Annotated in this window: 199 protein-coding genes, 1 other RNA gene, 10 pseudogenes, 2 CRISPR repeat arrays and 1 riboswitch (2 of these 213 cut by a window edge); of the genes and pseudogenes, 144 read left to right on the top strand and 66 right to left on the bottom strand. The window is 50.7% G+C overall.

Annotation, left to right across the window (positions count from 1 at the left end; translation table 11 throughout):
* On the top strand, positions 1-619 hold the 3' portion of the coding sequence (gene istB, locus V5G20_RS04450) for an IS21-like element helper ATPase IstB (protein WP_023555238.1). 110 nt of this gene lie to the left of the window's left edge; 619 of the gene's 729 nt are visible here — the last part of the coding sequence; its start codon lies off the left edge, out of view; it ends in the stop codon at positions 617-619.
* On the opposite strand, the gene V5G20_RS04455 is transcribed toward istB (V5G20_RS04450), so the two are convergent.
* The 8 genes from V5G20_RS04455 to V5G20_RS04485 all read right to left on the bottom strand — a co-directional run bounded on the left by V5G20_RS04455 (position 596) and on the right by V5G20_RS04485 (position 3,493).
* Positions 596-949: a hypothetical protein gene (locus V5G20_RS04455; RefSeq protein WP_338463182.1), complete on the bottom strand. Its 354-nt coding sequence runs from the start codon at positions 947-949 to the stop codon at positions 596-598. The genes istB (V5G20_RS04450) and V5G20_RS04455 overlap by 24 nt on opposite strands.
* 19 nt (positions 950-968) lie before the next feature.
* A complete protein-coding gene (gene radC, locus V5G20_RS04460; RefSeq protein WP_122958529.1) occupies positions 969-1,583 on the bottom strand; it encodes a RadC family protein in 615 nt (204 codons plus the stop codon).
* 105 nt (positions 1,584-1,688) lie between these two features.
* On the bottom strand, positions 1,689-1,877 hold the full coding sequence (locus tag V5G20_RS04465) for a hypothetical protein (protein ID WP_007779035.1): 189 nt from the start codon (positions 1,875-1,877) through the stop codon (positions 1,689-1,691).
* A 56-nt stretch (positions 1,878-1,933) separates the two neighbouring features.
* On the bottom strand, positions 1,934-2,161 hold the full coding sequence (locus V5G20_RS04470; protein ID WP_007779038.1) for a hypothetical protein: 228 nt from the start codon (positions 2,159-2,161) through the stop codon (positions 1,934-1,936).
* Positions 2,130-2,372 (bottom strand): hypothetical protein, encoded by a 243-nt coding sequence (locus tag V5G20_RS04475; RefSeq protein ID WP_007779040.1) that lies wholly within the window; start codon positions 2,370-2,372, stop codon positions 2,130-2,132. Before V5G20_RS04475 ends, V5G20_RS04470 begins: the two co-directional genes overlap by 32 nt.
* A 181-nt stretch (positions 2,373-2,553) precedes the next feature.
* The gene (locus tag V5G20_RS04480; protein WP_307723576.1) at positions 2,554-2,745 is read right to left on the bottom strand and encodes an antirestriction protein ArdA; all 192 of its coding nucleotides are present in this window, start codon (positions 2,743-2,745) and stop codon (positions 2,554-2,556) included.
* Complete coding sequence (locus V5G20_RS27085; RefSeq protein WP_081494681.1) at positions 2,721-2,807, bottom strand: antirestriction protein ArdA; 87 nt, start codon at positions 2,805-2,807, stop codon at positions 2,721-2,723. Before V5G20_RS27085 ends, V5G20_RS04480 begins: the two co-directional genes overlap by 25 nt.
* Positions 2,808-3,148: 341 nt before the next feature.
* Positions 3,149-3,493 (bottom strand): helix-turn-helix domain-containing protein, encoded by a 345-nt coding sequence (locus V5G20_RS04485; RefSeq protein ID WP_007779043.1) that lies wholly within the window; start codon positions 3,491-3,493, stop codon positions 3,149-3,151.
* 130 nt (positions 3,494-3,623) lie between these two features.
* Between V5G20_RS04485 and V5G20_RS04490 the strand changes: the two genes are divergently transcribed.
* Positions 3,624-4,514 carry an ankyrin repeat domain-containing protein gene (locus V5G20_RS04490; protein ID WP_171505931.1) on the top strand — a complete coding sequence of 297 codons (891 nt, stop codon included), beginning with the start codon at positions 3,624-3,626 and terminating at the stop codon, positions 4,512-4,514.
* Positions 4,515-4,950: 436 nt separating this feature from the next.
* The gene (locus tag V5G20_RS04495; RefSeq protein WP_122959072.1) at positions 4,951-6,318 is read left to right on the top strand and encodes a flagellin; all 1,368 of its coding nucleotides are present in this window, start codon (positions 4,951-4,953) and stop codon (positions 6,316-6,318) included.
* 122 nt (positions 6,319-6,440) lie between these two features.
* Here V5G20_RS04495 and V5G20_RS04500 read toward each other — a convergent pair whose 3' ends face one another.
* Entirely contained in the window at positions 6,441-7,175 is a 735-nt protein-coding gene (locus V5G20_RS04500; RefSeq protein WP_122959071.1) for an Eco29kI family restriction endonuclease, read from the bottom strand.
* Positions 7,176-7,178: 3 nt separating this feature from the next.
* Complete coding sequence (locus tag V5G20_RS04505; RefSeq protein WP_122959070.1) at positions 7,179-8,342, bottom strand: DNA cytosine methyltransferase; 1,164 nt, start codon at positions 8,340-8,342, stop codon at positions 7,179-7,181.
* Positions 8,343-8,517: 175 nt separating this feature from the next.
* On the opposite strand from V5G20_RS04505, the gene V5G20_RS04510 reads away from it, so the two are divergent.
* Both V5G20_RS04510 and ssrA read left to right on the top strand, forming a co-directional pair.
* Entirely contained in the window at positions 8,518-10,314 is a 1,797-nt protein-coding gene (locus V5G20_RS04510) for a DEAD/DEAH box helicase (RefSeq protein ID WP_122959069.1), read from the top strand.
* A gap of 261 nt (positions 10,315-10,575) precedes the next feature.
* Positions 10,576-10,861, top strand: a transfer-messenger RNA (tmRNA) gene (gene ssrA, locus V5G20_RS27090).
* Between the two features lie 364 nt (positions 10,862-11,225).
* Here ssrA and istB (V5G20_RS04520) read toward each other — a convergent pair.
* Together istB (V5G20_RS04520) and istA (V5G20_RS04525) are read right to left on the bottom strand one after the other, a co-directional pair.
* Complete coding sequence (gene istB, locus V5G20_RS04520; protein ID WP_122915621.1) at positions 11,226-11,948, bottom strand: IS21-like element helper ATPase IstB; 723 nt, start codon at positions 11,946-11,948, stop codon at positions 11,226-11,228.
* Positions 11,948-13,288, bottom strand: a pseudogene (gene istA / locus V5G20_RS04525) (IS21 family transposase); the annotation flags it as partial. The gene istB (V5G20_RS04520) and the pseudogene istA (V5G20_RS04525), both read right to left, overlap by 1 nt.
* Positions 13,289-13,411: 123 nt before the next feature.
* Between istA (V5G20_RS04525) and istA (V5G20_RS04530) the strand changes: the two are divergent.
* Together istA (V5G20_RS04530) and istB (V5G20_RS04535) are read left to right on the top strand one after the other, a co-directional pair.
* On the top strand, positions 13,412-14,920 hold the full coding sequence (gene istA / locus V5G20_RS04530) for an IS21 family transposase (RefSeq protein ID WP_024985261.1): 1,509 nt from the start codon (positions 13,412-13,414) through the stop codon (positions 14,918-14,920).
* Positions 14,917-15,660, top strand: coding sequence for an IS21-like element helper ATPase IstB (gene istB, locus V5G20_RS04535; RefSeq protein WP_227278642.1), 744 nt, complete (start codon positions 14,917-14,919; stop codon positions 15,658-15,660). The genes istA (V5G20_RS04530) and istB (V5G20_RS04535) overlap by 4 nt, the downstream gene beginning before the upstream one ends.
* On the opposite strand, the gene V5G20_RS04540 is transcribed toward istB (V5G20_RS04535), so the two are convergent.
* Positions 15,635-15,922, bottom strand: a complete 288-nt coding sequence (locus tag V5G20_RS04540) for a hypothetical protein (RefSeq protein ID WP_338463183.1) — start codon at positions 15,920-15,922, stop codon at positions 15,635-15,637. The two genes, istB (V5G20_RS04535) and V5G20_RS04540, sit on opposite strands and share 26 nt — an antisense overlap.
* A 345-nt stretch (positions 15,923-16,267) precedes the next feature.
* Between V5G20_RS04540 and V5G20_RS04545 the strand changes: the two genes are divergently transcribed.
* Positions 16,268-16,852 (top strand): Fic/DOC family protein, encoded by a 585-nt coding sequence (locus tag V5G20_RS04545; protein WP_024984209.1) that lies wholly within the window; start codon positions 16,268-16,270, stop codon positions 16,850-16,852.
* A 245-nt stretch (positions 16,853-17,097) separates the two neighbouring features.
* Here V5G20_RS04545 and V5G20_RS04550 read toward each other — a convergent pair.
* A pseudogene (locus V5G20_RS04550) lies at positions 17,098-17,207 on the bottom strand (TetR-like C-terminal domain-containing protein); the annotation flags it as partial.
* On the opposite strand from V5G20_RS04550, the pseudogene V5G20_RS04555 reads away from it, so the two are divergent.
* Positions 17,202-17,618, top strand: a pseudogene (locus V5G20_RS04555) (zinc-binding dehydrogenase); the annotation flags it as partial. The pseudogenes V5G20_RS04550 and V5G20_RS04555 overlap by 6 nt on opposite strands.
* Positions 17,619-17,900: 282 nt before the next feature.
* Here V5G20_RS04555 and V5G20_RS04560 read toward each other — a convergent pair.
* Entirely contained in the window at positions 17,901-19,232 is a 1,332-nt protein-coding gene (locus V5G20_RS04560; RefSeq protein ID WP_003392921.1) for a sensor histidine kinase, read from the bottom strand.
* A complete protein-coding gene (locus V5G20_RS04565; RefSeq protein WP_338463184.1) occupies positions 19,222-19,920 on the bottom strand; it encodes a response regulator transcription factor in 699 nt (232 codons plus the stop codon). The genes V5G20_RS04560 and V5G20_RS04565 overlap by 11 nt, the downstream gene beginning before the upstream one ends.
* 143 nt (positions 19,921-20,063) lie before the next feature.
* Here V5G20_RS04565 and V5G20_RS04570 point away from each other — a divergent pair, with 143 nt between their 5' ends.
* The 8 genes from V5G20_RS04570 (at position 20,064) to V5G20_RS04605 (ending at position 29,176) form a co-directional block, all read left to right on the top strand.
* Positions 20,064-20,600: a hypothetical protein gene (locus tag V5G20_RS04570; protein ID WP_024984206.1), complete on the top strand. Its 537-nt coding sequence runs from the start codon at positions 20,064-20,066 to the stop codon at positions 20,598-20,600.
* A 30-nt stretch (positions 20,601-20,630) separates the two neighbouring features.
* Entirely contained in the window at positions 20,631-22,754 is a 2,124-nt protein-coding gene (locus tag V5G20_RS04575; protein ID WP_338463185.1) for a multicopper oxidase family protein, read from the top strand.
* A 426-nt stretch (positions 22,755-23,180) separates the two neighbouring features.
* A riboswitch (SAM riboswitch) is annotated at positions 23,181-23,285 on the top strand.
* 116 nt (positions 23,286-23,401) lie between these two features.
* Positions 23,402-24,334, top strand: coding sequence for an ABC transporter permease (locus V5G20_RS04580; RefSeq protein WP_122957850.1), 933 nt, complete (start codon positions 23,402-23,404; stop codon positions 24,332-24,334).
* Positions 24,335-24,338: 4 nt separating this feature from the next.
* A complete protein-coding gene (locus V5G20_RS04585) occupies positions 24,339-25,286 on the top strand; it encodes an ABC transporter permease (RefSeq protein WP_122957849.1) in 948 nt (315 codons plus the stop codon).
* 13 nt (positions 25,287-25,299) lie between these two features.
* Positions 25,300-26,322 (top strand): ABC transporter ATP-binding protein, encoded by a 1,023-nt coding sequence (locus V5G20_RS04590; RefSeq protein WP_327925943.1) that lies wholly within the window; start codon positions 25,300-25,302, stop codon positions 26,320-26,322.
* Positions 26,315-27,271, top strand: coding sequence for an ABC transporter ATP-binding protein (locus V5G20_RS04595; RefSeq protein ID WP_338463186.1), 957 nt, complete (start codon positions 26,315-26,317; stop codon positions 27,269-27,271). The genes V5G20_RS04590 and V5G20_RS04595 overlap by 8 nt, the downstream gene beginning before the upstream one ends.
* Before the next feature lie 28 nt (positions 27,272-27,299).
* Positions 27,300-28,931 carry a peptide ABC transporter substrate-binding protein gene (locus V5G20_RS04600; protein ID WP_024984619.1) on the top strand — a complete coding sequence of 544 codons (1,632 nt, stop codon included), beginning with the start codon at positions 27,300-27,302 and terminating at the stop codon, positions 28,929-28,931.
* Positions 28,932-29,011: 80 nt separating this feature from the next.
* Complete coding sequence (locus tag V5G20_RS04605; protein WP_155808004.1) at positions 29,012-29,176, top strand: hypothetical protein; 165 nt, start codon at positions 29,012-29,014, stop codon at positions 29,174-29,176.
* A gap of 137 nt (positions 29,177-29,313) precedes the next feature.
* Here the strand turns inward: V5G20_RS04605 and V5G20_RS04610 are convergent.
* A pseudogene (locus tag V5G20_RS04610) lies at positions 29,314-29,735 on the bottom strand (SRPBCC family protein).
* Positions 29,732-30,058, bottom strand: coding sequence for an ArsR/SmtB family transcription factor (locus V5G20_RS04615; RefSeq protein ID WP_024984620.1), 327 nt, complete (start codon positions 30,056-30,058; stop codon positions 29,732-29,734). The pseudogene V5G20_RS04610 and the gene V5G20_RS04615 overlap by 4 nt, the downstream one beginning before the upstream one ends.
* A gap of 494 nt (positions 30,059-30,552) precedes the next feature.
* Here V5G20_RS04615 and V5G20_RS04620 point away from each other — a divergent pair, with 494 nt between their 5' ends.
* Entirely contained in the window at positions 30,553-30,972 is a 420-nt protein-coding gene (locus V5G20_RS04620; RefSeq protein ID WP_003390150.1) for a VOC family protein, read from the top strand.
* 98 nt (positions 30,973-31,070) lie between these two features.
* On the opposite strand, the gene V5G20_RS04625 is transcribed toward V5G20_RS04620, so the two are convergent.
* The gene (locus V5G20_RS04625; protein WP_031933190.1) at positions 31,071-32,348 is read right to left on the bottom strand and encodes an erythromycin esterase family protein; all 1,278 of its coding nucleotides are present in this window, start codon (positions 32,346-32,348) and stop codon (positions 31,071-31,073) included.
* A 404-nt stretch (positions 32,349-32,752) separates the two neighbouring features.
* Here V5G20_RS04625 and V5G20_RS04630 point away from each other — a divergent pair, with 404 nt between their 5' ends.
* The 11 genes from V5G20_RS04630 to V5G20_RS04680 all read left to right on the top strand — a co-directional run bounded on the left by V5G20_RS04630 (position 32,753) and on the right by V5G20_RS04680 (position 43,833).
* Positions 32,753-33,844 carry a YncE family protein gene (locus V5G20_RS04630; RefSeq protein ID WP_024984622.1) on the top strand — a complete coding sequence of 364 codons (1,092 nt, stop codon included), beginning with the start codon at positions 32,753-32,755 and terminating at the stop codon, positions 33,842-33,844.
* 87 nt (positions 33,845-33,931) lie between these two features.
* Positions 33,932-34,339: an ankyrin repeat domain-containing protein gene (locus V5G20_RS04635; RefSeq protein WP_024984623.1), complete on the top strand. Its 408-nt coding sequence runs from the start codon at positions 33,932-33,934 to the stop codon at positions 34,337-34,339.
* Between the two features lie 150 nt (positions 34,340-34,489).
* Positions 34,490-35,173, top strand: a complete 684-nt coding sequence (locus V5G20_RS04640; RefSeq protein ID WP_243014880.1) for an SOS response-associated peptidase — start codon at positions 34,490-34,492, stop codon at positions 35,171-35,173.
* A 466-nt stretch (positions 35,174-35,639) separates the two neighbouring features.
* Complete coding sequence (locus V5G20_RS04645) at positions 35,640-35,879, top strand: hypothetical protein (RefSeq protein ID WP_003390142.1); 240 nt, start codon at positions 35,640-35,642, stop codon at positions 35,877-35,879.
* Between the two features lie 21 nt (positions 35,880-35,900).
* Positions 35,901-37,103, top strand: coding sequence for an NAD(P)/FAD-dependent oxidoreductase (locus V5G20_RS04650; protein WP_003390141.1), 1,203 nt, complete (start codon positions 35,901-35,903; stop codon positions 37,101-37,103).
* An 88-nt stretch (positions 37,104-37,191) separates the two neighbouring features.
* Complete coding sequence (locus V5G20_RS04655) at positions 37,192-38,625, top strand: MBL fold metallo-hydrolase (RefSeq protein WP_031933187.1); 1,434 nt, start codon at positions 37,192-37,194, stop codon at positions 38,623-38,625.
* Between the two features lie 205 nt (positions 38,626-38,830).
* Positions 38,831-39,712: a PatB family C-S lyase gene (locus tag V5G20_RS04660; protein ID WP_338463187.1), complete on the top strand. Its 882-nt coding sequence runs from the start codon at positions 38,831-38,833 to the stop codon at positions 39,710-39,712.
* An 8-nt stretch (positions 39,713-39,720) separates the two neighbouring features.
* Positions 39,721-40,002 carry an aminotransferase class I/II-fold pyridoxal phosphate-dependent enzyme gene (locus tag V5G20_RS04665; protein WP_327934533.1) on the top strand — a complete coding sequence of 94 codons (282 nt, stop codon included), beginning with the start codon at positions 39,721-39,723 and terminating at the stop codon, positions 40,000-40,002.
* A gap of 22 nt (positions 40,003-40,024) precedes the next feature.
* On the top strand, positions 40,025-41,428 hold the full coding sequence (locus tag V5G20_RS04670; protein ID WP_031933185.1) for an L-cystine transporter: 1,404 nt from the start codon (positions 40,025-40,027) through the stop codon (positions 41,426-41,428).
* A 165-nt stretch (positions 41,429-41,593) separates the two neighbouring features.
* The gene (locus V5G20_RS04675; RefSeq protein WP_003390136.1) at positions 41,594-42,148 is read left to right on the top strand and encodes an RNA polymerase sigma factor; all 555 of its coding nucleotides are present in this window, start codon (positions 41,594-41,596) and stop codon (positions 42,146-42,148) included.
* A complete protein-coding gene (locus V5G20_RS04680; protein WP_003390134.1) occupies positions 42,145-43,833 on the top strand; it encodes a DUF4179 domain-containing protein in 1,689 nt (562 codons plus the stop codon). Before V5G20_RS04675 ends, V5G20_RS04680 begins: the two co-directional genes overlap by 4 nt.
* A 233-nt stretch (positions 43,834-44,066) precedes the next feature.
* Here V5G20_RS04680 and V5G20_RS04685 read toward each other — a convergent pair whose 3' ends face one another.
* Positions 44,067-45,143: a hypothetical protein gene (locus V5G20_RS04685; protein ID WP_338463188.1), complete on the bottom strand. Its 1,077-nt coding sequence runs from the start codon at positions 45,141-45,143 to the stop codon at positions 44,067-44,069.
* Positions 45,118-45,708: a sigma-70 family RNA polymerase sigma factor gene (locus tag V5G20_RS04690; protein WP_003390131.1), complete on the bottom strand. Its 591-nt coding sequence runs from the start codon at positions 45,706-45,708 to the stop codon at positions 45,118-45,120. The genes V5G20_RS04685 and V5G20_RS04690 overlap by 26 nt, the downstream gene beginning before the upstream one ends.
* A gap of 605 nt (positions 45,709-46,313) precedes the next feature.
* Here V5G20_RS04690 and V5G20_RS04695 point away from each other — a divergent pair.
* The 7 genes from V5G20_RS04695 to lpdA all read left to right on the top strand — a co-directional run bounded on the left by V5G20_RS04695 (position 46,314) and on the right by lpdA (position 56,099).
* Positions 46,314-48,182, top strand: coding sequence for a sigma-54-dependent Fis family transcriptional regulator (locus tag V5G20_RS04695; protein WP_035979890.1), 1,869 nt, complete (start codon positions 46,314-46,316; stop codon positions 48,180-48,182).
* 22 nt (positions 48,183-48,204) lie between these two features.
* Positions 48,205-49,023: a lipoate--protein ligase family protein gene (locus tag V5G20_RS04700; protein WP_003390128.1), complete on the top strand. Its 819-nt coding sequence runs from the start codon at positions 48,205-48,207 to the stop codon at positions 49,021-49,023.
* Between the two features lie 613 nt (positions 49,024-49,636).
* The gene (ltrA, locus tag V5G20_RS04705) at positions 49,637-50,902 is read left to right on the top strand and encodes a group II intron reverse transcriptase/maturase (protein WP_024985202.1); all 1,266 of its coding nucleotides are present in this window, start codon (positions 49,637-49,639) and stop codon (positions 50,900-50,902) included.
* 324 nt (positions 50,903-51,226) lie between these two features.
* Entirely contained in the window at positions 51,227-52,219 is a 993-nt protein-coding gene (locus V5G20_RS04710; RefSeq protein WP_003390126.1) for a thiamine pyrophosphate-dependent dehydrogenase E1 component subunit alpha, read from the top strand.
* Between the two features lie 18 nt (positions 52,220-52,237).
* On the top strand, positions 52,238-53,275 hold the full coding sequence (locus tag V5G20_RS04715; RefSeq protein WP_003390124.1) for an alpha-ketoacid dehydrogenase subunit beta: 1,038 nt from the start codon (positions 52,238-52,240) through the stop codon (positions 53,273-53,275).
* A 70-nt stretch (positions 53,276-53,345) separates the two neighbouring features.
* Complete coding sequence (locus tag V5G20_RS04720; protein ID WP_327970314.1) at positions 53,346-54,707, top strand: dihydrolipoamide acetyltransferase family protein; 1,362 nt, start codon at positions 53,346-53,348, stop codon at positions 54,705-54,707.
* Positions 54,708-54,719: 12 nt separating this feature from the next.
* Entirely contained in the window at positions 54,720-56,099 is a 1,380-nt protein-coding gene (gene lpdA / locus V5G20_RS04725; protein WP_039070176.1) for a dihydrolipoyl dehydrogenase, read from the top strand.
* A gap of 45 nt (positions 56,100-56,144) precedes the next feature.
* Here the strand turns inward: lpdA and V5G20_RS04730 are convergent.
* A pseudogene (locus tag V5G20_RS04730) lies at positions 56,145-57,128 on the bottom strand (Nramp family divalent metal transporter); the annotation flags it as partial.
* Positions 57,129-57,507: 379 nt separating this feature from the next.
* Between V5G20_RS04730 and V5G20_RS04735 the strand changes: the two are divergent.
* On the top strand, positions 57,508-58,989 hold the full coding sequence (locus V5G20_RS04735) for an IS1182 family transposase (protein WP_422387999.1): 1,482 nt from the start codon (positions 57,508-57,510) through the stop codon (positions 58,987-58,989).
* Positions 58,990-59,090: 101 nt separating this feature from the next.
* On the opposite strand, the pseudogene V5G20_RS04740 reads toward V5G20_RS04735, so the two are convergent.
* A pseudogene (locus V5G20_RS04740) lies at positions 59,091-59,402 on the bottom strand (Nramp family divalent metal transporter); the annotation flags it as partial.
* A gap of 238 nt (positions 59,403-59,640) precedes the next feature.
* Here V5G20_RS04740 and V5G20_RS04745 point away from each other — a divergent pair.
* From V5G20_RS04745 to V5G20_RS04775, 7 genes are all read left to right on the top strand, one after another.
* A complete protein-coding gene (locus V5G20_RS04745) occupies positions 59,641-61,086 on the top strand; it encodes an IS1182 family transposase (RefSeq protein WP_024985259.1) in 1,446 nt (481 codons plus the stop codon).
* 254 nt (positions 61,087-61,340) lie between these two features.
* Entirely contained in the window at positions 61,341-61,919 is a 579-nt protein-coding gene (locus tag V5G20_RS04750; RefSeq protein WP_338463189.1) for a uracil-DNA glycosylase, read from the top strand.
* Positions 61,920-62,141: 222 nt separating this feature from the next.
* On the top strand, positions 62,142-63,062 hold the full coding sequence (locus V5G20_RS04755) for a peptidase U32 family protein (protein ID WP_338463190.1): 921 nt from the start codon (positions 62,142-62,144) through the stop codon (positions 63,060-63,062).
* 19 nt (positions 63,063-63,081) lie between these two features.
* Positions 63,082-64,320: a U32 family peptidase gene (locus V5G20_RS04760; RefSeq protein ID WP_338463191.1), complete on the top strand. Its 1,239-nt coding sequence runs from the start codon at positions 63,082-63,084 to the stop codon at positions 64,318-64,320.
* Between the two features lie 679 nt (positions 64,321-64,999).
* Positions 65,000-65,530: a ribosome hibernation-promoting factor, HPF/YfiA family gene (gene hpf, locus V5G20_RS04765; protein WP_024984637.1), complete on the top strand. Its 531-nt coding sequence runs from the start codon at positions 65,000-65,002 to the stop codon at positions 65,528-65,530.
* A 609-nt stretch (positions 65,531-66,139) separates the two neighbouring features.
* Positions 66,140-66,406 (top strand): CD3324 family protein, encoded by a 267-nt coding sequence (locus tag V5G20_RS04770; protein ID WP_024984638.1) that lies wholly within the window; start codon positions 66,140-66,142, stop codon positions 66,404-66,406.
* A gap of 314 nt (positions 66,407-66,720) precedes the next feature.
* Positions 66,721-67,386, top strand: coding sequence for a FusB/FusC family EF-G-binding protein (locus V5G20_RS04775; protein ID WP_024984639.1), 666 nt, complete (start codon positions 66,721-66,723; stop codon positions 67,384-67,386).
* Positions 67,387-67,779: 393 nt separating this feature from the next.
* On the opposite strand, the pseudogene V5G20_RS27095 reads toward V5G20_RS04775, so the two are convergent.
* The 4 genes and pseudogenes from V5G20_RS27095 to V5G20_RS04790 all read right to left on the bottom strand — a co-directional run.
* Positions 67,780-67,887, bottom strand: a pseudogene (locus tag V5G20_RS27095) (LuxR C-terminal-related transcriptional regulator); the annotation flags it as partial.
* A 172-nt stretch (positions 67,888-68,059) separates the two neighbouring features.
* Positions 68,060-68,323, bottom strand: a complete 264-nt coding sequence (locus tag V5G20_RS04780) for a sensor histidine kinase (protein ID WP_171506581.1) — start codon at positions 68,321-68,323, stop codon at positions 68,060-68,062.
* An 84-nt stretch (positions 68,324-68,407) separates the two neighbouring features.
* Positions 68,408-70,027, bottom strand: a complete 1,620-nt coding sequence (locus V5G20_RS04785; protein ID WP_251255422.1) for a peptide ABC transporter substrate-binding protein — start codon at positions 70,025-70,027, stop codon at positions 68,408-68,410.
* Between the two features lie 133 nt (positions 70,028-70,160).
* Positions 70,161-70,670 carry a hypothetical protein gene (locus V5G20_RS04790; protein WP_152562186.1) on the bottom strand — a complete coding sequence of 170 codons (510 nt, stop codon included), beginning with the start codon at positions 70,668-70,670 and terminating at the stop codon, positions 70,161-70,163.
* A 165-nt stretch (positions 70,671-70,835) separates the two neighbouring features.
* Between V5G20_RS04790 and V5G20_RS04795 the strand changes: the two genes are divergently transcribed.
* The 11 genes from V5G20_RS04795 to V5G20_RS04845 all read left to right on the top strand — a co-directional run bounded on the left by V5G20_RS04795 (position 70,836) and on the right by V5G20_RS04845 (position 84,117).
* On the top strand, positions 70,836-72,455 hold the full coding sequence (locus tag V5G20_RS04795) for an ABC transporter substrate-binding protein (protein ID WP_003390107.1): 1,620 nt from the start codon (positions 70,836-70,838) through the stop codon (positions 72,453-72,455).
* 136 nt (positions 72,456-72,591) lie between these two features.
* Complete coding sequence (locus V5G20_RS04800; protein WP_024984643.1) at positions 72,592-73,773, top strand: amidohydrolase; 1,182 nt, start codon at positions 72,592-72,594, stop codon at positions 73,771-73,773.
* 23 nt (positions 73,774-73,796) lie between these two features.
* Complete coding sequence (locus V5G20_RS04805; protein ID WP_251237804.1) at positions 73,797-74,813, top strand: ABC transporter ATP-binding protein; 1,017 nt, start codon at positions 73,797-73,799, stop codon at positions 74,811-74,813.
* 2 nt (positions 74,814-74,815) lie between these two features.
* Positions 74,816-75,784 carry an ABC transporter ATP-binding protein gene (locus V5G20_RS04810; protein WP_003390104.1) on the top strand — a complete coding sequence of 323 codons (969 nt, stop codon included), beginning with the start codon at positions 74,816-74,818 and terminating at the stop codon, positions 75,782-75,784.
* A gap of 56 nt (positions 75,785-75,840) precedes the next feature.
* Positions 75,841-76,860 carry an ABC transporter permease gene (locus tag V5G20_RS04815; protein WP_194247141.1) on the top strand — a complete coding sequence of 340 codons (1,020 nt, stop codon included), beginning with the start codon at positions 75,841-75,843 and terminating at the stop codon, positions 76,858-76,860.
* A 35-nt stretch (positions 76,861-76,895) separates the two neighbouring features.
* Positions 76,896-77,771 carry a nickel transporter permease gene (gene nikC, locus V5G20_RS04820; RefSeq protein WP_371862602.1) on the top strand — a complete coding sequence of 292 codons (876 nt, stop codon included), beginning with the start codon at positions 76,896-76,898 and terminating at the stop codon, positions 77,769-77,771.
* Between the two features lie 48 nt (positions 77,772-77,819).
* Positions 77,820-78,722, top strand: coding sequence for a phosphogluconate dehydrogenase (NAD(+)-dependent, decarboxylating) (gnd, locus tag V5G20_RS04825; protein WP_003390099.1), 903 nt, complete (start codon positions 77,820-77,822; stop codon positions 78,720-78,722).
* 118 nt (positions 78,723-78,840) lie between these two features.
* The gene (locus V5G20_RS04830) at positions 78,841-79,713 is read left to right on the top strand and encodes a MurR/RpiR family transcriptional regulator (protein WP_003390098.1); all 873 of its coding nucleotides are present in this window, start codon (positions 78,841-78,843) and stop codon (positions 79,711-79,713) included.
* 51 nt (positions 79,714-79,764) lie between these two features.
* Entirely contained in the window at positions 79,765-81,327 is a 1,563-nt protein-coding gene (locus V5G20_RS04835) for a gluconokinase (RefSeq protein ID WP_122957831.1), read from the top strand.
* A 409-nt stretch (positions 81,328-81,736) separates the two neighbouring features.
* Positions 81,737-83,206, top strand: coding sequence for a polysaccharide deacetylase family protein (locus V5G20_RS04840; RefSeq protein WP_122957830.1), 1,470 nt, complete (start codon positions 81,737-81,739; stop codon positions 83,204-83,206).
* A 362-nt stretch (positions 83,207-83,568) separates the two neighbouring features.
* Positions 83,569-84,117 (top strand): hypothetical protein, encoded by a 549-nt coding sequence (locus V5G20_RS04845; RefSeq protein WP_338463192.1) that lies wholly within the window; start codon positions 83,569-83,571, stop codon positions 84,115-84,117.
* Between the two features lie 276 nt (positions 84,118-84,393).
* Here the strand turns inward: V5G20_RS04845 and V5G20_RS04850 are convergent, their stop codons facing one another.
* Entirely contained in the window at positions 84,394-84,921 is a 528-nt protein-coding gene (locus V5G20_RS04850; RefSeq protein ID WP_338463193.1) for a DoxX family protein, read from the bottom strand.
* A 279-nt stretch (positions 84,922-85,200) separates the two neighbouring features.
* Between V5G20_RS04850 and V5G20_RS04855 the strand changes: the two genes are divergently transcribed.
* Genes V5G20_RS04855 through V5G20_RS04865 form a run of 3 tightly spaced genes read left to right on the top strand, consistent with a single transcriptional unit; the run spans position 85,201 to position 88,997 of the window.
* Positions 85,201-86,223 (top strand): hypothetical protein, encoded by a 1,023-nt coding sequence (locus tag V5G20_RS04855; protein ID WP_035990100.1) that lies wholly within the window; start codon positions 85,201-85,203, stop codon positions 86,221-86,223.
* Positions 86,224-86,265: 42 nt separating this feature from the next.
* Complete coding sequence (locus tag V5G20_RS04860; RefSeq protein ID WP_039070164.1) at positions 86,266-86,826, top strand: sigma-70 family RNA polymerase sigma factor; 561 nt, start codon at positions 86,266-86,268, stop codon at positions 86,824-86,826.
* On the top strand, positions 86,817-88,997 hold the full coding sequence (locus tag V5G20_RS04865) for a YcdB/YcdC domain-containing protein (protein WP_122957828.1): 2,181 nt from the start codon (positions 86,817-86,819) through the stop codon (positions 88,995-88,997). Before V5G20_RS04860 ends, V5G20_RS04865 begins: the two co-directional genes overlap by 10 nt.
* Positions 88,998-89,263: 266 nt before the next feature.
* On the opposite strand, the gene V5G20_RS04870 is transcribed toward V5G20_RS04865, so the two are convergent.
* Together V5G20_RS04870 and V5G20_RS04875 are read right to left on the bottom strand one after the other, a co-directional pair.
* Entirely contained in the window at positions 89,264-89,929 is a 666-nt protein-coding gene (locus tag V5G20_RS04870; RefSeq protein WP_003390090.1) for a hypothetical protein, read from the bottom strand.
* Between the two features lie 109 nt (positions 89,930-90,038).
* On the bottom strand, positions 90,039-90,446 hold the full coding sequence (locus tag V5G20_RS04875; protein ID WP_338463194.1) for a hypothetical protein: 408 nt from the start codon (positions 90,444-90,446) through the stop codon (positions 90,039-90,041).
* Between the two features lie 201 nt (positions 90,447-90,647).
* Here V5G20_RS04875 and V5G20_RS04880 point away from each other — a divergent pair, with 201 nt between their 5' ends.
* Genes V5G20_RS04880 through V5G20_RS04900 form a run of 5 tightly spaced genes read left to right on the top strand, consistent with a single transcriptional unit; the run spans position 90,648 to position 95,696 of the window.
* Complete coding sequence (locus V5G20_RS04880) at positions 90,648-92,261, top strand: ABC transporter substrate-binding protein (protein WP_024985223.1); 1,614 nt, start codon at positions 90,648-90,650, stop codon at positions 92,259-92,261.
* A gap of 33 nt (positions 92,262-92,294) precedes the next feature.
* Positions 92,295-93,278, top strand: a complete 984-nt coding sequence (locus V5G20_RS04885; protein ID WP_122957827.1) for an ABC transporter permease — start codon at positions 92,295-92,297, stop codon at positions 93,276-93,278.
* Positions 93,275-94,090 (top strand): ABC transporter permease, encoded by an 816-nt coding sequence (locus tag V5G20_RS04890; protein WP_122957826.1) that lies wholly within the window; start codon positions 93,275-93,277, stop codon positions 94,088-94,090. The genes V5G20_RS04885 and V5G20_RS04890 overlap by 4 nt, the downstream gene beginning before the upstream one ends.
* Before the next feature lie 36 nt (positions 94,091-94,126).
* On the top strand, positions 94,127-95,101 hold the full coding sequence (locus tag V5G20_RS04895; protein WP_035990074.1) for an ABC transporter ATP-binding protein: 975 nt from the start codon (positions 94,127-94,129) through the stop codon (positions 95,099-95,101).
* A complete protein-coding gene (locus V5G20_RS04900; protein WP_003390084.1) occupies positions 95,091-95,696 on the top strand; it encodes an ABC transporter ATP-binding protein in 606 nt (201 codons plus the stop codon). The genes V5G20_RS04895 and V5G20_RS04900 overlap by 11 nt, the downstream gene beginning before the upstream one ends.
* Before the next feature lie 58 nt (positions 95,697-95,754).
* Here V5G20_RS04900 and V5G20_RS04905 read toward each other — a convergent pair whose 3' ends face one another.
* Together V5G20_RS04905 and V5G20_RS04910 are read right to left on the bottom strand one after the other, a co-directional pair.
* Positions 95,755-97,191 (bottom strand): sensor histidine kinase, encoded by a 1,437-nt coding sequence (locus V5G20_RS04905; RefSeq protein WP_122957825.1) that lies wholly within the window; start codon positions 97,189-97,191, stop codon positions 95,755-95,757.
* Entirely contained in the window at positions 97,181-97,855 is a 675-nt protein-coding gene (locus V5G20_RS04910; RefSeq protein WP_003390081.1) for a response regulator transcription factor, read from the bottom strand. The genes V5G20_RS04905 and V5G20_RS04910 overlap by 11 nt, the downstream gene beginning before the upstream one ends.
* Positions 97,856-98,168: 313 nt before the next feature.
* Here V5G20_RS04910 and V5G20_RS04915 point away from each other — a divergent pair, with 313 nt between their 5' ends.
* Positions 98,169-98,915 carry a stalk domain-containing protein gene (locus tag V5G20_RS04915; protein ID WP_338463195.1) on the top strand — a complete coding sequence of 249 codons (747 nt, stop codon included), beginning with the start codon at positions 98,169-98,171 and terminating at the stop codon, positions 98,913-98,915.
* 45 nt (positions 98,916-98,960) lie between these two features.
* On the opposite strand, the gene V5G20_RS04920 is transcribed toward V5G20_RS04915, so the two are convergent.
* Positions 98,961-99,833: a LysR family transcriptional regulator gene (locus V5G20_RS04920; protein WP_024985226.1), complete on the bottom strand. Its 873-nt coding sequence runs from the start codon at positions 99,831-99,833 to the stop codon at positions 98,961-98,963.
* Positions 99,834-99,964: 131 nt separating this feature from the next.
* Between V5G20_RS04920 and V5G20_RS04925 the strand changes: the two genes are divergently transcribed.
* The 3 genes from V5G20_RS04925 (at position 99,965) to V5G20_RS04935 (ending at position 102,306) form a co-directional block, all read left to right on the top strand.
* Positions 99,965-100,747, top strand: coding sequence for a SagB/ThcOx family dehydrogenase (locus V5G20_RS04925; protein ID WP_031931704.1), 783 nt, complete (start codon positions 99,965-99,967; stop codon positions 100,745-100,747).
* A 26-nt stretch (positions 100,748-100,773) separates the two neighbouring features.
* Positions 100,774-101,127, top strand: coding sequence for a nuclear transport factor 2 family protein (locus V5G20_RS04930; protein WP_003390076.1), 354 nt, complete (start codon positions 100,774-100,776; stop codon positions 101,125-101,127).
* Positions 101,128-101,340: 213 nt separating this feature from the next.
* Positions 101,341-102,306: a GNAT family N-acetyltransferase gene (locus V5G20_RS04935; RefSeq protein WP_338463196.1), complete on the top strand. Its 966-nt coding sequence runs from the start codon at positions 101,341-101,343 to the stop codon at positions 102,304-102,306.
* A gap of 69 nt (positions 102,307-102,375) precedes the next feature.
* Here V5G20_RS04935 and V5G20_RS04940 read toward each other — a convergent pair whose 3' ends face one another.
* On the bottom strand, positions 102,376-102,936 hold the full coding sequence (locus tag V5G20_RS04940; RefSeq protein WP_122957824.1) for a cysteine hydrolase family protein: 561 nt from the start codon (positions 102,934-102,936) through the stop codon (positions 102,376-102,378).
* Positions 102,937-103,199: 263 nt separating this feature from the next.
* On the opposite strand from V5G20_RS04940, the gene V5G20_RS04945 reads away from it, so the two are divergent.
* Entirely contained in the window at positions 103,200-103,541 is a 342-nt protein-coding gene (locus V5G20_RS04945) for an MGMT family protein (RefSeq protein WP_122957823.1), read from the top strand.
* 98 nt (positions 103,542-103,639) lie between these two features.
* Here V5G20_RS04945 and V5G20_RS04950 read toward each other — a convergent pair.
* The 4 genes and pseudogenes from V5G20_RS04950 to V5G20_RS04965 form a co-directional block, all read right to left on the bottom strand.
* A pseudogene (locus tag V5G20_RS04950) lies at positions 103,640-104,883 on the bottom strand (IS3 family transposase); the annotation flags it as partial.
* Between the two features lie 28 nt (positions 104,884-104,911).
* Positions 104,912-105,715 carry an IS21-like element helper ATPase IstB gene (istB, locus tag V5G20_RS04955; protein WP_024982952.1) on the bottom strand — a complete coding sequence of 268 codons (804 nt, stop codon included), beginning with the start codon at positions 105,713-105,715 and terminating at the stop codon, positions 104,912-104,914.
* Entirely contained in the window at positions 105,712-106,935 is a 1,224-nt protein-coding gene (gene istA, locus V5G20_RS04960; protein ID WP_024982953.1) for an IS21 family transposase, read from the bottom strand. Before istA (V5G20_RS04960) ends, istB (V5G20_RS04955) begins: the two co-directional genes overlap by 4 nt.
* A gap of 289 nt (positions 106,936-107,224) precedes the next feature.
* Positions 107,225-108,262: an acyltransferase family protein gene (locus V5G20_RS04965; RefSeq protein ID WP_338463197.1), complete on the bottom strand. Its 1,038-nt coding sequence runs from the start codon at positions 108,260-108,262 to the stop codon at positions 107,225-107,227.
* Positions 108,263-108,530: 268 nt separating this feature from the next.
* On the opposite strand from V5G20_RS04965, the gene V5G20_RS04970 reads away from it, so the two are divergent.
* The 13 genes from V5G20_RS04970 (at position 108,531) to V5G20_RS05030 (ending at position 125,345) form a co-directional block, all read left to right on the top strand.
* Complete coding sequence (locus V5G20_RS04970) at positions 108,531-109,262, top strand: SDR family NAD(P)-dependent oxidoreductase (protein WP_251237848.1); 732 nt, start codon at positions 108,531-108,533, stop codon at positions 109,260-109,262.
* A gap of 107 nt (positions 109,263-109,369) precedes the next feature.
* Positions 109,370-109,942: a DNA-3-methyladenine glycosylase I gene (locus V5G20_RS04975; RefSeq protein ID WP_024985233.1), complete on the top strand. Its 573-nt coding sequence runs from the start codon at positions 109,370-109,372 to the stop codon at positions 109,940-109,942.
* 126 nt (positions 109,943-110,068) lie between these two features.
* Positions 110,069-110,548, top strand: coding sequence for a GyrI-like domain-containing protein (locus V5G20_RS04980; RefSeq protein ID WP_003390067.1), 480 nt, complete (start codon positions 110,069-110,071; stop codon positions 110,546-110,548).
* A gap of 317 nt (positions 110,549-110,865) precedes the next feature.
* Entirely contained in the window at positions 110,866-112,425 is a 1,560-nt protein-coding gene (locus tag V5G20_RS04985) for an ATP-binding protein (protein WP_122957856.1), read from the top strand.
* Positions 112,426-112,512: 87 nt separating this feature from the next.
* Positions 112,513-115,059: a WG repeat-containing protein gene (locus V5G20_RS04990; protein WP_122957822.1), complete on the top strand. Its 2,547-nt coding sequence runs from the start codon at positions 112,513-112,515 to the stop codon at positions 115,057-115,059.
* A gap of 268 nt (positions 115,060-115,327) precedes the next feature.
* Positions 115,328-117,028: a molecular chaperone HscC gene (locus V5G20_RS04995; protein WP_024985236.1), complete on the top strand. Its 1,701-nt coding sequence runs from the start codon at positions 115,328-115,330 to the stop codon at positions 117,026-117,028.
* 1 nt (position 117,029) lies between these two features.
* A complete protein-coding gene (locus V5G20_RS05000; RefSeq protein WP_327970200.1) occupies positions 117,030-119,666 on the top strand; it encodes a tetratricopeptide repeat protein in 2,637 nt (878 codons plus the stop codon).
* Positions 119,667-119,669: 3 nt separating this feature from the next.
* A complete protein-coding gene (locus tag V5G20_RS05005; protein ID WP_216621097.1) occupies positions 119,670-120,632 on the top strand; it encodes a DUF1266 domain-containing protein in 963 nt (320 codons plus the stop codon).
* A 259-nt stretch (positions 120,633-120,891) separates the two neighbouring features.
* Positions 120,892-121,560, top strand: a complete 669-nt coding sequence (locus tag V5G20_RS05010; RefSeq protein WP_024985239.1) for an aspartate/glutamate racemase family protein — start codon at positions 120,892-120,894, stop codon at positions 121,558-121,560.
* Positions 121,557-122,219, top strand: a complete 663-nt coding sequence (locus V5G20_RS05015; protein ID WP_039070157.1) for an AroM family protein — start codon at positions 121,557-121,559, stop codon at positions 122,217-122,219. The genes V5G20_RS05010 and V5G20_RS05015 overlap by 4 nt, the downstream gene beginning before the upstream one ends.
* A gap of 223 nt (positions 122,220-122,442) precedes the next feature.
* Positions 122,443-124,005, top strand: coding sequence for a PucR family transcriptional regulator (locus V5G20_RS05020; protein WP_024985241.1), 1,563 nt, complete (start codon positions 122,443-122,445; stop codon positions 124,003-124,005).
* A gap of 150 nt (positions 124,006-124,155) precedes the next feature.
* Complete coding sequence (locus tag V5G20_RS05025; protein WP_122957820.1) at positions 124,156-124,785, top strand: hypothetical protein; 630 nt, start codon at positions 124,156-124,158, stop codon at positions 124,783-124,785.
* A 77-nt stretch (positions 124,786-124,862) separates the two neighbouring features.
* Entirely contained in the window at positions 124,863-125,345 is a 483-nt protein-coding gene (locus V5G20_RS05030; RefSeq protein WP_231504361.1) for a hypothetical protein, read from the top strand.
* Positions 125,346-125,396: 51 nt separating this feature from the next.
* On the opposite strand, the gene V5G20_RS05035 is transcribed toward V5G20_RS05030, so the two are convergent.
* Complete coding sequence (locus V5G20_RS05035) at positions 125,397-126,617, bottom strand: IS256 family transposase (protein WP_025845625.1); 1,221 nt, start codon at positions 126,615-126,617, stop codon at positions 125,397-125,399.
* 610 nt (positions 126,618-127,227) lie between these two features.
* On the opposite strand from V5G20_RS05035, the gene V5G20_RS05040 reads away from it, so the two are divergent.
* From V5G20_RS05040 to V5G20_RS05095, 12 genes are all read left to right on the top strand, one after another.
* Positions 127,228-128,238 carry an ABC transporter permease gene (locus tag V5G20_RS05040; RefSeq protein ID WP_003390054.1) on the top strand — a complete coding sequence of 337 codons (1,011 nt, stop codon included), beginning with the start codon at positions 127,228-127,230 and terminating at the stop codon, positions 128,236-128,238.
* 24 nt (positions 128,239-128,262) lie between these two features.
* Complete coding sequence (locus tag V5G20_RS05045; RefSeq protein WP_122957818.1) at positions 128,263-129,159, top strand: ABC transporter permease; 897 nt, start codon at positions 128,263-128,265, stop codon at positions 129,157-129,159.
* 31 nt (positions 129,160-129,190) lie between these two features.
* Complete coding sequence (locus V5G20_RS05050) at positions 129,191-130,783, top strand: ABC transporter substrate-binding protein (RefSeq protein WP_003390052.1); 1,593 nt, start codon at positions 129,191-129,193, stop codon at positions 130,781-130,783.
* Positions 130,784-130,896: 113 nt separating this feature from the next.
* Positions 130,897-132,168: a M20 family metallopeptidase gene (locus V5G20_RS05055; RefSeq protein ID WP_003390051.1), complete on the top strand. Its 1,272-nt coding sequence runs from the start codon at positions 130,897-130,899 to the stop codon at positions 132,166-132,168.
* A 15-nt stretch (positions 132,169-132,183) separates the two neighbouring features.
* On the top strand, positions 132,184-133,125 hold the full coding sequence (locus tag V5G20_RS05060; RefSeq protein WP_003390049.1) for a DUF1177 domain-containing protein: 942 nt from the start codon (positions 132,184-132,186) through the stop codon (positions 133,123-133,125).
* A 19-nt stretch (positions 133,126-133,144) separates the two neighbouring features.
* The gene (locus tag V5G20_RS05065) at positions 133,145-134,122 is read left to right on the top strand and encodes an ABC transporter ATP-binding protein (protein WP_003390047.1); all 978 of its coding nucleotides are present in this window, start codon (positions 133,145-133,147) and stop codon (positions 134,120-134,122) included.
* On the top strand, positions 134,119-135,087 hold the full coding sequence (locus V5G20_RS05070) for an ABC transporter ATP-binding protein (RefSeq protein WP_122957816.1): 969 nt from the start codon (positions 134,119-134,121) through the stop codon (positions 135,085-135,087). Before V5G20_RS05065 ends, V5G20_RS05070 begins: the two co-directional genes overlap by 4 nt.
* 95 nt (positions 135,088-135,182) lie before the next feature.
* Complete coding sequence (locus V5G20_RS05075) at positions 135,183-136,541, top strand: amidohydrolase (RefSeq protein WP_031931688.1); 1,359 nt, start codon at positions 135,183-135,185, stop codon at positions 136,539-136,541.
* Between the two features lie 405 nt (positions 136,542-136,946).
* Complete coding sequence (locus V5G20_RS05080) at positions 136,947-138,311, top strand: amidase (protein WP_338463198.1); 1,365 nt, start codon at positions 136,947-136,949, stop codon at positions 138,309-138,311.
* 168 nt (positions 138,312-138,479) lie between these two features.
* Complete coding sequence (locus V5G20_RS05085) at positions 138,480-138,956, top strand: hypothetical protein (RefSeq protein ID WP_338463199.1); 477 nt, start codon at positions 138,480-138,482, stop codon at positions 138,954-138,956.
* 244 nt (positions 138,957-139,200) lie between these two features.
* Positions 139,201-140,895, top strand: coding sequence for a methyl-accepting chemotaxis protein (locus V5G20_RS05090; RefSeq protein WP_003390041.1), 1,695 nt, complete (start codon positions 139,201-139,203; stop codon positions 140,893-140,895).
* Between the two features lie 335 nt (positions 140,896-141,230).
* Positions 141,231-143,300 carry a methyl-accepting chemotaxis protein gene (locus tag V5G20_RS05095; RefSeq protein ID WP_051567445.1) on the top strand — a complete coding sequence of 690 codons (2,070 nt, stop codon included), beginning with the start codon at positions 141,231-141,233 and terminating at the stop codon, positions 143,298-143,300.
* Between the two features lie 75 nt (positions 143,301-143,375).
* Here V5G20_RS05095 and V5G20_RS05100 read toward each other — a convergent pair whose 3' ends face one another.
* Complete coding sequence (locus V5G20_RS05100) at positions 143,376-143,675, bottom strand: hypothetical protein (RefSeq protein ID WP_003390039.1); 300 nt, start codon at positions 143,673-143,675, stop codon at positions 143,376-143,378.
* 152 nt (positions 143,676-143,827) lie between these two features.
* Between V5G20_RS05100 and V5G20_RS05105 the strand changes: the two genes are divergently transcribed.
* Together V5G20_RS05105 and ltrA (V5G20_RS05110) are read left to right on the top strand one after the other, a co-directional pair.
* Positions 143,828-144,838 carry an LLM class flavin-dependent oxidoreductase gene (locus V5G20_RS05105; protein ID WP_031931685.1) on the top strand — a complete coding sequence of 337 codons (1,011 nt, stop codon included), beginning with the start codon at positions 143,828-143,830 and terminating at the stop codon, positions 144,836-144,838.
* A gap of 669 nt (positions 144,839-145,507) precedes the next feature.
* Positions 145,508-146,773, top strand: coding sequence for a group II intron reverse transcriptase/maturase (gene ltrA, locus V5G20_RS05110; protein ID WP_024985202.1), 1,266 nt, complete (start codon positions 145,508-145,510; stop codon positions 146,771-146,773).
* A gap of 158 nt (positions 146,774-146,931) precedes the next feature.
* Here the strand turns inward: ltrA (V5G20_RS05110) and V5G20_RS05115 are convergent, their stop codons facing one another.
* Complete coding sequence (locus tag V5G20_RS05115; protein ID WP_338463200.1) at positions 146,932-148,560, bottom strand: formate--tetrahydrofolate ligase; 1,629 nt, start codon at positions 148,558-148,560, stop codon at positions 146,932-146,934.
* A gap of 195 nt (positions 148,561-148,755) precedes the next feature.
* Here V5G20_RS05115 and V5G20_RS05120 point away from each other — a divergent pair, with 195 nt between their 5' ends.
* Together V5G20_RS05120 and V5G20_RS05125 are read left to right on the top strand one after the other, a co-directional pair.
* Positions 148,756-149,163, top strand: a complete 408-nt coding sequence (locus tag V5G20_RS05120) for a ClpX C4-type zinc finger protein (protein WP_003390036.1) — start codon at positions 148,756-148,758, stop codon at positions 149,161-149,163.
* Between the two features lie 155 nt (positions 149,164-149,318).
* Entirely contained in the window at positions 149,319-151,073 is a 1,755-nt protein-coding gene (locus tag V5G20_RS05125) for a methyl-accepting chemotaxis protein (RefSeq protein ID WP_003390035.1), read from the top strand.
* Positions 151,074-151,258: 185 nt separating this feature from the next.
* Here V5G20_RS05125 and V5G20_RS05130 read toward each other — a convergent pair whose 3' ends face one another.
* A complete protein-coding gene (locus V5G20_RS05130; RefSeq protein WP_338463201.1) occupies positions 151,259-152,491 on the bottom strand; it encodes an FAD-dependent oxidoreductase in 1,233 nt (410 codons plus the stop codon).
* A gap of 242 nt (positions 152,492-152,733) precedes the next feature.
* Between V5G20_RS05130 and V5G20_RS05135 the strand changes: the two genes are divergently transcribed.
* The 8 genes from V5G20_RS05135 (at position 152,734) to V5G20_RS05170 (ending at position 160,801) form a co-directional block, all read left to right on the top strand.
* Complete coding sequence (locus V5G20_RS05135) at positions 152,734-153,672, top strand: DUF2167 domain-containing protein (RefSeq protein WP_024985256.1); 939 nt, start codon at positions 152,734-152,736, stop codon at positions 153,670-153,672.
* 659 nt (positions 153,673-154,331) lie between these two features.
* Complete coding sequence (locus tag V5G20_RS05140) at positions 154,332-154,526, top strand: hypothetical protein (protein WP_141334298.1); 195 nt, start codon at positions 154,332-154,334, stop codon at positions 154,524-154,526.
* Positions 154,527-155,171: 645 nt separating this feature from the next.
* On the top strand, positions 155,172-156,038 hold the full coding sequence (locus V5G20_RS05145; protein ID WP_170208418.1) for an McbB family protein: 867 nt from the start codon (positions 155,172-155,174) through the stop codon (positions 156,036-156,038).
* A complete protein-coding gene (locus V5G20_RS05150; RefSeq protein ID WP_171505805.1) occupies positions 156,031-156,864 on the top strand; it encodes a nitroreductase family protein in 834 nt (277 codons plus the stop codon). The genes V5G20_RS05145 and V5G20_RS05150 overlap by 8 nt, the downstream gene beginning before the upstream one ends.
* Positions 156,854-157,939: a YcaO-like family protein gene (locus tag V5G20_RS05155; protein ID WP_081787885.1), complete on the top strand. Its 1,086-nt coding sequence runs from the start codon at positions 156,854-156,856 to the stop codon at positions 157,937-157,939. The genes V5G20_RS05150 and V5G20_RS05155 overlap by 11 nt, the downstream gene beginning before the upstream one ends.
* A 12-nt stretch (positions 157,940-157,951) precedes the next feature.
* Positions 157,952-159,064: a YcaO-like family protein gene (locus tag V5G20_RS05160; RefSeq protein ID WP_024985469.1), complete on the top strand. Its 1,113-nt coding sequence runs from the start codon at positions 157,952-157,954 to the stop codon at positions 159,062-159,064.
* Between the two features lie 215 nt (positions 159,065-159,279).
* Positions 159,280-160,038 carry an ABC transporter permease gene (locus tag V5G20_RS05165; protein WP_081787884.1) on the top strand — a complete coding sequence of 253 codons (759 nt, stop codon included), beginning with the start codon at positions 159,280-159,282 and terminating at the stop codon, positions 160,036-160,038.
* Positions 160,039-160,087: 49 nt separating this feature from the next.
* Positions 160,088-160,801, top strand: coding sequence for an AAA family ATPase (locus V5G20_RS05170; protein WP_035980189.1), 714 nt, complete (start codon positions 160,088-160,090; stop codon positions 160,799-160,801).
* A gap of 253 nt (positions 160,802-161,054) precedes the next feature.
* Here the strand turns inward: V5G20_RS05170 and V5G20_RS05175 are convergent, their stop codons facing one another.
* On the bottom strand, positions 161,055-162,608 hold the full coding sequence (locus tag V5G20_RS05175) for a VWA domain-containing protein (RefSeq protein WP_338463202.1): 1,554 nt from the start codon (positions 162,606-162,608) through the stop codon (positions 161,055-161,057).
* Between the two features lie 195 nt (positions 162,609-162,803).
* On the opposite strand from V5G20_RS05175, the gene V5G20_RS05180 reads away from it, so the two are divergent.
* From V5G20_RS05180 to V5G20_RS05200, 5 genes are all read left to right on the top strand, one after another.
* A complete protein-coding gene (locus tag V5G20_RS05180; protein ID WP_039070151.1) occupies positions 162,804-163,868 on the top strand; it encodes an AAA family ATPase in 1,065 nt (354 codons plus the stop codon).
* Between the two features lies 1 nt (position 163,869).
* Positions 163,870-165,678, top strand: a complete 1,809-nt coding sequence (locus V5G20_RS05185) for a DUF2201 family putative metallopeptidase (protein ID WP_338463203.1) — start codon at positions 163,870-163,872, stop codon at positions 165,676-165,678.
* Between the two features lie 343 nt (positions 165,679-166,021).
* Positions 166,022-166,672, top strand: coding sequence for a TetR/AcrR family transcriptional regulator (locus V5G20_RS05190; protein WP_039070149.1), 651 nt, complete (start codon positions 166,022-166,024; stop codon positions 166,670-166,672).
* Positions 166,673-166,713: 41 nt separating this feature from the next.
* Entirely contained in the window at positions 166,714-168,441 is a 1,728-nt protein-coding gene (locus tag V5G20_RS05195; RefSeq protein WP_003390026.1) for an ABC transporter ATP-binding protein, read from the top strand.
* Positions 168,438-170,351: an ABC transporter ATP-binding protein gene (locus V5G20_RS05200; protein WP_172920411.1), complete on the top strand. Its 1,914-nt coding sequence runs from the start codon at positions 168,438-168,440 to the stop codon at positions 170,349-170,351. The genes V5G20_RS05195 and V5G20_RS05200 overlap by 4 nt, the downstream gene beginning before the upstream one ends.
* 114 nt (positions 170,352-170,465) lie before the next feature.
* Here V5G20_RS05200 and V5G20_RS05205 read toward each other — a convergent pair whose 3' ends face one another.
* A complete protein-coding gene (locus tag V5G20_RS05205) occupies positions 170,466-171,515 on the bottom strand; it encodes a deoxyribonuclease IV (protein ID WP_338463205.1) in 1,050 nt (349 codons plus the stop codon).
* A 538-nt stretch (positions 171,516-172,053) separates the two neighbouring features.
* On the opposite strand from V5G20_RS05205, the gene V5G20_RS05210 reads away from it, so the two are divergent.
* The 3 genes from V5G20_RS05210 (at position 172,054) to V5G20_RS05220 (ending at position 176,413) form a co-directional block, all read left to right on the top strand.
* Positions 172,054-174,336: a DEAD/DEAH box helicase gene (locus tag V5G20_RS05210; RefSeq protein WP_172920410.1), complete on the top strand. Its 2,283-nt coding sequence runs from the start codon at positions 172,054-172,056 to the stop codon at positions 174,334-174,336.
* Entirely contained in the window at positions 174,326-175,822 is a 1,497-nt protein-coding gene (locus tag V5G20_RS05215) for a ribonuclease H-like domain-containing protein (protein ID WP_327927257.1), read from the top strand. The genes V5G20_RS05210 and V5G20_RS05215 overlap by 11 nt, the downstream gene beginning before the upstream one ends.
* Positions 175,823-175,891: 69 nt before the next feature.
* Entirely contained in the window at positions 175,892-176,413 is a 522-nt protein-coding gene (locus V5G20_RS05220) for a hypothetical protein (protein WP_338463208.1), read from the top strand.
* 132 nt (positions 176,414-176,545) lie between these two features.
* Here V5G20_RS05220 and V5G20_RS05225 read toward each other — a convergent pair whose 3' ends face one another.
* The 3 genes from V5G20_RS05225 to V5G20_RS05235 all read right to left on the bottom strand — a co-directional run bounded on the left by V5G20_RS05225 (position 176,546) and on the right by V5G20_RS05235 (position 178,117).
* Entirely contained in the window at positions 176,546-177,004 is a 459-nt protein-coding gene (locus tag V5G20_RS05225) for a GNAT family N-acetyltransferase (RefSeq protein WP_003390019.1), read from the bottom strand.
* An 89-nt stretch (positions 177,005-177,093) separates the two neighbouring features.
* Positions 177,094-177,579 (bottom strand): MarR family winged helix-turn-helix transcriptional regulator, encoded by a 486-nt coding sequence (locus V5G20_RS05230; RefSeq protein ID WP_172920407.1) that lies wholly within the window; start codon positions 177,577-177,579, stop codon positions 177,094-177,096.
* Positions 177,580-177,652: 73 nt separating this feature from the next.
* Positions 177,653-178,117, bottom strand: coding sequence for a TetR/AcrR family transcriptional regulator (locus tag V5G20_RS05235; RefSeq protein ID WP_338463211.1), 465 nt, complete (start codon positions 178,115-178,117; stop codon positions 177,653-177,655).
* Between the two features lie 555 nt (positions 178,118-178,672).
* Between V5G20_RS05235 and ltrA (V5G20_RS05240) the strand changes: the two genes are divergently transcribed.
* Positions 178,673-179,971: a group II intron reverse transcriptase/maturase gene (ltrA, locus tag V5G20_RS05240; protein ID WP_024985477.1), complete on the top strand. Its 1,299-nt coding sequence runs from the start codon at positions 178,673-178,675 to the stop codon at positions 179,969-179,971.
* A gap of 488 nt (positions 179,972-180,459) precedes the next feature.
* Here ltrA (V5G20_RS05240) and V5G20_RS05245 read toward each other — a convergent pair whose 3' ends face one another.
* Positions 180,460-180,801 carry an SRPBCC domain-containing protein gene (locus V5G20_RS05245; protein WP_024985538.1) on the bottom strand — a complete coding sequence of 114 codons (342 nt, stop codon included), beginning with the start codon at positions 180,799-180,801 and terminating at the stop codon, positions 180,460-180,462.
* Between the two features lie 178 nt (positions 180,802-180,979).
* Between V5G20_RS05245 and V5G20_RS05250 the strand changes: the two genes are divergently transcribed.
* From V5G20_RS05250 to V5G20_RS05260, 3 genes are read left to right on the top strand one after another with little or no spacing between them, the layout of a single operon-like run.
* Positions 180,980-181,786, top strand: coding sequence for a MerR family transcriptional regulator (locus V5G20_RS05250; RefSeq protein WP_003390015.1), 807 nt, complete (start codon positions 180,980-180,982; stop codon positions 181,784-181,786).
* Positions 181,758-182,471 (top strand): DMT family transporter, encoded by a 714-nt coding sequence (locus V5G20_RS05255; protein ID WP_227278035.1) that lies wholly within the window; start codon positions 181,758-181,760, stop codon positions 182,469-182,471. Before V5G20_RS05250 ends, V5G20_RS05255 begins: the two co-directional genes overlap by 29 nt.
* A complete protein-coding gene (locus tag V5G20_RS05260) occupies positions 182,471-182,785 on the top strand; it encodes a DMT family transporter (protein WP_003390013.1) in 315 nt (104 codons plus the stop codon). Before V5G20_RS05255 ends, V5G20_RS05260 begins: the two co-directional genes overlap by 1 nt.
* A gap of 240 nt (positions 182,786-183,025) precedes the next feature.
* Here the strand turns inward: V5G20_RS05260 and V5G20_RS05265 are convergent, their stop codons facing one another.
* Positions 183,026-183,607, bottom strand: coding sequence for a GNAT family N-acetyltransferase (locus tag V5G20_RS05265; RefSeq protein ID WP_003390011.1), 582 nt, complete (start codon positions 183,605-183,607; stop codon positions 183,026-183,028).
* Between the two features lie 99 nt (positions 183,608-183,706).
* Here V5G20_RS05265 and V5G20_RS05270 point away from each other — a divergent pair, with 99 nt between their 5' ends.
* The 4 genes from V5G20_RS05270 to V5G20_RS05285 all read left to right on the top strand — a co-directional run bounded on the left by V5G20_RS05270 (position 183,707) and on the right by V5G20_RS05285 (position 186,354).
* Positions 183,707-185,155 carry a PLP-dependent aminotransferase family protein gene (locus V5G20_RS05270; protein WP_172920404.1) on the top strand — a complete coding sequence of 483 codons (1,449 nt, stop codon included), beginning with the start codon at positions 183,707-183,709 and terminating at the stop codon, positions 185,153-185,155.
* Between the two features lie 91 nt (positions 185,156-185,246).
* Positions 185,247-185,822 carry a TetR/AcrR family transcriptional regulator gene (locus tag V5G20_RS05275; protein WP_024985540.1) on the top strand — a complete coding sequence of 192 codons (576 nt, stop codon included), beginning with the start codon at positions 185,247-185,249 and terminating at the stop codon, positions 185,820-185,822.
* The gene (locus V5G20_RS05280; RefSeq protein ID WP_155808075.1) at positions 185,819-185,956 is read left to right on the top strand and encodes a hypothetical protein; all 138 of its coding nucleotides are present in this window, start codon (positions 185,819-185,821) and stop codon (positions 185,954-185,956) included. The genes V5G20_RS05275 and V5G20_RS05280 overlap by 4 nt, the downstream gene beginning before the upstream one ends.
* The gene (locus tag V5G20_RS05285; protein ID WP_024985541.1) at positions 185,953-186,354 is read left to right on the top strand and encodes a DUF5360 family protein; all 402 of its coding nucleotides are present in this window, start codon (positions 185,953-185,955) and stop codon (positions 186,352-186,354) included. The genes V5G20_RS05280 and V5G20_RS05285 overlap by 4 nt, the downstream gene beginning before the upstream one ends.
* Before the next feature lie 23 nt (positions 186,355-186,377).
* Here the strand turns inward: V5G20_RS05285 and V5G20_RS05290 are convergent, their stop codons facing one another.
* Positions 186,378-186,668 (bottom strand): hypothetical protein, encoded by a 291-nt coding sequence (locus V5G20_RS05290; protein WP_024985542.1) that lies wholly within the window; start codon positions 186,666-186,668, stop codon positions 186,378-186,380.
* A 112-nt stretch (positions 186,669-186,780) separates the two neighbouring features.
* On the opposite strand from V5G20_RS05290, the gene V5G20_RS05295 reads away from it, so the two are divergent.
* Positions 186,781-187,494 carry a hypothetical protein gene (locus V5G20_RS05295; RefSeq protein WP_024985543.1) on the top strand — a complete coding sequence of 238 codons (714 nt, stop codon included), beginning with the start codon at positions 186,781-186,783 and terminating at the stop codon, positions 187,492-187,494.
* A 103-nt stretch (positions 187,495-187,597) separates the two neighbouring features.
* Here the strand turns inward: V5G20_RS05295 and V5G20_RS05300 are convergent.
* The 7 genes and pseudogenes from V5G20_RS05300 to V5G20_RS05330 form a co-directional block, all read right to left on the bottom strand.
* Positions 187,598-188,706 (bottom strand): annotated as a pseudogene (locus tag V5G20_RS05300) (GerAB/ArcD/ProY family transporter).
* Between the two features lie 61 nt (positions 188,707-188,767).
* Complete coding sequence (locus V5G20_RS05305; RefSeq protein WP_003390004.1) at positions 188,768-189,004, bottom strand: hypothetical protein; 237 nt, start codon at positions 189,002-189,004, stop codon at positions 188,768-188,770.
* Positions 189,005-189,010: 6 nt separating this feature from the next.
* Positions 189,011-190,210 carry a Ger(x)C family spore germination protein gene (locus tag V5G20_RS05310; protein ID WP_003390003.1) on the bottom strand — a complete coding sequence of 400 codons (1,200 nt, stop codon included), beginning with the start codon at positions 190,208-190,210 and terminating at the stop codon, positions 189,011-189,013.
* Positions 190,211-190,227: 17 nt separating this feature from the next.
* A complete protein-coding gene (locus V5G20_RS05315) occupies positions 190,228-191,793 on the bottom strand; it encodes a spore germination protein (RefSeq protein WP_422387990.1) in 1,566 nt (521 codons plus the stop codon).
* Between the two features lie 102 nt (positions 191,794-191,895).
* Positions 191,896-193,182, bottom strand: coding sequence for a nickel-dependent lactate racemase (gene larA, locus V5G20_RS05320; protein WP_338463222.1), 1,287 nt, complete (start codon positions 193,180-193,182; stop codon positions 191,896-191,898).
* Between the two features lie 108 nt (positions 193,183-193,290).
* Positions 193,291-194,397: a 2-keto-3-deoxygluconate permease gene (locus V5G20_RS05325; RefSeq protein WP_338463224.1), complete on the bottom strand. Its 1,107-nt coding sequence runs from the start codon at positions 194,395-194,397 to the stop codon at positions 193,291-193,293.
* Positions 194,398-194,418: 21 nt separating this feature from the next.
* Entirely contained in the window at positions 194,419-195,561 is a 1,143-nt protein-coding gene (locus tag V5G20_RS05330) for a glycerate kinase (RefSeq protein WP_338463226.1), read from the bottom strand.
* A gap of 175 nt (positions 195,562-195,736) precedes the next feature.
* On the opposite strand from V5G20_RS05330, the gene V5G20_RS05335 reads away from it, so the two are divergent.
* From V5G20_RS05335 to V5G20_RS05345, 3 genes are all read left to right on the top strand, one after another.
* Positions 195,737-196,846 carry a CdaR family transcriptional regulator gene (locus V5G20_RS05335; protein ID WP_338463456.1) on the top strand — a complete coding sequence of 370 codons (1,110 nt, stop codon included), beginning with the start codon at positions 195,737-195,739 and terminating at the stop codon, positions 196,844-196,846.
* Positions 196,847-197,000: 154 nt separating this feature from the next.
* The gene (locus V5G20_RS05340) at positions 197,001-197,873 is read left to right on the top strand and encodes an MBL fold metallo-hydrolase (protein ID WP_338463228.1); all 873 of its coding nucleotides are present in this window, start codon (positions 197,001-197,003) and stop codon (positions 197,871-197,873) included.
* Between the two features lie 366 nt (positions 197,874-198,239).
* On the top strand, positions 198,240-198,761 hold the full coding sequence (locus V5G20_RS05345; RefSeq protein ID WP_024985548.1) for a hypothetical protein: 522 nt from the start codon (positions 198,240-198,242) through the stop codon (positions 198,759-198,761).
* Between the two features lie 92 nt (positions 198,762-198,853).
* Here the strand turns inward: V5G20_RS05345 and V5G20_RS05350 are convergent, their stop codons facing one another.
* Positions 198,854-199,012 (bottom strand): hypothetical protein, encoded by a 159-nt coding sequence (locus V5G20_RS05350; protein ID WP_338463230.1) that lies wholly within the window; start codon positions 199,010-199,012, stop codon positions 198,854-198,856.
* 7 nt (positions 199,013-199,019) lie between these two features.
* A complete protein-coding gene (locus tag V5G20_RS05355; RefSeq protein WP_338463233.1) occupies positions 199,020-200,486 on the bottom strand; it encodes a PLP-dependent aminotransferase family protein in 1,467 nt (488 codons plus the stop codon).
* 117 nt (positions 200,487-200,603) lie between these two features.
* Between V5G20_RS05355 and V5G20_RS05360 the strand changes: the two genes are divergently transcribed.
* The 8 genes from V5G20_RS05360 to cas2 all read left to right on the top strand — a co-directional run bounded on the left by V5G20_RS05360 (position 200,604) and on the right by cas2 (position 209,916).
* Positions 200,604-201,665: a proline dehydrogenase family protein gene (locus tag V5G20_RS05360; protein WP_251247039.1), complete on the top strand. Its 1,062-nt coding sequence runs from the start codon at positions 200,604-200,606 to the stop codon at positions 201,663-201,665.
* Positions 201,666-201,926: 261 nt separating this feature from the next.
* The gene (gene cas6, locus V5G20_RS05365; RefSeq protein ID WP_003389994.1) at positions 201,927-202,550 is read left to right on the top strand and encodes a type I-MYXAN CRISPR-associated protein Cas6/Cmx6; all 624 of its coding nucleotides are present in this window, start codon (positions 201,927-201,929) and stop codon (positions 202,548-202,550) included.
* A complete protein-coding gene (gene cas3, locus V5G20_RS05370) occupies positions 202,537-204,843 on the top strand; it encodes a CRISPR-associated helicase Cas3' (protein WP_122958380.1) in 2,307 nt (768 codons plus the stop codon). The genes cas6 and cas3 overlap by 14 nt, the downstream gene beginning before the upstream one ends.
* Positions 204,816-206,348, top strand: a complete 1,533-nt coding sequence (cas8a1, locus tag V5G20_RS05375; RefSeq protein ID WP_003389992.1) for a type I-MYXAN CRISPR-associated Cas8a1/Cmx1 — start codon at positions 204,816-204,818, stop codon at positions 206,346-206,348. Before cas3 ends, cas8a1 begins: the two co-directional genes overlap by 28 nt.
* Positions 206,349-206,351: 3 nt before the next feature.
* Positions 206,352-207,239: a type I-B CRISPR-associated protein Cas7/Cst2/DevR gene (gene cas7i / locus V5G20_RS05380; protein WP_031931659.1), complete on the top strand. Its 888-nt coding sequence runs from the start codon at positions 206,352-206,354 to the stop codon at positions 207,237-207,239.
* Positions 207,236-207,886, top strand: a complete 651-nt coding sequence (gene cas5 / locus V5G20_RS05385; RefSeq protein WP_003389989.1) for a CRISPR-associated protein Cas5 — start codon at positions 207,236-207,238, stop codon at positions 207,884-207,886. Before cas7i ends, cas5 begins: the two co-directional genes overlap by 4 nt.
* An 84-nt stretch (positions 207,887-207,970) precedes the next feature.
* The gene (locus tag V5G20_RS05390) at positions 207,971-209,617 is read left to right on the top strand and encodes a type I-MYXAN CRISPR-associated endonuclease Cas4/Cas1 (RefSeq protein WP_003389987.1); all 1,647 of its coding nucleotides are present in this window, start codon (positions 207,971-207,973) and stop codon (positions 209,615-209,617) included.
* Between the two features lie 17 nt (positions 209,618-209,634).
* Complete coding sequence (gene cas2, locus V5G20_RS05395; RefSeq protein WP_197029816.1) at positions 209,635-209,916, top strand: CRISPR-associated endonuclease Cas2; 282 nt, start codon at positions 209,635-209,637, stop codon at positions 209,914-209,916.
* Between the two features lie 258 nt (positions 209,917-210,174).
* A CRISPR array of direct repeats spans positions 210,175-210,645; the repeat unit is 36 nt; unit sequence CTGAAAGTAGCTGTGATGCTGAAAAGCGTTTAGCAC.
* 205 nt (positions 210,646-210,850) lie between these two features.
* Here the strand turns inward: cas2 and V5G20_RS05400 are convergent.
* The 3 genes and pseudogenes from V5G20_RS05400 to V5G20_RS05405 all read right to left on the bottom strand — a co-directional run bounded on the left by V5G20_RS05400 (position 210,851) and on the right by V5G20_RS05405 (position 214,043).
* Positions 210,851-212,071: an IS256 family transposase gene (locus tag V5G20_RS05400; protein WP_025845625.1), complete on the bottom strand. Its 1,221-nt coding sequence runs from the start codon at positions 212,069-212,071 to the stop codon at positions 210,851-210,853.
* Between the two features lie 475 nt (positions 212,072-212,546).
* Positions 212,547-212,735: an IS3 family transposase gene (locus V5G20_RS27100; RefSeq protein WP_081607799.1), complete on the bottom strand. Its 189-nt coding sequence runs from the start codon at positions 212,733-212,735 to the stop codon at positions 212,547-212,549.
* Between the two features lie 199 nt (positions 212,736-212,934).
* Positions 212,935-214,043: pseudogene (locus V5G20_RS05405) on the bottom strand (IS3 family transposase).
* A 98-nt stretch (positions 214,044-214,141) separates the two neighbouring features.
* On the opposite strand from V5G20_RS05405, the gene V5G20_RS05410 reads away from it, so the two are divergent.
* Entirely contained in the window at positions 214,142-214,468 is a 327-nt protein-coding gene (locus tag V5G20_RS05410; RefSeq protein WP_024985556.1) for a ribonucleotide-diphosphate reductase subunit beta, read from the top strand.
* Between the two features lie 62 nt (positions 214,469-214,530).
* On the opposite strand, the gene V5G20_RS05415 is transcribed toward V5G20_RS05410, so the two are convergent.
* Positions 214,531-214,797 (bottom strand): hypothetical protein, encoded by a 267-nt coding sequence (locus tag V5G20_RS05415; RefSeq protein WP_024985557.1) that lies wholly within the window; start codon positions 214,795-214,797, stop codon positions 214,531-214,533.
* A gap of 131 nt (positions 214,798-214,928) precedes the next feature.
* On the opposite strand from V5G20_RS05415, the gene V5G20_RS05420 reads away from it, so the two are divergent.
* The 3 genes from V5G20_RS05420 (at position 214,929) to V5G20_RS05430 (ending at position 217,567) form a co-directional block, all read left to right on the top strand.
* Entirely contained in the window at positions 214,929-215,510 is a 582-nt protein-coding gene (locus tag V5G20_RS05420; RefSeq protein WP_003389981.1) for a hypothetical protein, read from the top strand.
* A 29-nt stretch (positions 215,511-215,539) separates the two neighbouring features.
* Positions 215,540-216,127: a hypothetical protein gene (locus V5G20_RS05425; RefSeq protein WP_238986179.1), complete on the top strand. Its 588-nt coding sequence runs from the start codon at positions 215,540-215,542 to the stop codon at positions 216,125-216,127.
* A 927-nt stretch (positions 216,128-217,054) separates the two neighbouring features.
* Positions 217,055-217,567: a hypothetical protein gene (locus V5G20_RS05430; protein ID WP_051925291.1), complete on the top strand. Its 513-nt coding sequence runs from the start codon at positions 217,055-217,057 to the stop codon at positions 217,565-217,567.
* Positions 217,568-218,353: 786 nt separating this feature from the next.
* On the opposite strand, the gene V5G20_RS05435 is transcribed toward V5G20_RS05430, so the two are convergent.
* From V5G20_RS05435 to V5G20_RS05445, 3 genes are all read right to left on the bottom strand, one after another.
* Complete coding sequence (locus V5G20_RS05435) at positions 218,354-219,283, bottom strand: IS3 family transposase (RefSeq protein ID WP_283858068.1); 930 nt, start codon at positions 219,281-219,283, stop codon at positions 218,354-218,356.
* Positions 219,274-219,606 carry a transposase gene (locus V5G20_RS05440; RefSeq protein WP_025848869.1) on the bottom strand — a complete coding sequence of 111 codons (333 nt, stop codon included), beginning with the start codon at positions 219,604-219,606 and terminating at the stop codon, positions 219,274-219,276. The genes V5G20_RS05435 and V5G20_RS05440 overlap by 10 nt, the downstream gene beginning before the upstream one ends.
* Before the next feature lie 329 nt (positions 219,607-219,935).
* Positions 219,936-220,411: a CRISPR direct-repeat array (repeat unit 36 nt; unit sequence CTGAAAGTAGCTGTGATGCTGAAAAGCGTTTAGCAC).
* 264 nt (positions 220,412-220,675) lie between these two features.
* Entirely contained in the window at positions 220,676-221,401 is a 726-nt protein-coding gene (locus tag V5G20_RS05445; protein WP_003391799.1) for an MOSC domain-containing protein, read from the bottom strand.
* Positions 221,402-221,614: 213 nt separating this feature from the next.
* Here V5G20_RS05445 and V5G20_RS05450 point away from each other — a divergent pair, with 213 nt between their 5' ends.
* The 7 genes in view from V5G20_RS05450 to V5G20_RS05480 are tightly spaced (at most 15 nt apart) and all read left to right on the top strand, a layout consistent with a single transcriptional unit that may run on beyond the window.
* On the top strand, positions 221,615-223,987 hold the full coding sequence (locus V5G20_RS05450; RefSeq protein WP_122958212.1) for a DUF7408 domain-containing protein: 2,373 nt from the start codon (positions 221,615-221,617) through the stop codon (positions 223,985-223,987).
* On the top strand, positions 223,984-224,910 hold the full coding sequence (locus V5G20_RS05455; protein ID WP_003391796.1) for an ABC transporter ATP-binding protein: 927 nt from the start codon (positions 223,984-223,986) through the stop codon (positions 224,908-224,910). Before V5G20_RS05450 ends, V5G20_RS05455 begins: the two co-directional genes overlap by 4 nt.
* Entirely contained in the window at positions 224,907-225,797 is an 891-nt protein-coding gene (locus tag V5G20_RS05460) for an ABC transporter permease (RefSeq protein ID WP_251237932.1), read from the top strand. Before V5G20_RS05455 ends, V5G20_RS05460 begins: the two co-directional genes overlap by 4 nt.
* Positions 225,797-227,605: a hypothetical protein gene (locus V5G20_RS05465; RefSeq protein ID WP_338463246.1), complete on the top strand. Its 1,809-nt coding sequence runs from the start codon at positions 225,797-225,799 to the stop codon at positions 227,603-227,605. The genes V5G20_RS05460 and V5G20_RS05465 overlap by 1 nt, the downstream gene beginning before the upstream one ends.
* Before the next feature lie 14 nt (positions 227,606-227,619).
* The gene (locus V5G20_RS05470) at positions 227,620-228,606 is read left to right on the top strand and encodes an AAA family ATPase (protein WP_171505796.1); all 987 of its coding nucleotides are present in this window, start codon (positions 227,620-227,622) and stop codon (positions 228,604-228,606) included.
* Positions 228,603-229,484: a DUF58 domain-containing protein gene (locus tag V5G20_RS05475; RefSeq protein ID WP_243014962.1), complete on the top strand. Its 882-nt coding sequence runs from the start codon at positions 228,603-228,605 to the stop codon at positions 229,482-229,484. The genes V5G20_RS05470 and V5G20_RS05475 overlap by 4 nt, the downstream gene beginning before the upstream one ends.
* 15 nt (positions 229,485-229,499) lie before the next feature.
* On the top strand, positions 229,500-230,686 hold the 5' portion of the coding sequence (locus V5G20_RS05480) for a vWA domain-containing protein (RefSeq protein ID WP_122958209.1). The gene runs 730 nt beyond the window's last position; 1,187 of the gene's 1,917 nt are visible here — the first part of the coding sequence; its start codon is at positions 229,500-229,502; its stop codon lies beyond the right edge, outside the window.

A 230,686-nucleotide genomic window follows, 5' to 3' on the forward strand; every position in this document is an offset into this window, starting at 1 on the left:
GCGGATGGAGATTCAACGGCGGGAGGAGACAAAGCTGAAGCGACTGATAAAGAAAGCCGCGTTTCCCCAACTGAAGACACTGGAAGATTACGCTTTTGAGGCAGTCACCTTACCGGAAACATGTACAAAGGAGGGATTGATCGACCTACGTTTTTTGGAGCGCAAGGAAAATGTGCTGATGCTGGGAAAAGTGGGCACGGGGAAGACCCATCTGGCAACAGCGCTTGGCGTAGAGGCGTGCCGAAGGGGATATGCCGTTCGATTCTTCCGTGTTCCCGATCTGGTTGCGCTCTTGCAGGAAAAACACGCGAATGGGGCACTGATGCGGTTTCAAAAAGAACTGGCAGACTGTGAGTTGTTGATTTTGGACGAGGTTGGGTTTGTTCCCTTTCACCAAACGGGGGCTGAGCTGTTGTTTCATGTTATCTCGGCCTGCTATGAGAGAAACAGTGTGATTGTGACGTCGAATTTGGAGTTTGGGCAGTGGAATACGGTGTTTGGAGATACGCGATTGACGGCAGCCCTTGTGGATCGCCTCGTCCACCACGCCCATATTCTGGCGTTTACCGGAGAAAGCTACCGACTGCGCCATGCTCTATCCAGCATGAAGTCTTCCTAAATTCTTTTGTATTGATGTTGGCAGTGTTCTGCATAAATTGGCCGCCAAACTCTGCATTTTTGAGTTGCAAAATACACTGGGGAGGCGAACAGTAAAATGCTGTCGTTTTTGTGGAACAGCAAGTAGATGAGCCAGTTGCAAGGTAGCCCGCAATTGTTTCGTAGCAGTAGCGTTACCGTCTGCGATACGTTTGATATCCTCGTCGGCAAGCATAGTAAGTTGTTGAGGATGCGTAACTGTCGTCATCAGAGTGCCCAATGTATCTATAAGCTGAGCCTCTTTTAAAAGGTGATGATGGAGCGGCTTGCCCGCGAAAGGTTGCTTTCTCATAACTTCTACCCCCTGTGCGTTATAGATAGCCTTGTTCGGCCAAGGAGAAATATCTCCAGAACCCTATAATTATGTGGTCGACGACCCGAATACCTAGAATCTCTCCAGATTGTTGCAGTCTTTTGGTTATTTCAATATCCTCTCGGGATGGAAAGGAATCGCCAGATGGATGATTATGGACAAAGATCACCGCTTCCGCATTTCTCTTCAATACCGGGCGGAATGCCTCGCGTGGATGGATGATGGCCGCATCCAGTGATCCAATCGCGACCACTTCCGAAAACAAAATGCGCCTCTTGTTATCCAAGCCGATCACGACAAAATACTCTTTGGGTAAATACTGCATCTCTACCTTGAGATGATTAAAAACATCTCTTGCAGACCGGACAACAGATGGACGCGACGTTATTGAGCATATGGTACGTGCCAAATCCAGAGATGATATGAGTTTGTAGGCCTTGACTGGCCCTATGCCCGAAATGGCTGTCAGTTCTTCTTCTGTTGCGTCCAGCAGTTCTTGCAGGGTAGGGAAGCAGGCAAGCAAGTTATGGATGACTCTTCCTTCCGGCTTCTCGTCAATGAGATGTGCCAGAACGGTCGCCAGAGTTGTTTGAGCGGTGCATTTATCTGTCATACATTACCTCCGTGAAATGAAAATAAGGAGGGCGGTAAACCCTCCTTGTGCTGGTAAAGCGATATCCTGTACAATACAATCAGCAAAGTTAATTGGGTGTGATTCCTATCTTGGTTCACATCCTTTTTGTTGTTCTAACTGCTCCAGCTTCATCTCAACGAGCACCAGCTTGACGAGAGTGTTGGCATAAAGCCGCCCCCAAGTGGGACGCATCTGCTTGATACCTCGTAAATGCTTTAACGCCGCCAGCAACCACTTTCTCTTCTCACACAAATCAACATGCTTCTCCATCATCCTCACCTCCTTTCGGGCATAAAAAATGGCCCTTCTGCATCGTTCTGCAAAAGAGCCTATGATTTGATTTTCTTCCTGTTTTTCAAATACCACTGTAACTGCTTGGGATGGTTCTCCTGAAAATACTGAATGACGTATTGTTTGGCAACATCCCTCTCAAGCCTCCAGAAGCGGCTGACGTAAGCGTACAGGACGTGCCCGGCAATGTGAATGTCACCGTTCAGGGCCAAACGATTCAGAAGCACCACCAACTCATCTGATAAGCTCTGTTTGCTCTGTTCCATGCCTCTCAACTCCTTTCTTGCTAACTTCGCGTTCGACCGACCGCAAAACGTCAATCATATCAATCTGGATCTTCAAAGACTTGATGCGACTACGTATCTGCTCAAGATTACGAGCATTGATTGGATGATTGGTGTCACAGTTGCGTAGCATCTTCTCCTGAATGAGCAGATCGGCAAGTTTCAATTCCAGATTTATTAGCAACTCTCTCATAAGTGACTTCACCTCCTTCCATTGCTGGCATACGCCCTTTAGCGGTTTAATGGCAACACAAATAACCCGCTTTGACGCAAGCAGGCACGATATATCAGATTTAATTGGAGAAGAGAAAAGCTTCTTCTTCAGGAGATTATGAGTGAGGACGAATTGCAATCCTTAGTTCATGGTGCATATACTATCCGTCCATCTTCAAATCTCTCGCAATTTGTTCATAATCGATGTAGCTGGCTAGGGATGGGGGAATCGGGCCAAAGTAACATTCATCTACCATATTCGCCGCGACATCGTATAAACTGTTCACATCTAAAGACACACTGTAGTCACCGCTCTCCAACAAACTTACTACCTCATCGGCAGAGTCAGCCACTCGCCAACCAATATCCCTTCGTTGTACTTCGCCAGATTGGCAACATAGATTTTAACTTTCATACAGACTCCCTCCGATTTTGCAAGAATTTGTTTACAACAATAAGCGAAGACAAGCAACAGACTGCAACCCAGCCTTTATTCAAAACGACACTGCTTGATCATCTTTGATTCACCTACTCACTATTTGGGAAGCCTTTCACCTTCCCTGCTCACTGTCACGCTCAATTGAGCAATTAAACAAAAAAAGGACTGCAATCTACTGACGAACAGTAGATCACAGTCCATGTGTAACCGGGTGGGGCATGAAACGGCTGGCACCCCCCTTTAATTTTGTGTTGTGGAACCGGGGAAAAATATATGCAGTTTTTTGCTTGTATAGGCTTTCGGAATCCGGAAGATTTTTACTCCCTGCCGTGTTTCAGGCTGTATTCCAGCGACAGAAGTTCTTGCCCAATATTGTTCAGGGTTTTGCGTCCGGTTTCACTAAGCGTTCGATAAATTCGATTCAAGCTCTCCCAGTCCTCTTCTGTAGGTGAAGTATCATCTCCAAACAGAATAACATCTGTAGGTGTATTTAACAGGATAGAGGCTCTTACCAATAAATCAATACTGGGCAGGCCCAGTCCGTTTTCTATCCGTTTTACATTACCTTCTGAAGTCTGCAAGGCTTCCGCAAACTCAGCGCGGTTACGATATTTCTTTTTCCGTAACTCCTGTATTCGCTTGCCGATTTCAATGGGATTCAATCATTACCACCCCTTTAATGCAAGCCTATCGGAATTGATAGAATGCAATAAGGGTATTCAAAATATCTGTTTTATGGTTATTATTAATATCGTAGAACTAATTTTTCCCATGATTGGAGTGTTATCAGAAATGTCACTTGGAGAAGAGTTGATTCTTGCCACAAAGGCAAAGGACGAAAACAAAGTTAGAGAGTTGCTCGGTGCTGGAGCAGACCCGAACTATAAAGGGCAGTATGATTACAATGCTCTGAGGTGGGCTGTCATAAAAGAATCAGAGAATATCGTCAAACTCCTTCTAAAAGCGGGTGCCGATCCCAATTCCAGGGATATGGTTGGTGATCCGGTTATGAAATCTGCGTTTGATAAAAACAACGTCGCCATCCTCAGACTATTGATAGATGCGGGGGCAGATACAAAATCACTGCCTCATTATCAGCAAGAATCCTTGCGAGCATTAAGACTGCTACCAGTCAACAGCAACAGGAAGCCCGAAAGCAGTCTATCTATTTTCTATCAGGAACGATATGAAGACATGGGTGAACATGGAACATATCATAATAGGTACTACGCTGTAACTGCCACAATGGAAGGCTACTCAGGAATTATAGAGATTTCGTTCAGGGCAGAAAAGTTTTTCAACGAGGGTGCAGGAGAGGGGTATCTTGAGGGAATCTCCTATGAGTGGGACAGGCAAGGTGCTGTCAAAAAGCTAAGAATATTTAGCAAGAAGAGGCTGTTATCACCGAATGATGAACCTGTCTATTACAGAGGAGATCACTACTTCCCCTATTCAATGCCTGCAGACATCAGGAATCCAAAAGAGTTTTACTGTTACAATCCAAATGGTTACATGGGTAACAGTTCCATCGAGGTACGAGAACTGTTCGCGAATATGAAGGATTACTATAAAAAAATCTTCAAGATCAAGCCGAAACAGAACGATCTGTTATCCTTCAATAGCCCTCATGGAGATGATTTGCGGGATGAGGGCATCGGTTATGGATTCAAGATTTATACCTGATTAACTGTTTTACATAGAAAATGAAATCAGCAGTTGGATAATTCCTTACACGATGGTTGGGAGAAATGACCATGCCTAACATTGCGGAACCATAGTTGCTGAAGATGCAACGTTGACTAGAAGTCAGAGGTATCATGGTACAACACGATATAGCACTGATGTTAAAAAATAAATTATGAAGGGTTACAATTTCCCGAAAGACAGGATAAATATAAGTCACACGGGCGGTAATGGATGAAAACTCCATTGACTGTGGTACTGCGCCAGAAAGCTGTCTTTTTTACGAACTTTAGCCCAATGCATGAGTGTAAAAATTATCGGCGCTGATTCTTGAGTGAGAAACCGGGCGATTACAAGGGATGTTCCGCTGTCGTATCGCCGTAGGCGGTAATGATCGGAGGATTCAGGTTCAATTAGGGAGCAGAGGGTGTAAGAGATGATAATCAAATCGAATATACCTGCAATCACCACGCTTAACAGACTACAGAAGAACAATAAAAATTCCGCCAATACACTGGAAAAACTGTCGTCAGGGATTCGTATCAGCAAGTCGGCTGATGATGCCGCAGGATTGGCGATCTCCGAGAAGATGAGGGCGCAGATCAGGGGACTGGATCAGGCGCAACGAAACATACAGGACGGTATTTCACTTATTCAAACCGCAGAGGGTGGCCTCGCAGAGATACAAAATCCTAATCTGCAACGATTGAGAGAACTTGCAATACAAGCCGCAAATGATACGCTGACAAAAGAAGACAGGCAAAGCATTCAGGAAGAGGTCGAACAGATCAAAAAAGCCATTGATGAAATAGCGAACAATACAGAGTTTAACGGTATCAAGTTATTGAATGTGCCGGATTCCGGCAAGGTCACAAAAACGATTGAGGTCATAAAAACTGTTACCAAAACAGAAACGACATATGTGCCGGAGGTTGTCGATCTTTCTAAAGCAACCAGTATTACCATCTATGAGAGAAGCGCGGGATTGAATGAACTAACAATTCCGATTACCTCTTTACCTATGTCCGTGGAATGGAGTCCACCTGATTCACCAACAGAAAAATATCTGTTTGAGATTTACCGGTACGGATTCAAAACGACTGCTTATGGGCCCGCACAAGGTTATACCCCGGGGAACAATATTACTGGTGTAAGGTTAAATGGACTTTCAGGCTATGATGGAATTACTGAAATGTGGGCGAACAAAATCGAGACAACAAATGGGGGTTGGAAATTACCAGATGCACAAGGTGATCACTCAGAACAAGCAATCTTAGGCGATAATCTCGCTGATTATCCCGATAACATTCAGGATTCACATATTGCCATTCGTTTTGACTATATGAGAGCAGTAACGACAACAACTACAGTTACAGTACCAGAGCTTATCACCATTGAGGAGGATGTGAATCCAAAGGTAATCTTGCAGGTAGGTGCAAATGCAGGAGACACATTTGAAGTTGATCTGTCGGATGTCAGAACTGCTTCACTTGGTATTGATCAAATTCAGGTCGATCCTCGTGAAAAGGCGGTAGAGGCAATTGCGAAAATAGACGGTGCCATCGACAAGGTTTCCTCAGAGCGTTCCAAGTTTGGTGCCTATCAGAATGCATTGGAACATATTCATAACAATGTCTCGAACAATGCCGTAAATCTTACTGCCGCAGAATCAAGAATTAGAGACGCAGACACGGCTAAAGAGATTATGGAGATGACTAAGAATAATATCCTGTTTCACTCGGCTCAAGCATTGTTGGCGCAGTCAAATAAAATACCAAGTGGAGTTATACAATTACTCCGATAAATACGAAGGAGAGGCATTAGCCCCTCCTTTTTCTATTGATATCTCGAGGTAAACCGCGAAATATTAAGATTTTACCCTTAGGAAGACCTATAAGGAGAATTTCGATTAAATGGTATATCTGGTCATGCTCTTATGATATCTTGAAAGTAAGGATAGTCCCGTTGCTCTCTATACAAGATAATTCGGCCAAAAAGAATTGTCGCTTGCCAAGCACCTTTTGGTAGATGTTCAATAACCAAAGTTAGGAGACTTCTTACTGTCATATTGTCTGATGGGACATTTATAGGCGTATTCAGCTCTTCTTGATGAGCTTGTTTTTCGAATCTAAATGTGTACGGCAGATTGGCGGACAGACGTTTTAATAGTTCACCACATGAATATGTTCCCGCTATAATAAATTCGATTGGGAGATCAACGTCAATCGGATAAGATATGTCGAAATCTGCGGGCTTCTGTGTGTCTCTTTGCCGTCCTGGATCATTTCCACCAAAACCAGAGAAATTCCAAGGTGCCCCGTAGTGCTGAATCAGTATACTTTCGAGGTCAGCATTTTTGAAAACCGGAATAGCTACCGCTTTAAATGTTATAGATGATGGATCAAGATTCTTACGATGTTGCAAGTGAGTAGCATGTCTGGTCAATCGACTATGGAATCCTGCCTTTGAGTCAGTTTTACCAACGTACATTACAGTGTCGTTCTGAAGAAGCAGGTAAACTCCGTTTTTCTTGATCGGAATAGATTCAACGTTTACATAGGTTAAAGGTGCCGCAATCACCTTTTCGATAAAGGGGGGCAAGTCCCGCTTAAACGCAAGTTCCAGATCAAGCTCAAATTCATCAAACCCAGGGATCAACACACTTTATACACACCTTTTCAAATGAAGTTTTTGAGGCTCAGCAAGTATTAGTGCATCATAGATATGTTTGGTTATTCTTGCCGCCAATTCTACCGGGACAGCATTGCCTATTTGCCTCATGGCCTCGCTCCAAGAACCTTCGAAAGTATAATCATCGGGGAAAGTTTGAACCCGTGCAGATTCTCTAATGGTGAGGTAACGATATGTACCATCAGGAAATGCAATCATATTTTCTCCGCCCGGTACACCATGATCGCCCGCTTTCAGTGTTTTCGAAGGCTCGTCCAATAGACTACCAGTATGTCCAGGGTATGGCCTTGCACCTGACTGGTATACATGGTTACTAATCCCCGTGTTTAACCTTGGATCGGGTAAATCATTAATGGCATCGCGTAATGTTACCCAAGGAGTTAATAAACTATCTATCGAGATTTGTGATAGTTGGGCAATTACTTTGGACGATGGGGTCGGTTGAGTAGGAAGGATGTTTCTTTCCCTCCAATAGTCACCCGTAACCCACTTGGATACTTGCAATGCATATTGAGAGTGAGTTGGTTCTGGAAAGCTCCATTTAGCATTCACATCGGCACGGAATCCAACGAAAAAAATCCGGTCTCGACGTTGTGGAACTCCATAGTCTGCGGCATTTAATACTCTTGGTGGAATAACTTTATATTCGGGATTATTACCACCCGTACCTGTGTGATGTTGTTCAAGACGAGAGAGGTGCTCCTGCCATGATTCATTGGTTTTACGTAACAAAGAAGGATAGGTAAGTTGTAGGATAATATATTCGATATATGTAGAAAACGATTGTCTTGCTAACCCACGAACGTTTTCAAATAAAAACGCTCTTGGTCTGATCTCACGCACCGCTCTAATCGCTTCTGGAAACATATCTCGTTCGTCATTCCAGGCTTTATGTCTACCTCCTAGTGAAAATGGCTGACACGGAGGCCCACCAGTAACTAGATCGATGTTGCTTCCGATATCAGAATAATTAAGTTGGCGGACATCACCTTGAATTATATTCCAGTGAGGTCTGTTTCTACGCAGTGTTGAGCAGGCATCCGCATTCCACTCGGCAACGGCAACGTGCTCAAATCCCGCTTTTTCTGTCCCAAGAGCAAGTCCTCCCGCTCCAGCGAATAATTCAAGTGCTCTCATAACTTTCCTCCAATTATATTGGTTAAGAAGTTCTGGACGGCAAATGTCTTGACTCATTATATCATTACAGAAATTACAACGCAGTATTTTCTATTTTTAAGCGAACTAATTGTGTGATTAATGCAAATTGGATATACTTGGGTTATTGTGCTTGGTAAAGGAGTTGATGGAGAGAATGGCAGGAGTTTTTCAAAACGTTGAACCTAATATTCATGGAAATCCTCAGCTTAGAATACCGCAGAAAGAAGCATATGGTAAGATTTTTGAACATTATACAAGCCGTCCTGAAATAAGGGAAACGTCAATAATCCTACCCGTGGGATGCGGTAAATCGGGACTTATTACATTAACGCCTTTTGCAGTTAATTCAAGAAGGACGCTGGTTATTGCACCTGGTGTTAACATTGCAAGCCAGTTATATAAAGATTTTGATCCAACCAAAGAAGATATGTTTTATATAAAATGTCGAGTGCTTGAAGGCCAAGTATATCCAGAACCAGCAGAAATTAGAGGTATAACAACAAATATTAGTGACTTGGAAGAGGCTGACGTTGTAATTACCAACATTCAGCAACTGCAAGGAAATAACAATCGTTGGTTAAGGTCACTTGGTTCAGATTTTTTTGATTTAATACTATTTGATGAGGCTCACCACAATGTTGCTGAGAGCTGGAATATCCTTAGAGAGGCATTTCCAGAAGCAAAAATCGTAAATTATAGTGCAACCCCAAGAAGATCTGATGGTCAGCTAATGTCGGGAGAGATTATTTATTCGTTTCCGATTGTCCGGGCCATAGAAGAAGGATACGTCAAGAAACTTAAAGCGGTAGTATTAAACCCGCAGACGTTAAAATACGTCCGGAGAGAGGATAACAGAGAGGTAGAAGTCGATCTCGAAGAAGTTCGGAGACTTGGTGAAGAAGACGCTGATTTTAGAAGAAGTATAGTGACTTCAGAAGAAACCCTGTTTACAATCGTCGATGCATCCATAAGGGCTCTCAACAAAATAAGGAGAGACTCGCAAAACCCTCGTCATAAGATAATTGCTTCCGCACTCAACTATCAGCACTGTATTCAGGTTGTTGAAGCGTACAGAGCAAGAGGTCTACGTGCTGATTATGTGCATAGCTTGCAAGACGGTCGCGAAAATGCTCGGGTATTAGATCAGCTTAAAAATCATCAACTTGATGCTATTGTTCAGGTTCGGAAACTGGGGGAAGGGTTTGATCACCCACATCTTAGCGTAGCCGCAGTGTTTAGTGTATTCAGAGAGCTTTCGCCATTTGTTCAATTCGTCGGCCGTATTATGAGGGCTATTGATCAAAATGCCCCTGAAAGTAGCAATAATCAAGGAACCGTAGTGTTTCATGCTGGTTCAAATATTGCTAGATTATGGAGCGACTTCCAGGAGTATAGTCAAGCAGATAGAGAATTCTTTGATCAGTTATTGCCCATGGAGAGCTTAGATTTTGGTGATGCAACGGAAATAGAAATCATCCCTAAATCACGGGAGAGGAAGGCAAATCAAGTTGAAATTAAAGGACAAGGAGGTCTACTTGTTGAAGAAATCCCATTGATTCTTGAAGATACTGAGGTTCAAAAAGCGATTCAACTATTACAGGAAAAAGGTGTAACTCTGGACGATCTGCGTACTGCATATGAACATAAACCTGTACCGACTACAAAGCAAAAACAGCGTCAAGCATCCAGACAAGCGTTGGATGAACTGGTGAGGAATGAAACAGGATTTATTTTAAGGCAACAGGGAATCAATCCACAAGGCCGCGAACTTGATAAAAGGCATCTTGGAAAAACCAACTTTGTAATTCTGAAATCTGCAATAGACCGGAAAATATCTGAGTTTATTGGCAAAAAACCAGGATCAAGAAATGAACTAAGCTTGCAAGAGTTGCAAATGATAAGGCAAAACTTAAAGCAAATTATTGAGGATGCCTCCTCGGAGGTTTTGTGATGCCTAGACCAAAATCATTTTTGAAGAAAGTAAGTGTTGACATGACACTTAAAAGCCATAAGTGTCAGCATGTGAAAACGCACATACTCAATCAGGGCGACAAGAGGATGAAATTAACAGTGGGCAGGACACATGAACATTTTTGCATCGAGTGTGCTATAAAAATTATTGATTCAGATATTGCTAAATTAAAGGCTTTACGTGAAGCATTGTTGAGTGAATGAAGTTTCGTTAGTACACTCATGAACCTGTTCAGTCTTTGGGGAGGTATTATTTCGTAATCAGCAAACTTCTTGTGTTGTACAACCTAGTAACCAGTGAGGCTCTACCACTGTATCGGCCCGTGTGCCGTGGATAGGGCTCAACTTCAACGGGCTACGCCGGAGGCCTCCGCCTGGGGCCAATGGAAGAAGATCAATCAGGCTAGGTAACGGGTCAGCGCGTCGCTCCGCGAATCCGGTACCGAAACTCAAATGAGTGACTGCGCTCGGAGATGCTTATGTATCGCTGTTTTCGGACGGGGGTTCGAATCCCCCCGCCTCCACCATACATAAAATAAGGCACCCTTTAAGGGTGTTTTTTTATATTTTGGAAGGTGCTCCTAAGCTCCTTAAGATAATAAATATAACCATATCATATAACTTTAAGACACCCTGTTCTCAACTCATTTAGCCTTGCTATAACCATGTTGATGATAAATCCGAATGCAATCAAGTCATTGGGGAAGGAGCGCAACGAAGCATATATGTTTGTTATAATGGGAGTAATGGGATATTCAGATTGCAAGGGGGACAAACTTAAATGCATATGCATGTAGTAAGTTTGCGAAGCAACAGGAAAAGGGTGTGTTTTTGGCAAGTAAGAAATGTAGCAAATGGCAATTAAAAATGTACCACTTGCCAACCCCTAAATTATTTACCGTGTAATAGCGATTCTTTGTATCGATGGCTTTCGCCATTGAAGACGATCAAATGAGAGTGATGAATCAAGCGATCAATAACTGCCTCTGTTAAAATTGGATCACCAAATATATGATTCCATTGGCCAAACTGTAGATTGGTCGTGATAATAATACTTTTTCTTTCGTAGCACATGGAGATAATCTGAAATAGCAGTTCTGCACCTTGTTTATGCAGAGGAATATACCCCAGTTCGTCGAGTATTAACAGATCTAGCTTCTCAATATGGTTAAAGAATCGGCTCAACGAGCCAGTCTCGTGAGCGTCTAGCAGCCGATTGACTAATCCAGCGACAGTAAAGAACTTTATCTTTTTCCCTTGCTGCTGAATGGCATTTAAGCCAATCAGAGTGGATAAGTACGTTTTCCCCGTTCCCACACCGCCATAAAAGATCAGATTTTCTTTCTCCTCTATAAATCCACCATGAAGGATATGATCCTGCGTGAGACCTTGTCCCATCTGAATATGACCCCATTCAAATGGCTTTCCTGTTATTCTTGGCAAGGAAGATTGTTTAAAGAGCAGATTGATTTTCCGTACTTCTCGTTGTTGTATCTCGTTTTCTAGTATTTTGAGTAAGTACTCTTCATTTGTAGTAGCTTCAACCTCATGGAAATGTTGCCGAACCCAACTCAACTTGAGACGCTTTGAATATTCTTTTATCAATGCATCCACTAGTGATGACCTCCCGTTCCCTTAAAAAATTCATTGTAATGGGCTAATCCTCTAGTGGCTGTTGGAACGGCAGGAACAAAACCTTTCGGTTGGATGGTATCCCTTTGTCCACGGCCATTCATGAGTTGATAATAGATCTGCTTAATAGAATCAACGGCTGGGTGACCATTCTCAGAGGCAAGCTGCAAAGCTTGCGTGGGTATTTTCATATCATCGTTTTTTAAAATGACGGATAGTAGCTGGAGAGCTTCTTGCTTCTCTGGGACCGTGCAATTCGAGAGATAGACTTGCCATTCGATTGGCAATTGTTCATAAAAACTTGTGTATTTAATAGCAGTTGGCCGTTTTGCCATCAATATCAAATATGGCTGCCAAATCACTGATTTTGGCTCTTTGCCATACAGCCTGGGATGCTGTACGATCAGCTCATATTCTTCAGTTAAAATATCGACTCGGTCAAATGAGATCTTTGCCAAAACCATACATTTGGCAAAACGGGGAGACGTTGAGTAGAGTTTATTTTCGACTCGGATATATCCGTATTTATCCGCTTTTACTCGTTCATATCGGATACAATCAAACTCTTTGGCAGGTAATTGAAGAAGGTGTTCCTTGTCTGCCAAATATAGTTCGGAAAGCATGGTTTCTTTCACATAATGAGGTCTCTCCCGATCTTTCTCGGCTTTTTTCCAAAGGGTTTCGTTTAGCTGATCAAGATTGTGTATCTGCAACTCAGGAAGCAGGAAGTTGTTGCGAACGTACTTGACCATCGCCTCTACGTGCCCTTTTTCATTGCCACTACCGGGATTGCAAAACTCGTATTCAAAGTCATAATGAAAAACGAAGTTTTGAAATTCCTCCGTCAGTTCACGCTGACCATTTGGCATGATCTTTTTCACCGCTGGTGATAAATTATCAAATCGAATGACCTTTGGAACTCCACCTATATAGTGAAAGATACGCTTTAATCCCTCCAGAAAGCATTCTCGATTCTGAGACTGGAAAACTTGAAAGTAGAACGTGTTGCTATAAGGAAACGAGAGAACGAGGAATGGCAAGGTAACACTTTCTCCCTGATATTTGAATGGTGCTTCTCCAAAATCAACTTGAGCTGATCCAGGTCTCGTTTCCAATGGCAATGCCGCAGCATCACTTGTCTCCGCTAACTGGTGCTTACGTTGGGAAACATATTGTCTGACAGAGCGAGATGATCCTGTAAATTGGTATTCCTCCACTAATTGCGTGAACAAGCGTTGTGCTGTTCTTCGGAACTTCTTTTTCTTGTTCAAGTCCTCTTTGATCCATTGATCAAGAATAGGTTTAACGGGCTCCATGACTCTATGTGAATGCTAATCTAATAATTGACCACCTAGTGGTACATTGCTCATAAAAAAGTTGACCACCTGAGCACCTCTTTCCTGTATCTTGAAGTTGTCGGACCACAAGATATAGGAGGAAAGGAAATGCTTCAGATGGCTAATTACGAGTTTATCAGGAAACAACACATTCTGCTAGGAAAGTCGATTCGCCAAATTTCTCGAGAGACCGGCTATTCCCGTCAAGTGATACGAAAGGCTTTGAAATCCTCTGAGATTCCTGTGTATCAGCTTTCAAAACCGAAGCCAAAGCCAGTCATTGATTCTGTCAAGCCCATCATCTTGGAGTGGCTGCATCAAGATGAACAAGCTCCCCCGAAGCAGCGTCATACTGCCAAACGCATTTACCAGAGACTCGTTGACGAACATGGATTCACCGGCGGTGAATCTACTGTACGACGCTACGTCAGAGAGTTGCGGGTTTCTCCCCCTAAAGCATTTGTCCCTCTCGATTTCCCGCCAGGGCGCTTTGCTCAATTTGACTGGGGTGAGGTTACGGTTCATTTACAAGGGAAACAAGTAAAGGTTCAAGTCTTTTGTATGCGTTGCACATACAGCAGAAAGATTTTTATCAAAACATTTGCTCATCAGAAGCAAGAGGCTCTTCTCCAAGGTCATGTAGATGCTTTTGAATTTTTCGGTGCTGTTCCCCAAGTCATCACATACGACAACCTGACAACAGCCGTTAAGAAGGTATTGGAGGGTAAAAATCGCGAGGAACAAGAGCGATTTACTCAGCTACGTGCCCACTACCTGTTTGAAAGCTATTTCTGTGATCCCGGAAAAGGGCATCAAAAAGGCCAGGTGGAAAACCTCGTACAGTTTGCTCAGAGGCAATTTTTTACCCCTGTACCCAGTGTTTCTTCTCTGGAGGAGCTCAATCAAATCCTCCTCGAAAAATGTATCTCTTACGAGAATACAACCGTTCCAAGGTCTTCACTAACGGTTGGAGAAGCATTTGCTCAAGAGTTGCCTATCATGCTTCCATTGCCTCCACGGCCATTGGATTGTTTCCGTGTTGTACCCGTGAAAAGCAATACGCTATCCATGATCCACATTGAGAAAAATGCCTATTCCGTCCCCGTTTCCTATGCATCGACCCAGCTTACTTGCCGAGTGTTTGCTGAAAAAGTTGAGGTGTATCACGGAAAAAGCCTGATTGCGACGCATGAGCGGTGTTTGGAAAAGGGAAAGGAGATTTTGCAATACGATCATTATCTGGATTTACTTCTTATTCGTCCAGGAGCAGTTCTTTATGCTAGACCATTGCATCAGGCAGGATTACCCGCCATTTACCAAAAGTTCTTGGACAAGTGCCGCAACCGACCAGGAGGGATGAAGGAGTTCGTTCGACTCTTGCTTTTGCACCGTGAATTCGATACTTCTCTTGTCGAAGAAGCACTGGAGGAGGCCTGCCAAAAAGGGATGTTCCAATATGATGCCGTAAGGCAATTATTGTTTCAGCGAACATTGCCGGAACACCGTCTACCCCAACTCTCGTTGGTGGAGGATAGCTCTGTTCCACGTATTCAGGTAAAGGCCCCAGATCTTAGCCAGTACAATCGTTTGTTACAGAAAAGGAGTGTGGTTCATTGAGTACGAGTTTCTTGCTTGAAACCTATGCGAAACGCCTTCGCTTACCTGCGATTAAACGTGTCTATAAGGAAATTGCCCATGATGCTGCTGAACGGCAAATTCCCTACGAGGAGTTCCTCTTAGCCCTACTAGAGCAAGAAGTTCAGCAAAGGGATGCTAACCAAATCGCCAGTCGCATCAAGCATGCCAAATTCCCTTCTATGAAAACGATCGATCAATTTGAATTCTCAGCCATTCCGTCTCTCAACAAGCCCAAATTGCTTCAACTGGCTCGCTGTGAGTACATCGAAAAGACAGAGAACATCATGTTTATCGGAAACTCTGGCACTGGCAAAACTCATCTCTCCATTGCACTCGGGAAGGAAGCTTGCCATCATGGCTATTCCGTCCAGTTTTGGACTGCCGCTAAAATATGCAATGAGCTTATGGAAGCTCAGTCCCAAAAGCGAATTCTCCAGCTAGAGAGGCAATGGTTGAAAACAGATTTGATTATTTTGGATGAAGTCGGGTTTGTCCCTCTCAGTCGGACCGGGGCGGAGTTATTATTCCAATTTTGTGCGGCCCGCTATGAGAAAGGAAGCATGATCATTACCAGTAATCTGGAATTTACGGAATGGACACAGATTTTCAAAGATGAGCAAATGACGTCAGCCCTGGTTGATCGGCTTACCCATCGTGCCCACATCTTTGCAATGAATGGGGACAGTTATCGCTTTAAACAGAGCATTCAAAGATCGTGATCATGAAAAAGTTACCCACCCGACGGGTGGATTGATTTTTGCCATGGTGGTCAATTTTTTGATGAGCACTGTGGTCAACATTTTGGTTGACATTCACACCTCTAGCTTTTCGAATTTGCTTGGGCTTTTCTTGTAGATTGAAATCATCCATTTCTGCATACTTCTGAACCGTCCTTGAATCACGATTCATTTGTTTGGCAATCTTGCTATAAGCTCGCCCTTTTTTGTTTGCCTCATGCCTGATATAATTAATTTCTGCCACTGCTAACATCTCCTAACTTTATACCTCCCGTCGTCTGTAATGCCCAACAGGAGTGTATTTTGATAAGGGGATGTTGGCAAGTGGTTTTTTAATTTATGCAGCCCCTACGGGTCTGCATAAATTAACTGCCATAACCTACATTTTTAGTCTGCCATAAACAAAGGGTGATCGTCTTGAAAAGATACTCACAGCAAAAGTTGCGACGTGCTCTATTAAATGCGAAAGCGTCCTTGGAGATTGAGGGGCTCTTTTTAACACCGCAGGAAGATCGTTTATTGTTGGATCGTGCGGAGGGGAAAATGACGTATAGCGAGTTTTTAGCACGAGCCAAGGAAATCGCAAAAAATGGATGAACAAGCGCATTCTATGTATTGTTACCCCGGCAGTGAAGCATTGATCAATCTTCCCGGATTTAAAGAACAAGCTCAGCTTGATGCATTTGAACGAATGGTGACAGTTGAGCGATTAAGAGCTCTTTATCTAAGACCCTTAAAAGGAAAGTTCGATAAAAAGCATTTATGTGATATCCACAAGTTTATTTTTAGAGATGTTTACCCCTTTGCAGGCAAAATACGGGACGAAGACATTTCAAAAGGCAATTTCCGTTTTGCCACGGCACGATTCTTACATGAGCAAACCGATGAGTTGCTAAACAAACTGCAGCAAGAAGGTTTTCTGAAGGAATTACCTTTTGATAACTTTGTGGACAAGCTAACCTACTATCTAACCGAACTTAATGTCCTCCATCCATTTCGGGAAGGAAACGGCAGAACTCAGCGCGAGTTTATTCGATGCTTAGCTTTACAAGCTGGGTATCAGATAGATTGGACAAAAGTTGAAGGCTCGAAAATACTTCATGCAATGATTCTTTCTCCAAGAGATGATTCGGAATTGAAAGACGTTATGAAAAAGGTTTTGACGAAAAAATAACCAGCGAGGCTTCCCGCCGCGCCGCATCGGCCCGTGTGCCGTAGATCGGGCTCAACTTTAACGGGCTACGCCGGAGGCCTCCGGTGGTTCTAGATTCGCGAGCTATTACGTTCACGGACAGGATCGTTTCATAATGATTTGGAGGAAAACAAATAAGTAGCGTTGCATTTCCGGTGTAAAAACAAATTTGAGTAAAGATCGAGAGCGTCCCGGCAATTACCGAGGACGCTCTTGTTATATATCAACTACAGACTTCTCCCTAACAAAACCCCGACTTGTTTGGCCATAACTTGCGGCGGGTACGGCATTTCATTTCGATCCACCACTCAATTACCCCTACATAGGCGTTCCCGGCAAGAAGATAGCTGTGGTTGGACTTGGGGGGCTTGGACACATGGCTGTGAAGGTCGCCCATGCCATGGGGGCAAAGGTTACGGTTTTATCACAAACAGTAAAGTAGAAAGAAGACGGTTTGCGGCTTGGCGCGGACCATTATTATGCCACGAACGATCCAGAGACATTTAAAAAATTGGCTGGTTCGTTTGACCTCATCGTAAATACAGTCAGCGCGAAGATCGATCTGAACGCCTACCTATCGCTGCTGGCAGTGGACGGTACATTGGTCAACGTCCGTGCCCCGGCGGAGCCGTTGTCCGTTCATGTATTGTCTCTTATCGGTCAGCGGCGGTCGTTTGCTGGATCGATGATCGGCGGGATTCGCGAAACGCAGGAAATGCTCGACTTTTGCGCCGAACACTCCATTACGCGTCTTACAGGAAACTAACGGGTATCGATCGCTGAATAATGACACGAAGGCAGCCGACAAGTTCATCGGCTGCCTTTTTCTCAACTGAGGACAGGAATGTCTAATGGAGCGGGAGTGGAACGGGGGTGATAGCAACTATCCCCATACTTTTTGAAGAGGGAGTCCCTGCTTAGTTCGAGCCAGGTCGACAACATGCTGAATATAGGCAGTTTTTGCTCGGCCCTCATTGTCGGAATGATATTGTTCAGCCATCAGAGTCTGTCACAAGATTGCCTCCATCCGTCACATCGGCAAATAGACTTTGAACACAGAACCTCTCCCCACTTCGCTTTCCACCTCAATCCACCCCTGATGAGCCACGATGTTCTGCTGCGCGATCGCGAGCCCGAGACCTGTCCCGCCGCTCGGGCGGGCACGGGAATGATCCGCTCGATAAAAGCGGTTGAAGATATGAGGCAAATCCGCTTCGGGTATGCCGACCCCGTTGTCTTCCACCCGGATACAGGCGTATGGCTGCTGCCGGTCGGGCAGGTGTACGGTTTCCGCATGGAGGCGGATTTGGCCGCCGGGATTCGTATAGTAGATGGCGTTCGACAGGATGTTATACAGCGCTTGGAGAATCCGGGATTTCTCAACCGACACAGGAATATTCTCTTCTTCGGCGTGCACGGAAAGCTGTATGTGCTTATCCTCTGCCATAAACCGGGTCTTCGCCGTGACATCCTCCAACAACACGACCAGGTTTTCCGTTCGCGGGTGCAGTTCCATCATGCCGGCCTCAAGCCTGGACAAATCCAGTACATCATGGACCAAACGCGACAGCCGCAATACTTCATCGAGAAGGGAAGCTTGCTTGGCCGGAGAAAGGGGGGCCCCGGTCTCATGAGCCAGCTCCAATTCCCCTTGAATGATCATCAGCGGCGTTTTCAATTCGTGGGCGACATCGGACATCAGCTGTTTTCGGGTTCGTTCCGCGGCTGCCAGCGAATCGTTCATCTCCCGAAGAGCCTTGGCAATCGCTCCAAATTCATCTTTCCTTTGTTCCGGAAAGATGGCTGCAGCGTCGCCTTTTTTGATGGCCTCGATGCCCGCGATGATTTTGCGGATAGGGCTTGTCAGTCTCCAGGACAACAAAAAGATGGTCAGCAGAGCCGCGACAAAGGTGAACAGCAGGGAAGCGATGCCGATATTGGGCAGTATGCCGTACCACATCTTCTTAAACTCATACGTCTTGAACTGACTGTCGTTCATCACGTACAGCCTGCCGATCCTCTTGTCACCCGAGGCAAGCACGAGTTTGTAGCCGTCATTGCGTAGTTCATCCGCGCTTAGTTTTCCTTGCTGATACAGGAAGTTTCCATCTGCAGACAAAACGATTCCGGCAAAGGGGGCGGAATACTCAAACCTGGCATCGCCGACATGTTCCCATGAATTGCCGTGGTCCCTATAGAATTGTTCGAACTCTTTCTTTAGTGATTCAAAAGCAGCTTTATCCTCCAGATAAGCAAAATCACGAGAAATATAAAACTGTGCATGCGTGACGCCGAGCAGAAAAAGCAGGAGCAGCACGATCATTACGCTCATCGTCAGGAACAGCTTGGTTCTAATTTTCATGTTCCGCTCCGAATCGGTAGCCGAATCCGTATACCGTCTGAATGTAGTCGGAGGTCCGGCCGCCGTTCTCTATTTTCTTGCGGAGCTTGCTGATATGGGAATCTACCGTCCGTTCGTCGACGACAAATTCCTCCTCGAAAGCGTGCTGCAGAAGCTGCATGCGGCTGTACACCCGTCCGGGCTTCGACGCCAGCAGGTGCAGGATTTTGAATTCGGTTGGAGTGAGATGCAGCTCCTCTGTCCCTTTAAACACCTGCAGATTGTCCTCGTGAATCGTCAAATCGCATCTTCGCAGCACGCTGCCGGACCCGTCGCTTTCATTTCTGTTCATCCGTCTCAAGAGGGAACGGACTCGGGCGGAAAGCTCCCTCAAGCTGAAAGGCTTTGTCAGGTAATCGTCCGCTCCCATTTCGAGGCCGACGATTTTGTCGGTTTCCTCGGATTTGGCCGTGACCATGATGATGCCGGGAGAGCCGATCTGTCTGAGCTGCCGGCAAATGTCCAGTCCGTTCATTTGCGGAAGCATCCAGTCCAGGAGCACAATATCCGGTTTGTGTTTTGCAAAGAGCTGCAGGGCCGTTTTGCCATCTATCGCTGTTAGACAATCGTATCCTTCGCTCTGAAGAAACGATTCGATGAGCGATGCGATTTTGATTTCATCCTCTACGATCAGAACTTTACTCCCCATTTTCAACCTCCCAGTACTGCCCATTTAATACCAACTTTATCGGATATCTGTGGCCCTCACAATGTGTAAATAGGTTCACCACAAGTTCGCAACATTTCGTTGGTAGGATGGCTAACAAAGAAGCTGTTAGGGAGGATTGGAGTATGGGTTACAAATTGTCGATCAGGAAAAAGCAATTGCTCATCATCATCCATGTGCTTTCGGTCGTCTGCTGGCTTGGCGGAGCGATGGTCATGCTGCTGCTCGGTATGTATATGCTGAAGGCGGAGAACGGCGAGCAGCTGTATTACACCTTGGACAATATGCATTTGGTCGATGTTGTCTTCATCCGGTACACCGCTGTAGTCGCGCTGCTCACCGGCATTGTCTTGTCCGTTTGGACGAATTGGGGGCTTTTCAAGCATTACTGGATCTTGATTAAGCTGATCCTGACTGTATCGTTGATCGGTTTCGGCATCGGGTATATGGCAGACTGGTTGTCTCAAATCGTTCGGATCGCCGAACAGGAGAGATTCCTTGCGCTCGGCGATGCTGCCTTCCTGAACACTAGTTATTCATTGATTGGCGGAGCCATTGCCAATATCGTCTCGCTGATCTTTATGACGGCGATCTCTTATTTCAAACCGTTTGGAAAAATCAAGCCGATCGTCCGGAAGCCCAAGCAAGAAGCGGCAAAATGACGAAGCATCCGATCACGAGGAGGGGAGACCATGTTTGAAACCATTTCCAGCATCGTGCTTACGATCTGTATGACCCTGTTGTGGGGGATCGCCGGTATTGTGGCAACAGGCCTTCCTTACTCGCAAACCAGCGACAGCTTGAAAAAGAGGAGAGCTTTCCTTCTGCGGGTGGGTGGCGCGGCGCTTCTTCTGAGTGCTCTGTGGTACGCGATCATCATCGGCCAACTCGTTACGAGCGGCTGGCTGTTTGTAGAGGGAACGGTCAAAGCGATTATCCCGCTGACGTTGCTTTCTCAATTGTATTTGACGGTAACGGTATGGCCCCGGTTAAAAAGCTTGCGGGACTCCGGTGGAGATGCACCGACGACGGAAGCGTTGCGCACAGTGGCTCATCCATCCGTACTGCTGTCCTTTTATGCGGCAGCGCTCGCATCCGGCATTGCTGCTTTCAGCACCGTCTTTGCCCAGCCTGTTCTGCCCGGCCCGTTTGAGGTCGTTCAACGGATGATGCTGGTTGCGCTCCTTTTGCTTGTGCCGGCGATTTTTGCAAGAAGAAGGTACGCGAAGGTTGTACGGGGGGAACCGCTTCAGCGCGGGCTTGTTTACAGGATGGTCAACTTCGTTGCTGCTGGTACGCTAACCGCCGTGGTCGCAATCGCCATCCTTGTATCAAACGTACTGGCGGGAGTGCAAGCCTCCAAGCTGCCGGAAGCATCCGACATGATGAATCACGACCGGATTGACGAAGGGGGCGGCGCGGCTACACGGATGTCTGCAGGCTCCGGGCATCATCGTCATGAGCAGCATGGCGCTCATCATCAAACCGGCACGGGGACAGTTGAAGTAGCAGCTCTGACCGGAGATATTTCCGCTCCTGCCGATGTGAAGTTCGAACTGGTGGCACAGCAAGAGAAGATACCGCTTGCGTCTGGAGCCGTGATCGATGCCTGGACGTATAACGGCGAAATCGCTCCCGAGCTCAGGGTGAAGCATGGCGATATGGTCGAAGTGAAGCTGATCAATAAAGATATCGATAGCGGAGTGACGATTCATTGGCATGGCTATAACGTGCCGAATGCAATGGACGGCGTGCCGGGGATGACGCAAAATGTCGTGAAACCGGGGCAATCGTTTACTTACAAGTTTCGGGCCGAGCAGGAAGGGACGTACTGGTTCCATTCTCATCAGCAAGCGTCGGAGCAAGTGGTGAAAGGGCTTTTCGGCACGCTGATTGTCGAGTCGAAGCAGGACGCGGAAACCTTTGACGAACAGTTTACCGTCATCAACCATCGCTGGACGACCAGCCAAGGGTATAAACATGCCTTTGGAAAAGAAGACGGTTGGCAAACGAAGCAGGTAAAGCCGGGGAAGAAAGTAAAGCTGAGAATCATCAATACGCATAAGCTTTCACAAAAATATCTTCTGCAGGGGACCGATTTCCGAATCACGAGCATTGACGGGATGCGGATTCAAGACCCGCAGCCATTGTCCGATCAAACAGCGTTGCGGCTTGGTTCGGGCGGCAGATACGACGTGACCTTCACGATGCCGGACCGTCCCGTTCTCTTTAAACTCGGCGATTACAAGAACACGAGCAATCCTGGCATCATTTTTTATACCGAAACCCCTCCGGAGGAACCGATCTTCAAGGCGGAATCTGCCGAGTTCGACCCGTCCGATTACGGTAAGCCCGTCACAAATGACGTCACGGCAGCGAAAAAATTCGATCGGGAATTCCAGATGATTCTCGGAAACGAGATGGGATTTTACAACGGCACGTTTCATTTTTTGTGGACGATCAATGGAGAGGTGTATCCCCGGGTGCCGACTTTTGTCGTCAAAGAAGGCGATAGCGTCAAAACGACCTTTGTGAATAAAAGCTTGACCGAGCATCCGATGCACTTGCACGGGCATCATATGACGGTTTTGAAGAAGAACGGCGAGAAGGTGAAGACTCCATGGCTTACCGATACGTTAAACGTGCTGCCCGGCGAATCGTATGAGGTCGCATTTGTCGCGGACAATCCGGGCATGTGGATGGACCACTGCCATAACCTGGATCATGCGGCGACCGGCATGATTTTGCATCTTATGTATGATCATGTGCGGGCTTCTTATGAAGTTGGGACGAGGACTGGGAATTTGCCGGATTAGGCGATTGACTCCATGATGATAATGCCATATAAGGTTAAGAAAGAAAGGAAAGTGATGATATTGCTGTATTTATTTTCTTTCTTTACATTTCTTTTTTTAATAGGAGCATTGAAAAGTTTCTTTAGTTCTATCGAGTCTTTGAATAACTCCAATTTGACAAGTTTTAAAAAAGCAGCAAACACATGTATAGTGTTTGGGATATTATTTGTTCTTTTTCTATTGATCACTATTGCTTTTATATTTATTACATTCCAGTAAGATAGAAAGTAACTATCGTCAGATCTCGTAAATTGATTTTTTTGTCCATTTCTATGAAAGCTGTAACAAATAAACAAAAATCAAATGCACTAAAACCGCATTGACATATCCAAGTAAAATGATAAGATAAAAAAGAATTTAGTGAATGAAATTTAACTTCATAAAACATTCTTATCGAGAGTGGTGGAGGGACTGGCCCGATGAAACCCGGCAACCTTGGTCTGATGGACCTTACGGTGCTAAATCCTGCGGAGTTATTCTGAGAGATAAGAAGGTGGGAACCGTACAAATCGCCCCTCTTCTTTCTGGAGAGGGGCTTTCTGTATGTATAATCCATAGTATTCGTATTTATTTACTTAGTATTACAATTGCACAAAGGAGGAAACAACGTGCTTCATTATGCGGTCAAGCGTGGCTTTCTCATGCTGGTTACGCTGTGGATCATTGTCACGGTGACGTTTGTGATCATGCACCTGATTCCGGGCGACCCGTTCGCGTCTGACGCCAAAATGCTTCCGGAAGAAGTCGTGAAAAACATGCGGGCCCAGTACAACCTGGATGAGCCGATCCCTATGCAGTACCTGCTCTATCTGAAAGGCTTGGTGCAATTTGACCTGGGGCCGTCCATCCAGTCCAAGACAAGGGACGTGAACACGCTGATTGCGGAGGGCTTTCCCGCCTCGGCTGTTCTGGGGCTCCAGGCGTTTCTTGTCGCGCTGGCAGGTGGGATCACAGTCGGAATCGTCGCGGCGCTCTACCAAAACCGGGCGTTGGATTTTCTGTCCATGTTCGCGGCCATCGTCGGGATTTCCGTCCCCAGTTTTATTCTGGCACCGCTGTTGATCAAATACATGGCGGTCAAATGGGAGCTTTTGCCCGTCGCGGCTTGGGGGAGCTGGGAGCATTCGGTTCTTCCGACGCTTGCGCTCGCCATCGGGCCGCTTGCCATTATCGCCCGATTCGTACGAGCCAGCATGCTGGAAGTCTGGCAGCAGGAATACATAAGCACGGCGGAGGCGAAAGGGCTTGGCACCTTTTCCATCGTCGTCAGACACGGGATGCGCAATACCATACTGCCGGTGCTTACCTTTGTCGGTCCGCTGTTTGCCAACCTGATGACCGGAACCTTTGTGGTGGAAAAGATTTTCGCCATTCCGGGGCTTGGCAAATACTTCGTGGAAAGCATTTTTAACCGCGATTATCCGGTCATTTTGGGAATGACTGTTTTTTACAGCTTTGTGCTCATTTTTACTTTGTACATCATCGACCTGCTGTACCGGGTGATTGACCCGCGCATCAGATTGACGAGCGGAGGGAGATAGCGTTATGGCCAATCAGGCAACACAACTGGATTCGCTGTTTCGACCTGTCGACCCAAGCCGGCTTGCCGGGGAAGAGCGGGAACGTCCCAGCCTCGGGTATTGGCAGGAGGTATGGCAGCGGGTATGCCGCAACAAGCTGGCGATACTCGGGTTCTTCCTGCTCGCGGCGGTGGTGGCGCTCTCGATCTTCGGACCGATGCTCGTTCCTCACAGCCCGCATGAGCAGTCGTTGACGCAGGGGAATCTGCCGCCCTCGGGCGAGCACTGGTTTGGAACGGACGATCTGGGCCGGGACATGTGGGCGCGTACCTGGATGGGCGGCCGCATCTCTTTGTTTATCGGTGTGGTGGCGGCGGCCATCGACCTGGTAATCGGTGTGTGCATCGGCGGCATTTCCGGATACATGGCAGGAAGGAGCAGGCTGGGTGACCGAGTGGACAACATCCTGATGCGGCTGGCTGAAATTCTCTACAGCATCCCGTATCTGCTGGTGGTGATCCTGCTGATGGTCGTTCTGGAGCCGGGACTCGCCACGATCATTATTGCGCTTTCGCTGACCGGCTGGGTGGGCATGGCCCGCCTGGTCAGAGGACAGCTCATGCAGATCAAGCGGCAGGAGTTTGTGCTGGCGGCAGAAAAGCTGGGCACCTCCCATGCCAAAATCATCATCAGGCATCTGCTGCCCAATACGATTGGCGTGATCATCGTCAACCTGACCTTTACGATTCCGCATGCGATCTTCGCCGAGTCGTTTCTCAGCTTTCTCGGTCTGGGCGTGCAAGCGCCGACGGCCAGTTGGGGAACGATGGCCAACGACGCGCTGGCGGTTGTGCTGAGCGGGCAGTGGTGGCGGCTGTTTTTTCCGGGATTCATGATTTCGCTTGCCATGTTCGCGTGCAACGCGCTCGGGGACGGTCTGCAGGACGCGCTGGACCCGCGCATCAGGAAATGAGGGGGAGTTCATCGTGAAGCCATTGTTGGAAGTAGACCAGCTGCGCGTCTCCTTTCGCACGTACGGCGGAGAGGTGCAGGCAGTGAGAGGGGTGTCCTTTTCCGTGAGGGAGGGAGAGACGCTGGCCATTGTCGGAGAGAGCGGCTGCGGAAAAAGCGTGACTGCCCGGGCATTGATGGGGATGATTCCGCCCCGATCCGGCCAGGTAAAGAGCGGCAGCATCCGGTTTCGCGGGCGTGAGCTGACCCGGCTGACGAAACAGGAGTGGCAGCAGATTCGCGGCTCGCAGATCGGCATGATCTTTCAGGACCCGATGACCTCGCTGAACCCGACGATGAAAATCGGGACACAGATTGCCGAAGGACTGATCAAGCATCGAAAGCAGACGAAGGCGGAAGCAAAGGAAGAGACGCTGAAGCTGCTGGAGAGGGTGGGCATTCCGGAGGCGGCGAGGCGGTATGAACAATATCCGCACGAGCTGAGCGGAGGCATGCGGCAGCGTGTCGGCATCGCCATGGCGCTGGCCTGCCATCCAGAGCTGATCATCGCCGACGAGCCGACGACGGCGCTCGACGTGACCATTCAGGCGCAGATCCTTCGGCTGATGAAGGAGCTGCAGCAGCAGTTGAACACATCGATCATTTTGATCACCCACGATCTGGGCGTAGTCGCAGAGGTAGCCGACCATGTGGCGGTGATGTACGCGGGCGCAGTGGTGGAGAGCGGCCGGGTGGAAGAGATTTTTGACAACCCGCGCCATCCATACACACAGGGGCTGCTGCAGTCTGTGCCGCGTCTTGCGGCAGGAAAAAAAGAGCGGCTGGTCCCCATCGAAGGGACTCCGCCGGATTTGTTTCGTCCGCCAGCCGGCTGTCCGTTTGCCGCCCGCTGCCGCTTTGCTATGGAAATTTGCCTGGCGCATATGCCGCCAGCCGAATCGTTTTCCGATTCTCATGAGGCGAGCTGCTGGCTGAACGACCCGCGTGCCCCGAAGGCGGAAGCGTGGATTGCAGCAGGGAGGGAGACATATGCTTGACAACATCGTGGAGGTGGAGAATCTCGCCAAATCGTTTGAGATTGGCGGCGGCCAACGGGTCAGGGCTGTTGACCGCGTTTCTTTTGCCATCAGGCGGGGGGAGACGCTCGGTATCGTCGGGGAAAGCGGCTGCGGCAAGTCGACGCTGGGCAGGACGATCGTGGGCCTGTACCCGGCTACTGCGGGGCGCATCCTTTTTCAAGGAAAAGACCTCGCCAGGATGGACAGACACGAAAGGCGGGAAGCAAACCGCCACATGCAGCTAATCTTCCAGGACCCGCAAGCCTCGCTTAATCCGCGGCTCAGGGTGGGCGACATCATCGCCGAAGGAATCGACGCCTACGGATTGGCAAAAGGAAAAGAGCGGGAAGAACGCATCTACCGCCTGCTGGAGCTGGTCGGACTGCACCCCGGCCACGCCAAACGCTTTCCGCATGAATTCAGCGGCGGACAACGGCAGCGCATCGGGATCGCCCGGGCGCTTGCTGTGGAGCCGAGCTTTATCGTGGCGGACGAGTCCATCTCCGCACTGGATGTATCCATTCAGGCGCAAATCGTCAATCTGCTGGCAGATCTGCAGGCAGAGCGGGACATCACCTATTTGTTTATCGCGCATGACCTGGCGATGGTAAAGCACATCAGCGACCGGATCGGCGTGATGTACCTGGGGCAGATGATGGAGCTGGCACCGAGCGAGGAGTTGTTTGCAGCACCGCTGCATCCGTACACGCAGGCTTTGATCTCCGCCATGCCGGTCTCCCATCCTGCCCAGCGCGAAGAGCGGGAGCAGATTGTCCTGACCGGAGAGATGCCGAGCCCGATTCATCCGCCAAGCGGGTGCCCGTTTCGCACCAGATGCCCGGCGGCCCAAGGCGTCTGCGCCGAAGCAGCGCCGGAGTGGAAGGAGGTGAGGCGCGGACACTGGATCGCTTGCCATTTTGTACAGTAGACAGAGGAGAACAAGGAGGAAATCATCGATGAAAAAAGGATTGCTCGCTTTTGCCGCACTGCTGGCGCTCGCCGTGCCTGCGCTCTCCGCATGCGGCAGCGATAAGCCGGCTACGTCTTCCGATCAACAGACGGGGGCAGCCGTCAAACAAGTCATGACCGCCAATCTGCGGGGTGAACCGTACACATTGGACCCGGCATTCGCTTCCGATACCACCTCGTACTGGGTGATCGACCATCTGTACGAAGGACTGTACCGCTACGGCCAAAACGGGGACATCGTGGAAGGCGCAGCCGAAAAGGTGGAAGTCTCCCCGGATGGCAAAACCTACACGTTTACCCTGCGCCCCGAGATGAAATGGTCGAACGGCGATCCGGTAACGGCGCATGACTACGAATACTCCTGGAAGCGTGTGCTGAACCCGCAGACTGCCGCCTATGAACCATCTGCGCTCTACTACATACAAGGCGCGGAGGCGTACAACTCGGGCAAAGGCAGCGTGGATGACGTGCAGATCAAGGCAAAGGATGACCGCACACTCGTCGTCAGACTGAAAGACCCCATCACCTATTTCCCGAAAATCATGATGAGCCGCGCCTATCTGCCGGTGAACAAGAAAGTTGTGGAAGCGGACAAAAACTGGGCAGCGGAAGCGAAAGGCATCGTGACCAACGGCCCGTACACTGTGGAGAGCTGGGACCACAACAGTCAGCTGACCATCGCCAAAAGCCATAGCTACTGGGAAAAAGACAAGGTAACGATGGAGACCGTCCACTTCAAGATGGTGAACGAAGCGACTACCTACTACCAGATGTTCAAAACGGGAGAGCTTGACCTGATCGACTCTTTGCCAATCGACGTGATTGAGCAGGAAAAGGGAAAAGAAGAGTACAAATCGTTCCCGGACTACAGCATTTATACGTACACGTTTAACGTAGAGAAAGAGCCGTTCACCAACGCGAAAATCCGTCAGGCCTTTTCCTACGCAATCGACCGGGACATCCTGACGGCAAACGTGACCATGGGAGGCCAGCTCCCGGCGTACGGCTACACGCCATTCGGGGTGAAAACTCCTGCGGGCAAGGACTTCCGGGAAGAAGTGGCGCCATACTATCAGTTCGATCCGGCCAAGGCGAAGCAGCTTTTGGCGGAAGGCTTGAAGGAAGAAGGCTGGACAGAGCTTCCGCCGATTACGCTGAAATACAGCACGGCGGAAAACCACAAGAAGATCGCCGAAGCGCTGCAGGAAATGTTCAAGAAAAACCTGGGCGTGCAGGTGAAGCTGGAAAATCAGGAGTGGAAAACCTACATCGATACGTTCAAGCAGAAAAACTTCCAGATCGCCCGCATGGGGTGGAACGGCGATTACCTCGATCCGCTCGCGATGCTGGAGCTGTACACGGGGAAAAGCTCCCGCAACTTTACCAACTGGGCCAATCCGAAGTTTGACGAGCTGATCGAAAAAGCGAAGGTCGAACAAAACGAGGAAGCGCGCATGAAGCTTCTGCACGACGCCGAAACCGTGTTGATGCAGGATATGCCGGTCATCCCGATCTATTTCAACAACGAAAACTACCTCAACAGCAAAAAGATCGAAGGTATCCGCTTCAGCGTAACCGGGACACCGGATCTGCGCGGGGCAAAAAGATTGGCTGAGTAACCTCACGGACCCGGAATAAAATCCCTCAGAGGCACTCATAGTAAGAAGGGTGTTTACCGCAGAACAGGAGGGGGACAGACATGTCCAGACCGAACAACAAAAAGCCGAATGATCAGCAGCGGGAGTCGCAGGACTTTTTGGCAAAGCAGGGGGATCGAGTAGAGGGCGAGAGCGAGCTGGTGAAGCGGATGTACACGGAAAACGTGGAGCCGGTCGCTTCCGTCCAGCGAAACGAGATCGAATAAACGAAACCAGCGTGGTCGAAACGTCTGAGGGGCCATGGCATGGCACAGCAAAAAACCGGAGCGATTACGTGCTCCGTTTTTTGCTGTTTATCGCCTCGATACGGCTGTCGCCATTGATGCATAAATATTGAATGCGCTTATTGTTCCAACACCTTTTCAAGCTCGCCGCACCATTTGGTCCAGCCATACTTAGCTCCACCCAGTGCTTGGGCATTTGAGAATCCGGTTTGTTCGAGATGAAGGTTAACCTTTCCGTCCCCTACATCCTGCAGCGTCCAGGTGATCGTATGCTTCTCCTCTCCGCTGCCCCAAGTATAGGACAATCGGTGTGGCGGGTCCACGATAAGCACTTCGCCTTCAACAATTCCATCCCAATATTCGTTCGGTTCCGTACGAAACTGAAAACGGTGTCCTACGACGGGTTTAAAATCATTTTCCATTGCCTGACCGGTGTGGATGTTGACCACCCACTTGGCAAGCTTGCTTGAATCGGTCAAGGCGGTCCAAAGCTTCTCCATCATGTCTTGTACTGAAAATCCAGGGATAAGGTTAAACTCATTCTTCTTCCTCCTCTAATAGTTGGCTCAAGCGCAATATATTCGTACTCCAGAACTTGCTGTAGAAAGCCACCCAATCTTGAATTTCTCTGAGTGGAGAGGCGTTCAGCCTATATCGCGTTTCTCTGCCGACTTTTCGATCAAGTACCAGTCCGGCCTCTTTCAGGACTGTCAAATGCTTGGATACCGCTGTACGGCCCATTTCAAAATGCGTGGTTAACTCATGAAGCGGCATCTCCTCTGCCTCTGCCAACAGACGAATCAATCGGCGCCTGGTTGGATCTGCAATCGCGTCAAACACATCCCGCTGGTTGTTCTCGTTCACAGCTACCCGCTCCAAAAAATATGATTTTATGTAGGAGAAATCTATGGTGTACTAAGGGACAGCCGTTGATTTCACCACCTCCTTACAGTATGCAACTCTTCGGACGCAGTGTCCACGAGGCGATATTTCGTCAGCATGCACTTTTTTCAATCTTTTTTCCTCTGACTGGTTTTCTACTTTCGCAGTTGTTTCCGTACCAATAAGCTTGCTCATTGGTTTTCTTCTTTTAATTGGTTCAAGTCAAACTTATTCAGATTCAAACTTTACAAAATGAATAAATCGTCATTCGGACACCAAATGGTGTCTGTTTTGATAATACGACACCATTTGGTGTCCTGTCAAATAGTATTTTTTGCACCACAGCTTGTTTGAATGAGAGGCTGATAAATGAGCAGAAGAACCAATACAATGTTTGGGTTATTGAAGATAGCAATTGAAAAGAAATCAACGCATTTGATAAAAGGTATGATGGGAAAAAAAGGAGCTGATCTAGGATGACAGTAAAACTTACCCCTTATGTAAATTTGGAAGGGAACGCAAGGGAAGCGATTCAGTTTTATGAACAAGCGATAGGTGCCGAAGTCCTCACCATCATTACTTACGGTGATATGCCGGAAATGCCTGATACTTTTACGGATGAGGTAAAGAATCTTGTGGCACACGCAAAGCTGCGTGTGGGTGAAACGGAACTCATGTTTTCCGATGCTCCAACCGGTTCGTCTATTCCCAAGGGCAAACAGGTAACCATTTGCCTTTCAACGAATGACGTGGAAAAATCAAAACGATTTTTTGAAGCCCTGCAGCAAGGCGGTCAAGTGAATATACCATTTGAAGAAAACTCTTTTAGCCCAGGGTTTGGCGATGTAACTGACAAATTTGGCGTGACCTTTCAAATTTATACGGAAAGCAGATAGAATTAGGAAAGAGAATGCCTTTTTTGCATCAGCAAAAAGGCATTCTCTTTCTTTAAACTACGGTATGATCAGCAAGGAACCCGACAATTCCCGCTCCGTTACTCTTTTAACATTACCGAAGGAGTAGCAGTCCGCACGAAAATCAGCGCATCAAAAGCTTTCGCCGGAACCATCTGCAACGTATACATCTTTTCCATTTTTTCATACAATCCGCTAAAGACTGCTCCGATGGCACTGATGGGCTGCGTTTTATTCAGGTAGGCGGTGAAACTTTCATTATTTTTGGCCTTTGCAAAATCCAGGAATCCATCCTGCATGTTTGTCTGTGCAAACAGTACAGCCAGCCGATCGTTGCCGCTATTTTTTACATGAAACTCCTTTCGCTCATTGGTAAAGGCGTCATTGGCAATAAAGGAGCTTTCGTAAAATTCACTGCCGATGGCGTAATACTGGTCCCCAAAGGCTTTGGCGAGATGGGCCCCCATGCAAGTGGCTGTTCCTGCGGTAGTGGAGGTTTTTTCAATGTGTCCATTATGTCCGGTGATGAACAGTTTTTCGCGACCGTAATATTTCTTTTCGTAGGACAAGACCCACTTCACTTTTTCCGCCATATAGAAATCGCGGGTATTGCTATAGTTGGCATTGGTTCCGCGAAGAGTAGCGTTTTGCTTGATCGCCTCGGCAAAGGCCAGTGCCAGCTCATATTCTCGCTCGGAGCTTTTGGCGATATAAACGGATTTATTTTCTTTCATACGCTCCATCAGGCTTTTCATATGGGAGAGCCCGTCTTGTACGGTGGCTTTCTTTTGATCATACACTGTCTTGTCATTCAGATTCGCAAGTGCCGTCTCATACTTGGAGGCAAGTGGCGGGTCCACCTTTTTCAAGTAGGAGAACAGCCCGTTTTTGTTGTGGTCATAGCGCTGCATGTCAAACCCGTAAAAATGAATTTTGTCTTTTGCATCCCGATGCTCGTTATAGGAGCGCATCCAGGAGAGAAGGGCTGCCATTTCTTGCGTATTGTAGATGGTAAATCCGATTGCCTTTGCCGCATCTTGGGCAGTTCCGCTGCCTCCCAGTATGTATTCGTTGACCTTTTGCCCTCCGCCAAAATCGCCTTCGATGGCGAATACGCGATATCCTTGCTTTTCTACGAGATGCTTGAAAATATCCAACTTTAGCATCGTAAATTGCTTGTTGCCATGTGTAGCTTCCCCAAACCCGATAATGGTTTTCGAAGGAAGCGCCATTTTGGAAACAGGGACGAGGCTGGATTTCACCGACTGTTGCAACGGGTTGGTGGATACCGCTTGGAAACCTGTCAGTACACTCATCATGATGAGCAAGCTCATGACGATCAAGAGGTTTTTTTTCATATCGTTCTCTCTTTCTTGAGTTGATCCTTGCTTTGATAAAAGATGACAACCGCATATGTCATCTTCCTTTTGGATTGATAGAAACGTACAAGGCTCATCTAATGGTTTTTCTTGCCATTTACATAATTATACTCTTTTCGGATACGTTTAACTACATTGAATTAATTTTATCCCAGTTCCAGTTTCATTTTTCGTCCCCGCGGAAAAGGGTTTTTGTGGAATTTGCGGAATAGTCAAATGAAAAGTTGCATTATCCGTTAGATGATCAGTCCGGCTAAGTAATTTTTTGGATGATTTATACAGTTCGTTTCACGCCAGAATCTTCGCTCAGGTAGTTGCGTTCTATAATGGACCGAAGCCATTTTGCCTCGGTCCGTTTCTGCATGATCGGAGGGAGTTCCCAATTGAAAAAATACATGCTGTTTCTGCTCGTATCCATCCTGTTCATAGCAGGCTGCCAGAATACGGATGAAATGCCTTTGCAAAATAAAACACCGCATCTGGCAGTCATCAAACAAGCAGGAAAATCCAATGTTGTTACTTTGGATAAAGACTACAAAGTAGTAAAGGAGAAGAAAATCGGCAAATTCCTGATCGATGCACAGATCGATGGGCAAACGCTGTATCTGATTGATCCAGGAATTGAGGAGCCCAGAAAAGACCTGTACGCCGTGAATCTATACGACCTTTCGTACGAAACATTGACCCTGCCCTACATTCCGCAAAAGCTTTTTATTCACGATCGAATCGCGTATATTGCTTCATCCGTGGAATCCCGAAATGTGGGTTTTCATTTCATGCTTGTCGATCTCGACTCTTTTTCTCTCATCGAGACGCTAACCGTACCTGGGGCCGTGCGCTCTATGATCCCGGCAGAAAACGGCATAACGATGTACGTGAACTCAGGCGGGGCGCATAATTATGGGCAGTATGCAAAAAAGGTCCAAATTGGCAAAGCCGAGACGGGCAAGTACCAAATCATAACCATGAACGATATTCCGGAAGAACTTCCGCCCAATGGCGTTGTTCCATTTCAGGATCACTATATAGCTGTCTATGCCGGGTTCGCCAAAGGACCTAAACCGAAGTGGGTGAAACGTCCGGAATCCTATACGAGCAAACTGAAGGTGCTGAATCCGAAAACAGGTTCTGTCTTGCAGGAGATCACTTTGGAAGAAACCTTTCCTCAATCCATTGTGCGAAAGGGAGACATAGCCTTCGTTAATCATTTTACGGACCTGGACATGACGGGGGACACGATCTCAGTCTATGACCTGAAAAAAATGGAGCTGAAAGCAAAGCTGCAATCCCCAACGCCTTCCTCTATCGCTTTGGATGGTTCAAACCTCCTTGTCTCGAATATGACACAGGGGACCCTATCGGTGTTTGATACTGAGGAGCTTAAACAGAAGCAACAAGTGGCAGTTGGCGAGTGGCCTTCCAAAGTGCTTGTCGTTCCAGAAAGGAATAAGCAAAGCAGCCTTCCGTTGAAATGACTCTGTTACGTAAACAGGATGCAAAGAGTTAGGCTTGCTGCTGCCATATACGTTCATAGGGGTTGTCTATAAAGAATGAGGTGCGATATGAATAAACGATATTTGATTTTTGCCCTATTCACTGTGCTTGTTGGAATCGGTTTATTTCAGCTTTCCGCTGTTTTTCACCTCGGGCAAACGAAGAATTACAATGACAATTACGATGAAACCTTCAACCCAAATGAGTTCATCCGTGCTGCACAAAACGGCAATGTGGACGAGGTAAAGCCGTTCATCCAGAATAATATGAATCCCGATGTTACAGACAATGATGGAAGAACGGCGCTTTTACATGCTGTCATCGGGAAAAAGCATGAGGTAGCGGAGTACTTGCTAATGAACAAAGCCGATCCCAATATCAAAGATTTTTATGGAGACTCGCCGTTAAAAATCTCAAGGGAAATAAACGACGCAAAGCTCACAGAGTTATTAGAGAGAAATGGGGCAAAAGAATAGCGGGATTATGAAGAAAAAGCGCCTTCGGGGGCTTTTTTGTTATGTACCGGAGAGTAGGAGAGGGGATGACACGTCTAATCGCTCCCGTGCTTCGGGGAGGGGGTATTTTTGTTGGGAATGAGGAATGCTGGTGGCAGGAGGGAATTGCCTATGTGCGGGCGCTTTACGCTTGTCACCGACCCGGAGAAGCTGATGAGCCGGTTTCAACTGCAGGAAATCCTGTTCGACCTAAAGCCGCGGTACAACATCGCCCCCGGCCAGCCAATTCCGGCCATTCTAGCTGACGGAGGGCGCCAAAGACTCGGACAATTGCGCTGGGGGCTTGTTCCGTCATGGGCTCAAGACGACAGGAACAGTTATAAAATGATCAATGCGCGGGCCGAGACTTTAACCGAGAGGCCGGCTTTCCGAAAGCTCTTTGTCCGCAAGCGATGTCTCATTCCGGCTGACGGCTTTTATGAATGGAGGCAAACGCAAAAAGGCAAGCAGTCCATGCGCATTATGATGAAAAATGAGGAACCGTTTGCTTTTGCCGGTCTCTTTGATACCTGGACAAATGCAGATGGGGTGAAGCTTCATACCTGTGCAATCATTACGACCAGTGCCAACGAGGTTGTCGCAGGCATCCATGACCGCATGCCCGTTATTTTAAAGGGACCTGAGGAGGAAGCAATTTGGCTGGATCGCGATACATGCGACTCTGAATTGCTGAGGTCGCTTCTCACTCCTTACGATGCGGCGCAGATGCGAGCCTACCCTGTCTCCCATATTGTCGGAAGTCCAAAAAATGATGTAGCGGAGTGTATACAGGAAATTGCCGAACCGGCGTGGTAGAGCCCGTTCCCGTTTTGGGAGAGGCGAGGTATAAGATTTGCAAGGTCACCTGAAAGGGTGGCTTTTTTGCGTAGCTTCCCGAATCTCTGCCTGCCTTTTGCCAACAATGCCAAACCGTTGTCAGTGTTGCAAGAGGCTTCAAACTCAGATTGTGACTGAATATTCCGTTAATTACTCTTTCAAAGCTGACAATTGCGCATAAAAGCGACAAGCGAAAAATGACGATTTGACGGGAAAAATCGAATTGGCACGATGCTTGCTATTACTCATGGTCAAGTATGTCTGAAGGGAGGGCAAGCGAGTCGGGAAGGAGGGAGTTATCAAAAGGACGGGTGTTGTCCAAAAGGCCGATGTTGTCAGAAGGAGAAGGTTGAGCAGACATCGATTCACGTGATTCTCGCAATCATGTCGTTGCTCCAATTTCATTCCGCACGCCAGGGCCGGTCATGTCCGATGGAAAACAGCGGTGATTTTTGCCATTCTTGGTGCAATAGGAGCATATTTCGGATCGTTTGCCGGTACATTGATACCTGAAAACCAATTATTGTTTTTATTTTCCATCTCGATGATGAGCATGGCTGTCCGAATGTCTATGCCAAAGAAAAAGCAAGAGGAGGCGAGTGCTGCTGGTGAGCAGGTCAATGTTTGGCGGGCCGCAGTTGCCATTTACATGCTGTTTTTCAATGCAGAGGCCTTGAATTTGTGACTTTACATGGGGATGGGGTGGATGGAAATGTCAGTTGCTCACTACAAAATCGTGATTGTAGGCGGAGGCAGCGCAGGCATCTCGGTTGCAGCACGTCTTCTGCGCAAGTCGCGTGATTTGTTCGGAAAGATTGCCATCGTAGACTTCTCGACGAAGCATTACTATCAGCCATTGTGGACGCTTGCCGGTGCCGGTGTCGTTCGCAAGGAGGTTACCGAGCGCGAGGAAGCATCGCTGATCCCGAATGGCGCGAAATGGGTGCAAGATGCCGTTACTGAATTTTTGCCGAACGAAAACACCGTCGTAACCGCGTCCGGAGACAAAATCCGCTACGACTATCTGGTCGTTTCAGCGGGCATCCAGATTGATTGGGAGAAGGTAAAAGGGCTGAAGGAGAGTATTGGCAAACACGGGGTTTGCAGCAATTACTCTTATGATTACGTCGAGAGCACATGGGACAATATTCGCAGCTTTACGGGCGGCACGGCGATTTTTACCAACCCCAATACTCCCGTAAAATGCGGCGGGGCTCCTCAGAAAATCATGTATTTGGCGGATGATTACTTTCGCAAATCAGGCGTACGCTCCCGGGCATCCATCCGTTTTGTCTCCGGCGGAGCGAGCATATTCGCCGTGAAAAAGTATGCGGATGCTTTGCAGAAGGTGATTGAAAGAAAACAAATCGAGACACGGTTCAAGCATAATCTCGTTGAAATTATCGGTGATAAAAAACAAGCGGTCTTTGTGAACATGGATACCAACGAGCGTGTGATCATGCCCTATGACATGATTCATGTCGTGCCGCCGATGAGCGCCCCCGATTTTATCAAAAAAAGTCCGCTTGCGGCAGGCGACGGTTGGCTCGATGTGGATAAATACACACTGCAGCATAAACGGTTTGGGAATGTTTTCGGGGTGGGGGACTGCACCAATTTGCCGACATCAAAAACGGGCGCCGCGATCCGCAAGCAGGGGCCGATCGTCGTGCAAAACCTGCTGGCCATGATCAGCGGAAAGCCTGTTTGCGACAAATACAACGGATATACCTCATGCCCGCTCGTGACCGGCTATGGAAAATTGATATTGGCGGAATTCGATTATGAGCTCAATCCCCAAGAGTCGTTTCCCTTTGATCAATCCCGTGAAAGGCTCAGTATGTATTGGCTGAAAAAGGATTTGCTTCCCGTGATGTACTGGAAGGGCATGCTCAAAGGGATGATGTAAAACCAAACCATTCCGCACAAACGCTTTGCTTACCGATCTCTTGTCAGATCGGACAAAAATTAATGAAAAGATGGATGGAGGCTGACTTATGCTGCTCAAGTATTTCTATGATGACAAATTGGCCCAGGCATCTTATCTGGTGGGATGCCAGGCTTCCGGCGAGGCCATCGTCATTGATCCTGCCCGCGATATCGAAACATATGCCAAAGCTGCAAAAGCAAACGGGGTGAAGATCGTTGGCGTGACGGAAACACACATTCATGCCGACTTTCTTTCCGGCGCACGGGAAATCGCTTCGAGATTCGGAGCTGCCTTGTACTTGTCCGATGCAGGAGGGGCGGATTGGCGCTACCAATACGCAAGCGAATACAAGCATTGCTTGCTAAAGGACGGCGACACCTTCCAGATTGGCAATCTCACGTTCGAGGTGCTCCATACGCCGGGACACACCCCCGAACACATATCGCTGCTTTTGATAGATGGCGGTTCTTCGGCAAACGAACCGATCGGGATTTTCACAGGGGACTTCGTGTTTGTCGGTGACGTGGGGCGTCCAGACCTTTTGGAAAAAGCGGCAAAGGTAAGCGGCTCCGCTGAGGAGATGGCACGGAAAATGTTTCACTCGCTGGCGCGATTCAAAAAACTCCCTGACTATCTGCAAGTCTGGCCCGGGCATGGGGCGGGCAGCGCGTGCGGCAAGGCGATCGGGGCCGTCCAATCGTCCACGGTCGGCTATGAGAAACGGACGAATTGGGCGTTGCAGCATGAGCATGAAAATGATTTTATCCAGGAATTGCTGGCGGGGCAGCCCGAGCCGCCAACCTATTTTGCGATGATGAAGCAGCTCAATAAAATGGGCCCACAACTGGTGCAAGAGATAGCAGCTCCGTTGCAAGCAGAGGCTTCATTAGACGCAGTAGAGGCATGGGTGCAGCAAGGCATGGTTGTCGATACCCGTCCGGCAAGCATGTTCGCCCAAAGGCATTTGCCGGGAGTCATCAATATTCCTTATGACCAATCATTCGTCACGTGGGCTGGCTGGCTGCTCGACTATGATCGGCCCATCTACCTGTTGGCCGACAAGCAGTCCGTTCCAGATATTCGAAAGGCTTTGCAGTCAATCGGATTGGACCAGGTCGCTTCCACGATGGATCTGGATGTGTTCGAGCTCCATGATGACTCGAAGTTCGCCAAATACGAGGAGGTAACGCCAGAGGAGGTAGGGGAGCAAGTACAAACGGGACAGATATACGTTCTAGATGTCCGTTATGCAAAAGAGCATGCTGATGGCTGTATTCCCGAAGCGAAACACATCATGCTTGGATACTTGCCGGCAAGCATTCAGGAATTGCCCCGTGACAAACCGATCCTGGTCCAATGCAAATCAGGGAGAAGATCCGCCATCGGGGTGAGCCTTTTGCAGGCACACGGCTTCAAAAATGTTCGGAACTTGATCGGCGGCTTTGACGAATGGGTGAAACAAGGGCTTCCCATCGTAAGGCGAGAGACAAGGAGAACCTAATCGAACATGGACATGGACCAGGTAGGTTTATGAGCACGATGCTGCCACTCGGGATCGAGAAGTCTGTATTCGCCTGTTTGGCAGGTCTGTATCACAGTGGCTCTGGCCGATGAAAATAGACGGTTGCCGAAAGGGAATGGCTGCCTGCTTTTTTTCAGGCAGCGCAACAATAAAATGAAAGCGCCATCATGGGGAGGTTAGGTACATGCACTACGATTTCGATCAAGTCCACAACCGATTTCACACTGATTCGATCAAGTGGGACAGAACGGAAAAGCTGTTCGGTGACAAAGATATCCTGCCCATGTGGATAGCCGACATGGATTTTCGCTGCCCTCTGCCCGTCATTGAACGTCTGATCAGCAGGGCGGAGCATGGGATTTTTGGCTATACAGCGAGGTCCGACAGCTATTTTGAGTCGTTTGCCGGCTGGGTGAAACGCCGGCATCATTGGGAGATCAAAAAAGAATGGATACGCTGCAGTTCAGGCATTTTAACAGCATTGAGCATCATTGTCCAAACCTTTACGGAGCCGGAAGACAAAGTGATCATTCAGCCGCCGGTGTACCATCCCTTTCCCGGTATTGTGCAAAAAAATAACCGGGAGCTGGTGCTAAATCCGCTGATGCTGAACAATGGCCGGTATGAAATGGATTACGACGAGCTTATCGGCAAAATCGATCCAAAGGTAAAGATGATCATTCTTTGCAACCCGCACAACCCGGTCGGGAGAGTGTGGACAAAAGCGGAGCTTGAACGCTTGGGCCAAATATGTGCCGAGCATGACATTCTTGTAGTATCCGATGAGGCTCACTTCGATCTGATCCACAATGGACATCGCCATACGCCGTTTGCCAGCATTTCGGAGCAGTTTGCGCTTGGGTCGATTACATGCACAGCACCAAGCAAAACATTTAATATGGCAGGTCTGCAAATGTCCAACATCATCATTCCGGATCAACAGAAACGGGCGATGTTTACGAAAGCATTGGATATGCTTCATCTGAGTCTGTCCAACACATTTGGCCTGCCGAAACGGCCTACCGACACGGTGATGAATGGCTGGACCAATGCCTCGCGTATGTAGGAGACAATCTGGCTTTTCTGACAGACTTTATTGAAGCCCATATAAAGCCCATCAAAGTGATCCAGCCGGAAGGAACCTATCTGGTATGGCTCGATTGCCGCGAATTGGGAATGGATGCGAAGACACTCGAACAGTTCTTTCGAAAGCAGGCCAAGGTGGCATTGGACGAGGGCTACAAATTTGGGAAGGGAGGAGAAGGGTTTACGAGAGTGAATATCGCTTGTCCACGGTCTGTCCTGGAAGAGGGCTTGCAGAGAATGGCCAGTGCCGTTCACAAATGGGTCCAATAAACCATGAAAAGAGGGAGTCCTCATGACTGTACAGGTGCTTCTGAACATCCTGGGCATGCTGATCATTCTATTCATCCTGTATTCCATGCAAAAGAGGTTCGCCTCTTTTACCAAGCGGGTGTTTGCCGCATTGGGCCTGGGAATACTGTTTGGCCTCTTGCTGCAATTTGTCTACGGATCAGGGTCTGAAGTGATCAAGCTGTCCGTCGATTGGTTCAACATCGCGGGGAATGGCTATATCAAATTGCTGCAGATGGTTGTCATGCCGCTCGTGTTCATTTCGATCCTGTCCGCATTCACGAAAGCGACGCTGTCGCACAATATCGGCAAAATCGGGGGCTTGATCATCGGGTTACTGGTTGGCACGACTGCGATTGCTGCGGCAATCGGCATAGGGGCATCGCTTGCGGCCGATTTGCAGTCCTTGCAGCTGGATCAGGGAGCGAAAGAGGTCGCCCAGTTGGAGAAAATCGAAAAAACATTGGGGAATCTTGAGAACATGTCCGCACCGCAAAAACTGGTAGAGCTCCTCCCCGGCAACCCGTTTCTGGATCTGACGGGAGCGCGTCCGACATCGACGATTGCGGTCGTGATCTTCTCCGCCTTCTTGGGCATGGCTTATCTGGGAGTGAAGCGGAAAAAACCGGACCAGGCCGACATGTTTGCGAAGATGACCGACGCCCTTTACACGATCATCATGAGAGTCGTGACATTGATTCTGCGACTGACTCCATACGGCGTGCTTGCCTTAATGACAAAAATAGCGGCGACGAGTGATCTGAATGCCATTTGGCGGCTTGGCAAATTTGTGCTGGCTTCGTATGTCGCTCTGCTCATTATGTTTGGTGTTCACCTGCTGCTTATTGCGCTCTCTGGCTTAAATCCTTTGACCTACGTAAAGAAAGCGATCCCTGTCCTGACCTTTGCCTTTACCTCGCGTTCCAGTGCAGGCACCCTGCCGCTAAATGTCCAAACACAGCACAAAGAATTGGGCGTCCCCGAGGGAATCGCCAATTTTGCAGGATCATTCGGAATTTCGATCGGGCAAAATGGATGCGCCGGAATTTATCCGGCCATGCTGGCAGTCATGGTCGCACCTGCGGCTGGGATCGACCCGACGAGCCCAACCTTTATTTTGACCTTGATCGCTGTCGTGGCCATCAGTTCCTTTGGTGTTGCAGGGGTAGGCGGCGGAGCAACGTTTTCGGCGCTTATTGTCCTCTCCACGATGAACCTGCCAGTGGCACTGGTCGGGCTGCTTATCTCAATCGAGCCGCTGATTGATATGGCACGGACAGCCGTCAACGTAAGCGGGAGCATGACAGCAGGATTGCTTACAAGCAAGGTTACGAAACAGTTGGATATGGGGATTTACGGGAAACATGCAGGCGCCGAAGATAGCATTCCGCCATTGCAAAATCTGTAAGATCAAAAAGAGTAGAATGTAAAGGCTGTCCGGGATCATCCCGGCAGCTTTTTTGTGTCAGGAAAGAAAAAAATGCGATTTTTTTCCTCCATTTTCCGTCGTATATACATGTACAGCAAAAAGGCGACCGCTGCGCAGCGACCTTTTTGAATGGGAGGAGAACAGATGCAGGACGACAAGATGATCGTGGACGAGGTCCTCCGAGGCAACAAAGAGGCCTTTGCTCAGATCATACAAAAATATAATAGGCGAATCACGCTTCTGATCCGCAAGATGTTAGGGCAGCCGCCCCATGAGCAAGACATCGCTCAAGAAATATTTATCAAGGTGTACTACCATCTGGGCGACTACAACAAAAGCTACGAATTTGGCGCATGGCTGTACAGGATCGCGACCAATCATTGTTTCGATGAACTGCGAAGCCGAAAACGGTCGATAATGGTTACGAACACAGAAGTGGAGCTGGCCACCAGTCATACGCCCGAAGCGGAGTACCTTGTCAAAGAGCAAAACTCTTATTTGCAGGATCGGATAAAGGCTTTGGATTCGAAGCATCGTGTCGTCCTGGAAATGCGGTATCTCCAGTACATGAGTTATGAAGAAATCAGTAAAAAGCTGGGTGTTCCGATCAGCACGGTTCGTACGCGTTTGTCCAGAGGGAAGACAAAACTGAAGGAAGCGCTGACGAGAAGAGGCAAAGGAGGGGACTGCTATCTATGACATGCCTGGACAAAGACATGCTGGATGCTTATCTGGAAGACTCACTTTCTTTGCGGGATAGACAAAACGTACAAAATCATCTGCTCACCTGCTCGGCTTGTCAACGGCTGTTCGAGCAGTATTTGGACGAGTCGGGTACGCTTGGGGAGCAGGAAAAATGGCACACCGATGCAGTCATTCAGCAAGTCATGGAAAAGGTCCCGCCTCATCCCCTGAATGTGTTGAGACGGATCGATAGACACCGAGCCCAGAAAATAGACTGGAAAAAACGGAGTGTTGCTTTGATGAAAAAAACGACGATGGCTGTAGCAGGACTGGCTGTGGTTGTGGCTTTGGGAACACTTGTGTCACCGACTTTCGCTTCGTATGTGAATGGACTGTTCTATGCAGCAAATCCGCTGAAAGGGCCGTATACCGATACCGAGAGCGTTGTCAGCTTGTATTCAGAAGAGCAGACAGATAAAGGAGCTCTCGTAGCTGCCGAGAAGGGATATGTAAAGCCCCTTAACCTGAAAGTGACGGATCAGGGCCTGACCATGGAAATGAAGGCAGTGTTGGCCGATTCTGCTCGAATCATGGTTCTGGGTTCGCTTGCCGACAAGGAGGGGAAAAAGCTGGATACCTTCTGGCAGGACCAGTTCAGCAGAATTTCCAGTGAAAATGTGGAAGAGTATCGAGTCATCCAGTTAAAAGACAAAAATGGGCGTGTCTTGAACCCGCCTAATTCAAAGCTTCCAGATTCATTTCGATGGATGCCTCTGCCAAACGGTGAGAATTTTGTAATCGGACGTGATTTTGCAGAGCTATTTGACGATCGGAGCAGGCTGCCGGACGAAGCGATACTCGAAGTACGGGTAAAGCAATTGGGAGAGACGAAAGGGAGCTGGAACTTTGATATCCCGATTGATCTGCGACCGGCAAAAGCAGCGACAAAAACGGTCTCCGTCCAGCAGAAGCTCACGACACCGCAAGGAGAATGGATCGATCTGAAGGAAGCTCGTTTTAGCCCAAGCGCGGCTCAGCTGCAGTTTGCCGTCAGCGAGGGGACCGGCCGGGACAAAGGTGTCCGGTACAGCCTGATTGATGAGCAGGGAACGGTTTTGGCTTCTTGGGACGACTTGCATGTGATTTATCCCGGTGAAGAGCTGAGCAGCAATGTCATACCGGGTTTAAGTCGAGGTGGAATGTATAATGCAGGACGTTTGCCCTATAAAAACGTCTGGGTTCATTCCTTCGCTCCGATTGATCACACAAAAAAAGTAACAATGAAACTGGATGCTGTCTATACAGCAGAAAAAGCTGATTTTCGTGCGAAGCTTTCGATTGCTGAACTGGATAAAAAGCCAGTGACGGTCACAGAGGAAGGAAATACGTTTACGTTTACACCCGTCAAAAAGCAAGAGCGTGGGGATGATACCATTTACATCATTGATATGGAAGGCACTTTGGCAAAGGATGTTGTGGGTGTTGGGAAAAGCTGGATGGCAACAGACGAGAAGGGAGAGTCCAACGCTCTTTTACTCAGTCCCCAAATAACCATCGCAGAGGACGGAACAAGGAAGCTGAATGCCCAGATTAAGATCAGGACGAAAAATAAAGACGTGAAAGAGTTCACGATCACGTATGATGAGAAAATCAAACAGCATGATGTAAAATGGGAAGTTCCGATCCAGGTAGAGCAATAGCAACGAAGCCTTTCTTCAACCTTTCAAACAAGGGTGGAAAAGTTTATAAATCAACCCTTGACGCTAGACTTTTCCTGTCCTACACTCACAGGCGGTTGAAGAAAGGTCCCGCCAACAAACTGCGGATTTTGTACGCTAAGCCCCGTTTGATCTAAAAAAGCCGGTTTCCTGAACGATAAGGAAACCGGCCTCTTATTCTTGTTACGAATCTCGATTGATACTGTGGTGACTGGTCAGTTCTTCGCTGGCGTTTCAGATTTGTGTTCAATAACATGTACTACTTTTGGTTCAAGTGCTTTCATCATTTGTTCCTTTACATGATTGCTTACACTTGCTCCATTTTGGTCAGCTTGTAGCTCTTTTTCAACCTGTGTTTTTGCAATCACATCAATCACTTGTTGTTTAGAGACATTTTTAGAGGCGGCAACCTCCACAACAGATTTGCCTTTTGCTAATTCTTGTTTCAATTCTGTTGGGCTCATGTTTAGTAAAGAAAACAGGTTTTCATCATTTAAAAAGGAATCAGCAAAAGTATCAGGCTTGCCATCTCTGGTGAAAAAGCCTTCTACTTTAACAAGGTTTGAAGGTGTACGCTCGCCTCCGTGCAGAGTAACATCTATTCTATTGTCCTTAACAAATACCTGGTAGAACGGTATTTGGGACCCCTTTTCGATGTAATTCAATCGAAACGTCTTTTGATGCGGCTCCCCCATTGGCTCCATAGAAACCTCATAGCCGTCGATGCTGCCATACATTTTGTCAATGAGGTTATTTACTTTCTCTTTGATTTCCTGATTGGTTAAAGAACTGACGGGCTTCTCCTCCCAATTCTCTTGAATCACGCTGTCAATCTTGCCCGTAACACCGATGGTAAGGCTGATCTTTTTGCCGGCTCCTCCCTTTTCCTGCAGTGCGATGCTTGTCTGGATCGCTTGCTTTTTAGTTGAATCAGCGGGGGCTTCTCCAAGGTAGCTTGCATCGACAATCTCAAACGATCTTGTTTCGGGAAATGCGCTATACAGCTTCTCCAGTGCTGCTTTGCCAACCTCATCCACCTTGACTTGTTCAGCAGTCATTGGTGTTCTGGTAAGCATTTCAATCAGGGCAGGGGCCGCAAATGCTGCGGTTGGAATCAAAAACGCAGCAGCAACGATTCCGCCAATTACTCGTTTTTTCATGGGTTTTTCGCTCCTTTTTCGTTGCAAATATTGATAGTAGGATTGTTCGATTCGTTTGGAAATGGCCGGAGGGCACTCCATCGTTTCTGCCTCTTCGTGCAGATGCTCACGGATTTTGCGTTCGATAGTCATTGATCTTTTCCATCCTTTCCAGGGGGAGATTCCCTAAGTTTTTTCGAAGCGCCTGGAGGCCAGCATGATATCTAGACTTCACTGTACCCAGCGGAATGTCGAGCAAAGTCGCAATTTCTTCAAGGGTATAGTCGTGAAAAAAGCGGAAGATAATCACTGTCCGCTGTTTGTCGGTCAGTTTTCGTATGGATTGCGATATCATTTGGTTTGTACCATCCATCAAAGCAGTATGTTGATCCCAATAAGACTCTTCCCGAGAGAAGGCACGGATGCGTTCAAAAATTCGGAATCTCCTCCAGCTCTTGACCCGAAATCTCTGCACTTGACGGATTACCAAGCCGTGCAGCCAAAAGTGGAAAGGACGGTTCGTATCGTAGTTGGCAAGTGAGGTCCACATTTGCATATAGATCTCATTCATGATATCTTCCCGATCCTGCTGATGATCCACCAGAAAGGAGACTGTCCGGTAGATGTCCTTATAGGTGGCATCATACACCGTATGAAACGCCTGTTGATCACCCTCTTTCATTTTTATGAGTAATTGGTACATCTCTTCATTTTGCATTCAGAGGGCCCTCCTGAGTAAGCAGCTTACACCCTATATTGCCTCTCTATGGGAAAAAGGTTCGGGTCTCTTCTTAATTTTTTTCAAACGGTTGAGTGCGAGGGACATTTCACCTTCTGCCGGATCAGTCACCGTACAATATTTGCTAATAGATGAAGCAAGAAGCGATGAGTTTCAGTTGATGGTAAAGGAATTGGCTGATTTAGTGCTACATCATCCTGGCGGTATTGTGAAGGTTAACAATCTGTGGTTAAGGTCATATTCCGTGTAAAACTGATGCCCTGTCAGTCGATACGGGCAAAAATACAGTTTTGTCCATCATAAATGATTATCAGACTTTGCGTGAAACTCGCTGGGTGTTTTTTTTGCGAAGCAGAAATCACAGAAAGCCATTCGCTATCCCAAGCTACAGGAGAAGAAAAATTGAACGAAAAAGGCAAACTATAATGAGCTGGCTTTTCGACGGAAACACCGGCAGCCAAGACAAAGAGGTCATTTTCGGAATATTGAGAAACCGGATGAAAACAGGTAATCTATAGATATTCCCTTATCCATGAAAAGCAAAGGAGGGCGGCTCCTTGTATAACGAAACGCTTTCTTCGAAAATGTGGAAACGTTTTGTACAAGAAGGTGTTATCGACTCTGCACGCATCAACAAGCGAATCTCTGAATCGTGGCTTCGCTGCAAAAACAGGTATGTCGATCCCTATCTGGGGACGGGACGGGAAATTTTGAAGGGCGAGTCTTTTGACAGCCAGAAGCGGAAGCATCGGCAATTGCTCGAAATTACCTTGCCGCATGTGGAGAAAATGTCCAAATTTATTGAAGACACCGGGATGATCGCCATCCTGATAGACGCTGAGGGTTATGTGCTCTCCATGAAAGGGAAGAAGTCCATTTTGCAATATGCCGAAGATATCAATTTCGTGGAGGGCGTTCGCTGGACCGAAGAAGAGGTGGGAACAAACGCGATTGGCACAGCGCTCCATGCCGGAGAGCCGATCCTGATCAGCGGCCCGGAGCACTATTCGGTGGCTTCCCATAAATGGAGCTGCTCGGCCGCGCCTATTCACGACGACGAAGGCAAACTGGTCGGCATCCTCGATATCTCGTGCCCGCTGGAGCGAAGCCATCCCCATATGCTGGCCATCGTTTCCTCCATCGCTTATACCGTAGAGCAGGAATGGAGCAGAAGGCGCGAGCTGGAAGAGCTGGAGCTTATCCGCTGTGGATGGGAGCTGGCGGAGACGAATCAGCCGATCGTGATTTTGAACCTGCGACAGCAGGTCGTTTTCGTCAACAAAGCTGTTCGTCAAAAGATGCTGCAGTGGCCGGGAGCATGCGACTACCAGGACCTGTTGGACGAGTACCGCTATGTGGAACGAAAGCGTACGCCTGTCTACTCCAGGCAGCACGGAGGACTGCTCGGGTACTGTGCGGTATTGCTGGAGTCCGAGGCAAGCATCCGGCGTTTGCAAGCTCCGTTTCCGTCCAGTCAGATTCAGTTCCCGGGCGAAGCAGGAACAAGCAAAGCGTTCCGGCACGTTCTCGGGCAAATCGAACGCATCTCCAAAAGCAGCGCCAATGTATGCATCCGGGGGGAAAGCGGGACGGGGAAAGAGCTCGTCGCCCGGGCCATTCATCTGAACAGTCCGTACAAGGCGGGCCCCTTCGTTGCGGTGAATTGCGGCGCCATCCCCAAAGACCTGATCGAAAGCGAGCTGTTTGGCTATGCGGAAGGGGCATTTACCGGATCGCGGCGCCACGGATATAAAGGAAAGCTGGAGCAGGCAAACGGAGGCACCTTGTTCCTCGATGAGATCGGCGAGATTCCGCATCAGATGCAGGTTGCCCTGCTGCGCGTTTTGCAGGAAAGGAAGGTTACGCCGATCGGCAGCCATGCGGAAATTCCGGTAAATATTCGCGTCATTGCCGCTACGCACCGGGACCTGGCCCTGCTGGTGAAGGAAGGGAAGTTCCGGGAGGACTTGTACTACCGTCTGCACGTGTTCCCGCTCTATCTGCCGCCGCTGCGCGAGCGGAAAGAAGACATCCCCAGTCTGATTCGCTTTTTCTGCCAGCAGAATAAAGTGGAGCTGCCGGCTATCCCTCATGTCATGCGGCAGCTGATGGAATACGACTGGCCCGGGAACATTCGGGAGCTGTTCAATACATTGGAGAGGCTCAGCATTATCGGCGAAGAGGAGCTGCCATACCTCCTGCATGAACAATTTCAGACCGGGGCGGGAGGGGCAGCGTCCCCAAACCTGATGGCTGGATCGCTGACTGCTGTGAAAGGCGGTGGCGAGAGCGGGGGCGGCCGTGCGGAAACGTTGACGTACCGCGAGGAGCTTGAAAAGCAATCGATCATCCAGGCTTTGCAGAAAACGAATGGAAGCGCTTCCGCTGCAGCTGGTCTTTTGGGAATGCCACGCAGCACCTTTTACAGGAAATTGCAAAAGTACAACCTGTAAGGCAGCGCGGAAAGGAGATGGAATGGACAAAGCAAGCTTGCCTGCTCGGCTAGGCGCTATCGATGCCGCAGCCAACGTGATGACAGGAGACATCGTGGTTCCGTTTGCTTTCGATGAAGTGTACGGAAGGCAAGTAGGGCACGGCCTGCTGGAGCCCGCTGTTCATCTATGGAGGCATGAAAGAGCGTTTGTGCTCGGGTCGAGAGACTGGAAGCTGCCCCGGGTCCGGGAAGCTGTCCAGTGGCTGCAGGGACAAGGCTATTCCGTGACGGTTCGCAATTCAGGAGGAGCGGCAGTGCCGCTGGACCCCGGCGTCGTCAATCTGTCCCTGATTTTGCCCAATCGGCAAGGCGATCTGGATGTACAGCGCCACTTTGCCCTGATGGCGGAGCTCATCCGGCAAAGTCTGAAAAGCCGGTCTTGCAGGATCGAAACCGGGGAAGTAAGCGGCTCGTACTGTCCGGGAGAATTTGACGTCAGCGTCAGGGGGAAAAAGTTTTGCGGAATCGCCCAAAGAAGGCAGACGAGAGCAGTCATCGTCCAGGCATTTGTGCTGGTCGAAGGAAGCGGCGAGGCGAGAGGAAAGCTGGTCAAAGCGTTTTATGATCTCGCCGCCGGGGGAGCGTCTGCGGCAGACCATCCCATCGTGGAACCGGCCCGCATGTCGAGTCTGTCGGAGCTTGTGGGGGACATGACCGCAGAAGACTTTGTCGGGCTGCTCACACAGCAGCTTGCCTCGCTGTCATCACTCGTGCCGTACAGCGACTGCTTGCGGTTTGAGCTGGACGGCTTGCAGCAGGCTGTGGACGATTGCCGCAGGAGGTACCCTGTGCACGTGTAAGGAAAAAACAAAAGCGCAGCCATCGGTGTTTTCCGCACCGGTGGCTGTTTTTTTTTTGGTGCGCCCAGCATGGGCGATAGCTATAGGGTGAAAGTCCCGAACGGGGGTTGGCTGTACCAACCGTTAGCTCAAGGCAAGGGTGTCGACCGCGAGGTCGAATCTGAAGGAAGCCGGCGGCAAAATCCCGACCTGAGGTACACGAACCCAATTTGAGGCTGTTGTATCCGGGCGAGTCTGCCAAACAAGACAAAGCCCCATACAGCCAAGGGATACAGTAGTAAACTTGGGCAGGTACATGGGATGAAAGTTATCGTTCTTACCTGGGGAGGTCTGCATGAAACGCCTTCAACTGTTGGTAACCGTCTCCGTAAGGAGACGCTGAACATGCAGAAGTCAGCAGAGGCCATAGTACCCGAGTAGAGGACGCTTGAATGGGGAAGGGCCGAACATCAAGCCAGCATGCGATCCATGTCTTTTGATACGGTACGTCGAAGCAGAATTCTGTCAAGGAACTACTTTTGAAGAGCAGGGGTGAAGCCCCGAGGGTACAAAAGAGGGCTGAGTATCGTACAGCAAGCACGGAGTCCGCATGTGCGAAGGAAGGAACATCATTATGGATTTGCTGGAAAAAGTCTTATCACGGGAAAACTTACGGATGGCACTCCAACGAGTGGAGGAAAACAAAGGTGTCGGTGGAGTCGATGGTGTTTCAACCGAACAACTACGCGATTATCTACGTGAACACTGGCAAGCCATCCGCGAGAAGATGGAAAGGGGAACCTATAGACCTTCACCTGTTCGCAGAGTCGAAATCCCGAAACCTGACGGTGGTGTAAGGTTATTAGGCATTCCCACCGTGGTAGACCGCTTTATTCAGCAGGCCATCCTCCAAGTGTTAACGCCGATCTTCGACCCCACCTTCTCGGAATCTAGCTATGGGTTCCGTCCAAAACGTAGCGCTCACATGGCAGTAAGGAAAGCGCAAGCGTATATCTCCGAAGGATATCGTTTCGTGGTGGACATCGATCTAGAGAAATTCTTTGATCGCGTAAATCATGATATTCTAATGAGCCGTGTGGCTCGAAAAGTTCAGGACAAGAGAATTTTAAGACTGATTCGTTCCTACTTGAATGCGGGGATCATGATAAATGGCGTCTGTACAACATCAAGTGAAGGAACACCGCAAGGTGGGCCGTTAAGCCCACTTTTGGCAAATATCCTACTTGATGATTTGGACAAGGAACTCGAAAAGAGAGGCCACCGTTTCTGCCGCTACGCAGACGATTGTAATATCTACGTGAAAACAAAACGGGCAGGGGAACGAGTAAAGAAGAGTATTCAAAACCACTTGGAGAAGGTACTAAGGCTAAAAGTAAATGAGGAGAAAAGCGCGATAGACCGACCATGGAAACGAAAATTCTTGGGCTTTAGTTTTACCTTTGCAAAACAGACAAGGATTCGCATCCACCCCAAATCCCTCCTCAAGCTAAAAGAGAAAATCCGCACGATCACGAATCCGGTGTGGAGCATCTCGATGGAGAAGCGGATTGAAAGAATAAATCAGTACCTCATGGGCTGGATTGGATATTTCGCCCTTGCAGACGCGAAGGGCATTCTACAATCCATTGAGGAATGGACAAGGCGCAGGCTCCGTCTTTGTTTGTGGATGCAGTGGAAACGCGTGAGAACCAGATATCGAGAACTTCGTTCTCTTGGCATATCTCACGTAAAAGCCATTGAAATTGCAAATACCCGCAAGGGTGCATGGCGTACCACAAAATCTCCGCATATACACAAAGCCCTCGGCATTGCCTACTGGCAACAACAAGGGCTGAAAAGCTTAGTGCAACGATATTCTCAAATTCGTCAAGCTTGGTGAACCGCCGTATACCGAACGGTACGTACGGTGGTGTGAGAGGACGGGGGTTAGTCGCCCCCTCCTACTCGATTCCAAAAGCAGCTCTGGGGCACGTCTGAGACAAAATGAGACAGTTTGGGAATTCGTCTCATTTCGTATTGCAAGATAATGGGACGACGCGCGGACAATGCCCGTTTTTCAACGAAGCGGCGGTGTTTGCCGCGTTGGCACACGACTTGCTTCGGGTATAGGGCAAGGAAGGGGGAAGGCTGGCCGAAGCTGGGAATCGTGTGCGAGTAGTTGATTTGCGGGTTGTAAGCTCAGGAAAGATGGGAGGAAGCTCGAATGAAGATAACCGCGACAAAGGATAAGGTGTTGTCACAGGAAAAGGCGAGATGGATGTATCAAAAAATGCTGGAGATTCGCAAGTTTGAAGATGCCGTGCATCTCCTGTTTGGCCAAGGGAAGCTTCCGGGATTTGTTCATTTGTACGCTGGCGAGGAGGCGATTGCGGTGGGAGTCGGAGCCCATCTTGAAGTGCGGGACACGATTACGAGCACACACCGCGGGCACGGCCACTGCATTGCCAAGGGCTGCGATCTGGACGGGATGATGGCCGAGATTTACGGAAAGGCGACGGGGCTGTGCAAAGGGAAAGGCGGCTCCATGCACATCGCCGATCTGGACAAAGGGATGCTGGGAGCAAACGGCATCGTGGGAGGAGGCTTCCCTCTGGCGTGCGGAGCGGCTTTGACAGCCAAGCTGAAGCGGACTCAAAGTGTAAGCGTCTGCTTTTTTGGCGACGGAGCCAACAACCAGGGGACATTCCATGAGGGGATCAACCTGGCGGCGATTTGGAAGCTGCCCGTGATCTTCGTCGCCGAAAACAACGGATACGGGGAGGCGACGCCATTTACGTATGCCTCCAGTTGTACAAATATAGCCGACCGCGCAAGCGCTTACAATATCCCCGGTGTTATCGTGGACGGCAAAAATGTGCTGGAGGTCTACCGTGTCGCCGAAGAAGCGGTGAAAAGGGCCAGAGCGGGAGAAGGGCCGACCCTGATCGAGTGCATTACTTATCGCAACTACGGTCATTTCGAGGGCGACGCCCAAAAGTATAAAAAGGAATCGGAAAAACAGGCCCACATCCAGGAACGCGATGCGATCAAGCTGTTCCGGGATTATCTGACGGAAAGCCGGCTGCTAGCGGAAGCTGAATTGGGGCAGATAGAGGAAGCGGTGGAACAGTCGATTCAGAACGCGATCCGCTTTGCCGAGCAGAGTCCATACCCGGAAGCGGGCGAGCTCTTGACCGATGTATACGTCTCTTATTAATGGAAGGGAGGAGAAATGATGGCGAGAAAGCTCAGTTTTTCAAAAGCGATTAATGAAGCGATGAAAATTGCGATGAAGCAGGACGAAAACGTCATTTTGCTGGGAGAAGACGTAGCCGGAGGGGCGCAGGTCGATCATCTGCAGGACGATGAAGCATGGGGCGGCGTTCTTGGCGTGACCAAAGGCTTGGTCCAGGAATTTGGCCGGGACCGCGTACTCGATACGCCGATTACGGAAGCCGGTTATGTGGGGGCGGCCATGGCTGCAGCCGCAACGGGCTTGCGGCCGATTGCGGAGCTGATGTTCAACGATTTTATCGGCAGTTGTCTCGACCAGGTGATGAACCAGGGGGCCAAATTCCGCTACATGTTCGGAGGCAAAGCCCAGGTGCCGATCACGATCCGCACGATGCACGGGGCCGGATTCCGCGCTGCGGCCCAGCACTCGCAGAGCTTGTATGCCATGTTCACCCACATCCCCGGCATCAAGGTGGTGGTTCCGTCGACACCTTACGATGCGAAAGGCTTGCTGCTGACGGCCATCGCCGACAACGACCCGGTCGTTTTCTTCGAAGACAAAACCCTCTACAACATGACGGGTGAGGTACCGGAAGGACACTATACGATTCCTCTCGGGAAAGCGGACATCAAGCGCACCGGCTCCGATGTGACCATCGTCGCCATCGGCAAACAGGTGCACACGGCTCTGGAGGCGGCCGAGCTGCTCGCCAAGAAGGGCATCGAGGTCGAGGTGGTAGACCCGCGCAGCTTGTCGCCGCTGGACGAAGACACCATCCTCTCCTCCGTAGCCAAAACCAACCGGCTCATCGTCATCGACGAAGCCAATCCGCGCTGCAGCATTGCGACCGACATCGCGGCGCTCGTCGCAGACAAAGGCTTTGACACGCTCGACGCGCCGATCAAACGGATTACGGCTCCGCATACGCCTGTGCCGTTCTCGCCGCCTCTGGAAGACCTGTATTTGCCCTCTGCGAAAAAAGTGATCGAGGTCGTCTCCGAATTGATCGGCGACGAGTCCATCATGGCGGTTTCCTGAAAAAGCGGGGCACTCCCCGAGCGCGGAGGAGTGCCTGCCAGCCCAATAAACGAGGGAGGGAATGGAAAACATGGCAGCGGAAGTGATCATGCCCAAATTGGGAATGTCCATGGTGGAAGGAACGGTGATCGCCTGGAAAAAGCAAATCGGGGACCCAATCGCGAAAGGCGAGGGAATTGTCGACATCAGCTCGGAAAAAATCGAAATGGAGCTGGAAGCGCCGGCAGACGGCATCCTGCTTGCGATCGCCGTCAATGATGGCGGAGTTGTACCTTATGGAACCGTACTCGGCTATATCGGAGAGTCGGGGGAGCAAATTGAACACGCATCCCATGCAGGAGCAGAATCAACCCAGGAGGTGGCCGCAGCGGCAGTCGCGGCGGAAAAAACGGCGCCGGTGTCAGCAGCAGTCACGGCGGAAAACACGACACCAGCGCCGACAACGGAAAACGCCACACCAGCGCCGGCAGGGCGCAAAGGCAGCAACCTGAGAGTTTCGCCGGTCGCCAAAAAAATGGCGGAAGAAGCGGGATTGGATCTGGAGTCCATCACAGGTACTGGCCCGCAAGGCCGCATCACGAAGGAGGACGTGGAAAAGGCGTTGGCGAAGGAGGCCGCTTACCGCGCAGAAACGGCCCCTCAGCCGCAAGGGACTTCTCAGCCTGCGGCAGCCCCTTTGTCATCCACGCAGCCTGCCGTGGAAGCTTCAAAAACGGCTTCCAATCAGGAAGTGGTGGAGCGTACCGCAGTGACCGGAATGCGAAAGGTAATCGCCACACGCATGCTGGAAAGCCTGCAGCAGAGCGCCCAACTAACGATGACCGCAAAGGCTGACCTGACCGACCTTTTGGCGTTGCAAAGACAGCTTGCCTCCGAACTGGAAAAGCGCCAGGAAGGGAAGCTTACCGTAACCGACTTGATCGCCCGGGCGGTTGTCCTTTCGCTGAAAAAGCATAGACTGATGAACAGCGCGTATTTGACCGATCAGCAGGAGCCGAGAATCGAGACATATGGACATGTCCATCTCGGAATCGCCGTCGCTCTGGAGAAGGGGCTCGTGGTCCCCGTAATCCGCCACGCTGACCAACTTTCGCTGCTGGAGCTATCGAAGGCGATCAAGTCGCTTGGCGAGCAAGCCCGCAACAACCGGCTGAGCGGCGACGAGATGAAAGGATCAACCTTTACGATCAGCAATTTGGGGGCGTACGGGGTAGAGCATTTTACGCCTGTGCTCAATCCTCCGGAGGCCGGCATTCTCGGTGTCGGCGCAATCGAGGCAGTGGCCGTTTACCAGGGAGAAGAGCTGCAACGGCGCAGCCTGCTTCCGCTCAGCCTCACATTTGATCACCGTGTGCTGGATGGAGCGCCGGCGGCTCAATTTCTGGGAAGCGTCAAGGACTGCCTGGAGAATCCGCTGAGTCTGCTATTGTAAGGAGGAGACCTCGTGGGAACTGTAGTCATTATCGGCGGAGGACCGGCAGGCTACGTCGCTGCCATAACAGCCGCACGCAAAGGACAGCAAGTCATTGTCATAGAGGACCGCCAATTGGGCGGCACTTGCCTCAACGAAGGCTGCATCCCGACGAAATCGCTGCTGGAAAGCGCGGAAACGCTTGAAAAGGTAAAGCGGGCCTCCGCCTTCGGGATCGCCGTGCCGGCAAGCGGCGTGTACGTCGACTGGTACGGGGTCCAGCAATATAAAAACAGCGTGATGAAAAAGCTCGTCCTCGGCGTAGGATACCTGATGAAAAAAAACAAGGTGCAAGTCATCCAGGGGAAAGCTTCCTTTTTGACGGACCGGGTCGTGAAAGTGGAAAAACCGGACGGAGTGGAAGAAGTCGCCGCTGACCGCTTTATTATTGCAACGGGTTCCGAGCCGATCGAACTGCCGTTTGCTCCATTTGACGGAAGCTGGATCATCCACAGCAGTCAGGCGATGTCGCTTTCTCGCATTCCCGCCACGCTCCTGATCGTAGGGGGAGGGGTGATTGGCTGTGAATTTGCCAGCATCTACAGCAGAATGGGCGCAAAGGTCACGATCGTAGAAATGGCTGAACAACTGTTGCCGGGAGAAGACCGCGACATCGCAGAGGTGCTGAAACGGCGGTTGGAAGAGGATGGGGCAACCATTTATACCGGGACTGCCCTGTCGGGCGCAGATGCGGCAACGAAAACAGTGTCCGTACAAACGGGAGCCGGAGTGGAAGAAATAAGGGCGGAGCATGTATTGGTGGCAATTGGCAGAAAGCCGAGGGTAGAGGAGCTGGGGTTGGACCGGATTGGCGTGCAGTATTCCGGGAAAGGCATTCAGGTTGACGAGACCATGCAGACAAGCGTCTCCCACATATATGCCTGCGGAGACGTCATTGGCGGCATTCAGCTTGCCCATGTCGCTTTTCACGAGGGCGAAGTGGCGGCACTCAACGCTTGCGGCGTGGAGAAGAAAGCATCCTATCGCGCTGTCCCCCGCTGTATCTACACCTCGCCGGAGATCGCCAGTGTCGGGCTTACGGAGTTGCAAGCCAGAGAGCGGTACGGGGATGTCCGCGTTGGCGAATTCCCTTTTGCCGCAAATGGAAAAGCGTTGATCTTACATGAACAGGCGGGAAAAGTGAAGGTTATCGTCGAGCCGACATTCAATGAAATCGTCGGCATCTCGATTGTCGGTCCCCGGGCGACGGAAATGGTCGGTCAGGGAACCGTCATGCTGCATGCGGAAATGACGGCAGATGCCATGGAAGACTTTATCGCGGCCCATCCGACTCTGTCGGAAACGCTGCTGGAGGCCATACTGAATGCGACAGGCCAAGCCATCCATGGCTGAGACGCGGATTGCCGGTAAGCCATGCAAGTGAGTGGCGAACCCCTTTTAAAAAAGCGTCTCAACCAGCAGAAATATATTCAAAATGACAACCAAAAGAGCGACGATCCAAGCTAATAGCGTTGTCACACGATGATTCGCCAATCCCCCCATAATGCTCTTGTTGCTCGTAAATAGAATGAGCGGGACAAGGGCAAAAGCAATTCCAAATGACAAAACGACCTGGCTTGTCACCAATGCACTCGTAGGGTTTACTCCCGAAACGATGAGCAGCAGCGGAGGAATCATCGTGACAGCTCTGCGAATATACAAGTTGATTCGCATGTTTACAAACCCTTGCATGACAATATCGCCTGACAGTGTTCCGACCGAAGAGCTGGACAATCCGGCGATGAGCAGTCCCAGCCCGAACGAAAAGGAGGCGACTGGGCCGACATAATCGTTAAATGCGTGAAAGGCCGTGGTCAAGTCTTCGATGAATAGACCGTGTGCATAAAACATTGCGGCGGACACGATCAGCATACTCATATTAATCGCTCCGGCGATGACCATTGCGATGATAATATCGATGCATTCAAACTTGAAGATTTGCTTTTTTTCATGATCGTTCCGTCCGATCACGCGATTTTGTGTAAGCGAGGAATGCAGATAAATGGCATGGGGCATTACCGTCGCACCCAATATGCCGGCTGCCAGCAGGATACTGTCCGTATCTGCAAACCTCGGCAAAAACACGCTTTTTGCAATGGCTGCAAGATCCGGCTTTACCATGAAGATTTGGACCGCAAATGCCAATACGACGACAAGCAGCATGGAAGCGATAACCGCCTCGAAGGAACGGTACCCCCTTCGCTGCAGCTCCAATATGGCAAACGAGCCTGCAGCCGCAATGACAGCCGCTGCAGGCATCTGAAGACCGGATAACAAAGAGAGCCCGAGTGCCGCTCCGATAAACTCCGCTAAATCTGTCGCGATAATCACGAGTTCGCTCTGCACCCATAGAAAAAAAGACACGCCTTTAGGAGAGTCCTGCAAAAGTCCACCTAATATCTGTAAACCGTAACCCTAGTGCCCTTAGGTACTGGGGTTTTAAGTATCGAGAATGTAGCTGTAGTGGGGAGAAGCATGTTTCCGATCTGCGCTCCGGTCTACGTCCTGCAAGGATGTGAAACTGTCCGCTCCACAGCGATCCCGGGGGAAGCGCAAAACGGCGCGCAGCTCCGGGGTTTACTCATAGATTGCGCTTCTGTTTCCCCGGGCTCGCTGTTCCGCTTGGCTGGACTCCGCCAGTCGCTCCGCCTGGAAACATGCTTCTCCTCCGAAACAGTAGGTTTTCAACAGGCTGAAACCCAATGCCCCTTCGACACTGGGTTTGTTGTACAATGAAAAGAAAACGAAAGAGTTGGAACCATTGCTACAGCCCTCTAAACAAATCACGGCATCCTTCCATGCCGAATTATATAAACTAATTCCCGCGGATCACCCTTTACGTAAAATCAATGAAATCGTAGATTTCACATTCATTCATGAGTTGGTTCGTTCCTCTTATTGTGAGCATTACGGAAGACCTGCTAACGAACCCGAACTCCTGTTTCGTCTATTGTTTTTACAAGTTCTCTACAATCTTTCGGATGAACGCATCATTCAGGAAACGCAGGTAAACCTCGCTTATAAGTGGTTTTTAGGTTTAAATCCAGAAGATCCCCTTCCTGACCCCTCTCAATTATCCCGCTTTCGTAATCATCGGTTAGGGGCCGGAGCCGTGGATGAGGTGCTTAAATCAGTTGTACGTCAGTGCATCGAAAAAGGACTTGTGAAGTCAAAGACGATCATCATGGATTCCACCCATACACTGGCAGCTTCACAAAAACAAAAGCCGCTTGAAGTACTGCGGGATGCGGCGAAGCGCTTATTCCGTGTTGTGGTGAAAAAGCATCCAAAACTCGAAAAGAAACTCCCACGGTTACCGGAGTTGAAGAAAGATCAAGAGGATGCTGAGAAGATCATGCTTCACTACTTGGCGGAACTTGGAGAGACTGTCGAGACTTTGTTACCCGATCATGAGGGTTCCATCTCGGAGAAGGTCAAGATCGCCAAGGCCATCGTGGAAGACGAACGTCTCCTCGCCAATAAAGGTATTATGTCGGCCATTGATCCAGATGCACGCTTTGGATGGAAGAGTAATACGAAATCCTTTTTTGGCTACAAAGAGCATATTGCCATGACCGAAGAAGAAATCATTACGGCTGTGGAGGTCACCGGAGGAAGTACGGATGACGGAAAACAATTCAAACAACTTTTGAACCAATCGCTTGACGTAGGAATAGAAGTACAAGAAGTGATTGCTGACACCGCATATTCGGGTAAAGATAACTTGGACGAGATGAAAGCCAAGAAGATTCAACCCGTCGTCCCACTAAACCCAATCGTACATAACGGAGGGCTAAGGCAAGAAGGTTTTGAGTACAACAAGGATGCAGACTTTGTTATTTGTCCGGCAGGACAACATAGTATCCGAAAGGCTGTCCAAGGAAGCAAGAGTGGCAAAAGTCGTTCTCTCGTTTTCTACTTCGATACGGAGAAATGTAAGACATGCCCACTTAGGGAAGGCTGTTTCAAACCAGGAGCGAAGAGCAAGACCTACTCCATCCGGATCGTGGCGGAAACCTACAAGGCGCAAATCGAGTTTGAAAACAGCGATACGTTCAAAGAACGTATTCGTCGCAGATCGATTATTGAGCACAAAAATGCTGAATTAAAAAGGTATCATGGGATGACCAAGGCCAAGTACCGTGGTCTCTTTCGTATGCGAATACAGGCAATACTTACGACTTTCGTCGTAAATGTAAAACGGATGATAAAATTGGCAGAAAAAATGCAGCCCGCCTCTTAAAGGAGAATGGGCTGCATTTTTCGTTAAAGTCCTTTTTTGTAAAAAATAGTGTGGGTTACCCGATCCGCAAACCTCAAAAGAGGTATTTTGCAGGCCTCTCCTTTAGGCAGCCGTTCACGTGCTACTTCGGGCAGATTTTTTCCCGTCGCGATGCCCAGCTTTGCTGACAAGGATTGGATCAGGACGGCCATCAGATTCGAGACGGCAATCACCCAGAGCAACAGATAGCCGTATTTTGAGCCGGCTGTAATATTTGTCGCGAAGTTTCCTGGATCTATATAAGCAATAGAAGCGATAAATGCGGGGCCCAGAAAAGGAAGGAGCCTTTTTACGCCCGACAGCTCTCCTCTCAGTGCAGCCTGCGCGTTGCGGGAGTTTGTATGTCCATGTAAGAATGTCCGTTTGGTAAACATTTTGTCTTTCAATGATGTTCATCCTTTATGAATACCGTTCTGCTAGTGTCCTCATCTAGCTTTCCCAAAAGATGACTGCTTAACGGAAGATCATCATTTGCATGACAAAAGAAAAAGTCCCTTGCATTGAAGGGACACAGCCTGTAGACAAAGTTCCGTAAGGAACAGGGTCTGCAGGCTTTTTTGTTGAATATAGAACATGTTACGTTTTCAAAAGTTATTTTTTAGAGGTGGCATTATGCTTAATAAGCAAGAGGCCGAAGGGCGTTATCAGATATCTGCATTCTCGCTAGATGAGTTGGTGCCAGAAGATCATCTCGTAAGAAAAATTGAAAATGCAATCGACTTTTCGTTCATCTATGACTTGGTGGAAAGCCTTTACTGTCATGACAATGGCAGACCCAGTGTTGACCCTGTAGTCTTAGTTAAAATTGCTTTCATCCAATATATTTTTGGAATTCGTTCCATGCGACAAACGATTAAAGAGATCGAAACCAATGTTGCCTATCGGTGGTTTATTGGCTATGATTTCAGTCAGCCCATTCCCCATTTCACGACCCTAGGCAAGAACTATGTTCGCCGTTTTCGGGATACTCAACTCTTCGAGTCGATCTTCCTTCGAATATTGGAGGAGGCGGTTCATCATGGATTCGTGAAGCCTGATGTGCTTTTCATTGATGCTACGCATGTAAAAGCCAGTGCGAATAAGCATAAATACGTGAAAGAAATCGTTGAAGAACAAGCGAAGAAATATCAAGAGCTGCTGGACGAAGAAATCAATCAGGATCGTATTGCACATGGAAAGAAGCCCCTTGAAAAAAAGACAGAAACTTCGAAGAAGGAGGTGAAAGTCAGCACAACTGACCCGGATTGCGGATTGTTTGTAAAAGGGGAAAAGGAACGTGTATTTGCTTATAGTTTTCATACAGCATGTGATCGAAATGGATTTGTGCTTGGTGCCAAGGTAACGCCAGGCAATGTGCATGACAGTCAGGTTTTTGAGGATGTTTTGAATCAAGTGCGAAAGACGTTTGCACAGCCTCAAGCTGTGGCAGTGGACTCGGGATACAAGACGCCTTACATCAGTAAAACACTCCTTGATGACCAGATTCGCCCCGTTATGCCCTACACAAGACCACGCACCAAAGAAGGTTTTTTTAAAAAGCACGAATATGTGTATGATGAATATTTCGACTGCTACATCTGCCCGAACGAGCAAATCTTAACATATGAGACAACAAACAAGGATGGGTACCGTATCTATCGATCAAATTCTCAAGTTTGCCGAAGTTGTCCGTTCTTGAAACAATGCACGGAAAGTAAAGACTACACAAAGAGAGTGAGTCGCCACATCTGGGCTGATTACCTCGAAGAGGTAGACCACCTCCGGCATACCGAGGAAAACAAACAAATCTATAGCAAACGGAAAGAAACGATTGAACGTGTATTCGCTGATATGAAGGAAAAGCATGGCATGCGTTGGACGACCTTACGAGGACTGGAGAAGGTCACGATGCAGGCGATGCTTGTTTTCGCTGCCATGAACTTGAAAAAAATGGCGACCTGGCTATGGAAATCAGGTCGCCAAAAGGTGAACGATCAAAACACCTTCGGTATTTTCATCAAATTATTAAACAAACTCCCTCTGCTGTTCGTTCAGCGAGGGAGTTTGTCTGCAACCTGAGTCCCTTGCATTGAAGGGACAATCTTTATTGAACTTTTTTGATTGGGATATAAATATCAACTTCGGAATTCGGGAGCCATGTCGACATAGATGTAATCAAATGCATTCCCAAGTGTATCCAGTTTCTCCTTGTGGGTAACTTAAAAAGGAGCAGCCCTCATAGGAGCTGCTTCTTCTTTGTATGCGTTTGAAACTCCTTCCTCCATCCAATCCTATTCATAGGCGGATAGCCCAACGACGGCGGAGGGATCGCGATGGATGCAACATGCCCGGCCATTTGGCCTGAGGAGGAGCCGCCAAAGGGCGTTGAGAGCTGCATGGATTGCGGACTGTTTGAGCACGGCTCGCGGATGATTTGGGGCGAAGGGAATCCGCATGCGCCGATCATGGTCGTGCTCGACAATCCGGGAGCAAGAGAAGACCGGCACGGAAACCCGTTTGTTTGCGGCACGAGAGAAACGCTGCAAAAGGTGGCTTACGAGACAGGGCTCGGGGAAAGAGATGTGTACGTTACGTATGTATTGAAGCGCCGTCCGACCCGGGCTTATGACAAAGAAGGAGCGAGAGAAGCCTGCATGCAGCATCTGCTCGTCCAACTGCAAAGCAAAACGCCCCAGCTCGTCTTTTGTTTGGGAAATGTAGCCACACAGGCGTTTTTCGCAAACAGGGAAGCGGAGGTGAAGGCGCTGCGGCAGCAGTGGCACTTCCCCCGTGGTGTGAAAACGGCAGTTTCCTACCATCCATTGGCTGTGCGCAGACGCCCTAACCTTTGGGCCGATTTTCTGGAAGATTGGAAGTTTCTTGTGTCTGTGTATAAAAAAAGCCGTCAGTAACAAAGTGAGCCTTGGTCATCTAATCGCCCGTGCGGGATGGCCAGGGCTCTGTTTTTGTATCCGCCCGGGCCACCCTTCTGCCGGGAGAAGACTTCAACTGGCATTGTCATTCCGAAAATCAGTGATTTCACCGGAGAAAATGGGGGAACCCCCTGATTGAGAGGAGGCGCTTGGGTCCATAAAATGGTTCTGTTGGCCTGTCTGAAAGAAAGGATGGTTCTGATGAATTTCCACACACCGGAGTTGGTTGTCTCTGCAGGCAGTCCGGAAGAAGCCGAGAAGCTGCTTTCGGCAGGGGCAGATGCCGTAACCGTGGGAGACGGGCGGTATGCGCTGCGCGTGCCGGGCAATCTTTCCATGCCGATGATCACTGACGTTGTCCGTATCGCTCACGGGCAAGGGAAAAAAGTATATGTCGCCCTGAATGCCCTGCTGCATCAAGAGGAATTGAACGGGTTGGACGAGTACGTACGGCAGCTTGCGCAAAGTAAAGTGGATGCGGTGGTGTTCGGTGATCCGGCGGTACTCGTGGCGGTGCAGAAAACAGCGCCCGGGTTGAAGCGGCATTGGAGTACGGAAACGACGTCGACGAACTGGAGAACCGTCAATTTCTGGGCGAGAAAAGGGGCGAGCCGGGCGATACTGGCCCGTGAGCTGTCTTTAGAAGAAGTCATTGGCGTGAAACAGCAGAGCCGGATTCCGGTCCAGGTCCAGGTTCACGGCATGACCTGCATCTTTCATTCAAAGCGGCCGTTGGTCAGCAATTACCTGCACATTCTGGGCAAAGGGGACAACAAGCAGGAGCAGCTGATGGTTTTGAAGGAAAATACGCGCAGCGGACAGCACTATCCCATTATTGAGGATCACAACGGCACACATGTCATGAGCCATGAAGATATATGCATGCTGGAGCACTTGGGAGTTTTGATCGAAAACGGCATCGATTCCTTCTACATAGAGGCGCTGGGCAAACCGCTTTCGTACAATTGCCAGGTTGTCTCCGTCTATCGGCAGGCGATTGACTGCCTGGCGAAAAATCCGCAGGCTGCACTTGACCCTGCCTTGCTGGATGCGATCAATGCGGTTCAACCGACGGAACGGCCGATTGGTACCGGCTTTTACTTTCGAGAGCAGGTTTATTAAAGGGGGAACGGAAACTGCGATGACAAATCAGACCAGGAAAAAACCGGAACTGCTCGCACCTGCCGGCAACTTGGAAAAGTTGAAGTTCGCCGTGCTGTACGGTGCGGATGCGGTATACATTGGCGGGCAGCAATACGGGCTGCGTGCCAAGGCGGGAAACTTCACGTTTGAGGATATGCGGGAGGGCGTGGCATTCGCCCATGAACGGGGAGCGAAGGTGTATGTAGCCGTGAACATCATGGCCCATAATGAAGACTTCGCGGGAATGGCCGATTATTTCCAAATGCTGCAAAAGGTTGGCATTGACGCCGTGATCGTGGCTGATCCGGCGATCGTCGATGTGTGCAGGGAAGCGGCCCCCGGTCTGGAGATCCATATCAGCACGCAAGCGTCCGTCACCAACTGGCAGGCGGTGCAATTTTGGGCGGAAGAGGGAATTCCGCGAGTCGTGCTGGCCCGTGAGGTTTCACTGCAGGAAATCTGCGAAATCAAACGGCACGTCGATATCGAGATCGAAGCGTTCGTGCATGGAGCCATGTGTATCTCCTACTCGGGCCGGTGCGTCCTGTCCAACCACATGACGAACCGCGACGCCAATCGCGGCGGCTGCGCCCAATCGTGCCGCTGGAAGTACGATTTGTTTGCAGAGGAAGAGGGCGACCTTCATCCGGTATCTGCCGAGGGTGATGAGACCTTTACGATGAGCTCCAAAGACCTGTGCATGCTGGAGCATATCCCGGAGATGATCGAAGCGGGGGTGGACTCGCTGAAAATTGAAGGGAGAATGAAAAGCATTCACTATGTCGCTACCGTTGTCAACGCGTACCGGCAAGTCATTGACGCCTACTGGGACAGCCCGGAAACGTTCGTGTTCAAGCCGGAGTGGCGGGAAGAGATCATGAAGGCGGCCAACCGTCCGCTGACCACCGGCTTTTATTTCCACCAGCCGACCGAAGACGACCAGATCTTTGGCGTGCCGCCGAAAATGACCGCCTATGATTTTGCCGGACTGGTGCTTGCCTACGATGAAGAGACGGGCATCGCCACCATCGAGCAGCGCAACCATTTCAAACGGGGGCAAGAGGTTGAATTTATCGGACCGGGACGGGAGAGGTTCATCCAGCGGATCGGCGAGATGTGGGACGAAGACGGGAACAGTCTGGACGAAGCCCCGCACCCGATGCAAAAGGTTTTGGTGAGAGTGGAGAAGCCGGTAAAGCCTTACGACCTGATGAGAAAAGAAAAAGGGACAACGTGACGGTTCGGCGAATATAATAAAATAATTGCTGTGATTGGTTAGCTACTGCGAAACAACACCTGGATATGACACAGGGGTTGTTTTATTTTTTAAGAGCATATTCAAGGAGTGGTATGTTGAAAAAGTTCTTTGATTTTATTTGTAAGGGATTTTTTCACCCGTTAGATAAATTAATACTGCTATTTTTGGTGAGCTGGATCTCAAAACTGTTGTCAGAATGGACGGGGGTATTTTTCATTGGTGTGCCAACATTGATTTTGCTGATCATCTTTACAACGCCTCGATTTGAAAAAACTTGGTTCGCCCAAAAAGTTCTCAATCCATTAGGAAGCATTTCTGTAATCGCTTTATTAGTAATCGGAATGATTCTTATGATAACGTGAAGTTCTTTATGATGGCACTAACTGTAAGGATATACGAGATATACTCGGAGATGGCTTATCGGAGCCATTCACGCGATATACGTTTGCTTGGGAAGGTGAATAGAGGCGGAGCCACTTATTTGCGGCCGCGGCTATTTGTGGCAAATGTTTTAAATATTGCAACTGCCGAGCGGGATTTGACGCTTTTCGAGAGCAAAGTGTGATTTATCTCACACCCCGCTTTTTTTTATCGCCCATAATGAGAACTAGGGAGGACAAGAAAAGCTCCCCAGAAGCCGCGAAAGGGGTTTTCGCTCATGAGATGCAATATTCACGGTGACCATTTGGTTGTTACGCCAGCTTTAAGCGAGTATGTGGAAAACAAGGTAAGCCGTCTGGAGAAATTCGATTTGCTGACCGCTTCCGACGAGTGCCGGGTAACCCTGCGCGTAACGAAGAAACGCCACACGGCGGAAATGACGATTCCGACCCCAGGCGCCATTTTTCGGGCTGAAGAATCCACCGAGGATATGTACGCATCTGTCGATCTTGTAATTGACAAGCTGAACAGACAGATTCGCAAATATAAAAACCGATTGGAAACCCGCAACAGGCAATTGCTGACCTCTCCGCCTGAGGCGTTTGCAGAGGAACCGGCGGAAGCACAGGAGAGCGTCGTCAGAATCAAGCGATTCGAGTACAAGCCGATGAGCGTGGATGAGGCGATCCTGCAAATGGACTTGCTCGGACACAATTTCTTTGTTTTTTCCAACGCGGAAACCAATCAGGTGAGCGTGGTCTACAAGCGAAATGACGGCGGGTTTGGCTTGATCGAACCTTCCGTATAGTCGATGTGAACAAGCTTGCGTATAAAAAAGTATGCGGGACAAAAATATCCTCTCGTACAAACAATCCGTCTGAGAGTTGAGGCCATGTCTGTAGCCGAATGAAGAGCTGCTGCTGCCCCAGATCAACAGTATAAAAGTTGATCTTGTACAAATCATTCGATGCCATCAAACCGCCCTGTGCGCCACAATGAACTGCGCCCAGGGTGTTTTTTCTTGTCTTGCAAATCAGGGAAACGAAAATGGCCGTGGCGACAGTAAAGGCCGACAGGCAACAGTTTGCGGTACGGGAACTTTTCTGAAGGAAATGGAAGAAACGAAAATTTTCACCGAATCCAGGCCTGCTATTGAACACCGAATCCGTACATGTATATGATGAAAGGGAGCGGACAATCGTTTCAAAGACAGCAAATGTCCGGGGAGGTGAGCAGCAATGGCAATAACGGGTTTGTTGCCGCATACGGCAGCCACTCATGCAAAGCCAAGTATTGGAGGCGATACTTTGCATGGGGCGGACATGAATTTTTCATCGCCCGTATGAGCATCGATCATTTCTAATCATTTGGCTTTGCCCCTTATTTCCATTCTCGAATGAATAAGGAGCGGGCAGAAATGAAATATGTAAAAGCAACCACGATTTTACCTGAAGAGCTGATCAGCGAAATTCAGAAATATATCCAGGGTGAAACCATCTATATTCCAAAACCGAAAACCACCTATGAAAAATGGGGGGCGCGTTCTGGAGGAAGAAGGGCCATCCAGGAGCGAAACAGCGCGATTAAAGAAGCGTTTAAAAAAGGAAAGACGATCCATCAATTGGCTGACGATCACTTTCTTGCAGTGGAGACGATCAAAAAGATTGTGTATACAAACAAATAGGAAAAGACGACGGAAGCGCCGGTTATCGAGGGAATCGATTGCCGGTGCTTTTTTCTTGCAGGGACGTTTCACTTTTTTCTCAAGTGTATAGGGCTCAGTATAAGCGTTCCGGTCCGCATAAACAGCTTTTGCTGCCAAAGAATCCGCTGCTGCGAAAAGGATTCAAAGGGAAGCTTTTTATATGGCGAGTTCGTTTCTAAATCAAATCCGGCATTTCTTGCGAGCAGCACATTTTTTTATAGTGAAAGGGGGCGCAAATGAACAAAGCTCCCGAGAACGAACGGACGACAAATTGATTGCAAGGAGGGAACGGTATGGTTGAACCGTTTATTCGACACCATCAATATAACTTCATTAAAAATCAGGCGGAGATCGTGCAGAAGGCGACCGTATCCGTTGCCGATCCGAAAGTGCTGGAAGCCGTAAGGTACAGCGCGGAATCAAAGGTATTGAACGCGTTTCCGCATGCTACGGAAATCCAGGTGCAATTGTTGAAGAAAATAGCTTCTCTAAAAGAGGCAGAGGATTTCAAGCAGTATGTACACTCGCTATTGCCGTATGTAATCCCGTTTCCGCAGGTGACCGAAAAACAGCTCAAGAAGCTGTTCCCTAAAAATAAAAAGCTCAAGGTTCCCGATCTGCTGACGATTGATTACCACGCAATAACGTATCTGGGCTGGATGGATGTCGCCACAAACAAGTTGTTCATCGTGTACCCTGCAAGGGAAGATGTCGTTGGGATCGAAGGAAAGTATACGATCGCAAACAGGAAAAATACGTGCTCCTTATGCAATGGGCACGGGGAAGTGGCTTTGTTTTCGGCTATCAGCAAAACAAGGATGGCTCATGTATCGCCCGATTATTACAAAGCGATTGGCAACTATATTTGCACGGACAGCGCCCAGTGCAACAAAAGGATTACGGACGTGACGGCATTGGAGCGCTTTATCCACGATATTACAGGCCGCGCAATCGACTAGTTCACCCGGATTTGGCTGTATGGAATGTCCGCCTCATCTCTCAGTCAGGTCACCGGAACAGGCGATTTTTTGCTTGCATGGGCGATTTGATTTCGACCGTATCAAAAATGCATGAGGCTTGGTCAGGGGGAGCTGCCCTGCAGAGAGGAAATTCCGATAGTCATCGTGAACGTTTACGAAAGTAACAAGCGGCAGAATGACGAAAGTTTCTCTTCCGTTCCTATCAGCGGTAGACCGGGTTTAGCTGTCTGGTGTTCAATTTCCGCATGCAGGTGATCGTCGATGAGGCCTAATCGCCTGAAATACGCTGCACATAAGAAAAACCACCTCGTCGGGTGGTTTTTTGTTCTGGTACGAGCTGTCGGAGGCACTCAACAGGGAGAGATGCTTTCGCTATTTCTCTTTTGTCAAATACAGCACCAGCTCAGTGCGGCTGTTCAGATGAAGCTTGCCAAGGATATGGGACACATAGTTTTTTACGGTGCCTTCGCTCAGAAACAGTGTCTCGTCAATAGCCTCTTGCCCTGCATGACCTGCTCGGCCGCAGGGTATGTTTCCTTTACAGCCTTGGTCGCTTCCACGCCAGTCATGACGCGCATCCTGAGGTCCATGAGGGCATTTTCAAGCCATCTCGAACAATTCTCTGGTCATCGACAATCATGATATCTGTCATCTAGACACTCTCCCTAGCTGTGACATAAGGAATCTTGGCGATTACCGCAAAGCCGCGGTCTTTTTCCGAGCAAAAGCGGACCGTGCCTTCAAGCAGCTGGATTCTTTCCTCGATGCCGCGGAGCCCATGAGATTTGGATATCTCGCTGCAGCCGCTGCCATCGTCTTTTACCGCGACGTGTATGAAATGGCCTCGCTTGGCTACTTCAATCTGAAAGGCACCGGGATTTCCGTGCTTCACACCGTTGGTGACAGCTTCCCGCACCGTTTTGTAAATGCAGTTTTTGATGTCCGGAATGGCGTGCTCTACGGCTTCGTCAAAAACGAGCTGGACGCCCCGGCTTCCACGCTACTTTTCGATATACGCGTACTTGAAGTAGGAACCGCCCAGCGGCAGGATGACGAAATCCTTCACCTTGTCGTTTTTCACATAGGCGTTTCCGCGGAAGTGGAGCGGAGCCAGCGGCATTTCCTCCATCAAAATCTTTTCTGCCTCAAACATCAGCTTTTTGCGCTTCTCCGGATCGGTTTCGTAGTAGCTTTGGTTCAGCAGATCGCGATACTTTTTGTTGTCAAAGCGGACTACGTTGTTGCCCCCGGCCTTGTCCTTGTACATTTCCAGAAAGTTGATCGGGTCGTTGAAATCCGCCCCCCACAGCCAGATGCCAAAATCGTACTTGCCATTTTGTACGTCGGAATTAAACACCTTCCACTCCGAGGTGCGGATCTCGATGTCGAGCCCCAGCGTTCGCTTCCACCCGTCCTGCAGGGCTTGCGCCAGCTTTTTGTCCGTCTCGCCGGTGTCATAGTAGTAGGTGACCTTCGGGAATTCCTTCAGTCCCAGCTCCTGCATCCCTTCGGCCAGAAGCTGCTTTGCCTTTTCCACATCTTCTTTGAAATAGCCGTCCGGATTCAGCCCCATGGAAATGGGCACCCAGCCGTACGCCGGAGGAACTCCAGTCTGCAGGATGTTGTCGATCAGCTCCTGGCGGTTGATGGAATAGGCGAATGCCTGGCGAATCTTTTTGTTGGTGAACGGCGGCTTTTCCGTGTTGAAGATGACGGCCTTGGTGCCGGGATTGTCCGCGACAAGGAGCCGGCCTTCTTCTTTGAGCTGTCCGACCGCGTCCGGCGACAAGCCAAAGGACGGGTAGCCGCCCCAGTCGAGGTCGCCGTTTTCAAACATGGAAAGGGCCGTGTTGTTGTCCTCGATCATAACGATTTCGATGCGGTCCAGCTTGACGCTGGCCTTGTCCCAATAGGTCGGACTTTTACTGAATGCCATCTTGGCCTTATGCTCCCACTCGTCGATCACGAACGGGCCGTTCCCGACGATGGTGGCTGCTTCCGTAGCCCATTTCGGATTGTTTTCGACCGTTTCCTTATGCAGTGGATAGTAGGTGGTGAAGGAGGTAAGCTCGCGGAAAAACGGAGTCGGCGAGCGCAAGGTGAATTCGACGGTGTAGTCGTCTGTTGCCTTGACTCCTACATCCTGCGGCGTCCCTGTCCCGTTGAAGTATTCCTCGCCGCCTTTGATGTAGAAGAGCTGGTAGGCGTAAGCCGAGGCGGTTTTGGGGTCGAGATTGCGCTTGATCGCGTATTCAAAATCGTGTGCGGTGACGGGATCGCCGTTGCTCCACTTGGCATCCCTGCGGAGGATAAAACGAAACTGGGTAAAATCGGGGGTATTGGTAAAGCTCTCGGCAACTGCGTTGATCAGTTCTCCTTGCCGATTCACAGCGGTTAAGCCTTCAAAGGCAAGATTGATCATATCCATGGAAGACGCATCTGTCGCGATGCCCGGGTCCATCGTCGGCGGTTCCCCGGTGATGCTCCAATGCAGTACCATCGGTTCGGTTGAAGACGTTTCGGAAGCAGGCTGAGCATTCTGTGAAGCATTCTCGCTGCAACCCGTTACAAGACTAAAGAGCAAAGCCGCGGCGGACAAGGCTGAAAACCATTTTTTCATGCTTTTCCTCCCAAATTGTCTTTGTCATTGCTAAAAGGATAAGGTGGAAAAATGATTATGTCATTCACCGTGATGTATAAATATAAGCCGAAATTAGCTCATAAAAAGTCAGTAAATTCATACAATTTGTCCCTTAACGAATAAAACGCATGGAAGAGGAGGTTTTGACTCGGGATAGCAAGGCAGCCGAAAATCCAGAAAGAAAATTTTTTTCAGGGCTGCCGGCTGGCGTAAATAGCGTCAACCGGGCGTGAACAGCAGTAAACTGGCGCGACCTGGCGTAAACTGGAGCAAACGCCGCAAACACTGCAAATACTGCAAACCATTGCCGATGCTGCAACCGCTGCAAACTGCCGCGAACGTCGCAACCGCTGCAAATGGTCGCCAGCGCTGCAAACGCGACAAACTGCACAAATCGTCGCGAGCTGCCGCAAACGCGACAAACGACAAACTGCTGTTGCTGCAAATCATAGAGAAAGGCATCTGAACGCAGGTGTCTTTTTTTCTTGACTGAACTGCCAGAGTAACGAAAAAGGGCATAAAGAAGCCATTTTAACGAAATATGACCTTCCGGTTGTAAAAAAATTTTCTTTATACTATTTTCAAATGTAAAAAAATTTACTATAATCCACCTTAAAGTCAATTCGACAAATTAATAAGATTTTCTATTTTTCGACATTATCAAAATCTCTCGGCGAGGAGGAGCTGACAAAAAAGTGGTTTGACATGAGGCTTGCAGCTTTCATCAGGAATGACAACTTGGAAGTTACCCGGCACCAATTTCAGGAGAAAAAAAGGGGGAGTTGTAATGAAGAAGCTTGCTATCAAGACGTCTGTTGTTTTATTGGCTGCACTGTTAGCGCTTACAGGATGTTCGTCCGGTTCCAATCCGTCCGATAAATCGTCGGAAAAGTCCGCAAGCGAGAAAATACTCGTAGTGGGACGGGGCGGAGACACAGTCACCCTCGACCCGGCGCAATCCACAGAAGACGAATCAAATCGCGTGACAGAGGAAGTCGTCGAAACCCTGGTTACATACAAAAAAGGGACCTCCGATCTGTCTCCTCTGCTGGCCAAGAGCTGGGAGGTTTCACCCGATAAGCTGTCGGTGACCTTCAAGCTGGAGGAAAATGTAAAGTTCCATGACGGCACCCCGTTCAACGCTGATGCAGTCGTGTTCAACTTCGAGCGCTGGTGGGACCCGAACCATCCGTACCATCAGGGAACGTTCTCGATCTTCAAAACGGATATGGGCGGATTCAAAGGCGATGATTCTACCGTGATCGAAGGCATCGAGAAGGTAGATGACCATACGGTACGGGTCAAGCTGAAGCACCCGTTTGCCCCGTTTGTCGCGATGCTGACAGAACCGCAATACGGCATCGTTTCGCCAGAGAGCTTGAAGAAGAGCAATGGTCAGTTTAAAGACCAACTGATCGGAACCGGGGCCTTCCAGTTTGTAAGCTGGACTCCAAACGACAAGGTCGTTCTCAAGAAAAATCCGGAATACCGCGTTCCTGGCTTCCCGAAAGTAGACCAGCTGATCTTCCAGGTAATCAAAGACAACTCGGCTCGTCTGAATGCATTGAAGTCGGGGCAGATCGACCTGATGGAAGGGGTCAATCCTTCCGATGTCAGCTCTCTGGAAAAGCTGCCCAATCTGAAAACGTACACCAGCGCGAGCAACAACGTCGGCTATCTGTCTTTCAACACCAAGCAAAAACCGTTTGACGATCCGCGCGTCCGTCAGGCGATCAGCATGACTATCGACAAGCAAGCGTTGATCGACGCCTTCTACTACGGACAGGCGGAGCCGGCTGTAACGATTCTTCCTTCGGGGAGCTGGGGCTTCAACAAGGAATTGAAAACCTATCCGGTTGACATCGAGAAAGCAAAGCAGCTGCTGGCCGAAGCAGGCTATCCAAACGGCTTCCAAACGGAACTGTGGGCCATGCCTGTCGCCCGTCCGTACATGCCGCAGCCGGAAAAAATCGCAACGGCCTTGCAGGCGAGCATGAAGCAGATCGGTGTCGACGCCAAAATCGTTTCGTTTGAATGGGCGACGTATCTCGACAAGGTACAGAGCGGCGAAGCGCCAATGGCTCTCTTGGGCTGGTCCTCCGCTACCTGGGACCCGACGACGATGATGTACACGCATCACCGTTCCACGGACAGCGTGCCGACCAACAATATCTCAATGTATAAAAATCCAGAAGTGGACAAGCTGCTCGATGATGCACTACAGGAGCCCGATCAGGAAAAACGGGCGGAGATGTACAAAAAAGCGCAGGAAATCATCTATCAAGACGCGCCGATCAACCCGCTGGTGCACTCGACTCCGGTGCGGGCGGCTAGCGCGAGGGTAGCGAATTACGTTCCGCAGGTTACCTACGGTCCGCAGTTTACGGATGTAGATCTCACCAATTAGAAAACGCCTGCACGGTTTTACAAAAACGTGAGGGCAAAAAATAGAGAGCTGCACCTGCATGTCTTGCGGCAACGCGTGCAGGTGCGGTCACCTTACGGGGAAAGAATGACGAAGCGCGAGGAGGCGACGGTGCCCGATGAGTACCACACGCGATCATCTGGAGACTATGGCAGAGCAAATCAAGGAACAAGTCATTGCATGGAGGCGTCACCTTCACGAAAATCCGGAGCTTTCGTATGAGGAAGTGAACACCTCCCGCTTTATATATGAAACGCTGCAAACGTTTGAGGGACTGGAGCTGTCGCGGCCGACTGAAACGAGCGTAATGGCCCGGCTGATCGGCAGCGAGCCGGGAAAAACATTGGCGATTCGGGCCGACATCGACGCATTGCCGATCCCGGAAGAAAATGATTTTTCGTTTGTTTCCAAAAATCCCGGCGTCATGCATGCCTGCGGACATGATGGACACACCTCGATCCTGCTCGGGACGGCAAAAATTCTGGCCGGCATGCGCGAGCAGGTAAAAGGGGAAATCCGCTTCCTGTTCCAGCACGCCGAAGAGCAGTTCCCTGGCGGAGCGGAGCAAATGGTCGAGGCGGGCGTGATGGATGGAGTCGACATGGTGATCGGGCTTCACCTGCATTCTCCGCTGGAGGTAGGGTACGTGGCCGTCAGTGCGGGGCCTTCCCACGCGGCTGCCGATACGTTTGAAATTACGGTGTTGGGCAAAGGCGGGCATGCCGCGCAGCCGCATGACACGGTAGACAGTCTGGCTGTAGCCGCGCAGGTCGTAACGAATCTGCAATATGTGGTCTCGCGCAATACGGACCCGATCGAGCCGCTCGTCCTCTCTGTGACCAAAGTGACAGGGGGAACGGCCAACAACGTCATTCCTGGCGCTGTCCACCTGGGCGGTACAGTCCGCTTGTACAATCCCGAGGTGCGCAAGACGATTCCCACTTTGATGGAACGCGTCATCAAAGGCGTCACCGAGGCTCACGGAGCGTCGTACGAGTTCCATTACACGTACGGAAATGCCCCGGTCATTAACGACAATGAGCTGACGGCAAAAGTGAGAGAAACGTTGGTCGAGGTATTCGGGGCAGATCAGGTTCAGCCGCTGATTCCTACGATGGGCGGAGAAGACTTTTCTTCTTTCCTTACGAAGGCGCCCGGCACGTATTTCTGGGTGGGAGCGGGCAACGTGTCCAAAGGAATCGTCCATCCGCATCACCACCCCCGCTTTACGATTGACGAGGATTCGCTTGTCATCGGCGTCAAAGCGTTTACGAACGTTGCACTTTCACTGCTCAAATAGCTTGGACAGAAAGGGATAAAACGATGGCTCCACTACTATCTGTGCGTGGTTTGCAAACCTATTTTTTTACTGACGACCTGGTTGTCAAATCCGTTGATCGTGTAGATCTCACGCTGGACGAAGGGGAAATCCTGGGTGTCGTCGGAGAGTCCGGCTGTGGAAAAAGCGTCACATCGCTGTCGATCATGGGGCTTGTGCCCAACCCACCCGGCAAGGTGGTCGGCGGGGAAATCCAGTTTGAAGGCAGGGACCTGCTCAAGCTGTCGGCAAAAGAGATGCGCGCCATCCGCGGCAATCAGATCGCGATGATTTTCCAGGAGCCGATGACCAGCCTGAACCCGGTCTTCCGCATTGGCGAGCAGATGTGCGAGACGATTCAGCTGCATATGGGGCTGAAAAAGAAAGAGGCCAAAGAGCGTGCCATCCAGTTGCTGAAGCAGGTAGGCCTGCCGAGGGCAGAGCAAGTGGTCGACGAATACCCGCATCAGCTTTCTGGAGGAATGCGCCAGCGCGTCATGATCGCCATGGCGATGGCGTGCAATCCCAAGCTGCTGATTGCCGACGAGCCGACGACCGCGCTGGACGTGACGATTCAGGCGCAAATTCTCGATTTGATGAATCGCATCTCCAAGGAGTCGGGAACAGCCATCATGCTGATTACCCACGACCTTGGCGTGGTGGCGGAAATGTGCCACCGGGTCGTCGTCATGTACGCCGGCAAGGTCGTGGAGGAAGCGGATGTCCACACGCTGTTCTCCGACCCGAAGCACCCCTACACGCAGGGACTGCTGCGGTCGATGCCGACGCTGCACGAGCGAAAGGACAGGCTCGACTCGATCAAGGGCAACGTGCCCATACCGGCGGAAATGCCCAAAGGCTGCAAATTCGCGCCGCGCTGCGAGCATGCCTCCGAAATCTGTCTCGGGGAGGAGCCTGTGCTTCAGCAGGTGGGCGGCGCCAAACCGCACCAAGTGCGATGCTGGCTCTTTGCGGAAGAACGACCTTCTCACCTGGCGAACCCGGAAGCGAGGAGCGAGTGACTATGAAAAAAGCGCTGTTGGAAGTAAACGGACTCAAAACGTACTACCCGGTCGGAAGCAAATCGCTGCTGGGTCGCCAGCAGCATTTTGTCAAGGCGGTAGACGATGTCAGCTTTACGATTTATGAGGGCGAAACATTTGGACTTGTCGGCGAAAGCGGCTGCGGCAAGTCGACGACAGGCAGATCGATCCTGCGCCTGACCGAGCCGACGGATGGCGAGGTGCTGTTTCAAGGGGAGAATCTGGCTGCGCTGAGTGAAAGGGAAATGCAGGCCAAGCGCAGAGACTTGCAGATCATTTTCCAGGACCCCTTCGCTTCGTTGAATCCACGCATGACGATCGGTCAGATCCTGGAGGAACCGCTGCTGGTTCACGGGGTGAAGAGCAAAACAGAGCGGCAGCGGCGTGTCAGCGAGCTGCTTGAAGTAGTCGGATTGCACCGGTATCACGCCGACCGGTACGCGCATGAATTCAGCGGCGGCCAAAGGCAGCGGATCGGGATCGCCCGGGCGCTTGCCCTCAAGCCAAAGCTGGTCGTGGCAGACGAGCCGGTTTCCGCTCTGGATGTAAGCATCCAGTCCCAGGTGATCAACCTGATGCAGGATTTGCAAAAGCAGTTTCAGCTTACCTATTTGTTTATTGCCCATGACCTGAGCGTGGTGCGTCACATCTGCAACCGGGTGGGGGTCATGTACCTCGGCCGGATCGTCGAGCAGGGGGAATGCGACAAGCTGTACGAAAACCCGCTCCATCCATACACCCAAGCGCTGCTTTCAGCGGTACCGATTCCCGACCCGAGCCAACAGCGGGAGCGGATCATCCTGCAGGGCGATGTGCCAAGTCCGGTCAATCCGCCTGTCGGATGCGCCTTTCATCCACGGTGCCCGCATGCGATGGATGTGTGCAGGACGACCCGTCCGGATTTCAGAGAGGCACACGAAGGGCAGCTGGTTGCCTGTCATTTGTACTAAGGCGGGTGTAACAGATACCGTTCAGGCCGCAAAGGCTGTGGACAGATTTTGAAGCAATGGGGTGTAAACCAGTGATAAGGTACACAGCCAGACGAATCTTTCAATTAATCCCGGTACTCTTCGGCGTATCCATTATCGTTTTCGCGATCATCAACCTGATTCCGGGCGATCCTGCGCAGGTCATTTTGGGCGAGCGGGCGGACGCGGAGTCGATACAGAAGCTGCGTCACGAGCTCGGGCTTGATTTGCCGCTGTATCAGCAGTACGGCAACTACTTGCTGAACATTTTGCAGGGAGACCTGGGCACATCGCTGGTGACGGGAAAGGCGATCAGCGAAGAGCTGCTCCCGCATTTGGCGGCTACGGCGGAGCTGACGCTGTTTGCGATGATCTTTGCCGTGATCGTCGGGGTCAATGTGGGAATTGTATCGGCGTGGAAACGGAACACCTGGATCGACTACATACCGATGCTGCTGGCGTTGGTCGGGGTGTCCATGCCGATCTTTTGGCTCGGCTTGATGGAGCAATGGCTGTTCGGGCTGCAGTTGGAATGGCTGCCGGTTCTCGGACGCAATGACCCGCGGGTGACCGTCGAGACCATCACCCATTTTTATCTGATCGACACGCTGCTGGCGGGGAATTACGAGCAGTTCTGGTCCTCCGTGCGCCACCTGATCCTTCCGGCGATGGCGCTGGGAACGATCCCGATGGCGTACATCGCCCGGATGACCCGGTCGAGCATGCTGGAGGTGCTGAAGCACGACTATGTCCGCACTGCGCGGGCAAAGGGCCTGCACGAATTCTTTGTCGTCTACAAGCACGGATTGAAAAATGCCTTCGCTCCTGTGATGACGATCATCGGCCTGGAGGTTGGGCGGCTTCTGGGAGGAGCCGTGTTGACCGAGACGATCTTCGGATGGCCGGGCGTTGGCCAGTACATCTACAATGCCATCGGCTACCGCGATTACGCTGTCATCCAGTCCGGCATTTTGGTGCTTGCTGTCATCTTCATTGTCGTGAATCTGATCGTCGACTTGTTGTACAGCTATCTTGACCCAAGAATTCAATACAAATAGCGAGGTGTTCCCTGATGCAGTCGGGTTTGGCAACGATGCCGGCAGAAGAATTGTCCGCCGGCAAGGTACGGAGACGAACACCATGGAGTGAAGGCGTAAGGAGACTGCGCAAGCAAAAAGCGGCAGTCATCGGCGGCGCGCTGGTCTTGCTGTTCATCCTCACGGGATTGTTTGCGCCTTTGCTCGCGCCGCATGATCCCATCGAGCAAAACCTCGCCAACACGCTGCAGCCTCCGTCTGCAGAGCACTGGTTTGGAACGGACGACTCCGGCCGGGATATGTTTTCGAGAATCTTGTACGGAGCCCGCATCTCGATGACGATTGGTATTTTCTCTGTCCTGGGCTCCCTGGTAGTAGGTACGCTGCTCGGCTTGATTGCCGGGTTTTACGGCAAATGGATCGATACGCTGATTTCCCGCATCTTCGACGTCATGCTGGCGTTTCCCGGCATTTTGCTGGCCATCGCGATCGTCGCGATCCTCGGACCGGGACTGTTCAACGCGCTTTTGGCGATTGCGATCGTCAACGTGCCGATGTACGGCCGTCTGGTGAGGGCAAAGGTGCTGGGTATCAAGCAAGAGGAGTACATCATGGCGGCGCGAGCGCAGGGCATGTCGCAGGTCCGCATACTGTTTCGCCATGTACTGCCCAACAGTTGGACTCCCTTGATCGTTCAGGGGACGCTGGGCGTGGCTTCCGCCATTTTGGAAGCGGCCGCGCTGGGCTTCCTCGGACTGGGGGCGCAGCCTCCGGAAGCGGAGTGGGGAAAAATGCTGGCAGACTCCCGCGACTATATCACGACGGCACCGTGGGTCGTGATGATTCCCGGCTTTGCCATTATGGCAAGCGTGATCGGATTCAACCTGTTTGGCGATGGATTGCGCGATGCGCTTGATCCAAAGGCACAGTAGGCTTTCGTCGAACACAAGCGTCTTAATTTCTTGCATGGTGGTGGAATTATGAATATTGGTCTCGTTGGTCTAGGAAAAATGGGGCTGAATTTAGGATGTAGCATGATCGCAAAAGGGCATCACGTAATTGGATGCGATATTGACCAGTATTCTTTGCAAAAGTTTGAACAGGCCGGAGGAATGGCCAGCCAATCCTATCAGGAGCTGGCCGAGCGGCTGTCCGTCTCCCCGAGGATCATCTGGATGATGGTGCCGGCAGGTGAGCTGGTGGACCAAGTCATCGAGGCCGTCCTGCCGCATCTGTCTCCGGGAGATATTCTGATTGACGGCGGAAACTCGTTTTACAAGGACTCGATCAGAAGATACGAGCGCGTGAAGCAATCCGGCGTTCATTACCTGGATATCGGCACGAGCGGAGGAACTGAGGGAGCACGTAATGGCGCATGTCTGATGGTCGGAGGAGAAGAGGACGTGTACGCTGTAGTAGAGCCGCTGCTGCGGGATATTTCGCTGGCGCATGGCTACTTGTACACGGGTCCTGCCGGTTCAGGACATTTCCTGAAAATGGTGCATAACGGCATCGAATACGGAATGATGCAGGCGATTGGAGAAGGCTTCGAAATTCTCGACAAAGGGCCGTTTTCCTATGACTACGAGAAAGTGGCGCGGTTGTTCAACAGCGGCTCGGTCATCCGCTCCTGGCTGATGGAACTGTTGGAGCAGGCTTTTTCGGAAGACCCGCGGCTTTCCACGATCAAAGGCGTGATGCACGCGTCGGGCGAAGGACAGTGGACAGTCGAAACGGCTCTCGACCTGAAAATATCCGTGCCTGTCATCGCCATGTCCCTTTTGATGCGCTACCGCTCGCTGGATGAGGACGTGTTCCACGGCAAGGTCGTCGCCGCACTGCGGAACCAGTTTGGCGGCCACGCTGTGGAAAAAGCCGACTAGCCTTCGCAGCGGGAGTGTCGACGGGCAACAGGTTTCCGAAGAAGTTGCTATGCGCGGGAGCGGAATTTGGTAAAATCATGGTAATAGTCCGCTTGCGTGTTTTTGAGGAGGTTTCCCAATGAACAAACCGAATTTCCCCTGGAAAGAAGACCAGGGCTGCTTGGCTCGCATTCGCTACATGTACGACAATTTCACGGCTACGGAATTGAATATCGCCAACTATATACTGAATCACCCGAAGGATATCATTCACCTCTCGATTACACAGTTTGCCGAGATGGCCAATTGTGCGGATGCGTCTATTTTTCGGTTTTGCAGGCGACTTGGCTACGAAGGGTACCAGGCGCTGAAAATTTCATTGGCTGCCGACCTGGTGACGCCGCTGCAGGCGATTCATGAAGAGGTCGAAATCTCGGACAATATGGCGACGATCGCCAAAAAAGTGTTTACGGTAAACGCCGAGACGTTAAGCGATACATTGCAGGTGCTGGACCCCGACTCCCTGGAGCAGGCGGTAAACGCGATCGCCAAAGCAGACCGGGTGGAATTCTACGGCTGCGGAGGCTCAGGGCCCATCGCCCTGGACGCGTATCACAAGTTTGTGCGGACAGGCCTGTCATGCATCGCCTTGACAGACTCCCACCTGCAGATCGTATCCGCCGGACTGCTGAAGCCCGGGAGTGTCGTGGTGGGCATCTCGCATTCCGGTAGCAGCAAGGACATCATCGACGCGGTACAGGCTGCCAAGGAAGCGGGCGTGACCACGATTTGCATTACGGACTATACCAAATCGCCGTTGACCAAAATCTCTGACATCGTGCTGTATACGTCGTCGCGGGAGACGCTGTTGCGCCCCGAGTCGATGTCTTGCAGACTGGCGCAGATCAGCATCCTGGATACGCTGTTTATCGGCGTCTCCATGCTGCGGGAAGAAGAAACCTACGACAATCTGGCAAAGGTTCGGAAGCTGATTGCCCAAAAGCGGTATTGACCATTTTGCTTGCCTTACCCCATATGATTTTCTGATTGAGAGGGTACATCAATGGGACAACAAACCATCTACATGGGTTTAGATATCGGGACTACAAGCACCAAAGGCGTACTGAGCAATTTGTCCGGTGAGATTTTGGCGGAGAGCATGGTGGAGTATCCCATCTACCAGCCGCAGCCCGGCTGCGCGGAACAGGACCCGAATGAAATCTCCCGGGCCGTATGGATGGTTGCCCGGCAGCTGATGCGGTCAGAGGCGGCACAGACCGGGCAATTGGCTGCGATCGGCTTCAGCAGCGCGATGCACAGTGTGATACTCGTGGATGAAGCGCATCAGCCGCTGACACCGTGCATTATTTGGGCGGACAACCGGAGCGCGGCAGAAGCGAGAGAGCTTTTGGAAAGCAGCGCAGGTCTTGGGCTGTACCGAAAAACGGGGACGCCTATCCATCCCATGTCGCCGCTGACCAAGCTGCGCTGGCTGTCGCGGATGAGGCCGCAATTGCTGAAAAGCGCCCACAAGATCATTTCGATCAAGGAATACGTCTTGTATCAGCTATGCAAAACGTATGCGGTCGATTATTCAATTGCCTCCACCACCGGATTGTTCAACCTCAGGCAGCTTGAGTGGGACCGGGAAGCGTTGGAGTACGCAGGCATCTCGCCCGGGCAGCTTTCCCGGCCAGTTCCGACGACACATATCCTGGAGATCTCGGAAAAGGACAAGGCCGGAGAGCTCGGGATTCCGCCGCAAACGCCAATCGTCATCGGGGCAAGCGACGGCGTCCTGGCCAATCTCGGGGTAGGGGCCATCACGGGGGAAGCGGCGGCGATCACGATCGGAACGAGCGGCGCTGTCCGCACCGTGCGAAGAGAGCCGTTGACCGATGAGCGGATGCGCTCCTTTTGCTATGCGCTGACCGAAAGCTACTGGGTCGTCGGCGGCCCGATCAACAACGGCGGCATTGCGCTCAAATGGTTCAAGGACCAGTTTGCCGGAGACGAACGGGTACTGGCGGCGGAGACGGGGGATCACATCTACGACATCATCACGCGGGAAGCGGAGCGGATACAGCCGGGCTCAGAGGGCCTGCTGTTTCTCCCGTATTTGACCGGGGAACGTGCGCCGCATTGGAACGCGCAGGCGCGGGGTGTATTTTTCGGGGCCGGGCTGAATCACCGGCGCCAGCATTTTATGCGGGCGGTGCTGGAGGGAGTCGTTTTCAGCGCATTCAGCGTCTACCAATCGCTGATGTCGACAGAACAATCTGGAAAAAGCCTTTTGGCGACAGGCGGCTTTGTCCGCTCTCCGGTCTGGCTGCAGATGACGGCAGATGTATTCGGCGTACCTGTCCACGTGCCGGCTTCTCGGGAAAGCGCGTGTCTCGGGGCTATTATGCTGGCCATGCTGGCGACCGGGGCTATCTCTACTTTGGAGGAGACGCGCTCGATCGTCAGGATTACGGAGACCTATACTCCGAACGAAAAACACACAGGAGTGTATCAGGAGCTGCATAAGCTGTTTTCTGATGTGTACCGTTCGCTTGTTCCTCATTTTGATACGCTGTCAAAATGGCGGGAAGCCCAGCCTGACATCGTGAGAGCAGGAAAATAGAGAAGAAACGCTTAACACACTGCACGTCGGACAGAAGTACCGGCCAAAGCAGTTGGGAACTGATTAACAGCAGAAGGCAGTCACAGCGAGAGGAAAGATCTCTCACTGCGACTGCCTTCTTTAGCTTTAGATGCATCCTATTTGCCTTTGCCTGGCAGCAGCAGCTAAAAGCGATTCTAAGCTTTTTGGGGTTTCGTCCTCCAATAACTGCAAACGCGGCGGCAGGCGAGATCACTGGGGCATTTCTACTTGTTCAGAATCCTTTCAGTTTCGCTTGCTAAGATAAACGATGCTGATTCGGCTTACTGTTTGCCAAACCGCATGGTCCCTGCTGATTGCTTAAACCCGGGCTCAACCTCTCTGAAAAACCAACTTTCATTAATTATGTTTCGAGAAAGGAGTAGAAAGCATGACGATCTGTAAAAACCGAGCAACAACTAGAATTTTTGCTAGAACGATATTGGCAGCGACAGCCCTCGTCCTGCTGACGAGCTGGGGCTCTATGGCAAGCCGGGTGAATGCTGCTGCAAGCTCCCAGACACTGAACAAACCGGCCACCCAAACCGCCCGCAATACTGCCGAAAAGAGCAAAGCGATCTCGATGGTCTACACCACGAAACGGGAGCTGGCCCTCACCTTCAATGGCTTGGGGGACGCACAAAAGATGAAGCGGCTGCTCGACGATCTCGACACCTACAAGATCAAGGCAACCTTCTTTTTGCCGGGAGACAAAGTAGCCAAGCAGCCTGCATTGGCAAAGGAGATTATCGCCAGGGGGCATGAAATCGAGAACAATGCGGTGCGTTCGCTGGATTTGACAAAGCTGACCTACGAGCAAATGGACCGGGAGATAAAAGCGAGCCAGGAGCTGATCAAGCAGAAAACGGGTGCAGTCCCCCGGTATGTCAGGACGAGTTTGGGAACATATACGGATGATGTCCTACGGGCGGCTGCTCATAACGGAGAGGATGCCGTGATCGGGTACAGCCTGTTTCTGCACAACTGGGAAAAGGAAACCGATGAGCAAAAGTACCACTACGTGAGAAAGTACATCAACCGCGGAGGCATCATCGCCTTGGATATCGAGGAGAACAAGCATCTGGCCGTATCCATTCCGCTGCTCGCCAAGGCCGCGGCAGATGCGGGATACGAGTACGTCAAGCTGGACAAGCTGATCAAGGATGGAGCAGAGAAAAAGCCGCTCAAAGACATTGAGGGATACGACGCGGCAAAAATCAATCCCGACTACGGCAACGCGTCGTACAAGCTCGTGAAAGAGCTGGATACGGACGAAAAGAAGGTCGCCCTGACATTTGACGATTGGGGGAGCGACGCGAACGTCACGAAAATTCTCGACATCCTGGACAAGCATCAGGTGAAAGCGACCTTTTTCCTGCGAGCGGACGGAACGGTCAAGAACCCCAATTTGGCCAGGGCGATGGCAGAAGCGGGGCACGATGTGGCTAATCATACGTACTCGCACCCGACTGGCACCGAAATTACGCCGGAGCAGCTGCAGGAGGAAGTAGTCAAGGCTCACCAGATCATTACCGAAGCGATTCAGCAAAAGCCTGCGATGCTGTTCCGGCCGCCATTTGGAGCGCAAAACGAAAAATCGCTGAAGGCCATCGCCGCTACTGGTTATTCTACGATCGCCATGTTTTCGGTCATACCGTCCGATCACGATTCGAAAAACAGCGCGGATGATATCGTGAATGCCGTTTTGAAGCAGACGAAAAACGGAAGCGTGATCCTCCTTCACATGCTGGACGATATCCACACGGCAGAGGCTTTGCCGAGAATCATCGAAGAGCTGCAGAAGCAGGGGTATAGGTTTGTAAAGATGACGGAAGAAAAAAATAACCAACAATGGAAATGATTCAAAATACCTCAAGAGATAAAAAGTTAAAGACTATAAAGTAAGATACACCTTACAGAGACATAATGAAAACTTTGCGGTTGACTGTGACTCTGTAGGGTGTATTTGCTATAGATAGAGTGACTCGTTCATCAAAGGAATAGGAATTGAAATTTATTGGCAATTACATAAAATTGATTTAATATACATATTGTGGAAAATAAAAAGTGGAGGTTAAGTGATGAAAAAATTAATTTCTTCTTTAGTCTTCGTTATTTTTAATCGGGGCAATACTGTTTACAGGAGTTGCTTCTCCTAAGACGGTTGAGGCAAAAAATTCTTCAGTTCCAATTAAGGATATTGAATTTTTAACAGGGAAAAGCTTGAAAGGGTACAACTTTATAGAATACAATGAGCCTGTAACGAAAAGATATGACGGGAAGCATGAGGTTTTACTAGGATACTATGAACCTGTACAAAATTCAGGCAAATCTAAACCACAGGACTATAGAGAATACGATGTATGGTATGTGTACGATCAGGGAATAACCCAAAGCTGGTCTTACCTTTCAAATCCTTATTTTATCATTAGTGTTGCACGAGGTATGGAATATGAAGAATCTAAAGAGGTTTCTTCAACTTTTACAGCTTCATATGGTACAAATATTCCAAGTGCAGCCAAATCTTCTGTTAATGAAGCTTTTGAGTTGAGTTCATCCGGAACGAAAAAAGTAACAGTAAGAGTAAAACTGTCGGGGCCAGACGCTGGTTACAGTAGCCGAGATTTTTATTACAAAAATGGTAGACACACTCATGCGGTGCGGATTGTTCAGGAACACAGATCAAATTGGGACGGGAAGCTTTGGACAAAAGAATACTCTAGCACTGTAGGAGTTCCGGCGATCTACCACTACTCTGTCGATAGAAAATAGGAGATTCGTATGATCAATCAACTTATTAGATGGCTTTTGTTATGCATTCTGGTTGTTTCATGCTTATCCTTGCTTGTAGTGTATCAGTTTCATGATTATATAGGTGAAGTACATAGTGCAAGGGCTCTGCCTTTGGCCGTTGTAATTGGATTGACCTCCATAGCTGTTGCCATTTATGAGAAACAGAAATAACTTCCTTGAAAAGGCCCTGGCCCTCCAGCAATCTGCCGCATGGAGGGTCAGGGCCTTTTCACGCATCCAACACAAGAGCTCCGGTTAAATGATCTTCCGGTTTGTAAGAAGGATCGGTTTGGGCGGATTCTTATGAAACAAGCGGTCGTAAAACGGAAACAGATAGCGGTCAAGACCGATCATGCCAGCATTGCGGCCGCCGACCAGCAGGAAGATGCCAAACAAGATCATCCACGGGTTGGTAGAGACGGTGCCGGCCAAGAGGAAAGCGAAGTTCATCACGACCCCAAAGAATCCGGCAGCCGTGGTCAAGCAGCCGAGGATCAAGCCAAGCCCGACGAGAAACTCGCCCAGCGGGATCAGAAAGTTGAACAGTTGGGCGTTAGGCAGGGCGAAGCTCTCCAGAAACGCGGTGTAGTTCGGGTAAACGACTTCATTATGGCTGGTAACGGGGTTGGCAACGGCGTTCTGCAGAAATTTGGCGGTTTGAAAGCCTTCCGCGCTGGTCAGCTTGCCCCAGCCTGCGGTCAGCCATTGCCATCCGATGTATAGGCGCGCGAGCAACAGCAGCACGGAGGCGTATGCATTGTTTCGAAGCCAGTTCACGATCATAACGGTCATCTCCATCTTGTGACTTGAGTAGTTGAACCTTTCAGCCTGGCGGGGTGTGTTCCAGATAGGTTCACTTGCAATTGTAGGGGAAATCAATGGATTTATCTGTAAGGGAGCTCCCTGAAACGAGAGGGGAAGCTCCCTGATTTGTTGGGAGGTGATTTCCTGACGGATCCAACTCATCCAAAATTTCTGGAGGAATATTTGCTTGTAGGTGTCACGAAATTGCCGCTGCTGGATCAAATGAGTGATTCGAAAGCTGAAAGGATGATTTTCGTGATGAAAAAACAAACACTTTTGTCCATAAGCATGCTGGCGCTGTTGGTATCTGCCGCAGCATCGCCGTTCCCAGGAATCTCTTCGACCGTGCACGCAGCCAATAACGCCCCAGTGCCAGCTGCGGCCCCGAAAATGATCACCATCGCGGAGCTGGACAAAAAGGTTGTCGACGCGGCAGCCCAAGCCATGCAGCAACTAGCAGAAGGCAAACCCATTGTGCTGGAGAGAGTCAGCGGCCAAAATAAAGATTGCTGGGTTCTCTCTGCCAAAGACGACAGGGGAGAAGTCCTCATCGCCAAGAGCAATGGCGACATTGTTTCGATGCGGATACGCTTCAAGCTCGACGAAGTAAATGCCGCTTTGAAAGCGACTGTCATGAACACGCTGAAAGAAATGGACGCCAAGCGTTCGTTCAACATTCGTGAGGTCGAGCGGATCAAGTGGGAAAAGCAAAACATCTGGTCGTTTAACGGAGAAGGCGTCAATGTGGCGCTTGAGCCCGGCACAGGCAAAGTTCTACACGCCAACGCGGAATATGAAGCGGCACAGGTTCCCGCAGCAGTCGTTCAAGCTGCTCAGCAAACGCTGAAAGGACTGTCCGGGGGGAAGCAGGTTCCCTTGGCGCCTTCCGCGACGCTTTACAAAAACCCGCAGGAGCACATCGACAATTTGTGGGGACTTTCGGATAAAGACGGAAAATACGTAGTGGGCATCGGAGCCAAAACGGGAAAACCGCTATCCGTCAAAATGCTTGAGCAAATCTCCGGAGACAATTTTGTCTTTGAAAGAGACATCCCGAAAGTGTTTGCGAAGCCTTTCTACACGATAGAAAAAGCAATCGACGCAGCCAGCCCGGCGGTGAAAAAGCACTTTCAGATCGATTTGGCCGGGTACGACATGGCTGTCCAGCATGATACGTACACCTTTACGAAAAAGGGCAAACCCACCGTTATCGCCCAGATCAACAAAAAAGGAACCTTCTGGAGCTTCCTCGTGACGCCGGAAAACGGCCTGGCGAACTAGCGCAGAGCAAGGGACGAGATGAAATGAAGGAGACAAACTGACGTGTATCCCGAAACTAACCAGGCGGATCAGTCGCTGCGCATGACAAATGAGGCTGTCTTGGAACAGTTGATGAGAGAGTACGGAGAGAAGATCATCCAGCTCGTATACCTCATCGTCAAAGACCGAAGCATGGCCGAAGATATTACGCAGGAGGTATTTCTCAAGGCGTTTCGCGGCTTGCGGACCTTTCGCGCGGAAAGCAATATGAAAACCTGGCTGTATCGCATCGCCATCAACGAATCGAACAAGTACCTCCGCTCCTGGTCTTTCAAGCACATCTTCTCTACCTTTAAAAAAGCTGACGTGCCGGACTGCGAAGACGACGAGCATGTAGAGGATGCGGTGATCGGAAAATGGACCAAGGAGCAGGTGGCGGAGAGGGTCATGGCAATGTCCCCTCAATACAGGCAGGTCATCGTGCTCCATTATTACGAGGATTTGCGGATCAAGGAGATCGCGCAGGTGCTGAATGTAACAGAAGAAGTGGTCCGGACCAAACTGTCCCGGGCACGGAAGCAGTTCAGGGCGCTGTTGGAAGAGGAGGGGCTGGAATGGACGTAGACAAGGAATTTCGCGAGGCGGTCCGAAATGTCAGCCGCAAGTCGGCACAGGATATACAATTCACTCCCGAATTGGAAAAGCGGATCAATGATCAGCTAAGCAAAAGACGGGCGAAAGGGTATCGCAGTCTGTACGCGGCAGGTGCGGTAGCCGCCAGCATTGCTTTGGCGTTTGCGGTATGGAAGCCGGTGGCGTCTCTATTTCCAAGTGATTTGCAGCAAGCGGCAGCCGAGCTGTCGGGGCAAAAAGCGAAGGCGCTCGTTCAAAAGGCATTGCAGCCGCTGCAAAAAGCGATTCCCGAGCTGGGCGGCTATCAGTTGACTGTGAAGGAAGTCGGGCCGGGCGTGGTCATGGCCGAGTTGAGAAAGAGCGACAATGAGTACGCCCAAGTGGCCGTCAACACAGGCACAGAGCAATTGGAAATGTTCAAATGGTTCACAAGCGATGCCGGCAAGCAGGCTCTCACGGAGCAAGCGGCCGCGGAGAAAGCGAATGCGTTTCTGGACGCGCTCCTTGGCGAGCAGCGCAAGCAGTACGAACAGACGGCGGCAGGCGAGATATACCGCCCGCAGAACGGTTTTTTGGAGCTGGACGTAAACGGCATGTATGTCACTTACAAACAAATGAAAGACGGCAAGGCGGTGCCGTTTGGCGACATCACGCTCTGGGTGGATGGCGCAGGCCGGATCGTCGCGTTCGGACAGTTGAACAGCGAGGAGCAGGCAACCCTCGACAAACTGGCAAAGGCGCTGCCAGAGTTCAACACCGGGGCCGTTTTGGTAAACAAAGACAAACGGAAGGACGGCTCCTCGCTGACGCTTGCGAATGCAGATGAACAGGGGAACACAGTAATGGTCATCACACAGGGGAAAGGCGATACAATTTCCCGCTACCGCGTCGATGCCCCCCGGGACGAGGGATGGGTGCATGCTCCGAAGGCATTGGCAAGCGAAAAGGCAAGCCAGTTCCTGCAAAGCGTCCTGGGTGAAGACTTGAAAAACTACCGGGAAAAGGATTCCTCCGACATCCCGGGATATCAACGCTATCACAACGGATTGCCTGTGCTCGGGGACGATCTGTACGTTGTCGTCGACAAGACGGGACGCGTCACGGATTTTGCCAAGAACGCTTCAGCGTACGACCTTGCCGCATTGCCTGATCCGTCAACAGCGGTTTCCAGAGAGGCGGCGGAAAAAGAAGTAGCCGCAAACATGAAGCTGCGCTACATCGAGCGGCTGTTTGAGCGCTCCTCCTCTGACCAAAAACAGCAAGACCTCGGGCCGCTGCTCGATTACACCCCGGCGGTCGCCTTTTTTCAAATGGGTCAGTCCGGGTCGCTTCATTGGTATATCGACGCGGAAACAGGGAAAATCCAGTTCGGAACCGGAAACAACGGAATGGAGTACGACCGCCTGGGCACGCACGAACCGATCACGCTTGCAGCGCAGAAGCAGGCGGCCGCCATCAAAACGAAGGAAGAGGCGGCAGCCCTGCTGACAGAGGAATGGGGAGCCGATCTGAAAGGCCTGCCGTATAGCGAGCGGGAGCAAGAGAAGCGCGAGGGCGAAGGAAAAGAGAAAGTCTTCCACTGGGAGACAAAAGACGAAAAAAGGCTGGAGGTCGTCGTGGACGCCGCAACAGGGCGGGTCGTGGATGTCACGATTCCCCGCAAGGATACGAATATCTCCGTATCGGAGCAGGCTGCGCTCAAGGAAGCGATCCGCGTCCTGGAAAAATACGTCGATCCGGGAGTCACAGAGGTACAGGTGAGCCAGATTATCAAACCGGGAGAGCCCTCGCCGGTCACATCCGGAGACTGGCAGTTTGAATTTATCAAGAGCCATGACGGAGTACCCGTACTTCAGCAATATCCCGATGAGGCCTACATCGTAACGGTGGACCCTTCCACGGGCAAAGCGAACGGGTTCTTGAACAGAACGGCGTCGGCGGAAGCAGTCGCTCTTCCCGACAAGAGCAAAGCGGTTCCCGTGGAGCAGGCTGTCCGGGAATACCTGGCGTACATGCCGCTGCAATTGGCCTATACAATCAAGGGCGTGGAAGATGAAAAGCTCGCCAAGCCGAAGCTGATCTATGTACCGATGAGCGACAAAAAGTACGCCGATAAATACATTTATATTGATGCCATCAGCGGGAAAGCCGTGATCCGCTAGGTTTCCGGAGGCGAAATCAGGAAAGGAGCCAACACTTCCTTCCGACGTCTCATACGGGAAATGACCGGTTAGCTGTTTCAGGTTTATGAGAAGGCCTTGCTTTTAGCGGGGCTTTCTTTTTTGCTGCATGGACAAGGGGGCTTTCAATAAGGAAAAGCCCTCCGCTCTGGAGAGGGGAGGGCAATTTTCGATCATGCGATTGTGTTCAATATTACAGGCGTGCCGCTTGAAAGAGGCTGCCTGTCTGCAAGTCGGAGAACAGAGCCTTAGTTGACTTTGTAGGACTGCAAAATTTGTTGGGCAAGCGGTTTCCACTCATCCATTTGTTGCTCGGTACAGTTAAAGGTGGTCATTAACAATTTTCCGTCCAGTTCCGTAAAGAAAATGAGATTGTACACCTTCGTATCTGCAGCAGGCGTTAACAGTTCAAAATAGCCGACATTTTTGCCGTTGATCTGGGTTACTTCGTCCTTATACCATGTCGCATCCGGGTAGAGCCCTTCAAACATTTGCTTCATTTGATCCTTCAGTTCCTTGATCTGGCCGTCTTGGATCGGTGTGGCAGTATGATTGAAAGCGACGTTGATGGAGCCTTCCGCATCGGTGTAGATCAATGTTGGCCGATTTTCTGAAGGATACTTCACTTTTGCCATTTCTTCCGACATGATGTCAAAGCCTTTCGGAATCAGAATTTCGACTTTGTCAGACAATACTTTTTTCAGCTCAAGCTTGTCGCTTGTCTGATTGCTTGCGTTTTCCGCAGGCGCCTCAGTTTTTGCGGCCGAGGAGTCGCTGCCATTCGTGCCGGAAGCTTGCTGAGTCGCGTTTGTTGCTTCGTTTTGTGGTACTGGCTTCGTGTCTGTCGACTGGTTTGAACAAGCAGAAACAGTCAACATAGCGAGTAGTGCGGCTGTTGAGAGAACCTTTTTCATTTTGAGTTTTTTCCACCTTTAACGATTTTTTGGTAATGAAAGGAAACGCAAAAGTGATTCTACCATATATTTCATGAAAGTGGAAATGAAATAATTTTAGTCAGAATGTTCAAATTACACGCACCAACTTTTCCTCCCGACTTGGATTTACAAGAAGGAACCGGGGCCAAGTGCAGCCAGGCTTTTTAGGAGGACGGGCAGTGGCTATCTTCGTCGAATCCCGGCGGCGATGACACACAGGGCCACGCTGATGAGCCCACCTGCAAAATTCACAAACGACCGTGACCAGGCTGACTGTGAACGCTTGTCTGACGGGGTTGTCCTGGATGAAGCGCATGAGCAGACCGTACGTGATATACGGAATCGTAATCATGAATATGCCGATAAAGTTTCCGGACAAATCCCAATCGTGATCAAAAGGGATTTGATAAATCCAATAATAGAGTGCAAATGCGCTCCAAAGAGTCACAAAATACAAAATGGTCGTGATCACCAATCCCTCTATGATCTTGCCCATATCATCACTCCTACTGCGATAAAGACGATTCGTCGGGACTTTCGTTTCGCCATAGTATTGTAAAAAGTTTCTGAATCGGAACGCTGCTTTTTTGTTCGAGGAGGGTAAAAAACTTGCCGGGAATAAGGTATGATGAAAAAATAGGCCAAATTCTGATGATTCCATACAAATTTACTTGCTGAATGGGAGAGAGAGAAAAGAATGCTTGGAAAATGGTACGCAAAGCCAATCGCGGCGATAATGGCGATGGTTCTTCTGCTTGCGGCGGGCTGCGCACCCGACAAAAATCAAGGGACGGGTGCTGAGGCAGAAAAGAAAAAAGATGAGCTGATCCTGGCGATCGGCTATGAGCCCGAGGATGGCTTTGACCCGACGACAGGCTGGGGACGTTACGGCTCGCCGCTGTTCCAGAGCACCCTGCTGAAACGCGGCAAGGATTTGAAAATCGTAAACGACCTGGCAACAGGCTATGAGGTAAGCGACGACGGTTTGGTCTGGACGGTAAAGCTGCGGAGCGATGTAAAATTCTCTGACGGCCAGCCGCTGACGGCGGACGATGTGGCGTACACCTATGACACAGCTTCCAAGAGCGGATCGGTTATTGATCTCACCGTGCTGAAAAGCGTGGAGGCTGTCGACCCGTTTACGGTCAAGTTTACGCTCGTCCATCCGCAATCAACATTTGTCAATATACTCGTCGCCACCGGGATTGTTCCCAAACACGCCCATGGCGAGGACTATGCCAAAAAGCCGATTGGCTCGGGACCCTATAAACTCGTCCAATGGGATGCGGGCCAGCAGCTGATCGTCGAGGCCAACCCGGAATATTACGGACCGAAGTCCGCTTTTAAAAAATTGACCTTCCTTTTCCTGAAGGAAGATGCCGCGTATGCCGCTGCCAAAGCGGGGGAAGTGGACATGGCGTTCGTGCTGCCGAATGCCGCCAAGCAGCAAGTGCCGGGCATGCATCTGGTCACGGTAAACAGCGTGGATAACCGCGGGATTCTGTTCCCGGTCGTAAAGGCAGGCGGAGCGACCAAGGACGGAGCTCCGGTCGGCAATGACGTGACCGCAGATATCGCTATCCGGAAAGCGATCAATATCGCCATCGACCGCAAAAAGCTGGTGGAAGGCATTTTTGATGGTTTCGGCACGCCCGCATACTCGGTTGCGGACGGCATGCCGTGGTGGAACCCGGATACCGTGATTGAGGATGCTGATTTCGACCAAGCAGGGAAAATTCTGGCCGAGGCCGGTTGGAAGGATGCCGATGGAGACGGCATTCTGGAGAAAGGATCTCTGAAGGCGGAGTTTACGCTCGTCTATCAGGCTGATGATCAATCGCGCCAATCGCTCGCCATCGCGGCAGCCGATATGATCAGGCCGCTCGGAATCAATATCAAAGTAGTAGGCGGCAGCTGGGATGACATCGCGCGCATGATGCATTCCAATGCGGTGCTGTTCGGCTGGGGCAGCTACGATCCGCTGGAGATGTACAATTTGTACAGCAGCAAAACAGCGGGCATTGGCTGGTACAATACAGGTTTTTATGCGAACCCGGCTGTTGATGAATACATGGAAAAGGCGCTGAAAGCGACGACAGAGGAAGAAGCGCTCGGCTACTGGAAAAAGGCGCAGTGGGACGGAAAAACCGGGTTCAGTGCCAAGGGTGACGCTCCCTGGGCCTGGCTGGTCAACCGTCAGCACCTGTATCTGGTACGGGACGGGCTTGATATCGGGCAGCCGAAAATTCAGCCGCACGGTCATGGATGGCCGATTACCGACAATATCGTCGAATGGTCCTGGAAGAAGTAAAGACAAAGAGAAGAGGAGTTTGGGTGACAGCAAATGGGCCTGGTACCTTTTATTCTGAAAAAACTGCTGCGAATGGCTGCACTGCTGATTGCCCTGTGTATACTCTCATTCTGGCTGGTGAGCTACTCCCCGCTGGACCCGGTGCAGGCGTATGTCGGAGCCGATATGACGAGGGTAAGCAGCGAGCAGAGCGAAATGATCGCCGAGTACTGGGGGCTGAACAAGCCGCCGCTGGAGAGGTTTTTGCATTGGGGCTCGGCTGTATTGCACGGAGATCTGGGTACCTCAATGATTTTCCGCCGCCCGGTAGCGGAGGTCATTGGAGAACGGTTTATGGCTTCGCTGGCCTTGATGAGCACGGCCTGGCTGCTGTCCGGTGTGCTGGGGTTTGCGCTCGGGGCTGTCGCCGGAATGAAGCAGGGCACCTGGGCGGACCGGCTGATCAAATGGTACTGCTTTACGCTGGCTTCGACACCGGCATTTTGGCTGGGGCTGCTGCTCGTCATGGTATTTGCCGTCTGGCTCGGCTGGTTTCCGGTCGGCTTGGGAGTGCCGGCGGGAAAGCTTGCCGATGATGTTACACTGGCAAACCGCATCTATCATCTCATCCTGCCAGCATTGACTTTGAGCATTCTCGGCGTAGCCAATGTTGCGCTGCATACGAGGCAGAAGCTCGTGGATGTTTTGGCCAGCGATTACATTTTGTTTGCCCGGGCCAGGGGAGAAAAGGGACTGCAGCTCTTTTGGCGGCATGGCTTGCGCAACGTCGCCTTGCCCGCCGTTACGATTCAATTTGCTTCCATCAGTGAGCTGATTGGTGGGACGGTACTGGCCGAGCAGGTCTTTTCTTACCCCGGCCTTGGACAGGCCACGGTTCAGGCCGGATTGCGCAGCGATGTACCGCTGCTATTGGGCATCGTCATTTTCAGCGCCCTCCTCGTTTTCGTCGGCAATCTTGCGGCCGATATTATCTACCGCGTGGTTGATCCGAGGATCAGAAAGGGGGAATCGGCGTGAACCGCAGGCAAATAACCCTGATCACTACCTTTTGTGCCGCCATCTTGTTGATCGGTGTAGTTGTCGGCGGATTGACGCTGGGCGAGGAGCGGCTCTCCACCAATTTGGACATAAGAAACGCATCGCCGTCGCTTGAGCATCCATTTGGTACAGACCACCTCGGCCGGGATATGCTGACGAGGACGCTGAAGGGGTTGACCGTAAGTATCGGCGTGGGTGTCATCGCCGCTGCAGCCAGTGCCGCCATTGCGCTTGTGCTGGGCATGCTGGCGGCCACGATGGGCAAGGCTGTCGATGCCGCCATTAGCTGGCTGATCGACTTGTTCCTTGGCGTTCCGCATCTGGTCGCCCTTATCTTGATCTCGTTTACACTGGGCGGCGGATTGAAAGGGGTAGTGGCTGGAATCGCGCTGACCCATTGGCCAAGCCTGGCTCGGATCATACGGGCTGAGGTCATGCAGCTCCGGTCCGCCGAGTATGTGCAAATCTCCCGCCGTTTGGGCAAATCACGCTGGTGGGTGGCCAGCCGCCATATTCTGCCGCATCTGTTTCCGCAGCTGCTTGTCGGCTTGGTGCTGCTGTTTCCCCACGCCATTTTGCATGAGGCGTCGATCAGCTTCCTCGGCTTTGGACTGTCGCCCCACCAGCCGGCAATCGGCATCATTCTTTCGGAATCGATGCGCTACTTGACTTCGGGAATGTGGTGGCTGGCGTTTTTTCCGGGAATCTCCCTGCTCATCATCGTGCGGGCCTTCGATACGCTGGGCGACAATCTCCGGCTGCTGACCGACCCGCATCGTGCCCATCAGTAACAGATGCCCGACCGGTTTGCGGGATAAGAGAGGAGGATGTACGTGCCAACACAGACGAAGAGCAAACCGATCCTTGAGGTGGAGGAGCTCTCCATTTCATTTGCGCAGTATACGAGCGGCCTTCGGCAGAGCAGCCTGAAGGTGATTGCGGATTTGAGCGTATCCGTCTGCCCTGGTGAAATTGTAGCCGTGGTAGGCTCCAGCGGATCAGGAAAAAGCTTGCTTGCCCATGCCATACTCGGGATACTGCCGGGCAATGCTGCTATTTCGGGATCGATCCGATTTGCGGGCCAAAAGCTTACAGCCGAGTACCAGGAAGCGATCAGAGGACGGGAGATCGCGCTCATCCCGCAATCCGTCAACTATTTGGACCCGCTGATGCAGGTGGGCAAACAGGTGCGGAACGCTGCAAAGATTGCGAGGGGGAGCTCTCCAGACCGTGCAGCTGCCCGCAAAATCCAGCGCGAGGCATTTGCCCGGTACAACCTGGCGCCGGAAGTGGAGCGGCTGCTCCCGTTTCAATTGTCCGGCGGCATGGCACGGCGTGTGCTGGTAGCCACTGCGCTGGTCAGCAGTGCCCGGCTTGTGATCGCGGATGAGCCTACGCCGGGTCTCGATGATGCCGCTGTCCGGGAAACACTCGGCTGCTTTCGGGAGCTGGCTGATCAGGGGCGCGGCGTGCTGCTCATCACTCACGATATCGAAACGGCGCTTGAAATCGCAGACCGGATCGCCGTCTTTTACGCAGGCACGACGGTCGAGGTCGCACCTGTACAGGACTTTTCCGGAGGTGGCGAAGCGCTCCGCCATCCGTATACAAAAGCGCTGTGGAGGTCGCTTCCGAAAAACGACTTTGCGCCCATTCCGGGCTTTCAGCCGCATCCCAATGCGCTTCCCGAGGGCTGCCTGTTTCAGCCTCGTTGTCCGATGGCTACGCCCGAATGTACGGCAGGACGGCCGGAGATGCGAGCGGTTCGCGAGGGGATGGTGAGGTGTATCCATGCTTCTTGAAGCAAGTGAGATCGGGTTTCGATACAGCAAAAATCAGTGGGTCCTCCGGGGAGTCAGCGTTGCAATACGTTCGGGTGAAGTCGTTGGTCTGATCGGTCCGAGCGGGTGCGGAAAAACAACGCTGGGGCGCATCCTGGCCGGGTATGAGCGCCCGCATGAGGGCAGCGTTGCACTGGATGGCAAAGCGCTCCCCGCAACCGGGTACCATCCTGTCCAGCTTGTATTCCAGCACCCGGAGAAAGCGGTCAATCCCCGTTGGAGGATGCGCAAAACGCTTGCGGAGGGCGGGGGGCCGGATGAACAGCTGCTGGCGGCTCTCGGCATTCAAGAGGAGTGGCTCAGCCGCTGGCCAAACGAGCTGTCCGGCGGGGAGCTTCAGCGCTTTTGTGTAGCGCGGGCGCTCCGGCCGCAAACCCGTTTTTTGATCGCCGATGAAATGACAGCGATGCTCGACGGGATCACCCAGGCGCAAATCTGGCACGCCGTGCTGGACTATGCCCGCAAGCAAGAAATGGGCGTGCTCGTGGTAAGCCACGAGAAAAGCCTGATCAACCGGCTGTGCACCAGAGTTGTTGATCTGACTCAGTTTTGTTAGCGAAATAACGGGAGGCCAGTGGATGCTTTCGAAAATACAACGGAAAGAGCGCAGCGGACTAAATCGCTGCGCTCTTGCTTGTAGAAATCGGAAGCGCCACGGTGAACGTGCTTCCCTGGCCCGGAACGCTGGAGACATGAATGTTGCCTTGGTGGATTTCCACAATCCACTTGGCGATAGCAAGTCCCAGACCTGTTCCTCCCATCTTCCGGGAACGGTTTTTTTCAACCCGGTAAAAGCGGTCAAAAATGCGCTCCGCATCCTCTGGCGCGATGCCGACGCCGGTGTCCCGTACCTTGATGAGAATCATGGTTTGCTTCTCCCGTGCTTCAACAGATACAGTGAGGTGCACCTCTCCCCCTGGCGGCGTGTATTTGATCGCGTTGTCCACGAGGATGTAGAGAAGCTGCTTGATTCGTTCATGATCGCCGTACACGATCAGAATAGAGGGCATGTGGTGATGCAGGCTGATGTTTTTGGATTGCGCCAGTGGCCCTGTGGAGCTCACCAGCTGCTCGATTGTCGGGACCAGATCAAACCGCTCAACCGTAAGAGCCGGGCGATCCGTTTCCGAACGTGCGAGGGTCAACAGATCACTGACCATTTTGGCCATCCGCTTTACTTCATCCTTCATGTTGACCAGGACGGTCTTTGAAAAGTCGGAGAGGTGCTCGCCGTCTTCCATTTCAAACACGTCCAGCGAGGAGTTCAGAATGCTGAGCGGTGTCCGCAGTTCATGAGAGGCGTCAGCGACAAACTCCTTTTGCCGTTGAAACGATTGCCGGATCGGGATCATGGCGCGTTTGGACATAAAGTAGCTGAGCAGGACGGCAACCCCGAGAAACAGGATGCCCAATACGATCAAAATCGTCAGGAGCCTTTTGATCAGCTCGTAGGTGTACGATATTTCGCGCCCCGTATAAAGCGTTCCGGCTAATTCATTGCCATGATAGATGCGCTGGCCGGTAATCATCAGGTTTATTTCGCGATCCGCCTCTTTGTTCTTTACCTTTACTTTGTTCGGAGAAGCATTGGTCCCCCGCTTGTTGCTGGGAGGAGTGGGGATCGTCATGGTCTCGTAGCGGACTTCCCGGATGCCGGGTGTCCAGTCTTGTACCAGCTTCAGCAGTTCCGGCTGCAAGCGGCGGTTCCATGCATCTCCAAACAAGAGCTTCCCATCCGGCTTTATGTAATAGTAAAAAAATTGCCTGCCGCTTTCGCGAATGGTGCTCAGGTCATCGAGATCCTGCTGGTCGAGGTTTTCATCCGGCAGCGATTCCTTGATGATCTGGGCCTGTTGCTCGGTGATGGTGTACAGTTGTCTTTCCTGTTCAAAAAAGATCGCGAAGTGGACCAAAAAATAGACAATCGTAATGAAAAGAGAGAGAAAAATCATGATGACGATGCTGTACTGAAAGGCCAGCTTGGTCTGGGTATGGACAAATACGTCCTTTCTCCAAGGAAGACGAGTGCGTGAAAACCAGTCAGATATCAAGCTTGTATCCCACCCCGCGAATACTTTGTATGTAGTCCTTTTCGCTATTCCAGTTTAGCTTTTTCCGAAGCAGCTTGACCGTGGCATCGATCGTCTTCAGAGAGACGTCGGCCTCGTACCCCCAAATCCGGTCGTAGATCAATTCTCTGGACAATACCTGGCCTTTATTGCGGATGAGCAAGTCCAGCAATTGAAACTCCCGCGGAGTAAGGTAAACCTCTGTTTCTCCGTCAAAAACGGTGCGCTGTGTCAGGTTCACGCGAATATTCTGCAGCTCGACCAGTTGTTCCTGGATCGGAGCGAAGTTTCTCCGGCTGACAGCCCGAATTCTGGCGAGCAGCTCATCAATTTCGAAAGGCTTGATCAAATAATCATCGGCTCCGGCATCCAATCCGTTAATCTTGTCCTCAAGCGCATCCTTGGCGGTCAGCATGATGATAGCCCCCGAATAGCCTTCTTTCCGCAATCGGCTGCAGATGCTCACGCCTTCCTCTCCCGGCAGCATCCAGTCGAGGATCAGGACATCGTAGTGCGATTTCAAAGCGTACTCGCAGACATCGTCACCTGTTGTCAGCCACTCTACCTGATATCCGCCTTTTTTCTTCAAGAGATGGGCAATCAGTTGACCCAGCATCAGATCATCTTCTGCTACCAGTATGTGCACGGCTTTCCACCCCTTTTTCACATAACCCATTATGCGATCATGTTACCGTATTTTCGTGAAAAATGAATGAAAAAAAGTTGGAAGAGGGCGCAGAATTTCACCGTTTTTTCACCGTTCACAGGTACAGTAAAAGATGATGCTTTGGCCACGAACGATGAGGGCACTGTATGCGGGAAGCACCGCGAAAGTACATACCGGCGGGAGCATCAGTAGTAGCAGGGAAAGCGATTAAGCTTTGGTGAAGCCACCAGTCAACTGAATATTGGAAATAAATGCTTTGCATCACAGAAAAATACGATGGGAGAGATGTAGTATGTGGAAGAAAAAATGGGTACCGATCTTGTCGTCTGTAGTACTCGCGGGTGCGACTTTCTTGCCGGTCACCACGGATGCGGCTGTCGGAAAAAAGAATGTGCAGGCTAGCTACAATAATATCAAAGTTATGTATAACGGTGTAAATGTTCCAACGACCATCGAGCCGTTCATCGTCAATGGAAGCACCTATATCCCGGTGCGGATGATGGCCAACGTCTTTAACAAGGATGTCGTTTGGAATGGAACGACTTACACAATTGATGTCAAAGACCGCCCGGATACGCGCGTAACCGCTCTGCAAGCGGAAGTCGCAACGAAGGACGCGAAAATCAAAGATCTGGAAGCAAAAATTGCCGATCTGGAAGATGAAATCGACGACCTCAAAGACAGAAAGAGCAGCAAGGACGACGATGTCGATGATCGCATCGATGATCTGGAAACCGATTTGAATGACGATTACGGCGATTACAAAGGTCTTGATTGGGAAATTACGCTTGGCGGCGACGAGGACGAAATTACTGTTGACATTGAGATTGACCTCGACGAATACCAAGATGATTTTGACGATTTGACTAAGAGCGAATTGAGACGCCTGGTGAAAGATATTTGCAACGATATCTGGGAAGAGTTTGACGATGCAGACATCGAAGGTGAAATTATCGACAGCTACGACGATGACAACCTTTACGACTTCTCCGGAGATGCCTCCAACAACGATATTGAGTTTGATGGAGAAGATATCTAATAGAGAAAAGATCTTGCTGCCTGTTTTCAGGAGCAAGATCTTTTTTTAAATCGCGACGGCTCGCTGCTTGATGTAGTGCTGGCTGTGCACAATGAACTCTGCCGCTATTGGCGAGACCGAATCAAAGCTGCGGGTACTGATGACCAGCTCCCTCGTAATCGTGGGAGACAAAGGGACGGGCACTACCTTGGGCAGCATTTCCGGCAAGTAGAGCTCCGGAACAATCGTGACCCCGACCCATTCCTGCACCATGGCCAGAATCGTCGTCACGTCCCGGACTTCAAAAGCAACGGTGGAAGCAAGCCCGTTGGTGTGAAGCAGCTTTTTGATGCATTCGTCCTTCGGCATAATAAAGCACTTGTCCCGAATGTGGGAGAAAGTGAGATACGGCTCGCTCCGCAGCGGATGGTCATCGGGGACAACCACGACCATTCTGTCGGTTGCAAGCGTGTATGACTCCATATCCTTTCCCGGCACGGTGGTAAAGCCGACATCGACGACAGAGCCGGATATCCAACTGTTTACCTCTTCATACTCCCCCTCAAACAAGACGATGTCCACTTGGGGGAACAGCTTGCGGAATGAGCCGATCAAGCCGGGCAAAATTTTATTGGACACGCTGTGGATGGAACCGATCCGCAGCGTACCCGTCTCGATCCCTTGCGCCGCTTTTGCCTCTTGCTGCATGCGCGAGCTGATCCGCAGCATTTCCCTTGCATGCTGCAGCATTCTCTCCCCGATGTTGGTCGTGGCGACCCCTTTTCGGCTGCGGTGAAACAGAGGAACGCCCAGTTCCTTTTCCAGGCTTTGAATCATCTGAGAGACAGCCGATTGTGTAAAACCGAGAGATTCAGCGGCTTTCGTGAAATTTTTCGCTTCGGCCACGGCGATAAACACTTGCAATTGGGCCAGTGTCATAGGGATTCTCCTTGAATTATTAGTAAAATCTAATGAATTATATTAATAAACATCGTTTTACTAATGGTTGTGTTGTTCGTATACTCGATTTTAGCGAGATACAGTCGCAAGCACAAGAGGAGGAGAACACCATGCATCCGGAATGGCAAAGAATATGCAACGAATTTTTACAGGCGACCTCATACGCAGTCGGCGATCTGGAGGAAGGCTGGGCCGCCAAATATGACTTTGACAAAAGACCGCCTACTTACATGCGGTATGACGATGCGGTAGTCCGCATACCTTTGGGACCAAGAGAGCTGCCCCCGTCCCCGGATCTTTGGGAGCTGATGAAGAATCGGCGTTCCAGACGGAATTTCCTGTGTGAACCGATGACACTCAATGAATTGAACATTTTGCTCTGGGGAACCCAAGGCATCACCGCCGACATGGGCGATTACCAAATCCGCGCGACCCCTTCCGCGGGAGCGCTGTATCCGATCGAGACCTATTTGCTCGTAAACAACGTCGAGGGCTTGGAAAAAGGATTGTATCACCTGGATGTGGAAGAGTGGTGCCTGGAAGGGTTAAAGCTGGAGGACGTGTCTGAAACGGCTTATGCCTTGACGGAGAATCAGGAAATGACGCGCCGGGCGGCTGTCAATTTCGTGTGGACGGCAGTGGTCAACCGTACACGGCATAAATACAGGGAACGGGCGTACCGGTACATTTGGTGGGATGCCGGCCACGTTGCCCAGAATCTGCATATCGCGGCAAATGGCCTGGGATTGGGCGTGTCCACGATCGGCCACTGGTTCGACAAAGAAATGAATGAATATTTGGGAATTGACGGCCAGGAGCATCTCTCCGTCTTGATGGCTTCCGTAGGCAAGGTGGAAGGCAAGGACTGGCTGCATGACCGCAGGCCGCGATAAGAAAGACATTGCAGGGGGGCTTTTTTGTGCACAAGAACAAAACGCCGGAGGAAATCGTGCAGCAGCAGCTGCTCTGCTACAACAGCCAGGACTTGGCGGGATTTGTGTCCACGTATGCCGAGGATGTTTTGATCATGGAGCATCCGAGCGGAAATGTGTTGGTCAGTGGAAAAAAAGCGCTGACAGAACGTTACGCGAAAATGTTCCAGGAAAATCCGAACAACCATTGCGTTATCAAAGATCGCATTTGCTATTCCAATTACGTCATCGACCGCGAGGAAATTACGGGAAGAGACAATCGTGGAGCATTTGAAGCCTTGGCCATTTATGAGGTCAACGATCAGGTGATTAGCAAAGTGTGGTTTCTTGAGGCGAAGTGAGAAGCAAAACCAGTTTACTGTTCGGTTAAGAAGGGGCAGCATTCTGTTGGATCGCGTCGGATCGCGAAATGAACAAAAAGGCGCTGGGAAAATGTGGTTGCCGGGCTGGGATGGGTTGTGATACAATCAGCTTGTAACTATTAATGGTTATTTTGGTAGTTACATAAATTCGGTTTCAAAACCCGTTTTTATAAAAAGGAATGAGGGAAGCGAATGACAGTGGCCACAGTGCGCCCGATCAGACCGGAAGAGATTGATGATTTCGCAGGAGTAGGCAATAGCGATCCGGCCCGCGTGCAGGAGGTAAAGCGTTACGTAGAAAAGATGATCGCAGTCGGTTCGATGCGCCCGGAATGGTGCTTTGTCATAGAGGAAGCGAACCGGCTGCGGGGACGTGTAGCATTTTGGACACTGCCCAAGCTGGACAAACCGCTTGACTTGGTATTGCTCGATATTCCATGGGATAGTGAGGATTCCCTTTCTCTCGGCAAAGAACTGCTGCAAACAGCGCTGGAAGCCCTGCGCGGCATGGGAGTCAAGGAAGTGGGGCATGTGCTGGATACTCCTCCTTTGGCCCCCCAGTGGCAGACGTTTCCGACAGAGCGCAGGGAACTGCTCAGAGAGATGGGGTTTCGCCTGGAGCGGGAGACCTGTCGCTTTGAGTGGAAGCCGGGTATTGCAGACATTCCCGTGCCTGCAGGTCTCTCCTTTCGCTCGCTCGCCGAAGTGGGCAACGAGGTCTTTATCGAAGCTGTCATGCGCGTATCTGAAGGAACGCTGGACCGTCGCATTTTGCATGACAGTGAGCGCCTGGGAGCAAGGGGACAAGCGCTGGAATTGTTTCAGGACCTGCAGCAGCTGGTGTATGATCCGCATTGGTGGCAGCTTGCCTATAACCAGGACGATGAATGCATCGGATTGGTGATGCCCGCGAAAAGCCCTGCCTTTGCTACGATCGGCTACATCGGCGTGATGCCGGAGCAAAGAGGACGCGGATACATCCATCAGCTTCTTGGGCGGGGAACGGACATCCTGCTGAAAGCGGGGGTCACTCCTATTCGGGCGGATACCGACGTGCATAACGAACCGATGGCCAATGCCTTTCGGAGGGCCGGGTACATTCAGTTTGCCACACGTTCAGAGTACGGACGCAACATTCATATAGAGATCCCACGATAGAAAAACACCCCTCCAGACAAGCGGGCGAGTCCCAGCATTGTCGGGAGGGGTTTGCTGTTTCATTCGCTTTTATCTATACTGATCGTGGGTCGGTTCAAAAACGTTTTCGCCTGAATGGCGCACCATGACAAAACCGCTGACATTGTCCAGACCATGCAGCAGCGCGTTGTGGTGAGCGATGATTCGCTCTGCCGAAAGAACATCGTTGCCAGTCGTCGAGTGGGCGTCTGCCACCAGTGTCACATCATATCCGAGGGTGGTCGCCCTTCTGCACGTCGTATCTACGCAGTATTCCGTCTTGCAACCGACGACTGCCAGATGGTTGATTTTCCGCGCTTGAAGTTCTTTGTGCAATTCCGTGAGCTGAAACGCGTCTGTTGCTTTTTTTCGGATGACCAGTTCGCCGGAAAGCGGCGCAATCTCGGGATGTATTTGAAATTCGGCCGAGTCTTGGGCGGCTACATCCAAATCTTGAACATAAACAACAGGTATGGACTGGCTTCTCGCCGTGGAAATCAGTTTCGTTATGGTCTGCAAAACGTCTTCCTTTTGAAAAACCGGACCGATTTCGGGTCCTTCGACAATTCCTACTTGTACGTCAATGACAAGCAATGCCGTTTTCCGCTGCATGCAGTACCTCCTCCTGAAATGGGGGGAGTCAATGGGTATGCATCCCCCTGCAGAATGACAAGTGGTGATGATTTGTATCGTAACGAGTGTTCAAATATGTGCTCATAACCATTCAGCTCCTTTCAAAAACCAGGATGGCAATCCCGTTAGTATGGGTAGGATTGCTTACCGAGTAGCGTAGCATAAATTTTCTGTCAAAAACAGAGGGGAAACTGGACAAACCTGCCAGTGGCTTCCCCGGCAGTAGAAAAGGAGAAAAAAGCATGCGGCCATTCACAGAAAGAGCGGTGGCAATCATCCGCAGTATTCCTCCGGGGAAAGTGATGACCTATGGGCAAATTGCCGCGTTAGCCGGAAGTCCGAGGGGGGCAAGGCAGGTCGTCAGAATCCTCCATTCCATGAGCAATAAGCATCGCCTTCCGTGGCATCGCGTCATAAACGCGGAAGGGAAGATCAGCTTGCAGGAAGAGGAATCCCGGACCATGCAAATGCTTCTGCTGCAAGGGGAAGGGGTCGAGGTGATCGGCGGGAAATCAATCAACCTGAGCATCTACCAATTTCATCCTCAGCCCGCCATGCACCCGGATAGCGAAGACTGCTTCTGAGAGCAAGAAAGTGAAAGCAAAAAAGCAGGGACACCAAAATATATAAAAAGGCACCCAATCAGCTGAAGTGACCCCAAAAAGTTAGACAGTCATTTTAATTAAGCAGCAAGTAAGGTTTGAGTTCGGTATTGCACTGGACTCAAGCCTTTTAATTTTGCCTTGATTCGTTTGTTGTTGTAGTAATCGATGTATTTTGCTAACTCTTGTTTAAAATGTTCAATGTTTTCAAACTCCTGCATATATAAAAATTCCGATTTTAAGATACCAAAGAAGTTCTCCATTACAGCATTGTCATAACAGTTTCCTTTTCGTGACATACTCTGCGTAATGTTCTTTTCTTTTAATGCCTGTTGGTACTTGCTCATTTGGTAATGCCAGCCTTGATCCGAGTGAATAAGCAGCTCGTCTTCATCTGTTAGTCGTTTAAAAGCTTGGTCCAGCATCGTTGAAACAAGAGAATACCTTGGTTTTGAATCAATCGTATAGGCGACAATTTCTCCGTTAAATAAATCTAACATTGGCGATAAATAAAGCTTTTCGCCAAATAATTTAAACTCCGTAATATCCGTTACCCACTTCTGATTTGGCTTGTCTGCGTGGAAGTTGCGATCCAAAATATTCGGCGCCACCTTTCCAACTTCCCCTTTATAGGAGCGATATTTTTTCATCCGAACCATGCTTTTTAAGCCTAACTGTTTCATCAATCGCTGTACTTTTTTATGGTTTACCTGATGTCCTAGATTCTTGAGTTCATCCTTAATACGACGGTATCCGTAGCGTCCTTTATGTTCATGGTAAATCGCCTGAATTAATGTTTTTAATTCAGCATGTTTATCTGGACGGCTGAAAGTTTTTACATAGTAATAATACGTACTTCGTGGAATACCCGCGAGTTTAAGTAGCGCTTTTATAGGAAATTCGGTCCTTAGTTCAAATACTACTTGCGCTTTGTCTTGCTTTGTAATTTTTCCTTGCTTTGAACTAAGGCATTCAACTTTTTTAAGTAAGCATTCTCCATGCGTAAACGCTCTAATTCTTCCTGCAGTGCCTCGACTGATCCTTCAACAGGTGTTCCTTTCTTGTGTCTCTTCTTCATGGCTGGACGCCCCTTTTTCTTTGAAATGAGAGCGTCTATTCCTTGTGATTGAAATTGCATTCTCCATTTTCGAATCAATCCAGGAGAGGTGATTCGAAAAATGGCGGCTGTTTCATTCGGAGACGTCCCATAAGTATTCATATAATTGAGTACGTCTAGTTTAAACTGTACCGAGTAACTTGTATAGGATTTTACAAAGGCTTTTTCACCCTGATGCTCGTACTGCAACACCCAGTTTCTCACCATATAGTCAGATGCACTGTCAACGCCGGAATTAATTTGACCCACGAGCGCCGGTATAATTTTGACCCACCTGTGCGCCTGGTGTCGAATAGATTCCGGTTTTTAGTTTTTCTTTGAGCCGGTAGCTGTTCCCCCGGATGTTCACGACGTGGGAGTGATGCAATAAGCGGTCGAGAACAGCTGTAGCAAGAACGGGATCGCCCATGAGTTCGCCCCATTCGCCAAAGCTCTTGTTGCTAGTCAGAATCATGCTTCCTTTCTCGTAGCGTGCACAAACCAACTGAAAAAACAGGTTTGCAGCGAGCGGATCGAGGGGGAGGTAGCCCACCTCGTCCACGATGAGGATGCGTGGCCTGAGATATACCCTCATTCGTTTGTCCAGGCGATTCTCTTCATAAGCTTTTCGTAAATCGCCCACGAGCTGCGCGAGAGAGACGAAATACACAGGCAATCCTTGTCCAATGGCCTCCATAGCGATAGCAACGGCTAAATGCGTTTTCCCCACGCCGGGAGGCCCGAGAAACAACACGTTTTCTTGCCTCCCAACGAACGTCAGCGCAGCCAGTTCACGAATCAGTCGTTCATCAATCCCCGGTTGAAACGAGAAGTCGAATTCGTTGAGCGTACGCCGATAAGGGAGGTGAGACAGCTTCATGCGGACCTCTACATTTCGGCGCTGGCGATCCTGAATCTCAGCGTCCAGTAGATCATTGAGGAAAGAGAGATACGTGCTTTGGCTCCGGCTGGCAGCTTCCAGCTTGGCATCAAGCGATTGGGCGGCTTGACCCAAACCAAGTTCCTCCAGACGCTGGCGGGCTTGTTCGAGCTCAATCATGCGCCCACCTCCACAAGACGTTCATACACGTCCAACGGACGCACTTCCACGTCTTGTACAGGAATCTGAACGCCTTGCGGCTTTGGATAAGCATATCCCTGAGCTGTACTCAAATTCGTGTATTGGTCCTCACACATCACTAGCCTTCGGGATTGGTACTGCTTCTCGTGCCGGGCGATGAGCTGCTTCTCGCAGTATATTTCGACGAATCTGTTTACCTCTCGTACCTTTACTTCACGTCCGCTATACCGCCATGGAACGCCATAACGAACGCCGTCGTAGCTCACAAATCCGTCACGGCTTACTTTCCTCGGTTCAAACCGGTACTTTGCCCATCGTTCCGGAGACGGAAGCATACCGAGCTTCTCTTGTGCCAAGCGATCGATCGGTCTTTCCCCAGTTGTACCGTGGATACGACGGTTTTGCTCATCGCACCAGTGTCTGGCTTGGCGATTTAGGTCACCAAGATCGGTGAATGATCGCCCTGGCATGAAGTTCTGCTCGATGAACTGAACGCTTCTCTCGACCTTTCCTTTCGTTTGGGGACGTCGTACGCGGCAAACTTTGGGGATCAAGCCGATAGCCGCAGCAAAATCTTCAAACAACGGATGCCATCTCGGCTTTCGATCATCGCCCATGCCAAGAATAACGGTCTTCATTTGGTCGGTTAGCATGGTCTTTGGAACACCGCCGAAGTATTCCAAACCGTTCATCAAGCAGCGTAAGAAACTGTGGATGTCACAGCGCTTTGTAAATTCGATGTACATCGCTCGGGAGTAACCCAACACCATCGTAAAAACGGGGATTTTACGCACTTCACCGTTTAAATCGATGTACTCGCAAATCTTCCAGTCCACTTGGGCTTGGTGTCCGGCTTTTGTCTCATAGCGTTGCACCGCAGGTGCCTGTTTTGGAGGTCGACGGGGCTTCACATAGTCCTTGATGATCGTAATGCCCCCCGTGTAACCTCGCTCTTTCAAGAGACGCAGCAGCACTTCACAATTGAAAATTCCCTTTTCGAGGTATAGATCCAGCAAGGCTTTGAACGGATCGAGTTTTGAGACTCTCTTCTTACGCGGACGAGGTTCCGGAATTCCTTCTGCGCGGAGGTATTTTCGTATGGTATTACGGGAATGACCCGTTTCCCTTGTGATTTCGCGGATACTCTTGCCGCTCACTTGAAGTTCGTGTAATCTGATCACAGTCCCACTCCTTAGCATATGTCTCCCCTCTGAAGCTACTTTGGTCGGTAATTTCAGAGAGAGGTATTCTACAGGGGTGGGTCATTTTCATTCCGGCGAACCTGGGTCAATTTTAACCCGGCGGTGACATGCACCAATGGACGCTGCGATCGAAGCATAACTCTCCACACCTTCTAAGTATCGTTGAACCGCAGCTAACTTAACATCCCCACTAAATTTAGTCATAAAAAAACTGCACCCCCAACTGTTGAATATGTCCAACAATTGGGGTGCAGTTCAAGCTTGGATGCCTTTTTCGGCTGTCGTCTTATTCATATCTCTCCCGAATGACCCGCCACCTCGTCTTGATGAGGCTCTCAATGCCTTTCGTAATTTGCACCAGCAGGATGGAAGCAAGCCCCGTGCTCGCGTAGACGACGAGCAAATACATCAGCGAATACCACGTGTTGCTGAACAGCCACGAGACGTCATTTCCGAAAAGATCCTTCAGCCATTCCTTGTAGAGAATGAGGAAGGCCGAGTGAAACAGGTAGATAAAATAGGTAAGACCTTTGCGAAACTTGAGCTGTACCTTGTCGACCAGCTCCAGGAAGAAGACGACCATGACCAAAAAGGTAATCAGTGTCGCAATCACAAAGGACAGATGAACCGCCACATACATTTTGCTGGATAGGATGAAAAAGACAGCACTGATGACGGAGACGCTTGTAAACAAAATCAGGTAGGACTGTTTCCTTTGCAGGTAAGCAAAGATGGTTTCCCGATACCAGTACACCAGATGGCCGATATAAAACGTGAAGATCCACGTCGGGAGAAGATGGCGAGTCGTCAAGCCAAGCCACCCCTGGTGGAGGTAATTAATGTACACATATTGAACCGCCATGAATACCCAAATGAGAAAAAGGATGTTTTTCTTGGTAATCACATTGCGGAACAGGTAGGCGAACAGGTAGTACTGGCAAATCATAAACACAAAATACAGGTGGCCGCCCGTTTTTCCCAGAAAGATGTTGAAAAAATCTGTGGAAGTGCGAGGCCACACGTCATTGAGCAAGTAATGATACAAGACGCCGCACACCAGGAACGGCACGTAGATGTAGGTGAGCTTTCCCGAAAAGAACTGCCAAAAGCCCGGCTTTTTCTTTTCAAGCGTATAGGCGGTCATGTATCCGCTCACGATGGCCAAAAGCACTGTGCCATAGCGGCTGATCTGGTTTAAGGCAAGCACCCAGAAGGGATCGGTAAAGTCCAGCACGGAAGCGGTAAAATGACCGACGACGACCAGAAAGGACGAAAGCAGTTGAATGAAAAACAAGGCTTTCAGGATCTTCGAGTCGGTGGACATAAGCAAGTAATCTCCATTCGTTTATTTCATGAAACATCATCATTTTCAATGAAGAAAAAGATGAAAAAGAATCAGTTTTCATGATAGTAAACTATTCTTTGAATTATATTAGAATACAGACAGTATGAAACATGTAAATTTTAAAGAGAATTCCATCGTATGGTAACGAACTTGTTGAAGCTTGGCAATTCGTCAGCATGTTCATATGCACAAGGATGATATGCATGGATATTCAGATTCCTGATTCCGCAAAGGGAGGAAGCCGACATTGCTGAAAGAGAAAGCCATTATCGTTACGGGCGCTGCTTCAGGCATCGGGCTTGAAATTGCCATACAATGCATTCAAGAGAATGCCCACGTAATCGCCTGCGACCGAAATCGCGAGAAGCTTGCGGAAATCAAGCAATCTATCAACTCGGACGCGCTGGACGTATACACTTTGGACGTCACGAGATACGAGGAGGTTGCAAGCTTTTTCGCCTGGGCCAGCGAACGGCATCCCGCAATCAACGGGCTGGTCAACAACGCCGGCATTTATCTGGGAAAAAGCATCCTCGATTATGACGTGGATGAAATCGACCAGGTGATCAACGTAAACATAAAGGGATTCATCTACTTTTCGAGGCTGTTCGGGAGAATGCTGCTTGATCAAAAAAGAGCCGGAGTCATTGTGAACCTGTCATCCGTTTCGGGATTGGAAGGAAGCTCTGATGCCGTATACGGTCTGTCAAAGGCGGCCGCAGTCGGTCTGACCAAAAGCTGTGCGATGAATTTTGCGCCGTATATCCGGGTGAATTGCGTAGCACCCACACTGGTAGATACCTCGATGATGGACAAGCTGCCTGTGTGGAGAAAGAACGAATACAGAGAGCACGAGCTGATCAAGTCCCCGGTGCTGCCTGTCGATGTGGCAAACACGGTTGTATTTCTGCTGTCTGAAAAGGGGAGGAATTATACTGGCGCTACCTTTGATTTGAACAACGGGTGTTACCTAAGGTAATCGATGGAGCGAAACGAAGAGATTGATAAACAAGCGGCTCCGGTATATGATAGAAGAAACGGATTGCGAACGTTTGTTTGCAATGGTGAAAACAGGAGGACAGGCAGATGAACCGATGCGGGTGGGTGACACAAGATCCGCTTTACCTCGAATACCATGACAAGGAGTGGGGCGTTCCGGTCTACGACGACCGTCTGCTCTTTGAATATTTGAATCTGGAAGGCGCGCAAGCAGGGCTGAGCTGGTACACAATCCTCAAAAAGAGAGAGAACTACCGGCAGGCTTTCGACAACTTTGAGCCCGAAAAAATCATCAAGTATGACGAGCGGAAAATAGACGAGCTTCTGCAAAACGAAGGCATCGTCAGAAACAAGCTGAAGATCAACGCTGTTATTGCAAACGCCAAGGCGTATTTTCGGGTTGTCGAGGAATTCGGTTCATTCAGTGCGTACATCTGGTCATTTGTGGACGGGAAACCGGTCCAAAACCATTTCAAAGAGATGAGCGAGGTGCCCGCCTCCACAAAGGTAAGCGACAGGCTGAGCAAGGATTTGAAGCGGCGGGGATTCAAGTTTGTGGGAACCACGATCTGCTATGCGTTCATGCAGGCCGTCGGAATGGTAAACGACCATATTGTGACGTGCATGTGCTACCAGGGGAAACAGAAAAAAGAAGCATAGGGATATACAGGTGCAAGCGCCTCCGGAAAAAACGGGAATTGGCTGATCAAACATGACACCCAGTTGTCAACTATCTACCCGTAAAATGTGTTTGTAAAGACAGAGACAATGAAGGGAGCAATTGGGATGGAACCGACCTATGTTTTTCAGGATGCTTTGTACATAAAGGGGATTGCTGCCAGGACGACGAATGAGCGGGAAGCACGGGGAGAAGGAAAAATTCCGGGCCTGTGGGAACGGTTTTTCACCACGGATGTAAGCGGACGGGCGAAAGCAGTCAAAAACCCTCATCTCACCTACACGCTTTATGCGAATTACGAAAATGGAGCGGCTGGCGAATATACCGTGCTGATCGGCCATGAGTCGGAAGCTGGCGAGGCAGAAGAGGGGATGGAGGTCATTTCGGTACCGGCCGCGAAGTATGCCGTCTTTACCTCGGAGAGAGGGCCGGTCGGCGCCGTCGTGACCGAAGCGTGGAAGCGCATCTGGGAATGGTCTGCGACTTCACAGGAGCGCCGTACCTTTACCGGAGACTTTGAATTGTACGATGCCCGTGACTTTGATCCGCAGAATGCAGTCGTTCGGATTTACGTAGCCGTTGAATAAGACAGCGAAGGAAGGGGCTGACAAGGAGCCTCCTATTCCTGCAAATCGGGACCGGAAACTTCTCCGGTCCTTTTTATGCCTGGAACAAAAAGGCCGCAATTGTATGAAGAAGGGGTCAGTGCTCGCAGCTCCTATTGCACGAAAATTCCGTTTATCTGTCGCCTCTCCTGTTTAAAAACGGGACAAATTCGACAAATTTAAAAGGAGATTGCCCAGCTTTAAAAGAAAGAAGAACTACCCATGAAAAAATATCCAACGAAAGAAAGGGAGCAAACAGTTCTCTCACAAGCTGGGGAAAGGAGCAGGACGTGAACTTCATGGAAACGCATCGTGTAAAAAATGATGTGCACATCAGTCAACTAGCCTCAGTAGGGCAAATCGCCGCAGGGATTGCACATGAGGTAAAGAACCCGCTGACAGCCGTAAAGGGTTTTTTGCAGTTGCTCAAGGAGGAGCCGAATGAAACATACGTTGACATTGCCCAATCGGAACTGCAGAATGCTTTGGCTACGCTTGAAAACCTTTTGCATGTAGCCAAGCCCGATCTGGAGGAGGAGTCCATACAGTCCGTTAATCTTTCTGTAGAGCTGGAATCCTTGGTACATCTTTTTCAGGACCAATTGTATCGCGTGGAGATAAGAAAGAAAATTCACAATACGGACGCCTGCGTGTATGGACGGAAGAATCAGCTTAAAAAAGCATTTTTCAACCTGCTGAAAAACGCTTTTGAAGCGATTCCGGACAAGGGAGCCATCACGATTGAACACAAGGTGGAAGAGGAGCAAGTGGTTATCTCCATCGAGGATACCGGAACGGGAATTCCGCAGGAAAAGCTGTCTATGCTGGGCACCCCTTTCTTTTCCACAAAAGTCGACGGGACCGGGATGGGACTGACCCAAGTGTTTTCTGTCATTCATCAACATGGAGGCAGGATTCAGGTTTACAGCGAGGAAGGAAAGGGTACACGCTTCACGCTGAGCATCCCCAAGGAATCAACAAGGTTAACTCGTGGAGTGATTGAATTGAAATTGCATTCAACAGCAGGCCAGGAGCTGCGGGATTTCTTTCTGGAAAATCGGAACGAATTCGAACAATGCTTGCTGGCTGAGGCGGTCAACGTCAAGGAGAAAATACACGAAATACAGCAGGTGGGAAACGTCAACTTGCTGGCGAACGCTCATAAGCTGGTCCTTTACATCGTCGATGGCCGCGAGCACGATGTGATTTCCTTCGCCCGACAGGAAGGGGTTGTCTGGGCCAAGCATTCGCTGACATTAGCGTTCAAGCTCGAGTGGGTGCAATCCATCCGCAGGGTTCTTTGGGATTTCCTGTACAATTATGACAAGCTGCAGAATCTCGAGAGCAGCCGGGAAAACTTCTACTCGCTGGAAAAACAAATCAATGAGTTGGTCGATCGGTTCCTTAATTATTTCTTTATCAGCTACTCCGATTACAAGGAGCAGCTTATTCAGAAGCAGAGAGAACTCGTCGACTATTTATCTGTCCAGTTCATTCCGTTAAAGCCTGCCATGTGCATTTTGCCGCTGGTAGGAGCGATAGACAGCCATCGTTTTTCTTTAATTGAGGATAAAGTCATTACGCAGATTGGCACGAATAAAATCGAGGTGCTGATTTTGGACCTCTCCGGCGTTGCCGAAATGGAGATAGCCGTGATGGAACGCTTCTTGCACCTGCTCGAAGGCATAGCGATGATGGGCTGCAAGGGTGTCATCACCGGTATGCGCCCGGAAATCGTAAAGGTCATGATCAGAAACGGAATATCGTTTGACAGTAAAGCTATTATGAAAGGAACGCTTCAACAGGCCTTGGTGGGGTACATGACGCCGGGACCTGAACCGGAAATCCCCCCGGTGTAACGGCTGTCGCATGGCCAGCATTTTGGGTCACCACCTGTATTTGCCCACATATGATATCTCAAAACATTTACATGGGAGAGTTAGGCAATGTGGGATAAACAGCTGGAACTTACGGTAGATAAGCTTTTGCCCTGTGGAGCAAAGATCCTCGCAGCAGCAGGGAAGGCGCCGTCGGACGAGGCTCCCTCGCCGTTTATTTGTTTGCGCGATCTGGACGGCGATGGAGAGGCAGAGCTGGCTGGCGCCTACAGGTGGGTCGGGGAAACCTTTTTCACGGTATGGAAAAATGGAGCGGACGGCTGGTATGCAGTCCAGACGCTTTCCAGCAGAAAGGCGGTCATTTGCGATCTGCACACGGCGCCCGTGACCAGCAGCGAAAAGTTTGACGTCATCATCGGCTGGCAGGCTGACGGGGAAGCTGCGTTGATTCAAACCCGGCATGATTGGCCGTTTGTGCTGACAACCAGAGAAGCGGGAGAAGCAGAGCCAGCCGCGCTTGCTGTCTATGAGTGGACGCAGCGCGGGCTTTTGAACAGAGCGATGCCCCCTCTCTCCTATCACAAGCTGGAAGTAGCCGATCTCGAATCTGCTGCGGGAGTGGACGGGATTGCCGAGATCATCCTCTGGCAGCAGGAGGAGGGAGGGGTGTATACGGCCGATGTATACAAATGGAACGGGGAGCGATTGCAGCAAGCCAATGATCGCTTTCCTTCCTATTTTCAGCAGATAGCTGCGCAACTTCGGGAACAGGCAAAAGAACGGCCGGAAGATGCGAGTCTCTGGTACCAGCTTGCCAGTGCCGAGCAAAAAGCAGGACTGCCGGCACAGGCGGTTCACTCGCTCGCTACAGCGGTGAAGCTGCGCCCGTCATCCGCCGGAAAATGGCAGTCGGTTATCCGGTTGATCCGCAGCGAGCTGCAAACCAGGGCTGCTTTGTACCCCGCCCCCGTCAAAACGGCAGAAGGTACAAAATGGGGGTACATTGACAGAAACGGACGTTTTATCATTTCACCTCGTTTTGACTACGCCGAAGATTTTCAAAATAACGGTTTGGCCGTCGTGCAAGCAAACAACCACAGCGGCCTGATCAACCAGCTCGGGATATTTGTCGTAGGTCCTATTTATCAGTCGATTGCCCCCTTTTCCGAAGGGCGGGCAGCCGTTGTCGATGACCGCGGCTTTCGGGTCATTGATGAAAGAGGGAACATGTTAACGGCCACGCCTTACTCCTATATCGGAACGTATAAGGAGGGGCGGGCAGTTTTCACAAAGGTCGATGCACAAGGCCGTTCCCATTACGGCTACCTGGATCTTTCCGGCACGGAAATTATCCCGCCGGTGTATATGTCTGCCAACGACTTTCAGGACGGAAGAGCGCTTGTGCAGGTCAGGGAGGGAGAATTCGCCCTCATCGACCGCAGCGGGAAGGCGCTTCATTCCTACCAGCATCCCTATGTAGGACCGCCGGGAGACGGCCTGTTGGCATTCTCGGAGACGGAGAGCGGCCCCAAGGGCTACATCAATGAATCCGGCGAGGTGGTCATCCCGCCGCAATTTTCGGTGGCCTTGCCGTTCGAAGCGGGAAGAGCCATCGTCAATGCCTCCAGGGATTTCTCGGAAAATCTGTACGGTCTGATCGACAAGACCGGGGCGTACGTGATCAAGCCGGAATACAACGACATCAATATGCTGGGAGCAGGGCGTCTCGCTGTTGGCCGGGCAAAGGATCCGAGCAAGCCCTACATCGGATCGGCCTATGCGATAACGGACACAGACGGCCGTTTCCTGACCGATTTTCTCTACGACCAGGTCGCCGAGTACAAAGAAGGGGTAGCATCTGCAACCGATGGCCAGAGAACCTTTTTCATCGACAGAACGGGACATGTGGCGAGAAATCTTCCGGTCGTCCCGGGCAGCGGAACGTTGACGCTGGAAGGGGAGCTGGTCAAGGCGTTTGTCGATCAACGGATATCCTACTATGACCGCAGCGGAAAACTGGTCTGGAAGCAAAACACCGCCATCCCGCTGACTGGTCAGTACCGGGTTGTCGAGCACAAGTACGCTCCGAACAGAGATTATCTCGTCTACTACCCCGAAATCAGGGGCATGGCGAACAGACAGGCGCAGGAGGCGGTCAACCAACGCTTGCGTGAGCTGTCCCAGATCAAACCGATTGATCCAAATGCACAGTTGGATTACAACTACTTTGGCGATTTTGCTGTGGCGTTCTTCAAAAATCGGCTGGTGGAGCTGGAGCTGACCGGCTACAATTACCCGTTTGGCGCCGCTCACGGAATGCCGACCATGACTTATGTCCCGATTGATTTGGTCAGCGGACGGATCTATGCTCTGAAAGACCTGTTTAAGCCGGGCAGCGATTACGTCAGGGTACTGAGCGATATCGTCGGCAACCAAATCAAAAACAATCCCGAATACTCGCACGTTTTCCCGGACTCCTTTAAAGGAATCAGTCCCGATCAGCCTTTTTATGTCAAGGAAAACGCCCTGTATCTCTACTTTGCTCCGTATGAAATTGCGCCCTACGCTGCAGGCTTTCCGACGTTCCGCATCCCTTTTTCGCAGATCGCGGACATCATTGGCGAGAATGGGGATTTTTGGAGATCGTTTCACTAAAATAGAGGAAATCGAGAAGCGCAGGTCTGCCTCAACAGCAGATTTGCGCTTTTTTGCGAAGAAAGAAGCGAGACGAGGCAAAATGCCGGTTTGTGCCATTTGCGGTCCGCACAGCAAATGGCAGCGTGGTCCGAAAGTCCTGTTTCATTTGCTTGTCCTTATATATAGGAAAAACGATTCATGATTTTTCCAAAAGTGAAAGTTGATTCAATATATTGGCAAATGCTATGATTACTTTCAAGAATTTTTTGTAGGATGTGATCGTATTATGCCGATTATTGGCATTGATTTAGGTACGACCAATAGCCTGGTTTCTTGTTGGACAGAGGAGGGCTCAGTGATCATTCCCAACGCTTTGGGAAGCAACCTGACGCCTTCTGTTGTGAGTGTAGATGAAAATGGGGAGATCCTCGTCGGACAAGTGGCCAAGGAGCGTCTGATTACACATCCCCATCTGACAGTAGAGACATTCAAGCGGTATATGGGCAGCAACAAAACCTTTCAGCTTGGATCGTATACATTTTCCCCGGAAGAGCTGTCTGCATTTGTCATCCGTTCGCTGAAGGAGGATGCAGAGGCATTTCTGGGAGAACCCGTGACAGAGGCCGTGATCAGCGTTCCGGCTTATTTTAATGATGCGCAGCGAAAAGCCACGCAGAGGGCCGGAGAATTGGCCGGCTTGAAAGTGGAGCGGCTGCTCAATGAGCCGACGGCGGCCGCGATCGCCTACGGTCTGCATCTCCAGGACCCGGAAACCAAATTCCTCGTCTTTGACCTCGGGGGCGGGACTTTTGACGTCTCCGTCCTGGAGCTGTTTGATCAGGTCATGGAGGTCAAAGCGATCGCCGGTGACAACTACCTGGGCGGCGAAGATTTCACCGAGCTTCTCTGCTCGCACTTTCTCCAGCACCATCTGCTGACAGCGAGCGATGTCAGCGAAAAAGCGATGAACGCCTTGCGTAAGCAGGCGGAGCTGTGCAAGCGGCAGCTCGGCACAGAAAAGTACGGCACGATGAGCTGCATGATCGATGACAAGACCTACGAATTGCAGATCGGCCGGGATGAATTTGAAGTCATTGCAAAGCCGCTGCTTGCTCAGCTCCGCGCTCCGATCGAGCGGGCCCTGCGCGATTCGTCGATTACTCCGCGCGAGCTGGACGCTATCGTACTGATCGGCGGCGCTACACGGATGCCGCTCATCTATTCGTTTGTCGGCAAACTGTTTGGGCGCCTGCCTGCATCGCATATCCACCCGGATGAAGCCGTGGCTTTGGGAGCGGGGATTCAGGCCGCGATGAAGGAGCGGAATGAAGCGCTGCGGGAAGTGGTATTGACTGACGTCTGTCCGTACACGCTCGGCACTATGGTCGCGGTCGAGACGGACTCGGGAAGCTACGAGTCGGGTCATTTTTATCCGATCATCGAACGCAACAGTACGATCCCGGTCAGCAAGGTAGAGCGTCTTTACCCTGTGCACGAGAACCAAAAGGTGATCAAGGTGGAGATTTATCAGGGAGAGAGCCGTCTGACGAAAAACAACATCAAGCTCGGGCAGATGGAAATCCCGATTCCTCCCGCCACCGCTGGCCAGCAGGCTGTGGACGTCCGCTACACCTACGATATTAACGGCATTCTGGAAGTAGAGGTCACCGTCGTCGAGACGGGCGTGAAAAAACGGATGATTATCGAAGAGAACCCCGGGGCCGTTTCCCGCAAGGAAATCGAGCAACGTCTGAAGGAGCTGGAGGCCATCAAGATCCATCCCCGAGACAGGATGGAAAACAGGCTGCTCCTGGCACGGGGAGAGAGGATGTACGAAGAATCGCTGGCGGAAAAACGGTACGAGATCGCCCAAGCCTTGCAGCGCTTCGAAAATGTCCTCAAGCGTCAAAATGATGCGGAAATCAAGAAGGAAGCGGAGCTGCTGAAGGCTGTGCTGGATCGGATTGAGAGGTGCCAGGACTATTAATATGAACAGTTGGGAATTTTTGGGTATCGAACCTACGTCCGATCAGGGGGCAATCAAGCGAGCGTATGCCAGACTGTTGAAAACCTATCACCCGGAGGACGATCCGGAAGGGTTTCAGCGGCTGCGGGAAGCGTATGAGCATGCCCTCCGCGAAGCGAAATTTTTACAGGAAGCGGCTGCGTCAGGCGATGCGGCTGGTTCTGTTTTTGTACTCGATCCGGAGGAGGAAGCAGCTCCGGCAGCAGAAGCGGTATGGACTGGCGTCCGGGAGCAAGGACCCCGCGAAGGGGAAGCCCTTGAAGCAGGGGTCCCTGAGCAAGCGGGAGAAAGGCTGGCCAGCCGAAGCTTTTCAGCGGGAAAAGAGCCGGCCACACCCGAGGAGCTTGCCGAGCATTTTATTTCGCAAGTGACTGTGCTCTACGCTGATTTCCCATCCCGGATTGACCGCGAGAAATGGGTGGCGCTGCTGGAAAAGGAAGAATACTGGCAGCTGGAAGTCAAGCAGCGGACCAACAAAGAAATGCTGACATTCCTGATGGAGAAGTACCATTTGCCCCGTCAAATATGGAGGCTGTTGAACGATTACTTCTTCTGGACCGATCAGGAGATGGAGCTTTCCCAGGAGTTTCCGGAAAATTTCATTCGCTTTGTCATCAACCAGATCAAAAAGCCGTGGGAGCTTCGCTACGAATTTTTGAAAAAAGACGAGGAAAGCGATTACGAGTACGACGACTTTATCGATTGCCGGGAGCACGCGTTTCGGGCGATGCTGGACAATGAGCTGGAGGAAGCCGAGAAGTACCTCGCGATTGCTTCCAACATGTTTACCGAGGACCCCGATTTGCTGAGGATGATCGGGCACTTCTATCTGCGCAAAGACGATCTGGAGAACGCTTTTCATGCCTTTTACCGGCTGACCGAGGTGCTTCCGGAGGAGATCGACGGCTACATCCATCGGGCAAACATATTGCGGAAGATTGGCAAGTACGAAGAGGCGCAAGAAGACTATCAGCATGTCCTCTCGCTTTCTCCCGACAATGAACTCGCTTTGAGCGGGCTTGCCCGCTGCTATGTCTCGCTTGGAAAGCTGACCGAGGCGAGGGCGGTGCTGAAGCGGATACTCGTTCAATGTCCGTACGACATCGACGTACAAGTCCGCCTGCTTGCGCTAAACGGCTTGCTCGCCGATCAGCTTCAGGAGGAACTGCAGGAGGCGCCGGACGATCACGAGCGCAGGTTTTGCTTGGCGAGCGTCTGCTTCGATCTGGAACGGTATGAGGAGTGCGTAGAATCACTCGACCGCATTCAGAGAGCCATTCCGCTTACAGTGGACATGGAGCTGCTCTGGGGCCGGGCGCTGATCAAGCAGGAACAGACGGAGGAAGGACTCGCTCATCTGGATAAGGCGTTGGAGCTTGCCCGCCAGGCAGGGGACAGCGAGTGGGCGATTCTCCTGGAGCGGGGTACTACGTATGTGGAAAGCAACCAATACGAGGCGGCCATCGAAGACCTGACCGCCGCCATGGAGCTTATGCCCAACCATCCCGAGATTCTCCATCAGCTGGCGGAGGCATATCGCTGCCAGAAGGAATACAAACGCTGCGTGGAGCTGTCCGATCAGGCCATTTCGTTGAACCCTACACGCTGGATTTATTATTCGACCAGGGGGCTCGCCCACTATTGGCTGAATCATTACAAGGAATCCAGAGATGACCATCAGATCGTCATCAACCACGAGTACAACTTCTCCGGGGCCTGGCATCGAAAGGCATACAGCCATTTTCGTCTGGGCGAATACGACAGGGCGATAGAAGGCTTTCACGAATCCGAACGGTGGGGGGACAACGAGCTGTCCTTTTACTTTATCGCGATCTGCCATTTCAAGTTGGGAGATTACGAGAATGCGCTCGGGGCCATTGAATATTACAAAGAGAGCCACGAAAACGACCCCGATGCCTATCTGGTGATGGGCGACGTGTATCGCGGGATGGGAGACGAGGAGCAAGCACGGGAAGTGTACTGCAGCGGGGCTGCCCAGTTCCCAGACAATCAGGATCTGGTCAAAATGGCTGTATACAGCCTGCTGAAGGAGAATGCTCAGACGAGAGCGATTCCGTATCTCAAGCAGTTGCTGCTGGGCGAGGACTATCGCGAATGGGCCGCCACTTCATTGCTCAACATCTCGATCCAGCAAGGGGAGTGGGAAGAGGCTGTCGCCATCGCAGACAATTTCCGCAATGTGGTACCGAAGGAGCAGTGGGACCCGACCCTCCTGTTTTATGCCGGCTATGTTCATTACCGCCTGGAGCGTTATCAGATAGCTGCGCTTTACCTGGAGCAGGCTTACCGGCTCAAAGCGGACGGCGATACATGCAGTTATTTAAGCATGGTCTATTTTGATCTGGGCAGGATGGAAGAGGCTGCTGCTTTTGCCAAGAAAGCGTTGGAGGCCGTTCCCGGAAATGCCGAGTATCAGCGCCGTTACGAGGGAATCGTCAGCCAAAGCAAGAAAGGGCTTTTCGGTCTGTTCCGTAAAAAACAATCCTCCCAAGCTTTGTGGCCATCCTCGCTTCCCTTCGTATGGCACCAGGAGCTTGAAGAGGTTCCCGACATACATTATTGGCAGGGGGAGGAATAGCCGATGAGCAGCAAACAAGCGACACTCGATCCGACCGACTTGTGGGGATTGGCGCTGGGGGCCGTTTTATTTGAGATGAACGGCTACGATGCCGCAAACAACTACGAAATCGAGCCAACCGAAGAGAATCTCGAAGCAATCCGGCGGTCTCTGAAACGAGGCTGGGGAATCGAGAGCACCGAGGATTTGATGAACAACCTGCGCTGGCTTCAGGAAGAGGGGCATCGCACCTCCTTTTACGAAATGCGTAGCTTCTTGTCCACTCTGTCTATGGCGGATCAATCAGCCTTCCTTGAGACGCTGCCGAAAAATACGGAAAAGCATATGCAGTACATCCTGGTAAAGGCGTACATGCACAAGCTTCCTCTGGCGGGCATCGCAGCATGGGATTTTGGCAGATATGTCGATTTGTGCAGGATGGGGGCTTTTGTCGGATACATATCCGAGGAAACATCATGGGAGTTGATCAGGAAAGTGGCGGTCGTGGCCCAGGAATCGTATTCGGGCTGGCTGGAGTACGGCATCAGCTACGTGGCTGGCCGTCAATTTTGGCTGGGGACGATCAGTGAGGAGAAGGCCAAGCAGCATACCGACTATGTCCGAAGCCTTGTTTTGAATAAGGACAGCCTGTGGCGGAGGCTTGATTGGAATTTGAAGCTTGTGGATGAAGAAGAGGCGGAAGAGGCTGCGGAAGCGGAAGAAGTGGAAGCAGAAGCTGTGGAGACAGTTGTAGTTGAAAAAGAAGAAGTGGAAGCAGAAGCTGTGGAGACAGTTGTAGTTGAAAAAGAAGAACTGGAAGCAGAAGCTATGGAAACAGTAGTAGCAGAAACAGTAGAAGTACAAACAGAAGCCGTAGAATCAGAAATAGCCCAAGCAGAACCAGCAGAAGTCACAGCGAAAGACGCAGAAACTGAACACATAGAAGTGGCTACCGAAGAAGCGGAAACAGAAACCAGACAGAAGTAGAGGAACGAGAACGAAAGAACGAAAAGCATTTCTGGAACAAGTACAAAAGCGAAGTCAAAGCCATGTCAAGCTATTGAAATGCCACACGACGTGAAAAGTCACCCCAGAGGTGGCTTTTCTCTTTTTTCTGCAAGCACTGATTTGTGCATAAGGGACAAATTTTATCCGTCTTTTTAGCTGATCAGGCCGTATTCCTCGCCAAACGGCTCTGCCTATAATGTAAGGAAAACACAAGGCAAAGTTGACAGGAGGGGTTGGCATGCTGGGCATTATTCGTGTTCTCACGCTTTCCGATCCCCGCGATGTACACCGTCACGGGGAGCTAATCGAGCGACAGTACCAGATTCCGGTAGTGAGCGAGTGCATCTGGGATCAGCCGAAAGGCATCTACGATCAGGAAACAGAGGACATTGCGGTCCCGAAAATCATTGAGGTGGCCAAACGCCTGGAGGCAAAGGGCTGTCAAGCGATCGGGATCAGCTGCGCGGCCGACCCGGCTTTGGCGGAAGTGAGACAGGCTGTCCGTGTCCCGGTGATCGGAGCGGGCTCGGCTGCCGCCCATCAGGCGATGGCGATGTCGCGCAAGGCGGGTGTATTGACGATTCTCGATGATGCACCGCCGCTGGTCAAACAAATCCTCGGGGATGCCTATGTCGGCATGAAAAGGCCCGATGGAGTGCGAACTACTCTTGATCTGCAAACCCCGGAAGGACGGAAAAATGCGCTCGAAGCGGCGAAGTGGCTGAAAGAACAAGGAGCAGAATCGATCGTGCTGTGCTGCACCGGCTTTGCCACGATCGGCTTTGCCAAGGAACTGATGGAGAGGCTGCAGCTGCCCGCCATGGACCCGATCATGGCGATCGGAACGACTGCCTCGATGTTTCTGAAAAAACAGAATTCGCTTTCCCCGGATGGAGCCGCCGTATGAAAAAGCTGGGGGCAATCACCATCGGTCAATCACCGCGTGTCGATGTAACGCCGGAGATGCTGCCTTTTCTCACCGAGTTTCAGGTCGTGGAAAAAGGGGCATTGGACGGGCTTGGCCCGGAAGAATTGGCAGCCCTTGCGCCGAAGCCGGGTGAAAATGTGCTGGTCAGCCGCTTGCGGGACGGCTCGCAGGTTACGATGTCCAAGCAGTCCATCCTGCACCTGATGCAGCAGCGGATCGACGAGCTGCAAGCAGATGGAGTCGACGTTATTTTGCTGTTGTGCACCGGTCATTTTCCGTCTTTTGACTGCAACGCTCTACTGCTGGAGCCGGACCGCATCCTAAACAACGCCGTTCACGGCTTGCTGGCAAAGGGCAAGCTCGGCGTCATCAATCCGGTACCCGAGCAGCGCGAAGCTTCGTTGGAGAAATGGGAACGCGACGGACTCGAGGTCTTCACGGCAGCCGGTTCTCCGTACCTGCCGGGCGACGAGATCGAAAAGGCGGCACTTTCGCTGAAGGAGCATGATGTAGACTTGATCTTGCTGGATTGCATGGGCTATACGGAGGAAATGAAGCGGACGGTCAAGCAGATTACAGGCAAGCCGGTCATCCTGTCGCGGACGCTGGTCGCGCGGGTGCTGGGAGAGCTGGGCTAAATCTACAGAGGATGACGAACTGAAGAATGGATAGCAAACTGGGGCAGTCCTATCGTAGGCAACTACTTGATCGGACTGCCCCTTTTGATACAGAGAGTGTCGCCTGCCCCTGTCTATTTCAACCAGCAAGAAAATTTTATCGTTAATACTAAATTTTTTGTCTATTTTGACTATATTTTTGCTACACTATTTTTCAAACAGCGCGGCGAAGGAGGGAAGCTTTGTGAACGGAGTGACCATTCGAGAGTTAATGGAGATGCCCCTTTTGAAAGACGCTCGTGTTATCAGTGGATTTGAAGGCATGGATCGTGTGGTGCGGTTTATTGATATCATGGAAGTCCCGGATTTGAGAGGGTGGCTGCGAGAAGGCGAACTGCTTTTGACTACAGCGTACTCCATCCGTCACGATCCTTCGCTTTTGCCCGAAATCGTCGAACATATGGCCCAGGCGGGAGCAGCGGCACTGGCGATCAAGCCGGAGAGGTTTCTCCACGACCTGCCGGAAGAGATGATTTCGGTGAGCAATCGCTATCAGCTGCCGATCATTGAGCTGCCGGCGATGATCCCCTATATGGACATCACCCATGCCGTCATGGAGCAGGTGCTGGATCGCCAGGCGGCTCTGCTGCGCCGCTCCGAGGAGGTATACCGGACGCTGACGACGATGGTTTTGGAAAACAGCGGGCTGCAAGCGGTGGCAGATAATGTTTCGGAGCTGGTCAAAGGAGCGGTCCGGGTGCTGGACAACCACGGACACGTACTCGTCTCCGTCCCGCCGGACTGGAAGCCGCAGTCCAAGCAGCTGGAATGGGATATAGCGGTAGACAAGCAGGTAGTAGGCAAGCTCCAGATAGACAAGGAAAGCCTGGACGACATCCAGCAGGTATGCGTGGAGCAGGCGCGAGTCGTGGTCGCCCTGGAGCTGATGCGTACCAAAACGGCCATGGATACAGAGAATCGATTGAGAGGAAATTTTATCGACGAGCTGCTCTCCGCCGTTCCCCCCGCCAGACATGAGGTAGAGCGGAGGGGAAGACAGCTCGGCTTGAACCCGAGCCAGGATTGGGAGGTAGCCATTATTGAAGGCAACGAAACGGTTGTTCGCCAGATCGCGGCGCCCGCTTCGCGTTTTCGCCAGTCTCTGGAGCAGGAGGCTCAGCAGAGGGGCTTCCAGGCACACGTGGAGGTCAGGCATAATTCGCTGCTGCTTCTGCTCTCCAGCAAACCGGCAGGCCAAGAACAGCCAGGAAAGGCCAAGAAAGGCACGGAAACCGAAGCTGTCCCCGGTTTTGAGTGGCGGCATGGCATTGAGCGAAGTCTGCGCGAGCAAGGGGGCAAACGGCATGATATCCATATCGGATGCGGAAGAGCCTATCCCTTGTGGCATGTGCATCAGAGCTATACGGAAGCGAGAAAAGCGCTGGCGATCGGGATGAAGCTGTCCCGTCCCATGGAGGTCACGGCCTTTGAAGATGTCGAGGCCTTTCAACTGTTGGCAGAGTATGCGGATCATGCTCATTTCTCCGAGCTGTTCGAGCGAAAGCTGGGGAAACTCCATGCACATGACAAAGAGCACGGCAGCGACTTTTTGCGAACTCTTTACCACTTCCTGGAGTCATCGGGAAATTTGATCGAGACATCCAATCGTCTCTATATTCACCGCAATTCGGTCAAATACAGACTGCAGCGGATTCGCGAAATCATTCCAATCGACTTGAGCTGTCCGAGGCAGCGTTTTGTCTATCATCTATGTCTGACGTATCATTACTTGAAAGCAAATGAATAGCCCGCTGCAGCCGTCTTCTGGACGAATCATGATCCAGCGGCGATTGCCATGCATTGCTACAAATCCCAACCATTGTAAATAATTGGGATTTTGTGTTAGAATCATTCCGTGTTGAAATTATGGGGAATACTAGGAGGAGAAAATGAGAAAATGAATATTAAAAAACTTTCTATTGCGACTGTCTTGGTTAGCAGTTTAGTCGTATCTGGAGCTGGTTCTGCCTTCGCAGCATCTCAGGGCGAGACAATTAAAATAGGGAGCCTTACGATTGTTGAACGGGTATATGAAAACCCGGTAGAATATGATTTTACAAAAGCCCTAGCAAAGAGTGATTTAAATAAGATTGGTCCCTTAGGCAATGATATGACTGGTACAGTCTATGAAATGTCCACCAAGGATCTATACAAATCAAAATCTTATGAAGCTGAAATCGAAAATGATAGTGACGAAAACGATTCCTTTTCAAGAAAGGTAACAAGAAAAACCTTTTTGACCGGAAAAATAGGTGGGTCAGGCGAGACGAAAGTCAACTGGAGGATAATAGAGGGGAAAGTCGGGATTCATGCAGAAATTTCATTCGGAAAAGAAGACACTATAGAAACAACCCACACTTGGGTCATACCAAAGCGTACGATAACAACCGTTGAATACGGATCAAAAGCTGTAAAAACAACCGGAAACCTGGTGAAATATTTCCAAGGGAGAGTAAAAGATTCTAACTACGTTAACGTCAAATATTCGTACAAAGAATATTCCAGTAAAAAATCAAAAAATCTATGATCCGACCTCTCCATGTTCTTCTCCTTCTGTTTATCGTTCTTCTTAGTGGTTGTAGCGGGGATAATTCATCAGAAACAGTGGAAAAAACACCAAGTGACATGATGCAAACAGTCCCCAAAGAAAAGTCGTATGGAAGCGTCTACGACTATTTCGAAGAATTTACAGGGGAGAATTTGAAAACATCCGTGCTTCAAATCAAAAAAAGCGATAATTCGGTAGAACTCACGTTACGAATCTTACTCTCGGATTCCTTGAAAGAAAAAATGATGCATACGGAAAAACCCATTTACTTTACGTTTGGAGATCTGCCGGGTAACGAGACAATTAAGAATTTGCTTGCTGAATCTCCTTCACTCGTTCAAATTGAGTTAAACAGTAAAGAGAATCTGTATACGATTTCGCAAAAGCTGAAGCTAAAAGAAAATTTGACGGAAGCTGATAAACAGGCGCTATTGTCTCCTGCCAATTACCGATTTCAGGTTATAAACGAAGAAGAGCTCTCTGTAGCCAGTTTTATGGGTTTGGAAAATTCGCTACTTCCAGAAGATAATCAGAAGTAGTAAAAACGGGGTCTGTCCAGTATTTTGTGTAAACCCTTTTGGAATAAAAAACTAGCGTAAGTATTGGCCGATCCGATCCGGGAAGAAAACGGAGAGCTGGAGGAGCATTTGCCCCCAGTTCTGCACTCGTCCAGTCCACTTCCTGGTGACGTCCATGGTAGCCAAATAGAGCATTTTGAGCAGGGCTTCATCGGTGGGGAAAATGCTCTTGCCCTTCGTCACCTTTCGGAGTTGCCGATGGTAACTCTCAATCATATTGGTCGTATAGATCAATTTACGAATCTCTGGTGGATACTTGAAAAAAGTAGCTAGCTCGTCCCAGTTGGTACGCCAAGAGCGAACGATGAGGGGATATTTGTTACCCCATGTTTCCTCAAAACGATCCAATTCCAGTAAGGCAGCCTCTTCTGTTGCCGCTTTGTAGATTGGCTTTAAATCCGCCGTCACTTTCTTAAGATCCTTGTAAGAAACATAACGGGTCGAGTTGCGGATTTGATGAATGATGCACTTTTGGATCTCCGTATTCGGATAGCAGGCAGAGATGGCCTGAGAGAAGCCCGTTAGGTTATCCACGCAGGTGATGAGAATGTCCTGAACCCCACGGTTCCGTAAGTCGTTCAGTACGCTCAGCCAGAACTTTGAGGATTCATTCTCTCCAATCCACATGCCTAATACGTCCTTGTTGCCGTCCAAATCAATGCCAATGACCATATAAGCCGCTTTGTTCACAATAGCACCGTCTTGCTTGACTTTGTAGTGAATGGCGTCCATAAATACAACCGCATAGATGCTTTGTAGCGGTCGGTTCTGCCATTCTTTGATGAGTGGCACGATCTTATTCGTCACATTGGAGATCATGGTAGGAGAAACGTCAATTCCATACAGATGGTTCAGATGGTCCTGAATATCCCGTGTGCTGACACCTTTGGCATACATGGCGATAATTTGGTCCTCAATGCCGGTAACGGTAGACTGATGCTTTTTCACGATAACGGGCTCAAATTCGCCATTACGGTCACGTGGCACCGCGATCTCCACCTCGCCGTATTCGCTTGTCACCGTCTTCTTTGTCTTCCCGTTACGGCTGTTTGTTGTTTTCTTTCGCTTCACATCGTGCTTTTCATAGCCGAGTTCCGTGTCAAGCTCCGCCTCTAGCATCGACTGCAGCGTTTCTGCAAACAGTTCCTTCAGTGCCGACTGCACATCGTCCATCGTCTTGAGGTTGTTTTCCTTCACAAACGCCTTCACTTGTTCCTTACTAAATCTCGCCATAGGTGTCATCCTCTCAAACCAACCTTTCTCTTATTGTAATAGGTTTTGAGAGTTTACACAGAATATTTTACAGTCCCTAAAAACGCTTGTTGCGACTTGTACTTCATGTGGCCATCGTGGCCACACTCCTCATGCCATAAAAAACACTAGGGACTTGGATGCAAGATGGAACTCGATTTCCTGTACACGAAGGAAATCGAGTTTTTTCATATTGGATTACTCCACTCTGTACTCCAGACTCGAAAATACGTTTCTGTTGATCCTGCCAGCCTATCTTCCGGGCTTTATTTTCCCCGTCTCACCGTCCTTCGGAACAATCAAATGTCTCCTTTCTCTTCCATATAAGCATGCCTTTATGGCAGGTTGCTTTGGAGATTCCTGTTTTTTACAAACAATTTTTCATTCATGCTATGTATTTGTTCGGTATTTTTTTGCACGGGTGCAAGCGAGTGAAACCGGGGCTCTTTGTTCAATGGGGACAAATGTTATGCCTCTTTTTTATTGCGAGCGGACGTAGTGGACAAGAAGTCGGTACAGGTACAATAACCACAAATATATGAAAATTTTCATATTTCAGATCTGGATCGGAAGTATGAGGGGGGTTGGGAGATTGCTCATTTACATTTTCCGAAGATTGCTGCTAATGATTCCGGGCCTCATCGGGATTATCCTGATTACATTCCTCTTGTCGAGGGTGCTGCCCGGCGATCCCGCCCTGATGATAGCGGGAGAGCAAGCGGACGAGGCACAGCTGGCAAAAATCAGAGAGGACCTGGGGCTAAACGATCCGCTCTACGTTCAGTTTTTCGACTATTTGGGCGCCCTTGCGAAAGGCGACCTTGGCTTTGCCTGGCACACCGGCCACAGCGTGCTCGAAGACTTCGCCACGCGCTTTCCGGCAACGGTCGAGCTGACGCTCTTCAGCATTTTGATCGCGATATTGGTCGCCATCCCTGTCGGGGTCGTTGCGGCGACGAAAAAAGAGTCGATCACCGACCACATATCGCGGGTGTTTTCATTGATCGGCGCCTGTGTTCCGATTTTTTGGCTCGGACTGATTCTGATCTACTTCTTTTATTCCAAGCTGGGCTGGTCCCCTGCACCGATGGGACGGATCGGCGGGGAAATCAATCCGCCTACCCATGTAACGGGGCTGTTCCTCGTGGACAGCCTGCTGTCCGGCGACATGATCGCCTTCAAGCAGGCGCTGTCGCACATCTTGCTCCCGGCGATCTGTCTGAGTACCGGGACGATGGCAATCGTCGCACGGATGGTCCGCTCCAGCATGCTGGAAGTGATCGGACAGGACTACATCCGGACGGCGAGAGCAAAGGGCTTGATGGAGCGTATCGTCATTTTCAAGCACGGTCTGGTCAACGCCTTGATTCCGACCTTGACGATACTCGGACTCCAGTTCGGCCAGCTGCTGGGCGGAGCGGTCATTACCGAGACGATCTTTTCCTGGCCCGGCCTGGGAAGCTATGTGACTGAGTCCATTTTGGCGACGGATTACGCTCCCATCCAGGCGTTTACCCTGGTCAGCGCCATCCTGTACAGCCTGATCAATCTGTCGGTCGATTTGATTTACGGATTTATCGATCCGCGCATCCGTTATGACTAGGCATCGAAGCAAAGGGGGGATTTCATGAACAGCGCAACACAGAGTTCGCCCACAACCGTTGGGAGTGCAAAGATAATCAAACCGAGGTCGACTTTTCGGCTGCTGCTGCAAAACAGGCTGGCAGCGCTCGGACTATTTTTTATCGTGATGTGGACCGTAGCGGCACTCGTGGCGCCGCTGGTCGCACCGTACGCGCCGAATGCCCCGGATACGTCCATTAAATTGCAGGGGCCAAGCGCAGAGCATTGGTTCGGTACGGACAACTTCGGCCGCGACATTTTCAGCCGCGTTCTCTACGGCGCGCAAATTTCGATTTGGACAGGCCTGATCGCCGTGGGAATCTCCTTTTGCATCGGGGTTCCGCTGGGCGGGATCGCCGCTTACTACGGCGGGGTGACCGGAAACGTGATCATGCGGGTGATGGACACCTTGCTCGCCTTTCCGTCGCTCGTCCTCGCGATGGCGATTGCCGCTTCAATTGGTCCCGGACTGATCAGCGCGATGATCGCGGTCGGGATCGTCGGGATTCCCGAGTTTGCCCGGCTGATGTTCGGACAGACCGTCTCCCTTCGCGAAAAGGAATTCGTCGAAGCGTGCCGGGCTACCGGCGTAAAGGATTCGATCATCTTGTTTCGCCACATTTTCCCCAACGCGCTGGCGCCATTGCTCGTCCGCGCGACGCTCGGGATGGGCTTTGCGATCCTGACCGCAGCCAGTCTGAGCTTCCTCGGTCTCGGTGTAAAGCCGCCGATCTCCGAATGGGGCGCGATGATTTCGGAGGGGCGGGAGTACATCATTTCCGGCGAATGGTGGCTGGTTACCTTCCCGGGCTTGGCGATTGCCACATCGATTCTCGGTTTCAACCTGCTGGGAGACGGCCTGCGAGATGTCCTTGACCCGCGCCTTCGATCCAGCAGGTAACACATATACACAAAAGTAGGGGGAGATTCATGTGAAGAAACGCAAGTGGCTAGCTCTACTAACACTGTCAGCCATGCTCGTCGCTGCGGGCTGCAGTCCCAATGCCAACCAGAAGCCGGCCGAGGGGCAAAAACAGCCTGAACAGCAGCAGGCGCAGCCTCAGGCAGGCAAAGGCATTACCATCGCGTACTCCGAAGGCGGCACGACGATGGACCCTGCGCAGGCGAGCGATCTGACCTCCGATACGCTGATCGTGGCGACCTACGACCAGCTCGTCCAATTCGGAACCAAAGAGGTAGACGGCACGCAGGTCGCCGATACCGAAGTGGTCAAGCCGATGCTGGCAAAAGAATGGAAAGTGTCCGACGACAGGCTGACCTATACCTTTACGCTCCGTGATGACGCGAAGTTCCACAGCGGCAATCCGGTCAATGCAGAGGCCGTCGTCTTCTCGATGGATCACCTGAAAAACGGGGAGTCCAGTATCTTCAAAATGGCCAGCATCGAAAGCTTTACGGCCAAGGACGACAAGACTGTCGAGCTGAAGCTGAGCAAGCAAAATCCGTTGATTCTCCAATACCTGGCGCAATACAACTTCTCGATCATCGACCCGTCGGTGGTCAAAGAGAAGGGCGTCGACTACCTGAAGACAAACGCTGCGGGCTCCGGTCCGTTCAAGCTGGAAAAGTGGGACCCTGCTTCCGAAGCGGTTCTGGTCGCCAATCCCGACTACTGGCAAGGCGCACCAAAGGTAGACAAGGTCACGATGAAATTCACCAAGGAAGCGTCCAGCCGCGTCCTGCTTTTGGGCAAAGGCGACGTCGATCTGGCTATCGAAATTCCCGTCAAAGACGTGGAAAGCTTGAAGCAAAATGAAAACGTCACGATCCACTCCAACCCGAGCAACCGGATTCTGTATTTCGCCATGAACAACAAAGTAAAGCCGTTTGACAACCCGAAGGTCCGTCAGGCCATCTCCTACGCGATTCCGTATGACAAGCTGATCAACGACGTCATGTACGGCCAGGCCAAACAGCTGAAGAGTGCCGTTCCGAGCAACACGCCAGGCTCTACCGACGCCGGTTTTGTCTACACGCACGATCTGGAAAAAGCAAAGCAGTTGCTGAAGGAAGCGGGACTTGAGAACGGATTCTCGTTTGACTTCACGCTCGGCTCCGGGTTCCAGGATTGGGAAGATGACGCGGTGCTGATTCAGGCCGAGCTGGAAAAAATCGGTGTAAAAATGAACATCAAGAAAGTGGCTCGCGCGCAGTTCCTGCAAATGCAAAAAGAAAAGAATCTGACGGCGTTTCTGTCCAAGTGGACTTCGTTTGTAAACGACCCCGGCTATCACCTTGGCTTCCTGCTGTACGGCAAAGGCTCCTCCAACTACATCAACTACCAAAATCCGAAGGTGGACGAGCTGTGGGAGAAGGCGGATGTCGAGGCCGATCCGGTCAAGCGCTACGAAATGTACAAAGAGGCGCAGCAGCTCATCACGGCTGATGCACCGTGGGCGTACATGTACGAATACAACCGTGTAGTCGGAGTGAACAAAAACCTGAAAGGGTACGCGTTCTTCCCGGATGAAATCATCCGCTTCTACCCGCTCTCCAAAGAGTAGAGACAACAACAGCCCCCGGTTCGCACAACGGGGGCCTCACTTTCCAAACCTGACAGTTTCCTGTCGCCGATGAGCCATCACATCTACTTATTGCCGTGAAAAGGGGTGCACCAATGACTGATTGGAATCGATTGGTTATCGAAGAAATTGACAAGCGACAAGACGAGCTGATTGAGCTTTGCTCCAGGCTGATCCAGTTTCCCAGCGAAAACCCGCCGGGAGATTCCCGGCCGATCAGCAAGTTCATCATCGACTATTTGAAGCAGGAAGGGATCGACACCGCGATCCACGAATCCGGGGAAACGATGTGGAACCTGATCTCCACCATCGGCAGCCCGTCGCCTGACCGCCATCTTTTGTATTGCGGCCACACGGATGTAGTGCCGGCTGGCGACCTCTCCCGGTGGGACGTACCCCCGTACAGCGGCCTGGTGAAGGACGGCTTTATTCACGGACGCGGCGCAACCGATATGAAGGGCGGTCTTGCCGGATTGATCTTCGTCACGGGCTTGTTTGCCCGGCTGGGCGTTCCGCTGGCGGGGAATTTGTCTCTCTTTATTGTCCCTGACGAGGAGACCGGCGGCGATCTCGGTGTGCCCTGGGTGCTCGATCGCGGTCTGATCGCGGGGACAGCAGCGGTGATCGCGGAGCCATCCCATCCGCAAAACCCGACCATCGGGCAAAAGGGCAGCTGCTGGTTTGAATTTACGGTTGAAGGCACCCCCGGTCACGGCAGTCTCGCTCCGCTCAACGGCGAGAGCGCCATCCTGAAGGCGGCCCGGGCGATCCAGGCCCTGCAAAAGCTGTGGGAGCTGAAGCCGGACATTCCGGCAGAGGTACAGGACATCATCAACATTTCCAAAGAGTTTGCACTCGTGCGCAATCCCGGCAAGGACGTCAGCGCCGTGCATGACCACGTGACGATCAACATCGGCACGATCAGCGGCGGGACGAAGGTAAATGTGGTGGCTGACCGCTGCACCGTGCAGGTGGATACGCGGGTGCCGTTTGGCCTCGACTATCGGGACGTGCTCGCCGAAGCGAAGCGGCTGCTCTTGGAAGAGGGAATCGATGTGGAGCTGAAGCCGTTTGGATTCCAGGGCAACGCCAACTGGACATCGGATTCCGAAGACATCGTCCGCCTGCTGGTGGAAAGCATTACGGACGTGAGCCAAAAGGAAGCGTACGGCGTGCTGCAATGGGCGTCAAGCGACGCTCGCCACTTCAGAAAGCACGGAATTCCGGTGCTGCAATACGGTCCTTCCGAGCTTGCTGGCATCCACTCGTTCAACGAGCGCGTGCCGGTCGATCAAGTGATCCAGGCGGCAAAGGTATACGCGCTGACCGCCTTGAAATATCTCGGCACCACAAATGCCAACAAGTAAAAGGAGGGTACTGCCTTGTTAAAACAAGTATTGGAAGTAGTAGATTTGCTCGATGACGCGACAGTAAACGGAAAAAAGGTGGAGGCGTACTTGCAAGGCAAGGGAGCGGCAGCGATTCACGTCGAAACGGTTTCTTCCCCGAAAGGCTCCACCGACTTCATTCAGATCAAAATCCCGGGGAAGACCGGACGGACAAACGGCGGACAAAGTCCCACTCTCGGAATCATCGGCCGTCTCGGCGGCATCGGTGCCCGGCCTGAACAAATCGGCTTCGTATCCGATGGCGACGGTGCGGCTGCAGCCATCGCCGCTGCCGCCAAGCTGATCGAAATGCAGGCAAAGGGCGACACCTTGGACGGGGATGTCATCATCGCCACCCACATTTGCCCCGATGCGCCGACAAGACCGCATGATCCCGTTCCGTTTATGGATTCGCCGACAGACATTTTGACCATGAACAAGTACGAGGTATCGCCGGAAATGGAGGCGATTCTCTCCATTGATACGACGAAAGGTAACCGCGTCATCAACCACAAAGGCATCGCCATTTCTCCGACCGTGCGCGAGGGGTATGTACTGCGGATCAGCGAGGATCTGGTTGAAATTCTTCAGACCGTAACCGGGCAGCCAGCCGTCACCTTTGCTGTCACGACGCAGGACATTACTCCGTACGGCAACGGCCTGTACCACATCAACAGCATTTTGCAGCCAGCCGTGGCCACCTCGGCTCCTGTGGTCGGCGTAGCCGTCACGGCAGCTTCGACAGTTCCCGGCTGCGCGACAGGCGCTTCGCACGAGGTCGACATCGCGCTTGCGGCCCGTTTCGCCGTTGAGACGGCCAAGCAGTACGGCAGGGGCAAATGCTCGTTCCACTCCGAGGAGGAGTTCGCCCGCATCCAGGAGCTGTACGGCTCGATGAAGCACCTGCAAACACTGGGCGGCGTTTCAAAGAATTAGGAAAGAGAGGCGACTCGTTATGCAACCACTGCTGGAAATCACCGGCTTACAAACAGAATTTGTGACCCATGCGGGCGTGGTTCGGGCGGTGGACGGGGTCGATCTGGTCTTGCACAAAGGCGAAACGCTGGGCGTCGTGGGCGAATCCGGCTGCGGAAAAAGCGTGACATCGCTGTCGATCATCGGGCTTTTGCCCAAAGGACAAAGCCGCATCGCCTCGGGGGACATCCGGTTTGAAGGAAAGAGCCTGCCGTCCCTCTCGGATGCGGAAATGCGCAAGATTCGCGGGAACCGGCTGGCGATGATTTTTCAGGAGCCGATGACCTCGCTCAATCCCGTGTTCAAGATCGGACACCAAATCTCGGAGGCAGTCCGCTTCCACCTGAAGCTCGGAAAAAAGGCGGCATGGGAGCATTCGATCGAGATGCTGAGAAAAGTGGGGATTCCCCGCCCGGAGCAGATCGCGGACGAATATCCGCACCAGCTCTCCGGCGGAATGAGGCAGCGCGTCATGATCGCGATGGCGATGGCCTGCAATCCGCAGCTGCTGATCGCCGACGAACCGACGACGGCTCTCGACGTGACGATCCAGGCGCAAATTCTTGATCTGATGCGGGATTTGCAAAAGACAGAAGGGACAGCGATCCTGATGATTACGCACGATCTCGGTGTCGTGGCCGAAATGTGCGACCGTGTCGTCGTCATGTACGCGGGACAGGTCGTCGAGGAGACGGATGTAAAGACGCTGTTTCGCGACCCCAAGCATCCGTACACCAAAGGGCTGATGGCGTCCTTGCCGCAGCTTGCGGGCGATCAGACGCGCCTGCAGTCGATCCCGGGGAACGTGCCCAATCCGCTGGAAATGCCGCCGGGCTGCCGGTTTGCCCCGCGGTGCTCGTTCCGGATCGACGCTTGCGACCGCGTCAAACCGGAGCTGCTGGAAGTAGAGGCCGGGCATAAATGCCGTTGCCTGTTGTATGAGGAGGTGGAAGCGTGAAGCCGCTGTTGGAAGTAAAGGATCTAAAAAAGCACTACCCGATCAAAAAAGGTCTGTTTGGCAAGCAGGTAGGCGCAGTCAAAGCGGTGGACGGCGTTTCCTTCTCCATCCAGCCGGGAGAGACGCTCGGGATCGTGGGCGAATCGGGCTGCGGAAAATCGACGACAGGCCGGGCGATTCTTCGTCTGATCGAGCCGACTGCGGGTGAAGTGCTGTTTGACGGCCAGGACATTCGCAAGCTGCCGCCAGACGAGATGCGGAAATTCCGCACCAACATGCAGATCGTGTTTCAAGACCCGTACGCCTCGCTGGACCCGCGGTGGACGGTTCAGCGGACGCTGGAAGAGCCGCTCCGCACCCACCTGAAGCTGTCCGAGGCGGAGATCAAGGACCGGATCGCCGAGCTGATGAGCGTAGTAGGCCTGGCCCCGTATCATGCGAGCCGTTTCCCCCACGAGTTCTCGGGCGGACAGCGGCAGCGGATCGGGATCGCCCGGGCACTCGCGCTCCGGCCCAAATTCGTGGTCTGCGACGAGCCGGTATCGGCGCTCGACGTGTCCATCCAGGCCCAAGTGCTCAACCTGATGCAGGACTTGCAAAGCCAGTTTTCGCTGACATATATGTTTATTTCCCACGATTTGTCTGTGGTGAAGTTCATCTGCGACCGGGTAGGCGTCATGTACCTGGGCAGAATGGTGGAAATGGCGCCGACGGCCGAGATGTTCGCCGAGCCGCTGCATCCGTATACGAAAGCGCTGATGTCTGCTGTCCCGGTCCCTGACCCGGAGGCGGCACGGGAGAGAATCGTGCTCACAGGCGACGTGCCCAATCCGCAATCGCCGCCGACCGGCTGCACCTTCCATACGCGCTGTCCATACGTTATGGACAGCTGCCGCCAGGCTGTGCCGGAATGGCGCGAGGTGTCGCCCGGACGTCACGTCGCCTGCCATCTGTTCGAGCAGTAACAACATTTTCATCTCAAAAGGCAGCCGTCATCTCTCTGGAGAGGCCGCTGCCTTTTTCGCAGGCAAGCATCATGATCAGAAAAGAGGAGACGCACATGAATCAGCAGATGAAACAGTTGGTGGAGAGCCTGACCCCGGAATGGACGGCGTGGCGGCGTGATTTTCACAAGTACGCCGAATCCGGCTGGGTGGAATTCCGCACGGCCTCCAAGGTGGCCGCCAAGCTGAAGGAATGGGGCTATGAGGTCCGGGCGGGTAAGGAAGTGGTCCGTGATGAAGCGCGGATGGGCGTCCCGTCAGCGGCGTTTTTGGCGCAGCAGGAAAAACGGGCAGTAGAGCAAGGGGCGGAACAAGAGTGGCTGCCCTATTTTTCCGGCGGCTTTACAGGAGTCGTCGGCATTCTCGATACGGGGCGCCCGGGTCCGACGGTCGGCTTTCGCGTTGACATGGATGCGCTGGACATTCAGGAGTCGGAGGAGGCGGATCATCTCCCGGCCGCAAACGGCTACGTCTCGGTCAATCCCGGCATGATGCACGCCTGCGGCCACGACGCCCACACCACCATCGGTCTTGGCCTCGCTCAAGTACTGATGGCGATGAAGGAAGAGCTGAACGGACGGATCAAAATTGTCTTCCAGCCAGCCGAGGAAGGGGTGCGCGGAGCCAAGGCAATGGTCGAGGCGGGCGTGTTGGACGACGTCGACTTTTTCTTTTCCGGCCATATCGGCAGCGGCGTGCCATTGGGTGAGATCGTCTGCGGAGCGAGAGGCTATTTGGCGACGACCAAGCTCGATGTCACCTACAAAGGGTATTCCTCCCACGCCGGCGGTCATCCCGAGGACGGAAAAAACGCGCTGCTCGCGGCAGCTTCGGCGGCTCTCAATCTGCACAGCATTTCCCGGCATTCGCAGGGCTCGTCCCGGATCAATGTGGGCGTCCTGCAGGCGGGAAGCGGGAGAAACGTCGTGCCCGGCTCGGCTTTCCTCAAGGTGGAGACGCGCGGGGCTACCTCCGAGATCAATGAATACATGCTGGAAAGGGCAGTGCAAATCATCAGAGGAGCCGCTGCGATGCACGACGTCCAGGAAAGCATCGAGGTCGTCGGGATGGCCAACAGCTGCGACTCCAGCAGCGAGCTGATCCCGTTTATCCGCTCGCAGGCGGAAAAGCTGGCGGAGGTGCACACCGTACACGACTTCGTCGTAGCGGGCGGCTCCGAGGATGCCACCTACATGCTTCAAAGGGTGCAGGACAACGGCGGCCTCGCTTCCTACCTGGTGATCGGGACGACTCTCGCGGCGGGGCATCACAATGAAAAATTCGACATCGACGAGCGCGTGATGGCGATCGCGATTCAGACGTACGCCCTGTGTGCCTTGCATGCCGGAGAGCTGGAAGCATTGGGAAGAGGAAAGAGCGGGAGCCAAGGGCAGGACGGAAAGATCACGGAGTGACAGAAGAAGCAAAAAAAGTGATAGAAAGGGAAAAAGGACAGGAACAAAGAGCACAGAGCGGATAAGATGAGAAAGGTACTAATAGAAGACAGGTCGTAACGGAGAAGACAAAACGCCTGGTTTTTCATGGCGCACAAGCAAAGACAGGACAGCGGATGCAAGAAAAGGGCGGGTCTCCTATGGGGACCGGCCCTTTTGTTCAAGCTGAGAATAAATTCAGCCCGACAGCAGATACGAGGATGAGCCCAAAGGGATGCCGGTTTCGCTCTACTCGAATGGCATGGACCAAATATTCTGAAAGGTATATGATGAAAGTCAAAGAACTATGCTGCGTGATGCTTGTGTCTCTTCTAGAGGCATTTTCGAGGCCAAGCCGGCATGAAGAAGGAGTGGAGGGGTACTTACATGGATGTTTTTGCACTATCAGAAGCTGTTCGCGAGAGAAAGGTTTCGCCAGTCGAACTGGTCGCGCAAACGCTGGCAGCGATCGAATCGAAAAACGATCAGTTGAATGCGTATATCACGATCTGCGCCGAGGATGCGCGGAAGGAAGCGGCTCAGGCTGAAGCCGACATTATGCGCGGCGAGTGGCGGGGCATGTGGCACGGGATTCCTGTCGCGGTCAAAGACATGATTCTCACCGCTGGGGTGAGGACGACATTGGGCTCCAAAGTGTTCGAGCGGTTCGTCCCGGAACAGGACGCAACGGTCGTGAGGAAATGGAAGGAAGCGGGGGCCATTGTGCTCGGAAAGACGAACACCCATGAATTCGCCTATGGCCCGACCGGCGACAAATCCCATTTCGGTCCGTCCCGCAATCCCCACAATCCGCAGAAAATTACCGGCGGGTCCAGCAGCGGGTCCGGGGCTGCTGTAGCCGCCAATCTCGCCTATGCTGCACTCGGAACAGATACGGGCGGTTCGGTGCGGATACCGGCTGCCGCATGCGGCATCGTAGGGATGAAACCGACATTTGGCCTTGTCAGCAAGTACGGCGCGTTTGATCTGGGCTACACCCTTGACCACGTAGGGCCGATGACACAAAGCGTCAGGGATAACGCCGGCCTGCTGAACCTTTTGGCAGGCTACGATCACAACGACCCGTATTCGCTCTCCTGGCCTGAGGAGGACTACGCCCGTTTGCTCGGCACAGCGATCCGGGGAAAGGTCATCGGAGTTCCGCACTGGTATTATCAGCATGTGGAAGGGGAAATCGTACAGGCGCTTCAGCAGGTGATGGAAGTCTACCGGGCACTCGGAGCAGAGGTGCGGGAGGTTGAGCTGTCGATGATGGATGAGCTGGTCGAAGCACAGCGCATTACGGTCCAGGCCGAAGCCTCGGCTGTTCACGAGAAAACCTTGCGGGATTACGCAGCCGATCTGGATCAGGAGGTGTGCGAGCGCCTGTTGGACAGCAAGGAAGTGCGCGGCTATCAGTACGTGCAGGTACAGCAGCGGCGCGGGAGGCTCACGGCGAGCTACAACGAGGTGTTTGCCGGCGTTGACGTCCTGCTGACGCCGACACTGCCGATTCTGCCGACAGACATTGGTCAGCGAACAGTGATGATCGGCGATTATCAGGATGGTGTCCGTCCGGCACTGCTGCGGCTTACAGCCCCGACCAATTTTACGGGCAACCCAAGCTTGTCTGTGCCATGCGGATTTTCAAAGGATGGCTTGCCTATCGGGTTTCAACTGATCGGAAAGCACGGAGAGGAAGCAAAGCTCTACCAGTTTGGATACGCCTACGAACAAGAGACGCGTTCGTGATGTCGCAGGCTGTCGGACAGCAGGAGGCTATTCAGGTACAAATGTCTTCATGTCCGCCAGAGAATTCGGCCCATTACGAAAACATGGGGAACACGGAAAATCCGGGTAGCGCAGGAGATCCTCTGGACTCGTTCAAGCCCGTGAACGCAGCAAACTTGGCTGAAGGCATTGGCCCCGGAATATTTCGTCCGGTACACGATGGAGCCGGAATCCGTCTGGGCGCTCGATGAAAAGGGACGCGTGCATGAAATCATCGTAAACCGGGTGCCGCCCTATGCGGCAAAGCTGGAACGGAGCGAAGCGAGGGCGGGTGACGCAAAGGAGGACGATGTGCTGGCCATCAGCGGCAGGCTGCGGATTACTCGCGATCGACACATCTTCGAGCATGATTGGAAGCCGTTTGAGCGTGAGGCCATCCGCGATCAGGCACGAATCATATCCTCCACCTATGATTACGCGATTGAAGGCCCCGGCTCCCACTATCACTTGCTGGTGACGGCCAATGACAAGCTCGTCGTTATCGGCTACAATCCGTTCGGCCACCGTTCCGCAAAGCCGGATAGAGTGGTTGTGCAGCAAGCAGGAGCAAAAAGCGCGAAGCAGATTGCCGGAGGGGCAGTCTGTATTTCAGCAATGGCCCGTTAGACGGACACTGTAAAAAGTGACGTTCTGGCGGGCCAATTTTGGTTGGCTTGATACAATCCAAGAGGGACTTGGAAATTTTTTTCTTTTTGGAAAAATGATTGACCGAATTGTCACTGGAATATCGTACAATGATTACTTTAGAGAAAAAACCAGGACGATATGCATAGGTTGAATGCCCTTAAAAATGAAACGGTTTGACAAGCAGTCGGGCATTTGAACCAAAAATGACAACGGGGTGTGAAGTGTGAGAACAACCATTGGAACCAAATTGATTGCGGGATTTGTAAGTGTTGCCTTGCTTTTGGCGGTGACTGCCGGTGTCGCCTATTACTATTTCGACAAGGTGAATGATTCGTATTCGGATTTGGTAGGCAGACGGGCGGTCATTTTGAGCAGTGCCTTAAAAATACAGGTGCTGACAATCAAACAGTCAAATAGCCTGAGGGGATATTTGATGACGGCTGATAGTCAATTTTTAAACAGCCTGCAGGCCGATGACGAGCAATTGCGCGGGATTATTAGGGAGACGGAATCCCTGATTCATCGCCAGGAAGATAAAGAGACAGTGGATACATTTATGCGGCTCTATGACCAATACCAGAAGGAGGCCCAAGAGCTTCTGCAAATGGTCAAGCAAAAAGAAGACGGGTCGAAGCTGATGGAATCGTACATGAAGGAAATTTTGCCTTTGGCAAGCCAACTGGAACCGACGATTGAGCAGATCGTCACCGGACAGCAGGAGCTGATGGCCGAAGGGAGCTTGGTCAATCAGAGGACTGTTTCCGGGGCTACGGCGAGTCTTGTCGGTTTTAGTGCAGGGGCTTTGATCCTCTCTATTTTGATCGGCTATCTGATCTCCCGGCTCATTTCCAAACCGATCAGACAGATCGCTGCGCTTGCCGAGCAGGTCGCGACAGGGGATTTGACACGTGAGGACCTTCACGTCAAAAACAGAGACGAGATCGGGGATTTGGCGCATTCGTTCAACCGGATGGCGGGAAATCTGCGCGATCTGATTCGGCAAATCAATGTGAGCGCAGAGGGCGTAGCGGCTTCGTCCGAAGAGCTGTCAGCCAGTGCCGAGCAGACCAGCCGGGCGTCCGAGGCGATCAGCTGCGGCATCCAGGAAGTGGTCGTCACGGCGGAGAAACAGGCCAGAAGTGTGGAGGAAAGCGTAGCGGCCATGGATCAGATGGCGATGGGCATTCAGCACATTGCGGACCAGACCGAAGCCACCTCGTCTCTGTCCGTTCAGGCGGCGCAAAAGTCGGAGGAAGGAAATCGAACGATTCAGCGAGCGGTCAAGCAAATGGATTCTCTGGATGCAACGATCGGGCATCTGGCCAAAGCCGTACAGGAAATGGATGCTCACTCCATGCAGGTAGGAAAAATTGTCGGGGTCATCTCGGAAATTGCTGCCCAAACCAATCTGTTGGCGCTAAATGCAGCGATCGAGGCGGCGAGAGCGGGAGAGCATGGACGCGGTTTTGCCGTCGTGGCGGACGAGGTTCGCAAGCTTGCCGAGGAATCGGCTCGATCCGCAGACCAGATCACCGGCTTGATTGGAAGCATGCAGCAAAACACAAAGCAAACCGTGGAAAAAATGCAGCAAGGGATTACAGAGGTGGAAGAAGGCATCCAAACCGTAAATATGGCAGGCGACCAGTTCGGTGAAATTAAACAATTTATAGAACAAGTGACTGAACGGATTCAGGCAATTTCCGCGGCGATCAAGCAAATCTCTGCCAGCAGCGAACATGTCACACAAACTGCGCACATGATTGGAGAGGGGGCGAAAACAGTAGCGGCCAGTTCGCAAACGGTTTCTGGCGCATCCGAAGAACAGCTCGCCGGTGTGGAGGAGGTATCCTCTTCGGCAGCTTCGCTGGCAAAAATGGCAGAAGAGCTCCGTTGCCTTGTCGCTTCCTTTCGGGTATAACCACCTCGCATGGAAATGATCGGAAATTCGTATTTGTCTTTTTTGTATGACTCAAGTATTATAATAAACATGAAAATACATCCAGCAAAATTCAAATATACTAAAAAACGGGCCAATTGAATGATTTTGCAAAGGATTATGATCCTGGTCCTTTCTTCATAAAAAGGTTCATCCAAAGATGGATAAGCCTTTTTTCTTTGCCCGGCAAAGCGGCAATCGCTCGGCAGAGCCGACGATCCTGCCTATAAGAGGCGTTTACATAGAGAGAAAAAGGCGGGCGCTGCAAGCAAAATCGCCGGAGCCACCCGCTTTCGGACAGTGGAGGATGTAGAGACATGCTGCGAAACATATCGTATCGAAACAAAGTGGTGCTGGCCATTCTTTGTTTTAGTCTGATCAGTACGCTGGCAATATCGTTTTTCGACAACAGGCAGTTGGAGCAAACGATTGTCGGAGAACGAAACACGCAATTGAAGCTGGTGGAAGAGAGCGTGCTGAATTCGATCAAGGCAGTCGATGTGGCCTATCAGGTGTTTGACGTGGAAATTGAGGAAGAGATGAGAAAAAACATGGCGGAGTTGATGGAGGAATACAGCAGGAACCCCGATTTCTCGGCATGGAACTTCGCGGGCTACAAGCAGAGGTTTGACGGAATGGACATTTTCGTGCTCGACCGAAGCTTGAAAATCCTGTACTCCAGCAACACGGGGGATATCGGTCTTGATTTTGGCAATGCCGGAGCGTTTGCCGAGCTGTTAAAAACAAGGATCGACGGAAAGGATTTTGTCGCAGACGGCATGGAGGTGTCCGTCAATACCGGGTCGATCAACAAATTCGCTTATATGCCTACCCCTGATCACAAATATTTGCTTGAGCTGGGGATGAATGTGCAAGGAACGCCCCTATTTCAAAAGTTCAATTTCCTGGACGTATCAAACAGACTGATTACACGCTATGCCTCCATTGATGACATTACGGTTTTCAGTCATGACGGCTATGCTTTGGGCAAGACGGATGCAGAAGGAAAGTCGCTTCGGGTCAGTCCTGAGCTCGAGTCCATTTTCAGCGAATCGTACCAGACCCAGACCGTGAAGGAAGCGACTCTTGATCAAGAGGGGAAATCTGTCACGTACCGGTTTGTTCCGTATAAATTGGACGAACAGTCGAATGATCTGAGCCGCTCGCGGATGATTCAAATCGTCTACAATCATGATGAAGTCGACCAGGCGGTAGCCGCCAACCGGTCAAAATTCATGCTTCAGCTATTGGTCATCGTCATCGGATCGATCCTGATCGCCTACTTGGTTGGCCGGATCATCTCCCATCCGGTCCGGATGATGTCCGCGCTGATCGAAAGGACAGCCGCCTTCGACCTTACAGAGCAGCACGGATATGAAAAATTCATGACCTCGCAGGACGAGCTGGGACGTGTGTTCCATGCCATCGTGAAGATGCGGGCTGAACTGCGTCAAATGGCAGAAGGCTTGGTGAGCGTAACAGAGTCCATCGTGGAGAAGGCAAGCGCCGTGCAAAACGTCAGTGACGATGTCAGCAGCCGTTCCGTCCAAACCTCGCTGGCAACGAAAGAGATGTCCAGCCGGATGCAGGAGACAGCCGCGATCTCGCAGGAAATCGACGCTACCTTGACGGAAGTAAGCGATGTGATTCAGTCTGTTTCACAGAAAGCCAACAAGTCCGTTCACGTTGCCCAAAATGTCAGCGAGCGGGCAGGTCATTTGAAGGAGACAGCCGTCGCTTCCAGACAAAGCGCCAATCTCATCTACAGCGAAGTAAAAGCGCAGGCGGAAGTCGCCATAGAGCAGTCGACCAAATCCGTGGACCACATCCACGTACTGGTAGATGCCATTCACAGTATCGCTTCCCAGACCAATTTGCTTGCATTGAATGCAGCGATTGAAGCGGCGCGCGCAGGGGAGAGCGGAAAAGGCTTCTCGGTCGTCGCCGAAGAGGTTCGCAAGCTCTCCTCCGAATCGGCCAAGGTGGTTACCGATATTCAGCAGATCATCGGTACTGTGAACGAGTCCGTACACAATCTGTCTGCCAGTCTGACCCGGCTGCTTGATTTTGTGGATCGAAATGTCAGAGAGAGCCTGGACGAGCTGATGGAAACCTCGGATACGTATAACGAGGATGCCCTTCATTTTCAGACGCTCCTGAGTGAATTCAACCGCACCTTTGAGGATTTGGCCGCATCGATCAAAAGCACCGCGGAGGCAACGGGAAGAGTAAACCAGACGATCCAGGAAAACTCACAGGACATCGAGACGATTGTTCATCTCTCCGAAACGATTGCCCAGGAGAACAGCAAGCTTACAGAGTATTCCAAGGGAAGCTTGAAGAACGTTCAGGAATTGAATCGAATGACCAGCCACTTTACCTTGTAAAGGAAGAGAGAGCCTCCCGTTGTCTGGGAGGCTCTGCCTATCTTCAAACAGTATGTTCGCGCACTGGCCGAGTTTTTATTTTTGGCGTTTCTCGATTTCTTCGTTTACGACAAAAGCGAGGTCGTCGTTGCCAAAAAGCGAGAGAACACCCAGCAGGGTCGCATCCGGGATTTCTTCGGATTCTTCTTTTGGGACGGTGATTTCTGTCATTTGACGCAGCAGCGGATTTTCTGCCTGCCCGGGATATGCGCGGCGGTAAAGCTCATGGGCATCCAGACCGTGATTGACACACCACTGGGCAAAAACCAGAATCATCATGCCCTCGTCACGCTGGTAATTTTCAATGATTTGCTCTTCTACTTTCTTTGAATTCATCGGAAGTCTCCTTTGGTACAGGCAGTTTGTTCACACTGACAACTGTTTCATGCGGATGAACGGATACGTGTTTTTATTGTAGAAAAAGAGTGCGGGATTCTGCAAGGGTGTATACTTGTACATAATAAGGAAGCAAAAAAGGAGGGGGACCAGTGATACGATTAAGCGCTTTGGATCAATCGCCAATCGCGGAAGGCAGCACGGCTGTGGAGGCGTTGGCGCAAACGACACGGCTGGCACAGGAGCTGGATAAACTGGGCTATCATCGACTCTGGGTATCGGAGCACCACTTCAGCAACAGTCTCGCCGGTTCCAGCCCGGAGGTTTTGATCGCCCACCTGGCTGCACATACAAAGCGCCTGCGGGTAGGCTCGGGCGGGGTGATGCTCCCGCACTACAGCGCCTACAAGGTCGCGGAAAACTTTCGCGTGTTGGAAGGGCTGCATCCGAATCGGATCGATCTGGGGGTAGGGAGAGCGCCGGGGGGCATGCCGCTCGCTACAAGAGCGCTGCAGGAAGGAAAGGCTCCGGGGTTGGACCAGTATCCCGATCTGCTGGACGATTTGATCGGCTATTTGCACGACGCGCTCGATCCTCGCCATCCGTTTGCAGGGCTTCGCGCTACGCCTTATATAGAGACGGCGCCAGAAGTGTGGCTGCTCGGCTCGAGCAGTGAGAGCGCCCGGCTGGCAGCGGAGAGAGGGGCTTCTTTTGCGTTTGCCCACTTTATCAACGGGGAGGGAGGCGAAGCAGCGATGAGCTGGTATCGCCGCCGCTTCCGTCCGTCTCTGTTGGGGGATGCCCCGCAGTCGATAGTCGCGGTCTTTGTGATCTGTGCCGACACGGCTGAGGAGGCGTCAGAGGTGGCATCGAGCCTTGATTTGACCCTGCTGCTGCTGGAAAAAGGCGGAGCGGCCCAAGGAGTTCCTTCCGTCGAAACCGCCAGACAGTATCCGTACACGGAGTTTGACCGGCAGCGAATCCTGGCCAATCGCAGCAGGATGATCGTCGGAAATCCCGCACAGGTAAAGGCAAGAATCCTGGAGATGAGCAAAGCCTACGAAACAACGGAATTCATGATCGTGACCATCACTCATGATTTTGAGGCCAAGCTAAGGTCCTACAGACTGCTGGCAGAGGCGTTTTCGGGGCAGGAAAACTAGCTCGTCCTCTCGGCGGCTGCAGGTGCATCGTTCATAGGCTTCGTATTCTGCTTGTTTGGCCCTATTCAAGATGAAAAAGAGGTGCAGGGAGCCAGTTCCCCCGCACCTTTTTTAGTGCGCCCAGCATGGGCGATAGCTATAGGGTGAAAGTCCCGAACGGGGGTTGGCTGTACCAACCGTTAGCTCAAGGCAAGGGTGTCGACCGCGAGGTCGAATCTGAAGGAAGCCGGCGGCAAAATCCCGACCTGAGGTACACGAACCCAATTTGAGGCTGTTGTATCCGGGCGAGTCTGCCAAACAAGACAAAGCCCCATACAGCCAAGGGATACAGTAGTAAACTTGGGCAGGTACATGGGATGAAAGTTATCGTTCTTACCTGGGGAGGTCTGCATGAAACGCCTTCAACTGTTGGTAACCGTCTCCGTAAGGAGACGCTGAACATGCAGAAGTCAGCAGAGGCCATAGTACCCGAGTAGAGGACGCTTGAATGGGGAAGGGCCGAACATCAAGTCAGCATGCGATCCATGTCTTTTGATACGGTACGTCGAAGCAGAATTCTGTCAAGGAACTACTTTTGAAGAGCAGGGGTGAAGCCCCGAGGGTACAAAAGAGGGCTGAGTATCGTACAGCAAGCACGGAGTCCGCATGTGCGAAGGAAGGAACATCATTATGGATTTGCTGGAAAAAGTCTTATCACGGGAAAACTTACGGATGGCACTCCAACGAGTGGAGGAAAACAAAGGTGTCGGTGGAGTCGATGGTGTTTCAACCGAACAACTACGCGATTATCTACGTGAACACTGGCAAGCCATCCGCGAGAAGATGGAAAGGGGAACCTATAGACCTTCACCTGTTCGCAGAGTCGAAATCCCGAAACCTGACGGTGGTGTAAGGTTATTAGGCATTCCCACCGTGGTAGACCGCTTTATTCAGCAGGCCATCCTCCAAGTGTTAACGCCGATCTTCGACCCCACCTTCTCGGAATCTAGCTATGGGTTCCGTCCAAAACGTAGCGCTCACATGGCAGTAAGGAAAGCGCAAGCGTATATCTCCGAAGGATATCGTTTCGTGGTGGACATCGATCTAGAGAAATTCTTTGATCGCGTAAATCATGATATTCTAATGAGCCGTGTGGCTCGAAAAGTTCAGGACAAGAGAATTTTAAGACTGATTCGTTCCTACTTGAATGCGGGGATCATGATAAATGGCGTCTGTACAACATCAAGTGAAGGAACGCCGCAAGGTGGGCCGTTAAGCCCACTTTTGGCAAATATCCTACTTGATGATTTGGACAAGGAACTCGAAAAGAGAGGCCACCGTTTCTGCCGCTACGCAGACGATTGTAATATCTACGTGAAAACAAAACGGGCAGGGGAACGAGTAAAGAAGAGTATTCAAAACCACTTGGAGAAGGTACTAAGGCTAAAAGTAAATGAGGAGAAAAGCGCGATAGACCGACCATGGAAACGAAAATTCTTGGGCTTTAGTTTTACCTTTGCAAAACAGACAAGGATTCGCATCCACCCCAAATCCCTCCTCAAGCTAAAAGAGAAAATCCGCACGATCACGAATCCGGTGTGGAGCATCTCGATGGAGAAGCGGATTGAAAGAATAAATCAGTACCTCATGGGCTGGATTGGATATTTCGCCCTTGCAGACGCGAAGGGCATTCTACAATCCATTGAGGAATGGACAAGGCGCAGGCTCCGTCTTTGTTTGTGGATGCAGTGGAAACGCGTGAGAACCAGATATCGAGAACTTCGTTCTCTTGGCATATCTCACGTAAAAGCCATTGAAATTGCAAATACCCGCAAGGGTGCATGGCGTACCACAAAATCTCCGCATATACACAAAGCCCTCGGCATTGCCTACTGGCAACAACAAGGGCTGAAAAGCTTAGTGCAACGATATTCTCAAATTCGTCAAGCTTGGTGAACCGCCGTATACCGAACGGTACGTACGGTGGTGTGAGAGGACGGGGGTTAGTCGCCCCCTCCTACTCGATTGCTTCCCGAGCCATTGGTGATGCCGCCGTTTCCGGAGCAGCGGCTGCGGTTTTGCCTTGTCTTTCACATGGTTCTGGCGGCTTTGCATTAAGCCAATCCGATGATCTGCCCGCCTTCGCCGATGGCAACAGATTCCGCCGCCGGCACTTTGGGCAATCCCGGCATGGTGACGAGACTGCCGGTCAACACGACGAGGAAGCCGGCACCTGCAGATATTCTGATCTCACTTACATGTATCGTGAAATCGGAAGGAGCGCCCAACTGGTCAGGCTGATCGGAGAACGAGTAGGGCGTTTTTGCCATGCATACCGGGAAGTGCGTAAGCCCCATCTCTTCCGCCTTGCGCAGCGTCTGTGCAGCCGCTTTGGAGAAAATCACTCCGGAGCCGCGGTACAGCTTCTTCACGATGGTCTCGATCTTTTCGCGAATCGGCAGCTGGTCATCGTACAAATAGTCAAATGAAGAAGGCGAATCCGCTGCTGCCACTACCTTCGCAGCGAGGTCCAGTCCGCCTTCGCTGCCCTTTGCCCACACCTGGGAGAGCGCCACTTCTGCGCCAAGCTCCTCACACATGGAAATGACCAGATTGTGCTCCGCTTCCGTGTCTGTGGCGAAGCTGTTGAGCGCGACGACAACAGGAATGCCAAACGACCGCAAATTCTCGATGTGCCGCCGGACGTTGGCAAAGCCGGCACGGAGGGCGTCCAGATTTTCCTCGTGCAGCTGGGCTACAGGGATGCCGCCGTTGTATTTAATCGCCCGAGCTGTGATGACGAGGACGGCGGCGGAAGGGGTGAGGCCCGCTTTCCGGCATTTGATATCGAAAAATTTCTCCGCGCCCAGATCGGCTCCAAACCCGGCTTCCGTCACGACGAAATCAGCCAGCTTCAAAGCCAGGCGGGTGCCGATGACGCTGCTGCAGCCGTGGGCGATGTTGGCAAACGGACCGCCGTGCACGATCACCGGTGTGCCTTCCGTCGTCTGGACGAGATTGGGCTTGAGCGCATCCTTCAGAAGCACGCACATGGCGTCTACCGCCTTGATGTCCGCTGGCGTAACCGGCTTGTCATCGAGATCGTAGCCGATAATGATCTTGCCGAGCCGTTCGCGCAGATCGTCCATATTTTCGCTCAGGCAGAGGATGGCCATGATCTCCGAGGCGGTCGTAATCATAAAGCCGTCTTCTCTTGTTTGCCCGTTTCCGTCCCCGAGTCCGATCACGATGCTGCGCAGGGAACGGTCGTTCATATCCATGGCCCGTTTCCAGACGATCTTTTTCGGATTCAGCCTTAGTTTATTTCCGTGGTAAATATGATTGTCTATCATTGCAGCGAGCAGGTTGTGGGCAGATGTGATCGCATGAATGTCCCCGGTAAAATGCAGGTTGATTTCATCCGCGGGCAATATTTGCGCGTTTCCGCTGCCCGTAGCTCCGCCTTTCATCCCCAGGCAGGGGCCAAGCGACGGTTCGCGCAGCGCTGCAATCGTTCTTTTCCCGAGCTTGTTGAGGGCTTGGGAAAGTCCGATGGTGGTCAGTGTCTTTCCGGCGCCTGCCGGGTTGGGGTTCATCGCGGTTACCAGAATCAGTTTGCCGTCAGGACGATCCTTTACCTTTTCCCAAATATCCGGGGACAGCTTTGCTTTGTACTTTCCATAAAACTCCAGGTCCTCTTCCGCAATGTCTACGAGCTTAGCAATGTCGGCGATAGGTTTCATGGACGATGCCTCCATACAGCTTATTTACGAACATGATCTAATTCAACAAAGCGGGGCGAATGTCCTTGGAAAAATGTCAAAGAATGGGGAATGGACCGGTTGATTGTGTCAATTTGTAAACCGGGAAGGAATCATTTTCCTGGCGGAGAAATACGCGTATACAAATGTATACAGTAATGAAGAAAGGAGAAACAGATGGATCGGGATTTCCGTAAAAAAACATTTCGCGGCGCCAAAATCGAGGACATCATCCAAGAGCTTGAGCGGCTGATCCAGCTTTGCGAACAAAACAGGGACAAAAGCGACAGTCTGGACAGGCAGCGTTTTTACGAGGGCATGGCGATTGCCTACACGACGGTATCGCTAAAGCTCAAAGGCGAATTTGACTACATCGAGGCGGAGGCAGTCGAACAGCTTTGCCATGCCGCGGAGAAAACGGGAGCAAACAGCCCGACCGTGGCGAATTACACCGATAGCTGTTCCTTTTGCGGAAAAAGCAAAAGCGATGTCGGCGAGCTGGCCCTGGGGCCGGGCGTCTCGATTTGCCGGGATTGCTTGCAATTCGGCGTTGCGGTGATTGATTCACAGTCGCCGAAGGGATGAAAGGTGTCTAGAAGTCGCATATTTCCGGGAATTTCGTCAGTGGTTCAATTGATGGATTATTCCTTTTTTTTCTCCGCCCATTTTTCTGTTTATGACTGGGGAAAACAGGGAATAGGTACCCGTGTAATACAGGACTTGGAAGGGAGAGAGAGGAAATGGCAGTAGAAAAAGAGAAGCGGTCCATGTCTTTGCGCAGCCGCTTATTGATCATCTGTTTGTTGTTGCTGGGAATTCCCAGCCTGCTGATCGGTTTGGTCGGCTACGAACGTTCCAAGGTGGAGCTGGATCATGCGGGGATGGACCGGCTCAAGGGAAACGTCCAAATGGTACTAGGAATGATTGCCCTGCTGCAAAAAGAGGTGGATGCGGGCCATTTGAAGCTCGAAGACGCGCAAAACAGGCTGCGTGATGAAATCCTGGGCCCAAAAGGGAGCGATAATAAGCGACCGCTCGTACAGAAATATACGATGGGAGAAACGGGCTACGCTTGGGCTATCCTTCCAGAGGGCATCAGCATCATGAATCCTGCCAACGAAGGAACGGATATCAATGATTCGGTTTCAGCGGATGGAGTCAATTTGGTGCAAGCCTTCGTGGAAAAGGGAACAAACGGTGGCGGATTTGTCACCTACCAATGGCGAGTCGCAACAACAGATTCCATTGATACCAAAATTGCTTATGTCGAGCAGGACCCCCATTGGGGCTGGATCGTCGGGGTTGGCGCTTACCAGTCTGAATTCTACAAGGGAGCCAATCAGGTACTTTACTATATCCTGGTGATTTTGGGCATCTCCCTCGTTTTGGGTACGCTGATCATCATATTCGTTGCCAAACGGATCACGGGTCCGATTATAAACATAGCAGAGCACGCCAGACGGGTTTCCCAGGGAGATTTGACGGTTGATCAGGTGCAGGTCATCAGAAAAGACGAGATTGGGCAGCTGGCCCAAGACTTTAACAAGATGACCAGCCACCTGCAGGAGGTCATCCGGGAAGTGCGGGGCAGCACGCTGTCTGTAGCATCTACCGCGGAGCAGCTGTCAGCTTCGGCTGAACAGAGCACGCAGGCCGGCGAGCAGGTAGCCGTTGCCATTCAGGAGGTAGCCGCTGGCTCGCAAAAGCAGGCCGATCAGCTTGACAGCGCCAGCCGCGTAGTCGATGAAATGGCCGGTGAAGTGAAGCGGATCACAGATGCAGCGATATCTGTCACCCACACATCCCAGCAGGCATCGGAGAGATCGCTTGAAGGGAACAAGGCGATCCAGACCGCGATTAATCAGATGAATTCTATCAATCACACGGTAGAGGAGCTTTCCGAAGTGGTCGAAGGTCTGGGGCAACGTTCCACGCAGATCGGCAATATTATCGAGGTGATTACAGGTATTGCCGAACAGACCAATTTGCTGGCTCTGAATGCTGCGATCGAGGCCGCTCGTGCTGGCGAACATGGCCGCGGCTTTGCCGTTGTTGCCGACGAAGTGCGGAAGCTGGCTGAACAGTCTTCCGGATCAGCACAGCAAATCGCTGATTTGATCGCAGCTATTCAGGCAGAAACAGCGAAGGCCGTTACATCGATGGAGTCGGCCACCCAAGAGGTACGGGAAGGAATCCAGTTGGTGCATGGCGCAGGGGAATCCTTTGGCCACATTCAAGGCTCGGTAGGCGAGGTAGCACAGCAGATCGACAGTGTAGCTTCTTCTGCTGAAAAGCTGAAGGCCGGAATGGACGGGGTCATGGACGTAATCCGCCAGATTGCCCATATCGCCAATGAAACCGCCTCCGGTTCGCAAAATGTCTCCGCCGCCACCGAAGAGCAGCTTGCGGCCATGGAGGAAATCGCTTCGTCGGCAGAAGCTCTTTCCAAGATGATGGAGGAGTTAAACGACTTGGTGCAAAGATTTAAAGTGTAGGTAAAGATATTTTGGAGTAACGAAAACAGAAGGCATACAAGAGAGGTCGTCTCGTTGATGAGACGACTTCTTTTTTGTCTATCTGTACAGGGAGCAGATGGAGAATGGGATCTCCAACTTCTGAAGTCTATGATTCCGGGGCTGTTGCATCCCAAAGCAATCTGCTGAAGTTTGCTGGCAGCCAATCAGATGACAGGCTGCTCATGAACACCAGGACGCTGCTGACGGTATAATCCCAGATCAGGATGAGAGCCGCTTATGATCACATCCCGCAATATTTTGGCCAGCAGCTTGCTGTAGACAATCCCGCTGTCCCCATAGGCGAACAAAAAGTACCAGCCCGGGTAATCATCGTACATGCCGATCATCGGAAGGCCGTCACGCGACCCTCCGTAAAATGCGGCAAGCTGGTAGGCGGGCTGTACGTTCAGGCCTGGAAAGAGCTCGTTGAACTTTTGGATCAGCTTCTCTCTTTTCTGGGGCAGCATCGAGTCTCGCTTGTTTGCGGAGGCGGTCTTTTCATCCAGACCGCCGATGATGATGCGGTTATCCTTCGTCGTTCGCATGTACATGTAAGGGCGGGCAGTCTCCCAGATCAACGTGCGGTCGGACCACATGGACAAGTCGTCGACGGGGTTTGAAATCACGGCGTAGGAGCTGATGACCGAGGCATTCTGTTCGCGTTTGAATGCAAGACTCTCGCAGCCGGCGGCAACGATCACTGTGCGGGCCCGGATTTGGCATCTCCCGTCAGTCAGGATGAAGGCAGTCCCGTCTTTATTCAGCTTCTTGCCCGTAATCTTGGTGTTCTCATAGATGCGGACCCCTCTGGCATGGGCGGTTTCCAGCAGACCCAGCGTAAACGCATACGGATTCATCTCGGCGTCGCCGTAGATGTAGAGGGCAGCATGCTTGGAGAATGGATAGCGCTGCCTGATTTGCTTTTCCGTCAAAAGATCAAGGGAAAAGCCGTTTCTCGTGAGGAGGGCGAAGTCTTTTTCAAGCTTCGCGACATCCTTTTTCGCACTCGCGTAGTACAAGCTGTCCCGACGCTCGAATTCTGTGTCCCGCCCGATATCCCTGATAGCTGCTTCCATGTCATCGATAGCTTCCCGGCACAGCTTCAAATGGCGGATGGCGGCGGTTTCCCCGAAGCTGTCTGCCAGCTCGTGGGCCATTTTATCTCCGGCATATTGCAATACTGCCGTATTGGTACAAGTGCTGCCAAGCCCGGCCCTGCCCTTTTCCACGATCACGACGTCCTGCCCCAGCTCACTTAGGTAGTAGCCGCATTGGGCCCCTGAAATCCCCGCGCCGATAATCAGCACGTCACAGGAAAGATCAGAATCCAGAGCGGGATAGGAGGGGGGATCAGGAAGCCTGTTTGGCCAGTAAAAGGTTCCGGTATGTAGATCCATGGCGGTATCGCTCCCGATTTGCGCATTTTTTGATAGCGTAGCCTTTTTGGGTCTTGTCCATTCCGGCATCCCTCCTTTTGTTAGAGGACTGGTAGGAAATGCATGGTAAATAGGGACTAGAAAATCCAAGCTCGTTTTTCTTTTTGGGAGAATTGTATGATTTTCCCTGTTTAAAACTGTATGGTACGATGTGGAGGTTCGTTTTTACAAAACCAAGGGCTAGAGAGAGAAAGGACTAGAAAATGAAGAAAAAAACCATCCTGTCTTGTTTACTGAGCGTTGCCATGACGTTTGGGGTCGTCGCTGCAGCGAGTGCTGAGCCAGAGCTGAACTGGATCGAAGGAGGAAAATCCGTCGAGGTCGGATCAGGTCTTGGTACTTTGGATCTGGGCAAGGATTTTGTCTTTTTGAGTGGTGAGGACACAATCAAGCTGCAAAAGCAGATCGGCAATATTCCCACCGAAAATGAAATCGGAAGCATTTTTCCTCAGAATGAAAATGAGCAATGGATCGTCGTCATGGAGTACGAAGAGGTAGGGCATATCAAGGACGAGGAAAAGAACAACATTGACGCCGATGCCATTTTGGAAAGCTACAAGGAAGGAACGGAAGCGGCGAACAAGGAAAGAAAGCCGGAAGACCAGCTACACGTCATCGGCTGGGATGTAAAGCCGTTCTACGATGAGAAAACCCACACGCTGGAATGGTCCATGCTTGGCGAGGATTACCAGAAGACTCCTTTGATCAACTACAACGTTCAGGTTCTGACCCGCCAAGGCTTTGTTTCTTTTCTGCTGATTTCCGATCCGAACAATTTGCAACGCGATAAAAAGAAGCTGCATGATGAAATCATTCCTACTTTTAAACTGAAAGAAGGCAATCGTTACGAAGATTTCAATGAAGCGACAGACAAAGTGGCAGAGTACGGCCTGACTGGGCTTGTCCTCGGCGGTTTGGGCGTCGCGATTGCAAAGAAAGTGGGGATTCTCGCGGGTCTGCTGCTCTTTTTGAAAAAGGGCTGGGTCCTGATCGTAGTTGCGATCGGCGGACTGTGGAGATTCCTGACTGGCAAAAAGAAAAAGCAGGCCGCTGCTCAGGCAGAACAACAGGCAGCGATGGAGCAACAGCCTCCAGGCGACAACAACCAAAATCCTCCTGCCAGCCAAAACCCGCCGGTATAAGGAGAATACCGGTAGAAGGAAAATAAAAAGAAATCACCGGCGGTAAAAGCAAGTGGCCCCAAAAGTTATTTGAAATCATGTAAGGTTTGAGTCGATAATTTACTGGACTCAGACCTTCTAATTTTGTCTTGATTCGTATGTTGTTATTTGCTATGAAGCGCAATGCCTTTATTAAGATTCCATGCTCCTCCCTATGGTCACGAGTAGGCTTCTGAAAGTTGCTCAGTCCTTATCATCAGGACTTAAATAACCTACAGATTTCCATAGATAACCTCTAAACCATCTCACTTAAAATTGGCTGCTCTAGCGTTGCAACGTGTTCATGCTAGGCTACCCGGTCCACTGAAACACCTTCCTGGATAAGTTGATTCGTTTGTATTTTAAATTCCTTATCATATCTTGTTAAGTATTTTGGTGTGCTCTCTGTTCTCAGTGTTCAATATTTAATCTAGCATCAGATCCAAAAATAACACATAGGCTCTAAAAGTAGTAACGACTAAAATTGGAAATGCAAAAATACTCTCGAGATTATTGGCAAAAATATCAGAATATTGGCATAACAATTTGATTTTCTTTACAAAATTTCACAATTACCTTATATTAGAAACAGATGGAATTTATGTCCATCATTAATTTTTTTTGGGAGGGTATATAAAAGTATGGAAAAAGAGATTGTTCGAGGTGCCAGCAAAGAAATTATCGGTGATGGGGGTGGATTAGGAGTTTCAAAGTTTGGTATTGGTTCGAATTTCAACACTATTCAATCTTTAACTGACAAATCAAAAGGCGGCGGTCGACTTTGTGCCTCATCTTCATCATCAAGCAGCGGTGCTGCTACTATAGCTAAAAAATAAAATGCTGTTATATCTTTGGAGTAGGGCTTAGTAAATTCGGCCAAATTCAAAATGAAGGTTGGTGCAAAGATATTTACTTGCTGTTTTGAATTTGGCTAAGAATTTTTAAACATAAATGTCACCTTCGGGATAAACTGATTCACCCTCACCTGGATTAAAGTGATCAATCCGTACATATACTTCGAAAACCGGCAGTTTATTGAGGATTTGCGAAGAGCATACACGGTAAACGGGCTAGATAATTACCAAACGACTTCGGAATAAAGTTTGACCTAGATTCCTGTTTACTAACGAAATTGGTTAGTTTACCGTTTGGAAGTTTTGAGGCCGATCTCTTTTCAGGTAGTAAGTGTAAGACATGTGGAAAGGTTCCTATTGACAAGCAGTACCGAATCCTTACTAATTGGGACAACTGATGGATAATCTAATGATTGATAGAGTTATTTTGTAGCGATACTATAACTACTCTCTTATCGTTTCAACATTAAGAGAAACTGTTAAACAATATCGTGAAAGAAATGCTGAGCCTCAACCGTCTAACAAACAGAAAAAATTGCAGTTTGGGTCATTTAAAACCGGCTATGGTATATCAAAATAGGTCAGCGTTGATATAAATACGGAATGAAGGCAAAGGTGAATGTAAATATGATTTCAAACTATCGAATCAATAAATTTTTGTGCCATTATTTACCAAATGGAGAACTGGTTGTTCAAACTATAAATGGAATAATGAAGATTCACAATAGGGAACTAATAGATTTAATATTGCTATGGGACAAAACTGACATGAAAGAAATTTCAGAATCGTTTTTAGAAGAGTGTTTCAAAGATGACAAAATGCAAGCTATTGAATTTCTTGAAACAAATGGGTTAATAAGTGCTGTAAAAGAAAAAAAGATTAAGATCGATTTAATTACAGTTATGAGTAATGATTCTTTTATAGATGAAATTTTGTTAAAAACACTATCGGAAGATTTCAAAGACAAATTATCAATTAAGTCAATTGAAATAAATGACTTACAACAAATTGGGAAAAATGAACTATCGCTGGTTTTTCTTAATCCTTATAACAAAAACTTAGGTAAGATGATAAGGGATAGGCATTTAAAAGCAGATAATTCCTATCTTTTGATGAGCTATATTTATAATAATAAATTTTATATGGATTCACTTTACAATCGAAATTGGTGTAATCCTTGCCATTGCTGTCATATTGGTCACATTGAATCACATATGAGGATTGGAAGCGCAGAAAATTTAACTTATCAACAAGTTGTTGATATTCTTTATTCTTTGGATCAAAACATAGAAATCGGCGTTCCATTAACTAATGCTCAACGGATTATTATTGCCGCATGTTTAGTCAAGCGCATTCAATTATTAATAAATGATTTCACCTACTCTAAAATTCATCATGAAGACATTAATAAGGCTACGATAATGAAGTTGGACGATTTGAAAAAGTATGAAGATACTTCAATTCATTGGGAGCTGTGTGATTGTTATGAATAGAAGGAATGAGAAGCAGGAATTATTAGTGCAAAAAAGAAGGAAAGATGATTTTTCGAATCACTTGCAAGCAGAGGTTCTTAATAACCGGTTACTAAACGAAGTTATAAAAATGCATCAAGAAACCTGTTGGATATCAGAGATTATGTTCGAATATGATAAGAATTTGCTTGAATGGATGGGCTTGGTCGAATTTACTGACATTATTCCAGATTATTATGAGAAATCCTTCCAATTCAGTGTTGAACCGGATTTTGTCGAACGCAGTAGAAGTTGCAGAACATTTGTGAATGATTGGAGTATAGAGATGGATGACTTTGGGGAAATTCTACGTGATTCATTCGGAAGATTTTCTAACACTTTATCCAAAAACTATCCTTCTGCAGGAGGATTGTACCCAATATTACCACTCGTATACATTTTTAATAAAAATGTACTAAAAGGCGTTGATATTAAGGGGTGTTATTTATTTAATTCTACACAATTTGAGTTGATTTTACTTAAGGAATATAGCGAGCAAAGTATTGAAGAAGTAAAAAAACAAATTAATCCAACTGACAGTTTTTTATTTTCGAATATAGCAATTGGTTACGCTATTGATTTAAAACGGGCTATAACTAAATATCGAAAACGCGGCTATAGATATGCACTAATAGAAGTAGGAGCAATGTGCCAAAGTTTTAGGGAGTCAATTAGTAAATTTAATAACTTAGGTGACTTCTGCTTTGCTGGTTTTAATGATAATGCTTTAACATATTTATCTGGTTTAAATCCCAGATTAGCACCAGTGGCATTAATCCAGTGGTTTGGTGAAAAAAATGATGTTTGAGGTATCTAAAAGAAATTTTGGTTATAAAGAATCAATTTTCATTAATAAAACGATCTATTTATCGACATCAAGGATCGGAACATTCAAAAGTGAAGATGGTGGACTAGGGCCGGTTGACTGTGGCTCAATTTCTCGAGATAAAAAAAAGTCAATTATGAAAGGTTTTTCTGAATCCTTAGAACGCCGAGCATTAGTAATTGGAGCCAATGGAGCTGATGAAGATGATATGATTAGATCATTTGATCTAATAAGTGGGAGTGTATCCTATATATCAAAATACTATACTAGACTGAATAACAAAGCTCCTTTTATTTCCGATACTTCTGGAACGGCAACTTACACAAACAGTAATGTGGCTATGTTAAATGCAATAAAAGAACTTTTGGAAAAAAATTCCACTTTTCTTTTTTGGTATGGTAAACAAGGAAGAAAACTTGATTTAACTCGTTATAGTTCAATATACTTTGACCTTTTTCGGAAAGAAGGATACCAAGTACGAGCTTATGTTGAAGAAACATTCAGTCCATTAAAAGTTGCGTTTATTATTGTGATAAATCCAAATCATATTACTCCTTTTAAATTTATGGCAGGAGTAGGTTCAAGTGTTGTTCTTACTACTGCGATTCATAAAGCTATGTCAGAAGCATATTTACTCAAAGAAGTTTACGATGACGCTTTTTTTAGGTTCCAAACAGAAGAACTAGATTCCGATTCCTATTCTGGCATCGTTTTAAATTCTCAAATGAACCCTGAATGTCTAGAGTATATTGAAATTTTAGATGGTCTAGACACTTATGAGGAACAAAGGAAGGATAACGAATTTTCAACATTAGATGCTGAAGGGGAAATAGACCTTATTGTTCAAAACCTACCATTTTGGGTAAAAGAACTACATACAGTTGTTTTAAATCAAATTGTAAATAGAAATTTAATAGTTATTAAAGCCATTTCCCCTAATCTTTACAATCACGCTGCACTTAAGAAGTATATCAATATTGATAGCGATGTCAATCGGTTTACAGTCAATCTAGATCAAGAGTCTTTAAAAAGTATTCCAATGTGTCCAATACTATAAAAGGAGATACCTATGCATTACTTAATTAATAATCTAATTAGTGGACATCCTTTTGTTGCAAATAAAATCTGGATAAAGAAAGGGATTTTTCAAAGCGGATATTCTAATTGCTATGTGGATTGTGCATTACATAAAGCAGCATATGGGAATTCGGTTAAGAATAATAGCAAAAAAGCAATAGCAGCTGCTATTGGCGAACATCTTGAAAGATTAGCTCTTTTTAACCCATTAATTAAAAATAATCAAGGAATAAAATATTATGTGGAAGCTTTTAATTTAGTGACAGGGGAGACAATTAACATACCACTTGAGGATGTCATTTTAGAGTATGGATTGCCTATCTTTAATGATAGAGATATGAGTAACGCGTTTAGTGATACTTGTGGAGTAGCATCACACACTTCAAGCGATTTTGCACTTGAAGCAGCTTTTCTTGAATTTATTGAAAGACAATCACTGATCCATACATGGTTAACCAAAAAAGCAGGGAAATTAATTCCGCTAAATTTGTTAAACAATATTGATCTTAAAAAGATAATAAATATGAGTAGAACATACAAGGGTATCCAAGAATTTTATCTGGTTGACATTTCGATAACAGACGAAATTAAGGTGGTACTAGCTTTAGGTTTTGGAAAAGAAAGTTTCAGTATTGGCGCAGGAGCACATTGGAACATTATGAATGCAATTGAAAGAGCTATGAATGAGTATTTCCAATTTATGACTGGCTTTTGGGGGAATAACGATGAGAGTGAAAGCAGCGATGGTGATTTATATTATGAATATTGTAACACTTTAAGCCCAGAGGCTTTTAAACAAGAGTACAAATTTGTCATCGATACAAAAACGCAATATAATCCATATCAATTCCACAAAAATACTAGTCAAGAACGAATAAATTTAAGTAACAAAATCCGAAAAGTGGTAGAAGATCTTGATATTTCAGTTTATGCAACATTTATACCTGAAAGAATGGATTTTAATACAAAAATAGTAAAAGTTTTTTCAAGTGATTGTTATCCACATATGAATACAGCATTACTCAATCCAATGGATTATAAATTCTCTAGTAAATTTAATCAATCAATTTTTAAAAACTTGTATAGGTTAATTCCGTTCCCCTAAGCTTTATAGGATTTTGAGGAATTGGAAAAAATTTATATTCCGCCAGCAAACGACCATATTCCTTCTTTTTGATAATAGAAAGCCTTGACTTTGGCACTTAATGATCTTTTTCAAAGAGAATCCCTTTTGAATAAGCCCATTTCCTTATCCTCTCAGATGTATCTATATTTAATCCACATAAAAAATTTTCTCAATTAAAGAAAGGGAAGTAATAAATGCTAAAAAAATCATATGAGTTTTTTATAGTATTTTTAAAATCAATGATCGATGAAAAGATTGCATTAGCTTGGTCAATTATTTTGCCACTTTTATTGTTTTTTACCATAAATTATAGTTGGTTCCACACTAAGCCTGACGTATCAAAAGCTGTATTTTACTTTGCTAGTTTTTGGGCATTCACAATAGTATTGATACTTTTTAATGGAGTTGGATTAACTTTAACCAATTTTAGAGAACTAGGTATTTTGAAAAGTTTTGTATTTCTTTGTGGTTCAAAAACACCTGTTATTTTTGGATTAGTTTTTAGTCAAATTATTTTTGGTATATTTTGCCTAGCTCTATTTACTGTTACTATCTCTCTCGTCTTTACCTATCCTATCTTGATTTTGTTCCTGACTGCAGCATGCACATATTTAGTAGTTTTAATTCCTTTATTTATGTTATCCTTATCTGTTGCCAGCTTATCCGTACGAGCGTCATCCGCTTATACACTTGTTAATATATTGATTTTTCCTGCAACATATTTAGCAGTGTATCGTGGTGAATCTTCAAATTTTTTTATAAATACACTATATAATTTAAACCCAGTTGAATATGTTTTTAATTTTTCAGTATTTATTTATTCAATTTTGACTAATAATCTGCATTCCATCAGTAACCAATTATATTTACTTTTCATATCACTGGTCTATATTGCGATTGGAACTATAGCATGGTCGAGAATTAAGATTACGTCAACTATAAGAAGAACATAAATAATCCATTACTCAACATAATCGCCGAGAAAAGAGTGGGTGAATAATTATGATCGAATTAAAAAATATTTCATTCTCATATCCAAAGAATGCCAAAAAGGCAATCAGTAATCTAGAAATGATTATAGAAGAGAATAAAGTCAATGTAGTAATTGGACTAAATGGGGCAGGGAAAACGACCCTTTTTGATATATTAACAGGAGTTTTAACAATCCAGGAAGGCAGCATCATAAACATTCCAAATCAAAGGGATATTGTTTATCAAACTCAAAGCTTATATTTTTCACCGATACTAAAAGGAAAGGATATTACTAGACTTATTCTTAATATATCAGACAAAAATTTTAATAATAATTTTGAGACTTGTTTATCGCTTGCGGATGATAGAGAAAAGGAATTACTAGGTGAACTTTGGAATCGGAAGTTTGGTCAGATGTCTGTCGGGGAAAGAAGATGGTTGCTCGTAACATTATTCGCAGAAATAGATAAAAGCTTCTATATATTTGACGAACCTACAAGTGGAGTTGATCCTACGGCTAGGCTAAAAATATACAATAAAATCGAAGAAATAGCAAAAAAAGATAGGCATACGGTGTTAATTTCAACTCATCAATTACAGGAGCTAGAATTTATTGAATGTAAAATTTTTGTATTACATTTAGGTAATATTAAGTTTGCTGGTACTTACCAAGATTTACTTACAAAATACAATACATCCAATCCTGATAGGGCATTTCAGTACTGCATTGAAAGTAATACGTAACCTAAGAACTTTCTCATTATGCAACATTAAATTCTATTAATTTCTGTGTGGTAAAACACGGAGCAATGAAATATCCGTTTATGAAAAAACTGAGGGGTATTTTTTATAAAGAACCCTTCAGTATTTAAGCCTCGATTCCACCAAAAGCTATTTTCCTCCGTATTTCGGCAAACAAATTATACTGGCCGTGTTTTCAAAATTGAGTAGGAGAGGTTAATTACCCCCCTCCTACTCAATTTTGGTTTTTGCAAACTCAGCTTCCCCGCAGGGCCAGTGCATCCTTGACCAGGCGGACAAATTCCAACTGCTGCTCGCCCGTTGCCGTTTTTTCCGCCAAATCGGCTACCTTCTTCAGCGAGTTACCTTCTGCCCATTCGCTGCCTCGCAACATTTCCGCGAATTCCGCTACAGAGGCGAGGAATTGGACTTCTCTTTGCAGCGTTTTTCCAATTGCCATCGGCTCGGCCACTTCTTTTGCCTGCGATGTCTTCTCGTCTTTATACCTTACCCGGACTGTGCCCAGCTTTTCGGCTTCCGGGCGCTTTCGCTTGATCTCGTAAAGGGCTGTCACGGTATGGCCGGCTCCGATTTCCCCGCCGTCGACGCGGTCATTGCGGAAATCCTCATCCGCCACATCCCGGTTTTCATAGCCGAGCAGCCGATACGTTTCTACAGCCTTTGGATCGAATTCGACTTGAATCTTTGCGTCGTGGGCGATGGTCTGGAGCGTCCCGGTCAAAGCTTCGGTGAAGACGCGGCGCGCCTCGGAAAACGTGTCGATGTACGAATACGTTCCGTCCCCCTTGTCGGCCAGCTGCTCCATCAGCACATCGTTGTAGTTGCCCATGCCAAAGCCGAACGTGCTGAGCGTAATGCCCTCGCCAGCGTATCGTTCAATCGTGGAGAGAATGCCTTCCGCGGTGGTTTCCCCCACATTGGCGACACCGTCCGAGCAGAGAATGACCCGGTTGATCGCATCAGGAGAAAAGGCTTGTGCAGCCATTTCGTAGCCGAGGCGCAGCCCTTCTTCGGCATTGGTAGAGCCTTCGGGCAAGAGGTAGTCGAGCGACTCGATAATTGCCGCCTTGTTCTGGGCAGATGTCGGATCGAGCAGCTTTCTGCCTTTGGAGCCGTAGACGACGATGCCTACCTTGTCTTTTTCCTCCAGTTGGTCAACCAGGACGCGGAGGCTTTTTTTGACCAGCTCCAGACGGTTTTCCTGGTTCATGGACCCGGAAATGTCGATCACGAAGACGAGGTTGGCCGGCTTCCGGTTTGTAACGGCGATTTCCTTGCCTTTTATCCCGATGCGGAGCAGGTCGTAGCCCGGACGAAAAGGCGAGGGGCCTCCGTCTGTATGGATCGCGAATGCATCCTTGGCGGGCGGCTCGTAGGAGAGAGGAAAGTAATTGATAAACTCTTCCACGCGGACAGCATCCGCAGGAGGCAATGAGCCTCGCGTGATGTAATTGCGCATGACCGAGTAAGAACCTGTATCTACATCGGCGGCAAAGGTGGACAAATGATCTTCAGCCGCATCGACAGCAGGGTTGGTGCCGTAGTTCTTGAAATGCATGCCGTTGTAAGACCCTGCCGGCGCCGGGGCTGACCTTTTGGCAACAGTCCTGTCCATAGCACTGCTAGGCGCCGCGTACTGCGCTTGATTTTGTACGGCATGCTCTGCCTTGCTCTCGACACTGCGGCCAGCCTTCTCGCTTGGAGCAACTGCCTGTTTTTCCCCTGAGCTGCACCCTGTTGCCGTTAGGGTGACCAATGCCAAAGCGCTTGCCACTATCTGTTTTTTCATCTCTGTATACCCCCTTTTCTGATTCGACGTGGAAAAAAAAGGAATGTTACAACGGTCTGAAGATTTTGGTTGCTTCGGCTTCCTGATCTGGATTAGAATGGGAAATATTTAGTGGCGTGACGGGTGCCCATAGTCAAAAAGGCAGAAAAGCGAGGATGATACTTAAAAAACTGATGAGAAAAGAAAGGAACAAGAATGAATCTGGGAATTCACGTAACACAAACAAAACTGTTGGATGTTTTGCTGCATGTCGCGGTTGCGCGGCCTGTTTTTATCTGGGGAGCGCCGGGAATTGGAAAATCGTCGCTGGTGCAATCCTTTGCCCGGCAGGTCGGACTTCCATGCGTGTCCTTGCTCGGCAGCCAGCTCGCCCCGGAGGATATTATCGGGGTTCCGCAAATCGTAGAGGGCAAGAGCCGTTTTTGCCCTCCCGGGATGATCGCGCGGGAAGAGCCGTACTGCCTGTTTTTGGACGAATTGAACGCCTGCTCGCAGGAGGTCCAAAAATCCTTCTACAGTCTGATCCATGAACGGAGAGTCGGCGATTATCATCTCCCGGAGGGCTCAATCGTCATCGGAGCGGGAAACCGGGCCCAGGACAGCGCTATTGTCAAGCCGATGTCCTCCGCCCTGATCAATCGCATGTTTCATGTCCAGCTCAATGTGTCGTACCAGGAGTGGATAAGCTGGGCGTATGAGAACGGCATTCATCCGTATGTACTGCAATTTTTGGAGGTGCGCCCCGACTACCTCTGGTCGCAGCCGCCGAAAACGGAGGAGCCTTTTTCCACACCGCGCTCCTGGCATATGCTCTCGGACATTTTGTACGAATACGGCGAAGCGATCGATAATGAAACGGTCGGAATTTTGGCGCGGGGCTGCTTGACGCCCCAGCATGCGGCGCAGTTTCAGGCTTTCCATAAAAACATCCAGGGAAAGTATCAGTTGAACCGGATACTGGAAGGAGAGGCTACATTCCCGAGTGCCCCGGAGGATCGGGATATTCTCTATTTCCTCGCCGACTCGTTCCGGGCGCAGATCAGAAAAGAGCTGCCTGCCGACAAGTCGCAGGTAACGGACCAGCACAAGCGTTTTGCTCACCGGGCCAAGGCGCTGCTCAAGGAGCTGAGCATGATTTCGCTGGAGATGGCGCAGATGGTCGTGGCCAAGCACGAAGAGGGAAATGCGCTTCCGTCGTGGTTTGTGGTGGAAGTGGTTCGCGATTTGCCCCGGTTGGCTGCGGAAAGAAGGGACGGCTGAGATGGCGAAACGAAGCAAGACGGAGCTGGACCCCGCCCTTGCCGCTTATCTGGAAGCGGTCAGCTATCTCGAGCGTCATCCGATGTTTTCCCCGCTCATGGGCCGTGTCTCGCTGGTGAGGGACAAACGGAGCAAGTGCCCGGAAAACGGGTGGGCAGTCGTGGGCAAAAACGGAGTGATCCACGTCCACCCTACGAGAAGACTGGACGTTCAGGAGTGGGTCTACGTGCTGGCTCATAATCTGCTGCACCTCGGGTTTGGCCATTTTGTCGAGAAAGAAAGGCCGGCTCTGTGGAATATCGCCTGTGATGTCTACATCGCTTCCTTTCTATCCAGCATGAAGCTCGGAAAGCCGCCGATGGCATGGGCGGGCGAGCTGGAGCACTCCGTCAGGAGCGAGGAGGAGCTGTACAGGCGTTTTTGCGACGAAGGCGTCCCCGAGCGGTTTGCCGGATGGGGAACCGGAGGGGATAGACAGCCTGACATGCTTTTGTCCGGCAAGCTGGAGGGGAGCGGCTGCTTTCGCGATGTCAACTGGGAAGCGCTGTTTGGCACAGGCCTGTCCAATGCTGTGCATTCGGCCGTCAGCGTGGCGGGAGGATACGTCCAGGCGTTGGATGACCGGACTGCCACGCTGTCCCCGGCCCAGGAGGCAAGGCAGTGGTTTATCAATCACTTCCCGCTCCTTGCTTCGCTGGCAAGCCATTTTACGATGATCGAAGATGCGCAGCTGTGTCAGCGGCTGCAAATATCCGTCGCCGCCATTGATGTGGTCGCAGGTGAAATCTACATGAATCCGTCGGCGGGGCTCGACCGGGAAGAGGCGATTTTTGTCATGGGCCACGAGCTTCTCCACGCGGGACTGCGGCACCATGAGCGCTGCATGGGGCGTGACCCGTACTACTGGAATGTCAGCTGCGACTACGTGATCAACCAATGGCTGGTCGAAATGAACGTGGGGCAACTGCCGCAGGTCGGCGTTTTGCTGGACCCGGAGCTGCGCGGGATGTCGGCCGAAGCCATTTACGACCGCATCGTCTCCGACCTGCGGACCTACCGCAAGCTGTTTACGCTGCGCGGGATCGGCATGGGGGATATCCTGGACAAGGGAGACCCCCGCTTTTGGGACGCCAATCACGGGACGACGCTGGATGACTTTTACCGCAGCGCTTTGATGCAGGGGCTCGTCTATCATCAGGAAAAGGGACGCGGCCTTCTTCCGGCAGGGCTGGTCGAGGAAATTCGCGCTTTGGGACAGCCGCCGATCCCTTGGGATGTTCAACTGGCGCGCTGGTTTGACGAGCACTTTCCCCTTTTGGAAAAGAGCAGGACATACGCGCGTGTCAGCAGACGGCAGATGTCTACGCCGAATATTCCGCGTCCGGCATGGAGCTGCAGGGAATCCGACCAGGCCGGCCGTACGTTTGGTGTCGTCCTGGATACGTCAGGCTCGATGGACGCCAAGCTGCTGGGCAAAGCGTTGGGAGCAATCGCCAGCTACAGCCAGTCGCGTGATGTCCCGTTTGCCCGCGTCGTTTTCTGCGATGCCGCCGCCTACGATGCCGGGTATCTCTCCCCCGACGATATAGCGGAACGGGTCCGGGTAAAGGGCAGGGGCGGGACGGTCCTGCAGCCGGGAATTGATCTTTTGCAAAATGCCCACGACTTTCCCCCGGACGGCCCTATTCTCGTCATCACCGACGGCGAGTGTGACCGCATCCGTGTCGCACGGAGCCACGCTTTCATTTTGCCAAAAGGCAAAAGCCTTCCGTTTGTGCCCAGAGGACCCGTGTTTCGCATGGAATCGTGATACGGAGAAAGCCGCTTTGAGAAAGCAGAGTTTCCGGCCTGGAGCAGGGTTTCCGGCGCCGAGCAGGATCGCCGTCGATGCTGCCGATTGTAAAGCAAGTAATAACCGGAAGAAGAAAAAGACCAGTTCGCCTGTGCAGGGCGGTCTGGTCTTTTCTCGTGCAATGTTTCGGAGCGGGGAGTTGCAGGGATTTGAACTTGTGCCCCCCTTTGTCAACAACGCGGCCTTTCGCTGAAACAAACTACTGAATAGAATCTCGCAGTTCGGCTATTGACAGAAACCTGACAATAGGTTTATATTTTGACTGACAAAAAAGTCAATCAAAAAAGGCGGTGAACAAACCGTGCCTCGGACGAAAGAGCAAAACGAAGAAATCCGTGCCCGGCGCAAAGAAGCGATCATGAGGGGCGCACTCAGTGTTTACGTTGAAAAAGGATACGCAGCCGCCGATATTGGCGATGTCGCGGAACGAGCGGGCGTTGCCAGAGGACTTGTCTATTACTACTACAAAGACAAGCTGTCGTTGTTCCGCGATCTTTTTTTGCACATGTTCGATTTGTCCAACAATCACATCCGCACCCACTTCGGCCAGGAGGGGTCCGCGGTCGAGCTGTGCCAACAATTTGCCAATACCATGTTCAACAACCTGTTTGAACAATCCGACCACGTGCTGTTTTTTTTCCGGATGCGCCACGACTTGCGCGAGCTGTTTGGCAAAGAGGAAATAAAAGGATTGCTCTGGAGAGACACCAAATTGCAAGTGATGGTTGAGAAGCTGAAGATGGGAATGGATGCGGGAGAAGTGCGCCGCATGTCTCCGGAACTGCTCACGGACCAGTTCTGGGGGGCGATGATGCATGGCATGGCGCATTTGCGGCAGAGAAACGATGAACTGTTGAAGCAAGGCCATAGCCTGGAGGAAGTCAAAGAGCTGCTGGAGACGGAAATCCGCGATGCGGCGTTGTCCTGCGCGTTGATGCTTCGCCCTGTCTAAGCTTTGCAGCCGAGTTCAATGAGGTCCGGAGGGTGGTTATTTTGCGTACATTAATGCGGTATTTGCGGCCTTACCGGTCCATGATCATCTGGACGATGGTATTTGTGCTGTTGCAATCGATAGCAAATCTGTATCTGCCGACGTTGATGTCGGATATCGTCAACGAAGGCGTCGTCAAAGAAAACACGCCTTACATTTTGAAAATCGGCGGGCTGATGCTGCTCGTCTCTGCGGTCGGCGCGGCGCTTTCTGTCGGTGCCAGCTACCTGGCTTCGCGGACGGCATCGGGCTTCGGCATGCGGCTTCGCAGCAGCGTTTTCAGCCATGTCGAGCGGTTTTCGCTGCAGGAGTTCGACAAGCTCGGCACAGCTTCGCTCATCACCCGGACGACCAATGACATCACGCAGCTCCAGCAGGTGCTGATCATGATGCTGAGGATGATGGTTATGGCTCCGATGATGTGTATCGGTGGAATTATCATGGCTGTCTCCAAAGACGCCAAGCTGTCGCTCGTCATCATCGCCGTGATTCCGGTTTTGGCTTTGGCGATTTACCTGATCGGATCAAAAGGAATCCCGTATTTCAAAGCGATGCAGACGAAGATTGACAAACTGAATCTCGTCCTGCGCGAATATTTGACCGGCATTCGCGTCGTCCGCGCTTTCAACCGGACAGACCACGAGCGGGAGAGGTTCGATGCTGCCAACGAGGATCTGACCGCTACCTCGATCAAGGCGGCCCAGATCATGGCAGCCATCATGCCTGTCATGATGCTGCTGATGAATGTCACTTCGATCGCGATCATCTGGTTCGGGGGCTTGCGCATCAGCGAGGGGCATATCCAAGTCGGGGATTTGATGGCGTTTTTGCAGTATGCCATGCAAATCCTGTTCTCGCTCATGATGGCTTCGATGATGTTCAACATGCTGCCGCGTGCTTCCGCTTCGGCGGCCCGCATCCGGGAGGTGCTGCAAACAGAGCCGGTCATTGTGGACCGGGATAGCGCGACAGCGGCGGCTCATGGACCGGCCAGCGTCGTGTTTGATCAGGTGTCGTTTCGTTACCCCGGCGCGGAAAAGTCGGCGCTTTCCGGGATTTCCTTTGAGGCTCTGCCCGGCCAGGTGACAGCGATCATCGGCGGAACCGGATCGGGGAAGACGACACTCGTCAGCCTGATCCCTCGTTTCTACGACGTGGAGAGCGGCAGCGTCCGCATCGGCGGAGTCGATGTCCGGGAGCTGTCCCAGGAGGCGCTCCGGTCCAGAATCGGGTTCGTTCCCCAAAAAGCGCTGCTGTTCAGCGGGACGATCGCGGACAATATCCGCTACGGAAAAGAAGACGCGACCGACGAGGAGCTCTGCCATGCGGCTGAAATCGCCCAGGCTTCCGAGTTTATCGCGGGGATGAAGGACGGCTTCGATTCGGTCATCGCGCAGGGCGGCATGAACGTGTCGGGCGGACAGAAGCAGCGGCTATCCATCGCCAGGGCGCTCATCCGCAAGCCGGACGTATACGTATTTGATGACAGCTTCTCCGCGCTCGACTACAAAACAGATGCCCGACTCCGGGCGGCCTTGAAAGATGAAACGCAGGCTGCGACGGTGATTATCGTTGCGCAGCGGGTCAGCACTGTCATGGATGCCGACCAGATCATCGTGCTGGAGGAAGGCGGTGTAGCAGGCATCGGCACCCATGCAGAGCTGATGGAAACATGCGGTGTCTACCGGGAGATCGTCACATCTCAGCAGACGGAGGAGGAGATCGCATGAGCGAGCAAAAACGCGGCATGTCTCCGGGTGCTCCCGGGGCTGGCCCGGGACCGGGCGGCCACAAAGGCCCGATGGGATTCGGAGGACCCGGCATGCTGTCTATGCCGGGGCAGAAAGCAAAGAATTTTAAAGGGACGCTGCGGCGGCTGCTCGGTTATTTGAAGCCGTACCGCATGAAGCTGACAGCTGTACTTTTGACTGCAGCACTCAGCACCGTTTTTGGCATCGTCAGTCCAAAGCTGCTCGGCGATGCGACGACAAAGCTTTTTGAAGGCTTCATGGCAAAGGTAAACGGCGTCCCTGGCGCTGCGATTGATTTTGCCTACGTCTGGCATATCATTATGGTCTTGATCGGGCTGTATATCGCTTCCTCGGCATTTGCCTATATCCAGCAGTACCTGATGGCAGGCGTGGCCCAGAAGACGGTCTATACGCTTCGCAAGCAAGTAGATGAAAAGCTGGCCCGCCTGCCGCTCAAATACTTCGATGCCCGGTCTCACGGGGAAGTGATGAGCCGCGTCGTAAATGACGTGGATACGATCAGCGGCACGCTGCAGCAGAGCTTGACGCAGATGATCACCTCGATCATTACGCTGATCGGCGTGATTGTGATGATGCTGACCATCAGCCCGCTGATGACGCTCATCCTGATCTTGACGCTGCCCCTCAGCTTCGTCGTGATCAGGGCGATCGCCTCCCGTTCGCGGCCCCACTTCAAAGGGCAGCAGCAGGCGCTCGGGGAATTGAACAGCCATGTGGAGGAAATGTATACCGGACATAAAATCGTAAAGGCGTTTGGCCGGGAGCAAAGCGCTGTCGAGAAGTTTGACACGATCAATGAGCGGCTGCATGAGTCCGCCTGGAAGGCCCAGTTTATCTCCGGCATCATGATGCCGCTGATGATGCTCGTCTCCAATATCGGCTTTGTGCTCGTCTGCGTAGTCGGCGGCGTGCTCGTCACCCGGGGCAGCATCAGGATCGGGGACGTGCAGGCGTTCATTCAATACGCCCAGCAATTCTCCCAGCCGATCACCCAGACGGCGAACATCGCCAACGTCATCCAGTCGACTCTTGCCGCCGCTGAACGGGTCTTTGAAGTTCTCGACGAACCGGAAGAGTCCGCAGAACCTGTCTCGATGGCAGGGACCTTCTCGCCTCAGGGCCATGTGCGATTCGAGCATGTCTCCTTTGGCTACAAGGAAGAGGAGCCGCTCATCCGGGATATGAATATCGACGTGAAGCCGGGCATGACGGTCGCGATCGTCGGACCGACCGGGGCGGGCAAGACTACGCTCGTCAACCTGCTCATGCGGTTTTATGAAATCGGCGAAGGCAGGATTACGATTGACGGCAGGGACATCCGGGAGCTGCCGCGGGGCGAACTGCGCAGCTTGTTCGGCATGGTGCTGCAGGATACGTGGCTGTTCAACGGCTCGATCCGCGAAAACATCGCGTACGGCCGCGCCGGGGCGACAGATGAGGAGGTGCTGCAAGCGGCCCAGGCGGCCCACGCCGACCATTTTGTCAGAACGCTTCCGGACGGATACGACACGATTCTGAACGAAGAGGCGTCGAATATCTCGCAAGGCCAGAAGCAGCTTTTGACGATAGCCCGGGCATTCCTGGCCGATCCCGCGATCCTGATTCTCGACGAAGCGACGAGCAGCGTCGACACGAGAACCGAGCTGCTCATCCAGAAAGCGATGAGCGGGCTGATGGAAGGGCGAACGAGCTTTGTCATTGCCCACCGGCTTTCGACGATCCGCGACGCGGACCTGATTCTCGTCATGAACAACGGCAGCGTCATCGAGCAGGGCAACCACGAGGAGCTGCTGCGGGCCGGCGGATTCTATGCCGAATTGTACAACAGTCAGTTTGCCGGAAGCGGTATGGCGCAGCAGGCGGGGTAGGGAACATGTAAAGCAGGAAATACGAGGAAAAAGGAACACGGAAAAATAAAAAGGAAAAGCAAAAAAGAAAAGGGTTCCCTCGACGAAAGGGGACCCTTTTTTCACTTTCAGTTTCTACATAATGTGTTTGCTTGCAAACCAGGCGATCAGCCGGTGGTTGATCTGCTCTTCGCTCAGGTCGGTGAAGAGTCTGGCTTCCGCAACCATATCGTACAAACGCTCCATCGGTTCGCGGCCATCCGCTTGTTTCCGCAAGAAGTAATCCAGACGCTCCACATGATCGAGGAATTCGTCGCCGAACCTGCCTTCCACATCGCCCCGCAAAAGGGCAATCTCCGCTTCGTACATGGGACGTTCCTTGCCTTTTTCCTTTCCGATCCACGGCGTTTCCAACACAAGCGGCAAATGGCGGATCTTCTCGTGATCGACGATGTATTTCATCGCATCAAAGCCGATCATTCCCGCACCTACCGGGGCGTGGCGGTCTTTGCGGGCTCCCCGGAAGTTCTTGCTGTCGTTGAGGTGGACAACCGCCAGACGGTCCAGACCGATGATCCGGTCGAACTCGTCGAGGACACCGTCGAAATCGTTGACGATATCATAGCCGGCATCGTGAATATGGCATGTATCCATGCATACGCTCAGCCTGTAGTTGTCGTCTACCTTGTCGATGATCGCCGCGATTTCCTCAAAGCTGCGGCCGATCTCTGTTCCTTTGCCCGCCATCGTCTCCAGCGCGATTTTCACGTCCGTGTCTTTGACGCCGCTTAATACTTCATTCAGCCCTTCCGCGATGCGCTCAATCCCGTATTCGGCATCCTTGTCGGTGTAAGCGCCCGGGTGAAGCACGATATTTTGTACGCCGAGATAGCTCGTTCGCCGTATTTCTTCCTGCAAAAAGCGGACAGCTAGCTCAAACGTGTCTTCCTTGTACGAACCCAGGTTAATAATGTACGGCGCATGGACGACGATCTCTTCAATGCCGTTTTTGTCCATCACAGCCCTGCCTTCGTCGATAAATTGCTCCTCAATCGGTTTGCGCCGCGTATTTTGCGGGGCTCCTGTATAGATCATGAACGTGCTCGATCCGTAGGTGGCTGCTTCTTCTGCCGCATTCAGCAGCCCTTTCCCGGAGAATGATACGTGCGATCCTATTTTCATCATCGATTGAATACCTCCTATATGGTGGAAACTGCCGAACCCGGCTCAGGACCGGTGGTAGTGCTAGTTGCTCGTGCTAGTCTGCGTAACTCTGCTTAATTCTGCCACAATTCCGTGTAATTCTGAGTAAACTCTGATTAACTCTGAGTAAGTCTGATTAACTCTGAGTAACGAGTAACTCTGAGTACCTACCTTGTAACACTACGTAACTTTTTATTATTGCCAAAAGAATCCGCGTCCATGCATTCGATCGCGTCTGTATAAATCCCGTATCATGCTCTGAGCAGGAAAACGCGAGTAAGAACCGGTTTTCAGCGCGAACATGAGAGACGAACGTGTCGCAAAACTGCAAGGGAAAAATCTCGTTGACGAAAGAGATTCATCTCCAGATTACCGATTTTAAAAAGGGTTGTCCACTTAAATGCTCGCGGATGTACAGCAGTTTAACGATCCGGACTGCGGCTTTTATTTTGATTCCAGGACTTCATGCATTTACAACCCGAACATTCATTCGTAAAATAAGTGAAAGAAGGTGAACGAGATGAAAATCAAAATGGATCTGGCGAAGATACTGGAAAACTTGAAACAGGATGAGCGTTTTCGCGCAAACATAGAGCACTGGAAGGTCATACCGCCCCGAGAAGCCGCTACCGTTCCTTTTCCTGATGATCTGGACCCGAGAATTCGGGGGGCTCTGGCGGGAAGAGGGATTCCTTCCTTGTACACCCATCAGGAGACGTCTTTTCGTCATGCCCGCGAAGGCAAGCACATCGTAGCCGTGACTCCTACCGCTTCGGGCAAAAGCATGTGCTATCACTTGCCTGTCTTGCAAACGCTGACAGAAAACCCGGAGGCACGAGCCCTTTACCTGTTCCCCACGAAGGCGCTGGCCCAGGATCAAAAAAGCGAGCTGCACGAGCTGATCGACGAGATGGGGCTGTCGATCAAGTCGGATACGTATGACGGCGATACCCCGGCGCAGATCAGACAGACGATCCGCAAAGCCGGCAATATCGTAATCACCAATCCGGACATGCTTCATTCTGCCATTTTGCCTCACCACACCAAATGGGTCTCCTTTTTTGAACATCTGAAATACATCGTCATCGACGAGCTGCATACATACCGGGGCGTTTTTGGAAGCCATGTGGCCAACGTAATCCGCCGCCTGAAACGGATTTGCGCCTTTTACGGGAGCAGCCCGCAGTTTATTTGCACGTCTGCCACGATCGCAAACCCTCGCGAGCTGGCAGAGCAGCTGACAGAGGAAAACGTCGTGCTGGTGGACAACAACGGCGCTCCGGCCGGAAAAAAGCACTTCATCTTTTACAATCCCCCTGTCGTAAACAAGCAGTTGAACATCAGGCGCAGCTCGACGCTGGAGGCCAGGGACATCACCGAGCTGTTTCTCACCAATGGCATTCAGACGATCTTGTTTGCCCGCAGCCGGGTCCGCGTCGAAATCCTGCTCAAATACCTGCAGGAGCTGATCAAGCGAAAGCTGGGCGAAAAGACGATTCAGGGCTATCGCGGCGGCTATTTGCCGAGCCAGCGAAGGGCGATTGAGAAGGGGCTTCGCCAGGGAGACATCATCGGTGTAGTCAGTACCAATGCGCTGGAGCTAGGGGTAGATATCGGCCAGCTCCAGGTATGCGTCATCACCGGATATCCCGGCTCGGTTGCGAGCACATGGCAGCAGGCCGGACGGGCAGGCCGCCGTCAGGGGGAATCGGTCGTCGTGCTGGTCGGCAGCTCTACGCCGCTCGACCAGTACGTGATCCAGCACCCGGAGTACTTTTTCGAGCGGAGTCCGGAGTCCGCGCGGATCAATCCGGACAACCTGATTATCCTCGTCGACCATATCAAATGCGCGGCGTACGAGCTTCCCTTTTCCAAAGGGGACCGTTTTGGACGAGCCGAGATTATGGAGATTCTGGAGTTTTTGACCGAGGAGCAGATCCTGCACCATGCCAAAGGAAAGTGGTTCTGGATGAACGATTCTTTCCCGGCCCACAACATCAGTCTGCGCTCGGCTTCCCAAGAAAACGTCGTGATCATTGACATTTCCGAGCGGGGCAACGAAAGGGTAATCGGGGAAATGGACCGCTTCAGCTCGATGACCCTCCTGCATGACGAAGCCATTTACCTGCATCAAGGGACGCAGTACCAGGTGGAAAAGCTGGACTACGAGGAGAAGAAGGCCTATGTCAGGGAAGTCCAGGTCGACTACTACACCGATGCCAACCTGGCTGTCCAACTGAGGGTGCTGGAGGAAGACCAGACGCGGCGGGCGGCCGAGACGGAATTTGCCTACGGAGAAGTCACTGTGAATGCGATGGCGACGATTTTCAAAAAGATCAAATTCGAGACGCATGAAAACATCGGCTCCGGTCCGATTCACCTGCCCGAGGAGGAGCTGCATACGAATGCCGCTTGGCTCAGCTTTTCCGAGCAGGTGATGAATGAAGTCGGGAAAAGCGAGGTAGAACGCGGTCTGGTCGGACTCGCGCACGTCCTGCAGCACGTCGCTCCGCTGTTCGTTATGTGCGACCGCATGGACCTCCACGTCATCCCGCAACGCAAGGCCATTCATTCCGGGGCACCGACGATTTTTCTGTACGACCGTTACCCTGGCGGCATCGGCTTGAGCGAGCAGGTGTACAAAGAGATGGATACGATTCTCGCGAGGGCCGAGGAGCTGATCCTCTCTTGTCCGTGCGAATCAGGCTGCCCGTCCTGTGTGGGCGCGGCGGAGGACGGTGGAAAGGAATTGGCGCGCACGCTCTTGCGGGTGGCGCAGGGAGGAAGTCTGCATGTCTCTTAAAAGCAAGCTGAATCGGTTCAAGGACCATTTGACCAAGGAAGCGCCTCAGCAGCAAGGGAGCCGGTTGAAAGATACCGGAAGAGCCGGGGGTATGTTGGAACCGGCGTCTTCCGGTCCGTTCGAGCCAGCGCCTTCCGCGGGGCATGAACCGGCGTCTTCCGGTCTATTTGAACCAGCACCTTCCGCAGCCCAGGAACCGACGCCCTTCAGTGCACCTCAACCAGCCCGCGGTACTGCACAACCTGACTCGGCGCCTGTCAATTCTCAGGCTAATATGGAAGAAATTCCGTTCATGGACAAATGGATGGAGCTGGGAGCCAAGCCGTACTTTTGGGAAGACGAGCATGTCATGGTACGGGAGGTGCGCTACCCGATCAGCCAGAGGCATGGCCATTATGCATTTGCCGGTTTGTACGAGACGATTGCGGCATGGGAGAGGGCCGGGTTTGAACACCCCCTGTCAGCATCCGGGAGATCAGTGGAGGACCTGCTGTTTTTCGATACGGAGACGACGGGGCTGCACGGCGGGACGGGAAACACGGTCTTTCTGCTCGGGCACAGCCGAATGGACGGCGAGAGCGTCATCGTCAGGCAGCATTTTTTGGCCGCTCCTTATTCGGAAGCAGCGCTCTACCGCTCTTTTTTGGAGGATTCGCAGACGGCTACCCACCTTGTGACGTACAACGGGAAGTCATTTGACTGGCCGCAGGTAAAGACCCGGCACACGCTATTGCGTGATCTTGTTCCCCGGCTTCCGGCATTTGGCCATTACGATTTGCTGCACGGAGCGCGGCGGTTGTGGCGGGAGGATCTGGAGTCTTGCCGGCTTTCCCTGATCGAGCGGGAAAAACTGGGCGTGGTGAGGGAAGACGATGTCCCGGGGTATCTGGCTCCTATCCGGTATTTTGACTATTTGACAGACAAAAACCCGGACACGGTGGCAGGGGTTTTGCGGCACAATGAAATCGACGTCCTTTCCCTGATCACGCTCTACATTCATCTGTCAGCACTCTTGCTGTCACACGAGCAGCAGGCCGACATCTCTGAGGAAGAGCGATTCAAGGTAGGGCGATGGTATGAAGCGCTGGGCGATACCGAGCGGGCCATGCAGGCGTACCGGCTCGTTGCCGACAGCGTTCATCCGCTTCGCGACAAGGCTCGTATCGCGATGGGGAGCTGTTACAAGAGGCAAAAGGACTGGCGCCGGGCTTTGCTGGTATGGGAGGGTCTCGGCAATTCCGGGGTCACTCTCCCGGAAGATGTGTTGATCGAGATGGCCAAGCTGTACGAGCATCAGGTAAAGGACTTGGAGAAGGCGCTTCTCTTCGCGGAAGCCGGGTATGACCGGTGGAAGCAGAAAGCGGCGCTGCTGCGCCGCAGGTCCAAAGCAGAGGAGGCAGCGTACCGCAAGCGGATCGAGCGGCTGGAACAGAAGCTGCGAACGCAGGCGGGCCCGGATCTGGATTACGGCGGCGGCCTGGTATAGTTTTCATTTTGGTACAAAAGCATAGCTGCTATTGTATAATGAACACAGAAGACTGGGGGAGTGTTTCGGATGTCTGATTTGGAAAACGTTTTGGACAGGATGTTTGCTGAATTTCAGAAGCTGACGAACCGCTTGGACCGGATGGAAACGAGAATGACGGAATTCCAGAGCAGCGTAGACCGGATGGAAACGAGAATGACGGAATTTCAGAGCACCGTAGACCGGATGGAAACGAAAATGACGGAGTTCCAGAGCAGCGTAGACCGGATGGAAACGAGAATGACGGAATTCCAAAGCACCATTGACCGGATGGAATCGAAAATAGTGGGGCTCGATACGAGGCTGACAGCGTTTCAAGGCAGCGTAGAACCCAAGCTGCAAGGTTTTGAAAGCTCTCTGGACCGCGTCGAATCGAGGCTGGACGACCTGCAAAAATCCGTAAACCGGATCGAACACTCCCAGCAGGATGAGGTACTGGGCATGCTCAAGCTTGTCAAAACGAAAACCGAAACACATGAGTCCAAAATCGACGTCCTCAACAAGCGTTTGCTCGAAGCAGAGGCGAAGCTGGAGAGAGTCGCTAATTTATAAATACACCTTAGGTGGACGATACAAGTTAGCAGGCGAAAATTCGAATCGCCCGCTACTCGCAATTACAAAAAAATGCAGCAGCAAATTCGGGTGCGAAAATACAATCCGAAACAGCTGCTGCCTGTTTTTTATTCACGGTAGCGCTTGTGTATCCGTCGGTTCCCCGCTCAGCAGTTTTTTGAGCAATACCTCGTCATCCACTGCATAGCCGCAGCGCTCATATGTCCGAATCGCAGCGGCGTTTTGTCTGCCAGTCAATACCTTCACTTCCGTGACTCCGCGCTGTTTCAGGTGCGTTTCCAAAAAAGCAATCAAGGACGCAGCCGCTCCTTTTCCCCGAGCGGACTTCTCCACATACAATTCTGTTATTTCTCCCAGAAGCTCCTCGTAACAGAATGATTGGAAGCGTTGTGCGCAGCCGAATCCGACGATTTTGCCATCGCATTCCGCTACGGCGATCAACTCGCTGCTCGTGCGCATGCTCTCGACGATTTCCGGTACAGGCCTCCTGTCGCCACCGTTGAACAGCTGGTTTAACCTGGCCAGCTCCTGTGCGTCGCTTTCTACTGCCAGTCTCGTTCTTATCTCCAAATCGAATCGCCTCCAAGCGCAATTTTCTGATCGGGTGGGATAGTCTTGCTCCTTTTCGATATGCGAAAAAGAAGAGGGAAATGGAAAGTCTAGTGAGCAGTATGGTTTAAATTGCAAATCAATTGGTCCAACACTTTGATCGCCGTCTTGTATTCTTCTTCCGTGATCCCCTGAAACACCTGTTTATCGAATTCAAAAAGAATCGCATCAAGTCTTGGAAATGCTTCGTTGCCTTCGTCTGTCAGTTCAAGCTCGGTAATGCCGAGCTCCGGCTTCTCTGTACGAATCATCCAGCCTCTTTGCACCAGGGAGTCAATGATGTCGTCCAATGTTTTCAAATCGACAAAGTCGTGAATCAGTTCGTGCAAGTCCTTCCTTGTTTTGACGCGTCCGTGGTATGTGTTGTTGAGGGCCTGCCAATGGGTGCGTGTTAAGCCCATAGGCGCGAACATGTCGTTGACGTTTTGCGTGATCAACTTATCAACCCGTTTCAAATACCAGCCGATCGGCTTTTCGGAATCGTGCGAGAAGTGCTTCCTTCTTTCCACTTTCCTCTGGAGCGGATTGTTTTCCATCATCATAACCTCCTCACTGACGTTGCGAAAGCAAATGATAGTTAGTACTAACTAACAACAACTGTTTTAAAAACTATGGCGTCAAAGCTCTGACAAATAACTGAACACTCGATTCGATAAATTCGTCGATGGAAATGCTTGTTATCAACTGGCCGCTGGTCAGGCTGCTTACAAATGCGCCGAAGTTCATCCACATGAAGGTCATGGCCTGGACCTCCGGGTCGGTTGTGATCATCAAGCCTCTTTTCTGCATGGCTGCGAAATAGTCCGTCAACAATTCTTTTAGCTGCTGTGGATGTTTGTTCGCCTTTTCCCGAAACCCGGGCAAATAATCGCCGTCTTTTAGCGCGATCATAACGATTTTTCGATTGCGACCCATGATCTGATGGTACGTTTTGCTGACGAGGAATAAGTCCGCTTGCAAGTCCCACACCAGTTCTTCGTCAAAAATCCGTTTCATCTCCACGGTATAGTAAAAGCGGTCGACTGCGGTTTCGAGAACCTTTTGCTTGCTGCCAAAGTGGCGAAACAGCGTCATCTCGCTTAAACCGGCCGCGGCCGAGATTTCTTTTGTGGAGCGTGCCCAGCAAGCCGTTAATTGCTAGTTGGTGAAAGTCCAACCGAGGCAGGAGCCAAGTCACCTCGTAGCTGACAGGCAACTGGTGGAGAAATCCTAAGGTTGAAGCCCTGTGACAAAGTAACTCGAAAGAGTGCGAGCAAATCAGCAGGCCGTAACATAAAGTGAATCCTGCAGCCTCGTTAAGAAAGACCACCGAGAGGTGGACAAAGGGAAGCCGAGCTTGTTTCATATGGGCGAAGGCCAAGGACGGTGTGGAGAACTTGGAATACAGCACCTATGAATCCCTCGGGGTATGGGGAGCGGTATGTTGAGAAAGTAGTTAACGGAACTGGGGAGACCCTACTCTGCACGCCCCGTCAGGAGCGTAAAACGGAAACCTATAACCGTAAGGGAAGTGGTGGATGGCAGAGAGGGAGTCGGAGGGGTTCATAGTACCGATGAACATAAGGACAACACAACCTTATGGAGGGAAGGAGCCCTGCTTTGTTCACGGGTCGAAGGAGGTAAGAGTGAGTGAATGCAAGTAAACTTGCTAACTACACCGATGTAAAAGCTCGACAACTTTGGACAACCCTATATCTTTGTGCCAAGGCAAACTCAAAACGGCGATTTCATGCCTTGTATGACAAAATCTACCGCCCGGATATTCTAGCGACAGCTTGGAGGAGAGTAAAAGCAAATAAAGGGAGCGGAGGAATCGACGGACAATCCATCGCACAGATTGTGGAGGAGTATGGGGAGAGCCGTTTTCTTAACGAGATCTATCTAGATTTAAAAGAAAAGCGGTATCGTCCACATCCGGTTCGTCGAACTTACATCCCTAAACCGGATGGCAAGAAACGTCCACTCGGCATCCCGACGATCAAGGATCGGGTGGTCCAAATGGCTACTAAGCTAGTCATTGAACCGATCTTTGAAGCTGATTTTCGGGACTGTTCTTATGGCTTTCGGCCAGGAAGAAATGCTCACCAGGCAATTGCACAGATACGCAAAGCAAGCAAGAGGTGTTATTGGGTCGTAGATGTTGACATTAAAGGGTATTTCGACAACATCAACCATGAGAAGTTGATGAAACTGGTCGAAATGAGAATCAGCGACAGACGTGTTCTGAAACTTATCCGACAATGGCTGCAGGCTGGGGTCATGGAAAATGATCAATTCCATGAAACAGAACTGGGAACTCCGCAAGGAGGGGTAATCTCGCCTCTTCTTTCAAACATCTATCTAAACTACATGGACACCATTTGGGAAAATCAATTCTCCCATCTTGGCACACTTATCCGCTATGCGGATGACTTCGTTATCATGTGCAGAACCAAACAAGAAGCATTGGAAAGCATTCAAGTGCTGATGGCTATTCTAAACAAGCTGGAGCTTAGTCTCAGTAAAGAGAAATCTAGACTCGTTAATATTTGGGACAATTCCACTGGGTTTGACTTTCTTGGGCTGCACCATCGCAAATTCCCCGTGTTCAACAAAGGGGGGAGCAAGGTATTTGCTATGTCTCATGTACCAGCTAAGAAAGCAATGAAGGAAATGAGACGTAAAATTAAGGAATACACTGCACCAAGGAACAAACTGTTTCTGTCTCTAGAAGAGCTAGTGAAAGGGCTAAATCGCAAGCTAAGGGGGTTCAAGAACTACTACTTCATCTCGCCCATCGCCAAACGATGGGCAAGACGGATAGACTGGTATGTGATTGAACGCCTTACAATCTTCTGCAACAAGAAAAGAAGCAAGCGGAATAAACATGCCGGAAAGCTGAAGGTCATACAAAACACGCAGGGTAGTTTATTGAAATTAGCCGGATAAAGTAAGCCGAATGCCAAAGAAAGAAGAACATCGGAAAGCCGTATGAGGGAAAACCTCACGTACGGTTTGATGAGGGGGAGCTGAAATGAGCAAGGCGACCATACGGTCGCCCGAAAGTTTCAGTTCTCTACTCTACAACGCCTTTGTAGCCTTTCTCGGCCATCAAATCGATGGCTGCCAACAAAATTTTGTCTCCGGTACTTAGATGCGGATTGCCCGAGCTCATATTTTCCCCCCTCTATCAATGTTAGCGAATACTAACGTGTTGCATGTTCATCATAAACCATTTTTCAAGAAGAGAAAAGAATCAAAAGAAATTCTGCTTCTGATCACACCGGTGTTTATAACAATACGAGTACGAACCGATGCCGTAGCGCTTTGCTTTGCACAAACAGGCACCCGTAAAAAGGCCGCCCTCCGCTGGCCGGAAAGGCGAGGGGAGGACGACAGGGGGGGAAGCTTTAAACCATGGTTTGGCTATGCAGTACTTACTTTTGCTTCTCCTTCATTTCCCGATGCAGCGAGCCTACGTTTTCCGCAAGCTTGTCGAGCGACTGGTTCATGCCGATTACGGCGTATTCGGCCATTTGACCCGGCGTCCAACCGGATTCGGTAATCGTCAGTTCGGTTTGCTCGCCCAGAGCTTTAAATTCGATCACAAATTCAATTTCCTTCGGGTAGTCCGGGACGCCTGCCTGAGCGGGATCGATGATGTTTCCGTCCTTGTCGGCCATGCTCTGCGTGAATTCGATACGCTCCATCGGCACAATTTTCTTGTAGAAGCCGGCGGAGTACAATTCATGTCCGCCGTGGTCTTCCGGAGCCCGCATGCAAAATACGTATTTCCCGCCTTCACGGAAGTCAATTTCGCAGTGTGGCGAATTATTTCAGGGACGGTTGGAGTCTCTTGGATGAGAATGTGCTTTTGAAAAAAATTTGACCCTAACGCATACGTCAGGGTTTATTGTAAATAGCAGGAAGCGGAATTCTTTCGTGGAGGTATCTGCGATGTACAGTGTCGGTGAGCTGCGCAAGAGGACAAATATCTCGGTGAGAACCTTGCATTATTACGATGAATTGGGCTTGCTGAAACCGTCCAGGGTAACCGAGACGGGGTACCGGTATTACTCAAAAGAGGATGTATTGAAACTGCAGCAAATCACGGCTCTCAAAAAGCTCGGATTTCCGTTGTCGCGCATCAAGGACATTCTCAATGCCGAGGATGCGCTCCCGGCCGAAATACGCTGGAAAAAGGCGATCCGGGGACAAATCGGTACGATCAGGGAAGAAATGGAGCGATTGCGGCGCTTGGAGCGATTGCTGTTTCACACCCTGTATTCGATCGAAATCACGGGCGATTTTCGCACCGACGACATTTTTTCGTTTATTCAGGCGATGCAGCCTGAGAAAGAGCCGAGCAACGACGAATCTCGCGAGCAATTTTTCAATGAGCATTTTACGCCGGAGGAAATCGAGGTTATTGACGGATTGCCGACATTCGATACAGACGATCCGAAGGCCGACGAATGGGTCAAGCTGCTGAGGGACATCCGGGACCATATGCACGAGCCTCCGCAATCACCTGTCGCACAGCGCCTGGCAAAGCGGGTTATGGATTGCGCGGAAGCATTTTTCGGAGGCAATACGGAGGTGATGGAAAAGTATTGGGAACTGATCAGGCCTTCGCCTGGCGATGCTCCCGTCGTTTACGGCCTGGATTACAAGCTGATGGCCTATATCGATCAAATCGTTGAGTGGTACGAGAAAGAGAGAGGAAAGGAGAGGGATGAGCAGGATGACCGTCGGCGATCATGAGTACGGGAAACAACAATGGAGATATTGGCGATGGCATTTTGCTGTTTTTGCGGCCGCTCACTTCGGAATGGCCTACATGTTTGGGCTTGCCCCTGCTTCCGGGCCTTCGGGCAATCCCTATATCGAACAGATCGTGAACTGGATCATGTACCGGGAGCCTGATTTGTACCGGGAAGCCCTCGGCAATCAAATCAGCTCCGTCTGGACGACGATCATGACCATCCACACGCTGTGGGCTTTGTGGTTTGCTTTCTTTCCGAAAAAGCGGGCAGTCAATCCTATGCCTGCCCCATCGGCAGGTTTCCAAGCCGCAAATAAAGAGGCATCGAACCAAAGAGCCGCGGAAAAAACGCTATCGCATGGCAGGGCATGGGTATACGTCCTCATGGGAGGCATACTCGAAATCGTATGGGCTGTCAGCTTCAAGACCGGATCGATCGGTCTTCATACGCTGATCGCGATTTTTGCCAGCTTCGATCTTCTCATCCGGGCCGCCAAGGTATTGCCAGTCGGCACCGTTTATGCGGTTTTCGCCGGTATCGGCTCAGTAGGCACAATCCTGGCGGGAGCGCTCTATTTGAAAGAACCGCTTTCTGCGGTCAAGGTGATTTTCGTTCTGCTGCTTGTCGTGTTTATCATCGGTCTGAAAGCTTCTGAAACGCGCAGTGTAAAGGGGGACGGATAATGGCATGGGCTTATTTGATTTTGGCGGGGCTGCTTGAGATTATCGGCGTGATCGGGATCAAAAAAGTCGCCGAGCATAATAGCTGGAGCAATAATCTCCTTCTGTACGGCGGCTTCTTTGCCAGCTTCAGTCTGCTGACGCACGCGATGCAAGAAATCCCGTTATCCGTGGCTTATACCGTTTGGACGGGTATCGGGACACTCGGGTCTGCGGCCATCGGTATGGTGTTTTTCCGCGAACCGCGAAGCCGACTGCGGCTGTTTTGCATGGCGGGAATTATCGTGACTGTTCTTGGACTGAAACTGGCAGATTGAAACTGCTCACGCTTGTGGAGAGGGGCCATGGGCAACTGGCGGTCCATCGGTCGGCAGGACTCGGCGGCAGTTGCCACCCAGGCCCCACCTTGAAAAATAAAAGGGTAACCCCGTACAAGAGAAACGGGTTTATCCTTTAAAAGTAACATATCTGTACAACAGAGCCCCAATTAGCTGAATTGCCACATAAAAGAGCGCTGGATTGCCCGCCATATAATCGTTTCGACAGCTTGAAAAAACTTACGCCTGGGGAGTGGGAGCCCCGTATTTCTCCCGGTATTCGCGGGCCAGCATGCTCATCATGACGGAATCGTGGTACTGGTGATGGTAATAGAGAGCCTCGCGCTGGACGCCTTCCTGTTTAAACCCGATCTTCTCATAGGCGCGGATGGCTCGTTCGTTGTAGGAAAACACGTTGAGCTCGATCCGGTGAAGATTGAGGATGCCAAAGCCGTATCCGAGCAGCAGGCGCATTGCCTCGCTTCCAAAGCCTTTGCTCTGATGCTGCAGTTCGTTGATGGCGATGCGAATATTGCAATTCCGATTGACCGGATCGATCGATTGGAGCGCAATGTCGCCGATCACTTCGTCATTGTCCCGCAGGGCGATGAGCAGCAGCAGGTTGGAAGAATCCTGGGACTTGGCGTCGAGGTAGCGGTGAATCTGTTCGCGGGTAAAGCTGCGCTGTGTACCGGTCAGTCGGCGGGTTTCCGGATGAAAGAGCGTGCCAAAGTACAGATCGGTATCTGCCAGCTCGACAGGGCGAAGGTAGACGCGTTCGCCTTCGAGGAACCGGACAGGCTTGTTTGCGGATGTATGCATGATTCGATGCCTCCTTTTGATACCTTACAATAGCGAAAATGTGTATACTTGGAAATGGACAGTTTCGCAAAAAGTAAAAGGACAGATGGAGGTTCACCGATGCTTTTCGCACCGCAGTTGGACGATTCCAGCCGGATTCCCCATTACGTACAAATTTACGAGCAGATAAAGCGGCAGATTATCGCAGGGGCGTTGTCCGAGCATGTCAAGCTGCCTTCTGTCCGCAAGCTGGCTGATCTGCTGGGACTCAGCACGACCCCGGTGGAAACGGCGTACCAGCAGCTAGTCGCGGAAGGCTTTATCGCCAGCAAGCCAAAAAGCGGCTACTACGTTCAGCCACTGGCCGATCAGCAGGTGGAGAGAGCAGAGGAGAGGGAAACAAAATTGACCGTCCCTCGCTTGCAGCATCGGGATGCATCCTCGTACCCCTATGACTTTCACCTCTCGAAAAACGATTTTTCCCACTTCCCCTTTGCCCTGTGGCGGCGGCTGTTCAACAGAGTGCTGCGGCATGAACACCTGGACCTGCTTTTTTACGGAGACCCCCAGGGGGAGTATGGACTGCGAACCGAGCTGGCCCGTTATCTGCGCCAGTTGAGAGGCGTCTCGTGTTCACCTGAGCAGATCGTGATCGGGGCTGACCAGCACGGGCTACTGACCTTGCTCGCTCTGCTCCTGAAAGCTCGCGTGGCCCGCGTCGGAGTCGAGAATCCGGGTTATCCGTTGATCGCATCGACCTTCCGCCAAAACGGCTATGAGGTGATCCCCGTCTCGCTGGAGGAGGATGGCCTGAATGTAAACGAGCTGGCAGAGAGCGGCGTCGAGCTGGTCGCGGTTTCGCCGTCCCACCAGTATCCGCGGGGAATGATCATGCCGATCGCCAAACGGCTGCGCTTGCTGGAATGGGCAAAGAAGACGGACGCCTACATTATCGAGGACGATTATGACGGCGAGTTCAGGTATCACGGAAGGCCGGTTCCCTCCCTTCAGGGCCTGGTGCAGGGAGCCAATGTGATCTATATGGGCGGCTTCTCGCAGGTGCTGGCCCCGGCCATTTGTACCTATTACATGGTCCTGCCGGAGTCTTTGCTTGAGTCCTACGACCTTTTGCTGAGAGAGCTGCTGCTGGAGCAGTCCTCATCTCCTCTGCATCAGAAAACGCTGGAGCTGTTTATGCGGGAGGGACATTTCGAAAAGCATGTGCGCCGGATGCGCAATGTCTATCGGAAAAAGCACGACACGCTGGTTCAGGCGGTCCGGAAGCACATGGGGGAGCGGACTGTAGTGATCGGAGAGGACGCCGGATTTCATGTACTGCTGAAAGTCCAGCACCAAGTGGAGGAGAGGGAGCTTTCCCGGATGGCGAAGAAGGCCGGAATCAATATCGCCTCAGCAGCCTATACGTGGATGACGCCTCGTACGGAAACGACCGAAAAAGAATTTATCGTAGGCTTTTCCGGCATTGAATTGGAGAAAATCGAGCCGGGTATCCGCAAACTGGCCGATGTTTGGTGGGGGCAGTGTTCCAAGTTTGCTTCCAAATCTTGACGCAGAGCTTGATTTGGGAGTAAACTGCTCCTTGATAGGAAAATATGAAAAACAAAATCGTTTCCTGAATTTTCGAGAGGGGGCAGGAATCGTGCAGGAGAGAATCATTCAGCTGGCCATTCGGGAAATCCACACCAAAGGGCTCAAGTTTACGATGGCGGAGCTTGCACGGCAAGCGGGGATGAGCACGAAAACGCTGTACGGGTACTTTTCCTCCAAAGAAGAACTGATCTCCGTGATCATTGAGCGCGGAGTCAAAGAGCTGCAGCAGAAGGAAGCCGAGATTATCGGGCGTACGGACATCGATCTGACGGAAAAACTGAAGCTTTTGCTGGCACTTGTCCCCAGCGGCTTTGGCAGCACCCATATCCGTCTGTGGTACGAGCTCAAGCGGTACTACCCCGAGCAGTGGGCGCTTGTTGAGGATTGTCTTCAAAACGAGTGGGAGCATGTGCGGAATATTCTTGAGCGGGGAATGGCCGAGGGAACATTCCAGCGGGTGAGCATTCCCGTCTTTATTCATATGTATATCGGATCGCTTGAGCATCTGGTGGATCGCCAGGTCGTAGAGGAGACAAACATGACGATGGCAGATGCCCTGGACGCGATGATTGAGATATTGCTGCACGGGATTGCGGGCGGCGGGAAAAAGGAGGGGCAGCGATGAGGTGGGTGGACTTGTCTGGCGCCATTTGTTTGGAAGTTGCGGGTATCTCCGGGCAAATCGCAGGTACCACCGGGCAAATCGCAGGCACAGCGGAGGGCCTCGCGGATGTCTCCGGGGAGGTATGCGTGAAATGAAAGCGCTAAGACCTTTTTTCTGGTTGACCGACGTCGGCTTTCTCGTTTACTGGAGCATTGTCTTCCTCGAATGGCTCCCTCCCGAGTACCTCTATCCGGATTACGCCAATCCGCTGATGGTGGCCTGGAATCTGTCGTTTTTTCCCCTGGATCTTTTCATTTCCATTACGGGATTGACGAGTCTGTATTTTTATCATGCAAACCGAAACTGGCGTCCCATGGCGCAAGTTTCGCTCGTCCTGACCTTTTGCTCCGGCCTGCAAGCCATCGCCTTTTGGGGGTTCAAAGGGGACTTCGATCCCGCCTGGTGGCTCCCCAATCTGTATTTGCTCTTGTATCCCTTGTTTTTTTACCGTCTGTTTGCGGGGAAACAGCTAGACTCCGCGGCCTCCCAGTAATGCGTTTCCGGGAGATATGGCCGCTATATCTCATCCTGTTTCATATGTTTTTTGATAAACCGGAAGAAACCCACGGCACACATCACGATAATCGCCGCCCAGGTGAACAAAAAGGCGATGCCGAGGCCGATATTGGCTCCGACCATGTCGTTGGAACGCTCATAGAGCAAGGTGAAAACAAGCGGGCAGGCAAGCGCGATATAAAGGATAAAAAAGGAAAGAGACTTTGTCGTCGTTTTCTTCTGAATGGTAAGATAAACAAAGATATGGGAAACAAGCAAGAGGATAAACGTGACAACCGTCAACAGCAGCATGCGGCAGAGCCTCCTCGAGTCTTTCTTTATCTGGGTTGTGCCCTCGAGTACTACCATAGCCAAAAACAAGCGTTCAAGCAAGCGCAAAGGAGAGTGGAGGGGGAGTGAAACGATGAAGCACGGCAGCGATACCCTGCTGATCGTCAGTTTGCTCGGGTACGGAACAACGCTGCTCCTGTTGGCCTTGATCTGGTTCCGTACACCAAAAGAGAGGGAGCCGCTTCTGTTTGTAAAACTGATGGGCTATACCTTGCTTGCGATGTTCCGTTTTTCGTTCAACCAGCTTTCGATGCCGCTCGGACTGATCGCCGCCATTCTTCTGGTGAAGCGAACGAATGGAAACAAGAAGGCGAAGCTTGCGGCCGTCTGGCTGGGGGGAATCATGTTTCTGGCAGGCTTTTTGCCAGTGGCAGACTGGATCGAAAACACGCTGTACCCGCGTACAGAGATGTCTACCTATTTGCATGAGGATTTGACGGGGAAAGGTTTTGCTATGAATGTTGCCAGTTCGGACATGCGACGCTTTTACAGCAAAACCGAAAAAGACGAGAGCGGGCGGAAGCTGTATGCCGCTCTGCGGGAATCCCGCTACATCGAGGGCTTGCCTCTGCGGGAGCGGATGGATGAGGAATACGAGCTAAAATTGTTTCAGGATACAGATAACAGGGACAACCGCTTCAAACATCTGGAGTTTCGGGTCGCCTCTGACGGATCGTATCTGAAGCTTCGATTTGAGGACAGCCAGTATGTTTTTCGGGCGTCACGGGAGTTTCAGCAGTTGTTTCAACAGATGGTGGCGGAAGAGCGTGAAAGCAGCGATGAATAGGGTCGGGAATCAGTACAGAAGCTTTGGGCTTAGGACTGTACTGAGTGGATGGAACATGCATGGACGGAACATCATGGACTCCCAACGAATCGTGCGTTGGTCCTTAGTCCTTCTGCTCCATGGAAAGAGGCGCTTCGGATTTTCCCCGGATCAAGGCCACCAGCAGCAACAATAAAGGGAGCAGCAACAGAAACGTATACGCATAAGAAAACCAAATTTTTGGTACGAACTCAAGGAGTTTGGTAATGTTCGGGTAAGCCAAAACGGATAGTGCGACCATTAAGACGCCCAAAGGCACCGTTAATGGCTTATAGGTCCTCAACTCAAGACTTTGAGCCAGTCCCAACGCCGAAACATAAAAGGTAATCGTCGTTTTGATAAATATGGACAAAAACCAAACGCCAGCCAAAAGCACTTCCACACGCTCCAAAAAGTTGCCTATACTGATTTTCTTGGCCAGCACAAAGGACGGATAAATATTTCTCGCTGTAAAATCCGAGCCAAGAACGAGTATGCATAAAGCCGTTATGATGATCAAAATGACACCACCCGCGGCAGCGCCCAGCAAGAGTGAATGCAGAACTTTTTTCGGGCGATTGACAAACGGGAGCAACATCAGAAAACAGACGAATTCTTGCAGACTTGAAAATTGTATCCCCGCTCCAAGCAGCGGCTTTATTCCGCCTTCCGTAACAGGCTCCAATTGGTTGATCTCGATTTCCGGCAGCAGTGTGAAGGTCAGAAAAAGCAGAGACACAAATATCCAGGGAAAAAATATTTCCGTGGTCCTGGCGATGACCTCAAGTCCGTATCGCGTTGCGATCACAACCACCATACTGAAGGAAATCAGTATAACTTCTACGGGGGTTTCAGGCATCACGTTTGACACGATGAAGTTTCCCAGATCACGAACCATCAGTGCCGAAAGAAAAATGAAAAATGAGAAAAACAACAAGGAGATCAATTTTCCCGGCCATTTTCCCAAAATTTTCTCGCTGTATTGGGCCAAGGTCATGGAAACAGATTTCCCAAAGCAACATACATAACAATCAACACCAAATCGATAACAATACCGATAATGGCTGCGATCCAGGCGTTTTGTTTCGCTTCCAGCGCCAATGGAGACGGTCCCAGCAAAAAGGAGGTGCCCATCGTAAAGGCAATCACAAGAACCGTCAATTGACGTATGTTGATTTTTCCTTGTTCCAGCATGGTACTCACCTCTCATTTCTGCCATTGTCTTTGCTGGAATGAACAATTGGAGAAAAGGCTGTTACTCTTTAAATAGAGACAGGATCCCGTCACTGACCGGTTTGTAAATAAAGGTAATCATTTCGCTAAGACTCGGAACCGGCACATGCAGCACTTGGAGGACACCGAGCGTGATCCCGGCCGTTAACAAGAGGGAAAATGCCCATGCTTCCTTGACGAACCTGTTTTTGACTAAAGCCGGCACCTCCATGCAGGCAATGATCATTCCCACCGCAATGATGGCTGCAGCTTTCAACATGTTGATCTACTCCTCTTTCGTTTCCAAGTACGAATTGCTGATCGTGCCAAGGCCCCGGATGTTGAAATCTACACGCATGTCAACATCCAAGCCGACAAATTCCTCATCCCAATTCTGTTTTGCCTTCTTCCAAAATCCCGGCTCCGCCCGGTGAACAGCTTCCCCAAACCCGAAAATATCCGCTTTGTACTTATGCTGAGCTTTTGAAATGGCTTGCTGCATAAATCCCTTTATTTTTTCCGCCGCTTTCGCTTCAAGGCCCCGAATCGTTTTGTCCTTGGCCAAATCCATATTGCATTGTACTTCACTGATATTTGCTTCCACGCGGACTTCGATGGCTACTTCCGGTTTTTTTCGCACGACTTTTCCCTTCATCTCGCTGTTGGTGCGGATGATTTCCAGCGCTATATTTCCGCCATTGGGACAAGCAACATATTCTGCTGTGCTTTTTACCTCATTTTGAATGTAATTGTATCCCTTGGATTCTTCCTCATTGAGCCAGCCTACGAGCTTGTCTTTTTTAAACACAGCCAATCCTTCGTACCTCAAGAGAGCGCGCGAGTCTATTCGCTGCATATTTTCTTTGGTCCCGGCAATATCCTTCGCTCCGTCAAGTGTAATGCCAGTCAGGACCGGATGCTTCCCTTCGCTGGTCATGTCCGATATCAACTTGTCGAGGGTCGCTTTTCCTGTTGCCGCCCAGGCAGTATTTGACGACTGCAAAGAATGGAACATTTTATTGGCAGGAATTTTTTCAAGCAAAGTCAGGGTTTTCAAAATTTCTTCGGCGGTTGCATCCTTTGAAACAACGAGAAAAAAATCGGTTCTGAATTCGTGGTCTCTTGAAAGAAAGTCCAACACTTTTGCAATTCCTTCTTCGGCTACCTCTTTGCCCAGCACAATTACTTGCATATGGGACAAGTAAATTTTGCGGGGCGATTTTGTCGTTGTTCTTCGCAATGCTTCAAAAATACTCGTCCCTTGTGTAGAGTAGGTAATTACGGGAGCGGTGTCCGTACCGGCTCTTTGTGCTGCCACCGCGCCGGGATTCACAATTTGGATGGATACCAGATAGTCGTTGTCTTTCTTGTCAACCCCCATGGCAACAGCGATTGCCAGCTCGTTTAATTCCCTTCTGTTCCAACATCCGGTCAAAACAACGAGAAGCAGCAGGAATAGGCATGCCATGGTAATAGGTTTACGCAACCGAATCGCTCCCTCTCTTAAGAATTTTGCTTGGATTCTGGATGTGGATGCTCGTTGTTTTCGCGAATGGTATCGTTTTGACTGATCGCTCTCGGACGTGAAAACAATGCCCATAGCGGCAAGCGGAAAAGCGTATCCTTCTGTTCAGCCAGATGAAAAGGAGCAAATGGACTCATGTACGGAGCTCCAAAGGAGCGCAGGCTGCACAGATGGAGAACGATGACAATGACGCCCAGGATGATGCCATACAGACCAAAGGATGCCGCCAAGGCCATAAGGCCGAAGCGCAACATCCGAATCGAAATTCCCACGCTGAATGCCGGGATGACGAAATTCGCAATGGCTGTAATGGCGACGACAATGACCATTGCCGGAGAGACGATGCCCGCTTCTACCGCGGCTTGACCAATGACCAATGTTCCGACGATCGATATGGACTGACCGATCGCCCGCGGCATTCTGACGCCTGCTTCGCGGAGGATTTCAAAGGTAATTTCCATAAGCAGCGCTTCCACAAAAGCGGGAAAAGGTACACCCTCGCGCTGCGATGCCAAGCTTATGAGCAGGCGGGGTGGGATTATTTCCTGGTGAAAGGTGGTGATAGCAATATACATGGAAGGTACAAGCAGGGATATAAACAGCGATATATAGCGGATCTGGCGGATTAGAGTGGCAAAATCCCAACGTTGATAGTAGTCTTCACTCGCTTGAAGAAATTGTGCAAACAGAGCGGGGACCATGAGGACGAAAGGGGTTCCATCGACTAAGATCACGACCCTGCCCTCCAACAAACCCGCCGCCGCCGCATCGGGCCGCTCAGTATTATGTACAGTGGGAAAAGGAGTGAACGTTTTGTCCTGGATGAGCTCTTCAATGTACCCGCTTTCCAGTATTCCGTCAATGTCGATTCGCTTGAGCCTGTCTCGCACTTCCTGCACGATCTTCTCGTTGGCAATCCCCTTGATGTACATGATGGCTACATCGGTTCTCGTCACTCGGCCGATTTGAATCGTTTCCAGCCAGAGATGAGGGTCTTTGATCCTTCTGCGGATTAAAGCGGTATTGGTCCGAAGTGTTTCGGTAAAAGACTCTCTGGGGCCGCGTACAACTGTCTGTGCGGCGGGCTCTGAAACTCCTCTGTCTTTCCATCCTCTGGAGCTTGCCGCGATCCCGCAGGGAGAACCATCGACCAGGATGACAGCATCTCCCGATAGCAGGAATGCAAACAAGTCATCAAAATCAGAGACTTCGTTGGTGTCGGAGACGGTAAGTGCAAAATCCCGCAAAACACGAGACACATGCGAACGGTCGGATATCTTGAGATCAATCTCCGTTTCTTTGATCGCAAGCATCAAAGATTCCAGAATAAAATCAGTGATCACTTTTTTATCGGCGAGCCCTTCCGTGTAAAGAATGGCCATTTTTATTTCTGATCGGCCAATTCTGACTTCTCGTATGATAATGTCAGTGCTGCCCCCGCTTATTTCCCTGATCCGCTTTAGATTCGCATCAAGGTAAGCCTGCAGCGGCTCTTTGCGAAGAGAACCGCATTGTTCCACGTCCAGCCGCCTCCGTTCTCCCATCAGTCTTGTAGGTAAGCCAAAATACAGCAAACAAAAAAAGGAATAGGGAAATTTCCCCTATCCTTACTATTTCCACTTTTTATTTGTCTAAACAGTCAAAAATCAAAAAACGGTTTGCAGATGATCGTCTTCCTCCACATACGGAATCGTCAACGGCCCGAGCGGGAGCACAGCCACCGTCATACCTTCTCCATACTTCTCCTTCAACTCCTCCAAGGTCTTCTCGATGTCATGGGTCGGGGTGAACATGGCCATCCTCACATCTTCATCGGAGAGCGTGGAGTAGACGTGCACATCGGCCCAGACCTGGATCACCGCCTGCTTTTGCACCTGCCACTGATCGAATATTTTAAACGAAGGATCATTGATCATGTCCAGGATTTCCTGCGGTGTCTTGCGCATTTTCAGGATGTCGGCGTAGTTGCCGTGATTGGGCAGGCCGTCGGAGCATTCCGAGGCACAGATGATCGTGCCGCCCTTCTTGACGATCTTGTGCGCCGCGCTCATCCCTTTTACCGCTTGATACAGGTTTTGATCGAGCGGGTAGCCCGAGTTGGAGGTAATGACGACATCAAACCGGTGGCCGCAGCGGATCATGGCGTGCTCCTTGGAGAAAGCGCAGCCCCGGTCATGCGCTTCGTACAGCTCGCCAGCAAAGACGGCGGTGATTTCCTTCTCGCGGTTCAGGGTGACGTTGAGCATGAAGTCGGGCTTGCACATGCTGTTGATCTCCCGCGTCATGTCCTGCACCGGATTGTTTACCATGTTGCCCCAGGTGGACAGCGGATCGCCGATCATTCTGGCATTGTGAAACGTGAGGATGGTCTCGATTCCGGCAATGCCCGGCATAATCCCTTTGGGCCCGCCGGAAAAACCGGCGAAGAAATGGGGCTCGATAAAGCCGGTGACGATTTTAAAGTCGGCCTCGACGTACTCCTTGTTCAGGTAGACGTCGCAGCCAAAGCGGCTTTCGCCCACCTTGACGAGCTCCTCCTTCTCATGGCAATGGTGGTTGATGACTCGTACATGTTCGACTACCCAGTCGCCCAGCATCTGGACGAATTCGTCTCTCGTCTGGTCCCGGTGGGTGCCCGTGCCGTTGATCACGACGAAATTTTCCAGCGGCACATGGGACAGCTCCTTCAACAGCCAGGGGACGAGCTTGTGATTGGGGGTAGGGCGGGTGATGTCGCTGATTACGATCGCCACTTTGTCTGTGCTTTTAACCAACTCGCGGAGAGGGGCGCTTCCGATCGGATTGCGGAGCGCTTCCAGTACCGCTGCTTCCTCGTCCGCCAGTCCGGGAAGATTTTTTGGCTCCAGGATGAGGGAGTGATCAGGCACTTCTACTTCCAGTCCGTGCTTGCCGTACAACAATGTCGTTTTCATGTTTCTCTCCTTTTCAACACGTATTTGTCATGATTGTCTTGATCCGAAAGGTGAAACGCCCCTGACGTCTGTCAGGGGCAGCACACGCATACATGGATGTACTAGATGTTACGTGTGGATGGTATTTGATATCTCGTGGGTTTCCAGCTTTCCGTTGATACCTCGCTTCTTTTGCCACGTATCGACCAGGATCACGCCGATAGGACAGAGGATCGCCGTAGTCAGTGTGGAGATGGAGATTTGGGCGGTCGCGATTTCCACCAGATTTTGATAGGCCTGTGCATCTGCGGCGGACATCATGCCGGAACCGGCGGCTACGGCTGCGGCTGCCGCGATGGCTGCCGGCGTTCCGACGGCGTTGCCTGCAGTCGATGCTTCCGCTACGGGGGCAATATGGCTTTTTTCGCGGAACAGCTTGAAGACCAGCATGCCTGTAGAACCGGTCAAAATGGTCGTCATGAAGCCGAGCGCCAAGCCGCCGAGCAGCACCTCGATTTTCAGGAAGGTGGCAAAGTCCATCCCGGCACCGAGGGAAAAGGCAAAGAACGGAACGGGCAGCAGCTCGCCCGGCTTCAGGAAGTCGCGCATTTCGGGATCGAGGTTGCCCAGCAGCATGCCGATGCCGATCGGCAGCAGTACAGCGATAAACGCGATGAAGGGGAAGTTCGCACCCATCATGCCCAGCGCCATCAAGGTGAAGAAAGGACCGTCATTCAGCGAAAGGACCGCAACGGCGCCGACGTCAGAGCGATTCCCGTACTGGGACGTAAGGGCGGCATACATCCCGCCGTTTCCGTTGGTCATCGCGGCGATAATCGTCATCGCCGACAGGCCGAGGAAGCCGTTCATCATGTCGCCGGACAGCTTTCCCCACAGAAAGCCGATGATCACGCCGGTAAAATACTTGGAGGCAGTCAGCAGCACGCCTTTTTTCAGCGCCGTTCCGCCGACCTGCAGATTCATCTGGCTGCCGCAGCAGAACAGGAACAGGGCGATCAGAATGATGGAGCTGTTTTTAAAGAGGGCCTCGGAAAATCCGCCGATGCGCAAAAACTCGTAATGGCCGTCTTTGGTCGCAGCAACCCCAAGGGATTTCAAAAAGTCCATGACAACGGGTATGTGCATTTGGTCAATGGTGTTCAGCAAGGCGCCGAGCAGCAGCGGAACAACCATTAATCCGCCGGGTACCTTTTCGATGGTCCGTTTGATTTTCATTCAACAATCCCCCTTGTACGCTTAGTTGTGGTTTTGCCTGGCCAGATACGTCCGGAATACTTGCTCTGCCGTCTGTGTGAGCAGCTCCGGTGCCCGCTCCATCGCTTCCTGCAGGGACATCGGCGCGTTTAGTATGCTATGAATGCTATGAATGCCGTACTGATAAAGGGTATCGATACCGCGTCCGATCGAGCCTGCCAAAACGAAAACGGGTATGCCGCGTTTCTGGGCCACCTGCGCTACACCCATCGGAGTTTTTCCTGATGCTGTCTGAAAGTCAATTTGTCCTTCCCCGGTGAGGACGAGATCGGCATCCTGCAAATGCTTGTCAAGCTGCGTATACTCGATCACGATGTCGATACCGCGTCTCATGGACGAAGGAAAGAAGGCTTGAAATGCACCGCCGATTCCGCCTGCAGCGCCTGCCCCTGCCCGTTGATGCAGCCGGATGCCGGTTTTGGACTTCACCAGATCCGCCCACGCGCGGAGGGATTGATCGAGTCTTTCCGCCATCTCGGCAGTGGCCCCTTTTTGCGGACCGAACACGTGGGAGGCCCCGTCCGGACCGATCAGCGGATTTTGGACGTCGGAGGCGATCAAAAACTCCGCTTCGCGTATGCGAGGGTCAAAGTCGCTGTCGTCAATCTCCGCAATCCGTTCGAGCTCGCCGCCGCCAAAGCCTACCTGATGTCCCCGAGCGTCGAGCAGCTTCATGCCGAGGGCTTGCAGCATGCCGATGCCGCCGTCATTGGTAGCGCTTCCACCAATCCCGAGAATAAAACGTCTGCAGCCGTCATCCAGGGCTTGTCTGATCAGTTCGCCTGTGCCGTACGTCGTGGTGACCAACGGGTTTCTTTTCTCCGCCGGGACCAGGTACAGGCCTGACGCGCTCGCCATCTCGATCACGCAGGTGACGTTGTCTCCCAGAATTCCGTAGGCGGCATCGACCGGTGTGTTCAAGGGGCCTGTGACAGTGACCTGTACCTTGCGTCCCCGGGTCGCTGCGACCAGACTTTCCATCGTGCCTTCTCCGCCGTCTGCGACCGGTACCAGAACGGTATGGGCTTCGGGGCGAACCTTTTTGATGCCTGTTTCAATGGCGAGGGCAGCGTCAAATGCAGACAAGCTTCCTTTGAATGAATCGGGTGCAATCACAACCTTCACGCTGACGTTCCACTCCTTTGTAAAGCGCTTTCATAACTTGCTTTTCATTATAGAGAAGGGGCATTCGCGAAATCATCGGTTACCATCCATAAAAATCCCGTGCAAATTATCGCATAATTTTGTTTATTATAAATAAGCGCTGGCTTAATCGATGTGTGAAGGATAAGATTTGAGTATGCTGACCTATGAGATTGCCAAACAGATCGTACGCGAAACGATGAACCGCCTCAACCGCAACATCAACATCATGGACCATACCGGAACGATTATCGCTTCGGGAGACGCTTCGCGTGTGGGTGAAATCCACGAGGGAGCTGCCGATGTCATCCGGACAGGCAAGCCGCTGATGATCACCCGCAGCAACGAGCGCCAGTACAAAGGCGCGCGCCCGGGGATCAATCTGCCGATCGTCTTTCAGGACAAGCTGATCGGTGTCATCGGCATCACGGGGGAGCCAGATGAGATCCGCGAGTTTGGGGAGCTTGTCAAAATGATTACGGAGATGATGATCAACCAGTCCTTTTTGGCCTCCCAGCTCGAGTGGAAGCAGCGGCTGAAGGAAATGATTTTTGAAGAACTGATCCAGCGGGAGATTCATGAAGAATCCGTAGAGCAGAGACTGGCCCTGCTGAAAATGAAATTGCAGGAGCCATTCCAGGTCTCTCTCATCGAGATGCGTGAAATTCCGATGCAAAATCAGGAGCTGATTCAAAAAGTTGAGCAGTTGATCGGCGAAACGCAATGGTTGGTCGGATTCCTCAGCGTAAATCGGTTGTTCATCCTTACTTCCGGTCTGGATGAGGGCACAGTCAAAAAAAAGCTGGAAGCCATCCAACTGTTTTTGCGGCAAAAGGAGATCCCTTTTAAAATCGGTCTGGGCTCGCAGGTGTCAGAGACGGGGAAAATCGGCATGTCTCTTGAAGAGGCAAAGCTGGCTTTGCTCTTGGGAAGCCAGGAGCAGGGAATCACCTCTTATTTGGATATCGAGACGAAGGCGCTGATCAATCGGATGGACAGCCAGGTCAAACAAAAATTCCTCGATCGCGTATTTGCCGATCTCCCGCCTAAGGGAATCGAAACACTGGAGGCGTTTTTTGCCAGCAACCTGAACATCGGCGAAGCAGCCAAACATTTGTATGTCCACCGCAATACACTGATCTACCGTTTGACAAAAATCAAAGAGCGAACCGGCTACGATCCGCAGGTTTTTCATGACGCCGTCTCGCTGCAGCTGGCAGTGTGGATGCAGCAAAATCAGGCGGGAGGCGACGGGGAAGGGCGGTAGACGGGGAGGCTCTGCCGCTTTTTTCATAGTTCAAGTTCTTTCTAACTTTCACCATGATGTAAAAAAGTGGTGAATCTGGAGCGAGAAAACATGGTACCGTTATGGTGACAGCTAGATTTTCCTTGAAAATGGAAAGAAAAGAGGGAGAAAGCTGGTGGAACAATGCCAACACTTGAGACGTCTGACTGACCGCATTCATTTTCTGCCACCGGATGAGCGAACAGACCGGCCGATTCTCGCAGCTATTTCCGGGACGAAACAGACTTTGATGCTCGATACAGGAAACTCTCCGGCCCATGCGGAGCTGTTTCTGAAGGAATTGGAACGGCACGGATTATCGCAACCGTCTGTTGCCGTTTTGACTCACTGGCACTGGGATCACACGTTTGGCGGTGAACGGATCGGGGCAAAGCTGGTTGCCCATGAAAAAACGAAAGCCGTTCTGGAGAAGCTGGTTCCTCTCGCCTGGACAGATGAAGCCATCGACCAATGGAAGGATACAAGCAGCGGATTTGCTTTCTGTGCCGAGATGATCAAAAAGGAGTACGGCGACGAGCGAAATATCTCGATTCGGCTGCCGGAGATTGCCTTTCAAGAGAGCTGGGAGGCTGACCTCGGCGGCATCCATGTCGTGGTCGAACATGTCGGTGGCGATCATTCCTCGGATTCATCGGTCGTCTTTATCCCGGAAGAGAAGGTCTTGTTTTTGGGAGATTGTCTGTACGCGGACTTGTATGGTCGCTACACGGCAGCCAAAACAAGGGCGCTGCTTTCGAAGCTGGAGAAGTACGATGCCGACTGGTATGTCCTGTCTCACGAAATGCCGATGTCCAAAGCGGAATATCAGGGCTATGCGGAGCTGCTGGGGCTGCTCTGTCAGCTTGCGGAGGACACAGATGGAGAGCGCGAGGCCATCATGTCAGGATTAACCGCCGCTCTTGGCCGTCAGCCGGGGGAGCTGGAGCTTGAGGTAGTTTCCTGCTTTGTGAACGGGGCGGCAGTGCAGGCAAGTGGGGATGGGAAGTAGAAAAGCTGTAAAGGAAGAGGGGCTGCTCAATCAGGTGGCCTTTTATTTTGAAAGGTTACCCGCATGGTCTGCCCTCCGTTTATGGCTACAATCGGTACTATTAGTAAGTCCCCTTCCAATTCTGAAGTACCGATATATCTTTTGAAAAGAGTATGTTAATTCCATTGCCACTACACGTGACACAAGCGGCATCCGTATCCCATGAAACATAATGAAGAATTCTTCGTCTTACTTATAAGGGATCATGGGAAATATTTACAAAAATAGACAACGGCAGCTCATAGAATATGGTGGTCAAGTGATGATGCCGATTCAGTCTTTGACGAATCAAGAGATTATAGTAATTAGAACATGGAGGGGAATGAAATGAAAAAACGGAATGTAGTAATAACGTCTATGTTCACATTTGCTGTTTTGTCGGGTGTTGCTTTTGGAGGCTTTTATGGTGTTGAGCCTGTAAATGCGAAAAAAGAAAAGGTTGAAATGAAGAAAGAGGAAAAGATGAGTGACTATCGTCCCGAAGAAATCAACAAAAAAATTGAAAGTTCATGGGAAGATGCGTTAAAAACCTACGAGATTGATGATAGCCAATGGACTAAGATTGACTATGCCGACCGGATTCACTTGACTCAGACGCTCAGTGACGAAGAGAAAACAAGCTTTTATGATGCGATGCTTGGAGCGATGGAGAAGCATTCAAAAGTGGGAGACATGATGCCGCTTATGCTTGTTAATGATGATAAATCGAAAGTCATTATTTTGTTCCAGCATGATGAAGGAAAAGGTAAGACAGTTAAAATTGAATTAGCACTTAAAGGAAACGCAAAATCCCTTAGTGCCAATGAGTCCTCAAAAGAATGGACAGTAGAGAGCGTTGAAGAAAAGTAATTGAAGTCGAAACTTGTCTGGGTGGGTCATTTTTTGGCTCCACCCAGACCCTATTTTTAATCCGTAGCCAGTTTTCAGAGCAAAGCCCACTCCTAGCCCAAAACCCGTTTCATCCGCAATACGCCCTCCACAATGTCCTCCTCCGGCAAATTCCCGTACCCGATAATCACCTTGTCCAGATGTCGCCCTTTTTGGATCGCATGCTCCTCGACCGGATAAACCCGGACGCCTGCTTGCAAAAGAGCCGACAAACTCGCCTCAGTGAACGCTTTGCCAGAGAAAGAAGCGACAATATGCAGTCCGGTCGAAGCCCCCCAAATCGGTCGAAGCCCCCCAAATGTCCACCTGTCCGGGAAAATGAGCCTGGAGCGCGTCGCATAGCGCTCTCCGGCGGCGCTTGTACAGCTTTTTTACCCGGCTGATGTACTTCTCCAGATGGCCTTCCTCCACAAACCTTCCCAATGCCAATTGCTCCAGTGAAGGCGTGTGCAGATCCGTAAACCATTTTGCCGCCTGATACCGTTCCACCAAAGAAGGGGGCAGCACGAGATACCCCATGCGCAGTCCCGGAGAGAGAATTTTGCTAAAGGAGCCGATGTAGATGACCCGTTCTCCGGCCAGCCCCTGAAGCGAATGGACAGGCGGACTGTCGTACCTGAACTCGCTGTCGTAGTCGTCTTCGACGAGATAGCAATCGCGCTCACTCGCGTACCGGATCAGCTGGATTCTTCGCTGGATCGGCAGCGTGCCGCCCAAAGGAAACTGGTGGGAGGGCGTGACCAGCACAAAGCGCGGCTGCGCATCGGCAGGGAGAAGATTCGTCATCATCCCGTGCTGGTCGACCGGCACTGGGAGCAGCGCGGCCCCGGTCTGGGCAAAGATCGTCTGGATATCGCGGGTAATCGGGTCCTCGATCACGGCGCTAGCGCCTTTGGAAAGCAGCACCTTGGCGATCAGCACGAACGCCTGGGTCGCCCCGGACGTGATCACGATCTGCTCGGGACGGCATTGCACACCGCGCGTGCGGAACAAATAGCGGCTGAGGATCGCGCGCAGCTCCGCCTGCCCCTCGGGACGTCCATAGCCAAAGGCGTCGAGCGGAGCTTCCCGGCATACCTGCTGCATGATTTTTCCCCAAAGCGCCCGGGGAAAGCGATCGAGGCAAGGGACACCGGAGCGGAAGTCGATCGTATTTGGGGAAGGGTGGCCGATTGCTTTATCGCTCCCATACAGGGCAGTACAACCAGCCGCTGAATCGTTCACACCCGGAGAAGTTCGATCAATTGCAGAGTCGCTCACACCTGGAGAAGTTCGGCCAATTGCCGAGTCGCTCCCATCCAGTGAAATTCGAATCGTTGCCGATGGGAATGCCCGGTCATCATTTTCTAGTACTCTCTCTGGCGTCTCTGGTCCGCGTTGCCCCGTGACCCTGCCAGACAAAGGAAGGCCGGGCGGAAGAAGCGGCGTAAGCAGCGACAGATCAATACCGGGAGCCACATAATGACCGGAGCCCGGCCGTCCCTCCAGATACCCTTCGGCCAGCAGTTGGTCGTATGCCTCCAGGACGACATTGCGGGAGACATAGAGCTCTTCCGCGAGCTTCCGCGTCGAGGGAAGCCGTTCCCCGGCACGCAGCTCTCCTTTCAGAATTTTGCCGCGAATGTCCGCGTACAACTGGCGGAACAATGGCATCGGCTGAGTGCGGTCAATGTTGATCCAGAGCATGGCAAGCCCTCTCCTTCGCAAAGTGGTACTGTCCATATCGATGAAAAGTGGACCTAATCCTAGCCAGATTAGCATGTTATCGTGTGGGAGAAAAGCGAAGAGAGGGAGGAACGGAAGATGGAGAAACAAAAGTTAGAGAATCAAAATCAACCGGGAAAAGGAGAAGTAACTGCTCGCCTGGGGCTCTCGTCCACATTGACGGAGAAGGGCTCGCCGGAAATCTTGTCCGACGAACAAAAAGCCGCAGACGTTTTGCGGACAATCGCCCGCGATCCGGACATGAAAGACTTCGTCATGCGGACTCCTTGGCTGTACCGGATTCTCTATTCGGCGGCAAAACGGTATGTGGCTGGAGAACAGGGGAGCGAGGCAGTCAGGGCGGCGGTCCGACTGCGGGAGCTCGGCTACCGGCAGTCGCTGGAGTTCATCGGGGAAAACACGGCTGACGCGGAAGAATGCCGCCGGGCCACAGACGAATTTCTCGCGCTGATCAAAGAAAGCAGCCAGCAAGGCTTGTCCGCCGACATTTGCTTCGACCTCTCCCACATCGGACTTCTGGTCGATGAAAAGCTGGCATTGGAGAATGCCGAAGAACTGGCCCGATGTGCCAAAGAGCACGGCCAGTATGTGATGACCAGCATGGAGGAATCGGCCAAGACCTCGGCCATTTACCGCGTGTACGAGCAGCTCGCCAGCCGTATGCACAACATCGGTATCACGGTGCAGTCCCATTTGCACCGCACTATCGACGATCTTCCGCGTCTGCTCGCTCTGCCGGGAAAGATCAGGCTGGTCAAGGGCGCGTTTAAGGAAGCACCGGAAGTGGCTCTGCCCCGCTCCGCCGAGCTGCGGGAGCGCTATCTGTCGCTGGCAGAGCAAATCGTTCGTGCAGGTCACCCGCTGTCCATCGCTACCCACGACGATCAGATTGTAAAAGCGGTTTTGGAGCGGGGGTATCTGGGCGATGCCTACGTGGAGCTGGAAATGCTGTTCGGTGTACGGGAAGAGGCGGCTCGCGCACTGCTCGAAGGAGGAATCCCGATACGCCTGTATGTCACCTATGGCACCGAGTGGTATTTGTACTTGTGCCACCGCCTTGCCGAGCACCCGCCGAATTTGTACCGGGCATTGGCAGATATGCTGGAGCCGGGCAGGGCGGGGGTGGAGATGTACGGATAAAGAAGCAGGCCTCTTAGCCGGTTGGCTAGGAGGCTTTGTTTTGGTGGCGTCATGAGGCATCACTGCTTGGCTCGATCATTTTACATACCAAATAAAAGTTCTAAACGCCTCAGGTTTCTGTTCTTATTTACTTTAACAAAAGAGTAAGAAAAAGGTAATAATACAATTGACCTATTGTTTCCAGAAATGGTAGCATTCTGTGTGATAGCAATTTAACCCACTTACAAAACAATTAAAACATTTTGGAGGTGAAATATCAGGATGATAACGCCTGCCGCGATCAGGGTCAAGCTGCCGATTATTTCAGGAAAAGAGATTGATACGGATCACTCCGAATCCTTGTACGGAGCGATTTCTGCTATTGCACCGGCAATTCATCAGCAAGACCAGATCGCGATATCCCCGATTTTTGGTGAAAGAGCGCTTGGCAAGCGATTGAGGCTTAGCCGCAAAAGTTATTTCTTTGTTCAATGTGACGCATCCCAAATCCCCATGGTACTCCCTCTGGCGGGAAAAGCCGTTCAGCTCCGCAACGATCATATACGCTTTGGCGTCCCGCAGTTAATGATGATTCGCCCGGCTGGAACACTGTTTTGCCGCTTATTTGTCATGAGAAATGCAATAGATGAAGAAAAAGCCGTCTCCAATCTCAGAAGCAAGCTGCTCGACCTACTGGGAGAGGAGTCAGCTCATCTGGACATAACCCCGCTGCGGAGAAGGATTGTCCGAATACACGGCAAGAAAATTACCGGTTTTGGCATCCGGATTGCAGGATTGACGGACGAACAATCCGTGATCGTACAATCGCAGCCTCTTTCTGGCCGGAGAAAATACGGATGCGGCCTATTTGTTCCGGCTGGAGGGAAAGACGATGCCAGGGATTGAACCCCCCTTTTTAGCTAAGAGTCTTACAAGCTCAGAACACGACCTGTATGCTGCCACAGTAGCAGGGCATCTGGAGCAGGTCGTGGAGACAGCCGAGATCATTGTAGAAAAGACCGGCTGGGCAATACTGCAAGTGTGTCAGTTGGAAGAGGACAAGCTCGAACCAATCAAAAGAGTGGTTCGGGTCGCGGCTCTGCTTCATGACCTTGGAAAATTGTCAGGAGATTTCGTAAACCTAATAGAAGGTAAAGATGCAGGCCCTCAGGTAGTTCGGCACGAGTTGTTGTCTTGCTGGATGTTGGAAAATTATGAACCATTGCTTCGGGCTGTAGAGCAATACATCGGGGATACGATGTGGGGAATGCTTGCAGTCAAAGCTGCTATCCTTGGACATCACTTGAGATTCCCGGATGGCGAGCAGACGTATTACGGTTCGGGTGAATTGAAGCTGTATCTTCTGCACAGGAGGGCAGATGACGTCAGGAAGCTAATCGACCGTACCTTGGGAGAGCCAGTGGATTGGAGCCAGCCCCTCTCCAGTTTCCCCAGGAGCCGTTTATTTGCGGGTGATTACGAAGAAAAGGTCATTTGCGAATGGAAGGAGAATGCGGTCGGTTTGAGTGCTTCTGAACGGAAATTATGCTCGATTATCAGGGGAATACTTATCGCCGCTGACGCCTTGGGATCAGTCAGATCATTGTCTAGAGGGGATTGGGTTGAGAGGAAGAGTGTAGACATCCGAAACATCTTTTCAGGAATCCCACTTCAAAATGAACTGGGCGACATGATTCAAAAGAAACTGGCAAAGGTCAATACGTATTCTCCAGAGATTACGCAGTTTCAGGAAACGGTAGAAGCGGCTGCAACCTACGAGATCACGGTCTGTGAAGCAGGATGCGGGAGCGGAAAAACGATTGCGGCCTACCGGTGGGCCAAAAAAGTAAACCGCCCGTTTCTCTGTTTCGCTTACCCGACTACCGCCACGGCCACCCAAGGCTATGCAGACTATCAGCAATATTTGCAATCTGCGGGCAAAAAGCTGCACCACTCCCGGGCCGACATTGATTTTGAATTGCTGCTCAATCAAAAGGATGGCCAAAAAGAAGGGGCATTTCGCGCGTTGGAACATTTATTGCAGCCGGTGACCATCTGTACGGTCGATACTGTTATTGGTTTGACGCAGCTCTATTACTCTTCTCTTTGTGTGCTTCCACATATTCTCCAGTCGGCAATCGTCTTCGATGAAATCCATAGCTACGACGAAAACCTCTTTGCTTCGTTCCTCCGCTTTCTAAAAGAGTTCGATCTGCCTATATTGCTCATGACAGCCTCATTGCAACAAGAACGGCGGGAGGCATTGCAAAGCCTCTTTCGCGAGCTTGAAAACGAAGGGAGGAGAGCTGCCTGGTGCAAGGGCCCCGAACTTCATCAAAGCATCCCTCGCTACCGGTTGCATGCAGGGCCATCATTGCCGAAGGAAAAGCTGTGGGAAGCGCTGAACCGAAACGAAAATGTTCTCATCATCGTGAATACGACAGACAGGGCGATGGACCTGTATGAAACCCTAAAGAAAGAAGCGGCAGACAAAACCCCCGGGGCCGAGTTGTTTTGCTATCATTCGCGTTTCAAGTACCGGGACCGTTTGGCCAGGCAGCAGGAGATCGTAGAAGCGTTTCGCGGGAGGAGAGGTATTTGCGCCATTACGACGCAGATCGCGGAAATGAGTTTTGATGTCTCCTGCGATGTACTTATGAGCGAGATCGCTCCGTTTTCTGCGGTGATACAGCGTTTAGGCAGATTAAATCGCACTGCAAAGCCTGGGGATTCTCCAGGTAGAGCCTATTTCTGGATGCCCGAGAGTATAAGTCCGTATGAGAAGCAACGTGATGATGTTTACTTGACAGAGAAAATCCTGCGGGAGAATGCGGAGAAACCTCTTTCGCAGGCAGATTTGTCAATCCTGCTGGCGACGATGAACACGAAAAAACGGGAAGTCAGGCAAATGCTATCCGGGTGGGAAGAGCTTCCGGAAACGTTGACAGGCTCGTTGCGTGATGAGTCTTCGCTGGTCGATGTGATCGTCAAAAGCGATTTTGAAAAGACAGGCGGAAGAAAGCAAGCCAGCCGCTCCAAAATCATGGAGTATGTTCTTCCGGTAAATCGAGGGAAGCTCCCGCGGGGTGACTGGATGAAATGGCGTCATGTGTACATTGTGCCGGATGAAGTGATCGACTATGACGAGAAGCGGGGAGGGATGGTAAAGGGATGCAAGAGTGGAAAGAGTTCAGGTTGAATGATCCCGGGATGGGACCATATCATCGGGCAGGGCTTGCCGGATTGACCGCCAGTCTGGTCATGCTGGGAAAATGGAATGCACTTCCCGCGGCTTTGGATTCATTTGAATATGACGAACAGAAACTTTCAATGTCCGGTTTTCAGCCTACAGCAGAATCGCTGCATAGTCTGCTCCAGGCTGTGTACCGCTTGAATGATGATGGCCTGTTTGACTTTCCTGTTCTGGAAAGTTGGGGCCCTTTTCAGAAAGCGGAACTGCAGAAGTTGTATCTGGGCAGTTTTTTGCAGCATCCCAGTGCGCGGAAGGCAGAGGGGAAACAAAAAGAAAAGAATAGTCCGCTAGACGAGAAAAAACTGGAGTACAGCTATTTGCCATTAAGAGACTTTATCCATCGCGACCAGGCGACGTGTCAGAGAATTGCGGAGGCAGTTGCCAAACAAAAAAGCATGGATATAGCGGGCTGGGCACTTCCCGGCGGAATCGTCAAGCATAACGCCGTGCAAGAAACCGGTTTAAAGGAAAGTCCCGAAAAGTTTTTTCTTCTGCTGTTTGCGCCTCTGGGTTGTCTCTTTTTCCAAGGGCACGCCGGATTGTCCAATGGAGAGCGGGACAAGCGGACACAGACATTGGTAGCGGTGCCACGGCCTCGCCAGTTACGCTCGTTTGTTGACTTGCTCCTCAGATTTTATGAGCGGACAGGCAGCGAGAGAGCATCCGGGAAGGTTCCGCTTATTCGCGTCCAGGGAGTAAAAGAGGCAGCGCTGCAGGCGGCCATGCTGCTTCATTTGCAAAATACCCCAAAGCTCAGACGATTGTCTTGTGATTTTACGGTAGTACGGTTTGGTACCGTTAGCTGGTCAGCCCAGCAAAAAACACGGACAGCATTGTTTTCCAGCACATGCCTGTCTGAGGAAACCGTACAAAAATATCAAATTGCCCATGACAAGCTGCATCGAGCGGGAAAGGGCACACATTTCGTCTACTGCCCGTTTTTGGGCCAAATCGCCGACAATCTGGTGCTTGGAAACGATGAATGGTACCGGGGAATTTCTGCGTATATGACGGACGAACGGCGAAAAAGCATGATCTATTGGCAAAGGAGGCTGGGAGAATTGGTACAGGAAAAAATGATCTGGAAAGAACAGAGCAGAAGAGAATTTGTCGGCTTGATGCATTCTGCGATCCGCAACCGTTTTGGAAAGGTGAGTAACGAAGCCAAGCATGCGGGCGGTGACCTAAGTACGTTTTTTAAACGAGAATACGAGCGAATGCGCCAACTGTTTGTCAACTGCCGTACCCAGGAGAAGTTTCGGGAAAATTTGATGGATTTTGTTACAAGAACGAGACCGAGTGTCCCCGCGGATAGCACGAGGAGCGAAAACGAATTGCTGTTGCTTGCCTGCGAAGCGGATTGGCGGGAAGGAAAGGACCTATGCTTGCTGGCATTGGCCTCGTATCGTGGCAAGGAAACCGAAAAATATTTGGACCAAGGGGAGGAATAAAGCATGACTAAACATCTGCATGCGACATTTGTCACTCATATCGGAATCGCGGCAAACAATCGGGGAGAGACGGAGGGCAACATCACAACCCTGCAAAAGATTATGTGGAAAAACGATTTGTACACAACGGTGTCAGCAGAGGCGATTCGTTTTGCGCTCCGATACTACTGGCAGCAGCAATACGAACGGACAGGCGATGAAGCATACCTCGTCAACCGGGTCTATGATGGACAAACCTATCAATGGAAAGATGAATCTTTTGCCGATGAAGGCGAGTTGTACATTGATGACGATGTGCTGGGCTATATGGATGCCAAGGCTCCGAAATCAGACAGCAGTGAGGATTCCAAAGGGAAGAAAAAAGGGGCTGCTAAAGTGCGCCGGGGGGCACTGGAAGTATCGCGCGCTGTTTCCCTGCTGCCCTTCCTGGGAGAAACCAGCTTTAATTCAAAAGGGGGCGTAAAGACGAATACCTCATTATATGGTACAGAAATGCACGCAACCAGCTACCAGTACAGCATTTCCCTGACACCCCGACAACTAAAAAGAAAAGAGCGGATCGCGCTGGTTGTCGAAGCGCTGGCCTCCTTGCATTACGTAGGGGGAAATCAGTCCCGGTTCTTGTTCGACTTCAGTCCGCAGCTTGCCGTTTTCCGGATTACACATGACCCTGCGCCGCGTATCCTGTTTGTCGCAGAGCCCGAGGGAGACTTGTACTCTGTCCAAACCTTGATCAAAAGAGTGGAATCAGGCGATATTGCTGCGGATGAACTGGTGATCGGAGGAGAAATGGCTGCAGGCGAAAGAGAGCAATTGCAGCAGTTCGGAGTGAAGGTGCACAAAGGAGTACTGGAAGCCGCAAACGTCGTAAAGGCGATGGATTGGACATGAGTCAAGCAGATACGTTATGGCTCAAGGTATCGGTTCCGATTGCTTCTTTTACGGTTCCGCAGGCGAGGGAGTTTCTGGAGAGCTATCCGTTTCCTCCACCTACCACTGTCTATGGCATGCTCCTCTCGTTTATCGGCGAAACGGATCCCAACGCATTTAAGGGAACGGGTCTGGCCATTTTGGTCGAGGGTCTGCCAGCTTCTTCGGTTGTCCTGCGCAAAATGAGACGGTTTAAAGATCGCAAAATGGCCAGCGATAAGAACAGCAAGCCGGATTTTCAAGAAGTTTTGACCGGACTGGTCTTTTATGCCGGGATTCAAAGCAGCGGGCAGGGAGAGCAGCGTTCATTGGCGCAGGAGCTGTCAAATGCGCTGCAAAATCCGGAAGCCATCCAGCGTTTCGGAGGGCTTTCCTGCGGCGAATCTCATAATCTGATCGACCAGATTCATATCGTACAGCACCCGCTCGCAGCTCAACAGAAAACGGATACAACTATTTGGGGACTGCTCCCGTCAGAGGAGGGAGACTGGAGCGTGGCGGTCTGGGCCGATCACGTCAATTTGTCAAACACGAGCTGGGCGCAAGCAGAGTTTGTCCCGATAGAAGAAACGGTCCCGGAGCAATACTTTTTTACGATCGGAGCGTAAGTACGAGGGTGAGCGGTTTGAATAATTCCATCAGTGCCCATACTGGAAATTGGAGTAAAATTTCGAATCAGGAGGGTGTTGAGGATGTCGGCAGCAGCGGATCAACCGCTCACCCGCATCATGGCCTTGCATGCGCTGGAGTATTGTGAGCGACTGTTTTTTCTGGAAGAGGTAGAGGAAATCCGATTCGCGGATCAGGCAGTATACGACGGCAGAAGACTTCATGAGGAAATGCCTGAGTACATAGAATTGACCAATTTTACACTGGAGAGTCCCACTTTAGGCATACGAGGGAAAGTGGATTGCATCAGGTCTGTAGATGGCAATTGGATCCCGTACGAATACAAAAAAGGACACGCCAAAAAGTCAAGTTCCAGGGGTATTTATGAGGCTTGGCCGTCCGATGAAATTCAAGTTGCGGCCTATGCGATGCTTCTGGAAGAACACTTCGGTCAACGCATTCCGGAAGGCAAGGTCTACTACGCTTCAGATCATCGGACAGTGAGTGTCCCTGTGGATGAGCAGATGCGCAGCAGAGTCAGACAAGCGATCAGCCGGGCAGAAGCATTGAGAGCCTCAACGGAGAGGCCTCATATTACAACAAATGAACGTCTGTGTGCCAGATGTTCTCTGGCGCCGGTCTGCCTCCCGGAAGAAGAACGCCTACTGGATTCACCGAAACGGGAAGTCATCCGTCTGTTCCCGGAAGACCGAGAAAAGTTGGATCTTCATGTGGCAAGTCACGGGGCATATATTCGTCGCTCCGGTTTGTCTCTCGTAGTGGAGCAAAGGGACGGGGAGAAAGAGGTATTTCCGAGCGAGCAGATAAACTCGTTGTCGATCCATGGACAAAGCGTTCAATTATCCACCCAGGCTCTGATGTTATGTGCGGAGAAAGGAATCGCTGTCCATTGGTTAACTGGCGGAGGGAATTATATCGGGAGCGTAACAAAGGCGGCTGGAGGTGTCCAAAGACGGCTTAGACAATATAAGGCATTAACGGATGATGCAGTAAAGCTGGCTTTGGCAAAAAAATTGGTTTTAGCGAAAATGGAGTCCCAGCTTCGTTATGTTTTGCGGTGTACCCGTGGAAAACCGCGTTCCAATACGGTAGTGACTGCTGTTGAAGCCATACGGCATGCAGTATCTCACAGCCAAAAAGTGAAAACGACAGAGGAACTCCTCGGATGGGAAGGCAGTGCGGCCAAAGCGTATTTCGCTTGTTTTGCGGAATTTACAGCAGATGAGCTGGAAGCTGGAATGGCTTTTTCCCATCGCAATCGCCGCCCTCCGAAAGACCCGGCGAATGCCCTCCTCTCTTTTTACTATGGCATGCTGTACAAGGATTGTGTGGAGGCCATCACCGTAGTGGGGCTTGACCCGACGATCGGTTTTTATCATCAGCCGAGATCACAGGCGTATCCACTTGCACTGGACCTAATGGAAATTTTCCGCGTTTCCTTGTGTGACATAACCGCGATGGGAACTATACACCGTAAGCAATGGGATGTGGAAGAGGACTTCACAAAAGCCGGAGATCAGGTATGGCTGAGCGAAGCAGGCAAGAAAAAGGCGATCGCCGCTTACGAAAGACGAAAGCAGGACACCTGGAAACACCCGGTGATTGGCTATTCGCTTTCGTATGATCGCGCCATCGAGCTGGAAGTTCGGCTGTTGGAAAAAGAATGGTCAGGCAGGCCCGGTTTGTTTGCGCAAAGCAGGTTGAGGTAACGAGAATGAGCGGAAAAATGAAATATTACCTTGTCTGTTACGATATTCGTGAGCCCAAGCGGTGGAAGAAGTGTTTTCGACTCATGAAGGGTTACGGAGAGAGAATCCAGTACTCGGTTTTTCAATGCTATTTATCTGAACGTGCCATGGCTCAGCTTCGCTGGGAGTTGGCCAAAATCCTGTCAAAGGAAGACAGCTTGTTGATTGCCCCGATTTATGCTCCTGACCAGAATAAAATCATACAGTGGAACATGAGCGCCGAATGGAGTCCGGATCGGGAGCGGTTCAAAACGTTGTAAGTCGTTTCAAGCACCAGGGACATTTTTAAGACTGAACCCGAAAAAAGCTTGATGAAGGCCGTTCATGACAGGGTTTGGGCCAATATCCTGTTTAAGCAGGTGCTTGAAAATCGGGGGGAATACTGGTAAATCAATAGGTATGGGGATTGTATTCCTGTGGAAGAAAGGGGCCTTTTGTAAAAAGTGAACTGCTTTGCCAGAGGTGCTTGAAATGAAGGGCGTCTTTCCCATGTGTATCAAGGGTTATTTGCGGAGGCTCTGAAAGTAGCTGTGATGCTGAAAAGCGTTTAGCACCTGCCCGCCACCGACCACAGCGTGATGGCGAGCCGTCGGCTGAAAGTAGCTGTGATGCTGAAAAGCGTTTAGCACATCGACGGGGAGGCAGCGATTCGGCAGGCCATCCCTGAAAGTAGCTGTGATGCTGAAAAGCGTTTAGCACCAGTTGAAGAATATTTTCGCCCCGTTGCCGTCCGTCTCTGAAAGTAGCTGTGATGCTGAAAAGCGTTTAGCACGAGCTGCGCGGCCACTTGGCGGAGATCGTCGGTGGCTGAAAGTAGCTGTGATGCTGAAAAGCGTTTAGCACCTTTCCAAGTCAGCAAGCACCGTGTCGAGACCCAATGCTGAAAGTAGCTGTGATGCTGAAAAGCGTTTAGCACTGGGTCATATGCCGTTGAAGGCTTCGTTGCCTTATTCCTGAAAGTAGCTGTGATGCTGAAAAGCGTTTAGTACCTGCCCCAATTAATCTCTCTGGTCACACTTATTAAGGGAACTTGTGGAACTCCGGCATGAAAAAGGGGAAGGACTTGTTACTTCGGATGTCAACACCAAACTAGGAAGTTTTCTTAAGTGCCTGCTCTTTGTAGGCTGATGGGCTGAGATAACCCAATATCGGGGTCTGTCCAGTATTTTGTGTAAACCCTTTTGGAATAAAAAACTAGCGTAAGTATTGGCCGATCCGATCCGGGAAGAAAACGGAGAGCTGGAGGAGCATTTGCCCCCAGTTCTGCACTCGTCCAGTCCACTTCCTGGTGACGTCCATGGTAGCCAAATAGAGCATTTTGAGCAGGGCTTCATCGGTGGGGAAAATGCTCTTGCCCTTCGTCACCTTTCGGAGTTGCCGATGGTAACTCTCAATCATATTGGTCGTATAGATCAATTTACGAATCTCTGGTGGATACTTGAAAAAAGTAGCTAGCTCGTCCCAGTTGGTACGCCAAGAGCGAACGATGAGGGGATATTTGTTACCCCATGTTTCCTCAAAACGATCCAATTCCAGTAAGGCAGCCTCTTCTGTTGCCGCTTTGTAGATTGGCTTTAAATCCGCCGTCACTTTCTTAAGATCCTTGTAAGAAACATAACGGGTCGAGTTGCGGATTTGATGAATGATGCACTTTTGGATCTCCGTATTCGGATAGCAGGCAGAGATGGCCTGAGAGAAGCCCGTTAGGTTATCCACGCAGGTGATGAGAATGTCCTGAACCCCACGGTTCCGTAAGTCGTTCAGTACGCTCAGCCAGAACTTTGAGGATTCATTCTCTCCAATCCACATGCCTAATACGTCCTTGTTGCCGTCCAAATCAATGCCAATGACCATATAAGCCGCTTTGTTCACAATAGCACCGTCTTGCTTGACTTTGTAGTGAATGGCGTCCATAAATACAACCGCATAGATGCTTTGTAGCGGTCGGTTCTGCCATTCTTTGATGAGTGGCACGATCTTATTCGTCACATTGGAGATCATGGTAGGAGAAACGTCAATTCCATACAGATGGTTCAGATGGTCCTGAATATCCCGTGTGCTGACACCTTTGGCATACATGGCGATAATTTGGTCCTCAATGCCGGTAACGGTAGACTGATGCTTTTTCACGATAACGGGCTCAAATTCGCCATTACGGTCACGTGGCACCGCGATCTCCACCTCGCCGTATTCGCTTGTCACCGTCTTCTTTGTCTTCCCGTTACGGCTGTTTGTTGTTTTCTTTCGCTTCACATCGTGCTTTTCATAGCCGAGTTCCGTGTCAAGCTCCGCCTCTAGCATCGACTGCAGCGTTTCTGCAAACAGTTCCTTCAGTGCCGACTGCACATCGTCCATCGTCTTGAGGTTGTTTTCCTTCACAAACGCCTTCACTTGTTCCTTACTAAATCTCGCCATAGGTGTCATCCTCTCAAACCAACCTTTCTCTTATTGTAATAGGTTTTGAGAGTTTACACAGAATATTTTACAGTCCCCAATATCGAGTGAATTCTTGTTTCGTTAAACCACTTGGCGTATTTTCCTAGTTTCTAGCTTCAACTATGTCAGCGACTCAAACTGTCGATTCTTTACGAACTCTGCTTTGATCAGCTTAAAGGTTGCTTCCGCAACTGTATTGTCATAGGGGCAGCCCTTCATACTCAATGAACGCTTGATCTTGAACGTGTTGATTACTTCATTAATTGTACGATTTTTAAACTGACTTCCACGATCAGTGTGAAAAAGCTAGATTTGGCGTAGATCTCCTTTTACACTTGCAAATACTTCATAGACTAGTGCGGCTTGAATTTTCTGCAGCCGTGACCGATTAAACAAGTAACGAGCAAACAAATATAGTGCCATTTGTTTCCAATCCGAACGTAGGTCAAGTCACTCACAACGGCTTCCATTGGTGCTTCTTTCGTAAACTTGCGATTAAGTTCGTTCTGGATCGGCAATCGTTACATGACGCCACTTTATACTTCGCAACTGTGTAGACGGAGACCAGGCCGTTTTTCTTCATCAAACGTCCAATGCGTCGTCTGGAAACCGTTATTCCCTCTTCTTGAAGTTTTGCTTTGATCTTCCTTTTGCTCCATAAACGCGCTGATTCTCTTCACAAATACGGATCATTGCTTGTTCCACTTCATTGACAGATGGTTGCTCATTATTCTCGTAGTAGTAGGTACTCCGATTGACCTGCAGAATCTTGCACATGGCCGATATGGGATACTTATGTGCATTTTGCCGAATCACTGTTATTTTGGATTGTCGACACCAAACTAGACAGATTTCTTAAGTGCCACTTCTTTGTACGCTAATGGGCTTAGATAACCTAATGTAGAATGAATCCTTGCTTCATTAAACCATTTGACGTATGTACTCAGCTCTTGCCTTAACTGGGCTAGCGATTCAAACTTTCGATTTCTCACGAATTCCGCTTTGATCAGTTTAAAGGTTGCCTCCGCAACCGCATTGTCATAAGGGTAGCCTTTCATACTCAATGAGCGTTTGATTTTGAAGGTGTTGATAATTTCATCAATCGTTAGATTTTTAAATTCACTGCCACGATCCGTGTGAAAAAGCTGGATTTGGCGCAAATCTCCTTTTACGCTTGCAAATGCTTGCATCTTTGAATTTTCCACAACTGTGACCGATAATCTCCCGATTAAACAAGTCAACGAGTAGGCAAATATAGTGCTATTTGTTTGCGACCCGAACGTAGGTCAAGTCATTTACAACGGCTTCCAGTGGTGCTTCTTTCACAAACTCGCGATTCAGTTCATTCTGAATCAGCGATTCATTACATGACGTTACATAAGGTTTATACTGTGCAACCGTGTAGACCGATACCAGGCCGTTTTACTTCATCAAACGCCCAATGCGCCGTCTGAGACCGTCATTCCCTCTTCATGAAGTTTTGCCTTGAGCTTCCGTGCTCCATAAACGCGCTGATTCTCTTCAAAAATACGGATAATTGCTTGTTCCGTCTCATCATCGACAGATGATTGCTCTTTACTCTCGTAGTAGTAGGTACTCCGATTGACCTGGAGGATCTTACACATGGCCGATACGGGATACTTATGAGCGTTTTGCTGAATTACCGTTATTTTCGTCCGAAGATCAGCGCCGCTTGCTTTAAAATATCGTTCTCCATTTTCAATCGTTGAATTTCCTTACGTGACGCAAGAAGTTCCTTCTGCTCCTCTGTCCGGTTGTCCTTTTCTTTGAAAGAACCTGTTGTTCTACCTTGTTTGACCCAACGGTCAATTGCATATGCACTTAGATCATATTCTCTCAAAATTTCTGCACGTGGCTTGCCATTCTCATAAAGCTGAACCATCTGTTGTTTGAATTCATCTGTAAATGATCGACGCTCACGCTTCCCCATGACATACTCTCCGTTCCCTTTCGATTTGGTTTCAATCTACTAGAACTTAAGAGAATGGTCCAATTCAGTGTAGCCGATCCAATCAAGAAATTTTCGATTTGATTCAAGATTACGTTGATGATCCCGAATCAATTAGCAAATTGTATAAAGCGCTAATTGCTTATTTGGTACTTGAGGGAATTTATTTTACTGGTGAATTTGCTTATTTCCATTCACTCGTACGCACAAATAGAATGATCGGCTCGATAATTATGATTAATTTGATTAAGGAAGATGAAACTCAGTACTCCGTATTATATGGCACCATACTTCAGATTATTATGTTTGAGTTTCCGGAGTTAAATACAAAGGAGAACATGGATTTTGCGGTTGAGTACATAAAGCGAAGCGTAGAAAAGGAAAAGGAAAAGGAATGGGCCAATTAAATTTGCAGAAATTCTGGTATTAATGAAGAAGGTGTCACTGGAATTGTTTTTGCTGAACATACTTAAGCAAAATAAATTAATTGAGAATAAGCCCAAATTCCCACTGTATTATAGTCAATGATGCAGTCATCTTCAGAAATCTTAATGCGACCTTCACTAGTTTCAATCATAGGAACACTATTTGCTTTTGGATACCCATGCTTTAACTGTTCTTTTGTGTAGTATCCAAAATATTGTTCTGTCAACGAATAGAATTCAAAGTCATCTTCTAAGCCTTCACGGTATACCTCTGCTTCGATAGCAACTGGTTTCTTTCGGTATTTCGCCATTTCAATCCTCTCCTTTTTCAATGAAATAGTTTTTTATTAGTTCATACAAGTTTCTTTATAGAGTGAATTTGCAAAATAAACCATTTTTATTTATATTTGGATTATGTTAAATTATGTAAGGGGGACGTGAAATGTCAAATAAGAGAACAAAGGTTGCAGTAGGTTTATTTTCTGTTGTTGCCTCTCTTTCATTCTTAGCAACAAGTGCATTCGCGAATTTCCTTGGTGGGAAATGGGATACTTCAATAACCCCAGTCATCTTATATGAAGACATCAATTTAGCATCTAAGTACTCTGATGTACTCTGGACTGCTGTTGACAAGTGGAATGGAATAAGTCGGAATTTTGATCTCTCTCCAGCGGACGATGAAACTGGATATATTGGTGTAAGACACCTCTCCAGAGAAGCAGATAATTATCTTGGTTGGAGCGGCACTTATGGATATGGAATCCCTTATGATGACAGAGGAAGAGAGAATCGCTCCCCATATGCGTCGGCTGATATTGTAATTGTCCGTTATTTATGTGACGATCTTGATGAAGACGATACAATTAATACAATCGTGCATGAATTTGGTCACGCACTTGGTTTAGCGCATGTAAGTAGTAGTAAGATTGACTCCATAATGGATTATGCCGATGTATTCGATTGGGATATTGATGGGCCAACAAGCTTTGACAAGAGTAATATCAGAGAATTATATGGACGATAAATAGGAAGGGTGTGTCAACATTGAAAAAAATGATTACTATTGTCACTGCTTTGGCGCTTATAGTTGGTGTTGGATCAGCTTTAGCATATAAAGAGTTGAATGGCCCAAGTGACCACAGCCCAGCTTTAGCAAAAACTTTTAAGTCAACTGAAGAAATCGTTAAGGACTCCAAAGTTATTATCAAAGGTAACGTTCCAAAAGAATACAGAAAAGAAACAGTTGGTGAAATTGTATTTTTTGTTTATGATGTTCAGGTCGATAAGGTTTATAGCAACCTCACTGATCAAGAAATCGTTGAAGGTGAAACTGTTGAGGTTTATCGCCTTGTCGGTGTTGACACCAATGAAGGAAAAGACATGGTGAATATAGTTTCACCTGAATATCAAGCATTAGAACAAGGTGAATACTTACTTTTCTTAAATGGACAGTATGATGATAATTTAAAGAAGCTGATCTTGATACCCAATACACCCAATCAACTATTCAAAACAGATAAATCAAGAAGTCTCTCTTCTAAGCAATTTACTACTCAAGAATTCGAAAATGTCACTGATGTAGATGCACTTCCTTTTATCGCTGAAGATGCTCTATTAGAAGCAATTGAGAAGGTTAAGTAATTAGCTACTAGGGCACTTCATGTTGAGGTGCCTTTCTCTCTTAATTAAAATATCCTTTCATTCTGTCTTTTCCTGCATATTCTGAAAGTACCTCCTGTAATGCTGAAAAGCGTTTAGCACGAGCTCTCGCCTTTCGCATTGTCCCCTGTAATTCTGCTGAAAGTAGCTGTGATGCTGATAAAGCGCTTAGTACGCCGAAATTGCTAGTGATTTCTCAATTGGTTGCACTCATTAAGAAACACTACCAACTTGTTCTCTAGTAGTAGGTTTCCGTAATCCTAACCGCTTCGTCCTAGTCTGTCGTGACCAAGTCAATAGCACAAAAACTCAATACTCGCCATGTCTGGATGCCACTTCCCCCCGTCCGTAGTAGGAACAATGCAATCTATCCACTTCGTATAGTTCCCTATCCTAGATAAAGAAGGACAATGGCGTTCCCCTCACAGCAATGACTTTCGCAGTAGGTAAACAGGATATTTATCTAATCTTTGTCTTCGAAGACCAATTTCTTGTAGGAGCTTGACCACTTACTTCAAAGCTCATTGAAGCAAGTTCCCCGCGCTATTCTATTCTCCATGAGAACCGGTTTTACGTCCTCTGCCCCCTTCCTGTACGCCCGGATCTAGCGCTCCTCGGGCCCTTTGATGTAATCCGACTAATCCAATAATATTTCCTGTAATTTCTAAGCAATGATTCCTTACACGATTCGATCCCTCGGTAAGCTCAAGCATCAAAATCTGTTCGGACTGGGATTCGTACATCTGGGTACAACGTCCAAGTGTGGAAGTTGGCACTATACGGAACGTCCGTTTCTGACTGGTCCGGAGGCTACAAGGAGGGATTCATGGGGACGAGACGGACAGCAAGCAAAAAGCGTCAGCTCTCATTTCGCTTGTCAACTCTTATGTGAGCCTGGGGGATCTTATCTTGGCTGACTATTATTTGAAAAAGTATGAACAGAGCGAATATGCCGATTTTCGAAAGAAGCATTTGCGGGCGCTTCTGCATGCGAAAAAAGGAGAACTTGATCAGGCTATTACCCTTTACCATGAGTGTCTGCATGAAGCAAAGCCGGATGGGCGTATTTCCATTGTGAGCGATCTTTTGGAAGCGTATTTGGAGAGCGGCGAGGACGACTTGATTAGGGAATTGATCGTATGTAAGGATCAGTTTTTGCCTGCGGACATTCTCGTCCATCCGCATCGGATCAAGCAAGCAGCGCGATACTACAAACGAAAAGGAGTCTGCCAACTCTCCATTGGGCAAATGGAGAAGGGCTTTCATAGCCTTCTTGAAAGCATGGGTTATTATCGCAAACTAGGAGCCAGTGACAAGGCATTTGAATGTATGGGTCTTTTCTTAAAGTACCATCGGTTACATGAGAAGAGTATTTCTTTTGAACAGATGGAAACTATTGAGAAGTTGTGTCATAATAGTTAAATAAAGGAAGGGAAGGCGTAAGTTATGAAAAAACTGTTAGTAATGCTCGCTTTTACTTTCGTTTTCACCACAACCACAATGCCTTCATTACTTCCGGATCAGAAAGGCCCAGGAGTAATAGTCAATGGAGCGGAGCCTGACTGGTAGGAAACATTGTGAAACGAAGCTGTGACGCCTCTCTCGTTTGAGAAAAGGCGTCTTTTTCTTGAACATTGATTCCGAACTTTGAGCGTAAAGTGATATTTTAACGGGGAGGTGTTTTTAACTTCCTTTCTAATTGTGACTTATCGGGGAGCTGGTGAGGTATGGACATTAGTATCTTTAGAGTAAGCGATCTATTGGGGATTGCTGTTGGAATATTCTTTTTCATCCTCTTCAAATACATGTTTACTAAAAATAGAACTACTTTACGGTATAAAGTTTGGGAGTATGTTATTCTTGTGATTGTCATTTGGGTGTTAAAATCACTTTTTAATATTTTCCTCTAATAGGTTGAACAATAGTAAGAAACCCTCAAAAAGGAGTTTGCGTTCTAATTTAGGGGATTGGACACGCTCCACCCTCGTAGTGGTGAACATTGTAATTCGATTCAAGCGGTTTAACCCCTTAAAATTTGAGTCTTTCTCCCTTATTCTCGCATTTTCATATGCTTCTTCCCTCCTTCAACCACCTAGGAGTCTAGGAAGGAAAACGCCTAGCGTCAAGGAGATCACTTGACCCCAGACGTTTTCCTTCCTGCTTGTCAGCTAGGTTGAAGTAGGGATCGTTCTGCAATCCTTTGCCATACTACACTTTCACAACAAATGGTGTAATGAGTTGCAAGGCAAAGGCTTTACCAAATTCTACAGGTGATAAATCGTACAAGCTTCCATGAATCCGTCGCTGATTATAAAAGAGCAGATAGTTTGTCACGATTTCATAGGCTTCTTGATAGCTCTGAAATTCATTCCGCTGCAAACATTCTTTCTCCAAAACACTGTGAAATGACTCAATGTGAGCGTTTTTATTGGGTGTCTTTGGAGGAATTCGCTCATGCACCGTTTGGAAATGCTGACAGGCTTCTTCAAAGGCATGGCTAATAAACTGTGGACCGTTATCCGTACGGATAACAGGGCGATCATCACAATTGAATTGCTGCCGTTTCCACAAAGCACGTTGGAGAATCTGAGCAGCATGTTTTCCTTCGCAGGTCAGTCCGAAATGGTAGTCCACGATCGCTCGATCATAGACATCAATGAGACTCATCAGGAAAAAGAAACGCTGTTCTCCTACGATAAATCCGTATTTTACGTCTATCTCCCACAATTGATTCGGAGCGGTAATCTCTCGGTTGTTTGCCAACTTTCGAGGATGTTTCCTTTTCTTTTGTCGTTGTGGTTGCAGGAGTTCTTCTTCTTTCAGCAAGCGGTAAACCTTTTTCTTGTTGATGACCAGTTGGTGGTCTCGCCGTAGGCAGACGGTAAGCTTTCGATATCCATAAGCAGATTCTTCATCGGCAATCAACTCGGATAGCCATTCTTTGATTTGTTCGTCACTGACAGGTTGTCCGTCTTTTGACAACGAATAACCGGGTATAGGTCTTCCTCCGTGATAAACGCGAGGTTTTTGGGAGGCTTTGTTTTTTCGGTAATAGTAGGTTGCTTCCAGGATGCCGACAATACGTAGCACTAGTTTGGCTGTGTACCCCAGCTGTATCCACTTGTCGGCTATTTCCATTTTGTCCGATAAGCTGGGTTCACCTTTTTTACAAGATCACGAAGGATCGCGATTTCCAAGTCCTTTTCTCCCAGTAATTTCTTCAGTTTATCATTCTCCGTTTCCAGTTCCCGAAACTCTCCTGGACTTGGTGTATAGCTTGTTACAGCTTTAGCTTCGGAAGACGTATTCTGCCAATCTGCGTGTTTGGAGTCACGTATCCATCGATACAGCATTTTAGGGTCTATCCCATGCCGTCTGGCTACTTGGCTAGCGTTTCCTACTTCGTGGGCTTCCTGGATCAATTGTTGTTTGAACTCGATTGAATAGCGTCTCCGTTGCATAAAAATATCCCCCTGTTCTTCTGATATCAGCTTAACAAGATAAGGGGGTATGACTCAAATCCAATTTTGGGGCTTAAAAGCAAGTACCAAGGTCATTCTTGAAACAGAACCTGAAAAAAGTATGATGAGGCCGTTACTGACAGGGTTTGGACGATTATCCTGTTTAGGTAGGTGCTTGAAAATTAGGAGGAATACTGGTAAATCAATAAGTATGGGTATTGCATTCCTATAAAAGAAAGGGCCTTTTGTAAAAAGTGAACCGCTTCGTCAGAGGTGCTTGAAATGAAGGGCGTCTTTCCCATATGTATCAAGGGTTTTTTGTGGAGGCTCTGAAAGTAGCTGTGATGCTGAAAAGCGTTTAGCACAAGTAACCGCCTAACACCGTGGTTACCGGGATGATTCTGAAAGTAGCTGTGATGCTGAAAAGCGTTTAGCACTTGGCGATCCCATAGCGCTCCTGCAACGGTCGCGTCGGCTGAAAGTAGCTGTGATGCTGAAAAGCGTTTAGCACGTCTCGATGTACCCGAGAAATTCTTTGTAGTCGTCTCCGCTGAAAGTAGCTGTGATGCTGAAAAGCGTTTAGCACGCCAAAAGATACTTCGTATGGCTCCTCTTCAACGTACCTGAAAGTAGCTGTGATGCTGAAAAGCGTTTAGCACATGGGAAGCAGGCTTTCTTTTATCTTTTAGAAACACTGAAAGTAGCTGTGATGCTGAAAAGCGTTTAGCACGAGATAGAGCGATTGATTGATAACGCGAACCATCATGCTCTGAAAGTAGCTGTGATGCTGAAAAGCGTTTAGCACCTCATGAACCTTTCGCCAAAAACGAAGAAAGCCACCGCTGAAAGTAGCTGTGATGCTGAAAGCGTTTAGCACTACATCTGCTGTCTCCTCCAAACGGTAAAACTTAATCTCCTGAAAGTAGCTGTGATGCTGAAAAGCGTTTTAGTCCACTGTCCATAAAGCTAAGGCGTGGCCCTGCAGCCAACAGCGGCTAGAAAGCCACGCCATGTACATGCCAATTTTAGTAATTCCGCCCCATACGCTCAGCAGACGCTCTCCGAAACATCACCCCAACAAACCCGCCACATCCCCAACCCGAACAACCCCGGTTTCAACCACAGCCGCATACACTCCAAAGCAAGCCTCCCGACTCGTCGCAAGCGTCTTCAACAAGCCAGGGTCAATCGAGTAATCCCCCGGATCAATATTGACCATCGAGCAGCGCTTGCACTTTTTGTACACTTCCACGACTACCTCGCCAATCTGAATCCGCCGCCCGATCCAGTCCTCCTCGGCAAATGGCACTCCATCTGCTTGCTCCAAGACGATATTAGGCCTGAAACGAAGGGGGTCCACCGGTTTTCCCCACATCTGCTCCAATGCCCGTACGGAAGCGTCTGTCACGATCAGCAGCTGCGCCTGATCGACGCCCATCAGCTCATCCTGCGGCGTAAAGGTGACGGGAACCAAAGGCCGTCCGCTGAGCTGCTCGATTTCCTTATGCAGTTCCTCATCTGTCCAAGGAACTACCCGCCCGTCCGGTGTTGTTATCCGAACATCGGGAAAAGACGTCTCATCCCCTTCACTGACGCAGGCAGCCTGATACTCAAGCAGCTTGGGGACATGCTTTGCCGTCAGGTGTCTGACCGGGCTTTTCTCGTCCAAAAATGCGCGGCTGCGGTCGCCGTACAGGCCGAACCGGGATACGGCAGCTTCCTGCAGGCTTTCCCCGCGAAACGACTTGACCGGATAGCGATGGATGGCACTGATTTTCCCTAGCGAATGTCCCATGTTGAAGTCTCCTTTTTGGTTTCTCGTCACTAACTGTATTCTATCTGTAGATCCAAATATACCTTAGACAAGTTGCGTGATCGTCCACATCTTTTTCAGTAAAAACGCTAATTTTTTGCATTTCTGAAACAACCTGTAGCTTTTCTTCCATATCATACGTCATAACTGTAGCACGTTATCTAATCAGACATGTCGTCGGTGGAGGTAGGAGAAATGAATCGAAAGAAGCCCAAGCAATGGCTCTTGGCCTTTTTGACGTGCCTGCTTTTGGTGGCAGGGGCGCCGGGCGGATGGACGCCAGCCGTGCAGGCGGAAGTGCCGGTGCAGCTCGGCGTGACGGCCGGGATTGGCGGCGATTACAAAGAAACCGGAATGGTTCCGATCCAGGTGACGGTTAGCAATAGCGGTTCGGACGTGGAAGGAAACCTGGTGGTCAATGTCAGCGACAGAGGAGGGGATTCCTTTTCTGTGGCGTACTACCAGCCAGTCTCCGTCGCCAAGGGGGCGACAAAACAGGTGACCTTGTCCGTACCAGGCAACCAAATCGGCCCCAATACATACGTAGCCTTTATGCAGGGCGACAATATTGTGGCCAAAACCTCCATCGGAGGAAGACGCTACAGCGGGGACGCGCTGTTCGTGGGCGTACTGGCTGCCAATCCGGATACAGCCAATTTCCTTGGAGCCATGCCCAGAGAGGCGTTTAACAACCAGGTTCGGGTCCTTCCGTTGAAAGCGGAGCAAATGCCCGTGGCAAGCACTGATTTGCAGATGATTGACATTTTGCTTCTAAATAACTTTGCCCTCGACAGCCTGAACAGCCAGCAGGTGCAGGCGATCCGCGAATGGACGACCGCAGGCGGCATGCTGATGCTGGCAGGCGGGGCTCATTACGGAAAAACGGCGGGCGAGCTGAAGGAGCTTTCACCTGTCGAGGTGACTGGCGTTACAAGCCTGACCTCCTTGCAAGCATTGACGGTGGAGAAGACCAATGCCCCTGCCCTGGACCGTCCGTTTACCGTAAGTACAGGTGCGCTAAAAAGCGGAACAGCTCTTTACACCGAGGCAGGAGTGCCGCTTCTCGCCACCCGTGCTGTCGGCAACGGGAAGGTCATGTATATCGCCTATGACCTTACCGAAGAGCCCGTGGCCAGTTGGAGCGGAAACAGCCGGTTCTGGGCTGACGCTTTGAAAAAGGGGTTCGGCTCCAATTTGAATCAGACACATCGCGACCCGATGGATTCCGTTTGGGCGCTGGACAATGCGGCTGACCGGATTCCCGCGCTGAAAATGCCCGACATGAAATGGCTCGCCCTCTTTTTCGGCATCTATGCGTTTGTGGCAGGGCCGATCCTGTTTTTCCTGCTCCGCCGCAAGCGGAAGCAAGGCCTGATGTGGGGGGGAGTACCCGCTCTTGCCGTAGTGACAGGTATCGGGATTTTCACGTTTGGAGCGCTGCAGCGGGGGACGACGCCGCTGTTGCATCAGGTCGGGTTTGTCGAAATGCTCAGAGATGGAAAAGCGAGCGCCAAGGCGGTCACAGCGATGTTCGTCCCGAGCAGCAGCGATTATGAGATCGTGGTGAAAGGAAACGGCAGAACGTGGCCGATCCTGCCATACCAATACGGCCAGGAGGAGCCGAAAGCATGGGTGTCGACCCAGCCGGACCAGGCCCAGGTGCAGTTCAAGGACGTGGAATTCTGGTCGATGCGCAAGGTCGGTACGGACCAGCACCTCTCCGATGTCGGGACATTCGAGTCTGATCTGGTCTTTACGAATGGTGCCCTGAAAGGGACGGTGACGAATAAATCGCCATACTCGCTGAGAAATGTCGTAGTGGCGGCGGATAACCAGACACAGAGCTTTCCGGAGCTGGCCCCTGGCCAATCGATACAGGTCGAGTTGAAATTCGACCCGTCCTCCCAGACCGTGACGGGCCGGGGCCGGAGCAGTGCTCGCTTGTTCCTGCCCTCGCCATACCAGGGCAATTACAATCCTGAGCCGAGCAGGGAAGAGATGATGGTGGATATTCTGGAGGACCGACCGAGATTTCAAAAGAATGCGCCGGTCATGCTGGTCGGCTGGATGGACGCTCCGGTCGTGGAAATGGACATGAAAGGAAGCCCGTTCAAGCCGTACAGCATTTCCCTGGTCACGGCACCGCTTTCTATCAAGCCTTCGCCGGACGGCTACGTCTATTACCCGACCAGCGCGTTTGATGCAGTGAAAACAGGCAGCTCCACAGAGGTGGATGATGTCGGCGACGGCTACATGATGCGAGCAGGCGACATTACGCTCGAATTTGAAACGAAAGCGCAAAACAAGAGCCTGCAGGTCGAAAAAGTCAACTTGTACACCTGGTCGGATGACAATACGCCCTTCGACAAACAGGTCTACAACTGGAAAACACAAACGTTTGATCCTTTAGACAAAGCGTTTGTGAAGAACGTGATGACCAAGGACAAGACGGCTGACTACCTCTCTGTGGAGGGAACGCTGCGCATCAAGTTCTCGCACAGCTTTGAAGATCACCGCCATCTCGGCACGCCGGTGATCAGCGTGGAAGGAAAGGTGATCAAACCGTGATCAAAATTGATAAACTTCGAAAACGATACGGAAAGATGGAAGCGTTGAAAGGACTGTCGCTGGAAATCGACAAGGGAACGGTTTTCGGCTTTGTCGGTCCGAACGGAGCAGGCAAATCGACCTCGATGTCCATTCTCGCTACGCTATTGGAGCCGACCAGCGGCAAAGCGTACGTGGGCGGCTATGAAGTGACCAGCCATCCTCGCCAGGTCCGCAAGCTGATCGGGTACATGCCTGACTTTTTCGGCGTGTACGACAATTTGACCGCAGAGGAATATCTCGACTTTTACGGCGCCAATTACGACATCCCTGTCCAGGAACGTCGGCAGATCATCCCTCAGCTGCTGGAGCTGGTCAATCTCAGCCACAAGCGGGATGCCTACGTCGACTCGCTGTCGCGGGGGATGAAACAGCGGCTCGGATTGGCCCGTTGCCTGGTGCACAATCCCGAGGTGCTGATTCTCGACGAGCCGGCCTCCGGTCTCGACCCGCGGGCGCGGATCGAGCTGCGCGAGATTTTGAAGGAGCTGCGCGATATGGGCAAAACGATTATTATCAGCTCGCACATTTTGCCCGAGCTTGCGGAGATGTGCGATGTGATCGGCGTGATCGAGGAAGGAAACCTGATCGCTTTTGGCAAAGTGGAAGAAATCTACGCCAGAATGCAGGAAAAGCGGGTTTTGCGCATCCGTCTCGTCGACCGGATGGAAGACGCACTGACCCACCTGAAGCAGCAGCCTCTCGTCTCGAACGTGACGAGAGAAGGAAACTGGGCCGTTGTCGGGTTTTCCGGCGATGACCAGCAGCAGGTCGAGCTGCTGCGCAGCCTCGCTCTGGCAGGCCTTCCGGTAGCCGCTTTCAATGAGGCGGAAGGGAATCTGGAAGAAATCTTTTTGGAAATCACCAAGGGGGTGGGCTCATGAACGTCTTGCGGCGATTTCGCAATCCCGTGCTGATGAACGAACTGAAATTGCGCATGCGGACCAAGCGCTCCCCGTGGATCATTACGCTGTATTTGCTGGTGCTGGGAACCGTGGCGCTGACCTTCGTCTTTTTGATGACCGGAGCGGGCAGCTACTACAATCCCAACGAGACCCGGGAGCTGTTCATGATGCTTTCGCTCATGCAGTTGGCGATGATTTGCTTTGTCGTCCCGGGACTGACAGCGGGCGTCATCTCCGGAGAAAGGGAGCGGCAGACGCTCAGCATCCTGCTGACGACCAATGTCAGCGCGACCAAGCTCGTGCTCGGCAAGTGGCTCGCTTCGCTCAGCTTTATGAGCTTTCTCGTGTTTGCCACGATTCCGTTGTACGCCATCATCTTTTTGTACGGGGGAGTTTCTCCGGCCCAGCTGCTGCAGGTATTCGCCTTTTATGTAGTGACCATGCTCGGCCTTGGCAGCATAGGTGTGCTGTTGTCCACGCTGATCAAGCGGACCGGTATTGCGACCGTGCTCAGCTACGCGCTCGTGTTTGGATACGGGGTAGGGACCAGCGTGCTGGCGGAAGTGATCCGGGAGTTTATCCGTTTCCAGCGCAATGCAAACAACATTACCGGGCCTTTTCCGGTCTGGCCCGATTTTTTTCACAGTCTAAACCCGCTGTTTGCCATGATGAGCATTTTTGAAGAAGGGCCCTTTCGCGGTCTTCGCCGGATGGCCGGCAGCAAGTACGCAGCGCTGGCGCTTGATCCATACGCGATTTACTGCTTGTTCTTTGCCGTTGTCACGATCATTTGTCTGGTGCTGTCGATCTATCTGATTAAGCCGGTGAAGCCGCGCTGGCGCAGGAAAGCCGCTACTGGGGAGTGATGAGCGTGTTTGGTCCTGAAAACAAGGATAATCTGCTGACGCTGCTCTCGCCGATCAAAAAGCGCGTCTTATACCGGGAGAGCGCCCGCTGGCTCGTGGCGGGGGCTCTATGGGGGCTGGGAGGAAGCTTTGTGCTTCTCCTCCTGGCTCGTCTTTTTCCCATTCCCTTCTACAAGTGGCTGGTGCTCGCCGCTGCCTTGGCAGGGGTTGCGGCTGGTATGGTGCGCCTCTGGAGGGCGCGGCCGACGGAGCGGGATTGTGCCCGGCTGGCCGACAGTCGCGGGTTGGCAGAGCGGGTTGCTACGGCGCTGGAGTATCGGGAGAACAGCTCTCCATTTGCCGCGGCGCAGCGTGAGGATGCTGTCAACCGGCTGCGGCAGTCTTTGCCGCATATTCTGGAGAGCATCGAGGTCTGGCCGATCATCCGCAAGCAGGCGTATGCGGCCGGAGGAGCGTTGGCCGTTTGCTTGCTGCTTCTGCTCTGGCCCAACGCCCAGGACGAGCGGCTGGCTCAGATGGCGCAGCAAAAGCAGGCCCAGGCAGCCGCCGAGGAATCGCTGAAAAAGCTCCAGGAGGAAGCAAAAGCCCAGGAAGGCTTGAGCGATGCCCAAAAGAAGCAGCTCGAAGAAATGATTGAACAGGCGAAAAAAGCGGTAGCAGAGGCCAAAAGCCCTGCGGAGCGGCTGAACGCGATGAAGGCGGCGGAAAAGCAGTTGGACAAGTGGAAGCAGTCCCAGGAACGGAAGATGGCCGGGCTGCAAAAGCTCCAGGAGACCATTGGCGGACAGCCGGGGCTGCAAAAGGTCGGAGCCGCGATGAACAGCGGGGACCGCCAAGCGATGGTTGATGCCCTGAAGGAATCGGCCAAAGCGGTTGAAGCGTTGAAGGCCGAAGAGCAGAAGGCTCTCGCTGAAGCGTTGGGCAAGGCGGCCGAGCAACTGGCAAAAGAAGGCCAGGCAGCAGGCGACGAGGAAGCGGCCAAGGCAGCCGAACAGCTTCAGGAAGCAGCCAAGCAGCTGGCCCAAGGAAATGTCCAGCAGGCGTTTGCTCCACTCGAGACCGGACTGGCGCAGGCTATGCAGCAGATGGCAGAGGCGCGCACGGCGGCACTCCTGGCCGCACAGTCGATGGCCGCGATGCAGCAGTCTCAGATGATGCTGGCTGGCGCTGGCAGCACGGCCAATGGCTCGGCTCAGGCTGGTGCAGGGGTGGCAGGAGGAGCAGCGGGCAGTCCGGGCGGAGCTGTCCCGGTCTCTGCATCGGCGGGAAACGCCCAGACAGGTACGGGGGCAGGCTCGCAAGCGGCAGCGGGCGGAACGGCAGCCGGAGGAGCTGGAAGCGACGGCTCGGGAAATGCAAACGGGCAAGGCTCGCAAAATGGCAATGGCTCAGGCAACGGCAATGGTGCCGGAAACGGGAATGGAAGCGGAAACGGCAATGGCAATGGCAATGGCAATGGAAACGGATCTGGCAACGGAAATGGTTCAGGAAACGGCAGCGGCTCAGGCAGCGGTTCCGGCAAAGGAGCCGGTGCAGGTCTCGGCCAGGGAAGCCACGAGCTGGTGACTGTCCCGTCTGCCCGCATCGGGGGCGAGGGGCCGGTTGACACGGTTGGCGGACCGCTCGGGGAGGGCGCTTCCCAGTCCCGCCAGACCGGGGCAACGCAGGTATCGTCCGGGGGAGCGCTCCCGTACGAGGAAGTGTACGGACAGTACGCCGAGTTTGCCCGGGAGAGCCTGGAGAAAAGCTCCATTCCCAGCGATTATCAGGACGTGGTGAAAGAGTATTTCAGCAATATTGAACCGTAGGGGGAAGTGAGCATATGGCAGAGCAACAAGCATGGGAAGAATGCCTCCAGCGAGTGGAGAGAGTTCGCGAGGAAATCGGAAAGGTTCTGGTTGGCCAGCGCGAAGTCGTTGACCAGCTGCTGTGGGCGGTATTTGCAGGAGGGCATGCACTCTTGGAGGGCGTGCCGGGACTGGGGAAGACCCTGCTGGTCAAGACGCTTTCGCAAGCGTTTGAGCTGTCCTTTCAACGGATTCAGTTTACGCCCGACCTGATGCCGACGGACATTACCGGCACGAACATTTTGAGCGTAGATGAAACGGGACAGCAGTCGTTCCAGTTCCAAAAAGGACCGATTTTTGCCCACGTCGTTCTGGCGGATGAAATCAACCGGGCGACGCCCAAGACGCAAAGCGCCCTGCTCGAGGCAATGCAGGAGCGAACCGTTTCCGCGGGGGGCGTGACTCGGGCGCTGCCCGATCCGTTTTTTGTTCTGGCTACGCAAAACCCGCTGGAGCAGGAAGGGACGTATCCGCTGCCGGAAGCCCAGATGGACCGCTTCCTTTTGAAAATAGAAGTTCCGTTTCCCACGGCGGACGAGCTGAAGGAGATCGTGCTCAGGACGACGGCGGGCCAGGGAGCTTCTGTCGAGAAAGTGGCATCGGCGCGGGAGATTGCCGATATTCAGCAAGCGGCCCGCGACATTCTCGTCGCAGATGCGGTACTCAGCTATGCGGTGAAGCTTTTGCTGGCGACCCATCCGGGCGAGCAGGCGATCCACTCCGTCAACCGTTATGTCCGTTCCGGTGCGGGGCCTCGCGGCGTGCAGGCGATGGTCGCCCTGGCGAAAGTGAGAGCGCTGCTATCCGGCAGATTCAACCTTTCCTTTGAGGATATTGACGCAGTCGCCTTGCCTGCTTTGCGCCACCGTGTCTTCCTCAATTTTGAAGGGGAGGCAAACGGAATTCGCCCGGATAGCATCGTCCAGGAGATTCTGGCCGGATTGGAGAAGGAACGGGCATGAACAAACACCTTCTGGACCCGGCCTGGCTGAGCCGATTGGAGCGTATGCAGGTGCTCAGCAGACGGTTGGCAAGCGGCACCCAGGTCGGGAAACGCCGTTCCAGGCAGACCGGGAGCTCGCTTGAATTCGCCGATTACCGGGCCTACGCGCCTGGAGACGACCTGCGCCAGCTAGACTGGAATGCCTATGCGAGATCGGGCAAGCTGTTCGTCAAAAAGTTCCTGGACGAGCAGGAGCTGCACGTCACGCTTTACATTGACTGCAGCAAATCGATGGGCTACGGGGAGCCGCCCAAGCTGGAGCGTGCCGTGCAGCTAGCAGCGGCCCTCGGGTACATCTCCCTGTGCCATCTCGATTACGTTTCGGTGTACGCCTTCGACCGGGAGATCATCGCCTCCTTGCGAAATTTGCAGGGAAAAAACAAGGCGGCACAGCTTTTTGACTTTCTCGCCTCGCTTTCGGTCCGTGGGACGGGCGATCTGGAGCAAGCGCTGCGCTCGCCCGGTGCTGTCCACGGCAAGACGGGCGTTTCCCTCGTTCTGTCCGACTTCTTGTTTGAATCCGGCTACGAGGACGCAATCGCCTATCTGCAGGCGACCCGGCAGGATGTCACACTGGTGCAGCTATTGTCCCGGGAAGAGCGCGAACCCGCGTACCAGGGGGAGCTGCGCCTGATCGACAGCGAGACGGGGGCGGGTAAGGAGATTTCCGTAACCCACGTCTTGATGGACGAGTATCGGAAAACGGTCCGGGATTACCAGGCCGCACTCGCGCAATTTGCTTACCGCAGGGGGATTTCCGCCGTCGATGTAAAAACGGAGACGCCCCTGGAGGAAGTTGTCTTTCAAGTATTTCGGCAAGCAGGAATGATTCGCTAGGGAGGAGGAGCTTTGATGCAGTGGTTGGCTTTAGGCAATCTCGGTTTTTTGCTGATCGTGCCGGCGATCGCGGCTCTCTATCTCCTGAAGCGAAAGGTGGAAGATGTAGAGGTGCCCAGCACCCTGCTATGGCAGCGGACGCTGCAGAGCTGGGAGGCCGTTCGGCCATGGGAGAAGCTGCAGCGAAACCTGCTCTTGCTGCTTCAACTGCTGGCGGCCATCCTGCTGGTGCTTGCCTTGGTCCGCCCGGCTGTGCCGATGGCCGGAGCGATAGCCGAACACACGATTTTGGTTGTAGATACTTCGGGCAGCATGCTGGCCAGGGAAGGCGGGCAAACCCGCTTTCAAAGGGCCGTGGCAGAAGCGGAAAAGGCGGTGGAAAATCTGGGCAGCGGGCAGGCCGTGACGTTGATCGAGGCAGGTCGCGAGCCAAAGGTGTGGCTGTCCAAAAGCACGGAGAAAGAGAAGGTTTTGCAGGCGCTCCACTCGCTCGCTCCAAGGCCCGGAGAGACTGATCAGCACGCAGCCCTTTCCCTGGCGGGAGCCATCGCCTCAACGGAAGAGGGAAGCGGCGTGATGTGGTTTGGCGACGGCGGGGGAGAAGATCTGCACGAGCCGGGGCAGAGCACCGCTGCAGCGGTTTCCATTCCGGGGCCGTTCCGTTTCCATGCTGCCGGCCGCTCCACGGAAAACGTGGCTGTCGGCGCTTTCGTCACACAGACCGGAAGCGAAGGCACGGAAGGCTTGCTGCGCATCGACAATCACGGGTCGCAACCGAAAAAAGGCAATATCTCGATCTTCGGGCTTGACCAAAATTTGCTCGACGTAGGCACGTTCTCCGTCGAGGCGGGAGCTTCCCAGACGGTTGCCTTTGAACGATTGCCCGCGATGCCTGCGTACCGGGCCGTAATTGCAGCGGAGGCGGACGGTCTGGCCGAAGACAACGAGGCTTGGAGCGTTCCGTATGGTTCGGGCAAAGGCCGGGCCGTACTGGTGAGTCCAGGGGGAAACCGTTTCCTCCATCAAGCCCTGCAAACGGTAGGAACCGTAGAGCTTGAGACTGAGACGGCACTGCCGGGCGGGAAAAGCGGCGCAGCCGATCTGTGGATTTTTGACGGTGTGGTTCCGGACAAGCTGCCGGAGGGAAACATCTTGCTGATCGCGCCCGATAAAAAAACGGACTGGCTTCCGTACCAGGGAGT

The organism is Brevibacillus borstelensis (genome assembly GCF_036700025.1).
In the GTDB taxonomy this organism is placed as follows: Bacteria; Bacillota; Bacilli; order Brevibacillales; family Brevibacillaceae; genus Brevibacillus; species Brevibacillus borstelensis.

What these genes read in the sequence shown, in the direction of transcription:
- V5G20_RS04455 (WP_338463182.1), bottom strand. Translation starts at nt 949, where the DNA reads ATGAGAAAGCAACCTTTCGCGGGCAAGCCGCTCCATCATCACCTTTTA.
- radC (WP_122958529.1), bottom strand. Translation starts at nt 1,583, where the DNA reads ATGACAGATAAATGCACCGCTCAAACAACTCTGGCGACCGTTCTGGCA.
- V5G20_RS04465 (WP_007779035.1), bottom strand. Translation starts at nt 1,877, where the DNA reads ATGATGGAGAAGCATGTTGATTTGTGTGAGAAGAGAAAGTGGTTGCTG.
- V5G20_RS04470 (WP_007779038.1), bottom strand. Translation starts at nt 2,161, where the DNA reads ATGGAACAGAGCAAACAGAGCTTATCAGATGAGTTGGTGGTGCTTCTG.
- V5G20_RS04475 (WP_007779040.1), bottom strand. Translation starts at nt 2,372, where the DNA reads ATGAGAGAGTTGCTAATAAATCTGGAATTGAAACTTGCCGATCTGCTC.
- V5G20_RS27085 (WP_081494681.1), bottom strand. Translation starts at nt 2,807, where the DNA reads ATGAAAGTTAAAATCTATGTTGCCAATCTGGCGAAGTACAACGAAGGG.
- V5G20_RS04490 (WP_171505931.1), top strand. Translation starts at nt 3,624, where the DNA reads ATGTCACTTGGAGAAGAGTTGATTCTTGCCACAAAGGCAAAGGACGAA.
- V5G20_RS04495 (WP_122959072.1), top strand. Translation starts at nt 4,951, where the DNA reads ATGATAATCAAATCGAATATACCTGCAATCACCACGCTTAACAGACTA.
- V5G20_RS04505 (WP_122959070.1), bottom strand. Translation starts at nt 8,342, where the DNA reads ATGAGAGCACTTGAATTATTCGCTGGAGCGGGAGGACTTGCTCTTGGG.
- V5G20_RS04510 (WP_122959069.1), top strand. Translation starts at nt 8,518, where the DNA reads ATGGCAGGAGTTTTTCAAAACGTTGAACCTAATATTCATGGAAATCCT.
- istA (WP_024985261.1), top strand. Translation starts at nt 13,412, where the DNA reads ATGCTTCAGATGGCTAATTACGAGTTTATCAGGAAACAACACATTCTG.
- V5G20_RS04545 (WP_024984209.1), top strand. Translation starts at nt 16,268, where the DNA reads ATGGATGAACAAGCGCATTCTATGTATTGTTACCCCGGCAGTGAAGCA.
- V5G20_RS04560 (WP_003392921.1), bottom strand. Translation starts at nt 19,232, where the DNA reads ATGAAAATTAGAACCAAGCTGTTCCTGACGATGAGCGTAATGATCGTG.
- V5G20_RS04565 (WP_338463184.1), bottom strand. Translation starts at nt 19,920, where the DNA reads ATGGGGAGTAAAGTTCTGATCGTAGAGGATGAAATCAAAATCGCATCG.
- V5G20_RS04570 (WP_024984206.1), top strand. Translation starts at nt 20,064, where the DNA reads ATGGGTTACAAATTGTCGATCAGGAAAAAGCAATTGCTCATCATCATC.
- V5G20_RS04575 (WP_338463185.1), top strand. Translation starts at nt 20,631, where the DNA reads ATGTTTGAAACCATTTCCAGCATCGTGCTTACGATCTGTATGACCCTG.
- V5G20_RS04585 (WP_122957849.1), top strand. Translation starts at nt 24,339, where the DNA reads ATGGCCAATCAGGCAACACAACTGGATTCGCTGTTTCGACCTGTCGAC.
- V5G20_RS04595 (WP_338463186.1), top strand. Translation starts at nt 26,315, where the DNA reads ATGCTTGACAACATCGTGGAGGTGGAGAATCTCGCCAAATCGTTTGAG.
- V5G20_RS04600 (WP_024984619.1), top strand. Translation starts at nt 27,300, where the DNA reads ATGAAAAAAGGATTGCTCGCTTTTGCCGCACTGCTGGCGCTCGCCGTG.
- V5G20_RS04605 (WP_155808004.1), top strand. Translation starts at nt 29,012, where the DNA reads ATGTCCAGACCGAACAACAAAAAGCCGAATGATCAGCAGCGGGAGTCG.
- V5G20_RS04620 (WP_003390150.1), top strand. Translation starts at nt 30,553, where the DNA reads ATGACAGTAAAACTTACCCCTTATGTAAATTTGGAAGGGAACGCAAGG.
- V5G20_RS04625 (WP_031933190.1), bottom strand. Translation starts at nt 32,348, where the DNA reads ATGAAAAAAAACCTCTTGATCGTCATGAGCTTGCTCATCATGATGAGT.
- V5G20_RS04635 (WP_024984623.1), top strand. Translation starts at nt 33,932, where the DNA reads ATGAATAAACGATATTTGATTTTTGCCCTATTCACTGTGCTTGTTGGA.
- V5G20_RS04640 (WP_243014880.1), top strand. Translation starts at nt 34,490, where the DNA reads ATGTGCGGGCGCTTTACGCTTGTCACCGACCCGGAGAAGCTGATGAGC.
- V5G20_RS04650 (WP_003390141.1), top strand. Translation starts at nt 35,901, where the DNA reads ATGGAAATGTCAGTTGCTCACTACAAAATCGTGATTGTAGGCGGAGGC.
- V5G20_RS04655 (WP_031933187.1), top strand. Translation starts at nt 37,192, where the DNA reads ATGCTGCTCAAGTATTTCTATGATGACAAATTGGCCCAGGCATCTTAT.
- V5G20_RS04660 (WP_338463187.1), top strand. Translation starts at nt 38,831, where the DNA reads ATGCACTACGATTTCGATCAAGTCCACAACCGATTTCACACTGATTCG.
- V5G20_RS04670 (WP_031933185.1), top strand. Translation starts at nt 40,025, where the DNA reads ATGACTGTACAGGTGCTTCTGAACATCCTGGGCATGCTGATCATTCTA.
- V5G20_RS04675 (WP_003390136.1), top strand. Translation starts at nt 41,594, where the DNA reads ATGCAGGACGACAAGATGATCGTGGACGAGGTCCTCCGAGGCAACAAA.
- V5G20_RS04680 (WP_003390134.1), top strand. Translation starts at nt 42,145, where the DNA reads ATGACATGCCTGGACAAAGACATGCTGGATGCTTATCTGGAAGACTCA.
- V5G20_RS04685 (WP_338463188.1), bottom strand. Translation starts at nt 45,143, where the DNA reads ATGACTATCGAACGCAAAATCCGTGAGCATCTGCACGAAGAGGCAGAA.
- V5G20_RS04690 (WP_003390131.1), bottom strand. Translation starts at nt 45,708, where the DNA reads ATGCAAAATGAAGAGATGTACCAATTACTCATAAAAATGAAAGAGGGT.
- V5G20_RS04695 (WP_035979890.1), top strand. Translation starts at nt 46,314, where the DNA reads ATGTGGAAACGTTTTGTACAAGAAGGTGTTATCGACTCTGCACGCATC.
- V5G20_RS04700 (WP_003390128.1), top strand. Translation starts at nt 48,205, where the DNA reads ATGGACAAAGCAAGCTTGCCTGCTCGGCTAGGCGCTATCGATGCCGCA.
- ltrA (WP_024985202.1), top strand. Translation starts at nt 49,637, where the DNA reads ATGGATTTGCTGGAAAAAGTCTTATCACGGGAAAACTTACGGATGGCA.
- V5G20_RS04710 (WP_003390126.1), top strand. Translation starts at nt 51,227, where the DNA reads ATGAAGATAACCGCGACAAAGGATAAGGTGTTGTCACAGGAAAAGGCG.
- V5G20_RS04715 (WP_003390124.1), top strand. Translation starts at nt 52,238, where the DNA reads ATGGCGAGAAAGCTCAGTTTTTCAAAAGCGATTAATGAAGCGATGAAA.
- V5G20_RS04720 (WP_327970314.1), top strand. Translation starts at nt 53,346, where the DNA reads ATGGCAGCGGAAGTGATCATGCCCAAATTGGGAATGTCCATGGTGGAA.
- V5G20_RS04745 (WP_024985259.1), top strand. Translation starts at nt 59,641, where the DNA reads ATGCTTAATAAGCAAGAGGCCGAAGGGCGTTATCAGATATCTGCATTC.
- V5G20_RS04750 (WP_338463189.1), top strand. Translation starts at nt 61,341, where the DNA reads ATGGATGCAACATGCCCGGCCATTTGGCCTGAGGAGGAGCCGCCAAAG.
- V5G20_RS04755 (WP_338463190.1), top strand. Translation starts at nt 62,142, where the DNA reads ATGAATTTCCACACACCGGAGTTGGTTGTCTCTGCAGGCAGTCCGGAA.
- V5G20_RS04760 (WP_338463191.1), top strand. Translation starts at nt 63,082, where the DNA reads ATGACAAATCAGACCAGGAAAAAACCGGAACTGCTCGCACCTGCCGGC.
- hpf (WP_024984637.1), top strand. Translation starts at nt 65,000, where the DNA reads ATGAGATGCAATATTCACGGTGACCATTTGGTTGTTACGCCAGCTTTA.
- V5G20_RS04770 (WP_024984638.1), top strand. Translation starts at nt 66,140, where the DNA reads ATGAAATATGTAAAAGCAACCACGATTTTACCTGAAGAGCTGATCAGC.
- V5G20_RS04775 (WP_024984639.1), top strand. Translation starts at nt 66,721, where the DNA reads ATGGTTGAACCGTTTATTCGACACCATCAATATAACTTCATTAAAAAT.
- V5G20_RS04785 (WP_251255422.1), bottom strand. Translation starts at nt 70,027, where the DNA reads ATGAAAAAATGGTTTTCAGCCTTGTCCGCCGCGGCTTTGCTCTTTAGT.
- V5G20_RS04795 (WP_003390107.1), top strand. Translation starts at nt 70,836, where the DNA reads ATGAAGAAGCTTGCTATCAAGACGTCTGTTGTTTTATTGGCTGCACTG.
- V5G20_RS04800 (WP_024984643.1), top strand. Translation starts at nt 72,592, where the DNA reads ATGAGTACCACACGCGATCATCTGGAGACTATGGCAGAGCAAATCAAG.
- V5G20_RS04805 (WP_251237804.1), top strand. Translation starts at nt 73,797, where the DNA reads ATGGCTCCACTACTATCTGTGCGTGGTTTGCAAACCTATTTTTTTACT.
- V5G20_RS04810 (WP_003390104.1), top strand. Translation starts at nt 74,816, where the DNA reads ATGAAAAAAGCGCTGTTGGAAGTAAACGGACTCAAAACGTACTACCCG.
- V5G20_RS04815 (WP_194247141.1), top strand. Translation starts at nt 75,841, where the DNA reads ATGGGGTGTAAACCAGTGATAAGGTACACAGCCAGACGAATCTTTCAA.
- nikC (WP_371862602.1), top strand. Translation starts at nt 76,896, where the DNA reads ATGCCGGCAGAAGAATTGTCCGCCGGCAAGGTACGGAGACGAACACCA.
- gnd (WP_003390099.1), top strand. Translation starts at nt 77,820, where the DNA reads ATGAATATTGGTCTCGTTGGTCTAGGAAAAATGGGGCTGAATTTAGGA.
- V5G20_RS04830 (WP_003390098.1), top strand. Translation starts at nt 78,841, where the DNA reads ATGAACAAACCGAATTTCCCCTGGAAAGAAGACCAGGGCTGCTTGGCT.
- V5G20_RS04835 (WP_122957831.1), top strand. Translation starts at nt 79,765, where the DNA reads ATGGGACAACAAACCATCTACATGGGTTTAGATATCGGGACTACAAGC.
- V5G20_RS04840 (WP_122957830.1), top strand. Translation starts at nt 81,737, where the DNA reads ATGACGATCTGTAAAAACCGAGCAACAACTAGAATTTTTGCTAGAACG.
- V5G20_RS04850 (WP_338463193.1), bottom strand. Translation starts at nt 84,921, where the DNA reads ATGATCGTGAACTGGCTTCGAAACAATGCATACGCCTCCGTGCTGCTG.
- V5G20_RS04855 (WP_035990100.1), top strand. Translation starts at nt 85,201, where the DNA reads ATGAAAAAACAAACACTTTTGTCCATAAGCATGCTGGCGCTGTTGGTA.
- V5G20_RS04865 (WP_122957828.1), top strand. Translation starts at nt 86,817, where the DNA reads ATGGACGTAGACAAGGAATTTCGCGAGGCGGTCCGAAATGTCAGCCGC.
- V5G20_RS04870 (WP_003390090.1), bottom strand. Translation starts at nt 89,929, where the DNA reads ATGAAAAAGGTTCTCTCAACAGCCGCACTACTCGCTATGTTGACTGTT.
- V5G20_RS04875 (WP_338463194.1), bottom strand. Translation starts at nt 90,446, where the DNA reads ATGGGCAAGATCATAGAGGGATTGGTGATCACGACCATTTTGTATTTT.
- V5G20_RS04880 (WP_024985223.1), top strand. Translation starts at nt 90,648, where the DNA reads ATGCTTGGAAAATGGTACGCAAAGCCAATCGCGGCGATAATGGCGATG.
- V5G20_RS04885 (WP_122957827.1), top strand. Translation starts at nt 92,295, where the DNA reads ATGGGCCTGGTACCTTTTATTCTGAAAAAACTGCTGCGAATGGCTGCA.
- V5G20_RS04895 (WP_035990074.1), top strand. Translation starts at nt 94,127, where the DNA reads ATGTACGTGCCAACACAGACGAAGAGCAAACCGATCCTTGAGGTGGAG.
- V5G20_RS04900 (WP_003390084.1), top strand. Translation starts at nt 95,091, where the DNA reads ATGCTTCTTGAAGCAAGTGAGATCGGGTTTCGATACAGCAAAAATCAG.
- V5G20_RS04915 (WP_338463195.1), top strand. Translation starts at nt 98,169, where the DNA reads ATGTGGAAGAAAAAATGGGTACCGATCTTGTCGTCTGTAGTACTCGCG.
- V5G20_RS04920 (WP_024985226.1), bottom strand. Translation starts at nt 99,833, where the DNA reads ATGACACTGGCCCAATTGCAAGTGTTTATCGCCGTGGCCGAAGCGAAA.
- V5G20_RS04925 (WP_031931704.1), top strand. Translation starts at nt 99,965, where the DNA reads ATGCATCCGGAATGGCAAAGAATATGCAACGAATTTTTACAGGCGACC.
- V5G20_RS04935 (WP_338463196.1), top strand. Translation starts at nt 101,341, where the DNA reads ATGACAGTGGCCACAGTGCGCCCGATCAGACCGGAAGAGATTGATGAT.
- V5G20_RS04940 (WP_122957824.1), bottom strand. Translation starts at nt 102,936, where the DNA reads ATGCAGCGGAAAACGGCATTGCTTGTCATTGACGTACAAGTAGGAATT.
- V5G20_RS04945 (WP_122957823.1), top strand. Translation starts at nt 103,200, where the DNA reads ATGCGGCCATTCACAGAAAGAGCGGTGGCAATCATCCGCAGTATTCCT.
- istB (WP_024982952.1), bottom strand. Translation starts at nt 105,715, where the DNA reads ATGATTGAGCTCGAACAAGCCCGCCAGCGTCTGGAGGAACTTGGTTTG.
- istA (WP_024982953.1), bottom strand. Translation starts at nt 106,935, where the DNA reads ATGCTAAGGAGTGGGACTGTGATCAGATTACACGAACTTCAAGTGAGC.
- V5G20_RS04965 (WP_338463197.1), bottom strand. Translation starts at nt 108,262, where the DNA reads ATGTCCACCGACTCGAAGATCCTGAAAGCCTTGTTTTTCATTCAACTG.
- V5G20_RS04975 (WP_024985233.1), top strand. Translation starts at nt 109,370, where the DNA reads ATGAACCGATGCGGGTGGGTGACACAAGATCCGCTTTACCTCGAATAC.
- V5G20_RS04980 (WP_003390067.1), top strand. Translation starts at nt 110,069, where the DNA reads ATGGAACCGACCTATGTTTTTCAGGATGCTTTGTACATAAAGGGGATT.
- V5G20_RS04985 (WP_122957856.1), top strand. Translation starts at nt 110,866, where the DNA reads ATGGAAACGCATCGTGTAAAAAATGATGTGCACATCAGTCAACTAGCC.
- V5G20_RS04990 (WP_122957822.1), top strand. Translation starts at nt 112,513, where the DNA reads ATGTGGGATAAACAGCTGGAACTTACGGTAGATAAGCTTTTGCCCTGT.
- V5G20_RS04995 (WP_024985236.1), top strand. Translation starts at nt 115,328, where the DNA reads ATGCCGATTATTGGCATTGATTTAGGTACGACCAATAGCCTGGTTTCT.
- V5G20_RS05000 (WP_327970200.1), top strand. Translation starts at nt 117,030, where the DNA reads ATGAACAGTTGGGAATTTTTGGGTATCGAACCTACGTCCGATCAGGGG.
- V5G20_RS05005 (WP_216621097.1), top strand. Translation starts at nt 119,670, where the DNA reads ATGAGCAGCAAACAAGCGACACTCGATCCGACCGACTTGTGGGGATTG.
- V5G20_RS05010 (WP_024985239.1), top strand. Translation starts at nt 120,892, where the DNA reads ATGCTGGGCATTATTCGTGTTCTCACGCTTTCCGATCCCCGCGATGTA.
- V5G20_RS05015 (WP_039070157.1), top strand. Translation starts at nt 121,557, where the DNA reads ATGAAAAAGCTGGGGGCAATCACCATCGGTCAATCACCGCGTGTCGAT.
- V5G20_RS05025 (WP_122957820.1), top strand. Translation starts at nt 124,156, where the DNA reads ATGAATATTAAAAAACTTTCTATTGCGACTGTCTTGGTTAGCAGTTTA.
- V5G20_RS05035 (WP_025845625.1), bottom strand. Translation starts at nt 126,617, where the DNA reads ATGGCGAGATTTAGTAAGGAACAAGTGAAGGCGTTTGTGAAGGAAAAC.
- V5G20_RS05045 (WP_122957818.1), top strand. Translation starts at nt 128,263, where the DNA reads ATGAACAGCGCAACACAGAGTTCGCCCACAACCGTTGGGAGTGCAAAG.
- V5G20_RS05055 (WP_003390051.1), top strand. Translation starts at nt 130,897, where the DNA reads ATGACTGATTGGAATCGATTGGTTATCGAAGAAATTGACAAGCGACAA.
- V5G20_RS05065 (WP_003390047.1), top strand. Translation starts at nt 133,145, where the DNA reads ATGCAACCACTGCTGGAAATCACCGGCTTACAAACAGAATTTGTGACC.
- V5G20_RS05075 (WP_031931688.1), top strand. Translation starts at nt 135,183, where the DNA reads ATGAATCAGCAGATGAAACAGTTGGTGGAGAGCCTGACCCCGGAATGG.
- V5G20_RS05080 (WP_338463198.1), top strand. Translation starts at nt 136,947, where the DNA reads ATGGATGTTTTTGCACTATCAGAAGCTGTTCGCGAGAGAAAGGTTTCG.
- V5G20_RS05095 (WP_051567445.1), top strand. Translation starts at nt 141,231, where the DNA reads ATGCTGCGAAACATATCGTATCGAAACAAAGTGGTGCTGGCCATTCTT.
- V5G20_RS05100 (WP_003390039.1), bottom strand. Translation starts at nt 143,675, where the DNA reads ATGAATTCAAAGAAAGTAGAAGAGCAAATCATTGAAAATTACCAGCGT.
- ltrA (WP_024985202.1), top strand. Translation starts at nt 145,508, where the DNA reads ATGGATTTGCTGGAAAAAGTCTTATCACGGGAAAACTTACGGATGGCA.
- V5G20_RS05115 (WP_338463200.1), bottom strand. Translation starts at nt 148,560, where the DNA reads ATGAAACCTATCGCCGACATTGCTAAGCTCGTAGACATTGCGGAAGAG.
- V5G20_RS05120 (WP_003390036.1), top strand. Translation starts at nt 148,756, where the DNA reads ATGGATCGGGATTTCCGTAAAAAAACATTTCGCGGCGCCAAAATCGAG.
- V5G20_RS05125 (WP_003390035.1), top strand. Translation starts at nt 149,319, where the DNA reads ATGGCAGTAGAAAAAGAGAAGCGGTCCATGTCTTTGCGCAGCCGCTTA.
- V5G20_RS05130 (WP_338463201.1), bottom strand. Translation starts at nt 152,491, where the DNA reads ATGGATCTACATACCGGAACCTTTTACTGGCCAAACAGGCTTCCTGAT.
- V5G20_RS05135 (WP_024985256.1), top strand. Translation starts at nt 152,734, where the DNA reads ATGAAGAAAAAAACCATCCTGTCTTGTTTACTGAGCGTTGCCATGACG.
- V5G20_RS05140 (WP_141334298.1), top strand. Translation starts at nt 154,332, where the DNA reads ATGGAAAAAGAGATTGTTCGAGGTGCCAGCAAAGAAATTATCGGTGAT.
- V5G20_RS05145 (WP_170208418.1), top strand. Translation starts at nt 155,172, where the DNA reads ATGATTTCAAACTATCGAATCAATAAATTTTTGTGCCATTATTTACCA.
- V5G20_RS05150 (WP_171505805.1), top strand. Translation starts at nt 156,031, where the DNA reads ATGAATAGAAGGAATGAGAAGCAGGAATTATTAGTGCAAAAAAGAAGG.
- V5G20_RS05155 (WP_081787885.1), top strand. Translation starts at nt 156,854, where the DNA reads ATGATGTTTGAGGTATCTAAAAGAAATTTTGGTTATAAAGAATCAATT.
- V5G20_RS05160 (WP_024985469.1), top strand. Translation starts at nt 157,952, where the DNA reads ATGCATTACTTAATTAATAATCTAATTAGTGGACATCCTTTTGTTGCA.
- V5G20_RS05165 (WP_081787884.1), top strand. Translation starts at nt 159,280, where the DNA reads ATGCTAAAAAAATCATATGAGTTTTTTATAGTATTTTTAAAATCAATG.
- V5G20_RS05170 (WP_035980189.1), top strand. Translation starts at nt 160,088, where the DNA reads ATGATCGAATTAAAAAATATTTCATTCTCATATCCAAAGAATGCCAAA.
- V5G20_RS05175 (WP_338463202.1), bottom strand. Translation starts at nt 162,608, where the DNA reads ATGAAAAAACAGATAGTGGCAAGCGCTTTGGCATTGGTCACCCTAACG.
- V5G20_RS05180 (WP_039070151.1), top strand. Translation starts at nt 162,804, where the DNA reads ATGAATCTGGGAATTCACGTAACACAAACAAAACTGTTGGATGTTTTG.
- V5G20_RS05185 (WP_338463203.1), top strand. Translation starts at nt 163,870, where the DNA reads ATGGCGAAACGAAGCAAGACGGAGCTGGACCCCGCCCTTGCCGCTTAT.
- V5G20_RS05200 (WP_172920411.1), top strand. Translation starts at nt 168,438, where the DNA reads ATGAGCGAGCAAAAACGCGGCATGTCTCCGGGTGCTCCCGGGGCTGGC.
- V5G20_RS05205 (WP_338463205.1), bottom strand. Translation starts at nt 171,515, where the DNA reads ATGATGAAAATAGGATCGCACGTATCATTCTCCGGGAAAGGGCTGCTG.
- V5G20_RS05210 (WP_172920410.1), top strand. Translation starts at nt 172,054, where the DNA reads ATGAAAATCAAAATGGATCTGGCGAAGATACTGGAAAACTTGAAACAG.
- V5G20_RS05215 (WP_327927257.1), top strand. Translation starts at nt 174,326, where the DNA reads ATGTCTCTTAAAAGCAAGCTGAATCGGTTCAAGGACCATTTGACCAAG.
- V5G20_RS05220 (WP_338463208.1), top strand. Translation starts at nt 175,892, where the DNA reads ATGTCTGATTTGGAAAACGTTTTGGACAGGATGTTTGCTGAATTTCAG.
- V5G20_RS05230 (WP_172920407.1), bottom strand. Translation starts at nt 177,579, where the DNA reads ATGGAAAACAATCCGCTCCAGAGGAAAGTGGAAAGAAGGAAGCACTTC.
- V5G20_RS05235 (WP_338463211.1), bottom strand. Translation starts at nt 178,117, where the DNA reads ATGACGCTGTTTCGCCACTTTGGCAGCAAGCAAAAGGTTCTCGAAACC.
- V5G20_RS05245 (WP_024985538.1), bottom strand. Translation starts at nt 180,801, where the DNA reads ATGCGGGCTCCGGAAGACCACGGCGGACATGAATTGTACTCCGCCGGC.
- V5G20_RS05250 (WP_003390015.1), top strand. Translation starts at nt 180,980, where the DNA reads ATGTACAGTGTCGGTGAGCTGCGCAAGAGGACAAATATCTCGGTGAGA.
- V5G20_RS05255 (WP_227278035.1), top strand. Translation starts at nt 181,758, where the DNA reads ATGAGCAGGATGACCGTCGGCGATCATGAGTACGGGAAACAACAATGG.
- V5G20_RS05260 (WP_003390013.1), top strand. Translation starts at nt 182,471, where the DNA reads ATGGCATGGGCTTATTTGATTTTGGCGGGGCTGCTTGAGATTATCGGC.
- V5G20_RS05265 (WP_003390011.1), bottom strand. Translation starts at nt 183,607, where the DNA reads ATGCATACATCCGCAAACAAGCCTGTCCGGTTCCTCGAAGGCGAACGC.
- V5G20_RS05270 (WP_172920404.1), top strand. Translation starts at nt 183,707, where the DNA reads ATGCTTTTCGCACCGCAGTTGGACGATTCCAGCCGGATTCCCCATTAC.
- V5G20_RS05280 (WP_155808075.1), top strand. Translation starts at nt 185,819, where the DNA reads ATGAGGTGGGTGGACTTGTCTGGCGCCATTTGTTTGGAAGTTGCGGGT.
- V5G20_RS05285 (WP_024985541.1), top strand. Translation starts at nt 185,953, where the DNA reads ATGAAAGCGCTAAGACCTTTTTTCTGGTTGACCGACGTCGGCTTTCTC.
- V5G20_RS05290 (WP_024985542.1), bottom strand. Translation starts at nt 186,668, where the DNA reads ATGCTGCTGTTGACGGTTGTCACGTTTATCCTCTTGCTTGTTTCCCAT.
- V5G20_RS05295 (WP_024985543.1), top strand. Translation starts at nt 186,781, where the DNA reads ATGAAGCACGGCAGCGATACCCTGCTGATCGTCAGTTTGCTCGGGTAC.
- V5G20_RS05305 (WP_003390004.1), bottom strand. Translation starts at nt 189,004, where the DNA reads ATGTTGAAAGCTGCAGCCATCATTGCGGTGGGAATGATCATTGCCTGC.
- V5G20_RS05315 (WP_422387990.1), bottom strand. Translation starts at nt 191,793, where the DNA reads ATGGGAGAACGGAGGCGGCTGGACGTGGAACAATGCGGTTCTCTTCGC.
- larA (WP_338463222.1), bottom strand. Translation starts at nt 193,182, where the DNA reads ATGAAAACGACATTGTTGTACGGCAAGCACGGACTGGAAGTAGAAGTG.
- V5G20_RS05325 (WP_338463224.1), bottom strand. Translation starts at nt 194,397, where the DNA reads ATGAAAATCAAACGGACCATCGAAAAGGTACCCGGCGGATTAATGGTT.
- V5G20_RS05335 (WP_338463456.1), top strand. Translation starts at nt 195,737, where the DNA reads ATGCTGACCTATGAGATTGCCAAACAGATCGTACGCGAAACGATGAAC.
- V5G20_RS05345 (WP_024985548.1), top strand. Translation starts at nt 198,240, where the DNA reads ATGAAAAAACGGAATGTAGTAATAACGTCTATGTTCACATTTGCTGTT.
- V5G20_RS05355 (WP_338463233.1), bottom strand. Translation starts at nt 200,486, where the DNA reads ATGCTCTGGATCAACATTGACCGCACTCAGCCGATGCCATTGTTCCGC.
- V5G20_RS05360 (WP_251247039.1), top strand. Translation starts at nt 200,604, where the DNA reads ATGGAGAAACAAAAGTTAGAGAATCAAAATCAACCGGGAAAAGGAGAA.
- cas6 (WP_003389994.1), top strand. Translation starts at nt 201,927, where the DNA reads ATGATAACGCCTGCCGCGATCAGGGTCAAGCTGCCGATTATTTCAGGA.
- cas3 (WP_122958380.1), top strand. Translation starts at nt 202,537, where the DNA reads ATGCCAGGGATTGAACCCCCCTTTTTAGCTAAGAGTCTTACAAGCTCA.
- cas8a1 (WP_003389992.1), top strand. Translation starts at nt 204,816, where the DNA reads ATGCAAGAGTGGAAAGAGTTCAGGTTGAATGATCCCGGGATGGGACCA.
- cas7i (WP_031931659.1), top strand. Translation starts at nt 206,352, where the DNA reads ATGACTAAACATCTGCATGCGACATTTGTCACTCATATCGGAATCGCG.
- cas5 (WP_003389989.1), top strand. Translation starts at nt 207,236, where the DNA reads ATGAGTCAAGCAGATACGTTATGGCTCAAGGTATCGGTTCCGATTGCT.
- V5G20_RS05390 (WP_003389987.1), top strand. Translation starts at nt 207,971, where the DNA reads ATGTCGGCAGCAGCGGATCAACCGCTCACCCGCATCATGGCCTTGCAT.
- cas2 (WP_197029816.1), top strand. Translation starts at nt 209,635, where the DNA reads ATGAAATATTACCTTGTCTGTTACGATATTCGTGAGCCCAAGCGGTGG.
- V5G20_RS05400 (WP_025845625.1), bottom strand. Translation starts at nt 212,071, where the DNA reads ATGGCGAGATTTAGTAAGGAACAAGTGAAGGCGTTTGTGAAGGAAAAC.
- V5G20_RS05415 (WP_024985557.1), bottom strand. Translation starts at nt 214,797, where the DNA reads ATGGCGAAATACCGAAAGAAACCAGTTGCTATCGAAGCAGAGGTATAC.
- V5G20_RS05420 (WP_003389981.1), top strand. Translation starts at nt 214,929, where the DNA reads ATGTCAAATAAGAGAACAAAGGTTGCAGTAGGTTTATTTTCTGTTGTT.
- V5G20_RS05425 (WP_238986179.1), top strand. Translation starts at nt 215,540, where the DNA reads ATGATTACTATTGTCACTGCTTTGGCGCTTATAGTTGGTGTTGGATCA.
- V5G20_RS05435 (WP_283858068.1), bottom strand. Translation starts at nt 219,283, where the DNA reads ATGGAAATAGCCGACAAGTGGATACAGCTGGGGTACACAGCCAAACTA.
- V5G20_RS05440 (WP_025848869.1), bottom strand. Translation starts at nt 219,606, where the DNA reads ATGCAACGGAGACGCTATTCAATCGAGTTCAAACAACAATTGATCCAG.
- V5G20_RS05445 (WP_003391799.1), bottom strand. Translation starts at nt 221,401, where the DNA reads ATGGGACATTCGCTAGGGAAAATCAGTGCCATCCATCGCTATCCGGTC.
- V5G20_RS05450 (WP_122958212.1), top strand. Translation starts at nt 221,615, where the DNA reads ATGAATCGAAAGAAGCCCAAGCAATGGCTCTTGGCCTTTTTGACGTGC.
- V5G20_RS05460 (WP_251237932.1), top strand. Translation starts at nt 224,907, where the DNA reads ATGAACGTCTTGCGGCGATTTCGCAATCCCGTGCTGATGAACGAACTG.
- V5G20_RS05465 (WP_338463246.1), top strand. Translation starts at nt 225,797, where the DNA reads ATGAGCGTGTTTGGTCCTGAAAACAAGGATAATCTGCTGACGCTGCTC.
- V5G20_RS05470 (WP_171505796.1), top strand. Translation starts at nt 227,620, where the DNA reads ATGGCAGAGCAACAAGCATGGGAAGAATGCCTCCAGCGAGTGGAGAGA.
- V5G20_RS05475 (WP_243014962.1), top strand. Translation starts at nt 228,603, where the DNA reads ATGAACAAACACCTTCTGGACCCGGCCTGGCTGAGCCGATTGGAGCGT.